General features: G+C 67.7%; 185 protein-coding genes, 1 tRNA gene and 1 riboswitch. Of the genes, 82 read left to right on the top strand and 104 right to left on the bottom strand.

Annotated features, from left to right (window positions below):
* The 3 genes from R2910_08300 to R2910_08290 form a co-directional block, all read right to left on the bottom strand.
* Window positions 1-397: hypothetical protein (locus R2910_08300; GenBank protein MEZ4412968.1), on the bottom strand; the 397-nt coding region annotated here is incomplete at its 3' end.
* Window positions 397-1,593: an argininosuccinate synthase gene (gene argG / locus R2910_08295; protein MEZ4412967.1), complete on the bottom strand. Its 1,197-nt coding sequence runs from the start codon at window positions 1,591-1,593 to the stop codon at window positions 397-399. The genes argG and R2910_08300, both read right to left, overlap by 1 nt.
* Before the next feature lie 48 nt (window positions 1,594-1,641).
* A complete protein-coding gene (locus R2910_08290) occupies window positions 1,642-3,432 on the bottom strand; it encodes a histone deacetylase (protein MEZ4412966.1) in 1,791 nt (596 codons plus the stop codon).
* 139 nt (window positions 3,433-3,571) lie between these two features.
* Here R2910_08290 and R2910_08285 point away from each other — a divergent pair, with 139 nt between their 5' ends.
* A complete protein-coding gene (locus R2910_08285) occupies window positions 3,572-4,303 on the top strand; it encodes a DUF2071 domain-containing protein (GenBank protein MEZ4412965.1) in 732 nt (243 codons plus the stop codon).
* A gap of 85 nt (window positions 4,304-4,388) precedes the next feature.
* Here R2910_08285 and R2910_08280 read toward each other — a convergent pair whose 3' ends face one another.
* The 4 genes from R2910_08280 to R2910_08265 form a co-directional block, all read right to left on the bottom strand.
* On the bottom strand, window positions 4,389-5,393 hold the full coding sequence (locus R2910_08280) for an aldo/keto reductase (GenBank protein ID MEZ4412964.1): 1,005 nt from the start codon (window positions 5,391-5,393) through the stop codon (window positions 4,389-4,391).
* The gene (locus R2910_08275; protein MEZ4412963.1) at window positions 5,393-5,956 is read right to left on the bottom strand and encodes a nucleoside deaminase; all 564 of its coding nucleotides are present in this window, start codon (window positions 5,954-5,956) and stop codon (window positions 5,393-5,395) included. Before R2910_08275 ends, R2910_08280 begins: the two co-directional genes overlap by 1 nt.
* A gap of 83 nt (window positions 5,957-6,039) precedes the next feature.
* Entirely contained in the window at window positions 6,040-6,957 is a 918-nt protein-coding gene (locus tag R2910_08270; protein MEZ4412962.1) for an EamA family transporter, read from the bottom strand.
* On the bottom strand, window positions 6,954-7,982 hold the full coding sequence (locus R2910_08265; GenBank protein MEZ4412961.1) for an AI-2E family transporter: 1,029 nt from the start codon (window positions 7,980-7,982) through the stop codon (window positions 6,954-6,956). The genes R2910_08270 and R2910_08265 overlap by 4 nt, the downstream gene beginning before the upstream one ends.
* A gap of 91 nt (window positions 7,983-8,073) precedes the next feature.
* Here R2910_08265 and R2910_08260 point away from each other — a divergent pair, with 91 nt between their 5' ends.
* The 3 genes from R2910_08260 (at window position 8,074) to R2910_08250 (ending at window position 11,118) form a co-directional block, all read left to right on the top strand.
* The gene (locus R2910_08260; GenBank protein MEZ4412960.1) at window positions 8,074-9,363 is read left to right on the top strand and encodes an OmpA family protein; all 1,290 of its coding nucleotides are present in this window, start codon (window positions 8,074-8,076) and stop codon (window positions 9,361-9,363) included.
* A gap of 136 nt (window positions 9,364-9,499) precedes the next feature.
* A complete protein-coding gene (locus R2910_08255; protein ID MEZ4412959.1) occupies window positions 9,500-10,708 on the top strand; it encodes a hypothetical protein in 1,209 nt (402 codons plus the stop codon).
* An 11-nt stretch (window positions 10,709-10,719) separates the two neighbouring features.
* Window positions 10,720-11,118 (top strand): c-type cytochrome, encoded by a 399-nt coding sequence (locus R2910_08250; protein ID MEZ4412958.1) that lies wholly within the window; start codon window positions 10,720-10,722, stop codon window positions 11,116-11,118.
* Window positions 11,119-11,121: 3 nt separating this feature from the next.
* Here R2910_08250 and R2910_08245 read toward each other — a convergent pair whose 3' ends face one another.
* From R2910_08245 to R2910_08230, 4 genes are read right to left on the bottom strand one after another with little or no spacing between them, the layout of a single operon-like run.
* The gene (locus R2910_08245; GenBank protein MEZ4412957.1) at window positions 11,122-12,318 is read right to left on the bottom strand and encodes a hypothetical protein; all 1,197 of its coding nucleotides are present in this window, start codon (window positions 12,316-12,318) and stop codon (window positions 11,122-11,124) included.
* Window positions 12,309-13,310 (bottom strand): hypothetical protein, encoded by a 1,002-nt coding sequence (locus R2910_08240; GenBank protein MEZ4412956.1) that lies wholly within the window; start codon window positions 13,308-13,310, stop codon window positions 12,309-12,311. The genes R2910_08245 and R2910_08240 overlap by 10 nt, the downstream gene beginning before the upstream one ends.
* A gap of 19 nt (window positions 13,311-13,329) precedes the next feature.
* Entirely contained in the window at window positions 13,330-13,983 is a 654-nt protein-coding gene (locus R2910_08235; protein MEZ4412955.1) for a hypothetical protein, read from the bottom strand.
* Window positions 13,983-14,879: an ABC transporter ATP-binding protein gene (locus R2910_08230; protein ID MEZ4412954.1), complete on the bottom strand. Its 897-nt coding sequence runs from the start codon at window positions 14,877-14,879 to the stop codon at window positions 13,983-13,985. The genes R2910_08235 and R2910_08230 overlap by 1 nt, the downstream gene beginning before the upstream one ends.
* 550 nt (window positions 14,880-15,429) lie before the next feature.
* Here R2910_08230 and R2910_08225 point away from each other — a divergent pair.
* Both R2910_08225 and R2910_08220 read left to right on the top strand, forming a co-directional pair.
* Complete coding sequence (locus R2910_08225) at window positions 15,430-18,456, top strand: PAS domain S-box protein (GenBank protein MEZ4412953.1); 3,027 nt, start codon at window positions 15,430-15,432, stop codon at window positions 18,454-18,456.
* Window positions 18,456-19,418 carry a metal-dependent hydrolase gene (locus tag R2910_08220; protein MEZ4412952.1) on the top strand — a complete coding sequence of 321 codons (963 nt, stop codon included), beginning with the start codon at window positions 18,456-18,458 and terminating at the stop codon, window positions 19,416-19,418. Before R2910_08225 ends, R2910_08220 begins: the two co-directional genes overlap by 1 nt.
* A gap of 15 nt (window positions 19,419-19,433) precedes the next feature.
* Here the strand turns inward: R2910_08220 and R2910_08215 are convergent, their stop codons facing one another.
* Window positions 19,434-20,117, bottom strand: a complete 684-nt coding sequence (locus R2910_08215; protein ID MEZ4412951.1) for an arylesterase — start codon at window positions 20,115-20,117, stop codon at window positions 19,434-19,436.
* Window positions 20,118-20,139: 22 nt separating this feature from the next.
* Here R2910_08215 and R2910_08210 point away from each other — a divergent pair, with 22 nt between their 5' ends.
* From R2910_08210 to R2910_08185, 6 genes are all read left to right on the top strand, one after another.
* Window positions 20,140-20,808 carry an ABC transporter ATP-binding protein gene (locus R2910_08210; protein MEZ4412950.1) on the top strand — a complete coding sequence of 223 codons (669 nt, stop codon included), beginning with the start codon at window positions 20,140-20,142 and terminating at the stop codon, window positions 20,806-20,808.
* A complete protein-coding gene (locus tag R2910_08205) occupies window positions 20,805-23,366 on the top strand; it encodes an FtsX-like permease family protein (protein ID MEZ4412949.1) in 2,562 nt (853 codons plus the stop codon). The genes R2910_08210 and R2910_08205 overlap by 4 nt, the downstream gene beginning before the upstream one ends.
* A gap of 66 nt (window positions 23,367-23,432) precedes the next feature.
* The gene (locus R2910_08200; GenBank protein ID MEZ4412948.1) at window positions 23,433-24,347 is read left to right on the top strand and encodes an enoyl-[acyl-carrier-protein] reductase; all 915 of its coding nucleotides are present in this window, start codon (window positions 23,433-23,435) and stop codon (window positions 24,345-24,347) included.
* 5 nt (window positions 24,348-24,352) lie between these two features.
* Window positions 24,353-25,027 (top strand): hypothetical protein, encoded by a 675-nt coding sequence (locus tag R2910_08195; GenBank protein ID MEZ4412947.1) that lies wholly within the window; start codon window positions 24,353-24,355, stop codon window positions 25,025-25,027.
* Between the two features lie 10 nt (window positions 25,028-25,037).
* Window positions 25,038-25,409 carry a DUF423 domain-containing protein gene (locus tag R2910_08190; protein MEZ4412946.1) on the top strand — a complete coding sequence of 124 codons (372 nt, stop codon included), beginning with the start codon at window positions 25,038-25,040 and terminating at the stop codon, window positions 25,407-25,409.
* Window positions 25,406-26,029 (top strand): YkgJ family cysteine cluster protein, encoded by a 624-nt coding sequence (locus tag R2910_08185; GenBank protein ID MEZ4412945.1) that lies wholly within the window; start codon window positions 25,406-25,408, stop codon window positions 26,027-26,029. Before R2910_08190 ends, R2910_08185 begins: the two co-directional genes overlap by 4 nt.
* Here the strand turns inward: R2910_08185 and R2910_08180 are convergent.
* From R2910_08180 to coxB, 6 genes are all read right to left on the bottom strand, one after another.
* A complete protein-coding gene (locus R2910_08180) occupies window positions 26,023-26,349 on the bottom strand; it encodes a hypothetical protein (protein MEZ4412944.1) in 327 nt (108 codons plus the stop codon). The two genes, R2910_08185 and R2910_08180, sit on opposite strands and share 7 nt — an antisense overlap.
* A gap of 38 nt (window positions 26,350-26,387) precedes the next feature.
* The gene (locus R2910_08175; GenBank protein MEZ4412943.1) at window positions 26,388-27,782 is read right to left on the bottom strand and encodes a M20/M25/M40 family metallo-hydrolase; all 1,395 of its coding nucleotides are present in this window, start codon (window positions 27,780-27,782) and stop codon (window positions 26,388-26,390) included.
* Between the two features lie 74 nt (window positions 27,783-27,856).
* A complete protein-coding gene (locus R2910_08170; protein ID MEZ4412942.1) occupies window positions 27,857-28,201 on the bottom strand; it encodes a cytochrome C oxidase subunit IV family protein in 345 nt (114 codons plus the stop codon).
* 5 nt (window positions 28,202-28,206) lie between these two features.
* Entirely contained in the window at window positions 28,207-28,821 is a 615-nt protein-coding gene (locus R2910_08165) for a cytochrome c oxidase subunit 3 (GenBank protein ID MEZ4412941.1), read from the bottom strand.
* Between the two features lie 52 nt (window positions 28,822-28,873).
* Window positions 28,874-30,706, bottom strand: coding sequence for a cytochrome c oxidase subunit I (gene ctaD / locus R2910_08160; GenBank protein MEZ4412940.1), 1,833 nt, complete (start codon window positions 30,704-30,706; stop codon window positions 28,874-28,876).
* A 14-nt stretch (window positions 30,707-30,720) separates the two neighbouring features.
* The gene (coxB, locus tag R2910_08155) at window positions 30,721-31,815 is read right to left on the bottom strand and encodes a cytochrome c oxidase subunit II (GenBank protein MEZ4412939.1); all 1,095 of its coding nucleotides are present in this window, start codon (window positions 31,813-31,815) and stop codon (window positions 30,721-30,723) included.
* A 199-nt stretch (window positions 31,816-32,014) separates the two neighbouring features.
* Between coxB and R2910_08150 the strand changes: the two genes are divergently transcribed.
* Window positions 32,015-32,506 (top strand): DinB family protein, encoded by a 492-nt coding sequence (locus R2910_08150; protein MEZ4412938.1) that lies wholly within the window; start codon window positions 32,015-32,017, stop codon window positions 32,504-32,506.
* Here the strand turns inward: R2910_08150 and R2910_08145 are convergent.
* Together R2910_08145 and R2910_08140 are read right to left on the bottom strand one after the other, a co-directional pair.
* Window positions 32,487-33,803 (bottom strand): aminopeptidase P N-terminal domain-containing protein, encoded by a 1,317-nt coding sequence (locus tag R2910_08145; GenBank protein MEZ4412937.1) that lies wholly within the window; start codon window positions 33,801-33,803, stop codon window positions 32,487-32,489. The two genes, R2910_08150 and R2910_08145, sit on opposite strands and share 20 nt — an antisense overlap.
* Before the next feature lie 11 nt (window positions 33,804-33,814).
* Window positions 33,815-34,498, bottom strand: coding sequence for a M15 family metallopeptidase (locus tag R2910_08140; protein MEZ4412936.1), 684 nt, complete (start codon window positions 34,496-34,498; stop codon window positions 33,815-33,817).
* Between the two features lie 99 nt (window positions 34,499-34,597).
* Here R2910_08140 and R2910_08135 point away from each other — a divergent pair, with 99 nt between their 5' ends.
* The 7 genes from R2910_08135 to R2910_08105 all read left to right on the top strand — a co-directional run bounded on the left by R2910_08135 (window position 34,598) and on the right by R2910_08105 (window position 39,422).
* Window positions 34,598-35,887 carry an aminotransferase class V-fold PLP-dependent enzyme gene (locus R2910_08135; protein ID MEZ4412935.1) on the top strand — a complete coding sequence of 430 codons (1,290 nt, stop codon included), beginning with the start codon at window positions 34,598-34,600 and terminating at the stop codon, window positions 35,885-35,887.
* A gap of 213 nt (window positions 35,888-36,100) precedes the next feature.
* The gene (locus R2910_08130) at window positions 36,101-36,568 is read left to right on the top strand and encodes a GreA/GreB family elongation factor (GenBank protein MEZ4412934.1); all 468 of its coding nucleotides are present in this window, start codon (window positions 36,101-36,103) and stop codon (window positions 36,566-36,568) included.
* A 19-nt stretch (window positions 36,569-36,587) separates the two neighbouring features.
* Window positions 36,588-36,959 carry a co-chaperone GroES family protein gene (locus R2910_08125; protein MEZ4412933.1) on the top strand — a complete coding sequence of 124 codons (372 nt, stop codon included), beginning with the start codon at window positions 36,588-36,590 and terminating at the stop codon, window positions 36,957-36,959.
* 8 nt (window positions 36,960-36,967) lie between these two features.
* On the top strand, window positions 36,968-37,339 hold the full coding sequence (locus R2910_08120) for a hypothetical protein (protein ID MEZ4412932.1): 372 nt from the start codon (window positions 36,968-36,970) through the stop codon (window positions 37,337-37,339).
* 42 nt (window positions 37,340-37,381) lie between these two features.
* Window positions 37,382-37,912, top strand: coding sequence for a hypothetical protein (locus R2910_08115; protein ID MEZ4412931.1), 531 nt, complete (start codon window positions 37,382-37,384; stop codon window positions 37,910-37,912).
* Window positions 37,909-38,313 carry a DUF983 domain-containing protein gene (locus R2910_08110; protein ID MEZ4412930.1) on the top strand — a complete coding sequence of 135 codons (405 nt, stop codon included), beginning with the start codon at window positions 37,909-37,911 and terminating at the stop codon, window positions 38,311-38,313. Before R2910_08115 ends, R2910_08110 begins: the two co-directional genes overlap by 4 nt.
* A 20-nt stretch (window positions 38,314-38,333) precedes the next feature.
* Entirely contained in the window at window positions 38,334-39,422 is a 1,089-nt protein-coding gene (locus tag R2910_08105) for a hypothetical protein (protein MEZ4412929.1), read from the top strand.
* On the opposite strand, the gene R2910_08100 is transcribed toward R2910_08105, so the two are convergent.
* From R2910_08100 to R2910_08075, 6 genes are all read right to left on the bottom strand, one after another.
* On the bottom strand, window positions 39,419-39,913 hold the full coding sequence (locus R2910_08100) for a Rieske 2Fe-2S domain-containing protein (GenBank protein MEZ4412928.1): 495 nt from the start codon (window positions 39,911-39,913) through the stop codon (window positions 39,419-39,421). The two genes, R2910_08105 and R2910_08100, sit on opposite strands and share 4 nt — an antisense overlap.
* A 15-nt stretch (window positions 39,914-39,928) precedes the next feature.
* On the bottom strand, window positions 39,929-40,432 hold the full coding sequence (locus tag R2910_08095; GenBank protein ID MEZ4412927.1) for a Rieske 2Fe-2S domain-containing protein: 504 nt from the start codon (window positions 40,430-40,432) through the stop codon (window positions 39,929-39,931).
* Window positions 40,429-40,923, bottom strand: coding sequence for a hypothetical protein (locus R2910_08090; GenBank protein MEZ4412926.1), 495 nt, complete (start codon window positions 40,921-40,923; stop codon window positions 40,429-40,431). Before R2910_08090 ends, R2910_08095 begins: the two co-directional genes overlap by 4 nt.
* Window positions 40,924-40,926: 3 nt before the next feature.
* Window positions 40,927-41,562, bottom strand: coding sequence for a hypothetical protein (locus tag R2910_08085; protein MEZ4412925.1), 636 nt, complete (start codon window positions 41,560-41,562; stop codon window positions 40,927-40,929).
* Between the two features lie 435 nt (window positions 41,563-41,997).
* Window positions 41,998-43,068 (bottom strand): DUF1080 domain-containing protein, encoded by a 1,071-nt coding sequence (locus R2910_08080; GenBank protein MEZ4412924.1) that lies wholly within the window; start codon window positions 43,066-43,068, stop codon window positions 41,998-42,000.
* Complete coding sequence (locus R2910_08075) at window positions 43,065-43,523, bottom strand: MaoC/PaaZ C-terminal domain-containing protein (GenBank protein ID MEZ4412923.1); 459 nt, start codon at window positions 43,521-43,523, stop codon at window positions 43,065-43,067. Before R2910_08075 ends, R2910_08080 begins: the two co-directional genes overlap by 4 nt.
* 175 nt (window positions 43,524-43,698) lie before the next feature.
* Here R2910_08075 and R2910_08070 point away from each other — a divergent pair, with 175 nt between their 5' ends.
* From R2910_08070 to R2910_08025, 10 genes are read left to right on the top strand one after another with little or no spacing between them, the layout of a single operon-like run.
* On the top strand, window positions 43,699-44,586 hold the full coding sequence (locus tag R2910_08070) for a PaaX family transcriptional regulator C-terminal domain-containing protein (protein MEZ4412922.1): 888 nt from the start codon (window positions 43,699-43,701) through the stop codon (window positions 44,584-44,586).
* 30 nt (window positions 44,587-44,616) lie between these two features.
* The gene (locus tag R2910_08065; GenBank protein ID MEZ4412921.1) at window positions 44,617-45,702 is read left to right on the top strand and encodes an enoyl-CoA hydratase-related protein; all 1,086 of its coding nucleotides are present in this window, start codon (window positions 44,617-44,619) and stop codon (window positions 45,700-45,702) included.
* The gene (locus R2910_08060; GenBank protein MEZ4412920.1) at window positions 45,702-46,478 is read left to right on the top strand and encodes an enoyl-CoA hydratase-related protein; all 777 of its coding nucleotides are present in this window, start codon (window positions 45,702-45,704) and stop codon (window positions 46,476-46,478) included. The genes R2910_08065 and R2910_08060 overlap by 1 nt, the downstream gene beginning before the upstream one ends.
* Window positions 46,475-47,653, top strand: a complete 1,179-nt coding sequence (locus R2910_08055; protein MEZ4412919.1) for a 2-hydroxyacyl-CoA dehydratase — start codon at window positions 46,475-46,477, stop codon at window positions 47,651-47,653. Before R2910_08060 ends, R2910_08055 begins: the two co-directional genes overlap by 4 nt.
* 9 nt (window positions 47,654-47,662) lie before the next feature.
* Complete coding sequence (locus tag R2910_08050; protein ID MEZ4412918.1) at window positions 47,663-48,955, top strand: 2-hydroxyacyl-CoA dehydratase family protein; 1,293 nt, start codon at window positions 47,663-47,665, stop codon at window positions 48,953-48,955.
* Between the two features lie 11 nt (window positions 48,956-48,966).
* A complete protein-coding gene (locus R2910_08045) occupies window positions 48,967-49,779 on the top strand; it encodes an acyl-CoA dehydratase activase (GenBank protein ID MEZ4412917.1) in 813 nt (270 codons plus the stop codon).
* Entirely contained in the window at window positions 49,776-50,591 is an 816-nt protein-coding gene (locus tag R2910_08040) for an acyl-CoA dehydratase activase (GenBank protein ID MEZ4412916.1), read from the top strand. Before R2910_08045 ends, R2910_08040 begins: the two co-directional genes overlap by 4 nt.
* Complete coding sequence (locus R2910_08035; protein MEZ4412915.1) at window positions 50,591-50,836, top strand: hypothetical protein; 246 nt, start codon at window positions 50,591-50,593, stop codon at window positions 50,834-50,836. Before R2910_08040 ends, R2910_08035 begins: the two co-directional genes overlap by 1 nt.
* The gene (locus R2910_08030) at window positions 50,833-51,855 is read left to right on the top strand and encodes a zinc-binding dehydrogenase (protein MEZ4412914.1); all 1,023 of its coding nucleotides are present in this window, start codon (window positions 50,833-50,835) and stop codon (window positions 51,853-51,855) included. Before R2910_08035 ends, R2910_08030 begins: the two co-directional genes overlap by 4 nt.
* On the top strand, window positions 51,852-52,301 hold the full coding sequence (locus R2910_08025) for a hemerythrin domain-containing protein (GenBank protein ID MEZ4412913.1): 450 nt from the start codon (window positions 51,852-51,854) through the stop codon (window positions 52,299-52,301). The genes R2910_08030 and R2910_08025 overlap by 4 nt, the downstream gene beginning before the upstream one ends.
* Here R2910_08025 and R2910_08020 read toward each other — a convergent pair.
* From R2910_08020 to R2910_07940, 17 genes are all read right to left on the bottom strand, one after another.
* On the bottom strand, window positions 52,298-53,410 hold the full coding sequence (locus R2910_08020; GenBank protein MEZ4412912.1) for an NAD(P)H-dependent oxidoreductase: 1,113 nt from the start codon (window positions 53,408-53,410) through the stop codon (window positions 52,298-52,300). The genes R2910_08025 and R2910_08020 overlap by 4 nt on opposite strands.
* Window positions 53,407-54,501: a serine hydrolase domain-containing protein gene (locus tag R2910_08015; protein MEZ4412911.1), complete on the bottom strand. Its 1,095-nt coding sequence runs from the start codon at window positions 54,499-54,501 to the stop codon at window positions 53,407-53,409. Before R2910_08015 ends, R2910_08020 begins: the two co-directional genes overlap by 4 nt.
* An 18-nt stretch (window positions 54,502-54,519) precedes the next feature.
* A complete protein-coding gene (locus R2910_08010) occupies window positions 54,520-55,842 on the bottom strand; it encodes a hypothetical protein (GenBank protein MEZ4412910.1) in 1,323 nt (440 codons plus the stop codon).
* A 45-nt stretch (window positions 55,843-55,887) separates the two neighbouring features.
* Window positions 55,888-57,003 (bottom strand): hypothetical protein, encoded by a 1,116-nt coding sequence (locus tag R2910_08005; protein ID MEZ4412909.1) that lies wholly within the window; start codon window positions 57,001-57,003, stop codon window positions 55,888-55,890.
* Window positions 57,004-57,031: 28 nt separating this feature from the next.
* Window positions 57,032-57,301 carry a MoaD/ThiS family protein gene (locus tag R2910_08000; protein MEZ4412908.1) on the bottom strand — a complete coding sequence of 90 codons (270 nt, stop codon included), beginning with the start codon at window positions 57,299-57,301 and terminating at the stop codon, window positions 57,032-57,034.
* Window positions 57,302-57,309: 8 nt separating this feature from the next.
* On the bottom strand, window positions 57,310-57,948 hold the full coding sequence (locus R2910_07995) for an NAD(P)-binding domain-containing protein (protein ID MEZ4412907.1): 639 nt from the start codon (window positions 57,946-57,948) through the stop codon (window positions 57,310-57,312).
* 35 nt (window positions 57,949-57,983) lie between these two features.
* Window positions 57,984-59,699, bottom strand: coding sequence for a DUF2207 domain-containing protein (locus tag R2910_07990; GenBank protein MEZ4412906.1), 1,716 nt, complete (start codon window positions 59,697-59,699; stop codon window positions 57,984-57,986).
* A complete protein-coding gene (locus R2910_07985) occupies window positions 59,696-60,253 on the bottom strand; it encodes a LemA family protein (protein MEZ4412905.1) in 558 nt (185 codons plus the stop codon). The genes R2910_07990 and R2910_07985 overlap by 4 nt, the downstream gene beginning before the upstream one ends.
* A 5-nt stretch (window positions 60,254-60,258) precedes the next feature.
* Window positions 60,259-60,672: a hypothetical protein gene (locus R2910_07980; GenBank protein ID MEZ4412904.1), complete on the bottom strand. Its 414-nt coding sequence runs from the start codon at window positions 60,670-60,672 to the stop codon at window positions 60,259-60,261.
* A gap of 19 nt (window positions 60,673-60,691) precedes the next feature.
* Window positions 60,692-61,978 (bottom strand): amino acid permease, encoded by a 1,287-nt coding sequence (locus tag R2910_07975; GenBank protein ID MEZ4412903.1) that lies wholly within the window; start codon window positions 61,976-61,978, stop codon window positions 60,692-60,694.
* Window positions 61,979-62,014: 36 nt separating this feature from the next.
* Window positions 62,015-62,464: a PAS domain-containing protein gene (locus tag R2910_07970; protein MEZ4412902.1), complete on the bottom strand. Its 450-nt coding sequence runs from the start codon at window positions 62,462-62,464 to the stop codon at window positions 62,015-62,017.
* Window positions 62,465-62,581: 117 nt separating this feature from the next.
* Complete coding sequence (locus R2910_07965) at window positions 62,582-62,899, bottom strand: YciI family protein (protein MEZ4412901.1); 318 nt, start codon at window positions 62,897-62,899, stop codon at window positions 62,582-62,584.
* 86 nt (window positions 62,900-62,985) lie between these two features.
* Window positions 62,986-63,222, bottom strand: coding sequence for a hypothetical protein (locus tag R2910_07960; GenBank protein ID MEZ4412900.1), 237 nt, complete (start codon window positions 63,220-63,222; stop codon window positions 62,986-62,988).
* Window positions 63,223-63,227: 5 nt separating this feature from the next.
* Window positions 63,228-63,356, bottom strand: coding sequence for a hypothetical protein (locus R2910_07955; GenBank protein ID MEZ4412899.1), 129 nt, complete (start codon window positions 63,354-63,356; stop codon window positions 63,228-63,230).
* Window positions 63,357-63,415: 59 nt separating this feature from the next.
* Window positions 63,416-63,880, bottom strand: a complete 465-nt coding sequence (locus tag R2910_07950) for a DUF1579 family protein (GenBank protein MEZ4412898.1) — start codon at window positions 63,878-63,880, stop codon at window positions 63,416-63,418.
* A gap of 37 nt (window positions 63,881-63,917) precedes the next feature.
* On the bottom strand, window positions 63,918-64,190 hold the full coding sequence (locus R2910_07945; GenBank protein ID MEZ4412897.1) for a DUF4242 domain-containing protein: 273 nt from the start codon (window positions 64,188-64,190) through the stop codon (window positions 63,918-63,920).
* A gap of 153 nt (window positions 64,191-64,343) precedes the next feature.
* Window positions 64,344-64,943 carry a hypothetical protein gene (locus tag R2910_07940; protein MEZ4412896.1) on the bottom strand — a complete coding sequence of 200 codons (600 nt, stop codon included), beginning with the start codon at window positions 64,941-64,943 and terminating at the stop codon, window positions 64,344-64,346.
* Between the two features lie 165 nt (window positions 64,944-65,108).
* Here R2910_07940 and R2910_07935 point away from each other — a divergent pair, with 165 nt between their 5' ends.
* Together R2910_07935 and R2910_07930 are read left to right on the top strand one after the other, a co-directional pair.
* Window positions 65,109-66,482 (top strand): pitrilysin family protein, encoded by a 1,374-nt coding sequence (locus tag R2910_07935; protein ID MEZ4412895.1) that lies wholly within the window; start codon window positions 65,109-65,111, stop codon window positions 66,480-66,482.
* Window positions 66,479-67,921 carry a pitrilysin family protein gene (locus R2910_07930; protein ID MEZ4412894.1) on the top strand — a complete coding sequence of 481 codons (1,443 nt, stop codon included), beginning with the start codon at window positions 66,479-66,481 and terminating at the stop codon, window positions 67,919-67,921. The genes R2910_07935 and R2910_07930 overlap by 4 nt, the downstream gene beginning before the upstream one ends.
* Window positions 67,922-67,982: 61 nt before the next feature.
* Here the strand turns inward: R2910_07930 and R2910_07925 are convergent, their stop codons facing one another.
* The 4 genes from R2910_07925 to R2910_07910 form a co-directional block, all read right to left on the bottom strand.
* Window positions 67,983-69,446 (bottom strand): SDR family oxidoreductase, encoded by a 1,464-nt coding sequence (locus R2910_07925; GenBank protein MEZ4412893.1) that lies wholly within the window; start codon window positions 69,444-69,446, stop codon window positions 67,983-67,985.
* 125 nt (window positions 69,447-69,571) lie between these two features.
* The gene (locus R2910_07920) at window positions 69,572-70,030 is read right to left on the bottom strand and encodes a hypothetical protein (protein ID MEZ4412892.1); all 459 of its coding nucleotides are present in this window, start codon (window positions 70,028-70,030) and stop codon (window positions 69,572-69,574) included.
* 99 nt (window positions 70,031-70,129) lie between these two features.
* Window positions 70,130-73,174: a DUF5107 domain-containing protein gene (locus tag R2910_07915; GenBank protein MEZ4412891.1), complete on the bottom strand. Its 3,045-nt coding sequence runs from the start codon at window positions 73,172-73,174 to the stop codon at window positions 70,130-70,132.
* Window positions 73,175-73,261: 87 nt separating this feature from the next.
* A complete protein-coding gene (locus R2910_07910; protein MEZ4412890.1) occupies window positions 73,262-73,942 on the bottom strand; it encodes a hypothetical protein in 681 nt (226 codons plus the stop codon).
* A gap of 294 nt (window positions 73,943-74,236) precedes the next feature.
* Here R2910_07910 and R2910_07905 point away from each other — a divergent pair, with 294 nt between their 5' ends.
* The 8 genes from R2910_07905 (at window position 74,237) to R2910_07870 (ending at window position 86,256) form a co-directional block, all read left to right on the top strand.
* On the top strand, window positions 74,237-75,043 hold the full coding sequence (locus R2910_07905; protein MEZ4412889.1) for a hypothetical protein: 807 nt from the start codon (window positions 74,237-74,239) through the stop codon (window positions 75,041-75,043).
* A gap of 245 nt (window positions 75,044-75,288) precedes the next feature.
* Complete coding sequence (locus R2910_07900) at window positions 75,289-76,299, top strand: radical SAM protein (GenBank protein MEZ4412888.1); 1,011 nt, start codon at window positions 75,289-75,291, stop codon at window positions 76,297-76,299.
* Window positions 76,296-77,552 (top strand): hypothetical protein, encoded by a 1,257-nt coding sequence (locus R2910_07895; protein ID MEZ4412887.1) that lies wholly within the window; start codon window positions 76,296-76,298, stop codon window positions 77,550-77,552. Before R2910_07900 ends, R2910_07895 begins: the two co-directional genes overlap by 4 nt.
* Before the next feature lie 52 nt (window positions 77,553-77,604).
* Window positions 77,605-78,147 (top strand): DNA-3-methyladenine glycosylase I, encoded by a 543-nt coding sequence (locus tag R2910_07890; protein MEZ4412886.1) that lies wholly within the window; start codon window positions 77,605-77,607, stop codon window positions 78,145-78,147.
* A 152-nt stretch (window positions 78,148-78,299) separates the two neighbouring features.
* Window positions 78,300-81,584 carry a DNA polymerase III subunit alpha gene (gene dnaE, locus R2910_07885; protein ID MEZ4412885.1) on the top strand — a complete coding sequence of 1,095 codons (3,285 nt, stop codon included), beginning with the start codon at window positions 78,300-78,302 and terminating at the stop codon, window positions 81,582-81,584.
* Between the two features lie 67 nt (window positions 81,585-81,651).
* Window positions 81,652-84,129, top strand: coding sequence for a mechanosensitive ion channel (locus R2910_07880; protein ID MEZ4412884.1), 2,478 nt, complete (start codon window positions 81,652-81,654; stop codon window positions 84,127-84,129).
* Window positions 84,129-85,298 carry a PQQ-dependent sugar dehydrogenase gene (locus R2910_07875; protein ID MEZ4412883.1) on the top strand — a complete coding sequence of 390 codons (1,170 nt, stop codon included), beginning with the start codon at window positions 84,129-84,131 and terminating at the stop codon, window positions 85,296-85,298. The genes R2910_07880 and R2910_07875 overlap by 1 nt, the downstream gene beginning before the upstream one ends.
* Window position 85,299: 1 nt before the next feature.
* Window positions 85,300-86,256: a DUF72 domain-containing protein gene (locus R2910_07870; GenBank protein ID MEZ4412882.1), complete on the top strand. Its 957-nt coding sequence runs from the start codon at window positions 85,300-85,302 to the stop codon at window positions 86,254-86,256.
* Window positions 86,257-86,272: 16 nt separating this feature from the next.
* On the opposite strand, the gene R2910_07865 is transcribed toward R2910_07870, so the two are convergent.
* From R2910_07865 to R2910_07820, 10 genes are all read right to left on the bottom strand, one after another.
* On the bottom strand, window positions 86,273-86,650 hold the full coding sequence (locus R2910_07865) for a TfoX/Sxy family protein (GenBank protein ID MEZ4412881.1): 378 nt from the start codon (window positions 86,648-86,650) through the stop codon (window positions 86,273-86,275).
* Between the two features lie 62 nt (window positions 86,651-86,712).
* Window positions 86,713-87,675 (bottom strand): hypothetical protein, encoded by a 963-nt coding sequence (locus R2910_07860; GenBank protein MEZ4412880.1) that lies wholly within the window; start codon window positions 87,673-87,675, stop codon window positions 86,713-86,715.
* A complete protein-coding gene (locus tag R2910_07855; GenBank protein MEZ4412879.1) occupies window positions 87,672-89,120 on the bottom strand; it encodes a hypothetical protein in 1,449 nt (482 codons plus the stop codon). The genes R2910_07860 and R2910_07855 overlap by 4 nt, the downstream gene beginning before the upstream one ends.
* Window positions 89,117-90,583, bottom strand: a complete 1,467-nt coding sequence (locus tag R2910_07850; protein MEZ4412878.1) for a hypothetical protein — start codon at window positions 90,581-90,583, stop codon at window positions 89,117-89,119. The genes R2910_07855 and R2910_07850 overlap by 4 nt, the downstream gene beginning before the upstream one ends.
* Window positions 90,584-90,591: 8 nt before the next feature.
* Window positions 90,592-91,812 (bottom strand): 4-hydroxy-3-methylbut-2-enyl diphosphate reductase, encoded by a 1,221-nt coding sequence (locus R2910_07845; protein MEZ4412877.1) that lies wholly within the window; start codon window positions 91,810-91,812, stop codon window positions 90,592-90,594.
* Between the two features lie 3 nt (window positions 91,813-91,815).
* Window positions 91,816-92,361 carry a hypothetical protein gene (locus tag R2910_07840; GenBank protein ID MEZ4412876.1) on the bottom strand — a complete coding sequence of 182 codons (546 nt, stop codon included), beginning with the start codon at window positions 92,359-92,361 and terminating at the stop codon, window positions 91,816-91,818.
* A gap of 17 nt (window positions 92,362-92,378) precedes the next feature.
* Entirely contained in the window at window positions 92,379-92,843 is a 465-nt protein-coding gene (locus tag R2910_07835) for a thioesterase family protein (GenBank protein ID MEZ4412875.1), read from the bottom strand.
* Window positions 92,844-92,915: 72 nt separating this feature from the next.
* Window positions 92,916-95,075, bottom strand: a complete 2,160-nt coding sequence (locus R2910_07830; GenBank protein MEZ4412874.1) for a hypothetical protein — start codon at window positions 95,073-95,075, stop codon at window positions 92,916-92,918.
* Window positions 95,057-95,524 carry a helix-turn-helix domain-containing protein gene (locus R2910_07825; GenBank protein ID MEZ4412873.1) on the bottom strand — a complete coding sequence of 156 codons (468 nt, stop codon included), beginning with the start codon at window positions 95,522-95,524 and terminating at the stop codon, window positions 95,057-95,059. The genes R2910_07830 and R2910_07825 overlap by 19 nt, the downstream gene beginning before the upstream one ends.
* Window positions 95,525-95,793: 269 nt before the next feature.
* Window positions 95,794-96,711, bottom strand: coding sequence for a DMT family transporter (locus R2910_07820; GenBank protein ID MEZ4412872.1), 918 nt, complete (start codon window positions 96,709-96,711; stop codon window positions 95,794-95,796).
* Between the two features lie 69 nt (window positions 96,712-96,780).
* Between R2910_07820 and R2910_07815 the strand changes: the two genes are divergently transcribed.
* Window positions 96,781-97,293 carry a TetR/AcrR family transcriptional regulator gene (locus R2910_07815; protein ID MEZ4412871.1) on the top strand — a complete coding sequence of 171 codons (513 nt, stop codon included), beginning with the start codon at window positions 96,781-96,783 and terminating at the stop codon, window positions 97,291-97,293.
* Here R2910_07815 and R2910_07810 read toward each other — a convergent pair whose 3' ends face one another.
* Window positions 97,294-99,927: a DEAD/DEAH box helicase gene (locus tag R2910_07810; protein ID MEZ4412870.1), complete on the bottom strand. Its 2,634-nt coding sequence runs from the start codon at window positions 99,925-99,927 to the stop codon at window positions 97,294-97,296.
* Window positions 99,928-100,018: 91 nt separating this feature from the next.
* Here R2910_07810 and R2910_07805 point away from each other — a divergent pair, with 91 nt between their 5' ends.
* A complete protein-coding gene (locus R2910_07805; GenBank protein MEZ4412869.1) occupies window positions 100,019-100,606 on the top strand; it encodes a transposase in 588 nt (195 codons plus the stop codon).
* Between the two features lie 36 nt (window positions 100,607-100,642).
* Here R2910_07805 and R2910_07800 read toward each other — a convergent pair whose 3' ends face one another.
* Both R2910_07800 and R2910_07795 read right to left on the bottom strand, forming a co-directional pair.
* Complete coding sequence (locus R2910_07800) at window positions 100,643-101,668, bottom strand: HAD family hydrolase (GenBank protein ID MEZ4412868.1); 1,026 nt, start codon at window positions 101,666-101,668, stop codon at window positions 100,643-100,645.
* Window positions 101,669-101,758: 90 nt separating this feature from the next.
* Window positions 101,759-103,480 (bottom strand): arylsulfatase, encoded by a 1,722-nt coding sequence (locus R2910_07795; GenBank protein ID MEZ4412867.1) that lies wholly within the window; start codon window positions 103,478-103,480, stop codon window positions 101,759-101,761.
* A gap of 164 nt (window positions 103,481-103,644) precedes the next feature.
* On the opposite strand from R2910_07795, the gene R2910_07790 reads away from it, so the two are divergent.
* Both R2910_07790 and R2910_07785 read left to right on the top strand, forming a co-directional pair.
* Entirely contained in the window at window positions 103,645-104,613 is a 969-nt protein-coding gene (locus R2910_07790) for a LysR family transcriptional regulator (GenBank protein MEZ4412866.1), read from the top strand.
* Window positions 104,603-104,992 (top strand): hypothetical protein, encoded by a 390-nt coding sequence (locus tag R2910_07785; GenBank protein ID MEZ4412865.1) that lies wholly within the window; start codon window positions 104,603-104,605, stop codon window positions 104,990-104,992. Before R2910_07790 ends, R2910_07785 begins: the two co-directional genes overlap by 11 nt.
* A 126-nt stretch (window positions 104,993-105,118) precedes the next feature.
* Here R2910_07785 and R2910_07780 read toward each other — a convergent pair whose 3' ends face one another.
* The gene (locus R2910_07780) at window positions 105,119-105,673 is read right to left on the bottom strand and encodes a hypothetical protein (GenBank protein MEZ4412864.1); all 555 of its coding nucleotides are present in this window, start codon (window positions 105,671-105,673) and stop codon (window positions 105,119-105,121) included.
* Between the two features lie 240 nt (window positions 105,674-105,913).
* Between R2910_07780 and R2910_07775 the strand changes: the two genes are divergently transcribed.
* Genes R2910_07775 through R2910_07760 form a run of 4 tightly spaced genes read left to right on the top strand, consistent with a single transcriptional unit; the run spans window position 105,914 to window position 108,700 of the window.
* On the top strand, window positions 105,914-106,417 hold the full coding sequence (locus R2910_07775) for a 6-pyruvoyl tetrahydropterin synthase family protein (protein ID MEZ4412863.1): 504 nt from the start codon (window positions 105,914-105,916) through the stop codon (window positions 106,415-106,417).
* A 3-nt stretch (window positions 106,418-106,420) separates the two neighbouring features.
* Entirely contained in the window at window positions 106,421-106,768 is a 348-nt protein-coding gene (locus R2910_07770; GenBank protein ID MEZ4412862.1) for a 4a-hydroxytetrahydrobiopterin dehydratase, read from the top strand.
* Between the two features lies 1 nt (window position 106,769).
* The gene (gene pabB / locus R2910_07765) at window positions 106,770-108,134 is read left to right on the top strand and encodes an aminodeoxychorismate synthase component I (protein ID MEZ4412861.1); all 1,365 of its coding nucleotides are present in this window, start codon (window positions 106,770-106,772) and stop codon (window positions 108,132-108,134) included.
* Window positions 108,131-108,700, top strand: coding sequence for an aminodeoxychorismate/anthranilate synthase component II (locus R2910_07760; GenBank protein MEZ4412860.1), 570 nt, complete (start codon window positions 108,131-108,133; stop codon window positions 108,698-108,700). The genes pabB and R2910_07760 overlap by 4 nt, the downstream gene beginning before the upstream one ends.
* Window positions 108,701-108,718: 18 nt before the next feature.
* Here the strand turns inward: R2910_07760 and R2910_07755 are convergent, their stop codons facing one another.
* Window positions 108,719-109,798 carry an ATP-dependent 6-phosphofructokinase gene (locus R2910_07755; GenBank protein ID MEZ4412859.1) on the bottom strand — a complete coding sequence of 360 codons (1,080 nt, stop codon included), beginning with the start codon at window positions 109,796-109,798 and terminating at the stop codon, window positions 108,719-108,721.
* A gap of 5 nt (window positions 109,799-109,803) precedes the next feature.
* Entirely contained in the window at window positions 109,804-110,034 is a 231-nt protein-coding gene (locus R2910_07750; GenBank protein ID MEZ4412858.1) for a SelT/SelW/SelH family (seleno)protein, read from the bottom strand.
* Window positions 110,035-110,158: 124 nt separating this feature from the next.
* On the opposite strand from R2910_07750, the gene R2910_07745 reads away from it, so the two are divergent.
* Both R2910_07745 and R2910_07740 read left to right on the top strand, forming a co-directional pair.
* Window positions 110,159-111,571: an OmpA family protein gene (locus R2910_07745; protein ID MEZ4412857.1), complete on the top strand. Its 1,413-nt coding sequence runs from the start codon at window positions 110,159-110,161 to the stop codon at window positions 111,569-111,571.
* Window positions 111,572-111,644: 73 nt separating this feature from the next.
* Complete coding sequence (locus R2910_07740) at window positions 111,645-112,841, top strand: putative glycoside hydrolase (protein ID MEZ4412856.1); 1,197 nt, start codon at window positions 111,645-111,647, stop codon at window positions 112,839-112,841.
* Here the strand turns inward: R2910_07740 and R2910_07735 are convergent.
* A complete protein-coding gene (locus R2910_07735; protein MEZ4412855.1) occupies window positions 112,781-114,832 on the bottom strand; it encodes an aconitase family protein in 2,052 nt (683 codons plus the stop codon). The genes R2910_07740 and R2910_07735 overlap by 61 nt on opposite strands.
* Before the next feature lie 96 nt (window positions 114,833-114,928).
* On the opposite strand from R2910_07735, the gene R2910_07730 reads away from it, so the two are divergent.
* From R2910_07730 to R2910_07710, 5 genes are all read left to right on the top strand, one after another.
* Window positions 114,929-115,837: a hypothetical protein gene (locus R2910_07730; GenBank protein ID MEZ4412854.1), complete on the top strand. Its 909-nt coding sequence runs from the start codon at window positions 114,929-114,931 to the stop codon at window positions 115,835-115,837.
* A 64-nt stretch (window positions 115,838-115,901) separates the two neighbouring features.
* Window positions 115,902-117,539, top strand: coding sequence for a M20/M25/M40 family metallo-hydrolase (locus R2910_07725; GenBank protein ID MEZ4412853.1), 1,638 nt, complete (start codon window positions 115,902-115,904; stop codon window positions 117,537-117,539).
* A gap of 374 nt (window positions 117,540-117,913) precedes the next feature.
* Window positions 117,914-118,879 carry a hypothetical protein gene (locus R2910_07720; GenBank protein ID MEZ4412852.1) on the top strand — a complete coding sequence of 322 codons (966 nt, stop codon included), beginning with the start codon at window positions 117,914-117,916 and terminating at the stop codon, window positions 118,877-118,879.
* A 125-nt stretch (window positions 118,880-119,004) separates the two neighbouring features.
* On the top strand, window positions 119,005-119,691 hold the full coding sequence (locus tag R2910_07715) for a helix-turn-helix domain-containing protein (GenBank protein MEZ4412851.1): 687 nt from the start codon (window positions 119,005-119,007) through the stop codon (window positions 119,689-119,691).
* Window positions 119,688-120,008 (top strand): Hpt domain-containing protein, encoded by a 321-nt coding sequence (locus tag R2910_07710; GenBank protein ID MEZ4412850.1) that lies wholly within the window; start codon window positions 119,688-119,690, stop codon window positions 120,006-120,008. The genes R2910_07715 and R2910_07710 overlap by 4 nt, the downstream gene beginning before the upstream one ends.
* Window positions 120,009-120,012: 4 nt before the next feature.
* Here R2910_07710 and lon read toward each other — a convergent pair whose 3' ends face one another.
* Entirely contained in the window at window positions 120,013-122,502 is a 2,490-nt protein-coding gene (lon, locus tag R2910_07705; GenBank protein ID MEZ4412849.1) for an endopeptidase La, read from the bottom strand.
* A 322-nt stretch (window positions 122,503-122,824) separates the two neighbouring features.
* On the opposite strand from lon, the gene R2910_07700 reads away from it, so the two are divergent.
* Window positions 122,825-124,729, top strand: coding sequence for a protein kinase (locus R2910_07700; protein ID MEZ4412848.1), 1,905 nt, complete (start codon window positions 122,825-122,827; stop codon window positions 124,727-124,729).
* On the opposite strand, the gene R2910_07695 is transcribed toward R2910_07700, so the two are convergent.
* The 4 genes from R2910_07695 to R2910_07680 all read right to left on the bottom strand — a co-directional run bounded on the left by R2910_07695 (window position 124,726) and on the right by R2910_07680 (window position 129,826).
* Window positions 124,726-125,595, bottom strand: a complete 870-nt coding sequence (locus R2910_07695) for a hypothetical protein (protein ID MEZ4412847.1) — start codon at window positions 125,593-125,595, stop codon at window positions 124,726-124,728. The genes R2910_07700 and R2910_07695 overlap by 4 nt on opposite strands.
* 47 nt (window positions 125,596-125,642) lie before the next feature.
* A complete protein-coding gene (locus tag R2910_07690; protein MEZ4412846.1) occupies window positions 125,643-127,775 on the bottom strand; it encodes a dehydrogenase E1 component subunit alpha/beta in 2,133 nt (710 codons plus the stop codon).
* A 106-nt stretch (window positions 127,776-127,881) separates the two neighbouring features.
* Entirely contained in the window at window positions 127,882-129,564 is a 1,683-nt protein-coding gene (locus R2910_07685; protein ID MEZ4412845.1) for an amidohydrolase, read from the bottom strand.
* Between the two features lie 13 nt (window positions 129,565-129,577).
* Entirely contained in the window at window positions 129,578-129,826 is a 249-nt protein-coding gene (locus R2910_07680) for a hypothetical protein (GenBank protein MEZ4412844.1), read from the bottom strand.
* A gap of 119 nt (window positions 129,827-129,945) precedes the next feature.
* Between R2910_07680 and R2910_07675 the strand changes: the two genes are divergently transcribed.
* Entirely contained in the window at window positions 129,946-130,275 is a 330-nt protein-coding gene (locus tag R2910_07675; GenBank protein ID MEZ4412843.1) for a nucleotide pyrophosphohydrolase, read from the top strand.
* 20 nt (window positions 130,276-130,295) lie between these two features.
* On the opposite strand, the gene rsgA is transcribed toward R2910_07675, so the two are convergent.
* From rsgA to R2910_07660, 3 genes are read right to left on the bottom strand one after another with little or no spacing between them, the layout of a single operon-like run.
* The gene (rsgA, locus tag R2910_07670) at window positions 130,296-131,198 is read right to left on the bottom strand and encodes a ribosome small subunit-dependent GTPase A (protein MEZ4412842.1); all 903 of its coding nucleotides are present in this window, start codon (window positions 131,196-131,198) and stop codon (window positions 130,296-130,298) included.
* Window positions 131,195-131,506: a hypothetical protein gene (locus tag R2910_07665; protein ID MEZ4412841.1), complete on the bottom strand. Its 312-nt coding sequence runs from the start codon at window positions 131,504-131,506 to the stop codon at window positions 131,195-131,197. The genes rsgA and R2910_07665 overlap by 4 nt, the downstream gene beginning before the upstream one ends.
* Window positions 131,506-132,441 (bottom strand): proline dehydrogenase family protein, encoded by a 936-nt coding sequence (locus R2910_07660; protein MEZ4412840.1) that lies wholly within the window; start codon window positions 132,439-132,441, stop codon window positions 131,506-131,508. The genes R2910_07665 and R2910_07660 overlap by 1 nt, the downstream gene beginning before the upstream one ends.
* Window positions 132,442-132,645: 204 nt before the next feature.
* A riboswitch (cyclic di-GMP riboswitch) is annotated at window positions 132,646-132,732 on the top strand.
* Window positions 132,733-132,819: 87 nt separating this feature from the next.
* On the opposite strand from R2910_07660, the gene R2910_07655 reads away from it, so the two are divergent.
* Together R2910_07655 and rho are read left to right on the top strand one after the other, a co-directional pair.
* On the top strand, window positions 132,820-133,251 hold the full coding sequence (locus R2910_07655; GenBank protein ID MEZ4412839.1) for a hypothetical protein: 432 nt from the start codon (window positions 132,820-132,822) through the stop codon (window positions 133,249-133,251).
* Entirely contained in the window at window positions 133,248-134,378 is a 1,131-nt protein-coding gene (rho, locus tag R2910_07650; GenBank protein MEZ4412838.1) for a transcription termination factor Rho, read from the top strand. Before R2910_07655 ends, rho begins: the two co-directional genes overlap by 4 nt.
* 78 nt (window positions 134,379-134,456) lie before the next feature.
* Here rho and R2910_07645 read toward each other — a convergent pair whose 3' ends face one another.
* The 4 genes from R2910_07645 to R2910_07630 are packed head-to-tail and all read right to left on the bottom strand — an operon-like array spanning window position 134,457 to window position 140,056.
* Window positions 134,457-136,031, bottom strand: a complete 1,575-nt coding sequence (locus R2910_07645) for a M20/M25/M40 family metallo-hydrolase (GenBank protein MEZ4412837.1) — start codon at window positions 136,029-136,031, stop codon at window positions 134,457-134,459.
* A 23-nt stretch (window positions 136,032-136,054) separates the two neighbouring features.
* Entirely contained in the window at window positions 136,055-138,196 is a 2,142-nt protein-coding gene (gene fadJ, locus R2910_07640; GenBank protein MEZ4412836.1) for a fatty acid oxidation complex subunit alpha FadJ, read from the bottom strand.
* Window positions 138,193-139,488 carry an acetyl-CoA C-acyltransferase gene (locus R2910_07635; GenBank protein MEZ4412835.1) on the bottom strand — a complete coding sequence of 432 codons (1,296 nt, stop codon included), beginning with the start codon at window positions 139,486-139,488 and terminating at the stop codon, window positions 138,193-138,195. The genes fadJ and R2910_07635 overlap by 4 nt, the downstream gene beginning before the upstream one ends.
* Before the next feature lie 16 nt (window positions 139,489-139,504).
* A complete protein-coding gene (locus R2910_07630) occupies window positions 139,505-140,056 on the bottom strand; it encodes a class I SAM-dependent methyltransferase (GenBank protein ID MEZ4412834.1) in 552 nt (183 codons plus the stop codon).
* Here R2910_07630 and glpD point away from each other — a divergent pair.
* Window positions 140,055-141,743: a glycerol-3-phosphate dehydrogenase gene (gene glpD / locus R2910_07625; protein ID MEZ4412833.1), complete on the top strand. Its 1,689-nt coding sequence runs from the start codon at window positions 140,055-140,057 to the stop codon at window positions 141,741-141,743. The two genes, R2910_07630 and glpD, sit on opposite strands and share 2 nt — an antisense overlap.
* On the opposite strand, the gene R2910_07620 is transcribed toward glpD, so the two are convergent.
* From R2910_07620 to R2910_07610, 3 genes are all read right to left on the bottom strand, one after another.
* Window positions 141,670-143,631 carry an ATP-binding protein gene (locus tag R2910_07620; GenBank protein ID MEZ4412832.1) on the bottom strand — a complete coding sequence of 654 codons (1,962 nt, stop codon included), beginning with the start codon at window positions 143,629-143,631 and terminating at the stop codon, window positions 141,670-141,672. The genes glpD and R2910_07620 overlap by 74 nt on opposite strands.
* Window positions 143,631-144,737 carry a branched-chain amino acid ABC transporter substrate-binding protein gene (locus tag R2910_07615; GenBank protein MEZ4412831.1) on the bottom strand — a complete coding sequence of 369 codons (1,107 nt, stop codon included), beginning with the start codon at window positions 144,735-144,737 and terminating at the stop codon, window positions 143,631-143,633. Before R2910_07615 ends, R2910_07620 begins: the two co-directional genes overlap by 1 nt.
* 140 nt (window positions 144,738-144,877) lie before the next feature.
* The gene (locus tag R2910_07610; GenBank protein MEZ4412830.1) at window positions 144,878-145,576 is read right to left on the bottom strand and encodes an Ig-like domain-containing protein; all 699 of its coding nucleotides are present in this window, start codon (window positions 145,574-145,576) and stop codon (window positions 144,878-144,880) included.
* Between the two features lie 170 nt (window positions 145,577-145,746).
* On the opposite strand from R2910_07610, the gene R2910_07605 reads away from it, so the two are divergent.
* On the top strand, window positions 145,747-149,388 hold the full coding sequence (locus tag R2910_07605; protein MEZ4412829.1) for a multifunctional oxoglutarate decarboxylase/oxoglutarate dehydrogenase thiamine pyrophosphate-binding subunit/dihydrolipoyllysine-residue succinyltransferase subunit: 3,642 nt from the start codon (window positions 145,747-145,749) through the stop codon (window positions 149,386-149,388).
* Between the two features lie 98 nt (window positions 149,389-149,486).
* Here R2910_07605 and R2910_07600 read toward each other — a convergent pair whose 3' ends face one another.
* The 6 genes from R2910_07600 to R2910_07575 form a co-directional block, all read right to left on the bottom strand.
* On the bottom strand, window positions 149,487-149,891 hold the full coding sequence (locus R2910_07600; GenBank protein MEZ4412828.1) for an HNH endonuclease signature motif containing protein: 405 nt from the start codon (window positions 149,889-149,891) through the stop codon (window positions 149,487-149,489).
* Between the two features lie 212 nt (window positions 149,892-150,103).
* Window positions 150,104-150,559 (bottom strand): DUF2269 family protein, encoded by a 456-nt coding sequence (locus tag R2910_07595; GenBank protein ID MEZ4412827.1) that lies wholly within the window; start codon window positions 150,557-150,559, stop codon window positions 150,104-150,106.
* Entirely contained in the window at window positions 150,552-151,313 is a 762-nt protein-coding gene (locus R2910_07590) for a lysophospholipid acyltransferase family protein (GenBank protein ID MEZ4412826.1), read from the bottom strand. Before R2910_07590 ends, R2910_07595 begins: the two co-directional genes overlap by 8 nt.
* A gap of 8 nt (window positions 151,314-151,321) precedes the next feature.
* Window positions 151,322-152,221, bottom strand: coding sequence for a phytoene/squalene synthase family protein (locus R2910_07585; GenBank protein ID MEZ4412825.1), 900 nt, complete (start codon window positions 152,219-152,221; stop codon window positions 151,322-151,324).
* Window positions 152,221-153,771 carry a phytoene desaturase family protein gene (crtI, locus tag R2910_07580; GenBank protein ID MEZ4412824.1) on the bottom strand — a complete coding sequence of 517 codons (1,551 nt, stop codon included), beginning with the start codon at window positions 153,769-153,771 and terminating at the stop codon, window positions 152,221-152,223. Before crtI ends, R2910_07585 begins: the two co-directional genes overlap by 1 nt.
* Window positions 153,772-153,832: 61 nt before the next feature.
* A complete protein-coding gene (locus R2910_07575; GenBank protein MEZ4412823.1) occupies window positions 153,833-154,699 on the bottom strand; it encodes a MerR family transcriptional regulator in 867 nt (288 codons plus the stop codon).
* 153 nt (window positions 154,700-154,852) lie between these two features.
* Here R2910_07575 and tkt point away from each other — a divergent pair, with 153 nt between their 5' ends.
* From tkt to R2910_07560, 3 genes are read left to right on the top strand one after another with little or no spacing between them, the layout of a single operon-like run.
* Window positions 154,853-156,985 (top strand): transketolase, encoded by a 2,133-nt coding sequence (gene tkt / locus R2910_07570; protein ID MEZ4412822.1) that lies wholly within the window; start codon window positions 154,853-154,855, stop codon window positions 156,983-156,985.
* The gene (tal, locus tag R2910_07565) at window positions 156,982-158,085 is read left to right on the top strand and encodes a transaldolase (protein ID MEZ4412821.1); all 1,104 of its coding nucleotides are present in this window, start codon (window positions 156,982-156,984) and stop codon (window positions 158,083-158,085) included. Before tkt ends, tal begins: the two co-directional genes overlap by 4 nt.
* A 30-nt stretch (window positions 158,086-158,115) precedes the next feature.
* Window positions 158,116-159,402 carry a dicarboxylate/amino acid:cation symporter gene (locus R2910_07560; GenBank protein ID MEZ4412820.1) on the top strand — a complete coding sequence of 429 codons (1,287 nt, stop codon included), beginning with the start codon at window positions 158,116-158,118 and terminating at the stop codon, window positions 159,400-159,402.
* Between the two features lie 141 nt (window positions 159,403-159,543).
* Here R2910_07560 and R2910_07555 read toward each other — a convergent pair whose 3' ends face one another.
* From R2910_07555 to R2910_07540, 4 genes are all read right to left on the bottom strand, one after another.
* Window positions 159,544-161,811, bottom strand: coding sequence for a hypothetical protein (locus tag R2910_07555; protein ID MEZ4412819.1), 2,268 nt, complete (start codon window positions 161,809-161,811; stop codon window positions 159,544-159,546).
* A gap of 152 nt (window positions 161,812-161,963) precedes the next feature.
* Window positions 161,964-162,893, bottom strand: a complete 930-nt coding sequence (locus R2910_07550) for a glutamate--tRNA ligase family protein (GenBank protein MEZ4412818.1) — start codon at window positions 162,891-162,893, stop codon at window positions 161,964-161,966.
* On the bottom strand, window positions 162,890-163,381 hold the full coding sequence (locus R2910_07545) for a hypothetical protein (protein ID MEZ4412817.1): 492 nt from the start codon (window positions 163,379-163,381) through the stop codon (window positions 162,890-162,892). The genes R2910_07550 and R2910_07545 overlap by 4 nt, the downstream gene beginning before the upstream one ends.
* Before the next feature lie 65 nt (window positions 163,382-163,446).
* Entirely contained in the window at window positions 163,447-163,740 is a 294-nt protein-coding gene (locus tag R2910_07540; protein MEZ4412816.1) for a DUF2834 domain-containing protein, read from the bottom strand.
* A 692-nt stretch (window positions 163,741-164,432) separates the two neighbouring features.
* On the opposite strand from R2910_07540, the gene R2910_07535 reads away from it, so the two are divergent.
* The 4 genes from R2910_07535 to R2910_07520 all read left to right on the top strand — a co-directional run bounded on the left by R2910_07535 (window position 164,433) and on the right by R2910_07520 (window position 167,269).
* A complete protein-coding gene (locus tag R2910_07535; protein ID MEZ4412815.1) occupies window positions 164,433-165,314 on the top strand; it encodes a MipA/OmpV family protein in 882 nt (293 codons plus the stop codon).
* Window positions 165,315-165,333: 19 nt separating this feature from the next.
* Window positions 165,334-165,939 (top strand): TetR/AcrR family transcriptional regulator, encoded by a 606-nt coding sequence (locus tag R2910_07530; protein MEZ4412814.1) that lies wholly within the window; start codon window positions 165,334-165,336, stop codon window positions 165,937-165,939.
* A gap of 68 nt (window positions 165,940-166,007) precedes the next feature.
* Window positions 166,008-166,850 carry a CPBP family intramembrane glutamic endopeptidase gene (locus R2910_07525; protein MEZ4412813.1) on the top strand — a complete coding sequence of 281 codons (843 nt, stop codon included), beginning with the start codon at window positions 166,008-166,010 and terminating at the stop codon, window positions 166,848-166,850.
* On the top strand, window positions 166,850-167,269 hold the full coding sequence (locus R2910_07520; protein ID MEZ4412812.1) for a hypothetical protein: 420 nt from the start codon (window positions 166,850-166,852) through the stop codon (window positions 167,267-167,269). The genes R2910_07525 and R2910_07520 overlap by 1 nt, the downstream gene beginning before the upstream one ends.
* Before the next feature lie 433 nt (window positions 167,270-167,702).
* Here R2910_07520 and R2910_07515 read toward each other — a convergent pair whose 3' ends face one another.
* The 3 genes from R2910_07515 to R2910_07505 all read right to left on the bottom strand — a co-directional run bounded on the left by R2910_07515 (window position 167,703) and on the right by R2910_07505 (window position 169,713).
* Complete coding sequence (locus R2910_07515; GenBank protein ID MEZ4412811.1) at window positions 167,703-168,266, bottom strand: hypothetical protein; 564 nt, start codon at window positions 168,264-168,266, stop codon at window positions 167,703-167,705.
* A 214-nt stretch (window positions 168,267-168,480) separates the two neighbouring features.
* Complete coding sequence (locus R2910_07510; GenBank protein ID MEZ4412810.1) at window positions 168,481-169,329, bottom strand: M48 family metallopeptidase; 849 nt, start codon at window positions 169,327-169,329, stop codon at window positions 168,481-168,483.
* A gap of 312 nt (window positions 169,330-169,641) precedes the next feature.
* Window positions 169,642-169,713, bottom strand: a tRNA-Cys gene (locus tag R2910_07505).
* A 113-nt stretch (window positions 169,714-169,826) separates the two neighbouring features.
* Between R2910_07505 and R2910_07500 the strand changes: the two genes are divergently transcribed.
* Both R2910_07500 and R2910_07495 read left to right on the top strand, forming a co-directional pair.
* The gene (locus tag R2910_07500; protein MEZ4412809.1) at window positions 169,827-171,167 is read left to right on the top strand and encodes a DUF6265 family protein; all 1,341 of its coding nucleotides are present in this window, start codon (window positions 169,827-169,829) and stop codon (window positions 171,165-171,167) included.
* Window positions 171,168-171,177: 10 nt separating this feature from the next.
* Entirely contained in the window at window positions 171,178-172,494 is a 1,317-nt protein-coding gene (locus R2910_07495) for a hypothetical protein (protein ID MEZ4412808.1), read from the top strand.
* Here the strand turns inward: R2910_07495 and R2910_07490 are convergent.
* From R2910_07490 to R2910_07480, 3 genes are all read right to left on the bottom strand, one after another.
* Entirely contained in the window at window positions 172,464-172,862 is a 399-nt protein-coding gene (locus R2910_07490; protein MEZ4412807.1) for a hypothetical protein, read from the bottom strand. The two genes, R2910_07495 and R2910_07490, sit on opposite strands and share 31 nt — an antisense overlap.
* Before the next feature lie 61 nt (window positions 172,863-172,923).
* Window positions 172,924-174,483, bottom strand: coding sequence for a hypothetical protein (locus tag R2910_07485; protein MEZ4412806.1), 1,560 nt, complete (start codon window positions 174,481-174,483; stop codon window positions 172,924-172,926).
* A 99-nt stretch (window positions 174,484-174,582) separates the two neighbouring features.
* On the bottom strand, window positions 174,583-174,858 hold the full coding sequence (locus R2910_07480) for a hypothetical protein (protein ID MEZ4412805.1): 276 nt from the start codon (window positions 174,856-174,858) through the stop codon (window positions 174,583-174,585).
* Window positions 174,859-174,958: 100 nt separating this feature from the next.
* Between R2910_07480 and R2910_07475 the strand changes: the two genes are divergently transcribed.
* From R2910_07475 to R2910_07450, 6 genes are all read left to right on the top strand, one after another.
* Window positions 174,959-175,636, top strand: coding sequence for a hypothetical protein (locus R2910_07475; GenBank protein ID MEZ4412804.1), 678 nt, complete (start codon window positions 174,959-174,961; stop codon window positions 175,634-175,636).
* Window positions 175,633-176,475, top strand: coding sequence for an MqnA/MqnD/SBP family protein (locus tag R2910_07470; GenBank protein ID MEZ4412803.1), 843 nt, complete (start codon window positions 175,633-175,635; stop codon window positions 176,473-176,475). Before R2910_07475 ends, R2910_07470 begins: the two co-directional genes overlap by 4 nt.
* Window positions 176,476-176,519: 44 nt before the next feature.
* On the top strand, window positions 176,520-177,581 hold the full coding sequence (locus tag R2910_07465) for a response regulator (protein ID MEZ4412802.1): 1,062 nt from the start codon (window positions 176,520-176,522) through the stop codon (window positions 177,579-177,581).
* Window positions 177,582-177,767: 186 nt separating this feature from the next.
* Window positions 177,768-180,059, top strand: coding sequence for a HEAT repeat domain-containing protein (locus R2910_07460; protein ID MEZ4412801.1), 2,292 nt, complete (start codon window positions 177,768-177,770; stop codon window positions 180,057-180,059).
* Window positions 180,059-181,621 carry a glycosyltransferase gene (locus R2910_07455; GenBank protein MEZ4412800.1) on the top strand — a complete coding sequence of 521 codons (1,563 nt, stop codon included), beginning with the start codon at window positions 180,059-180,061 and terminating at the stop codon, window positions 181,619-181,621. The genes R2910_07460 and R2910_07455 overlap by 1 nt, the downstream gene beginning before the upstream one ends.
* Window positions 181,614-182,645 (top strand): response regulator, encoded by a 1,032-nt coding sequence (locus R2910_07450; protein MEZ4412799.1) that lies wholly within the window; start codon window positions 181,614-181,616, stop codon window positions 182,643-182,645. Before R2910_07455 ends, R2910_07450 begins: the two co-directional genes overlap by 8 nt.
* Here R2910_07450 and R2910_07445 read toward each other — a convergent pair.
* Genes R2910_07445 through R2910_07430 form a run of 4 tightly spaced genes read right to left on the bottom strand, consistent with a single transcriptional unit; the run spans window position 182,642 to window position 185,328 of the window.
* On the bottom strand, window positions 182,642-183,673 hold the full coding sequence (locus R2910_07445) for a M48 family metallopeptidase (GenBank protein MEZ4412798.1): 1,032 nt from the start codon (window positions 183,671-183,673) through the stop codon (window positions 182,642-182,644). The two genes, R2910_07450 and R2910_07445, sit on opposite strands and share 4 nt — an antisense overlap.
* Window positions 183,670-184,242 carry a LemA family protein gene (locus R2910_07440; GenBank protein MEZ4412797.1) on the bottom strand — a complete coding sequence of 191 codons (573 nt, stop codon included), beginning with the start codon at window positions 184,240-184,242 and terminating at the stop codon, window positions 183,670-183,672. The genes R2910_07445 and R2910_07440 overlap by 4 nt, the downstream gene beginning before the upstream one ends.
* Window positions 184,243-184,270: 28 nt before the next feature.
* Window positions 184,271-184,927, bottom strand: a complete 657-nt coding sequence (locus R2910_07435) for a MerR family transcriptional regulator (GenBank protein MEZ4412796.1) — start codon at window positions 184,925-184,927, stop codon at window positions 184,271-184,273.
* Window positions 184,924-185,328 carry a response regulator gene (locus tag R2910_07430; protein MEZ4412795.1) on the bottom strand — a complete coding sequence of 135 codons (405 nt, stop codon included), beginning with the start codon at window positions 185,326-185,328 and terminating at the stop codon, window positions 184,924-184,926. Before R2910_07430 ends, R2910_07435 begins: the two co-directional genes overlap by 4 nt.
* A 141-nt stretch (window positions 185,329-185,469) precedes the next feature.
* Between R2910_07430 and R2910_07425 the strand changes: the two genes are divergently transcribed.
* Window positions 185,470-185,901: a GspH/FimT family pseudopilin gene (locus R2910_07425; GenBank protein ID MEZ4412794.1), complete on the top strand. Its 432-nt coding sequence runs from the start codon at window positions 185,470-185,472 to the stop codon at window positions 185,899-185,901.
* A 110-nt stretch (window positions 185,902-186,011) separates the two neighbouring features.
* Here R2910_07425 and R2910_07420 read toward each other — a convergent pair whose 3' ends face one another.
* The gene (locus tag R2910_07420) at window positions 186,012-186,413 is read right to left on the bottom strand and encodes a helix-turn-helix domain-containing protein (protein MEZ4412793.1); all 402 of its coding nucleotides are present in this window, start codon (window positions 186,411-186,413) and stop codon (window positions 186,012-186,014) included.
* 144 nt (window positions 186,414-186,557) lie between these two features.
* Between R2910_07420 and R2910_07415 the strand changes: the two genes are divergently transcribed.
* Entirely contained in the window at window positions 186,558-187,535 is a 978-nt protein-coding gene (locus R2910_07415; GenBank protein MEZ4412792.1) for an HD domain-containing protein, read from the top strand.
* Between the two features lie 565 nt (window positions 187,536-188,100).
* On the opposite strand, the gene R2910_07410 is transcribed toward R2910_07415, so the two are convergent.
* Genes R2910_07410 through R2910_07395 form a run of 4 tightly spaced genes read right to left on the bottom strand, consistent with a single transcriptional unit; the run spans window position 188,101 to window position 191,292 of the window.
* Window positions 188,101-188,667 (bottom strand): hypothetical protein, encoded by a 567-nt coding sequence (locus R2910_07410; GenBank protein MEZ4412791.1) that lies wholly within the window; start codon window positions 188,665-188,667, stop codon window positions 188,101-188,103.
* Window positions 188,664-189,275, bottom strand: a complete 612-nt coding sequence (locus R2910_07405) for a hypothetical protein (protein ID MEZ4412790.1) — start codon at window positions 189,273-189,275, stop codon at window positions 188,664-188,666. The genes R2910_07410 and R2910_07405 overlap by 4 nt, the downstream gene beginning before the upstream one ends.
* 50 nt (window positions 189,276-189,325) lie before the next feature.
* Complete coding sequence (locus tag R2910_07400; protein ID MEZ4412789.1) at window positions 189,326-190,831, bottom strand: hypothetical protein; 1,506 nt, start codon at window positions 190,829-190,831, stop codon at window positions 189,326-189,328.
* Complete coding sequence (locus R2910_07395; GenBank protein MEZ4412788.1) at window positions 190,804-191,292, bottom strand: Ig-like domain-containing protein; 489 nt, start codon at window positions 191,290-191,292, stop codon at window positions 190,804-190,806. Before R2910_07395 ends, R2910_07400 begins: the two co-directional genes overlap by 28 nt.
* Before the next feature lie 116 nt (window positions 191,293-191,408).
* On the opposite strand from R2910_07395, the gene R2910_07390 reads away from it, so the two are divergent.
* The 4 genes from R2910_07390 to R2910_07375 form a co-directional block, all read left to right on the top strand.
* Window positions 191,409-191,945, top strand: a complete 537-nt coding sequence (locus R2910_07390) for a methylated-DNA--[protein]-cysteine S-methyltransferase (protein MEZ4412787.1) — start codon at window positions 191,409-191,411, stop codon at window positions 191,943-191,945.
* 129 nt (window positions 191,946-192,074) lie between these two features.
* On the top strand, window positions 192,075-192,275 hold the full coding sequence (locus R2910_07385; protein ID MEZ4412786.1) for a cold shock domain-containing protein: 201 nt from the start codon (window positions 192,075-192,077) through the stop codon (window positions 192,273-192,275).
* Window positions 192,276-192,307: 32 nt separating this feature from the next.
* Entirely contained in the window at window positions 192,308-192,823 is a 516-nt protein-coding gene (locus tag R2910_07380; protein MEZ4412785.1) for a hypothetical protein, read from the top strand.
* Window positions 192,824-192,892: 69 nt separating this feature from the next.
* Window positions 192,893-193,090 (top strand): hypothetical protein (locus R2910_07375; GenBank protein ID MEZ4412784.1); only part of this gene is annotated, 198 nt, incomplete at its 3' end.

The following is a 193,090-nucleotide window of genomic DNA, read 5'->3' as shown; positions in this document are numbered from 1 at the left end:
GGGCCGGAAAGGCGAGCACGGCGCCGAGCACCTCCGCCGCAAACGGTGGGCCGATATCGGGATTGGCGGAGGTACAACGACCGAGGACGCCGCCGAGATTGAGGACGTCAATCGTGTCACCGACCGCGATGTGGCTCGGCACCTCCCCGGCATATCCGCGAAGTGCGCGCCGACTTCCCAGCGTGCCGGCAAGGATGTCCCCCTTCCGGAGCGACACCAGGCGTCCGGCCAGGTCCTCCACGGTGTTGTAGGAGGTCTTGTCGGTCAGGAGCCGGACCGCCAGCACGTACCCTTCGGCGGCCACGATCTCTTGGCCGACAATGACTTCCGCCGAAAGGTGGGCGTTCCGCGTCGAGGAGCTGATTCGGTCCAGTCGGATCCGCGTCGTGGTGACCATCAGTCGGCCCCGCCGGCACGGGCGGCGAGCAGCGCGGGAATCGCGGCCACCCGTGCGAAGGCACGCGCCTCGTCCCCCGTCCAGAGTCGATTTTCCTCGCCGTAGGTCGCCACGCGAGCATCCATCATCGAGTGGGGACTTCGCGCGCCCACCACCTGGAAGCGTCCCGGCGCGATGCGGACTCGCGTTTCGCCGACGACCCGGTGCTGTGAGTGCGCCAGAAGGGCCTCGATATCGCGGAGCGCGGGGTCGAAGTACTGCCCTTCGTGGAGCCGGTCGCCATAGAAGGTCGAGACCTGGTCCTTCCAGAACACCTGCCACTTGGTCAGGACGAGCTTTTCGAGTTCTCGGTGCGCCGCGACCAGCAGGAGCGCGGCGCCCGCCTCGAAACCGATCCGTCCTTTGATGCCGAGCGCAGTCTCGCCGACATGGATGCCCCGGCCAAACCCATATCCGGCCGCGAGTTCATTGAGCGCTTGGACGACATCCACGCCTGCCATCCGCTCCCCGTCGATCGCGACGGGCAGCCCGCCTTCCCAGCCGATGATGAGTTCCCGCGGCGCGGGTGCATCGGCCGGAGGATCGAGCAACTCCGCCGGGGGGCCAGCCCAGGTGTCATGGGTCCAGCCGCCACCCCAGGTGGTGCCCCAGAGCCCGGCATTGATCGAATAGGCCCCCGCCTTGGCGGGGATGGGCAGATGCCTTGCCTCGAGATAGCTGATGGCCTGGGCGCGGGAGAGGCCCTGGTCGCGGATGGGCGTGATGATGGCGAGGTCGGACGCGAGGACGCGGAGGGTCACATCGAAGCGAACCTGGTCGTTGCCCGCTCCGGTTGAGCCGTGGGCGACAGCCGTCGCCCCGATGGCACGGGCCACCTCGATGACCGAGATCGCCTGCTGGGTACGCTCGGCGGCCACGCTCAGCGGGTAGACGCCGCCCCGCAGCACATTCCCCTGGATCAGGTACCGGACAAACCGGTCGAATACGAGCGCCCGCGCGTCGACCTCATGATGCGCAACGCACCCGACGGCCTCCGCCTGGCGTCGAATCGCCTCGCGCTCTTCCGCGGATGCGCCGCCGGTGTTGACGTAGACGGTGTGGACCGCCCAACCCTGCTCGGCGAGCCGCGGAACGCAGTAGGAGGTGTCGAGTCCGCCCGAAAAAGCCAAGGCGACGACGCCGGGTGAAGTTTGCATAATGGGTAAATATGCAATACGGGGTCGGGCGGGCGCAAGGGGGCGCACTCACCCCGGGAGTCGAAGCCGGTACGACAGCTTCTCGAGCGCCTTTTCGACGGCTTCCTCGTAGGCCGGCCCCTCCACGAGGTCCCGGAGCCGGGATGAGACGGGGATGACCATCGGCGCCGGCTCCCACTGCACAACGGCGCCGGTCGCGGCATCGATGACCCGCCCGGCTTCGACGGCCTGGGTCGCCTCGACGAGGCGAAGGCTCGCAAGCGCCCTGCGCATCGCCTCGAGGCGGGCCTGGTGCGCGGGGTCAATGAAGCGGCTGCCGAAGGTGGCGACGAAATAGCCGGCCGGCATGTACATCAGCCCGTCGAGCCCCAATTCGCCGCAAAGCACGACCAGCCAGGCCATCACATCCCGCAGCAGCCCAAGCCCGGGGTGCTTCTGGCCGGGTATCGAGTGCTTCCCGGAGGCGAAGCGGCGGCGAGGGTTCTGCAGCAGCACCCACTCGAGGAAGAGGACCTCCATCGCCGGCAGGCTCGTCCGGTCGCGCCGAAACCTGATCTCCATCAGCAATTCGGTCTTGGCGGCATCGCCGAAGAGCCGGACGGTATCGGAGTCGTCGAGATGGAAATCCAGTTCCAGGGTCGGCTGGGCAAAACCGAGGGTGCGCACCTGGGCCAGGACGCCGAGCCGTTCCAGCAGGAGTTCGACACCTTGTGGGGTGTAGCGGCCGAGCAGGCGGCGCGGCGCCGAGCTTCCGCCGGGGGAGAACGCCGCCAGATCCTCCGGCGTCAGGACCCAATCCGCCGAGGGGGGCAGCCGTTTCGCGCCATCGCGGAGCAGTCGATGGAGTTCCTGCGCGCGCCGGATGAGCATCTCGGTATTCGTCGGCGGCTCCACTTCGCGGCCCGCCGCCAGCCAGCCCAGGAATCGCGCGGTGTACCGCCAGGCATTCCCGCCATACCCGCCACCCAGGGTGACCGCCAGCGGAATCTCGGCCCCCTCGGGGCGCACCTGCTGGATCACGAACTGGTCCCGGGCGAGCATCCCGGCGGCGGTGATGTTCCAGTCGCCCACCATGTCGTCGGACGCGGGATCGACGCCGGCCACATACAGCACCAGGCCCGGGCGCACCTGTGCAAGCACCGGGGGGAGGGCGTCCCTGAGTGTCTTGAGATACGTCGCGTCGTTCACCGCCGTGCCGAGGGCGATGACCGTCGCCGCGGCGGCCTCTCGGGGTGCCCAGTCCTGATTGTGGATGGTGAAGGTGTGGACCGAGGGGTCTTCTGCGAAGAGCAGGCGAGTCCCGTTGCCATCGTGCACATCGAGGTCGACAATCAGGATCGGCGCTGTGAACCCGCGGGCGCGCGCCCGGGCGACGGCGATCGCGAGGTCGTTGAGGGCGCAGAAGCCCATGCCCCGATTGGACGCGGCGTGGTGGAATCCCCCACCGAGATTCACGGCGACGAGCCCGGTGCGGAGCGCCGTGGCCACCGCGAGGACCGTCCCACCCGCCGCTAGCCGCTGGAAATCCACGAGCCCCTGCGCCTCGGCGTCGGTGAGCTGCGCCCCGACGATCTGCTCCACTACGTCCGTGCGCTCCAGCGACTCCAGGTATTTGTCGGTATGGACGCGCCGGAGGTTCTTCATGGACGCCGAGTGCGGGCGGAGGAGCTCCCGTCGCCGGATAATGCCCTCGTCCGTCAGGAAGGCCAGCACCATTTCTGCGCGGAGCGGGTCCATCGGGATCGAGCCGAGCTGCACCACGTAGCGAGGGTCGTAGATGAGCACGAGTCCCGACGGACGGAGGCTGCGCCGAATCGCGCCCCACACCCAGCGTCCCATCCGCCGACCTACCGACATCATCCCAGGGCCGCTCACACGATGTGCCCCCCGAAAGCGGTGAGTTCTCATCCATCCAACCAACGGTTTGGCGGCAGTTCCACCCGCCGACCTCCACCGGAGTATACTATTGGTACCTCCTATGACTACATCCCCACCGCCTGGACTTCCCGAGCGTCGGCGCCCCTCTCTCACCGCGCGCTGGAGTAATCTTGTGCTCCTGACCTATGCGGTAGACGCGTCGCTGGTCGAGCCCTGGTTGCCCGCGGGCGTGGAAGCGGACCTGATCGACGGGCGGGCGCTCGTCTCGCTGATCGCCTTCGATTTTCTGGACACCAGGATTCGCGGCCGTCGGATCCCCGGATTTGTGGATTTCCCGGAAATCAACTTTCGGACCTACGTGCGGGAAGGGGACCGCCAAGGCGTCGTCGCGATCCGCGAACTGGTGCCCAGCCCGCTCGCGGCAGCCGTTGGACGGCTCAGGTTCAACGAACCATTTCGCGCCGCACCGATCGAGAGCCGGACGGTCAGCATGGGCGACGAACTGCTCGTCGAGCACCGCTGGAAATGGAAGGAGCGGGAGTACTTCCTGCGCATGACATCGGATCAGACCTCGGTGCCGGCCGCGGCCGAGGCGCCGGCCCATCATCTGCTGGGCCGACGCTGGGCGTACGGTCGAAGCCGGCGGGGCGAGCCGAACGTGCTCCGGATCGAGCACCCTGAATGGGCGCTCCGACGAGTCCGCACCCTCGATTTCGACGTGGATTATGCCGCGTTGTACGGGCCCGAATGGGCGGTGCTGAATGGAAGGCAACCGGCCTCGACGCACCTGGCCGTCGGCTCGGCGATCTCCATCTTCCCGCCCGGGCGCTAGGGCTGATCACGAAGTCGCGCCTGAAGCCGCGGCTTGGCTGATGTCGCTGAAGTGACACGGCCACCTCGTGATGGCCGATGACCTGCTACGGACGCGTCGGTCCCTCCCCAGCACCAGCGACTCGAATCACTTCCGCAATCTCCGCCAGATCCTCCCCGGTCAGCCGCAGTGCCGCCGCGCCGATCCAGCTGTCCACCTGCTCGGCCGAACGCGCCCCGACGATGGCACCGGTCACTGCCGGCCAGGCGAGCACCCAGGCGATCGCAAGCTCTCCCACCGATACACCCAGGCGCGCCGCGATCGGGCGCAGGCCGTCTCGCAGCGCAAGGTTGGCCTCGAACCGCGGCGGTGTGAACTCCGACCCGCGACGCCGATAGTCTCCCGGCGGAAGCGCGGCGAGCCGCTCAGCCGAGAAGCGATCGGTCAGGAGCCCGGACTGCATCGGGCTGTAGGCAATCACGCCGACGCCATGCGCCTGGCACCAGGGGAGTTCACCTGCGGCGACCTTCCGTCGAATGAGCGACAACGGCGGCTGGAGCGAGGCCACCATCCCCCGCCCGGCGCAACGGGCCAGCAGTCCCACGTTGAAATTGCATACCCCACCCCACCGGACCTTGCCTTCCTCGATGAGCCGCAGCATCACGTCCCAGGAATCCTCCACGGCCGTCCCGGTCTCGTCCGGCCAGTGAAACTGGTAGAGGTCGATTCGCTCCATGCCCAATCGTACGAGCGACGCCTCACATTCCCGCCGAATCGAGTCCGGACGGAGAACCCGCGAGGGCTCTGCCGACCGGTCCGCGTCGTCCCACACCAGTCCGCACTTGGTGAAGACGAGGGGGCGGTCGGCGAGGGGAAGGGAGCCGAGCGCCCGGCCGACGACCCGCTCCGAGTGACCGAGCCCATACACGGCGGCGGTGTCGATCCAGTTGATGCCGAGCTCGGCCGCCCGGTGGATGGCCGCCACCGATGCGGTGTCGTCTTGGGGACCCCAGCCGAAGGCCCACGGGCCCCCGATCGCCCAGGTGCCGAGTCCCAGGCTCGTAATTTCGAGGTCCGTCTGCCCCAAACGGCGGCGCTGCAGTTCTCGCATCAGTAGATCTCTCCTCCGGCGGCCTGGTAGGCGGCAAAGAGCCCGCGTGCCTCCGCCCGCATCACCTCGCGAACCACGGTGACCCCCTTCCGCTCGAGGTAGGCGTAGCTCTCTGGAAACACGGGGCCCTCGTCATAGCCGATCGCTTCCGCGTCACCCTTGGTGGCCCCTGTCACGAGGGACGTCACGCCACTCCAGAGTACGGCACCGAGACACATTGCGCAGGGTTCGCACGAGGAGACCAGTTCGTGCGGGGGCATCCCGTCGGCGCCGAGCGAGTGGCTGTGCAGCCGGGCCCCCGCCATCATGAGCGTGACCACTTCGGCGTGCAGGGCGCAATTGTGCGACGGCACGGCCAGGTTCACCCCGACGGCCACCAGCCGTCCGAGGTCGCGCTCAAAGACCGCCGCAGCGAACGGGCCGCCGGTCGCCCGCCGAACCTGTTCGTGCCCCAGCTCGAGGACGAGCGACATGCGGTCCTCCGCCCGCGTGTATCGACGCTGCCAGTCGACGAGCCCGTCGACCCAGGGGGGAAGTTCGATGATCAGTCGGGGAGAGTGCATCGGGTTGTCCTCGCGAGAAGTGCGGCACGGTCATTACCCCGCCCCTCGAAGGTGCACCATCGCCCCCGTGGCGCAAGCCGCCCTCAGCTGCGGGGCTGCATCCGTGTCGAGGTGATGAGCCCGACGGCGCAGAGGATGATGGCGGCGGCGAGCAGGATGCGCAGGCTCAATGCTTCGCCGGCGAGCGCCCAGCCGAGGATGACCGCGACCAGCGGGTTCACATACGAAATCGTGGCGAGACGGTCGGGCGTGGTGTGCCGGATCAGCCAGAAGTAGGCCGAGTAGGAAATGAGCGAGCCGAACACCGCCAGATAGAGATATGCGCTGGCCGAGGTCGAGGAGATGGCCGAGGGGGCAAAGCCGTTGAACTCACCGGTGAGGGCCGCAATGACGAGGAGGACCACTCCGGCCACAATCATCTGCTGGGAGACGAAGAGCGTGGGATACCCGGGGCGAGGGAGCTTGATGGCGTAGATGGACCCGACAGACCAGCTCAAGGCGGCACCGGTCAGCACCAGAGCCCCCAGCAGGCTCACGTGCTCACTGCCTGCGAAGTTTCCGGGAACCACCAGCAGGGCCACACCACCAAATCCCGCGACCAGCCCGACGACCGTGCGGGCGCCCGGGCGAACGGCACCCAGCCAGAGCCAGTTGAGCAGGACGAGCCAGAGTGCCGACGTGCAGACAATCAACGCCGTCAGGCCGCTCGGGACGAGTTGCTCGGCCCAGGTGGTGGCCCCGTTGGCCGTCACCAGCATGAGGAGGCCAAGCCCGGCGGCGCGGACCCAGTCCTGGCGGCCCGGCCTCGGCGCCCGCTGCCGCAGCCGGCTCCAACCAAAGAGCAGCAGGCCAGCCAGGAGGTGGCGGGAGCCCGCCATGAGGAAGGGAGGGATCGATTCGATGGCGAATCGAATCCCGAGATAGGTGGACCCCCAGATCAGGTAGACCGCCGCCCACGCCAGGATGAGGCGGGCGGTCGAGGGCCGCTCCGATTCGGTCAAGCGGGGGTCGATGGCGGCGCGGACGAGTCGCCGCTGAGGCTCACGTACTCCTCGTTGTACATCCGGACGAGCTCAAAGAAGTACGAGAGCGCAAGCGGTCCGATCAACAGGCCGAGCAAGCCAAGGTACCGCACCCCGGCAAACGCACCGAGGATGGTAATGAGCGGATGAGTCTGGGCCCAGCGTCGAAAGACGATCGGACGGATGACATTGTCGATGTTTCCGACCACCAGCGCGCCGAACAAGACCATGCCGATAGCCGACAGATTTGACCCTTCGAGATAGAGCGCAAATGCCCCGGGGATCCAGACCATTCCACTGCCCACCACCGGAAGAATGGCGAAGACCACGGTCACGACACCCCAGAACGCCGCGTTGGGCAGCCCGGTGATCGCAAAGGCAAGACCAACGAGGACCCCCTGGATGCTGGCCGTCACCCCGGTGCCGATGACCGTGGAAATCGTGACGGCCCGGAAGCGCTCGCGTAGCAGCTCGGCGCTTGCTGCGGTGAACGGGATATAGGGGCGAATGGCCAGCCAGGCCTTCCCCTCGGTGACCAGCATGAAGTACAGCACAAAGAAGGCAATGGCGAGATTGAAACCCATCAGTGTCACGGTCCCGACCGCGGCGAACGCGCCTCGCCCGATCCCTCCGATCACCGTCTCACCCATCTTGGCCAGCTCCGGCCCGACCGCGTAGCCGGCAATCGTCAGCGACTGCAGCTTAGTCAAGGCGGGACTCTGTACCAGGTGTGCGACCACATCCTGGGCCTGCCCGACAATCATCGTGACGAGCCAGGATCCTGGCACGATGATGAGCAGGACCGCCACCGTCACGGTGAGGCCACCGGCCAGCGGAGCTTTCAGCCGCCTGGTGAACCAGCCGTACATCGGGTGGAACATGACGTAGAAGACGGGGGCGGCGAGCAGCCCGGACAGGAACGGAGCCAGCGCCACGAGGATGCCGATGCCGAGCAGGAGGATCAGAATGGCGGCGCGACCCTGGCGGGTGCTCACATCTATCATGGTACGACTCCCAGTGGCTCGACGGATCAGGCCCCTAATCTAGCCGCCCCCTCCGTGGCCCGCCCACCCTTTGGGGCGGTATCTTTCCGGCATGGGATCCACCCCCGGACGCGCCCTCCTGGCCGCCATTGCGCTGCTTGCCACCCCTGTGCCCACAGCCTCCGCACAACGCGGCGGCACGGTCGAGCTTGTACCGTTCGGCCGGTACGGCTCCTTCCCCGACTCACTCGCACTCACGAGCGGATTCAGTGTCGGGGGCGAGGCAGGGCTCTTCGTGACAAAGAAGCTGAGCCTCGAGCTGGCCGGCACGTACGCTGCCACGAGCACCCCCGACTCGGTGACGGTGCAGGTGCGGGGCCTGACCGGCCGGTTTCTCGTGCACCTTCCCCTGCGCGGACGGACGAGTGCGCTCTTCGGACTCGGCTACACCAAGAACCAGTATTCCCAGGGGATTGACCTGAAAGAGGAAGGCATCGCGGCCTTGATTGGATTCCGCTTCGGACTCGGGCCCCGGCTGGGACTCCGGTTGGAGGCCACGGGGGATTACCTCGCCCCTCCGGGCGGGGCCAGCGACCGGACATGGGAACTGGGTGTGCAGGTGGGGCTTTCGATGTACGCCGGCGCGCTCGGCGAGCGCGACAGCGACCGGGATGGCGTGCCCAACAAGGAGGACCGCTGTCCCGGCACCGCGCGGGGGGAGGCGGTCGATCCCACCGGGTGCCCGCTCGCGAAGGATTCCGATGGAGACGGGGTACTCGACGGGGGCGACAAGTGTCCCGGGACCCCGTCGGGGCAACGCGTGGACCTGACCGGCTGCAACGCCGATCTCGACGGCGATGGTGTGCCGAACGCGCTCGACCGCTGCCCCGCCACTCGCCCCGGTATGGGGGTCGATCAGTTCGGCTGCCCCGCGCCGGGGCCCCCGTCCGACACCGACGGCGACGGCGTACCCGACGAGCGGGATCGTTGCCCTGGCACCCTTCCCGGGACGCCAACCGACGCCCTCGGCTGCACGCGCCCGGCCACCGTCCCGACCGCCCCCCCACGGCGGGTCCTCCGCGAGGTGACCTTCGCGACCGGCAGCGCGACCCTGACCGCGAGCGCACAAGCCTCCCTGCGCACGACCGCATCCACATTGCTGGCGGAACCGGCGGTGCGGTTTGAGGTGGCCGGTTACACCGACGACACCGGACGCCGCACCTTCAACGAGCGCCTTTCCCTGGAGCGCGCGCAGTCGGTGCGCGCATTTCTCGTCTCGGCCGGGGTGCCGGCCGATCGATTGACCGCTCGGGGATACGGCCCCGCGGATCCCGTGGCCAGCAACGCGACTGCCGAGGGGCGAGAACTCAATCGGCGAGTGGAATTGCGCCGCATCGAGTGAGTCCACTCCCCGGACAACTCTTCAGTTCACATTAGGCATTCCTTCACGATTGACCTGCCATTCTTCCAGCTGAGTGACACTTCGAGTGCGAGGGCGGGCCGGCATACCACAGCCGGACAACCATCATGGAGGGGGTATGTCGCTATTTCGTCAGGCTGTACTTGGGAGCATCCTCGGCTTGGGGCTCACCACCCTGGCCCCGACAAGCGCCGCGGCCATTCCCGCCTTTGCACGGAAGTACCGCGTCAGCTGCCAACTCTGCCACAACCCCTTCCCCGCCCTGACAGACTTCGGAAACCAGTTCGCCGGCAACGGGTTCCGCATGGCCTTTGACGAAGAGCCGCGGGACACGATCGCCACCGGCGACGACCTCCTGACCCTCCCCGCGAGCCTGCCCCTGGCGATCCGTCTCGATGCCTACGCGCAGCTCTATTCGGACGGGAAAGCGGCCACCGATTTCCAGATGCCATACACGTTGAAGATTCTCTCCGGGGGAACCCTGGGGAAGAAGCTCTCCTACTACATCTACTTCCTGATGGCGGAGCGTGGCGAAGTGGCGGGTGTGGAGGATGCGTTCATCTACTGGAACGACATCGGCGGCAAGCCGGTGGACCTGGCGGTCGGCCAGTTCCAGGTCTCGGATCCGATCTTCAAGCGGGAACTTCGGCTGGAAGTGATGGACTACGCGATCTACAAGGTGCTCGTCGGCCTCCAGCCCGCCAACCTGACTTATGATCGCGGCTTCATGGCCTCCGCCGATCTGGCCGGGTTCACGATCACTGGCACGCTGGTCAACGGCGATGGCATCCCGGCGGCCAACGACCTGTTCCGGTACGACAACGATGCCAACAAGAACCTCTTCGGGCACATCAGTCGCGACCTCGGGAGCCACGCCCGTCTCGGCCTGATGGGGTATACGGGCCACCAGAACGGCGAGGCCTACGGGGTCCCGGACCAGAGCAACGCCATTTCCATGTGGGGCGCCGACGCCACCTTCGGGGCGGGGCTCCTCCAGTTGAACCTGCAGTACATCGCCCGGACGGACACGGAAGCGGACTTCATTCCCGGCGAAGCGACCGTCGACACCAAGGGTGGGTTTGCGGAGCTGCTTGCGCGCCCGGCGGGGAGCCGGTGGTACGGCTACGGGCTGTACAACTACATTGATGCGAGTGCTCCTGTCCTGAACGTGAAGACCGGAGTGCCGGTCGGCGTGGACGAATACGAGTCGATCGCTGTCGGCGGCGGATACCTCGTCTACCGGAACTTCCGGCTGTATGGCGAGTATGGCTATGACTTCAACAACGAGCTCAATCGCGTGACTGCCGGGTTCACTACGGCGTTCTAAGAAAGGTCGTCATGTTCATCTATCGTATCCTTGGTACCGCCAGTGCCCTCCTGATGTGTGCCGCAACCAGCGGGCACGCGCAGGCCGAGACGCCGACACCGCTCCCGGCCGGCGTCACCCCGGCCATGGTCGCCCAGGGCGCCTCAATCTTCAAGGGCCAGGGCATGTGTTCGGTCTGCCACGGGATCGACGGCAAGGGTGGCGTGGGTGCGAACCTGACGGACAACGTCTGGCTCCACTCCAAGGGCACGTACGAGGAAATTGTCCAGCAGATTACGACCGGCGTCCCGCAGAAAGAGTCCAGCAATGGCGTCCCCATGCCGCCGAAGGGTGGCAGCGGCATCAATCCGGACCAGGTGAAGGCGGTGGCGGCGTACGTGTGGACGCTGAGTCATCCGGGGGCGAAGTAGCGCCTAAAACAGCTGCCGCCGCCCCGCGCGCCAGAACACGGTCCCCAATGCCAGGGCCAGGATGCCGAGCGCCGAGGGCCAGAAGGTGGCCTCCCGGGGCTCGGACACGCCAGCCGCCGCCATCTGGCGCCGCAATTGGATGCGGTACCAGTCCCCCAGCGACATCCCCGCCACTGACTCGAAAGCCTCGGCCACCGGCGCCTGGCTGGTCCAGAACTCCGTGAACCGGGCCGGGCCGAGGTCGTCGAGCATCATTGCCAGCAGCGCCTCCGAGGCCGCTCGCGGCACACCCAGCATCGAACCGGTGACCGCATAGAACGCAAACGGCGACCCCTCGTTTCGAAAGAGCATGTAACCATTGAAGCGATTGTTGCCGACAACTCCCTCCGGGAGGAGGCCGGCCGGATAGGGCGACGCGAGGAACGACGCCTCGCACAGTTCCGGACGCCGCCCCGCACACCCCTCGAGGGTAACCGACTCACCGTAGAATTTCGCCGCCACGCTTCCGAACAATCGCTCGAACACCCCGGTGTCGCGGAGGTCCTCCTCACCGTAAACCAGCCGCCGATCATTCGGGGGAATGCTGCCGGCCACATCCCAGTAGCGAGAGTCCAGCCACTTCCTGACCTCTGGTCCCGGCGCCCCGAACCGCGTGAGGAACCAGCACGGCCCAGCCGCGCCCTCGAACGGGGCGTCCCGCCAGTACCTCGCCTCGAACCCGCTCAACGCGCTGTCCTTTGATGCGGCGATGCGCACCACCGTGCACCCATCGTCAGCGGGAGTCGAGGGAAGCAACGCGAAGGAGGTGATCGTCCCGGCCGGCCACCTGTCTGGCGATTTCCTTTCAACAATCGCCAATCGCATCGCATGTTCTGCCCCGGACGGTGCGGGGAGCGTGGCAAACAAGCTCTCCGCCAGTGCGGCGGCCGTGGGCGCCTCATTGCCGATGACAATCACAGGTGGCGCCTCATCTGGCGGATAGCTCTTAAGCGCCGAGTCCACCCGGTCGCGCACCAACGCAGTGCGAACCTGAAGCCCAAGCCGGTACGCCGAGTCCCGCAACGCCATCCGGTGGGTGTCCTCCTCGGCCGTCCACCGCCGGGCATTCATGACAGCGCTCGCCTCGTCGAAGAGCGACCAGCACGCCAGAACGACGGCCAGTCCGGCCAAGAAGCCAAGGAGCCGATTGCTCACCGCCATCGGGGACCTCCGAGCACCACCGCGAGGAGCAGGGCGGACCAGGCTGCAGCCAGAAACAGTTCCCACGCAGGTCGTGCGGGACCATGTGGAGCCCCCGCGCGGATTGCGGTACTCCAGCGCGAGAGCAGCGAGTCGAGCGGCAATCCCGCGGCGTTCGACAGGCGATCCGCCAGCGCAAGATCTCCTGCTGACGTCAACCGCTCGAACGCGCCATCGCCTCCGGCATCAAGCGCCTCCTGCAGGAGAAAGCGCCGCCCTCCGACGCTGACCGGCAACAGGACATGGGCCGGCGTAAGAATCGCGCGGCATGCCGCGGAATCTCCCGTTTGTTCGCACTGCTGCTTCGACACCGTCTCGAGCCCGGAGAGCTGCCCGCCGACCATCGTCGCGAGTCGGGGCCAGGCCTCCGGCAGGTACCACTCCGCGAGGGTGTCCGGCCCCGCCCGGAGGCCAAGCGACACCGCGCACGCCGCCGCGTCTCCCTGGTAGCAGGCACGATTCGGCCGAGCGGGAATGCGCAGCAGCTCCTGGGCGATGATCGCCCTGTCGCTCGCGGGCAGCTCAACTCCCGAAAGGTTGCCCCCCAGCCACTCCGTGAACGCCTCGCCCTGCTGGCGCCAGATCGCCTGCGAAGCCGACTGTTCCAGTGACCTCGCGATCTCTGACGTGTCCGCGTCCGGCGATGGAGCCGAGCTGGCGTCGCCAAATTGGATCACAGGAATCGTGGCCCGCGATGTCACTGAGGTCCCGAACCGGCGCACGAGCAGCGCCCATGCCTGGTCAGCCGCCGCCTGCGCAAGCGGTCGGAACTGCCGGGGCGTAGCGACACGAAGGCCGCCGGCCACGGCAGTGTCGGTGCGGCTGGCCGCCGCAAAGACGCTGTCGCGACGCTCGGCGACGCGCCCGATTGAGTCGAGCTGCGCCTCCACCCGAAGCAGGGCGGAGGCCTGGTCCTGTGCGGCCACGGGATTGGCCCAGAGCAAGGCAATCATCGCGGCCCACCCCCAACGCCTACACATCGATGAGCATCCAGCGCGCCCGGAAGATCGAGAGCGGGCTATAGGGACTGAGCAATGCGTCCATCGCCCTCTCCACCGGATTCCAGCCGAGGGCGAGGAGGTCCGCCACGAGCGACGCGATGATGAGAAGGAGGAGAAACGCGGCAAGCAACCGCGCCGCCCTCGGCGTCAATCCGGCCACCGAAAAGAGCAGGGTGTACGCGACGAGTCCGGCCATGCAGAACCGAAGCGCAAGCCCCACCGGATAGGCGTGCAGCAGCGGCGGCACCGTCACGCGGAGCGCGGCGATGGTCGCGCCAGCCAGGAGTGCGACGCCAATGCCGAGGAGGAGTGTCAGCCCCGCGCCATAGCGAAGCAGGAGGTAGCGGGAACGACGGATTGGCAGCGCGAGGGCATAGACATGCTTGGTACGATGATCCGGGCGCCAGGCGCCGGTCGCCAGCACGACGGCGGCCACGAGGGCAACAATCGGGTAGCTGGCACTCCATCGCATGGAAGCGGACAGCAAGTCCCAGGCATGCCACGGTTCGGTCGCCGGGCCGACCGTGTTGAGCGAGAGCACCGGAATCACGAGCGCAATGGCAGCCAACAGGAGCACGCCGATCCGGCTCTCGCGCCACTGCGTCCAGAGAAGGGCCCTGAACATCACGCCTCCCGGCCGCTGGGGTTGCGGGCGCTGCGGAGCAGTTCCACGAACGCCTCTTCCAGATCCAGATCCATGACCTCCCTGAGCGGGTGCGCATCGCCGAACCAGGAGGCCATCTCCGGCTGCCATCCGCGCACCGTCCACACCTCGCCGCCGATCCCTGCATCGCCCCGCGTAATCACGGAGAAGGGCGCTTCGGCCGGTGAGGTGCCGGCGGTAACCCGCAGGCGCTTGAGCCCCGATTTGAAATCATGCATCGGCAACTCGGCCACAATCGTTCCTTGGTCGAGCACGCCAATCCAGTCGCAGAAGCGCTCGAGCTCATGAACGAGGTGGCTGGAGATCAGCACCGTGGCGCCAGTCTCCGTCACGTAGTCCAGGATCGCGTGCAGCGCCTCGCGTCGAACGACGGGGTCGAGCCCGTCGGTTGGCTCATCGAGGACCAACAAGTCAGGGCGCTGGGCCAGCGCGAGGAGGATCATCGCCTTGCCCATTTCCCCTTTCGACAAACGGGAGAGGACGCGGTCCATCGGCAGGCCGAATCGGGCGGCAAGGTTCTTCGCTGCCGCATGGTCAAACCGCCGATGGAACGCGGCATGAAGCCGGACCGCCTGGGCGACCGTCAGGTTGGGGTAGAGGTGGGGTCGTTCCGGGACGTATCCGATGCGACCCAGAATGGAGACGATGTCCCGGGGCACATCTTCGCCGAATACCCTGATTTGTCCGGCTTCCGGACGCAGCAGGCCGAGGAGGAGCCGAATGGTCGTGGTCTTGCCGGCGCCATTCGGGCCAAGAAAACCGTACACCGCGCCCGCCGGCACCGTCAGGTTCAAGTCCCGGAGTGCGAACCCCTGCACCTGATACGAGAGCCCGCGAATCTGAATCGTGTCCGTCATCGATGGTCCTCCCCCAACGCGGTTCGGAGCGCCTTCAGCAAGTCTTCCCCTGACAACCCCAGCCCCACACCTCGCGCCAGCATTTCGTTGGCGAGCCGCGCCGCAACCGCTGACTGTTCGGCCGCCCGCCTGCTCGAGCTCAATGTGCGCACGTAGGTTCCCGAGCCCTGCCGGAGCTCTACCAGACCGCTTCGCTCCAGCTCCCGGTATGCCTGAACCACCGTTCCGGGATTCAATCGCAGCTTCACCGCGAGCTGGCGAACCGACGGAAGCGCTTCCCCAGCAACGAGTTCCCCTGATGCTATGGCGGCACGAAGCCGCTCAGCGAGCTGGGCATACAGGGGGGTCGGCAGGGCCGGATCGAGGTGTTCGAACATGATTCCAGTGTGTTGGTGTTGCGATACACTAAATCTTTCGTGTCAAGCTGTCAATAGGAGCCGTCTTCGGCTCCCCACTCCTGCGCTGCCCGCCATGCCCGCCCAGCATGACGCGCTGCCCCCGTCCGGTGTAGAATATGGGTCGCCTCTCGCGACCCTCACCCTGGATCTCAATGACCGTTCCCTTCCGGGCGCTCATCATTGACGACGACGAGCACGAACGGGACCTGCTGGCGGCCTCACTGACCGAGGCCGGCGGGTTCGACGTGACGGCGCCGGCGGGCGCGGGGGACGTCGCCACGCTCCCGGACACCGCGCGGTTCGACGGGATCCTGCTCGCCCTCAGGTTCGCGGATTGCACCTGGCAGGACCTGCTGCCCGCCCTGCGAGAGCGGTGGCCCGAGGCGGCCATCGTCGTGCTCGCAGACGGCGCCGACCCCACCACCATCGCGGAGACGATGCGGGCCGGGGCGGATGACTACCTGCTCCGGGTCGCCAACGACGCTCATCGCGTCGGCCTGGCCCTGCGCTCGGCCCTGGACTGGGCCCGCGAGCGCAACCAGTCCCAGCAGCTGCAGGGGCGGCTCCGGCGCCTCCTCGACGACACCCATTTCGGCGTCTTTCGCGCCGACATGCAAGGCCGGCCGATCGAAGCCAACGCGGCGACGCTCAGCATCCTGGGGTACCGGACGCTCGAGGAAATGCGCGACACCCCGATCGAGCGACGCTACCAGGACCCCACTGACCGGTTGCGGATGCTGAGCATCCTGAAGCGGGACGGCGGCGTGCGGGACTTCGAGGTGGATATGAACCGGGCCGACGGCACTCCGGTACGCGTCTCCCTCAGCATCCGTCTCGACGGACCAGACGTGATGGATGGCCTGGTGGAGGATGTCACCGAGCGCCATCGGGCCCAGGAGTCGCTGCGACGCTCCGAAGCCGAGATGCGCGCCCTCGTCACCGCCCTCCCCGATCTGGTGATGATGCTGGACCGGGAGGGGCGGTACTTGCAGATCGCCCCCAACCACCCCGAACTCCTCGTCCGCCCCGCGACCGAGATGCTCGGGAAGAGCGTCCACGACGTACTCCCGGCCGACCGCGCCCAGGTGGCCATCGACCTCATCCGCGATGCCCTCGCCGCCGGGACCACGCTCTCGCACGACTACGATCTCGAGCTGGATGGCGAAACACGCTGGTTCCACGCCACCTTCACGCCGATCGGGCCGGACAGCGTCATCGTCGTGGCCCGCGACATCACGACTGAGCGCGAGACACGTCGCCAGCGTGAGGCGGACCAGGAGCGGTTCCGGGCCCTGATCGAGAACAGCCGGGATGCCATCACGCTGATGGACGCCGATGGAATGGTCCTCTTTCAATCCCCGTCGGCGACCCGGATCACCGGATACACCCAGGATGACCTGACCGGAGTGTGCGTCTTCTCACTCGTTCACCCGGACGACCTGAGGGGGGCCCTGCACACGATGCAGGAGGCGCTGATCTCGCCGGGACAGGCCGTCCGCGTCACGCATCGCATCCGCCACAAGGACGGGAGCTGGCGGCACTATGAGGTGGATGGCGTCAACTGGCTCCATCATCCCGCCATCGGCGCCATCGTCCTGAACTACCGTGACATCACGGAGCGGCTGCAAAGCGAGCTGGCCGCGCGGGAGAGCGCCGAACGTCTCGACCTCGCCCTCGAAGCCGCTGGCGGTGCCGCCTGGGACTGGGACCTGAGCACCGGCGAGGTCGAGTTCAGTCCACGCTGGGCACTCCTGCTGGGATTTGAACCAGGGGAAATCGGGAACGACATCGGCGAATGGGAGCACCGGCTCCACCCGGATGACCGGGCCGCCGTCGACCGGGCGCGCGAGGCGCATGTCGATGGTCAGCGGGCGGTGTACGAGGTCGAGCATCGCCTCCGCGCAAAAGACGGGGGCTGGACCTGGGTCCTGGACCGCGGCCGGGTCGTAGAGTGGGACGCCGATGCCCGTCCTCGTCGGATGGTCGGCATCATGACCGACCTCTCCGAGCGGAAGCGTCTGGAGGCGCAGCTGGCGCAGGCCCAGAAAATGGAAGCGGTGGGTCAGCTCGCGGGTGGCATCGCGCATGACTTCAACAACGTGCTCACCGCCATCCTGAGCACCAGCGAACTGATCCTGCTCGAGCTTGGAGCCGACGATCCGCACCGGGAGGACCTCGAAGAGATCAAGCGTTCCGCCAACCGGGCGGCCGCACTCACCCGGCAACTGCTGGCCTACTCGCGCCGGCAGGTGCTGCAGCCGAAGGTGACCGACCTGAACGCCGTCGTGGCGAACGTCGACCGGATGCTGCGCCGGATCCTGGGAGAGCAGGTGACGCTGGTCCAGTCGCTCGATCCCGAGCTGGGCCGGGTTCGCGCCGACCGCGGCCAGATCGAGCAGATCCTGGTCAACCTGGCGATGAACGCCAGCGACGCCATGCCGGCGGGTGGACGCCTCACCGTCGCCACCGCCAACACGGAAGTCGTTCCGGATGACGCGGGTCCCGCCGTGGCGGGCCCCTACGTCATGCTCAGCGTGAGCGACACCGGGATCGGGATGGACGACGCGACGCGGAACCGGATCTTCGAGCCTTTCTTCACCACGAAGGGCCGGGGCCAGGGCACGGGGCTCGGCCTCGCCACGGTCTACGGCATCGTCCGGCAGAGTGGCGGCGTTGTTCGGGTGACGAGTGAACCGGGGGCGGGGGCGACCTTCAGGATCTTCCTCCCGCGGGTCGACGCCGAGGTCGACGCCGAGGAGCAGGAACCGATCCCCCGTCGAGAAGCACAGCCGCCCGGAACCTCGGGAACGATTCTCCTGGTCGAGGACGAAGAGGCCGTCCGACGGCTGGGGAAGCGGATCCTCGAGCAGGAGGGCTATACTGTGCTGGTGGCGGAGCATGCCGCTGAGGCGATGCTTGTCGCCACCCGGTGGGAAGGGCCGATCGACCTGCTCGTCACAGATGTCGTGATGCCCGGACGCTCCGGGGTGGAACTCGCGCGCGACCTCGAAATCCGGCGACCCGGGATCCCGGTCCTGTTTACCAGCGGGTATCCGGAGACGACGCGCGGACGATGGGAACCGAACGAGGGGTGGGGTGCCTTCCTGCAGAAGCCCTTCACGCCCGCCAAGCTGGTGGCCGCGGTCCGCGCGGCCGCCCCCCCCCGGAGCCCGGACTGATGGACAACCTCTGCCACACCCTGGTCGGCGCGGCGCTGGCGCAGTCCGGTTTGAAGAAGCGCTCCCCGCTCGGCACCGCGACCCTCCTCATCGCGGCCAACCTCCCGGATGTGGATGTCATCAGCCTCGCCTGGGGCAGCACCGCCGGGCTCGCCTTTCGGCGCGGGTGGACCCACGGGGTGCTGGCCCTCTCGCTCTGGCCGTTTCTGCTCGCGGCGGTGATGGTCGGATTCGACCGGGTGGGGAAGCAGCGAGGCGCCCGCTTCTGGCCGCTGGCCGGGCTCGCCGCGATCGGCGTGGCCAGTCACACCCTCCTCGACTTGCTCAATACCTACGGAGTACGGTGGCTCATGCCGTTCTCGGAGCGGTGGTACTACGGCGACACGCTCTTCATCGTGGACATCTGGGCCTGGCTGGTGCTGGCCACCGGCGTGCTCGTGAGCATGCGACGCGAGCGACAGCACCGGACCGACTGGCGACGACCGGCTCGAGGTGCGCTGGCCGTGGCAACCCTGTACACGACTGGAATGTTTGTGGCAGGCCGGTTGGCTGCCTCACAGGTTCGGTTTGAACTCGTCGCCGGAGGGGTGCCGGTACGACGCGTCCTTGCCTCACCGATCCCGGTGACGCCCATCCTGCGGGACGTGGTCGTGGATGAAGGCGATCAGTACCTGGTGGGGAGCATCCGTATCGGGGGCAATTTTGTTCCGGGCAACCACTGGCCGAAGCGCGACCCGTCTAGCGAGGAAAGCGACCCCGAGGTGGCACAGGCGGCCTCCACGCCGGCGGCGGCGACATTCCTCTGGTGGGCCCGCTACCCGACCTACATCGTCGACCGCAGAGGGAGCATGACGGTCGTGCACTTCATCGATCTTCGGTACGCGCGCTCGCCCGATGCCGCATTCGGCACGCTCAGCGTGCCCGTTTCCGACGCCCAGCTCGCCCTCGCTCCCCTTCCCTGATCCGGTCTTGCCCGGTTACGAGCGTGGCCCCTGCTTCAACAGGGGGAGCAGCGCTCTCCACACCAGATCGGCCACCCGTCGCTGTCCTGCCGCCGTCGGGTGAATGCCGTCGGCCTGATTCAGGGAATCGACCCCGCCGACACCCTGAAGCAGGAACGGGACGAGCGGCACGTCGAGATCGGCCGCAGCCTCCCGGTAGACCGCGCGGAAGCGAGTCGTGTAGTCGGCGCCGAGGTTGGGGGGCGCCTCCATCCCAAGCAGAAGGATCCCCGGTGGTGGGTGCTGCTGGCGGGCACGGCGCACAATCGCCTCGATGTTGACCCGCAACGAGTCGGGATCGAGGCCACGGAGGCCGTCGTTGGCGCCGGTTTCCAGAATCAGGATCGCCACCGGCTGCTGCATGAGCCAGTCCACCCGCTGCCGCGCCCCCGTCGACGTTTCCCCGCTCACGCCTCGATTGACTACGCGGTAGTTGAGGCCCGCGGAGTCGATTTTCTGTTGCAACACGGCGGGGTACGCCTCGGACGGGTCGAGGCCGAGCCCTGCCGTCAGGCTGGTGCCGACCACGAGGATCAGCGGGGCGGCCGGCGCCGCGGCGGGGGAACTGTCGGCCGGCTTCGGCGTATCACCCCCACCACACCCGGCCAGCGCCGCGAGAATCGCGGCGCCCGCGACGGAGTGCTGTATCATTCGGGACATGGGAAACGTCATTGGAGTCCAGATGCTGCGCTGTGAGAACCTGACCCAGTCGTATCGATCGGGCACGGGCACGCTGACCGTCCTGCAAGATATCAGCTTCGCGGTGGAAGCCGGCGAATTTGTCGCCATCATCGGCCCGTCTGGCAGCGGCAAAACGACGCTGCTCGGACTCCTGGCCGGACTGGATCGGCCCGCGTCGGGCGAGGTCTGGCTCGATGGAGTCGCGCTCAGCGGGCTGGATGAAGACCAGCGCGCCGCCCTCCGCGGCGCCAAGGTCGGCTTCGTCTTCCAGGCCTACCAGTTGATCCCGACGCTCACCGCCCTGGAGAATGTCCAGGTCCCCCTCGAACTCCGTGGAGAGTCCGACCCGTCACGGGCCCGCGCGCTCCTGGAGCGCGTCGGGCTGGGTGACCGCACCGGGCACTACCCCGCCCAGCTCTCCGGCGGCGAGCAGCAGCGTGTCGCGCTGGCGCGGGCGTTTTCTACCCACCCGAAGATCCTCTTTGCCGACGAACCGACCGGCAATCTGGATCAGCGGACCGGGGCCGACATCATCGACCTGATGACCGACCTCAACCGCGAGGCGGGGACCACACTCGTGCTGGTAACGCACGACCCCGACCTGGCTGGCCGGGCGCGCCGTATTCTCCGGCTGGCGGACGGCCACCTGGAGTCGGACACCACCACGTGACACTGCGCGCGCTGCTCCGACTCGCCTGGCGCGAGGGGCGGGCCTCGCGCCGACGCCTCCTCCTGCTGGTGGCCGCGATTGCCACCGGTACCGCGGCGCTGGTGGCGATCAACACCTTTACCGCCAACCTCCGCTCGGCGGTCAACGCCGAGGCGCGCGGCCTCCTTGGCGCGGACCTGGCGCTGGCGTCCCGGTCAGCACCGACCGAATCGCTGGACGCGCTGGCAGATTCCCTCGCGTGCGGAGGGCCGGTCTCCTGCGCCGACCGGGCGACCGTCACCACCTTCGGCGCCATGGGGTATGTCCCAACCCGCACCGGCGTGCGCTTGGTACGGGTGACCGCGGTTGATGGAGGCTGGCCCTTCTTCGGGGCGATCACCACGACGCCGGCGGGAGCCTGGCCCCGACTCCAGGTTGACCGGGTGGCGCTGGTTGACCCTGCGTTCCTGACAGCCCTCGGGGCGTCGATCGGCGACACGCTGGCGCTGGGCGCGCTTCGGTTGCCGATTGCGGGTACGGTCGACCATGTACCCGGCGATGTCGGGATTGCCACCGCGTTTGGTCCGCGGGTGTTCATTCCGGGGGCACTGGTCACCGAGACCGGCTTGCTCGGCTTTGGCGCGCGAGCGGAATACGACATCTACCTCCAGCTGCCGGCCGGCGCCGACGTGCAGGCTATCGCCGACACCCTGAAGCCGAGACTCCGCCCCGATCGGGTGCGGGTGCGCACCGTGCAGGATGAACAGCGCAATCTCGGCAACGCGCTTGAGCGGCTCGGACGCTACCTCGGCCTCGTCGCCCTTGTGGCGCTGCTCCTGGGCGGACTCGGCGTCGGCAGCGCGGTGCATGTCCTGATCCGGCAGAAGATGGACACGATCGCGGTGCTCCGGTGCCTGGGCGGCAGCAGCCGACAGGTCTTCGCGCTCTTCCTGGTGCAGGCCGCTGGCATCGGGCTCATCGGAAGCACCGTGGGTGCCGCCATCGGGCTCGCGGTGCAACAGGCGCTTCCCCGCGTCCTCGGCGATTTCCTCCCCGTGACGGTCACTCCCGCGGTCTCCTGGCCCGCCCTCGCCACCGGACTGGGGCTTGGCCTCTGGACGGCGGTGGCCTTTGCGCTGATTCCGCTGCTGGGCATCCGCAAGATTTCTCCCCTTGCCACGCTGCGCCGCCCCTACGAGGCGGAGGCCAGGCCGGCGCGCGACCGCTGGACGATTCTCGCAATCGCGGTTCTGATGGCGAGCGTTGTCCTCATGGCGATGGTGCAGGCCGGCAATGCGTTCCGCGGTGCCGCATTCGCCGCGGGCATCGGCGTGGCGCTGGCCGGGCTCTGGCTCTCCGCATTCACCCTTGTGCGGGGGCTCCGGAAGTCGTTCCCGCACCGCCTCGCGTACGTATGGCGGCAGGGACTCGCGAACCTCTATCGACCCGCCAACCAGACGGTGTCGGTCGTCTTGTCGCTGGGCTTTGGCACCTTCCTCCTCGCGACGCTGCTGCTGGTGCAGCACAACCTCCTGCGCTCGTTGCGGGTGGACGGAAGTTCGCGGCGACCCAATCTCATCCTCTTCGACATCCAGCCCGACCAGGCGGCGGGGGTGGACTCCCTGCTCCGCGCGCGCGGCCTCGATCCAACTCCCGCCGTGCCGATCGTCCCGATGCGCATTCAGTCCATCAACGGGAAGGCGGTGCAGGACTATTCGCGCGACACGACCGAGGTCGAGGGACGGCCGGCAGGATGGGCGCTCCGGCGCGAATACCGCTCGACCTACCGCGACTCCGTGGTCGGGAGCGAGCGTGTCGTCCTCGGGAAGTGGTGGGGACCCGGCACTGATTCCGCCGGGGCGCCGGTGTCCATTTCCGTGGAGGTCGGGCTCGCGGAGGAACTCGGCGTCAGCATCGGTGACCAGATCACCTGGGACGTGCAGGGCGTGCCGATCCCGAGCCGGGTCACCAGCCTCCGCGAGGTCGACTGGGCCCGGTTCGAGACGAATTTCTTCGTGGTGTTCCGGCCGGGGGCGCTCGAGGCGGCGCCGCAGACGCTCGTCACCCTGGTGCGAGTCGACAGCGCCTCCCAGCGGGGGCTGATCCAGCGCGCAGTAGTGGAGCAGTTCGCCAATATCTCGGCGCTTGACCTCTCCACCGTGCAGCGAGCGCTGGACGACATCCTCGGCAAGGTGGGGGCGGCCATCCGGTTCATGGCGTTCTTCACGCTGGCGGCGGGGCTCGTGGTCCTGCTTGGATCACTCGCCACCAGCCGAGCGCAGCGGTTGCGGGAAACGGTGCTGCTCAAGACGCTCGGTGCGAGCCGGGCGCAGGTGACGCGGGTGGCCGTGTCGGAGTACCTGGCGCTGGGCACCCTGGCGGCCCTGGCGGGGCTGGTCCTGGCGCTCGGGAGCGGCTGGGCGCTGGCCCACTGGCTCTTCGAGACGAAATTCGCGATCCCGGCCGGGCCGATGCTCCTCCTCGCGGCCGGTGTGGTGGCGCTGACGGTGGGCGTCGGGCTCTGGAGCTCGGTGGACCTCTTTCGACGCACGCCGCTGGACGCCCTGCGGAACGAGTAGACGCTTCTTACCTCGCCCTCCGGGCCGCTGTATCTTACGACCATCCTCAACAGGTGGACTGCCCGGATGCTCCCAATCGACCTGCGCGGCAAGCGTGCCTTCGTGGCCGGCGTCTCCGACGACGGCGGATTCGGCTTCGCCATTGCCAAGTCCCTCGCCGAGGCCGGCGCCTCGGTGTGCCTCGGCTCCTGGCCCCCCGCGCTTGGCATCTTCCAGAAGCTCCTCGAGCGGGGCAAGATGGAAGCATCGATGGCCCTGTCCGACGGCCGCAAACTCGAATTCGAGAAGATCTATCCCCTCGACGCCGCCTACGACACGCTGGCCGACGTCCCCGCGGACGTCCGCGAGAGCAAGCGTTACAAGGAGCACGGCGACTTCTCGATCCAGGGGGTCGTGGATCACTTCCGGAAGGACTTCGGGGAGAAGCCGCTCGACATCGTGGTGCACTCCCTGGCCAACGGTCCTGAGGTCAAGAACCAGCTGCTCGATACCTCCCGGGCAGGATACCTCTCCGCGGTGAGTGTGAGCGCCTACAGCAACGTCTCGTTCGTGCGGAATTTCGGGCCGCTGATGCGCGAGGGCGGGTCCTTCCTCTCCCTGACCTACATGGCGGGGGAGCGGGCGATCCCCGGCTACGGCGGCGGCATGAGCACCGCCAAGGCCGCGCTCGAAGCGGACACCCGCACCCTGTCCTACGAGGCGGGGCGACGGTTCGGTGTGCGTATCAACACCATCTCCGCCGGCCCCTACGCCTCTCGCGCCGCCTCGGCCATCGGCTTCATCGACATGATGATCGATTACTGCTCCAGCAACGCCCCGCTGACGCGGAAGATGGAGGCGAGCGACGTCGGGAACACCGCCGCCTTCCTTGCCAGCCCAATGGCAGCGGCGATCACGGGCAGCGTGGTCTACGTGGACAACGGCTACCACGCCATGGGCATGGCCGTCTCACCCGAGTCCCTCAACACTCCCACGGGCTGACGGCGATGTTCATCGGGCACTATGGCGTCGGGCTCGCCCTCAAGCGTGCAGAGCCCAAACTCTCGCTCGGGACGCTCTTCATCGCCGTCCAGCTGGTGGACATCGCGTGGGGTGCCACGATCCTGCTCGGCTGGGAGCGGGTGCGGATCCACCCGGGATGGACCGCCGCTTCACCCCTCCAGTTCCTGTCCTACCCAATCACCCACAGCCTGCTCGCGGCCGGCCTCTGGGCCATCGCCGCAGCGGTCGTCTGGTATACCTGGCCCACCAAGGACTCGAGCGGCCACGGGCGCGCCGCCATGATCGTCGCCCTGGCGGTTGCGTCCCACTGGTTCCTCGACCTGGTCGTGCACGTCCCCGACCTGCCGCTCGCCGGCAATGATACGGCCAAGTTCGGCTTCGGCCTCTGGAACAGCATTCCCCTCACCTTCACGGTCGAGCTTGGGCTGCTCGGGATCGGGCTCGCGCTCTACCTCACCGGGGGGAGCCGCAATCACCCGGTCCGGCGGTGGTGGGCGATTGGCTTCTCAGTCGTGCTGGCCGGGGCCTACGTTGCCACGACACTCGGTCCCCCGCCACCCAGCGTCCGAGCCATCGGCATCAGTGCGATCGTCATGCTTCTGGCGCTTGCCGCGATCGGCGGGTGGATCGATCGCGCTCCCAGCCGCGCCGCCAGGTAGGACACGCCCAATGGACCAGCGCTTCTTCCGGCTCGGCGCCTTCTCGGCCTTTCTCGCGGTCGCGGCGGGCGCGTTCGGCGCGCACGCCCTGCGCGCCCGACTCGGACCGGCCATGCTCCTGGTGTTCGAGACCGGAGCCCGGTACCAGATGTACCACGCGCTCGCGCTGATGGCGGTCGCCTGGGCAGTCACCCGGTGGCCGGGAAAACTGACCTCCGCCGCCGGCTGGTGCTTTGTGGCCGGCACGATCCTCTTTTCGGGCAGCCTGTACGCGATGGCGCTCACCGGACAGCGGGCACTCGGCGCGATCACGCCGCTGGGTGGCGTCGCATTTCTTTCCGGCTGGCTCTGCCTGGCGCTCGCGGCACGCCGCGGCACATGAACCCGGCCGCCGTCCGCTACCGCACGCTGCTCCAATCGCTCGACCACTGGACCACCACCGCCCATCAAATTCATCCTGGCGTAATTCCCTGCCGCCAGGGCTGCACTGCCTGCTGCCACGGCCCCTTCGACATTTCCGTAGCCGACGTGCTTCTCCTGCGGGAGACCGTGGCCGAACTGCCCCAGGAACGCCGCGCGGCGCTCCTCGCGCGTGCAAGGGCCGCCGCGGCCCGGCAGCAGAGACTGGCTCCCGATTGGCCGGCGCCATTCGATGTGCGGGAGTTGGGGGAGGCGCAGTTCGACGGGGTCTGCGATGCGCTGGCCACCGAGCCCTGCCCCTGCCTGGAGGATGGCGGTTGCGTCGTCTACGAAGGCCGACCGGCGGTCTGTCGGATGATGGGACTCGGGCTCGAGTCGCCGGATGATCGGCGCCTGGCCAACGGGTGCCCCATCCAGTCAGAGTTCCCCGCGTATGCCGCGCTCCCGGCACAGCCATTTGACCTGCCGACCTTCGAGGACAAAGAAGAGGCCTGCCTCGTGGAGGCAGGCCTGGCGCTGTTCGATACGGTCGACGCCGCAGGGTACGAGACGAGCATCGCGCTGGCGCTCTCGGGTCAATAGCCCCGATCGTGAAACCCAGCCAACCGCGCCGGGAGATTCGCCGGCGCGGTCTGCAGCAGCTTGCCGGACGGGGAAACCCAGATCTTCACATCGCGAGCGCCGGGGATGAGCGTGGGGCCGAAGGTGAATCTCCACGCCCGTGGATGACCCGGCAGATCCGGCGCCCCCTTCCAGAGCAGGTCGACAGTCTGCTTGCCCATCTTGGGCGGGGGCGCACCGAGCAGGGTGCCGACGGTGGAGTAGGCCGCCGCGTAGGACGCCCCGGTGATCAGCGCGCCGATGAACGCCGCGATCAGCATGTACCAGAGCAGGCGTATCATGAACCCTCCCGGACGGATGGCGTTCGGCCGCCAGCCTGTTACCGGGCCAGCTGCTCCACAATGCGGTAGTAGAACTCCACTCCGAACCTAATCTCCTGCACCGGTACCCGCTCATCATTGCCATGTATCGTGGCGGAGACCGCGGCGGTGGTGCGCCAGGCCTCGACGCCATAGGCGTCGATGCCGAGCAGCCGGTAGTCGTAGCTGTCAGTGTACCCGGTCAGCATCCTGGGCAGCACGAGCGCGCCGGGATCCATGGCCTCGACTGCCTCGCTGAACGCGGCCAGCACCGGGCCGTCCACCGGAGACGAGCGCGCCGCGCGCACCTTGGAGAGCGGCGTAACCTCCACCGTCGTGTCCTGCATGACAGCGCGCAGCTGCGCGAGGAAGTCGTCCGGCCGCTGGCCCGGGAGGAGGCGCACGTCGATTTCCGCGGATGCCTCGGCTGGGATCACGTTCGTGCTGGTCGAGCCGTGAAGCACGGTGATGGCCACGGTATTGCGGAGAATCGCGTTCTGGTAGCGGTCCGCGATCAGCCAGGCGGTCGCCACCGAGTCCTGCAGCGCCTTCGCGGGGTCGGCGAGCCAGGCGCGATGCACCGGATTCCGTTCCCGGGTGGCGAGGGCCTCGAGATAGGCGGCGGCGGGAGGCGTCAGGATGAGCGGCGTCTGCCAGTCCGCGATCCGGCCAAGCACGCGGGAGAGCCTGAGCGCCGCATTGCCCTCCGTCGGACGGCTCCCGTGGCCCGGTTCCCCGCGGACGGTCAGGCGGAGCCAGTACGGCACCTTTTCCGTGGCGTCGAGGCCGTAGGAAACCGTCTTGCCGTTCGGCCCCATTTCGTTGTCGCCCCCCTCGTTCAGGAGGAACTCCGCCTCCCGGACCAGGTCCGCCTTGTGCTGCGTGAACCAGAGTGATCCCGAGGAGCTGAGTTCCTCGTCCGCATTGGCCACGAGGATGAGATCGCGGCTGAGCGGCACGCCCCGACGCTTGAGCGCCACGAACGTGGCGAGCTGGATGATCCCGAGTCCCTTGGTGTCCTGCGCCCCGCGCCCCCAGACCGCGCCATCCTCGATGACCCCGCTGAACGGCGGATATTTCCACCGGGCAGAATCGGCGGGCACCACGTCGATGTGGTGCAGCAGCACCATCGGGCGCTGCGCGCCGGTGCCCGGCAGCCGCGCGTAGAGGTTGCCGCGCCCGGGCGCCGATTCGAAGATCTCGGCCTGAATCCCCTCGCCCGCCAGCACCGCCTGGAGAAACCGCGCGCCCTCGATCTCGTTGCCCGGCGGATTGACCGTCCGGATGCGCAGGTACTCCTGCAGCCAGGTCGTGGCTTCGGCGGCGAGGGAGTCAAAATTCGGCGGCCGGGTCCCCTGCGCCCGGGCGGGAGTCGCGCCGGCGAGGGCGAGCAGCAGAACGGCACTGTAGCGCATCGAGCCTCGTGGGTGAATGACGAAGCGGCCCCGCCGAAGCGGGGCCGCCAGTACAGCGAGCGAGCTTCGGCGCGTCACGCCGTCGGGTGCAGCATGCGCAAGTACGAGAAGAGGAGCAGCAGTGCGACGATGACCACGGTCGCGATGATCAGCGGAAAGACGAACAGGCCGCTGAAGATCTTGCTGTCCGACTTCAGGTGCATGTAGAACATCGCGACCAGGGCGAACTTGGCCGCCGACAGGACGATGAGGATCTCGTTGAGGAACGGCTGCACGAGCCCGTGCATGGGCCAGCCGGCCCGGTGCGACGCCTCGTAGGCGAGCACCTCGAGGGCGGTCATGACGAAGAGGACCACCGCGATCTTGGTGTAGGTCGCGGCCGCGGACTCGTGATGGTGCGTGGCGACTTGGGCGTCCATGCCGATCACCTCATCAGGTAGACGACGGGGAAGATCACGATCCAGACGACGTCCACGAAGTGCCAGTAGAGGGCGGCGATTTCGAGGTTCATCGCCTTCTCCACCGGCAGCTTGCCGCGGATGGCGAGCACGAGGACGGTGGCGAGCCAGATGACGCCGATCGTGACGTGCGTGCCGTGGAAGCCGGTGAGCGTGTAGAACGAAGACCCGAAGAGGTTCGTGGTGTAGCCGAGTCCCTTGTGGTAGAAATGGGTGAACTCGTACACCTGCATGCCGACGAAGAAGAGCCCGCAAATCACCGTGGCCGTCAGCCAGCCGATCAGCTGTTTCCGGTTGCCGGATCGCGCGCCGTCGAGCGCCCGCACCACGAAGAAGGAGCTGAAGAGGAGCACCGCCGTGCCCATCGTGACCAGCGGGATTTCGAAGATCGGCTCGCAGGTGGTCATCTGGCCGTGCAGCATGCACTGCGAGACCTCGTGCGGGAGCGGCCCGACCAGGCTGTGCCCCTTGTACACCAGGTAGTTCGAAATCAGCGTCGCGAAGAAGAGGCATTCCGACCCGATGAAGGTCCAGATGGCCAACTTCCGGGTGTCGAGCCCGGTGGCCGTCGGGGGATGCATCGCGTGTGCGGTATCGTGCGCCAAGGGACCGTCCGTCGCAGTCGTGAGGAGTCTAGTGGTCGGCGGGCTCAAAGGCCCACGAGAAGATGCCGGTCATGGTGATCGCGACGCCGGCCAGGATCACCGCGAGATTGACGTGCATCAGAAAGCCGACGAGGGTCAGCGCCGTGCCGAACGCCGTGACGATCGGCCAGTAGGACGGGCTGGGGAGGTGAATCCCCTTGCCGCTCACCCGGGCCGGCTCCGGCAGCGTGCCGCCGTTGGCGCGCCGCAGTTCCCAGAGGGGATCCCGGCTGTCTACCGTCGGTTCCACCGCGAAATTCCACTCCTGCGGCGGTGACGGGATTGACCACTCGAGGGTGGCGCCGTGCCAGGGGTCGGCCGGGGCCACCGCCCCGCTCTTGAGCGACTTCAGGATGTTCCAGATGAACACCAGGAAGGAGAAGCCGAGGATCAGGGAGCCGGCCGTTTCGATCGCGTTCCAGAACCCGAAGCCCATGCCGGCGGAGTAGGTGTACACCCGGCGCGGCATGCCGTTGAGGCCGAGGATGTGCATCGGCGCAAAGGTCAGGTTGAAGCCGAGGAACATCAGCCAGAAGTGCACCTTGCCGAGGCCCTCGCTGAGCATCCGGCCGGTCATCTTCGGGAACCAGTAGTACGCGCCGGCGGTGAGGGCAAAGATGCTGCCGCCGAAGAGCACATAGTGGAAGTGCGCCACGATGAAGTAGCTGTCGGTCTGCTGGAGGTCCGCCGGGGGCGAGGCGTGCATGACGCCCGAGAGGCCGCCGATGATGAACATCGCCACGAAGCCGAGGGCGAAATACATCGGGGTCTTGTACTGGATGGACCCGCCCCAGACCGTGCCGATCCAGTTGAAGATCTTCACGCCGGTCGGGATGGCGATCAGCATGGTGCCAAGCGAGAAGACCGTGTCCGCCATCGGCCCCATGCCGGTGGCAAACATGTGGTGGCTCCACACCCCGAAGCCCAGGAAGGCGATGAAACACCCCGAGAAGACCATGGCGGCGTAGCCGAAGAGGGGCTTCCGCGAGAAGACCGGAAGGATCTCGGAGACGACGCCGAAGGCCGGGAGGATGAGGATGTACACCTCGGGATGGCCGAAGAGCCAGAAGAGGTGCTGCCAGAGCACGGGATCGCCGCCGCCGGAGGGGACAAAGAAGTGCGTGCCGAAGTTCCGGTCGAGCATCAGGAGGATGAGCGCCACCGTGATGATCGGGAAAGCCAGGAGGATCAGGACCTGCGTGATGAGGCTCATCCAGACGAACATCGGCATCCGCATCATCTTCATGCCGGGCGCGCGCAGGTTGATGATGGTCACGAAGAAGTTCACCGCCGCCGCCAGCGAAGCCACGCCGAGGATCTGCAGGCCGATAATCCAGAAATCGACGTTGAGGCCGGGGCTGAATTGCTTCGAGGTCAGGTTGGCGTAGGCGAACCACCCCATGTCGGGCGCGGCGTTGAAGAGGAAGCTCGCGTTGAGCACCAGGCCGCCGAAGAGGAAAACCCAGTAGCTGTACGCGTTCAGCCGCGGGAACGCGACGTCGCGCGCGCCGATCTGCAGGGGGATGAAGTAGTTGAAGAACATCGCCGAGAGCGGCATCACGCCGAGGAAGATCATCGTCGTGCCGTGCATCGTGAACAGCTGGTTGTAGGCCTCGGGCGACAGGAACGTCTTGTCCGGCGCTCCGAGCTGCCAGCGGATCAGGAGTGCCTCGAGGCCGCCTCCCAGGAAGAAGAGGAAGGCGGTGACGCCGTAGAGGATGCCGATCCGTTTGTGGTCGACGGTCGTGATCCAGCTCCAGAGCCCCTTCTTCTCGGCCGGAGCGGCCTCGGTGCCGGCGTGCCCCATCGCTATCGTGGACATCGCGTACCCTCTCGTCAGTTCCCGGCGGCGGTCATGGCGACCGCCCCCGGTGCAGGCACCACGCTGAGCGAGCGCAGGTACGCGATCAGCGCGGTGACTTCTTCATCGGTGAGCCCGAGATTCGGCATCAACACCCCCGACTTGACCGCCTGGGGGTTCTTCAGCCAGCGGGCGAGATTCTCGTCGGTGTTGGGCAGCCAGCCGGAGGCGATATCCGTGCGGCTGCCGATGCCGGCCAGGTTCGGACCGACCATGGTCGGCGCGCCGACCGCGGTCACGGCGTGGCACCCGACGCAGGCCTTGGTGGCAAAGAGCTGCTTTCCCTGCACCACGAGCGGGTCGGGAGCCGGCGCCCCGGAGTCGGCGGGAGCGCTCACGGCGGCAATCCCCACGCGCCAGGCGTCGAAATCCGCCGGGGCCTGCGCAATGACCTGGAAGGCCATCCGGGCGTGCTGGGTGCCGCAGAACTCCGCGCACTGCCCGGGGTAGGTCCCGGGCGTCTCCGTCTTGAACCAGAGCCGGTTGTCGCGCTTGGGGAAGACGTCGCGCTTCCCCGCCAGTTGCGGCGTCCAGAAGCTGTGGACCACGTCGCCGGTGCTCATCCGGAGGTCGACCGTCCGCCCGGTCGGGACGTGCATGTCGCCCGCGGTCACGAGGTTGTACTCCGGGTACCGGAACTCCCACCACCACTGGTGACCGGTCACCTCGATCACGAGCGGATTGTCGGTCGGGACCTCGGCCGTCTTGAAGATCGTCTGGATGGTGGGCACGGCGATGAAGACGAGAATGACCGCGGGAATGGCGGTCCAGACCACCTCGAGCATCGTGTTGCCGTGATTCTGCTCCGGCTCGGCGTCGCCCGGCTTCCCGCGGAACCGGAAGAGGGCCCAGACCAGCGCCCCTTCCACCAGGAAGAAGACGATCGTGGCCAGCTGGAACGACCGGCGGAACACCTGGTCGAGCAGTTCCGCGAAGTCCGCCTTGGGAGCCAGCGTGGTCTGCGGGTACCCATCCGGCGAGCAGCCGGCCAGCACGAGCATGGCCAGCGTAACGCACAGTGCGGGCACCCACCGGGCGGCGCGCCGGAGGGAAGGAATCCTGAGGGCCATTCCGTTCGTCCTGTTCAGCGAAAAATGCGGGGGATGAGTGGCCAAGCAGTCAGCATTTTACCGACCGAAGGCCCCCGCGTCAATGAATTCGACCCCGCCGAATCCCGGCCCCGGAGGTCGCCCTTACGCTGGATCCCGCCATATCTTAGGTCGAATCGGGTTTTCTTCCAATGAATGCGTCCAGACCCCGGAGCCGACCGTGACCCCCGCCGAACGAGAAGACTGCATCCGCCGCTACGCCGAGGGCCCCGCCCGGATTGCCGCCGCCCTGGCGGAGACGCCGGCCGCGGCCCTGCAGTGGCGACCCGCCCCCGGTAAGTGGTCGGTCCACGAGGTGGTCGTCCACTGCGCTGACTCGGAGGTGAACAGCCACGGGCGAATCCGCTATGTGCTGGGGGAGGAGCGCCCCACGATCGTGGGGTATGACGAGGCCCAGTGGGCCAAAGGGATGGACTACCACGCCCATCCGATCGACTTGGCGATGGCCACGGTGGTGGCCGTCCGCGCCAACACCGTGCCCCTGCTCCGCCGGCTCACGGAGGCACAGTGGGGGCGGACCGCCAAGCACACCGAGGCGGGCGCCTATGGAGCCGAGATCTGGCTACAGGCCTATGCCGAACACCTGGAGATCCACGACCGGCAGATTCGCCGCAACATCGCGGCGTGGAAGCTCAGCGCCGCTGCTTCATGACTTTCTCGACATCCGCCGCTGTCCGGGGCGCGCCGCCGGAGAGCAGTTCGTAGCCGGTGGCCGTCACGACCACGTCATCCTCGATCCGGACGCCCAGCTTTTCCTCCGGGATGTAGATGCCCGGCTCCACGGTGAAGACCATGTTCGGGGCCAGCGGCGTCCCGTAGCTCCCGACGTCGTGGACATCCATCCCCACCCAGTGGCTGAGGCCGTGGATGAAGTAGCGGTCGCAGGTGCCGGGGGCGCAGAGATCGCCGGAGTGCTCCTTCATGTAGTCGCGCGCGATCGTTCCCAGCCGGCCGAGGGTCATCCCGGGCTTGACGGAGTCGAGCGCCGCCTGCTGCGTCGCGAGGACGAGGTTGTAGATCTCAAGCTGGCGCGGTGAGAACTTGCCGGTCACCGGAATGGTCCGCGTGATGTCCGCCGCGTAGAAGCCATACTCCGCCCCCATGTCCATCACCACCAGCTCCCCCGCCTGCAGCTGGCTGCGGCTCCGGTCGTAGTGGAGCGTCGTCGCATTGATTCCCGTTCCCACGATGCTCGGGTAGGCCAACCGTTCGGCGCCCAGGCTCCGGAATGTCCCCTCGGCCGCGCCCTCCAGCTGGTACTCCCAGGCCCCGGGATGCGCCACGCGCATCGCGGCCACGTGCCCCTTGGCGCTGATCTCGGCAGCCATGCGCATCCGGCGCATTTCGTCGGCATCCTTCACCAGCCGCATGGCGGCCAGGGAGGGCCGAAGGTCGGTCACCCCCGCACTGGTCCCCAGAGCCAGATGCTGGAAGAAGGTGTCGCTCTCCGCCTCCTTGCCGAGCAGCAGGTAGAACCTGCCGCCCTGGAGCGTCCGGGACCGGACGAAGCTCCGGATCTGGCGCTCGGCCAGGTCGGCCGGGCGGGTGTCCTCGATGCCGGTGAGGGCGGTCGCCTCCGCACCCGGCCCAAGGCGTGCCCCCGTCCACCGCTCCGCCATTGAGTCGCGGGCGGGCAGGTAGAGGTAGACCTGCGGAGCGAGGGTGTCGCGAGCGATCAGCACCAGCCAGCTGGACGGCGTCTCCAGTCCGGTCAGGTAGAAGAAGTCGTTGTTCTCCCGGTAATCGCTGTCCTGCGGATAATCCCCCTCGATGCTGCGCTGTTCCGACGACCGGATGACGGCCACGCCGTTCCCCATACGCTTGAGGAGTTCCGCGCGCCGCGCGGCCAGGTACTCCACCGGGACCGGACCGGCCGGGGAGCCGACCTGGGCCGGGGCAACGGTCGGGATGGACGCGAGCAGTGCAATTACCAGTGTGGCACGGGGCATGACGTGGTCCATTATTGAGGCGTGAGCGGTGCGGCGCGGATGACGAGGTCGAAGGGAACCGGGTCCTCGACGACAATCGAGAAGTGCCACCACTCCATCGGGTAGTTGGCGAATCCCTCCGAGGCCATCACCTCTACGAGATGATCCCGCGACTGTTTCACGGCGCCAGCGGCATTGGCGGTGTGGGCCGCATCCCCGAAGGTGTCGAAGGGTGTGCCCATCGGCACCTCGACCCCGGAGTGGAGATCCACCATCGTCAGGTCAACGGCCACCCCCTGATTGTGCCGGCTCCGCCGCGCGATGTACCCGGAGTCGAGCAGCCAGGTCTGGTTGGTCCGCTCCGTCCACGCCACCATGGCCTGGGTGGCCCGGACCGGCCGGTATCCGTCCCAGATCTTGAGCCCAAGCCCTTCGGCGGCGAGCCGATGCTGCACCCGCGCCAGTGCCTCGGCCGCTTCGCGGCGGAGCAATGCACGGTTGGCGTTGTACCCCGGCAGCGGCGCACCGGTAAAGTTGTCGGGGCCGGCATACCTCGCGTCCACCCGGATGGTGTTGTCGAGTGCGCGGACATCGACCAGGAGCCGTTCCGCGAGTATGTCGGGGGCCACCACCTGCGAGTCGGCGTTGGCCACCGCCGCCTGGGCGCTGAGGACCGTCGGGAGGCCAAGAAGGCAGAGCAGAAGTGTGTATCGCATCCCGGGAGAGTAAGCCCGACAACCACCGTCCGGGAGAGGGGGGCTTGCGGAGCCGCGATCCGGACCCGATTGTGAACCATCCCTCACCACTGGTGCCCCGTGACCACTCGACGCTCCTTCCTCGGATTCCTGTCGGTCCCGTTCGCCGCCTCGCTGACGCTGCCGAAGTTCGGCGCCACTCCGCCGCGCGCGAGTCGGCCGCTCATGCCCGCCGATCTCGGCCCGCTGGACGACGAGGCGTACTGGCGGGCGCTCCGCCAGCAGTTCACCATCCCGCCGGACCAGGCGTTCTTCAATACCGCCACCCTGGGGTCGAGTCCTCGGGCGGTCCAGGAGACGGTCATCCAGAGCATCCAGCACGTCAATCGCGACATTGCGGAGTGGGACTACAAGGCGGGCCACGAGAACTTCTTCACGGGCTACTACCCGGAACTGCCCAGCCGGGAAAAAGTGGCCACCACCCTCAACTGCACCGGGCATGACGTGGCGCTGACCATGAACGCCACGTTCGGCATGAACTTCGTGGCCAACGGGCTCGACCTGAAGCCGGGTGACGAAGTCATCGTAACCGACCAGGCCCACGCCGGCGGCCGGATGGGCTACGACCTGCGCGCCAAGCGCGACGGCATCGTGGTCAAGGTGGTCACCGTCCCCAATCCCCCCGAGTCGCCCGACCAGCTGATCCAGCTCTACCTCGACGCCACGACGCCGCGCACGCGGGTCTGGGCCATCCCGCATATCTCGAGTTCGCGCGCCATCCGCTATCCCGTCAATCAGCTCTGCGCCCTGGCCAGGGAGCGCGATATCTGGAGCGTCATCGACGGTGCCCAGTCGCTGGGGCATGTCGCCATCGATGTGCAGGCCATGGGCTGTGACGCCTTCTTCGCCTCGCCCCACAAGTGGATGCTCGGCCCCAAGGGCACCGGTCTGCTCTACGTCCGGCCCGAGCGCCAGAAGGAACTCTGGACCACCCTCGCATCGGGAGCCTGGGATGACCAGGCTGACCCGATGTTCCGGCTGATGCAGTACGGCACCGGCAACCTGAGCCTCCTCCTCGGCCTCGGGGTCGCCGTCGACTTCCACAACCAGATCGGCTCAACGAAGATCCAGGCGCGCGACTTCGCCCTGGCCAACCGGCTCCGGACCGGCCTGACCAGCATCCCCGGTACGACGTTCGTCTCGCCGACGCATCCCGACCTCACCTGCGGCACGACGGTGTACGGACTCAAGAACAAGACCGGGGCCCAAATTCAGGACTATCTCTGGGAACGCGGGAAGGTGCGGGTCCGCAGCATGGGCGACGTCGGCGTGCGCCATGCCTGCCACATCTACAACTCGCCGGACGAGGTCGACAAGGCGCTGGCGCTGCTGAAGGAGATGGCGGCGTAGGCGGGGGGGCAGCGGGGCAGCGGGGCAGCGGGGCAGAAGGTACCGAGGGAGGACAGGCCCGCCTACCAGTTTCCTAAGCGCTTGCTGGAGCGCTGGTTAGGTGCGCACCTGTCCAAAATCGTCCCGGCATCGCATCTTAATGATGAGAAACCTGCAAGTGCCCGATGAGAGATTCCGTCTCTCGGGCACGTCCTTTTTTTGTCGGAACCGCCCATGATTACCGAAATGCGCGAGAAGCTCGGCCAGGAGATTGAAGCCCTGACCCGCGAGCTCACCATCACGCTGCCCCAGGCCATTGCCCAGGCTGTGGAGATGGGGGACTTGCGGGAGAACTCCGAGTACAAGGCGGCGCTTGAGCGGCAGCAGTTGGTGCAGGCCCGGCTCGGGCAACTGCACCACCGCCTGAATCAGTTGACCCAGCTCGCCAACACCGAGACGCCGACCGACCGGGTCGGACTCGGCTCGCGGGTCACCGTACTGGACCTCGACAGCAAGGAAACCGACACCTACATGCTGGTCCTCGCCGAGATGATGGACCTCGAGGAAGGCCATGTGTCATTTGCCTCCCCGCTCGGACGCGCACTGGTGGACCGGAAGGTGGGCGATGAGGTGGAGCTCAGGCTTCCCCGCATGACCCGGCGGCTTCGCGTCACGGAGCTGGTGACCGCGCACCAGGCGTAGCGCACTCCCTGGAGTGACCATGGAATTCCCCAAGAAGCAATTGCTCGTCGTCGGCGACCGGGTGCTCATCACTCCCGAGGAGGGGGAAGAGCGCACCCGGGTCGGCCTCTACCTTCCCGCGTCGGCGATGGAGGGGCTGCAGGTGCAGGCGGGGCTGATCGTGGCGACGGGCCCGGGTGAGCCGATGCCGGACTTCAGCTCGCTGGACGAAGAACCGTGGAAGGCCTCCCGGCGGGAGCAGACCAGGCATCGGCCGATGCAGGCGAGGGTCGGCGACACCGCCATCTTCTTCCGGAAGGCCGCGGTGGAGATCACCTTCGAGGAGCGGAAGTACCTGGTCGTCCCCCTTGCAGCCATCCTGGTGCTGGTGCGCGAAGATCTTCCCATCTAGCCGCTCCCATGACATCCACGCCGAATCGCGCACTGGTCCGACTGGCGGGGGTCGCGGCAGCGCTGTCCCTCGTCCTGGCGGTGGCCGGATTCCGCCAGGTGGTGCCGCGGGAACTTGCGCTCCTCGGGCTGGCGCTCTTCGTGGCGTTCCTCGTGCTGATTGCGCTGCTGGCCTGGGAGACGCGGCGAAAGGTCCTGGCCCAGCGCGAGGCGGCCGAGCGCGGGCAGATGATCGTCATCCTGGCGGCCAAGCTCAAGGACGAGGCGACCCCCACGCTGGAGCGGATGGTTCGGCAGGGTGGGCAAGCGGGGGAGGCGGCCGGGCTTATCCTTCAGGGAAGGGCGGAGCGCCAGCGGCGCAATCCAGGATCGACACCCTGAACACCCGTCGCGCCGCGCACGATTCTCATCCACTGGACCATCATGTGCTTCTTCCTCTACATCGCGAGCCCGCTCACTCTCAGTGAGGTGCGCTCGATGCTCCCCCAGGGGCTGACGGCGGACCTGCTGCCCCCGACCGAGCAAGGAGAGTTGCGCGCCCTCCATCCCGACGCACAGACCATCGCCCGCGTGCTGCGCGGCGGTTGCTCCTGCGACCTGGTGAGGGAGCGCAAGGTTCCGGCGAGCGAGGACGAGGCGCGGCTCCGCGTGCGGTACCGCGAACTCGGCTACAGCCGGCCCCAGGTGGTGAAGGCACTCGAGGTGCATCGACGCGCCCTCGGGTTGCGGGCCCGGCCCGCCGGGCACTGGCCAAAGGCCTTCACGGAATTTGTGGCGGAACATGCGCGCAACGCCGGGCCCACCCTCTACTACCTGCAGTTCGGTCACGAGGGCCTGCAGCGGGTGGCCGCCGGCCCCCCCCGCGCCATCCTCACGGACGATGTCCGCGCCTTCCCCGGCGTCTGGCTCCCGGAAGATGCGCCCATCATGGTGGTGCGGGACGAGGCCTCGTGAACCGCTGGCGGATGTTCCGGCGTGCGCTCCGGCTCCGGTGCCCCGCCTGTGGCGGTGGGCCCGTGTTCCTGTCGTGGTTCCGGATGGCGCCGAGTTGCCCCACCTGCGGCCTGCGGTTCGAGCGGGGCGAGGAGGGTTACTGGGTCGGCTCGTACATGTTCAATATCGTTGCGTCGGAATTGTGCTTCGCCTCGGTGGCGGTGGCGGTGGTCGTCGCGACCTGGCCCTCACCGCCGTGGGCGCTGATCACCGTGGGTGGCGCCATCCTGATGCTCCTGATCCCGTTCCTGTTCCTGCCGTTCTCGAAGGTCTTGTTCCTCGCGTTCGACCTCTGCTTTCGTCCTCCGGTGGAGGAGGACTTTGCCGCCCCATCGGAGCCCGCCGCCGCCCGGCGGGCGTGACCCACCGCCCCGGAGTCGCGATGCGCTGCTTCCCGTTTGCCCTCGCCACCCTCGCTGGCCTCGCCACCGCCTGCTCATCTTCCTCTGTGCCCGAAACGGTGACTCCGGCCACCGCCCCCTTGCCGGTGCTGACGGATCAGACCGTGGGTACCCGGCAGCTCCTGCAGGCGGTGAGCGTGGTCAGCAACGACGTGGTCTGGGTGAGCGGACACGGCGGCACCTGGGCCCGGACCGTGGACGGGGGCGCCACCTGGACCGCCGGCGTGGTGCCCGGAGCGGACTCACTCCAGTTCCGGGACCTGCACGCACTCGACGCCAGGCGGGTCTGGCTGATGAGCGCCGGCACCGGTGCGGCGTCGCAGATCTGGTACTCGGACGACGCGGGCAAGAACTGGACGCAGCAGTTCCGGAACGGCAGCTCGAAGGCCTTCTACGATTGCATGGGATTCTGGGACGACAAACATGGCATCGCCCTGAGCGATGGCGTGGACGGCATCTTCCCTGTGCTCGCCACGCGCGACGGCAAGAGCTGGATGCTTCTCTCCGAGGCGGCGAGTCCCCATGCCCGACCGGGCGAGGGCTCCTTCGCGGCCAGCGGTACTTGCCTCGCCACCCGGGGCGACAAGCGCGCCTGGTTCGGCACGGGCGCCGCGGTGGACGGGTTTGCGCGCGTCATCCGGACCACCGATGAGGGACGGAGCTGGAAGAGCGCCGAGACGCCGATCGTGGCCAGCGCCTCGGCGGGGATCGCCACGGTAGCATTCCGCGATGATCAGCACGGCGTGGCGATGGGAGGCAACATCGCCAAGCCAGATACGTTCACGATGAATGTCGCGGTCACTTCCGACGGCGGGGCAACATGGGAGCCGGGCGGCCAGATGCCCTTCCCCGGCGCGGTGTACGGCTCGGCCTACTCCCAGGACAACGGCAAATCGGTGCTGGTGGCGGTCGGCCCCAAGGGCGCCGCCATCTCCATGGACGACGCCCGGACCTGGACCCTGATCGATGCCGGCAACTACTGGAGCGTCGGGATGGGCAAGAATGGCCGGGGATGGCTTGTCGGACCGGGAGGCACGATCCGGCGGCTGGATCCCCGCGGGTCGCCCTAGTCGTCGTCCTCGCCCCCTCCACCGCCGCCGCCCGGCGCATTGCCCGAAATCTGGAGCATGCCGGTCGCGGGATCGTAGGTCGTCGTCAGCGCGAAGAGGTTGCTGGTCTTCTGTCCGCCCGTCCACGCGCCCGTCTTCGCGAAGGTGGCCCCGTGGTTGGGACAGCGGAATCCATTCGACTGGATGCTGACGGTCGTGCCGGCGTGCGGACAGACCATCGAATAGGCGCTGTACGCATCCGCACCGCTGTGGTACACGGCCACCGGGGTTCCGGACCCGCCATCGACACGAGCCACCCCGCCGACAGACGCGAGCGGGGGAAAGCTGTTCACGTCAACGGAAAGATTCACCACTCCACCTGGCCCCAGCGCCCCCCCGAATACCCCGTTGCCGCATGCCGAGGCGAGGACCGCGGCGACCGCCGCCATCGACGTGTCCGCCAGGAAGGCCCGACGCGAGAGCCCGCGCCCGCCGCATGATCCGTCACACATGCCGTCTCCTCTCCCTCAGCCGAGGGACACTTTGGCCGCGGCCCATCCCGCGGGATCCTTGTCTTCTTCGAACATGACGTCCACGTCGACCACCAGCGTCTCGCCGTCCCGCCGAATCGCGAGTCGGTCCATGCCGCGTGTGGCCCGACCCGAGATGAAGGTGCCGTCCGGCTCGTACTTCGACTTGTGCTTGGGACACTGGAAGCGCTGGTCCGCCGGCAACCACTTCAGCGCCGTGTTCTGGTGTGGACAGGAAAGATTGAAGGCGTACGCCATCCCCTGGAACCGCACCAGGATGACCTGTTCCTGTTTGTCGATCGTGGCACCGTCGACGGGGGGGATCGGGTACGTCACGCGGGCCCCGCGCACCCGCAACGCGCGTCCACTGCGCACCGTCAGCGCCTCAGCCGTCTCGGCCGTGGCTCCGAGGGCAACGAAGGTGAGCATCAGCGAGGCCGCAGCGCGAAGGAAATCCCGGCGCCCTTCCAGCTCACAGCGGCCGCAATCGTGGCTGCTCACAGGTTCACCAGCATCACACCGGTCAGCACCGCGACCAGCCAGAGGAGAGAGCTCGCCGCGGCGGAACGCCGGAGCGCCTGCCAGGCGCGATCCGTCACATCGCCCGACGCCAGTCGATGGCCGAATTTTCTCAGCGCGGCGCCATTGACGAGCAAGGCCGCCAGGAACCCCATCTTGACCCAGAAGACCGGGGCGGTGGCGAACGTGGGCACGTCAGCCAGGAAGAGCAGGAAGCCGCTCGCGAAGGAGATGGCCAGACCGACCAGGACCGGGGTATGGATTGCGTTGAGCTCGGCCACATGGACCCGGCGGACGGCGGCGTCTGCGCTGGTGGCCCGGAACACCGAGCGGTCCGCGGCGAGTGCCAATCCGCCGGCCAGCAGGAACCCACCGATATGGCTGAACATCACGCCGTTCATCAAGAGCTTGGAGTTGTCGTACGCGGCGGCCCAGGGCTCCGCCAGGTGAGCAAGCGATTCGACGAGTGACATCGATCAGTCCTTCCAAAGAAGCATCATGAGCCAGCTGGCGGTCGCCACGCTCATGGAAGCAATGGCGACGTTCTGATGTTGCTGCCGTGCGTCATACGACGTCTCGGCCTGGCTGGACAGCACCCCGGTGTAGACGAATCCCGCATCGGCGATGAACATCAGGGCGGAGTGGATGTAGCGGCGGGTGCGTCCGGCAGGATCCTTCCGGCCGTCCCAGAGGTTCCAGGCGCCGGTCACCGTGTTTACCGCAAAGACGCCAGCAAGCGCGGTGGCCGTCGGGCCGTGGACGCTCTTCGCCCAACTGGGAGCGGCATCGCCGTACTCCATCACCTGGGTGCCGCTCGCATACTGCAGGGCAAAGAGCGGGAGCATCGTCCAGCTGAGGATCTTGTGGATCTTCAGCCGGGTGTAGTACCCGTCGCTGTATTCCACCGCCGTCGCCCGCTTCCGCTTGGTGGTGTCCTGCCAGGAGTCGGCGTCATTCACGAGCCGCATGCCGTCGGGCAGGAACGCCGCTGGGATCGGGACCGGGGCGACGATCGGGGCCGGTGCCGATTGCACCGTATCAGCGATCGGGGCTGCGGGGGTGGTCAGTGCGGTTGGAATCGTGAGGAACAACAACGCCACGGCGTCCTGCATAGGCATCCAGGAGTAAGGGTGACCAAAGGGAAGGCAATGGGAGTGCCATTCCGATCTGATCGCCTATCTTATTCTGCTGCAATTACTTGAAGAATTTGGAGATCAGGGAACTCTGGTACGCCGCGATCCACTTGCATCGAGACGATACACACACTCTCCCCTGACGATAGAAATGAGAGCCATGTCTAGACCATGGCCATGCTGGAAAAGTGAAATCATGGCATGTGAGTGTTTGCTCATTTATTGACGAAATTCGCGGATCAGGCAACTCTCGTCATGGGTGGGCCAGACATGCCGCGGAATACTACGAAACACCTAATACCATGTCAAATAATACTTTAGGCTATCATACCTAAAGCGGGTTGCTAGTTACCGGGCGAGTGAGCGTCCACTTACGTACCAGAAAGCCACGAAACCAGGTCGCTCCCCGCCAACCTATTGATGCGCCGATGGGTCATGCACCGGGGTCAGGTCGAAGACGGTATCGCCCATTCTGAAGGTGAGTTTGGCGGGGGTGCCATCGGGGGCGGGCGTCACCGTCAGCGTCGCGGCCGTGCTGCTGAACGCGTACTCGGTGGGAGAGAGTGGGATCAGGGTCTGCCACCGGCCCTCGGGCAGATTCACCCGGAGCGCATCGGCCGCTTTCGAGATGACCAGCACCATTCCGCCGTTGGCATAGGTGCCGGGGAGCCGGTCCAGCACTGCACTGGGGACGTCGGCGGCAACGGGGAGTGGAGCGGGCATCGGAGGTGTCACACTGGGCAGTGCCCGAACCCAGATATTCCGGTAGCGGACCGGGTTGCCGTGATCCTGCAGCGCAATCGGCCCGCGCGGGGGACTTACGACGTAGGGGTTGGCCTGCAGCCAGTTGGTCGGGCCCCAGAAGGCCACATCATCCTGGATGAGGAGGCCATTCTGGAAGGCCGTCATCCGGGCCGGCGCGACGAGCACGCCCACCGAATCGAAATGCGGCGGGTGGAAGATGATGTCGTATGATTGCCAGGTCCCGGGCGGCAGGGAGGCGTTTACCAGGGGTGGGTATTGGCCATAGGCTGCGCCGGCCTGCCCGTCAGGATAAGTGTCGTTCTGATAGGAGTCGAGCACCTGCAGCTCGTAGCTGCCCATCAGGAAGACGCCGCTGTTCCCCCGCCCCTGCCCCGAATCCTTCGGCGGTGTCGGCGCCGACCACTCGATGTGCAGCTGGAGGTCCCCGAACTCCTGTCGCGTGAACACGTATCCCGCCCCCGGCACCGCCTCCATTGCGCCATTGCGCACCACCCACCCGGCGGCCTCCCCATTGGCGTTGCGCCAGGCGCCGACTCCCGATCCGTCGAAGAGCACCACGGCATCCGAAGGCGGCAGAACAGCCTCCGCCGGCTGGCCTGGTGTCACCAGTGGCGGCCGAGGGCGGGAGAGATCGTGTGCACGCCAGCCCGATGGGGTCTGGGCGGGAAGCATCTGGACGGTGCCGAGGACGACGAATCCAACGGCCAGGGCGGTCTTCATGACAACTCCTCGGTTCCGGTGCGTCGCGCGATCAATTCGACAAACTCCCCTTCCTGCACCACCTCACCACGCTGGTTCTTCAACTCGGCCGCCAGCGTCACCAGTCCCCTCGTCGGATTGCCCGTCGCCCTCCGCGAGGCCACCCGGAGATGCAGGGTCACGATATCCCCATAGTAGATCGCCCCACGGAATCGCCAGGAGACGCCGACCAGCGCGACGAGGGTGTCCCGCGTGAGTTCCAACTGATTCGCCAGTCCCGTTGCCACGGAAAGTCCCAGTGCCCCATGGGCAATCGGCCCATCGAACCCCGCCCGCTTGGCGGCGTCCGGGTCGAGATGAATGGGATTCCGGTCTCCAGACACCTCGGCGAAGGCCCGCACATCGGCTTCCTCGATGCGGCGCGGCGCAGTCACGAACGCACCGGCTGCCTCAAAGTCCTCGTAGTACATGCCCATCAATGGCTCCTGAGTTGGCGGTCTTCGCGTGACAAAAAGCCGTCCGTGCACTGACGCGGGGCAGTCCCCCCCTTGGCTTGCGAATGGGGGCCTTCCTTGACAAGACCAGTATAACACAACACATTCGTTCGTAGCAGAAGTGTTATATGTCACTTTACTTACGAGCGTATAGCGTATGGCACGTAAGTCAATCCCCAGCCTCCGCTCCCAGGACCTCGTCTTCACCCTCTTCGGCGACTATCTGCTGGAGCGGGAACGTCCGGTCTGGACGGGAGGGCTGATCACCCTCCTCGGCGACCTCGGGCTCTCCCCGATGGCGGTGCGGACCGTCCTCTCCCGGATGACCCGAAAGGGGTGGCTCACCGCCGAGCGGATCGGCACACGCAGTTGGTACGGCCTGGCCCCGAAGGGCCGAAAACTGCTCGAGTCGGGACGGGAGCGCATCTATCACCCGGCCTCGGACGCGGAGTGGGACGGCGACTGGTCGGTCGTGGTCTTCTCGGTCCCCGAGACACGCCGTCGGCTTCGGGACGCGCTCCGCGTCCGGCTGGCCTGGCTGGGCTGTGGCCCCCTCACCAGCGGGGTGTGGATTTCACCGCACGATGTGCGGACCGAAGTCCTGGAGATCGCAGCGGACCTCAAGCTGGGTAAACACGTCGAGATTTTCCGGGGCGCCCACCTGGCGCACTCCACTCCTGAACGCCTGGTGTCTCAGTGCTGGGACCTCGCCGGCCTGGATCGGCGCTATGCGGCATTCATCGCCCGGTGGAGCCAGGAACTCGAGCACTGCCGCGAGTGCGGCCTGACAGGAGCACGGGCGGGCATTCACAAGCCGTGCACCGCACCGGCGGATTGCTTCAGGCGCCGGTTCCTTCTCGTGCACGAGTACCGGGCCTTCCCGCTCGAGGACCCGTACCTCCCCCGCCCTCTCCTCCCCGATGGCTGGCACGGGGACAAGGCCGCACGGCTCTTCGAAACCTATCACGATGTGCTGGCGGACCCCGCCGAGGCCTACGTCGCCAGTGTCTGTGCCGAAGGCGACGAGATCGTCGCTGCCGCCTGACGATGCGATCCAATCACCGAGGACAGACCGATGCGTGAATTTGAATCCCGGGACGCCGCTTCGTTCGACTTCGCCGAGGTAGGGTACCGCAAGGCGGACTGGGTGGCCACCGTCACCATCAACCGCCCCCACAATTACAACGCCTACAGCACCGCGGCGCTCCGGGAGCTTGCCACCGCCGTTCAGGATGCCTCGTTCGACGACACCGTCGGCGTCATCGTGATTACCGGCGCGGGGACGTCCGCGTTCTGCACCGGCGGCGACGTCAAGGAGTATGAGGAGGCGTACACCGATCGCCCCCGCGACTACTGGAAGTACATGGGGCTCTTCCGCGCCTGGATCGAGAGCCTCGTCAACGCGGGGAAGCCTGTCATCGCCCGGATCAACGGCATGGCGGCGGGTGGCGGCAACGAGTCACAGCTGGCCTGTGACCTCGCCGTCATGGCGGAGCATGCCTGGATCGGCCAGGTCGGCACCCGGGTCGGGAGCGTGGCCGCCGGCGGGGCCACGCAGTGGCTGCCGATCCACATCGGCGACCGGCGCGCCCGCGAGATGCTCCTGTTGAACAATCGGATTCCTTCCGACAAGTGTCTGGAGTGGGGGCTCGTCAACCGCGTGGTACCCTCGGTCACGAAGGACGGCACCTTCATCACCGGCGCGACGCCGGAGCAGGTGAAGTTGGCGCAGAAGGGCAAGGACGGGTACGCCATTGACCTCTCCAAGCTCGACGAATCGGTCCAGGACCTCGTGACACAGCTCCTCAAGCAGTTCCCGGAGTGCCAGCGGTACACCAAGCAGCAGGTCAATTTCTGGAAGGAACTGGCGTGGCACCAGACGATCGGCCACGCACGCGACTGGCTCTCCACGCACTACACCAGCGTCGAGCCGTGGGAGGGTATGCGGGCCTTCGTCGAGAAGCGGCCGGCCGACTACCTCGGCCTCCGCGAGAAGGCGGCGAATGGGGGATCGAGCGAGTTCCTCTGGGGCCCGTACGCCTCCGACTGTCCGGCGTGCGGCGCGAAAGGCATTCCGTCCGGCTTCGCCTTCTGCGGTGCATGCGGTGGCGCGATGAACAGCCACCGCGCTCCCGAACCCACGCTGGCGGCGAAGCGCTGATGCCGACCACGGCGAACACCGTGCGCTATACCCGCACGGGCGGCGTCGGACGGCTGGTGCTGGACCGACCCCCGGTCAACGTGCTGGATATCACCGCCATGGAAGCGCTGCAATCGGCGATCGCCGAGGCGGCGGCCGATGCCGGGCTGAAGGTGCTGGCCGTGTCGGGAGCCGGCCGGGCCTTCTCCGCCGGTGTGGATGTGGCCGACCATACTGCCGACCGGGTGGGGCGGATGCTCGCGTTGTTTCACGGCGCGGTCAGGCAACTGATGGCACTCGAGGTGCCGGTCGTGGCGCTCGTCCACGGCGCCGCCCTCGGCGGCGGCTGTGAGCTGGCGCTGGCGTGCGACATGGTCCTGGCACGCGACGACCTCAAGCTCGGCCAGCCCGAGATCCAGCTGGCGGTCTTCCCCCCTGTGGCCGCCGCACTCCTCCCCCAATTGATCGGTCGGCAACGCGCCCTCGACCTCATCCTGACCGGCCGGACCATCGGTGCCGCCGAGGCGCTTCGCATGGGACTCGTGAGCCGTGTCCTCTCCACCGTGGAATTCGAGGCGGGCGCCGCCGCCGCCCTGGCCGAGTTGGCCTCCCGCTCCGGCCCGGCGCTTCGCCTGGCCAAGCGCGCAGTCCTGGATGGCATGGACCTCCCGTTTGCACCTGCACTCCAGCGCGCGGAAGACCTCTACCTCAACGAACTGATGCAGCTCGCGGATGTGCATGAGGGGCTCGCCGCCTTCATGGAGAAGCGAGCGCCGGTCTGGGAGGATCCAGCATGAGCGCCACGGCCACCGCGTTCGATGTCGCCGCCGTCGCGGCGCTCCCCCTCGACGCCGCCCTCGCCGCCTGCCGGGACCTGCTGGAAGACCCCGAGTTCCCCACGGTGCACGCGTGGAAGGAGTCGGGGGGGAAGGTCCTCGGTCACTTCCAGGTGTACTTCCCGGAGGAACTGGTCCACGCCGCCGGAATGCTGCCGGTCAAGGTACGCGGCGCCCCGGTGGAGATGCGGCAGGCCGACTCCCACTTCGGCTCATATCTCTGTTCCATCATCCGGAGCTCGCTCGAGGTTTGCCTCGACGGCCGGCTGCCGCTCGACATGTTCGTGACCCACCCGATCTGCGACGCGGCGCGCAACCTGGCCGGCGTGTGGACGCGCAATCTCCCGTACCCGTCCCAGATCCTCTACCTGCCCCAGAACGTCAATTCCGCCGCGTCCGCCGCCTACCTCCGCGACGAGTACGCGCGGATGCTGGGTGACATCGAGGCGGTGGCGGGCCGAAAGGTCACCGACGCCGACCTCCGGCGCTCGATTGCCGTCTTCAACGACAATCGCCGCCTGCTCCGCGAGGTCTACGCCATCAAGCGGGAAACGCCCTGGCTCCTGCCAGTCGACCAGGCCTACGTGCTGGTGGCCTTGGGCGCCATTCTCCGCCGGGAGGAGCACAACGCCCTGCTGCGCGCGATGATCCCGCAGATCCGGCAACGGGAGGACAAGTCCCAGGACAAGATCCGCATCGTGCTGGAAGGGGGGTTCTGTGAGCAGCCCCCCCTCGATCTGCTGATGGTGATCGGCCAGTCCTGCTACGTGGTGGACGACGACCTCCTGATCGGGCTCCGCTTCCTGGTCCGGGATGTGGACGCACAGGGCGATCCCCTGGCGGCGCTGGCGGACGCCTACATCAACGGGTCCTCGTACAGCCCCGTCCAGCACGACACCCGGAAACCAAAAGAGCAGATGCTGCTCGACCGGCTGCACGGCGCCAAGGCGCAGGCGGCCATCCTGTCGGCCGCCAAGATGTGCGAGCCCGGCCTGGACGAGCAGGTCGCCTACACCAAGGCGCTGGACGAGGCGCACATCCCCTATTTCATCACCGAATTCGAAGAGAAGATGTCCGGCTTCGACCAGATGCAACTGCAGCTCGAGACCTTCATCGAAAGCATCCTGTTCGACTAGGGAGGGACCGTGATCACGGAACAGGACATCGTCGGCCGGGGCGCCACCGAAGGCGCCAAGTTGATGCGCGACTGGTTTGCACGACTGGACCAGGCCGCCGAGCGGAAGGAAACCGCCGCCTATGTCTTCGTCATGGGCAGCCTGGCGGAGGTGCTGCGCGCCTTCGGGATGCACCTCGTCTTCCCGGAAATCAACTCGCTCCAGACTGCGGTACGGCACGTGGCGCACGAGTATCTCGGCATGGCCGAGGAGTACGGCTACTCGCCGGATGTCTGTGGCTACGTGAAGGCCGACGTGGCCATGCAGCTCCAGGACGGCAAGCACTCCATGGGGCGGCTCCCCAAGCCGGCGCTCGCCGTGGCGACCAACGCCTGCAATACCTACGTCAAGTGGGCCGAGTTCTGGGAACGCTACTACAAGATCCCCATGGTCACGCTCGACATCCCCGGCTCGCGGACCGCCGCCGGCGGTGCCCCGCCGGGAACGGTCGCCTTCGAGAACGACCGCCGCTACCTCGAAGTGCAACTCCGCGAGCTGATCGCGGAATGCGAGCGGCTCACCGGTACGACGCTGGACATGGGACGGCTGCGCGAAGTGCTCGACTACACCAACCGGATGGCGGCCGCCTGGAAGCGGATCCTCGAACTCAATCAGCGCCGCCCCGCGTTGTTCAACGCCCTGGTGGACGGCACGATCTACCTCGGCGTCCTGAACGCCCTGCGCGGCACCCGGGAGGGGGCCGAGTACTTCGAGCGCCTGGTCGAAGAGATGGAGTACAAGGCCGCGCGCGGTCTCGGCACCATCCAGGACGAGCAGTACCGCCTGCTGTTTGTCGGCGTCCCCTGCTACCCGATCTTCCGCCGCTTCCACGAGATGTTCGCGGACCAGGGCGGCGTGTTCGTGGCGTCGAGTTACCTCTGGTTTGCGGCGGGGGGCCTCGACCTCGGGTTCCAGTACGACCTGGAGCGACCGATCGAGAGCCTCGCGGAGGGGATCCTCGTGGGTGTCCGCCACGCCGGCGACGCGATGCTCTTCCACGACCAGTCGCTGATCGAGCAGGTGGACCAGTTCGAGGCCGACGGCGTGGTCTACCACCCGGTCAAGAGCTGCCGCACCGTGTCCACCAGCCTGGCCGGCAGCCGGAAGGCGCTCATGAAGGCCCGCGACGTCCAGTGCCTCTTCATCGAGTCGGACATGATGGACCGCCGGGTGGTGTCGGAAGCCCAGCTCAAGAACCGGATTGACGCCTTTTTCGAGGGCCTCGGCTCGCAGCGGCTCCGCGCCACCGCGGCCACGGCCTGATCGGAGAGATCATGCGATACAGTGGCGGCGTGGACGTCGGCTCTACCCAGACCAAGGCGATCGTGATCGACGAGGCGCGCCGCATCGTGGGGCGGTCGCTGATCATGACCGGTTCCAACGTGGTCACGGCGGCCCAGGAGGCGTTCCAGGCGGCGCTCGACGACGGGGTCGTGCGCGAGGCGGACGTGGGGTATGTGATCGGCACGGGGTATGGGCGATACAAGGTGACTTTCGGCAACGACCAGGTGACCGAGATCAGCTGCCATGCCCGCGGCGCCGCGCATCTCTTCCCCGGCACCCGCACGGTGCTCGACATGGGCGGCCAGGACACCAAGGCCATCCGCGTGACGGAGTCCGGCGACGTCCTCGACTTCTGCATGAACGACAAGTGCGCGGCCGGCACCGGTCGCTTCCTCCAGGCGGCCTCCTTCGCGCTGGAGATTCCGCTCGGCGAGCTCGGGGGCGTGGCACTGCGGGCCACCCGGCCCGTGAAGATCTCCACGACCTGCACCGTCTTTGCGGAGTCGGAAGTGCTGGGATGGGCGGCCAAGGGCAAGAAGATCGAGGACATCCTGATGGGCGTACACCGGTCCATCGCCGCCCGGTCGGTCTCGCTGCTGCGGCGGGTCGGCGTCGAGGAGCGGATCACCTTCACCGGCGGCGTCGCGCGCAACGAGGCGATGGTTGCGGTACTGAACGAACTCCTGGGCACTCCCCTCCAGGTGGGAGACGACTCGCACTACATGGGCGCGCTCGGTGCGGCGCTCTTCGCCATGGACCGCATCATCGCCGGGCAGACCGCCCCGGCTGGAGCCGCCTCATGACCACCTTGACCGCCGGCATCGATGTTGGGTCCACGTACACCAAGGCGGCGCTGCTCACCGACGATGGCACGCTGGTCGCCACCGCCATGATCCCCACGGGTTTTCGCCTCGATGCCGCCGCGACCGAGGCCTACACCGCCCTGCTCCGGCACGCCGATGTGACGCGGGAAGACGTGGCCTATCTCGTCAGCACGGGGGCGGGGCGCTACCAGGTGCCGTTCCGCGACCTGCACGCCACCGACCTCACCGCCCAGGGTCGCGGCACGCGCCATTTCTTTCCTCACACCCGCACGGTGCTGGATGTCGGCGGCCAGACGATGAAGGCGAGCCGGCTCGACGACCGGGGCCGGGTGGCGGCCTTCCGGCTGAACGACAAGTGCGCCGCCGGGACCGGGGCGTTCCTCGAGAAGACCGCCCGGTACCTCGGGTTCGGGACGGAGCAGATCGGGGCGGTGGCCGCCGCGTCGGCCGATGCCGCCAACATCTCCGGGGTCTGCGCCGTCTTTGCCGAATCGGAGGTGATCAATCACGTCTCGAGCGGACGTGCCCCGGGCGACATCCTGCACGGCGCCGTCGTGTCGCTCGTGGCGCGCTCCGTCCAACTGATGAAGCGTGTGCGTCTGGAACAGGAGATCACCCTGGTGGGCGGCATCATGCGGTTCCCCACCATGGTGCGGGTGCTCCGCGAGGAACTGGGGCAGGACGTCAACGTTCCGCCGGAGCCGCTCGCCCAGTTCACGGCGGCCATCGGTGCCGCGGTGCTTGGCCAGCAGCGCCTCGCCAAGCGCGCCACTGAAGGCGCGGCCGCCTGATGGGCCGGTCGCTGCCGGTACTCGAACCGGACGGCGACGCGCCCGATCCGCTCGAAGCCGAAGGCTGGGAGCGCCGGTTCATCGCCGTCGGAGCCCGGCTGGATGAATCCGTCAAGCTCTATGAGCAGCTCGGATTCGCCGTGCGGCTCGAGCTCCCCACTGCGCAGGACCTGCGAGAGGAGTGCGGCGACTGCCATGCCGCGCTGCAACTCTACCGGGTCGTGTATACCAGGAGACCTGCATGAAGGCCGCCGTCTTCCACGCCGCGCACCAGCCGCTCGAACTGACCGAGGTCCCGACGCCAGAGCCAGAGGCCGGCGAGGTGCTGGTCAAGGTGGCGGGGTGCGGCGTCTGCCATACCGACCTCCATTACCTGGATCACGGCACCCCGACCTTCAAGCCGCCCCCGATCATTCTGGGGCATGAAGTGGCGGGAACCGTCTCGGAAGTCGGCCGGGGCGTCACCACGCTCGCGGCGGGCGCCCGGGTGCTGATCCCTGCGGTGCTCTCCTGCGGGCACTGCACGCTCTGCCGCTCGGGGCGCGAGAACATCTGCGAGAACAGCCAGATGCTGGGCAATCATATCAACGGCGGGTACGCGGAGTTCGTGGCGGTCCCCGCCAAGGACGTGGTGCCGATGCCCGACGACGTACCGCTGGTCGAGGGATCGATCATCGCCGATGCCGTGACGACGCCCTACCACGCGGTGGTCCGGCGCGGCAAGGTGATTCCGGGCGACTGGGTGGTGGTGTTCGGGTGTGGCGGGGTGGGACTCACGCTGGTCCAGGTGGCCGCGGCGGTCGGGGCGAGAGTCATTGCCGTGGACGTCAAGGATGCAAAGCTCGAAACCGCCCAGCGCTTCGGCGCCACGGCGGTGTTCAACGCGGCCACGACCAGGAAGCTGGACAAGGAGATCCGCACGCTCAGTGGCGGCGGCGTCAACGTGGCGTTCGAGGCGGTCGGCAAGGCCGTCACGCAGGAAGCCGCCCTGAACTGCCTCACCACCGGCGGACGGCTCGTGCTGGTCGGGTACAGCCCGGAAACGCTGCCGCTCAACGCCGGCCGCGTGATGTTCCGGGAAATCGAGGTCATCGGCTCGCTGGGCTGCCGTCCCGTGGACTACCCGCGCGCCATCGAGATGGTACGACAGGGGAGCGTGCGTCTCATGGATCTCGTGACCCACCGGTTCCCGCTCGAACAGATTGCCGAGGCGCTCGACACCCTCCGGGGTGGCGACGCCATTCGCGTGGTGGTGACCCCATGAAGATCACCGACGCACTCCTCGGCGAGCATGGCGCCTTCTACGCGCAGTTCGACCGCATCGAGGAAACGCTTCCCCATACGACATCGGTCGGCGAAGTCCGCGAGCAGGCGGCGCTCCTCGCCGCGGCGCTGATATCGCATGCGCAGCTCGAGGACACGCTGCTCTTTGAACGGATGCGGTCGGCGGGCGGGGACGAGGGGCTGCTGAGCACGATGGAAGCGGAGCACACGGCAATTGCCGGGCTGCTGACGCGCGCCCAGGGGTCCCAGGATGTGTCGGCCGCGCGAGACGACCTGTTGGAGGCGGTAACCCTGGCCCGGGATCATTTTGCCAAGGAGGAACAGGTCGCGTTCCCGATGGCCGAGAGCATCATCGGCGCTGCCGGCCTCACCGCTCTCGGCGCGCGTTGGTCGGCGCGGCGCGAGGTGTTCGTCAGCGACGGCTAGGGCAAGTCCGCGCGCGTCATCCGGTGAGCCTTTCGCCCCCCGCGCGGCGTCCGCTCCGCCCCCTGCCCAGCCGCCACCAGCGCCGTGGCCTTGGCCAGCGTCCGCGCCGCCAGCGCCCGGGCGCCCTCGTGCAACTCCGAGCTTTCCCGGACCACCTCGACGTTCCGTTCCATGTCCTCCGCCGACCACCCGCGGCTATGGGCGATGAACGGAAACTGGGGGAAGTCGAATCCCAGTTCCGAGAAGAACATCAACATCTGCCCGGCCACCGCCTGCACGTTGTCCTGCCCTCCCGTGATGATGAACGCCGCCGCCTTGTCGCGGATCAGCACCCGGTCCCGGATGGTGATCTGGTTCTGGATGCAGTTCATGCGCTCGATCAACTTGAAGTAGAGGGAACTGGCACTCCCCCAGCGAATCGGTGACGCCACGATGACGGCGTCCGCCCAGAAGATGAGCCCCTCGTAGACCTCGGCCATCTGGTCCTTGGAGTCCATCTGGGTGATGGAACAGGGCCAGGTACAGGCGTGCGCACTCTTCGAGTAATACCCCTCGCAGTTGCGGACCCTGAGCTCGTTGGCCTTGAGGAGCTTCGTCTCGGCGCCGAGCGTGCCGGCGTGCGCCAGCGCAATCTCGAGCAGCGCGTCGGACGTCGAATACCTGGGAAAGTTGGCGTCCATGGCTGTCGTGGAGAGGCCGAGGACGCGGATGGGACCGGGCTCCCGGACGACGGGGCGCTCGAGCGGATGTCGCTCATGAGGCGCGGCGTGCCGCTTGCTTGCCGGTACGGGGTTGAGGAGCAGTCGGCCGCCCTCCTCCCGTACTTCGTGGCGCGGCACACGGTCCTCCTCAAACCCCGGTTCCCCCTCGCCGGTGCTGCGGTGGAACTTCCAGTGGTGCCAGGGGCAGACGATGTATTCCCCGTCAAGCGTACCTTCGCCGAGGGGGCCGGCGGCGTGATTGCACACACCGGAGACCGCCCCGAACACCCCGTTCCGACAACTCAGGGCGATTTTGAGCTTGCCAAGCGTGATTTGCCGGAGCGGTGTCGCTTTCAGCTCATCGATCGGGCCAAGGTCGAGCCAGCCTGCATCAGCGTTTGCGCTCATTGCGGGACCTCTTCCGCCGCGTACCAGGTGGCCACCCGCCCGGCCAACGCGTTGAGTCCCTTGTCGGTATTGACGGCAATGGCAACGACCAGATGCTGGTCCGGGTACAGTGCCAGGACGGATATTCCGCCGATGGACCCACCCGTGTGCGCCACGTAGCGCCGGCCCTGCTGGTCGGTCCCAACATTCCACCCAACACCATAGGACGTGACAGTGCCGTCGCGGAGGCGCATCGGCGTCCACATCATGTCACGCGTACCCCTCGTCAGCAGCTTGCCATCCAGCATCGCCTGGCCGAAACGGGCGAGATCCTCGGTGCTGGAGAGAAAGCCACCACTCGGCCACTTGTAGCTGTTGTCGACATAGGGGGCGTTTTGAAGCGGCGCTGCACCGTCAGGTCCCGAGTAGAACCTGGTGCGGCCCACGATGATACTATCGGGAAAGTCGGGGACGGTGGCACTCATGCCAAGCGGGGCGAAGACCCTGTCGTGCATGAACTGGAGGTACGGAACGCCAGATGCCCCTTCGATGACGGCGCCGAGGAGATTGTAGCCGAACGAGGAGTAACTGTACCGGGTTCCCGGCTCGAACAACAAGGAATCATCCTCGAACATGCGGAGCCCGTCGAGCAGGGTCGGGTAGAAGCGCTGATTCTCGAACTCCCCATCCTTGTAGTGCCGAATTCCCGCCTGGTGCCCCGCCAACTGTCGGACGGTGACAGGCCAGGGCTTTCTGGGAAACGTCGGAACGTACTGCTGCACCTCGGCATCAAGGTCGAGCCGCCCCTCGTCCACGAGGATGCCAAGGGCAACGGCGGTAAAGGGCTTGGCGATGGATCCCACGCGGTAGCGGGTGGTGGATTGCGCCGGGGCGGCAAGCTCCACATCGGCCAGCCCGAACCCCCGATTCAACGCCACCTCGCCGTTCCGAATGATGGTCACCGAGGCCCCCGGAATTCCGAGCTCCCGCATCCGCGCCGGGAATACGGCGTCGACGGAGTCGCTGGGGATGATGCGGACCGCAGCCGCCACCGCCGCCTGCGCTTCGAGCAGCGCCGGCATGATCAGGAGAGCAAATACAGTCGGCCACATCCGGCGCATACGCGCTCCTCAGTTCAGTTGCACAAGGATTTCCTTGCCGCTGTCATCCACCGTCGCGTTCTTGAACTCGGCGACGAAACCGGGCCCCCGAATGGTCGCGGCCCCGGCGGTCCGCTCCACGATCGGCCGGGCGGGCAGGACGATTTCCACCCAGGAGATGCCGTTGAACATCGGGTGCGGACCGACCCCTGCCGTTCGGGACTCGATGTCTGCGTCTTCCTCATCGAGCGCCGTCATCTGGCCGGCATCATTGCCAAGCTTGAGGAAGCGCGTGTGGATCAGTCCACCATCCACCCGATCGATGTTGAGCGGATCGAACCCCTGGGGCCAGAGCGGGTGCCCGGGCGCCGACTGGATCACCACGCGCCATCCCTCCTTCGTCTCGAACGCACGCTGCCGCGTCCCCCATCCGGCGGTGACATCGGCCGCGTCGATCCGCGCGTTCCGCTTGGCGGCACCGACCTCCACGGGCGTGAAGGCACAGGGCGCGGACGCCGGTGCTCCCGGGCCGTTCAGCGCGGCGTCAAGCAGGCCATCCAGCGACTGTCGATCGTTCGATTCCAGCGATTCCCGCCATCCCGGTGCCAACCGATCGAGCAGAATCGCCCAGGCCGGCCCGATCGTGTACGCCCGCAGGCGCACCGCCTCCGGGAGGAATTCCCCTTCGGGGATCGCCACGGCCGATCCACCGGCGGCACGCAGCTGGATGTACGCCGCGAGCCCCTCGTTGAGCTCCGTCAGTCGTTCATAGGCCACGAACGCGGAATCCATCGCCGCGAACCGCTCCCGGCGATAGGACAGCGCCACCCGGGCCCAGCAGGCGGCCCCCGCGGCCTCGGCATTGGCCAGCGCGCGGGCCAGCGCCTCCGATTCAAGCCGGCGCGCGGCGAGCAGGTCGGCGTTCGTGACCGGATAGACCAGGAGATCGCCCTCGTTTCCGGTCCACCCCTGATGATGCTGGCGCTGATAGACGTGAAACGCCTCGTGCATCGCCACGGTGGCGAGCGTCGTTGCCGGCTGCTGCCCACGCGAGCCGTCGACCAGCAGGGTGGCGGTCAGAAGCCCGCCGATCTCCGCACTGGAGTTCGAGGTGACGGCGGCATAACGGCCCGGGTAGGTACGTGCCGAGGGGAGGGAGCCCGCCACCGGAACGAACCCCGCCGGTGGGGATGGATGGCGGAAGAGCCAGGTCTGCCGGCCGTCGTAGACGGCGAGGGGAATAGCCAGCGGATCGAAGCCCGGCCAGAGCATCTGGCTGCCCGCGATGCGCTCGACCTCGAGTTCGATGGCCGGCGCGCTGGTTGTGTCCTGCGCCGCGACGGGTCGCGACATGATCAGGATGGCAGCTCCAGCGGCCGCGAGCATCCTCCTCATCCGTTACGCCGGGCCCGCAAACCGGACGCAGTACACCGGCGGAAGGTGTTCGGAGATCGTCTGCCAGGAGTCGCCCTGGTCTTCCGTCACCCAGAGCGACCCGGTCGTGGTGCCGAACGCGAGTCGGTCGCCGGTGGCATCGATGTCGAGCCCGTGCCGGTAGGTGATGTCGTACGCATGTCGCTGCGGCAGCCCCTTGGTGAGGGCTTCGAACGTCTTCCCCCCGTCGCGTGTGCGGTTCACGATGACGTGCCCGTCCACGGGGATCCGGCGCTGATCGCTGGTGCCTGGGACGAACCAGGCCGTACCGCCGTCACGTGGATGGACCACCACCGCAAATCCGAACGACGATGGTGCCACCTGGAGCTCGCGCCACGACGCGGCGTCGTCGGTGGACCGGAAGATCCCGTTGTGGTGCTGTACCCACCATTCCGCCGGCTGTGCGGGGCACTGCACGAGCCGGTGCACATCCTGCACGTGCGGATCGTGGGTCTGTTCCGGGGGGAAATAGTCCGCGCGCATCCCGTGGCTGCTGATGGTCCAGGAGGCGCCCCCGTCGGTGGTGGCCCAGACCCCGCCGGTCGAGACGCCCACCAACACCCGCCGAGGGTCGCGCGGATCCACGCTGACCGAGTGGATGCCGGGGTAGTCCGCCCCGCCGCCCACCCACTCGAGCCGCTTCGGGTGGTCCCAGAGCGCGCGATTGAGCTCCCAGGTCATACCCCCGTCGTCGGAGCGGAAGAGACCGCCGGGGATCGTCCCGCACCAGAGCGACCCGGGCCGCGCGGGGTCGGCCGGCTCGAGCGCCCAGATCAGCTGCACACTGTCGGGAATCGTGCGTCCCATCGGGTCCACGCGCGGCGCCGTGCCCTCGGGCCGCGGGGGCAGGGCCGGGGTCGTGATTTCCTCCCACTTCCGCGCCCCTTGGCGCAGCCGGTGGAGCTTGACGCCGAAATGCCCATGCCCCAGTGCCACGTAGACTGTCCCATCCCGCGTGTCGGGCAGCATCATGGTGGCGTTGTCGCCGAGGAAGTGCGTCTTCTTGACGGTCCATCTCGACTTGCCGCGCTCGACCTGGAACAGGCCCTTGCGGGTAGCGGCATAGAGACGCGTGCTCATGGCGTGGAAACCTCCGTTCGGAGAATGGTCAGCCCCCGGAGAGCGCCTGCATGACGTACAGCTTTGAATCGGGCCGCACCGGGTCGGTCAGCCCTCCCCGGTCCCGGACCATTCGGCCGTCGAGGAAGATGGCCATGTGCTTCCGCAGCTCACCCTGCTCATCGAGGACGTATCCGCGAGCCAGCGGGTTTCCGGCAAACACGGCGTCGAGCACCTCGCGCACCGTGCCGCCCGCGACCTCCGTCGGGGGACAGGCCACGTGGCGCTGAATATTCTCGGTGAACGCGACCGTCGGCATGGTGGCCCCTAACGCAACAGCTTGAAGGCGTGGGTCCACTCGCCGCGGAGGAACCCCGGAAGGCACCAGAGGATGCAGAGTGGCTCGATGGCGCGCGCGGACTCCACGCCCCCCATGTCCTCGCTCTCCCAGCCGAACTGCTCCAGGACCGACGTGACGACCTGCTTCGCCTTGGCGTCGCTGCCGCAGATGAACATGGTCGGCGGTCCCTGCGGGAAGTCGGGGTTGACCATGCGGGCGTTCCCGACGCTGTTAAACGCCTTCACGAACCTGGTGTAGGGAAATTCCCGCTGGAGCCGCTCCATGAGGGAGTCTTCCGGCGTGGTGAAGAACCGGAGCAGACCGTGTTCCGGGAGGCCGTCCACGATCGGGTTCGTCGCGTCGATGACCACTTTTCCGGCCAGGTCCTCGGCCGCGACCGACTGGAGCGCCAGCAGCGCGGCGGTGCCCTTGACCGCCAGGACCAGCAGCTCGCCGAACTGGACGGCCTCGGTGCTGCTCCCGACCCGCCCGCCGGGGGTGTTCGCTGCCCACTCCGACAGCTTGGCGGGGGTGCGGGTGCCCAGCATGACGGAGTGGCCGTGAGCGAGGAACCCGCGCCCGAGTGTCTGTCCCACGATGCCGGAGCCGATGATGCCGACCTGCATGTTGTCCTCCTTGCCCGGGCAGACGCCGGGCGCGTTCAGAATCCGCCGCCCCCGCCCCCGCCTCCGCCCCCACCGGACGATCCGCCGCCCCCGAACCCCGACCCGCTGGAGCTCCGAGGCGAGGAACTCATGGTGCTCCCGGCCCGGGTGGAGAGGGTGGAGATGCGCGACGAGAAGCTCCGCGCGTTGAACCCTGACATGTTGGTCCCCACGTACCAGGTCGGTGGCTCCTTGTAGATGTCGTCAAAGGCCTTGGCCCACTTGGCTTCCACCCCGAACGCCATGGCGTAGGGCAAGAACTTCTCGAACATCTCCGGCGTCTTGACGACCCGTGCATAGCGATCGCTGTCCACCCGACGGAGGAACTCCTCGAAGCCGCGAGTGTCTTCGTAGGCGCGCGCACCCGCCACCGTCCGCGCCGGCATGAAGTAGCCGAAGGCGAGGACGATCACGCCGCTGATGACCGCCGCCAGGATGAAGGCCACCGGGGACATCCCGAACTTGTCCCCAATGAAGGCGCCGATCATGGCGACGGGAAAAGTGAGCACCACGGCCCCCACCATCCAGGCCGCCCGCACCCGGTCGGGCCGCGACCGGTACAACCCGCGATCCACCAGCCGGTCGAACGTGGAGTTCTTGATCCGGGACAGATAGGTGTAGAACTCATCTTCGAGGTCCGACAGCTCCACCGTTCGTTTCCCGTGCCGGAACATCCCTTCCAGGACAAAATCCTCGTGCCGTTCCAGCGGCCGCGCGCCCGGCTTCGGGTCCAGCCGATGGAAGACATACTCCTGATGCTTGAAGAGCCCGAAAAGGACGTTCTCCTGCTTTTCCTCGATCTTCAGATAGCCCTGCACCGCCAGGTCGACGATGGTGGCGGTGATGTCACGCATGTCCACCTTCTCGTCGATCATCGTCCCCGCCTCGGCGGGGGTCAGCCCCTTCGGCGGGTCGTACCGCACCCCGATGGGGCGCTCTTCCGGGTCGCGCCCCGTCCGGCGCCAGAGGGTGAGCATTCCGAAGAACACCAGGACCGGAATGCCCAGCGGCCAGTTGCTGGCCAGGAACCCGGTGGCCCGCTCGACCGACGTGGGCTCGGCAATCACGCCCTTGTTCCAGCCGACCACCGCCGTCACGCCCTCGTGGAAGCCGAGCGGTTGCGCCATGGTGACGGTGACCTCGGACCCGTCGATCGCTACCTCGGCGTTCTGCGACGTGGATCCGTAGGCTCCATCAAACGCAATGGCCCGCACCCCCGAGACGGTGGGGGGCAGGTCGATCCGCGCCGAAACCGATTCAATCGGCACGTCCCATTCGTCGCCGGTGATGTTCCAGTAGAGCTCGTCGTGATCCTCAAAGAACCGGAGCCCGTTCGTCGCCTTGTAGTGGAGGACGACCACCTTGGTGGCGTTGTTCGCGCCGGGCACCCAGATCTTCAACTTCAGGTAGTGGCGCTCGCGTGAACGCTCCACCTTGAGCGCCGTGCCGTTCTCGTCGGTGGCGCTGATGTCCTCCAGCCGCAAGGTCCACGAGAATCCCTGCGGGGTCCGGTACTCCACGGGCACCGTTCGGTAGACCCCGTTCCACTGGCCGCTGAACGCCACCGTGATCTTCTCGGACACGTCGACAGTGCCGTCCAGGCCGACGACGATGTGCGCATCGAACTGCTTGATGGCCAGCGACCGCTGCGCCGAGCCCGGCGTCGCGATGAGGGAGAGGCCGAGGGCGAGGACGAACCCGAGCCGCCTCACTTCGGTCCCTCCAGGTCGATGGTGGGCACGGCACCCTCCCCCCGGTCGCTCAGGCCGAAGAACTCCGCCTCCCGGAACCGGAACGCCCCCGCGATCAGATTCGAGGGAAACTGCTGCACCTTCGTGTTCCGGTCGCGCACCACCGCGTTGTAGTAGCGGCGCGCGTTCTGGATGTGGTCCTCGATGTCGGTCAGGCTCTTCTGCAGCGCCAGGTAGCTCTCGCCGGCCTGGAGCTCGGGATACGCCTCCGCCAGGACGAAGATCTGCCGCACGGCGCTGGACAGCACCCGTTCGGCCTCTCCGGCCGCGGCTGGGCCGCCGGCGCTCACGGCACGGTTTCGCGCCTCGACCACCGCGTCGAGGGTCCCCCGCTCATAGCCGGCGTGTCCCTTGACCGTGGCCACCAGCGACGGGATGAGATCGTGGCGGCGCTTCAGCTGCACATCAATGTCGGCCCAGGCGTTGTCCGTGAGCTGGCGGAGGCGGGTCAGGGCGTTGAAGGTGACGGTGGCGTAGATCGCCACGGCCACCGCGAGGAGGATCAGGATTGTCATCGGGCTCACTCCCCTGGGCTGGTGACCGTGCCGCGCGGCCGGGCAGCCACGAGCGTGATGAGGATGATGCCGACCACGCCGACCACCGCCACCCACAACGGATGAGGGATGACCCAGAGATTGTACAGGGTGGCCACCAGGATGACACCCCCGACGACGAGGCCCGGCCATCGCGCGTCGCTTCTGGCGAACCGCATCGCCGTGCTGGCGCCGACCCCGGTGCCCAGGAACCACGCGGCGAGGACAAAGAGGAATGATCCGACGGGGAGATTCCGCATCGCGGCGGCGATCGATGCGGGATCCGTCGGGTCCATCCCGGGCGGCGGAGGAATCAACCGCATGCCGAGCGTCTCAACCAGCGCGACCAGCACCATTCCGACGACCAGTCCGGCGAGGACACCAAGAATCGAACGACCCATGTGCGCCTCCTGAGCAGAGTCAGTTGCCGCGGCGGGACGCCGCCAGCCACGCCAGCCAGCCGAGTGCCAGCACGACGGCCAGTTGTATGATATCCCCCCTCGGTCGCGACGCCAGCAAACCGAGGCACACGAGCACACAGGCGATTGCCAGGGCGGTCCCGGCCGGGGCGCGGAAAGCGGCCGGCGACCGCGTGCCGTCGCGGCGCAATACAGGCAGTGCCGCGCAGGTCACGATGTAGACGATGACCCGCAGGCCCACCGTGATCGAGACGGCGGACGCGAAGGTGGTCACGACCGTGAAGAGGAGCATGCCCACTCCCGACACCACGAGGCCCAGGTACGGGGTCTGGTAGCGCGGGTGCACCGCGGCGATCCGCGCCGGCAGCTGGCGGCGCTCGGCCATGGCGAACGGCATCCGGCCGGCCCCGAGGAGGATCGCGTGCGCAACTCCGAGTGTGGAGAGCAGTGCGCCGACGACCATCACGAGGGCACCGACGGGCCCGAAGACGCGCTCGGCGGCGTCCGCCAGCGGGCGGGCCGAGTGTCCGAGATCAGGGAGCGTCCCCACCGCCACCACCTGTACCCCCACATAGACGAGCGCCACGATGCCGAGACCGGCCAGGAAGGAGAACGGAATCGTCCGTTCCGGATCACGTACCTCGCCGCTGGGCACCCCGAGCACCTCGAAGCCGCTGAAGGCGTAGATGGCGAGCAGCACGGCGCCAGAGAGCGCGGCGGGTGCCGGCACGGCCGAGGGAATCAGCCGGGCCCCCTCGACGAAGAACAACCCGGCGAGCACGAACAGGGCGAGCGGGATGAGCTTGGCAAGCGTGACAATGTTGTTGACGGTTCCGGCGCGCCGCACGCCGAGGACGTTGATCGTGGTGAGCAGGACGACGAGACCGGTGATGATGGCGATCCGCCAGGGACCGGTCGAGAGAGTCGGCGCGAACCAGCCGAGATAGTCGACAAAGAGGTTGGTGACCGCGGCGAAACCACCGAGCTGCGTCACCCACATCAGCCAACCGATCTCGAACCCGACGACGGGGCCGAATGTTTCGTACGCGTAGAGATACGGCCCTCCCGTGTCCCGGAAGGCGCTGCCCACTTCGGCGAAGCAGAGTGTCACGCCGAGGACCACCAGACCGGCGAGGACGATGGCCCACACACTGAAGGGGCCGACGGCGAGGTAAAGGATGGCAGGAATGCCGAAGATGCCGCCACCGATAACACGGTTGACGGCAAAGGCAGTGAGGTCGCGCCGGCCGAGGGCACGAACGAGGGTAGGCTGCGCGGGTGTGGCCACCCTCCAATCTAGCGCTCGACGACGCCGCCGCGAGGCTCAGACCAGTTGCTGGTTGGTCAACACCGTGATGGCGAGAAGATCGGTGCGGGGCACGACGGTCGAAAGCACGGGGGTGGTCAGCGCGCCGCCGTCGCTGCGGCGGAAGGTGATCTCGCTGGCCATCCCACCTGGTTGCCCACTTGCACGTGAGGGGTCACCGAACACGAGCCCAAGTGCGCTGCCCAGACGGATCAGCTCTCCTGGTGAGCGGTACCCCAACAGCTCGGCAAACGCGCGGTTGACCAGGAGCGGCACGGCGTTGCTGTCGAGGAGACAGAGGGGATGCGGGGCCTGGTCGAGGAGGGCGCGAAGGAGTTCGCGATCGTGCCGCAAGGTGTCTTCCACCCGGCGGCGCTCACTGGCGGCCTGCTTCAGGTCGGCCACCTGCTTGCGGAGATCGGTGTTCTCGTTGATCAGTTCCTGCTTGCTGCGGTGCTGATCCCGCATTGGCGGCTCCCGCTCACATGGATGGTCTATCCATCGTGACGAGCGGGCGGGGCGGATTCGCACAGTCGCGAAGTGGAACGCGTCAGTCCGGTCCGCAGAGCCACCGCGTGCCGAACTCTAGGGCAGTTGCTCCGTCGGCACCCACCAAGTCCGTACCCGGGCAAGCAACCGGCCGGCCCGCACGGCGGGATCGGCGTCAGCGAGCGCCTGTGCCGCCTCCTGCGTCGCCGCACGGAGGACCGTCAGTCCGATCACCGGATCACCCGCCAACGGCGCAAACCCGCCGGCGACGATGGCATGGCCTTCCGCGTGCAACTGCAACTGGTACTGGATATGGGCGTTGGTCAGCGCGGCCTCCGCCTCCTCGCCCTGGCTCACGTACGCTGGATTCGCCACCAGGAACCAGGCGTAGTGAGTGCTCCATTCGGTCGGCATCGGGATCGACTGGGCCGCCGCACCACGGGGAGCGACAAGACAAAGGACGGCGGCTACCATCGTGACCGTCGCAGCTCGGAAGCACATCATGGGGGCGACACCTCCCTTCGGAATTGTTGGTGATTCCCCGGCAACCACGTCTGCCCACCGTCGACCGTGTACTCCATCTTCGACTCGAAGGCGTCGGCCGACACGTTGTAGCGCGTGAAGCGGAGCTGGCTGGTGCCGCCATCGGCCGTCTGGAATGGAGGCGTGGTGCGGACCTCCCCGCCGAGCGGGCCAGTCATCTCCCAGAGGCGGCCGTCGGCCCCGACCGAGACCATCTCGATCAGCCCCTGCTGTTCGTTGATGAAGATTGGTCCACGGAACGCTCCATCACGGTCGGGTCGGCGGGTGTCTGGGCCGACGCGGCAACGACAGGGGCAACCAGTGCGGCGGCGAACAGCAGAGTTCGCATGCTGGATTCCATTGTGAGGAGAGTCGTGCCTCGATTCACGCGGCCCGCATATGCCCGCCCTACCCCACCCGGTGGTAGTCGGCGTCGAACAGCTTCTTCCAGCTGCGACCGTCCTCCGACATTTCCATCGAGGATGCGATGCGGTCGGGTTGTGAGTAGTCTGCGCGCATCCGGACATGCATCGGGGGCCCAGCGTGGCCCAATACCAGAACGTCGTCCGTGAATGTACCGATAAAGTATTCCGGCGGGGAGCCGATCGAGTCGACCCAGGTCATGGCGTAGCGCTCTGACTTCGGGTCAAAGGTGTAGACACCGTGGCCGGAAAACGTCTCAACCCCGTCTCGCGTCTGCTGATAATCGATGACGAGCGCGAAGCCACCGACCGCGACTCGGCCGACCGTCTGGCCGATCGCGGTGCCACCCTGCGGATCCCAGGGAGAGGGGTACATCGTCTCTTCGCCTTCCCAGGTACCAGCCATCTGGTCGAATCGTCGGTGGCCGGCGGCAGGAGTGCGTAGTTCCAAGGTGCGCTCCGTGTCCAGTGGGAGTCGAGGCCGCCGCCTAGTCCGCGGTCTTCGGGCTGATGATCACCTTCACTTCGGACACTTTGTTGGCAGGGAACCCTCCCATCTTCGCATGCTCGCGGACCATCGCCTCGTTGGGCGCGTCGTACACACAGTAGATCATGTCGCCGACCACGTAGCTATGCTGCCACTGGATAGTGGGTCCCAGCTCGGACAGGACGCTGCAGGACTTCTGGCTGATGCCCTTGAGATCGGCCATCGAAAGACTTCCGGCACCGGGGACCACGCGTTCGATGATATACGTCGGCATAGGAGGCTCTCCATCAAGGTGGACGTGACAGGCACGACATCGCAGGTGAATTCCGTCACGGGCAGACCAGGCTTGAATAATAGTAAAAATTCTGTCCCGTATCAGGAGATTCCGCTAGGGGCCGGATCCCTGTACCGAACAGGCGCCGTCAGATCACGGGTCCCCGCTCGCGTCTGCGATGGAGGAACCAGGCGTGTGACGCACCAGGTCGATCTGGAGTGCGTACGCCATGATCGTGACCACGATACAGTAGGCGCCGACCTGCCAGTCGGGGAAGGATGCCCCGAGCGCCAGCATGGCATTCGCGATGTACACCACCTGGAGTGCCATGATGGGGGTGTACCCGCCGAGCCGACCGGGGCCCCTGGTTCGCACGAGGAGGGTCGCGCCGAACCCGAGAATGAGCACCGGCCCCACGACGGCCACCCACTGGGCGGGGCCGTCGGGCCAGGCTTCCAGCTGCAGGTAAGAGAGGAGGATGAGCACGGCCGCCCCGGCGGCGAGGGCATACCCGATGCTTCGTGCCCGTCCGGACAAGGTACCGGCCGTCATCCAGCGGAGGGAGGCAGGCAGGATGAACGCCACGAGGAACGCCGGGAGCACCAGGCGCCAGAGTCCCCACTCCGTCAGGGCCCCGTAGGGCGAGGTGTCCAGCGTGAATGGCAGGAGGAGGGCCACGATGCCGAGACCACCGGCGGCGGTCAGGGCGGCGTGCGCCGAGCGGCGATTCGGTGCCACTGTTGAGGCAGTCATCGATCAGGCTCCTCTGCCTTCGGGCGCGATGCTCATCTGAACCCTCACAAGCATACACCGATGCCGTGCGAGTGCCATCCGGTCCCCGGAGCAGGCAGGCCCTAGCCAAATCTGGTGCGGCCGGCTCAAATTCCCCGAATCGATGCAACCGCCAGGAGCGCTTCCGTGATCCGTTCAACCATTTCAGGCTGTGGACTGCTGATCGGCATGCTACTCGGCCCCCAGGTGGCCGCGCAGACGACGGTCCTTCGCGTGCCGGTCACCGTGGACACCCTCGACAACGGGCTCACGATCATCGTCCATGAGGACCGCTCGGTGCCGGTCGTCTCGGTGAATGTGTGGTACCACGTGGGGTCGGGCGATGAGAAGGTCGGGCGGACCGGGTTCGCGCATCTATTCGAGCACCTGATGTTCATGGGCTCCGAGAATGCCGAGTACCCCGCGTTCGACCGGCTGCTCGAGGCGGCCGGAGCCGACAACAACGGATCCACGACCGAAGACCGCACCAACTATTTCGAGTGGGGTCCCGCCACCGCGATGCCGCTCATGCTCTGGCTGGAGGCGGACCGGATGGGTTGGCTGCTCCCCACCATGACCCCGGACAAAGTCGACCTCCAGCGTGATGTGGTGAAGAACGAGCGCAGGCAGAGCTATGAGAACCAACCGTACGGGCTGGCCACCGAGACGATCCTCCGGATGCTCTATCCGTCAAGCCACCCTTATTCCTGGCCCGTGATCGGCTCGATGGCCGATCTCTCCGCCGCCTCCACGGAGGACGTGAAGGAGTTCTTCCGTCGCTACTACGCCCCGAACAATGCCTCGTTGGTGGTTGCGGGTGACGTGAACCCCACCGAGGTGATGCAGCTGGCCCGCAAATATTTCGGAGAGATCCCGCGCGGGCCGGCCATCGAACGGGGCATCGCACCGAACACCTCCTTGCCCCGGGATACGGTGGGGGTGCTGGAGGACCGGGTGCAACTCCCCCGCGTGTATGACGTCTGGCCGACCCCCCCGGCGTTTGCGCCCGACGACGCGGCGCTGGAGTTGCTCGCCTATCTGCTGACCGGGGACAAGACCAGCCGCCTCACCCAGGCGCTGGTCTACGACAAGCAGATCGCCTCCTCGGTCTCCAGCTATCAGGACGGGATGCGACTCGCAGGCCAGTTCTGGATCGTGGCGACCGCCCGACCAAACCATACTCTCGCCGAGGTGCAGCCCGTCATCGAGGATGAGCTCCGCCGGCTGGCCACGGAGGGGCCTTCCGCGCGGGAAATGGAGCAGGCCATGAACGCCACCGAGACAGACATGCTGCGACAACTGGAGGCGGTCAACCGGAAGGCAGACATGCTCAACAGCTACTACGTGAGGACGGGCACGGCCGACGGATTCGCCGCGGACCTTGCACGATATCGGGCCGTGACGGCGGCGGACATTCAACGGGTGACGGAACGATACCTCCTGGCGCCACGGGTGATGCTGAGTGTCGTACCCCAGGGCAAGCCGGAACTCGCGGCCGCGGCGAACGGGGGAACACCGTGAAGCCCCTCACCGGTGCCCTCGTACTTGCCGCGTTCTGCCCGGCGATTCTGGCGGCGCAGGACTTCGACCGGAGCCAGGCTCCGGCCGTCCCGCCCCCGAGCGGCCTGGCCCTGCCGGCGGTGCAGCAGGCACGCCTGCCGAACGGGATCACTCTTCGGGTCGTTCCCATGCGAGAGGTGCCGTTGGTCCAGGTGAACCTCCTGCTGAAGGGCGGCGGCCGCCTGGACGGCACCATGCCAGGGCTCGCCACCTTCACCGCAGGCATGCTCGACGAAGGCGCGGGATCGCGCACTGCCTTTGAGATCTCGGCCGAGGCCGCGTTTCTCGGTGCCGATCTGTCCACCGGTGCCGACTGGAACTACCTCTACGTGACCCTCAACGCCCCGCGCCGCACGATCGGGCCGGCACTGGACCTCGTTGCCGACCTGGTCCTCCACCCGTCGTTCAAGGCCGCGGATATCGCCCGGGAACGGGATCTGCGCCTGGCCAGGATTCTCCAGCAGCGGGACCAGCCGAGCAGCCTTGCCAGCCTCGCGTTCATGTCGATCGTGTTCCCCGATCCGCATCCCTACCACCGGCCGCTCGGAGGGGACTCCTCCGCAACCGCCCAGCTCGATTCGGCCGTGGTCCGTGACTTCTGGCAGCGGGTGGCCAGGCCTGATCAGGCAGAATTCATCATCACGGGGGATATCTCCCTGGCGGAGGCACAAGCGGAGATTGCCCGTCGATTCGGCGACTGGAAGCCCGCTCAGAAGGCGACACCCGAGCCGCCGGCGGCACCGGCGGTGAGCCGGCCCGCCGGCCGCGCGATCTTTTTGGTCGACAAGCCCGGCGCGGCGCAATCCGTCATCATCATCGGCGGCCCCGGTGTCTCCCGCACCGACCCCGATTATGCAGCGATCGAGGTGATGAACACCATTCTGGGGGGCTCCTTTTCCTCCCGACTGAACCAGAATCTCCGCGAGACGCGCGGCTACACCTATGGGGCCAGGTCCGGATTCAGCTACGACCCGGTTCCGGGCCCCTTCCGGGCCACCGCCGCGGTCCGGACAAACGTGACCGACAGTTCACTGGTCGAGTTCTTCGTGGAACTCAACGCCATTCGCGACCAGCCGGTGAGCGAGGTGGAACTCACCCGGGCGAAGAACTACATCGCCTTTGGCCTGCCGGGGGCATTTGAGACGACGAGGGAAATGGCGGGCCAGATTGCTGAGGTGACTACGTACGGCCTTCCTCTGACCTGGTACGACAGCTACGTAAAGCAGGTCCTGGCGGTCACCGCTGCGGACGTGCAGCGGGTGGCGTGGACCACCATCGACCCGAACCACGTGTACATCGTGGTCGTCGGGGACGCCGAAAAGATCCGACCGGGCCTCGAGGCACTGGGCCTCGGACCGGTCATCCTGCGAACGCCGGACGGCCTCCCGGTGGCGCCCTAGGAGATGACAAAGGGCCGGCAATGTCTCGTCGGCCCTTCGTCGTATCCTGGCTGCGGCAGTCTCAGGGTGTGCGGGCCGCCGTCCGTGCGATCGCCCGCAACATCCCACCGAATACCAGCTGGTGCATCGGATACAGGGCGTACCAGTAGGCGCGGCCGAGCGGCCCCACCGGGTCGAAGCTCGCGGTCTGCCGGATCGTCGAGCCAGACGCGTCGCCTGTCACCTCGAACTCCAGCCAGGCCCGGCCCGGCAGCTTCATCTCGGCGGCGAGTCGCAGGAGATGGTTCGGCTCCACCGCCTCCACGCGCCAGAAGTCAACCGCATCACCGACCCGCAGCGCCGTCGGCGAGGGTCGGCCGCGGCGCATCCCGACGCCGCCGGCCAGCAAGTCGAGAAAGCCGCGAACATGCCAGAGCCAGTCCCACGCGTACCACCCCGTCTCTCCGCCAATCTGTTGAATCGGCCGGAACGCCTGGTCGGGTGGCACCGCGACTCGAATCGTCCGGGAGTCGACCAGTCGCGGACCAAACTGGACACCGCCCCAGGAGGGCTGCTCGCCACCGGAAGAGAGCGCGTCGGACCAGCGCGTGGCCGCGATCTCCCGGTCCTCCCGCACGAGGGCGCGCCGGACAGCGTCCGCCACCCCCATTGGGCGGACTGTGAACACCCTGAGCGCGGTGTCATCCCGGACGACTGTTGAATGCACCACGCTCTCGAGGAGCTTGCGACCGATCCGCGCGTAGAGCGGAGTGACCAGCCCGAGCCAGAGGCTCGACAGATAGGGCGTGAGCACCGGCACGGGAATCATCCAGACCTTCCGGCCGCGAAGCTTCGCATAGACCTGCATGACCTCGGCGTACGACATGCGGTCGGCGCCCCCGATCTCGTAGATGCGACACGCCGAGACCGGAAGGGTGAGCGCTTCCACCAGGTAGGCGAGCAGGTCGTCGATGGCGATCGGCTGGGCCGGCACCTTTACCCATTTGGGCGTCACCATGACCGGCAGGCGTTCCACCAGGGAGCGGATCATTTCGTAGGAGAGGCTCCCTGACCCGATCACGATGGACGCCCGGAATTCCAGCACCGGTACCCCGGACTCCCGCAGGATCTCCCCCACTTCCTGGCGACTGCGCAGGTGCGAGGAAAGCTTTTCCTCCGTGTTCCCGAGGCCGCCGAGGTAGATGATCCGGGTCACACCCGCCGCTTTCGCCGCCTGGCCGAAGTTCCGTGCCGCCTCGCGATCGGCCTCCTCGAACGATCCGGTAGCACCCATGGAGTGCACCAGGTAATAGGCGACGTCGATGCCACGCAGGGCAGGCTCGAGCGTCGCGCGATCGAGTACGTCGCCCGCCACCACCTCAGTGAACGCGGACACCCTCGACGTCAGCGCCTCCGGCCGTCTGGCCAGGCACCGTATGCGCCCTCCCCGCTCTTCCAGGAGCGGCAGGAGTCGCCCCCCGACGTAGCCGGTGGCACCGGTGAGGAGGATCCGCTGGGGCTGCGGGACGGCGGGGGAATCGGTCATGGGACGGAACGCAACTCCTTGAACGGGAAGTCCCTTCCTCTACCCGGCGCCGCGGAGAAGGTTCGGGACGACAAAGGGCCGGCAATGATCTGCCGGCCCTCGTCTTACCCGGTGCCTGGAATCCCTCAGGGCGTGCGGGTCGCCGTCCAGGTGCCACTCTGCACCACGCTGTCGGCGCCGGCCATCATCCACACCACCGTGCCAGTCCAGGCATTGCCGTTGGCGCGCCCCACGGCCTTCCACATCATCTGCGGGGCATCCGCTGCCGCGCCGATCGGCGTGAAGGGGCCGCCCACCCAGACGACGCTGTCCCCTGAGAGCGTGCCCACCATCGGAATCGCCATATCCGGTGCGAGTGCCTGCACCAGCTCACCGGCCAGCTCGCCGTTGGCATTGGTCATCGCCATGGACGTCCAGTTCGAGACGCTATCAGTACCGTCGATCGTGGTGACGCCGGCATAGTTGCCAACAACATCCGCGGCGGTCAGCGCGGCCGGGGCTGCCATGGCGGCCTCATCCATCTTGGGCGCCTTGTCTCCACCACAGGCCCAGAGGAGAAGGGGAAGAAGCAGAAGTTTGCGCATGATTCCTCGCAGATCGAGATGAGGTGAGAGCGGGTCGAGATGGAGAGACAATACACCTTCTGCCCGGGAGCACAAGTTTCTTGTCTCAGGCCACGCCCGTCACGCCCCCCTGCCGCGTCTCCGGAAACGGCGGCTAAGGAGCGCCACCACCAGCACCCCAAACACGACGTAGAGCCAGTTGGTCCACCCGCCGGGGGGCCGCCGCGGTGCCGTCGCCCTCCAGGCATCCAGCACGACCGCATCGCCGTCCGTGGGGGTGTACCCCGCCAGGAGGCCCCGCGCCGATGTCGTCGAGGCTCCGCTCCGGTAGCGCACATCGGCCAGGAGCAGGTCCTCGAGTCGCTCATCGAGATCGGCGTCGTAGGGCTTCCCCGCCCCCAGACGTTCTGGCCAGAGCCGGGCCGCCGCGATCAGGGCGGCCGCTGAATCCCACTGCTCCGCGTGGATCGCCTGCACCGCCAGCATCAGCTTGGCCCGCCGGTAGAGCACGTGACCGTCGTGGCGACCCTCGTACGGCAGGACCTCGAGCTGGGCCAGCACGGAATCCGCCGCGCCGTACTCACCATCCGCCTCCAGCGCCGTGGCCAGCGTGAGCCCCAGGATATAGTTGTCGGGGAATCGGGCAGCATACGCCCTCGCCATCGCGGCCGCGCCGGCGGAGTCGCCCGTCGCCAGGAGGTGCTCCGTGAGCAGGCGCCCGTAGCGCCATTCCGCAGAGTCGAGCGCCGCCGCATGCTCCAGATCGCTCCTGGCGAGTGCGGGAGGGCGCCCCGGGAACGTGGCCCGGGCGGCATAGAAGGGGGCGAAGTCGGGTACGTCGCCCAGCGCAGTGAGGAGCGAATCGGCCGAACCCAGCCGTCCGGCCCCCCACCAGGCCAGGGCCAGGTAGTAGCGTGGTTTCCAGTCCTGGCTCTGTGCTGCCGCCCACTGGAGTGAGGGCACCATTTCCGGCCTGAACGGGAAGACATACCGGGGTGACAGGGCGTTCGCGCGACGCAGGAGCTCGGCGCGAGTCGCCGAGGAGTCGTCGAGCAGGTACGCCCGCCAGTAGAGTGCCTCGGGGGCGTCGCCCGCCGCCTCCAGGACGCGACCGGCAACGGCCGTGTCGCCTGCGTCGACATACCATGCCGCCAGCTCGAGGAGCACCTGTTCCGGGAGTTCGCTCCGGATGCCGGCGGTGAGCTTGCGAGGCAGCGCCGGATCACCCTGTGCGAGCAATCGCTCCAGCCGCGCCTGGTGACTGAGCGGATCGGCCTGCGCCAGACGCGCGACCCACCGCGCATGCGCTGTCGGGTCGCCGCGCCGCCGCGCGGCAACGGCGCCGGCACCGAGGGCGTCGAGATTGTCCGGCTCGACCGTCAGCGCCTTGTCGGCGAAGGCCACCGCCGCGTCCGTGTTGCCGGCGGCCAATGACATCCGGGCCAGTTCCGTCCACGCGGCACCGCGGTACCCGGGTGAGAGCGTCGCGATCTCGAAGCCATCCTTCGCGTCGGCCAGCCGGCCGAGCCGGCGGTTGGCGAGGCCATAGTAGTAGTTGGCAGCCCCGTCGTAGGTGTCGACCTGGAGAGCAGTGGTGGTGAACCCGCGGGCGGCTTCATAATCCGTGCTCCTGATCGCAAGCATGGCGCGGTCGGCGAGCGCCGGCACGAAGTACGGGTCGCGCGCGAGCGCGCTGTCCAGGTACGCGGTGGCCGGCCCGTACTCCCGCTGCCGCAGCCACTCCTTCCCCCGCAGATAGCGCCCGTATGCCGACTCCCAGTCGAAACCTTCCGGCGCATCGAGCGGCCGGGCGAGGTCGCCGGAATTCGGGTCGAGACGGTACTCGAGCCGATGGCCGCCCACGGTGACGCGGAGACTGTCTGGTATTGCGCCGCCCACAGATACGGTGTCCACGAACAGGTCGAGCGGCTGGCGCTGGACAAACCGACTGTAGAGGCGGCGCGCCCCGGCATACACGCTGACGGTGTCGGCGAGCGGTTCCACGGGCGAAAGCGCGATGACGAGCCGATCATCCAGCATCGTCACGTTCATGGCGCCAAGGCGGCTCGCCGCGACGATGCCGGCAATGCCGCCAACGGGATACCAATACTCGGTCCACCGATCGGCGACGTGGGGCGTGAAGCCGAAGTGCTTGAAGGGAGTGAAGGTGCTCTGCTCCGCCGTCTGGTTGAACAGCCGCCCCGACTGCACCTCGGCGTACTGCCCGTCGCTGTCGGTGAGCAGCTGCTCCCAGATCATCCCCTGCCGGGAGAGGCCCCAAATCCAGATCTTCTTGCCGGCTTTCTCGTCGCGCGGCGCGTAGCGGACCATCCCGACGTCGTCGTCGTGCCAGTAGGCCCCGAAGAAATCAGTCTCCCGCCCGAAGACGTGGTACGACTTGTACCCGCCGAAGTCGTTGTTCTCGTACCAGCTGAGGTCGCGCCCCGTGGTGTCGACGGGCCAAGGGGCGTGCTCGCCGGCGTGGCCCAGGCGGCTGGTGCCCGGGTAGGCGAACTGGAGGTTGCCGCGCACCGGAATGCCGACGTTCATCCAGGAGTAGTAAGGCTGCTCCAGCGCCGAGGCGTTGTACCAGAAGGAGGTCGTGCTGAACGACGCGTCGGCGGGGCCGAGCCGGATCTCGAGCCGCCAGGGGGTGCGGGTGAGGAGGTCGAGCGCACCGATGATGCAGCTCACACTGCCGTCGGGGTTGGTGCGCGTCACGTAGTCCACCGGCGTCGCCACGTTCGGCGTGTGGCCGATGATCCCGTAGTTGGCCTCGATGCCGCCGCTGGTCCAGGGGCCGCGCATGGCGATGTCGCGGAACTTCACCACTTGGTTGAAATAGATGAACGATCGGCCGGTCCGCTTGTCCACGGCGTTCCAGATCTTGCCGCCGATTTCCGGCAGGATCATCACCTTGAGGTAGGCGTTCTCGAGCTCGACGACCTTCCAGGCGCGCGGCTCGGCAACGTCGGTGAAGCCATCGAAGCGGAAATACGGATAGATCCGACCGACGACCGGGATCGGGTTCGGGTCGCTGAACGGATAGGTTGGAAACACCCGCTCGTATTCGCGGACGGTGGCGCGCGGCGCCTGGGCGGCCAGGGGCAACGCGCCGCCACCGATGGCAAGAGCGAAGCAGGCAAATGCGTGCTGAAATCGCATCGATTGGGCAAGCCTCGATCGGGAAGCCTCAGGTGCTGACGGCGGTACGACTGCATTCTGAGAATGCTACACACCAAGGCCGTTACATCAATCTACCGCCGCTTGCCCGCTGTGCCCCGCGACTGCTCCAGCAGGTGGTCGATCCAATCGGGCGGCGACAAAGGCGAAGACTCCGTAGGCAGCCAGCGCGGTCCATGCGGCCGCCTTGTCGGATGCCGGCGGGGGGCCGAAGAAGATGTAGACCTGGATCACCAGCATCACGGCGCCAAAGATCACGACTGGCAGCCGACGCACCGTCGCCCTGGCCAGGTAGAGCCAAATCCCGCCGAACAACAACGCGGATTCCAGCGCGAGGGCGACGACAGGGTAGTCCCAGAGCCCGAGGCCAACCTTCATTGTGTCGCTATAGAGTGGCAGGTCCGGCCGATGTACGAGGAAATCGAGGATCCAATGCGAGAAAACTGCGACCGCAACCACGAGCGCCGCGCGCCCGCCCCCGCGGTGCCTGTTGAGTGCCCGGTAGCCGACGAACACGATGATCGACCAGAGCAGAGCGGCCACGAGACTGTGCGTGTACGGCATGTAGTAGAGATCCAGGGGATTCGAGGCCGTGATTCCGGGCACGATCCGGAGCTTCTCGATGCCGAGGAGAATGAATGGGGCCCAGATGACATCGAGGAGTTGGACGGCGAGGAAGAGCACCCAGAGCGGAATCGAGGAGTCAAAGCGTTTGGCAGCGAAGGACACGCCGTAGTGTCCGACAAACATGGTGAACGCCTCCTGGCTGGAGGAACGAAAATGTGATCGGCTGAGCAGCCTCCTTGGTGCGACGTGGGCGGCAGGAACCCAACGCGGAGCGCGGTGAGTTCAACCCCCGGCCCGTAATGCAATTTGCTGTTTGATTATCTCTAAATCAAGTCGTATCCAATTACCCTGCAACCACTTACCGTTGTATCGGCCGAAGAGGCCCGCGCAGAGACTATCCGGTGGTGGCGCATCCCGGTCTGAGGGTTATGATGAAAAATCATCCCCTCCTCGCCCGCTCCCACCAGGAGATTGCCGATGTACGGCCGGCCGAAGTCCCTGATCGAACGCATCCGCGAGGGCTACGAAAAGGCGAAGAAGCCGATTGCCTACCTGACGATGCTGGTGGTCGTCCTGGTGCAGTCGCTCCCTGCCGCGTTGTTACCGGCCGACGTGCGCGATGCCGCGGGCGCCGGCGCACTGATCGCGCTCGGGCTCATCCTGCTCGAGATGCTGTTCGAGATCTACGAGAAGACCGTCAAGGCCCCGCGCGGCGTGAACCTGATCAACTCCAACGACCTCTACCGGGAGATCCGTGAGATCGTGGCCGACGAGCGCGAGGTCACGATTCACTACATCGGGCTCGCGGGCCGCCACGGCTGGCAGAACGTGCTGGAGAAGATGCTCAATGATCACGACCCCGACTCGCTGGCGGAGAAGGTTCGCTTCGAAATCGAGGTTGCCCTCCTCGAACCGAAGCTCTGCACCCCCGAGGATGCGGTCTTCGGGCGCTTCGAGATGGCGGGCGCCATCGCCCGGCAGGTCCGGCGCCGGGCCGCCGCCATCGCGGCGCTTCCGAACCCGTCGAGACTGACCCTGTACCATTACGACTACATGCCGAACATGATCGGGCTGCTCATCAACCGGAATTATCTCTTTGTCACCTACTGCTGGTGGGAGCAGCAGCACGACGGGCTCGCCCTGCGCGCTGGCGGCTCGGACTATTTCGTCTACAACAAGGGCGACGACTTCGGCGGGCAGGAAGTCATCGCCCGATTTGAGGGGTGGTTCGACTACATCCGACAGGATGGGCGACGGGTGGACTTCAGCGAGGCAGCAGCCTGATCTTGACGCCCATCTTTATTCGGTATATGTTCGGTTTAAGCAACCGAACAAAAGCCGAAAGAGGGCGCCATGCCACCCACTCCCCCACCGCCTCCGCGGCCCCAATACCCGTCTCCCCAAGCCAATGGCTCATCCCAACGAGCGAACCCCCTGGCCTATCGGTGCATACGCGTCTGCCCCGAATGCGCCGGCCCCGTGGCCCATAACTCCGGCTGCGTGACCTGCCGGGCCTGTGGATGGGGGAGGTGCGGCTAGTGGCGGGGCCGGTGGGCAGCGGGGCAGGTGGGCAGTCGCTCCAGCGCGGATCCCAACTCTCGTTCCTGCCCCGCGGCCCCGCAGCCCCGCTGCCCCGCCTCGGCGTCGCCGAGAGCCGCGCCGTCACCTTCGAGGCAGTGCCGACCCGCTCCGTGCTCAACAGTCCGGCGGCCACCCACATGCCGTTCTGGTCGGTGAACCCCTATATCGGCTGCGAATTCGGCTGCACCTACTGCTATGCCCGCGATACCCATCGGTGGACCATGGAGCGTCTTTCCTTCCCCGCTTCCCCGCTTCCTCGCCCTGATCCGTTTGAAACACGCATTCTCGTCAAAACCAACGCGCCGACCATCTTCCGCCGGACGCTCATTCCCGCCCGCATCGACGGGAAGCCCATCGTCATCGGCACCGCCACCGATCCCTATCAGCCCGCCGAGCGGCGCTTCCGGATCACCCGCGGGCTGCTCGAGTCGCTCCTCCCGCACCGCGGGCTCCACCTCGGCATCATCACCAAGTCGCCGCTCATCACCCGGGACATCGATCTCCTGGTGCAGCTCGCCGAACGTCACACGGTGCGCATTCATATCTCGCTGGCCGCCCTCGAGGGGCGGCTGGTCCGGCGGATCGAGGCCCGCTCCCCCGCCCCGCATGCCCGGCTCCGTGCCCTCGGCCGCCTGGCGGCCGCCGGCCTCGACGTCGGCCTCCTCGTGGCCCCCATCATTCCCGGCGTGACCGATGGCCGGACACAACTGACCGCGCTCTTCCGCGCGGCGAAGGAGGCTGGTGCCCGTCGCGTGGCCGGGGAGGCGCTCCGACTCGGCCCCGCGGCGCGGCGCCACTTCCTTCCGCACCTGGCCCGGGAGTTTCCCGACCTCGCCGCGCGCTACGCCCGCCGCTACGGACAGCGGCAAACCGCCGGCAAGGATTACACGACGGCCCTCGCCCGGCGCCTCGACGCCATCCGGCAGGAACTCGGGCTCGAAGGGGGCCACGGACTGTGACCCGTTCCGTCCTCTTCATTGACCCTCCCGCCTTCTGCACCACCGTCGAGGCGCTCGTGGCCCCCGCCCTCCGCGGACGGCCCGCCGCCGTGGCGGCACCCGGCGCCGACCGCGCCACCGTGCTCGCCCTTTCTCCCGAGGCGCACGCCGCCGGCATCACACGCGGCATGCCGGTGCGCCAGGCCAGGAAACGCTGCCCCGACCTCGCCCTCCTGCCGCCCAACCCCAGGCTCTACGCCCGCGCCTCCGCCGCGCTGCACGACATCTTCCGCCGCTACGCGCCGGTCATCGAACCCCGCGGCTACGGGCACGCCTACCTCGACGTGACCGGCACCGGCGCCCTCTTCGGCCCGCCGGTGGACGTGGCGCTCCGCATCCACCGCGAGGCACGCACCGGCATCCGCCTGCCCGTCACCGTCGGCGTCGGCGCCAACAAGCTGGTGACGACCGTCGCCGCGGGACAGCGCGACACCGACCGGAGCAGCAACCGTGACGCCGTCGTCCCCGTGCCCGAAGGGGGCGAGGCCGCGTTCCTCTCTCCGCATCGCGTGACGCTCCTCCCCGACGTCGCCGAGCGGATCCGCGAACGGCTCGACGACTACCAGCTCGAACTCATCGGTGCGGTCGCCGCGGTCGGCGCCCCCGCCCTCGGCCAGGTCTTCGGCCGCGCCGGCGCCGAACTCCACGCCAAGGCGCGTGGGATCGACCCCCGCCCCGTCCTCCCCCCCGCCATCCGGCGGGAGTTCCGCGCCGCCCATACCCTGGCCACCGACACCAACGACCTCGGCGTGCTCTTCGCCCTCCTGCGCCGGCTCACCGAGCGCCTCGGCGCCAGGCTCCGGACCCGGCACCTCGTCACCCGGCGGCTTCGCCTCGACCTGGCCTACGCCGACTACAGCACCAGCGGCCGCATCGTCACACTCCCCGGCGCCGCACTCGACGTGGCGCTGCTCGACGCCGCCCGCCGCGCCTTTACATTGGCCAACACCAAACGCATCGCCGTCCGTACCGTGGCCCTCGCGGCGGAACAGTTAGTAGAGATGGAAGTACAGATGGAGCTCTTTGAGGCGGGGCAGCGGGGCAGCGGGGCAGCGGGGCCGGACGACGGTGCCGGAGAACAGGAAGTCGTGATTCAGGCAGCCATCGACCAGATTCGGAGTCGGTGGGGCACCTCAGGCATTTTGCGGAGCGCTGAGGGAGGAAGGGGATCGTCAGCGACGGCAGCACGCAGGAGTGGGGGGTGGGGTGGTTAGAGCGTCCGCCGGAGCGGACGTCCCCGACGACCACGGACGCAAGGAACACGACATGGCCACGACATACTGCGAGATCGCGCCGGGCCACGAGTGGCACGGCCCCTACCACGACACCGAGTACGGCGTCCCCATCGCCGACGAGTCGGCGCTCTTCGAGCGGCTGATCCTGGAAATCAACCAGGCCGGTCTCAGCTGGCTCACCATCCTCAAGAAGCGCGAGGCGTTCAGGCAAGCCTACAGCGGCTTCGACGTCGAGACGGTGGCGCGCTACGGCGCGCGCGACACCAACCGTCTGCTGGCCGACGCCGGCATCATCCGCAACCGCCTCAAGGTTGAAGCCGCCGTCCACAACGCTCGGCAAGTGCTCGCGCTCCGCACGTCGCATGGCGGCTTCGCCGCCTGGCTCGATGCGCACCACCCGCTCCCCAAGGAGGAATGGGTTCGGCTCTTCAGGCAAACCTTTCGCTTCACCGGCGGCGAAATCACCGGCGAGTTTCTCCTCAGCACCGGGTACTTGCCGGGCGCGCACACGCCGGGGTGTCCGGCGTACAAGCGGATCCTGAAGCTGAACCCGCCATGGAAGCGAGCAACGTAGCATCGCCGCCGCGAGCCTGCGCCGCGCCGTGATGAGGGAGGCAGGGTTCGTCGGCGCAGGCACCACCACAGGGGAGCGGGGCGGCCGGGTTCGGTGCTGCCGAAGCCGACGACCACGCCGACCCCCACAGATCAAGTCTGCCGAGACACACCGTGTTTACTCATCTTCACACGCACTCGCATTTCTCCTTCGGTTTCGGCGCATCGAGCCCTGAAGCGCTCGTCCAGGCTGCGATCGCGCGCGGCTTTCGTACCCTCGCCTGCACCGACACGAACGGCGTGTACGGGGCGGTGGAGTTCCAGCAGGCCGCCGAGTCGGCTGGCATCCGCCCCATCCTCGGTGCGCATCTCCGGCTCGAGGACCAGGAGGCGGTGGCGCTGGCGCAAGATGAACGGGGATGGGGAGCGCTGTGCCGAGCGATTACGCAAATCCATTGGATGGAAAGGAAAGTCCCCCCTCTCCATATCATGGAGAGGGGGCTAGGGGGTGAGGCAGAACAGCGGGGTTGGGAGGCCGGGAGGCAGGGAGGCGGCAACAGCGGGGCAGCATCGTTGGCGGAGATCGTTGCCGCTGACCGAGGCGGCCTCGTGCTCCTCTCCCGTTCCGTTCCGTTCCTCGAGCGAGTCCGCGCGATGAGCGGACCCAGCGACCTCTACGCCGAGCTGGTGCCGGGCCGGGAGCGGCACGGCGTGCTCGCCGCCGCGCGGCGGATGGGCCTCCCCGCCGTGGCCAGCAACGCCGTCGCCTTCGCCAACCCGGAGGACTGGGCGCGGCATCGGTTACTCGTCGCCATCGGCCAGAACACCACGCTCGCGGCGCTCGAGCAACCTGCCGCCCTGCCCCGCGGCCCCGCGGCCTCGCCGTCGTCCGCGTGGCTACGCCACGCGGACGACCTCGCCCACGCCTTTCCCGACTGTCCCGAGGCGCTCACCGCCGCGGAGGAGATTGCCGACCGCTGCCGCTGGCGCATTCCCCTCGGCCGGGTCGTCCCGCCGCGGATGACCGACCGCACCGACGCCTTCGAACAGCTCCGCGCGCTGGCCTACGCCGGCGCCGAGCGGCGCTACGGCACCGTGGCGCCCGTCACCCGCGACCGGCTGGAGCACGAACTCGCCATCATCGGGATGAAGGGGTTTGCGGACTACTTCCTGGTGGTGCACGACATCGTCGCCCACGGCCCCACGCACTGCGGCCGCGGCTCCGTCGCCAATTCGGTGGTGAGCTACTGCCTCGGCATCACGCACGTGGAGCCGCTCGGCGCCGGGCTCCTCTTCGAGCGGTTTCTCAACCCCGCGCGCACCGATCCCCCCGACATCGATCTCGACTTTCCCTGGGACGAGCGGGACCGGGTGCTGGCGTATGTCTTCCGCCGTTACCCCTTTCCGCGCGCGGCGATGGTGGCCAACCACAACTGCTTCCGGCTCCGCGGCGCGCTCCGCGAGGTGGCCAAAGTGCACGGCCGTCCCGCCGGCGAAATCCGCGAGGTGACCCGGCGCATTCCCTGGTATCACGAAGGGGAGCCGCTCGACAGTCTCCTCGCCACCCACCCCAACTTCCAGGGACTCGACCTCCCGAAGGCATGGCGGACCTTTGCCCGCGAGGCAGAGCCGCTGGTCGGCGTGCCGCGGCACCTCTCGCTGCACCCAGGTGGCGTGGTCATCGTGCCAACGGCGCTCACCGACCATGTGCCGCTGGAACGGGCGGCCAAGGTGCTCGACGGCGCACCGGAGTTGACCGTGCCCGTCATCCAGTTCGAGAAGGACGGTGCGGAGGACGCCGGCCTCGTCAAGATCGACCTCCTCGGCAACCGCTCGCTCGCCGTCATCCGCGACGCGATCAGCGCCGTCCGCGAGAACACTGGCCGCCAGATCGACTACACGTCGCAGGAGGTGGGGGACGATCCCGCCACGAAGGCGCTCTTCCGCACCGGGCAGACGATGGGGGTCTTCTACACCGAGAGCCCCGCCTCGCGGCAGCTCTGCGCCAAGTCCCGTGCCGACAGCTTTGAGTTGCTGGTGCTCAACACCAGCATCATTCGCCCCGCGTCGAACCGTTTCATCCGGCAATATCTCTCGCGGCTGCACGGCGAGCCGTACGCGCCGCTCCACCCGGTGCTGCGCGACACCCTGGCCGAGACCTTCGGCATCATGGTGTACCAGGAGGACGTGGTGCATGTCTGTCAGGCGTACGCCGGGATGTCGCTGGCCGACGCCGACGGGCTCCGGAAGTCGCTGCAGAAGAAGCGGCCCGCCAAGCTCCTGGCGTCGTATGCCCAGGAGTTTCTTCGCGGCGCCCGCTCCCTCGGCCGGGACGACGCCGTCACCGAGCAGGTCTGGCAGATGGTGATGTCCTTTTCCGGCTACAGCTTCTGCAAGGGCCACTCGGCGTCCTATATCCAGGTGGCGCAGCAGGCCTGTTACCTCCGCGCCAACTATCCGGCGGAGTTCATGGCGGCGGTGCTCGCCAACGGCGGCGGCTTCTACCATCCCTTCGCGTACGTGGCGGAGGCGCGGCGGATGGGAATCACCATCCTGCCGCCGGACGTGAATGCCAGTGAGTTCCGCACCACGGGCAAGGGGGGTGAGCTGCGGATCGGGCTCCAGTTCATCATGGGGCTTTCTGCAGACGGCACAGAAAAGATCTCATCGGCACGCTGCGTAGACGTTCCCCCTCTCCAAATCATGGAGAGGGGGACAGGGGATGAGGTGGGATCGGCGGGGCAGAACAACATGGACCCCGGCGACCCTGCCCCGGCGAAAGCCGGGGGCCGGGGTGACGGTACGGCGCGGGGCACGCCGTACCGCGACCTCTCCGATCTCCGCGCCCGCGCGCGCCTGTCGCACGACGACCTCCGCACCCTCATCAAGGCCGGCGCCTGCGACAGCATCGCCAATGGGATGACCCGGCCGATGATGCTGTGGATGGTGGACAGTGGGGCAGCGGGGCTGCAGGGCAGCGGGGCAGGAACTGCAGGTCGGGGCGCCCCCTTGTTTTCCGGCCCAGCGGCCCCGCCGCCCCGCCTTCCCAACTACACAGCGGAGCGTTGTCGCCAAGACCAGTATTCCGCCCTCGGCTTCCTCACCGAGAGCCATCCGATGGCGCTCTACGCCGAGCGGCTGCGACGCTTCCGGCTGGTCAGGAGCCCCGACCTGCCGAAGCATGTGGGCCAGAGCGTGATCCTGGCGGGGATGCTGACCACCGCCAAACCGGTGCACACCGCGGCCAACGAGCCGATGCAGTTCGCCACCTTTGACGACGGCGACGGCCTGGTCGAGGCGGTGCTCTTTCCGGAGGTGTACCGGACACGCGGGCACGTCCTCTTCGACCAGGGGCCGTTCCTGCTCAAGGGAAAGGTGGAGGAAGAGTTTGGCGCCATCACCCTGACCGTCACCCACCTCGAGCGGGTGGACCGGATGCTGGCCCGGCTGGGCGCCTGACCGGGGTGCCAGACCGCGGGGCCCGGCGTATCTTGGAGGCTGGCCCCTTCCCACTGCCGAGAGCCGGATGCGCCACTCCCCGCTGACCTGTGCCCTGCTGCTCGTGACGCTGGTAGCCCCGGCGGCCGCGCAAATACCGTCCGTGCCCGGGGACACCCCGACGCCGGCCGCCGACACACTCCCGCCAGCCGCCATCCCGGTACCGGACATCCCGACCCGGGCCGCAGCGACCGAGGCCCGGCTCGACGAGATCTGGCAGGCCCTGCCCCCCGATCGTGTCATTGCACGCACGACCGCCGCCTACGAAGCGGCGCGGGACACGATCAATGCGGTGCTGGAACTGCAAAAGCGCTCCGGACAGGAGCAACTCACCAAGCGCTCCCTCACCGACCTGCACAACGAGTGGGTCCGCCGGACCGGCCAGATGCGCGGATGGCAACAATCGATCAGTGATCGGACGGGAGCCATCGCGGGCATCCAGACCGAACTGATTCGCAGGGACACCACCTGGCGACTCACCCTGGCCGAGGCGAGGAAGGCAAACGCCTCCCCGGACGTGACGGCGTTGGTGCAGAGTGTCCTGCAACGCAACGCGGTGCTGAAGGACACCGTCGAGGCGCGCATCGTCGCCGTGGTCAGGCTCCAGTCACAAATCACCCGCACGTTGGCGGTGCTGCAGCAGCAGGATGACCAAACGGCAGAACAGTTGGCGTCGCTCCGGCGCGATCTCCTCCGGATCGACGCGCCCCCGCTCTGGCAGCACCTGGGCCGGACTGACAGCGCGCCGGGGCTGGCCTCCGCGGTCCGGCTGGGCGCCACCCGCACCCGGCAGGAACTCACGTACTTCCACGACGCGTACCGGCTGCCGATCTACTTCCACCTCGCGTCCACACTCGGCATCCTGTTCGCCGCGTTCTGGTTTCGCAACAAGCTCGATCGGCATACGGCCGAGCAGCCGGCAGCGACCGCGCGCCGCATTCTCGACCATCCAATCGCCGGCGCCTGGCTGGTCGTCACGGTGGCCGGGCTCTTCCTGTATCCGCGCGCCCCCATCTCCGTCTACGACCTGGCGCTCCTGGCCGGAGTCCCGGCATTGCTCATCCTGTTGCCCGGCTTGCTCCCCCCCAAGCTGATCCGGCCGGCCATCGGCTGGTCGCTCCTCTTCGCCGTCCAGCGCGTGGGGACGCTCCTGGTGACAGGCTCGGCCTATCAGCGGCTCGGCAGCCTGGCAATCGCGCTCGTTGGTGCGACGATACTCCTCCGGCTGCTCCGCAAGGGCGCCCAGCTCGAGGTGCTCGCTGCGGAGGGGTACGCCACCGCTGTGCGCGCGGCGGCGCAGCTGTCGGCGCTGGCGATGCTCGTCGCGGCCGGATCAAACACGATCGGCAACACCTCCCTCGCCTACTTCCTGACCGGTGGCACGGTGACGAGCATCTACCTGCTCCTGGTCGTGCTCGCCGCGGTGCAGATCTTTGACGGCATCCTGATCGTGACCACCCGCTCCGAAGCCGCCGGGGTTTCGCGGTTCGTGACTCAACGGAAGGACGACCTCGTGCGCGACGGACTCCGTCTCGTGCGGTTCGTCTCGGCACTGCTCTGGGTGATCATCACGCTCACGGTCTTCGACCTGATGGACCCGCTCTGGACCTTCTCACGCCGCGCCCTGGACGCCTCCCTGACCCTGGGCGAGTTGCACCTCTCCCTCGGCAGCATCCTCCTGTTCATCACCACAATCTGGGTGAGTGTCCTGCTGAGTCGCGGCATATCCGGCGTCCTCGAGGTGGACGTGCTGTCGCGCCTCGAGATGCCGAAGGGGCTGCCCAGTGTCGTTGCGCGACTCACCCGCTACGTCCTCATCGGGGTCGGGTTCTTCTTTGCCCTGGCCGCGACTGGCCTGAAGCTCACCCAGCTGACCATCCTGGGAGGCGCGCTCGGCGTCGGCGTCGGTTTCGGGCTCCAGACCATCGTCAGCAATTTCGTGGCGGGGCTCATTCTCGCCTTCGAACGCCCGATACGGGAGGGAGACATCGTCCAGGTCCAGACCTCTTCCGGCGACAACCTCAACGGCGAGGTTCGCCGCATCGGCTTCCGCGCGAGCATCATCCGCACCTATGATGGCGCGGAGGTGATCGTGCCGAACGCCTCCCTCATCTCCAATGACGTGGTCAACTGGACCCTGTCCGACCAGTTGCGCCGGCTCACCATCGAGGTGGGCGTCGCCTACGGGACCGAGCCGTCCCGGGTGCTCGAGCTGTTGCGCCAGGTACCAACCCAGTACCCCAGCATCCTGCGGGAACCGGCGCCCGTCGCCCTCTTCATCGGATTCGGCGACAGCGCCCTGAATTTCGAGCTGCGGTTCTGGATCTCGGACATCAGCCAGGTTCTCGCGTTGCGAAGCGATGTCACCACCGCCGTCAACAACGCCCTGGTCGCCGCCGACATCGAGATTCCGTTCCCCCAGCGCGATCTGCATCTCCGCAGCGTGGACGCACCGGCCGCGGCACAGCTGCGCGCCGCCCCGAACAACGCCAAGGAGGCCACCTGATGCCGCGACTGTTCCGCTCGCTCACCGCCAGCACCGCGTGTCTCGGCCTGTTCCTGATGTGCGCGGGCGACACCCCAACAAGCACGCTGCCGCCGGGCACGGCCCAGGTCCGGCTCGAACAAGTCGCGAGCGGACTGAACATGCCGGTGCTCGTCACCGCCGCACCGGGCGATACCAGCCGGCTCTTCGTCGTGGAGAAGCGGGGCACCGTGCGGATCATCGAGCACGGCGTCCTCCTGCCCACGCCGTTCATCGACCTGAGCGGCCGCGTGACGACCGGGAGCGAGCAGGGACTTCTCGGCCTGGCCTTCCATCCCACCGACGGGCGGGTGGTGCTGAGCTTCACCGTGGCGGGCAGCACCGGCGGCGGGACAAGCCGCATCGCCACGTTCACCACCGGCGCCGACCCCGACGTGCTCGACCCCGCCACCGAGCAGGTGATCCTCGAGGTGGCCCAGCCCTACGGCAACCACAACGGCGGCAACGTCCTCTTCGGGCCGGACGGCTACCTCTACGCCGGGTTTGGCGACGGCGGCAGCGGCGGTGACCCCCAGGGCCACGGCCAGAACCGCGACGACCTCCTGGGGTCGCTGCTGCGCCTCGACATCGACCATGGCGCGCCCTACACCATTCCGGCCACCAACCCCTTCGTGGGACAGCCGAACGTGCGCGGCGAGCTCTGGAACTGGGGCCTCCGCAATCCATGGCGCTACAGCTTCGACCGCGCCACCGGCGATCTCTACATCGCTGACGTCGGACAGAACGCGTGGGAGGAAGTGGATGTGCAGCCCGCCGCCAGCACCGGCGGCGAGAACTACGGCTGGGCCATCATGGAGGGCGACCACTGCTACAAGAGCAGCACCTGCAACCGGACCGGGCTTGTCATGCCGGTCGTCGAGTATGGCCATGGCGACGGCTGCTCGATTACCGGCGGCTTTGTGTACCGGGGAGAAGCCATCCCGGAACTGGTCGGCACCTACTTCTACGGGGACTACTGCAACGGGTGGATCCGGAGCTTCGTCTACCGCAACGGCAGCGCCGCGGACGCCAGGTCCTGGCCTACGCTCGACACGAAACAACAGATCACCAGTTTCGGCGAAGACGCCCGCGGAGAGCTGTACGTCGTCCTCGCGAGCGGCACCATCTACCGGATCGCCCCGGGCAGCTGACGTGACGACCGACGACACTGTTGTACCGGAGGAGCTCGATCGCCTCCGGACCGCGCTCCCGGCCGGCGTGCACTTCGGGACGTCGTCGTGGAATTACCCGGGGTGGCAGGGACTCATCTACCACAAGAAGTATCCCAAGAGCGGCGCCAGCGGAAAGATGCTTGCCGAGTACGCCCGGTGGCCGCTCTTCTCCACGGTCGGCATCGACTCCAGCTTCTACAACCCGATGTCGGAGAAGACGCTCACCGAGTACGCCTCCGCCCTGCCGGCCGGATTCCGCTGTGCCAGCAAGGTCTGGGACCGGATTACCGTGCACACCCACTCCAAGATGCGCGACAAGGCCCACGCCGGGCAGCCGAACCCGGACTTTCTCAATCCTGAGCTCTTCATCGAGGCGGTGCTCGATCCCTGCCTGCGGCACTTCAGCGATCACATCGGCCCGTTCATTTTCGAGTTCCAGGCACTGACCGGCAAGTCGAAGCCGGCGCCGCAGGCGTTCGCCGACCGGCTCGATGCGTTCTTCTCCGCCCTCCCCCGTTCCGCCCCCTACGCGGTGGAACTCCGGAACGAGGAGTACCTGACGCCGGCGTACTTTGCCGTGCTGCGGGAGCACAGCGTGGCGCACTGCTTCAATTCGTGGACCCGCATGCCGTCCATCGGGGAGCAGCTCGACCTGCCGGGCGCCATCGGGGCGCCGTTCGTGGTGGCACGCGCGCTGCTCCGGCCGGGGCGGTACTACGCCGCGGCGGTGGACGCCTTCCAGCCCTACGACCGGATCCAGGACCGGAATCCCGAGCTGCGCGCCGATCTCGTCCGGCTCATCGAGACGGCGGTGAAGGCACGGATCCCGGCCTATGTGCTGGTGAACAATCGGGCGGAGGGGAGTGCGCCGCTCACCATCGCGGCGGTGGCGCGGATGCTGGCGCAACGGCAGGAAAAGGAAACGGCCCACTCGTAGGAGTGGGCCGGTGTCGTCAGGCTTCCGTCTTCGTGGCCCGCCGTCTGCGCCGGCGGCGAGGTCCGTCGCGGTCGGGACGCTTGGCGGCGGCGTAGGCCGACTGCACCAGCAGGACCGCCCGTTCCGCCGCCTCACCCGTCCCCGGTATTTCCACCCACCGCCCGAATCCGGCGTTTTCGTTCACCAGGAACGGCCGCGCCGCCTTCGCTTCCAGCAACTCCTCGCGCTGGCTCTCCGGGAGCTTCAGCACCACCAGGTCCTCGCGCAGGAAGGCGAACATCCGCCGCCCGTGAAAGTACGCCTCCGCCCCGAACATCTTCCGGGTGGTGACGTTGGGCAGGTCGGCGATCGCGGCCTGCACCAGGCGGTATGCGTCGGACATCGGTCGGGCCATTGCGCCTGCATCCGGGTCGGGGAACAAGGGGCAGCTAAGGTGCAGCGCAAACGGCCGGTCCGCTAGTCCTCCTCGTTCCAGAGGCCCACGGTCAGCCGCCACGCGCGCTCTTCACCGGGGTGCAAGGTCGGGGCCACCCCCCAGTCCCCTGCAGCATCCTGCAGTCGTCCGGGCGCGCCGATGCCGGGTTCGATGGCGCAGTTGTAGTAGGGCTCGATGCCCCCTGGGGCCCACCCGCCACAGTTGAGCCAGAGTCCCACCTGCGGGGTGTCCAGCGGATCGACCAGGAAATCGAGCCACTCCCCCGCCTCCGGGTCCTGCAGCAGCACCCGACCCGAGCTGCCGACGTCGGCATGGACCATCGCGGCCCACCCCGGCTGCTCGGGGAACACGAACGCGTCGGCTCCCGCATCGAGCGGCCAAGGGACGACCTCCCCTGCCGACCAGTCGTTCCGCCCCACCACGTCGGAGCATCGCACCTGCTCCACCGTGGGAAGGACGATCCGCATCCCCGGGCGCACACCGAAGAGCGGATGCGCGGCCCAGATCCAGGGGAACGGGGCGCCGCCGGTGTGCCGGACCCGGTAGCGGAACACCGCGATGGGCTCGTCCGCCGAGAGCGAGACCTCTCGTGTGAACTCATATGGCAGCGCCGCGCCCCGTGCGGTGCCGGAGATCACCGTCCCTTCGGCGTGCTCGTAGATGCGGGATTCCCAGCGGGCGGACCAGAGCTCGCCGTGATCGGGGAGGGGCGGCGTCTCGGGCGGCGCGCCGGGAATGCGCGATGGCTGAATGGTGGGAAAGCACTCGTCCCAGCCGCCGCTGTCGGCAGTCTCCACGTAGGAGCTGCCGGGGACGCCCGGCGCGTAGGGGATGGCCGGGTTGCGCCAGAGCCACTCCCGGCCCCGGCGGCGGCGCAGGTTGGTGATCTTCATGCCGAGGGTGGGAGCGATCACCAGCTCGAGCAGATCGTTGGAAAGGGAGACGGCAGGGATGCCGCCGAGGGAGAGCTGGCGGATGGTCACGGATTCACGAGGGACGGGACCCCAAAGAGGCTGATGCGACTCTCGGGGTTCTGGTACCGCGGAATATTCCCGCAGTAGAGTCCACCTGACTCGGCGATCCCGCAAAATTGGTAGTAGCCGCCAGCGATCTTCACGAACCGCGGGCGCTGGATGACGCGAGACGTGGGATCCGGATTTTCCCAGTACTCCCCCCAAAAATAGGTTTCACCATACCGTGACAGCCCGAACATGAGCCGGGCCCCATCGGTTCCGATCTCCGCAAGATTGGGTTGGAGATCGGGATGCACCGGTTCGGTGGTCACACCACTCCTCGTGGGTGGGGGATACGGCCTCCCCGTGGCCGACCAGTCTCCAAAGCACGACGTGGAACCATCCGGCTGGATGCCACATACCCCGTACCAACTGATGGCGAGGGAGACGAACCGGTATCCCGGGACGGGGCGGACCGGCGAAGTATAGATCCCATAGGGAAGTGGGGACAGCTGGTTGTAGACATTCCCCCAGCACCAGACCTCTCCATCGGAGTCGAGGGCGCAGGTGAGATCATCCGACGCAAAGACGCGGCTGAAGCTGTTGTTCCCGATGACCGTTCGTGGTGACGCTGAGGATACGAGATCACCGGTGCCGAGCATCCCCGTCCCATTGTATCCCCAGCACTTGGCGCCACCCCCAGGGAACACCGCGCAGGTGTGGCCACCGTATTGCGGGCCGAGGGCAAGCGACACGGCGCCCTCCGCCCCGGCCACCCGGGAGGGCAGGAGCTGCGGAGCCTCGCTGGCGGCCGGACCCCCTGCCCCGTAGGGATCGTACCCCCAACACCAGACGTCACCTGCAAGGTCGCGGGCACAGGTGACGGCACCATATCCATTCGACACCTGGATCTCTTGTACCGCGGGCAGGCCGACGACCGGGGTAGGAGTGGCACGAGCGAGCGTGTCGCCGGTGCCGAGTTGGCCATACTGATTCTGGCCCCAGCAGACCGGTCGGTTGTCGGACAGAACGGCGCACGTGTATCCTGAGGCGACCGAGACTGAGACAGCGTGCAGCACCGTCGCCGAAGCCGCAAACGTCACCGGTTCCCCGAACCCCGCCGCCACCTTGGCCACCTGCGTCCCCTCGTCCAACCCCAGCGTCCAGACCGCGTAGTTGTGCCCGTCGCTGTCCGTGGTGCCCGTCATCCGGTCTTCGGCATCCGCCAGCTGGACGGCGAGCCGACCGCCACTCGGCAGCGACCAGGTCACCTTGGCGCCCGGCACGAGATGCCCCTCGGCGTCGCGCACCTCGACCACGAGCGTGTCGTTGAGCGGCCAGCCGGGCGTCCCGGCCAGCGCCGTCGTCGTCACCGGGGTGACGATGTAGGGGGAATCGACGCTCGAGGGGTCGTTGCAGGCGGTGAGGGTGGCAACCGCGCCCAGTAGCACGTGGGGGAGAATGCGGGTGCTCACGGAGTCATTATCGCTGGTACCCCTATCAACCGCTCCTCCCCATGAAATGCGTACTCGCGATCTCGCTTCCCGCAATACACTCCGCCCGCCTCCGAGATAACGCAGTACTGGCCCCGGCTGGCAGAGATGTCGATGACCCTGAAGCTCGGCGTAATGGGGAGTGGGCGCATGGTGAATCCCGAATGGTACTCTCCCCCCCACCAGAAGACCTCCCCGTAGCGTGAGGTCCCGAAGAACGAGCTAGAGCCGTCGGCTGTCACGGCAGCGAAACTCTCGCCGACATCTGGGCGCACCGGAGCAGTGGTGTGGAATGGATAATCGATCCTGGTACCCAATCCGCCGTCTCCCATCGACCCAAAACAGGTGGCCACTCCACTGAGCTGGATGCCACAAACCGAGGTCTCCCCGACGGCCAGGGAGTAGTAGTGCTGTCCCGGGATCGGGCGGGTCGGCACGGTATAGGTGCCCGACGGGAGCGGGGAGAAGGAGTCTCCGCTTCCGTCGCCCCAGCACCAGGTCTCGCCATCGACATCGAGCGCACAGGTTCGGCCATAGCCAGCGACAATGCCCACGAATTCTCCGCTCCCCACAACCGGCTGTGGCGCCGAGGAGGACGTGGTGCTCCCCGTGCCCAGTTGGCCGTAGTTGTTCGATCCCCAGCATCGTGCCTCGCTGCTCACCAAGGCACAGGTGTGCCCCGTGTAGTCCGACCGGAGAGCAATCCGGCTTGCGCCTTCGGCACCGGGCACCCGCACAGGGGTCAACTGAAACGGCATCGAGGCTACCGGCCCCGCCTGGCCAAAATAGTTGCTGCCCCAGCACCAAACATCACCCGCGAGGTCCCGCGCGCAGGTGAGATCGTCGGTGGCCGCGCGAACCTCAAGCGCTGCGGGCAACCCCGGGAGCGGCACCGGCCACCTCGTGACGTAGGATGGCGCGTCGCCAGTACCGAGGCCGCCATTGGAGTTGGAACCCCAGCAGACCAAGCGCTGGTCGTTCAGGATCGCGCAGGCATGCGCGCCGCCGGCCGCCACCTGCTTGGCATGGAGCACCGTTGCTTCCGCCTCGAACTCCACCGGCACCCCTGTGAGCCCCGCCGCCACCTTGGCCACCTGCGTCCCCTCGTCCAATCCCAGTGTCCAGACGGCGTAATTGCGCCCGCGGTCGTCGGTCGTTCCATGCTTCGGGTCGTCTGCGTCCGCCAGCTGGACCGCCAGCCGCCCGCCGTTCGGCAACGACCAGGTCACCTTGGCGCCCGGCACCAGGTTGCCGTCGACATCGCGCACCTCGACCACGAGCGTATCGGTGAGCGCCCAGCCGGGCGTCCCAGACAACGCACCGGTGGTCACCGGGGTCACGATGTAGGGGGAGTCGACGCTCGAGGGGTCGTTGCAGGCCATCAGCGTGGCAGCGGTCAGGGTGGCCGCGATATATCGGGAGGCGTTGGACATGCGGAGGGCCATCGGGAACCTCAGCTGGTCGGAGTCAGCGTCTCCCGAAGTTCGGTGATCACGCCGGCGCTCTCACAGATCCGCACGACGGTTTCACCGATCTTGTTGTTGGGGGTCGAGGCGCCTGCCGTCAAACCTATCCGCCGGGCGCCGGAGAGCCACCCCTCGATCCGTTCCTCGGCCTTGGTGCGGATCGGCTGGTGCCGCACCGCCCCCGCCTCCACGTCGATGCAGTCGGCATCCTCGATATGGACGGTCCGGACCCCGTTGGCCGCACAGATGGCCGCCAGGTTGCAGGTATTGCTCGAGTTGTAACCACCCACCACCACCATCAGGTCGAGCGGCTCCTCGAGCAGCGCGAGCACGGCGTCCTGCCGCTCCTGCGTGGCGGAACAGATGGTGTCGAAGCTCCGGAAGTGCTCGTCGCGGTGCGCCTCCCCGTAGCGCCGCGCCATGCTCGCCCCGAACTCCGCCGCGATGGCCAGCGACTCCCCCGCCAGCATCGTGGTCTGGTTGGCGATCCCCACCCGCTGCAGGTCCGTCGCAAAGTCGAACCCCGGCGAGGTCTTCCCCGCGAACCGCTCGGCCAGCGCCGCGGCGTCGCCCCGGCCCTCGATGAACTCGCACACCAGCCGTGCCTCGTCCATGTCGTACACCACGAGGTACCGGCCACCGGGATGCTTGGTGACCTGGCTCGCCGTGGCCTTCGTCTCCTCGTGGTAGCTCTTGCCGTGGATGATCGCGGTGAACCCGTCCCGGGCGTAGGAATCAACACGCTTCCAGACGTTGAGCACCGAGCCGCAGGTGGTGTCCACCAGCACGCAGCCGATGGCCCGGAGCCGCTCGAAGTCGCGGATCGTCACGCCGAAGGCCGGCATGATCACCACGTCCTCCGCCGTCACCCCGGCAAAGTCGAATTCCCCATCGGCGCCATGCTCGAGAAACCGGACCCCCATCTGCCGCAGCCGGGCGTTGACGTGCGGGTTGTGGATGATCTCGCCGACCAGCGCGATCGGCCGCCCCGGGAACTTCGCCCTGGTCTCATAGGCGTACTCGACCGCCCGGTCCACGCCGTAGCAGAAGCCGAACTCCTTCGCGAGCCGGAAGGTCAACGGCCCCGCGACGAGGGTGTGGCCGCCCTTGAGGAAGGCGTCCACCACGCCGCTCGCATAGTCGGAGGTGAGCGTTCCCTGGATATCCTTCTTGAGCCCGAAGCCCTTCCGGAAATAGGTCTGGTCCATGCCTTAATGTACCCCTGGAGCCGGAGGAGTTTCCGTCGAGTCGCTTGGAACGGCCGCCGGGAGTTTCGGGGCATCGCACAGCGTGTCGTTGCGGACCCGCACGCCGCTGAACTCGAATTCGAGCGTGGTCACCGAGTCGGGGCCGAGCCCCGAAACGAGCCGCGCCGCGCCCGACCCCGACAGCCCTCGCACCGGCCCTCCGGCCAGCGTCACCGATCCGGAATCTCCCCACCATCCCTGCACCATCACCTTTCCCACCCACCGCAGCGCCACCGCGGCGCTCGGACGAACCTGCATCCGGCGTTCCGGACTGAGCACGGTATAGTCGCCCTGCATGGCCGAGCTGTCGGAGGGGTAGATCACTATACCAAGGCCGGTGTCACCGACGATGGCACGGATGTCGAGCCGGCCCGGACCCACGCACCACCGGCCGCTCACCGGCGCGGTGAGCGTGGCAGTACTGGTATCACCCGAGGCAGTCCAGTGGGCCGTCAGGCGTCCGTCCCCGCCAAGCGGGTTGCACCCCGCGGCCACACAAAGGACCAGCACGGACCACCCGACTTGCTTCACGTTGCGCGCTCTGGGATGCCAAGTTGCTGCCGAGCCTCGGCACGCGTCATGGTGTACGGCGCGAGCTGGGTGATGAACCCTTCCGGAATCGGGCAGGGCTTGAGTTCCTTGCGATCCACGCAGACCAGCACCATGTGCCCATCGGCGCAGTGGGTGCCGTCGGGCCGCCGGATGACCTCGAATTCGATGGTCATCGAGGTACGGCCGACTCGCCCGATGAAGACCGCCACCGCAAGCTGGTCGTCGAGGCGGGGAGGGGAGTGGAACTCGGTGTGCACCTGCACCCGGGGGAGGAAGACGTCGTACTTGTCGAAGACGGTGCCGAACGGAAGGCCGGCGGCGCGGAACAGCTCCGTCTCGGCCAGCTCGAAGAACCGGACATAGGAGCCGTAAAAGATGATGCCGGCGAAGTCGACGTCGGACCAGCGGACGTACTCTTCGATAATGAAGGGTGTAGGCATGGAGAAAAGATAGCGGGAAGGCGGGGATGCGGGGCGGACCGCCTAGCTGCCCCCGGCCCCGCTGCCCCGCCTCTACCGCGGCCCCCCGAACTGAATGTCGAACCTCAGGCCGCTCGCCGGTCCCTGCAGCGGGACGCTGAAGTCAAACCGGGCTATCCCGTTGAAGAATGAGAGGCCGGCGCCGACACCGACCAGCGGCTTCTGGGAAAAGAGGCTCCCGAGCGCGCCCGCCTGGCCCACGTCGGCAAAGACCACCGGCCTGACCTGGCCCTTGAAGGGGGTCCAGTCCCCCTGCATCGACCAGAAGGCCTGCCCCTGGTAGGTAGCGTAATTGAAGCCGCGGACCGTCTCCAGCCCGCCGAGTCGGAAGGCCATCTGGGGCAGTGGATCGGTGGTGGCCACGCCGCCACGTCCCGTGATGGTCACACCACGCATCCCGAACGCCCTCTGCCGGATCTCGGCCATGAACCGCCCCGTCGTCCCGTTCTCGCCCCCGAGTCCCTCGGCGCCGATCCGCCAGGTGCCGGTGCCCGCCACACCGCTCAGGGTGGCAGTCACCCCCATGAAGAACCCTTCCGTCACCGGAGTGTTCGCCGGGAAGTCGCCGCTGCCACCCAGGAAGTCGTTGATGGCGCTGGTGGCGTCGGTCTCCACACTCTGCTGGTCCTCGAACCGGGCCTGCACGTCGAGTTCGAGCGCGCGACCCACCGACGTCTCGTAGCCGATGCGTCCGCCTTGCGCCAGGTAGTAGTCGGCGTCGTCATGCGCGGCGAAGACGCCGTTCATGGAGTTCCCGAAGGTGTTCACCTTGAAGAACGGCTCGACTTCGTCGATGGCCCGGTAGCCCTCGAGACGCCACCGGCCGGAGGGTGCCTCGCGAATCAGGCCCAGCTGCCCGGTCAGCCGCGCGTCGGAAAAGCCGAACCGCAGCGTGCCCTGCGCCCTCGTGAACGACCATCCCGGCACGTCCACAGCGTACCCATAACCGAGGGAAGGCCCCTGCACGCGGTTGTAGCGGAAGATGTCGGCAAAGGCCTCGTAGTTGACGCCGCCCGGCTTGATGCCGGTGATGTCGTTCGGCAACTCTTCCGTCAGCAGGGCGAGCTGCGCCTGCACGTCGCGCACCTGCTGATCCTCTTGCGGGTCGAGATTCAGCTTCAGCGAGTCGCCCCAGGCAGCGTAGCTCTTGAGCGTGTCCACCGGGGGGCGGTGCACCTCGTAGCGCCCGTCGGCCCACTTCCCAGAGCGGACGACCGCCTCCAGGGAATCGGACTCCCGGTCCATCGTCCGCCTGGCGCCCGAGTCGGGCGGCGGCGTCTCGAACACCACCGGCTGGCCGCGGTTGATGTCGTAGTCCCAGAAGGTGGTGATCGCCTCGAAAGGGATGACGATATCGCTGATGATCGGAATCTGGAGAGTGCCCGACAGGACCTGTCGCGACGGCATCCAGTACTTCTCGTCCTGGAGGCCGTACTCCAGGTCGGAGTCGACGGTGAGAATCCGGTTGATGAAGGCGTTGGCCTTCTTGGCACCGCCGATGGCGTCCAGGTCGGGATCGGGGTCGTCCCGGTCGACCCAGAGTTCGTTGCCCACATACCGGAAAGTGAACCGTGCGACCTGTGCGGAGGCGGAGTCGATCCAGATCGTCCCGGCCACGAGTGAGGGCCCGGGGCGCGACGGCACGACCTCGACGGCATAGAGGCGCACCGACGTGCCCCTCGCGGTGGTGAGCGCGATGCTGTCGGTCAGTTCGTACCGATACCAGTCGGGCCCGTCCGCGGCGAGCGGATGCAGCGCGGCCCGCGTCGGGAAGTCGTTGCCGAAGATGCGGACCGAGTCGCCCAGCCCCCGCGGCACGAACCAGGGCCGGCTGAAGTCGCTGGAGAGGGTGATGTCCTTCGAACGGCTCGCGGTTCTGCGCCCGAGGATATCGAGCCGGAGGTCGTTCGGCGCCTGCCAGTGCACCGTACCCTCCTGCTCCTCCACAGCGTAGGTCGGCATTCGCGCCCACTTGCGCTTGCCAAGGGAGAACGAGACCCGGTAGCGCAGCTTGGCGGTGTAGTCTGATACGGTGGTATCGTCGGCGGCGTGACGCTCTTGCGCGCGGCTGACAAGCGCGCGCGTCGCCTCGGAGGAGTAGGTCGGAAGCGTGTCTGCGGGTGCTGCGATTGAGGTGGCGGGGCCAGCGGAGGCGGAGAGAGCGACCGCCGCGATCAGGAGGCCGAGGCCCACCGGCTCCGCCCGTCACGATGAAGACCGTAGGCCTTCAGCCGGCGCCAGAGGGTGGTGCGACTGATCCCCAGACTCTTGGCCGTCTCCGCCAGCTTCCAGCCGTGCGCATCGAGCGAAGCGACGATTGCGTCCTTCTCGCGGGCGGCCAGCGTGGTCGGGCCTTCGACCGGCGGCAGGAAGAGCGCTTCGCCAAGTTCCAGGGTGCCCACCCGGAGCGGGCGGATGCGACCGCCGATCGCCGCGAGTCTCGGCTGCAGGTCTTCGGCGGTTTCAGTGCCGAGGTCGGTGTCGCCTTCGAGCTGGGCCCGGGCCTGGCTGTTGGCATAGAGGACCCGCCCGGCCGCGTCGAAGACGACAACACCCTCGCTAAAGCCGTCCAGCAACGCCTTGGCGAGGGGAGAAAAGACGGACGGCAGGGGCGTCGGATGAGATGTCTGAGGGGCGTTCATAAGGGTGGATACGCCGAGGACCCGGAAAAGGTTTCAATCAGGGACACCGCATATATTCACCACAAACCGGTCTAACGGTTTATACCACAGCAACTTAGCTCTATTATACGAGCCGCCTACGTTTCACCTCACCCCCCGTCCCCCTCTCCATGACATGGAGAGGGGGGGCTGCAGAGTGGAGTCCTTCGCGTCTCTTGGCGGCTTTGCGGTGAAAAACTCCTACCGCAAAGACGCGAAGTGGCGCCACGCCCGCAACAAACTTGAGGTGGTCACTCTCCCGGCAGGACGGGGGCTGGGACCGACCGGTTCTGGGTTCGCTCGCCCAGGATGACGAGTGCCAGGCCGAGGAAGATCGCCGCCCCTGCGATGGCCGCGCGGGCGGTGACCCGCTCGCCGGTCAGCACGGCTGGCGCCACCGCCGCGGTGAAGAGCGGCTGCAGGTAGATGTAGACCGCCACCAGGTTGGGGGAGACTTTCTTCAGCGCCCAGATGTTGAGGAAGTAGGCGATGATGGTGGGGAAGACAACGACATAGCCGACCCACATCCAGGTGATGGGCCGAATGGCGCCAAGGTCCACGGTCGCCAGCCCCGAGAGGCCGAGCGGAAGCGTCCCGATGGCGCTGAACATCATCACGTAGGCGCTGACGGTGACCGGACCGTACTTGAGGACCATCGCCTTCGAGTGCACCAGGTAGAGCGAATAGCAGAACATTGCCACAACGATGAGCAGGTTCCCGAGCGCCAGGCCAGGGGCGAGCGACAGGCGGTCGGGACCGATCAGGTACACGGCGCCGGCCCCCGCCACGGCGATGCCGACGAATTTGAGCGCCGAGGGGGGCTCCCGCTTGCTAAGAACCGAGTAGAGAACGGTGAACACCGGGATGGTGGTCACCAGGATGGTGGCATTGATGGCGGTGGTGTGGCTGAGCCCGAGAAGGAAGAGGGTCTGATTCAGCACCACGCCGAGGAGCCCGAGCACCGCCAGCCCAAGCAAGTCTCGCCGATCCTTCACCCAGCGTCGGGTCCAGATCAGGTTGACGAGGAGGAGGACCCCCGCGGCGCCTACGACCCGAAAGAGCACGATCGAGCTGGCAGGAAAGTCCCGAAGGACAATCTTCCCGACAATTGCCAGGCTGGCGAACAGAATCTGTACCAGGAAGAGCAGCAGGTGGACGCCGACTTGCAAAGCGTGGCCCTCGATCCGATATTGTGACTGAACGTTCAGTCAATCTGTAAGCATATCTGGAGCAATAACTTGAAAGAGTCTATCGCCACGGCTGCCGCTGTCGTCCTGCTCCGGGACGGTCTCCAGAAGTGGAGCGTGGACCGCGTTGCGGCCGAAGCCGGCTGCGCCAAGGGGCTGGTCCCATACCACCACGGCAGCAAGCAACAGCTGCTCTCCGTCGTGGCCGCCAATCTCCATCGGGACAAGACCGCTCGCCGCCTGGCTGCACTCGACGCCTCGGGCGCGGAGGCGCTGGACCGCCTCTGGGACGCCATCAATCTCGAGGTGCGCTCAGGCGAGTGGGCCGCCTGGGCCGCACTGATGGCCGAGCCAAACATCTCGCTGCCACCTCAGGTCCCCAGTCACCTTCCCACGCTTGCGGCTGCCATCGGCCGAGCACTCGGCATTCCGGCGCTCAGGCCGGACGAGGCGCGCCTCGCCGAGGCCTCCCTTGATGGGTTCCAGGCGGCGCTCCACCTCGGTGCGCCCGCGGAGTCGGTCCACGAGGCCTACCATCGTCTCTGGCTCGCGCTCCTCCCCTGACTAGCGGCGCCGCTTCCCCCCTCGCCCCGGTTTCCCGCCACGACCACCGCCACGATCGCCCCCCCGTCCGCCCCCACGCCCGCCGCGCTTCGGACCACGGAACTCCGTGTGCCTGCTCCGGCGCTCCCGCGGCTCGTTCTGGATGGCATCCCGCAGTGCATCAAGTGTGCGTCCCCGCAATGCAGGCTTCTGCCCTCGCACGACGGCAAACCGCAGCGGCCGATCGACCTTGGGGAGGTCCTCCTCCTTGAGCCGCCGCAGTTGCCCCTCCCGAAGCCTCAGGACCACCACCCCTTCGCCGTCTTCCACCTCGTAGTCGAGCGGCACCGCGTCGCCCAGCAGGTGCACCATCGAGGGAAGCTCCAGCAGACGGGCCCGGGTGGCCCCGTCCACGAGGGCATCGGCGTCCAGCGCCACACGAGTGCCGAGGAACTCCTGCCAGCTGGTCACCTCGGCCAGCGCGCTCCGGATGCGTGGGCGCAGCGCCGCCGCGGATGCCTGCGCCAGCGTGCCGCCGGAGCGCCGCCAGAGCTCACCGAGCTCGCCGAGCGCGCGCCGGACCCGCCCCTGATCGGGATGCGGCGTCTCGCCCGCGATCAACGCATCCGTCAGCGCGTCGCGCGCCTGCTCCTGCAGGCCCGTCGGCACCTCGCCCCGGAGTTCCTCCATGACCGTCTCGAGCTCGAAACCGAAGTAAGTCAGGCGACGCGACACCGCCAGGTGCCGGTGCTTCCGCGCGCCCGCCACGCTCACCACCGGCTCGCTCTTCCGGGCGTTCTTCCGGATCAGGTCGTACGGAATCGTCGTCCCCTCGATTCCGGCGCGGGCAATGCCGTTCCGGTCGCCGAAGAAGCGGAGATTCCCCGCCACTGCTCCCCAGCTCCCCGCCATCGACGTCTTCGAGATCCTGGCCTCGGTGCCATCCACCGTGTGCTCGTCAATGACCAGGTCGAACGGCATGACCCGGGCGACCAGTTCCGTGAACCGGGTCCGCAGCTCCTTCGAGGCGTACGGCATCGTCTTGGGCAGCGGGAGTTCCAGCGCCCGGTACACCGCCGCCACGCCGAGGGCGGTGTCCTCCACCGACTTGACCAGGACGCCGCGCTTCTCGGCCCACTCCGTCAGTCCCTCCTCGAAGAGGTGCCGCGGCAGCCCGTACACCTCGCCGAGGTAGCCGTGCTGGTTCACCGCCTCGGCGTAGACATTCGCCGCGGTCAGGTGATCGCTCCCGTTGGCGATCAGGCCGTGCAGGTCGCGCTCGTCCCGCGTCATCCGGTGCAGCGAGTCGATGTTGGCCGCGGTGGCCACGAGCGGCACCAGTTCCGGGTCGGCCCGCACCAGGAGCTCGCCCCAGGGACGTTCGACCGGCATCGCCTCGACCTCGCGCCCGTACGGCGTGAGCCGGCCGTCCTTGATCAATCCCCGGTCGATCAGCGTCGCCATGGCGCGGCGATACGCTGTCTTGTCCAGCGGGACGGGGAGCTCGAGGTCGGCGGCATCCACCCCGATGGAGGCGCAGGTAATCGCGACGCGCTCGGCGTCACCGGCCAGCTGGAATTCGGGCGGGCCCGGCACCAGCTCCTCGAAGTTCATCCGGCGGTCGGAAAGGATGTACACCTCGCCCTTGGCCACCCGTCCGTGGACCCGCCCTGCCATCTGGAGGATTTCGTTGGCGCCGAGATAGAGCCGATGGAGGACGTTTCGGCCCCGCTCCACCACGTTGCCGTATCGGGCGTCATAGATGACCACCGTGTCGAGCCCGCGCACGTTGATGGCCGACTGGCCGGCGGCGGTCATCGCCAGGAGGAACGGCTTGGGGGGATCCCCCTCGAGAAACTGGCGGATGACCCGGATCGGTTCGCCGCCGTGGTAGAACGCCGCGTTGAGCTTCGGGTACCGGGCGCCGAGGTCGGCCGCGAGCTGCTCCACCTCGCGCCGGGTCGGCACGAACACCGCCACCCCGCGCTTCTGCTGGATCAGGTGCCGCATGAACCGTTCGTCGAAGAACTCCTCGGCGGACTTGGCCTCGACGCGCACCCGGGCGCGGAGAGCGGGATCGAACGCCGCGGTCTCCAGCACGTTGGCGCTGTTCAGGTACGCCGCATAGAACGAGGGGTCCACGGTGGCGCTGAGCCAGATGAACCGGACCCCGGCCCGCTTGCCGAGGGCCAGGCAGAGCTCCAGCTCCGCCGAGGTCTGGTGGATCTCATCCACCACGACCGTGTCGTGCCGCGTAATGAGATCATCCTGGAACCAGCGCCGGGCAATGCCGGTGGTGACAATGACGACGTTCCAGGTGGGCGTCTCGGGGGTGGCCTCGCGCTCGCGGTTGACCACGCCGACCCGGAGCGACTCGCCGAGAATCGACTCCGCCACTGGTCGGATGCCAAGGGTCTTCCCGGTCCCGGTGCCCGCCACGATGCCGAATCCCTTGCCCCCCAGCGCCCATTCGCGGAGTTCGACGCCGTGCTCGCGCTCGAGCACCGTGTCCACGCCGGTCAGCCCGAGGGCCAGCTCGATGGTCTCGCAGGCGGCGCGGGTGGGAGCAATGACGATGATCCGCCCCTTGGAGGGGCGTTCCCGCTTGAAGGCATCGGGATCGGGGGGGAGGAAGTGGTTTCGTGTGGGATGCACGGGCTAAAGATACGTGGGGAAGCGGGGATGCGGGGATGCGGCAGTGACAAATTGGTGATGGCCGGCAACGGGCAGGGCCCATTGTGGACGGGTGAGCAATCTGCCGGGCCGTCAATCAATCCGTCTGCGGGGTTACGACTACACCCGGCCTGGGGCGTATTTTGTCACGATATGTACCTACCGGCGAGCGCGGTTATTTGGGCAGGTGGTGGATGGCGTCATGCGGCTGAATCGGTTGGGGGTGATCGTACGAACGGTTTGGCGGGAATCTGGTGAACATTTTCCCGCAATCACGTTCGGTGTTTCTGTCGTTATGCCGGACCATTTTCATGGGATCGTCATCATCGACAATGATTGCGTGGGGTCCGGGGATCGTAGGGGCACGGCCTGCCGTGCCCCTACGGTGCCGGCCACCCCGCGCCCTGCCCCTGCGGCGTCCGCCACCACGCGCCATGTCGACCCCGCGCCCCGCACCCCCGCATTCGGACAACCAATCGCGGGGTCCATCCCGACCATCGTGGGTGCGTTCAAATCCGCCGTCACGAAACGCGTCAATGTCATCCGGGGCACACCCGGCGCCCGCGTGTGGCAACGCAATTACTACGAATGCATCCTCGCTGACGAACGGGCCGTGCGCCGAGTCGAGGCCTACATCCGGAACAACCCGGCGCGGGAATAGCCGCCCGCGCGACAAACTGCTCGCAGCGGCCCAGGTCTATTCAAATGCGAAGACTCGCTTCCAATCCTTCTTCATGCTGACGACGGTCCATCCCCGCGCTTTCGCGATGCTGTCCAGCGCAACAGAGAAGGTGCCGACCTTCGTGTCCGGCAGACCGCGGGCCGGACCATAAGCATATTCCCGGGCGGCATCGTCATGCAGGAGGAGCATCGACAGTCGGGCACCGTCGCCGGTGCCGGTGTACTCGAGCATCTGCTGGTCGCCGCTGGTATTGCCGAACGCGAAGTGGGGCCGGCGACCGATCATGAGCTGAATCCCCTCCGCCTTGCCCTCGTTGTTGTCATTGAGCATGACCTTCGGGTTTTTCGTGAGCACCGCCTTGCCGGTGCTGTCATGCCCGTAGGTGGTGGTACCCGCGGTGCCGATCACCTGCTCTGGCGGGATCCCGTACGCCTGCTCGGAGATGGTCCGGACGAAGTCCTGCCCGCCGCCGGTCACGATGTACGTCTTATAGCCGTTGGCCCGGAGGTACCGCAGCAACTCCACCATCGGTTGGTAGGCCAGGTCGGGGTACGGCTTCTTCCACCGCGGGTCCCTCGCGCTCGCGAACCAGGCCTTGGCTTCCGACTGGAACTGTTCCACCGTCATGCCCGTCGACGTGGCAGCGAGCAGCTTCATCAGGTCTTCCATCCCGAGCTTTGAGATCGCTGCCCGGTCTCCGGACATCACCGTCTTGAACGGCTCCTCCGCGGCGAGCGCCGGCTTCTCCTTCACCACGGCAGGCACCCGGCCCAGCACGAACTCGACCTGCGTGTACACGGGGTGCTCGACCCAGAGTGTGCCATCGTTGTCGAATGTGGCAATCCGTTCTGCCACCGGCACGAACTCTGGAGATCCCTTGGTGGTGGTGGCCTCCACGAATTCGATGATGGACGCCTTGGCCGCACCGTTGTTCCAGGAAGGGAGGGGATTAGACTGCGCCGAGAGCGGAAGGGCGGTACCCAGCAGCATGGCGCCAGCCGCGATTCCACGCCACCGTGCCCACTGTCTTGAGTGATTCATGTCCGGACTCCATTTGGAATTCTGAGCAATACCAAAAAGGGCGCCCGATGTCCGGGCGCTCCCCTTGTCGAAATTCTCATCATCCGCCAGCTACTCGCCTGCGTGGCTGCCGGTCTTCGACTCCTGCATTGCCTGAATGATCTGATCGAGGTTGTAGCTCGACGGAGTCTGGAGCGCCGGGAACTGCTTGTAGCTCATCAGCTCCTTCATCCACAGCATCTGGCCGATGGGCAGCAGGTTCCAGTCGTAGATATACGCCGTGCTCGGCGCGGCCAAGGCACCGCCCATGCCCAGGAGGGTCAACTGGCTGGCGCCGACGGCCGTCTCAAACGGGTCCCGCTTGATGTTGTCAACTTGCGTCCAGTGATAGGACTGGACTCCCAACAGGCCGCCGGTGGCATCCGAGGGTGCCATGGCGTAGTAGAACTTCCAGTTCTTGTATCGCACCGCCGAGGGATGCGTACCGCTGTAGTAGAAGAGGTGGTCGCGCGCGGACTCGCCCTTGCCCTCCAGGTAGGCGCGCTGGTCGACGCCGTCGAGGGTGGTCTTGATGATGCCGGGATACTTGCCGGCCTCAATCTGCTTCTTCAGTCCGTCGCCTGTCGGGCCACCGGCGATGTTGACCAGGGTGGGCAACCAGTCCAGCATCGAGAAGATCCCGTCGTTGGTGGTGCCCGGCTGGATGTGTCCAGGCCAACGGGCCATCATCGGGACTCGCATGCCGCCTTCCCAGGTGGTCAGCTTGCCGCCCCGGAATGGCGTGACCCCGCCGTCGGGGTAGGTGATGACCTCGGCCCCGTTGTCGGTGGTGAACACGACGATCGTGTTGTCGAGCTCGCCCATGGCCTCGAGCTTGGCCAGCACGACACCGATGTTGTCGTCCATCTGCTTCATGCCGACTTCGTTGATGCCCCAGTCCTTGCCGCCCTTGGTCCCCAGCATGGCCGCATACTTCGGCGAGAACATGGTGGTGATATGCATGCGGGCCGGGTTGTACCAGACGAAGAACGGCTTGTTGGTCTTCTTCGGGTCATTGCGATCAAGGTAGTCAACGACCTTGGCCGAAATTTCCTCATCAACCGTCGTCGAACGCTCCAGGGTGAGCGGCCCCTCGTCCTTGCAGCTCTGGTTCTTCTCGGTGCCGTCCGACGAGGTGCACCAGATGACAGGCCGGGGCGGCGTCATGCACAACGTGGTCGTCGGATCCACGGCACCGACGGGATCGGAGAGACCGGGGACCGGCGTGTTCTTGCAGGGTGGCACGACAGCCTGCACCGTGGGGCTGCTGTTGATGTCCGGGAAGCTCACGCCCTGCATCGCGTCGAGATGGTAGAGGTAGCCCCAGAACTCCTGGAAGCCGTGGGCGGTTGGCAGAGAGTTCGTCTTGTCGCCCAGGTGGTTCTTGCCGAACTCGCCCGTGTTGTAGCCGAGATCCCGCAGAAACACGGCGAGATCCGGGGTGCCGGGCAACAGGGACGTGCTGGAACCCGGCAGCTGCGGCATGATCATGCCAGCCCGCAACGGATTCATCCCGGTAATAAACGAGGTGCGCCCGGCGGTACAGCTCTGCTCCGCGTAGGCCGTCATGAACAACGTGCCTTCCCGCGCGATGCGGTCGATGTTCGGCGTCTCGCCGACCATGAGCCCACGGTGGTACGCGCCGACGTTCATGATGCCGATGTCGTCGCCCATGATGAAGAGGATGTTGGGCTTCTTGGCCTGCTGCTGGGCCGAGAGCGTCGTCGGACCGGCGACGGCCGTCACGGCCAGCGCGAGGCCCGCCATTCGGACCGCAAGGGATGGAATGCGCATAGCTTCTCCAGAGGGTGAGAATGTGCCGGTACGACTGCGGCCAGCAGTGAAGGGGGGGGTAAATCGAAAGTCGCCCTGTGGCGACCATTCCCAAGATATATACCACGCGATTCACGTTTCGTCAATTGCAATTAAAAAAGCTTTATGATACGTTTTGCGTACCGATGATTGATCTCACCCTACTGTCCCACGCGCTCGCGGTCGCCCGCCACGGGAACTATGCCCGTGCCGCCGACGAACTCGGGATCACCCCACCGACGCTGTCCCGGCAAATCAGCGCCCTCGAAAAGGAGCTGGGCGTTCGACTCTTCGACCGCGGACGCTCCGGCGCCGTCCCTACCGCGCTTGGTCGGCAGGTGTTGGATCGGGCAGCATTGTTACTGGCGGAGTCCGGGCACCTCGAGCATGAAATCGCCATGCTGCGCGGGCTGGAAGTTGGAAAGCTGTCGGTCGGGGCCGGTGTCTACCCGGCGTTTCTCTCGGTGGGCAAGGCACTCGGTAGATTGTCGGCGAAACACCCGGGGCTTCAGGTCGAAGTGGTCACGGGAGACTGGAGCGACATGGTCGGACAGGTGCTCTCCGCGTCGCTCGACCTCGCCGTCGCCGAACTGAGCGGACCCGCCGAAGATGAGCGGCTGGCCCTGGAGCCGTTGCCTCGGCATCCGGGGGCGTTCTTCTGTCGGGCCGGACACCCCTTGCTCCAGGAGCGCGACCTGACCCTCGAGATGATCTTCCAGTATCCATTTGCCGGAACGAAGCTGGCACCCCGCGCCATTGCGCATTTGAAAGGTCCGCCCGGGGCGGGGTTGATCGATTCGGTCACCGGGGAGTTCATTCCGTCCATGCGGGTGAACACCCTGCACATGGCGATGGAGGCGGTGGCCGTCAGCGATGCGTTTGGAATTGAGCCGCTCTCGGTGATTCGTTCGCACGCCCCGAGCGGACAACTCGTTGCCATCGACTACCGGCCAGCGTGGATGCACACGAACTATGGCATCGTGTACCTGAAGGACCGGACGCTGTCGCCGGCTGCCAAGGCCTTCATGACTGAATTGCGCGCCGTCGAGGCGGAACTCGAGGCGGACGAGCAGGCCCACTCGCCACCAAAGAAGCGGAGCCCACGTGCACACTGACCGCACCGTCGACCCCACACCGGAACAGATTGCGCTCATCGCCGCCTACCCCGACAACGCTCCGTTCGTGATGGTAAACCTCCTGAAGTTCACCCGACCCGACGGGGCCGGTCGATACTGGCAGGATTATGCCCCTGCGGTGACCCCGCTCATGGAGGCGGCGGGAGGAGTCACTGTCTACAAGGGATCGGTTCGGCACCTGATCATCGGCGCCGCGCCAAACGATTGGGACGCGGTCTGGCTGGTCCGCTGGCAGGCCAAGTCGCAGTTCCTGTCGATGATGAATCATCCGGATTTTCCCGCGACCCAGGCCATCCGTGTCAGCGCCCTCGAGCGCATGACGCTGATGCTGTCCGCCGAAGAGCCGACCAACCTGTAGATTGGCGCGGTCCCCGCCCCACGCCAAGAGGGCGGACCCCGGCAACCTCACCGGAATCCGCCCCCCTGGTCCTTCATCTATGTCAACGCCTCTCTGGAGGCGGAAAGTGGGGCCGTTGGGCCCCGGTTAATCGTCCCAATCGCGGCCGTCGCCGTTCGGGCGGACATCCTGGTACACATACCCGTGGGACGAATGCTGGTCATAGCTGCTGGTGTACCCGTACCGATCCTGTTGCCCGCCCGACGCGAGGTAGAACCGACCACCTCGCTCCCACGCTGTCACCGCCACCCACTGCGGGCCATATCGGTAGCCGCGCGCCGCATACACCTGCGTGAAGTAGCGGCCCTGCGAGTAGAAGAGGGTGACCGGCCGGTACCCATGCTTCTGGTACCATCGGACGGACTTACCGTTCCGGCCCTTGCTGCGCTCGACGTACACCACCTGCGGCGCGTACCGTGCCACCTCGACCCGGCGGCCGCGCACCGGCTGGTAGATGATGACGGGGCGTGGCACGAACACGGGCTCACCCACGGCGATCCGGCCCCGCACGGGGCCGCTGTTGATGACGACGGCACCCGACACCTGCGCGGCGACGGGGACCGGAGAAATGGACAAGGCGACGAATGCGATTGCTGAACCGAAGAATGACGCGGCCAGGGGCCGACGAATATTGGCAGACATGGAACCTCCGAGCTTCTCTGTTGGAGACGCCATGCTCAAAAGCGAGGTGCGTGCCATTTCCGGAAAGGCTTGGCATTGCACGACTTAGCCAAAAATCGTGGTGCCGAGAGTGTCCGCAGCGGAGGACGCCCGCGCTTCGAAAGCGGGATTCCCGGTGATGCAGCGCACGTTCCCCTCGACTCGAGCACGTCGGCGGCCTACCTTTGGGCCCACCGTTTCCCTCCACCAGGACTTCTGCGCGTGCGTTCCTACCGGGTTTCCGTTGCCAAGGACTATCTCTCCTTTTCCTCGGCCCACTTCATCACCTTCCGCGGCCACAAATGCGAGTCGCTCCACGGCCATAACTACCGCGTCGCCGTGGTGGTGGAAGGGGACGTGGACGCCGAGTGCCTCTTCGTGCTGGACTTCGCCGTGCTGAAGCAGGTGATCAAGCCGATGGTGGAAGCGGTGGACCACAAGGTCCTCCTCCCCACCCAGAACGAGAAGATCGGCCTGCGGGAGGAGTCCGACTCCATCGTCGTGGATTACTTCGGGAAGGGCCGGTTCGTCTTCCCGAAGTCGGATGTCGCCCTGGTGCCGGTCAAGAACACCACGGTGGAGATGCTCGCGGAGTATTTCGCGGTGGGGGTGCGGGACGCCCTGTTGGCCGCCGGGCACCACCACCTGACGCGGCTCGACATCGAAGTGGAGGAAAGCCCGGGGCAGTCGGCCGGGTTCAGCGTGCGATTCGACGGAAAGGACTGACCGATGAGCGACAAAGAGCGGACCTGGGACATGACCACGGTCGGCGATCGCCTCCCGGTGGGCTGGGAGTTTCAGGAAGACACCATCATCCGGTTCTATGAAACCGACGGATGGCCGACCACACTCATGGCGGTCAACGCGATCGGCTTCCTCTGCGAGGCAGCGGACCACCACCCCGACCTGACCATCAGCTGGGGCAAACTGTCGGTGCAGCTGAATACCCACACCGCCAACGGCGTGACCGACAAGGACCTTGAACTGGCGCGAAAAATCGACGAAGTGGTGCTTTGGCGGCCCGCCACGGGTTCGGCACTCCGTGGCACGACGCGCAAGTTCGTGAAGGAGCGCTGACATTCCACAGCCGGTTCTCGTCGAGGAGCTGATCGATGCCCCCTCCCCGTCAGAGGCCTGCGCACGGCTGCTCGACCTCCCCTACCCGCTCCTCCTCGAGAGTTCCGCCCGCGGCTCGGCGCTGAGCCGCTGCTCCTATCTGACCGCCGACCCTTCGCACGTCTGGACCAGTCACCCCGCTGACGAGCGCGACGTGCTGCGGGAGGTCGCGGAATTCATCGCCTCCAACCGGCAGGAGCCGATCGCGGGGCTTCCGCCCTTCCAGGGCGGCGTGGCCGGCTTCCTCGGCTACGAATTCGGGCGACGGCTTGAGCGACTGCCCGTCCCGCGTGCCGATGACCTGGCACTGCCCGATGCCTGGTTCGGCGCGTATGACTGGGTGATCTCCTGGGACCATGAACAGGGGAGAGCGTGGGTCATGGCTGGGCAGCGGGGCCGCGGGGCTGCGGGGCCGTCCGCGACATCGCGGATCGAAGACATCGTCCAGAGGCTGAGGGCTCCCGCGACCACCGTGAAGGCGAGCCACAACGTCTCGGCACCAGATGTTGCTTCTGGGTTCACCCGCGAGGAATACCTGCGAGCCGTCGAGCGGGTGCGTCAGTACATCCTCGCGGGCGACATCTTTCAGGCCAACATGTCGCAGCGCTTCTCGGCCCCGTGGACCGACGAGCCGTTCAACTTTTACCGGCGCCTCGTGGCGGCGAACCCCGCCCCCTTCTCCGCCTATTTCCAGGGAGACGGGTTCGCCGTCGCCAGCGCATCGCCGGAACGGTTTCTCTCGGTGGACACGGCGGGCCATGTCGAGACACGCCCGATCAAGGGAACACGGCCCCGGGGCGCAACGCCCGCGGAGGATCGACGACTCGCCGACGAACTGCTGACGAGCGCCAAGGACCGCGCCGAAAACGTGATGATCGTGGACCTGCTACGGAACGACCTGTCAAAGGTCTGCCGGCCGGGATCGGTGGAGGTTCCCGCACTCTGTGCCCTGGAAAGCCATCCCACCGTGCACCATCTCGAGTCGATCGTGACGGGGCGCCTCGAACCGGAGCGGACCGCGGCCGACCTGCTCCGCGCCGCGTTTCCAGGGGGGTCGATCACCGGGGCGCCGAAGGTGCGCGCCATGGAGATCCTGACCGAGCTCGAGCCGGTGGCGCGCGGCGTGTACTGCGGCACGATCGGCTGGCTCGGCCTGACCGGCGCCATGGACAGCAGTATCGCGATCCGGACGGTCACGTTGCAGGATGGCTGCGCGTACTTCCACGCCGGGGGCGGCATTGTCGCCGATTCGGACCCCGCGATGGAATTCCAGGAAACGCTGGACAAGGCCGCCGGCATCCGGCGCGCGTTCGGGACGGCCGCGTGATCCTCCTCCTCGACAACTACGACTCCTTCGTCTGGAACCTGGCCCGGTATGTCCGTGAACTCGGCCGGGAGCCACTGGTCCGCCGGAACGACGCACTGACGGTCGAAGACATCGCCGCACTGGCGCCGACGCACATCATCGTCTCCCCGGGACCGTGCACCCCCGCGGAAGCGGGCATCTCGATCGCAGCCATCCGGCGGTTTGGACCCACCGTCCCGATCCTCGGCGTCTGCCTCGGCCACCAGGCGATTGGTGCCGCCTACGGGGCGTGGGTCGTCCGCGCCGCCCGTCCGATGCACGGCAAGACCTCAGACGTGTCCCACGATGGGACCGGACTCTTCGCCCGGCTTCCGAATCCCTTCACGGCGACGCGCTATCACTCGCTGGCACTGGAGCGCACCTCCCTCCCCGAGGACCTGCAGGTGATCGGGACGGCGGAGGATGGCGAAATCATGGGGGTTCGACATCGCACGCATCCGGTGGTGGGCACGCAATTCCACCCCGAGTCGGTCCTCACCGAGGTCGGGCACCGGATCGTGGAGCGTTTTCTGGCGGGAGGGTGGTAGCGCTGGAGCGGGCCCGGTTCAGTCGCCGAGGCTGATGCCGATGTCGCGCGCCGTCTGGATTGTGTCCGAATCGAGCGGGACGCACTTGGTGCGGCCGATGACATCGGCCAGGGGAACGGTGGAAATGGTCGGCGGCGTGTAGGCGACCATGCAGCCGAACTGCTCGGCGGCAATAGCACGCACGGCCGCCGTGCCGAAGCGCAGGGCGAGCAGGCGGTCGAACGTCGTGGGACTGCCGCCCCGCTGCAGGTGCCCGAGCACCAGGGTGCGGGTCTCCTTTCCGGTCCGCTCGGCGATGGCCGCCGCCACGCGGCTCCCGATGCCGCCGAGCCGGTCCACCGTCCCCGCCGCCCGCCGCTCGACGAGGAGGGCGTCCCCACCCTTGGGCCGCGCGCCCTCCGCCACCACCACGATGCTGTAGTGCCGTCCGGTGGCCTCCCGAAGCCGGATTGCGTCGCACACCCGCTCAATCTCGAAGGGAATCTCCGGCACCAGGACGACGTCGGCGCTCGCCGAGACGGCACTGTTCAACGCGATCCACCCGGTGTCCCGACCCATCAACTCGACGACCATCACCCGGTCGTGGCTCTCGGCGGTGGTGTGGAGCTTGTCGATCGCCTCGGTGGCGGTCGTCACCGCGCTGTCAAATCCGAAGGTGACCAGGGTCCCCTCGACGTCGTTGTCGATCGTCTTCGGTACGCCCACCACCGGCAGCCCCTGTTTCCAGAGGTCATGCGCGATCTTCAGGCTGCCGTCACCGCCGATGGACACGAGCGCGTCGAACCCGCTGGCGCGGAAGGCGGCGACCAGGTCGTCGGATCGGTCCACCTCGGTGAGCGACCCGTCCGCCTGCGGGGTTGCCCAGCGGAACGGGTTGCCACGATTGGTGGTACCGAGGATTGTCCCGCCCAGGTGGGTGATGCCGCGCACGGCGGTGCTGTTGAGCGTCATGATGCCGTCGTTGCCAAGCAGTCCACCGAAGCCGCGCCGGATGCCATAGCACTGCCACCCGCGCTGGTGCGCCGCCAGGACCACGGCGCGAATGACCGCGTTCAGGCCTGGCGCGTCCCCGCCGCCGGTGGAGATGGCGATGCGCATGCGGCTCAGCCCTGCGCCTCGCGCGCCAGGCGAAGCACCTCACCAGGTTCGGCGTGGCGCTTCAGCGCCTTCTTTGAGTAGATGAGGCGACCGTCCATGGTCACTTCAAACACGCCCCCGGAGGAGTCGATGAGACCGACCTCGACTCCGGGAAACGCCTGCTCCAGCTCGGCCGCCAAACTGGCGGCCCGGGGCCGGTAGTTTCAAACGACGCAAAACTGGATGGTGAATTTCACTGGAAGCTCCCCTGGCCGGAGTGACGGAACAACCAACGTATCCGTCAATCGTAGCGCGGCGCCGGGTGCTTTCCAAGCCGGGCGCGCTTGCCCCGCCCCCGTTCCGCCCGTATCTATGATGCAAATGACGATTCCCCGCTTTCGCGCCCTGGCGCTCACGGCCCTGCTCTTCCTCCTCGCCACGCCGCTCCGTGCCCAGCGGCGGCAGTACCTCCTGGAACTGGGCGCGGCGGGCGCCGTCACGTCGTTCGCCTCGGTCACCGACCTCGATCCCGGCTTTGGCGGCGCCCTGCGCATCGGGTTCTGGCTGCCGATGAACCTGGGGATCGAGCTCGAAGGCCTGGCCTCCAACCCGAAGGCCGCCAACGGGGCATCCACCAACGTCCTCACCGGCACGGCCTCGCTGCTCTACAATATCCGGGCAGGCGAGTCGAGCTCGCTCTTCCTCAAGGCGGGGATCGGGACGACCAAGTTCAACGACTGTCCCACGGTCTCGGTGCCGGGGTCAGGCCCCTGTGGCACGGCGTCTGACTTGGTCGTCGGCGGCGGATTCCGGGCGGCACTGTCGCCGACGATCATGCTCCGCGGTGGACTCGACTACCAGAGCGTCAGCTACACCCCGTCCTTCGCCAATATTGTCGGGAGCCTGGGCCTGGCCTTCATGGTCGGCAGCCGTCCGCTGATCGACACCGACCGAGATGGCGTGTTCGACCGGAAGGACAAGTGCCCCGATACGCCCATGGGGGCGATCGTCAACAAGCAGGGGTGTCCCTCCGACACCGACGGCGACGGCGTGCCCGACGGACTCGACCGCTGCCCGAACACCCCCGCCGGGGCGACCGTGGATGCCGCCGGCTGCCCCAGCGATTCCGACAAGGACGGCGTGGTGGACGGCGTGGATCAGTGCCCGGACACGCCGGCGGGCTCGCAGGTCGACGCGACTGGCTGCCCCACCGATGCGGATGCCGACGGCGTGTCCGATGGACTCGATCGCTGCCCCGCCACGCCGGCCGGCGCGACGGTGGACGCATTGGGATGTCCCGGCGACTCGGACAACGACAAGGTGCCTGACGGGATCGACCAGTGCCCGACCACCCCGGCGGGCGAGACGGTCAACAGTTTTGGATGCCCCCCCTCAGCCACACCCCCGCCCGCAGGTGCCGCCGCCGCCGCGGGCGCTGCCGCCGCGCCGTCGGCGCCCACGCCGGGGCCCTGGACGGTCCCCGGCACGGCGTTTGCCCCCCAGAGCAGCACCATCGGCGGTGCTGCACTGCCCGTGCTGGACTCGGTGATCGGCGTTCTCAGAGCCGACCAGCGGCTCGTGGTGGAGATCGTCGGCCATGCCGACGACGCCTCCTCCGAGCCGGCCAACATCCAGCTCTCCGCGGCACGCGCCGATGCCGTCAGGAACTTCCTGCTCAGCAAGGGCGTCAGCCCTCGGCAGATGCAGGCGCGCGGCGCAGGTTCTACGGAGTCCAATCCCGACGCGGCTCCCGCCCAGAACCGCCGGACCGAGATCAGGATCATCGGCACCTAGCTCCCGCCCCCGCCCTGACCCCCTGCACGACCACTGGCGTCCTGCAATGGCCCCCCGGGGCCGGAGCGTCCTTGTGCGCGGTTCAGGCATCGGCATCATCATCGCACTGAGTGCAATACTCGGCACCCCTGCCGCCGCCCAGGATGGGCGGTGGCATCGGGAATTGCCGGCCTCCTACGGCGTCGACTTTCTGGCCCCGCTCCCGCCGCTGCCCTCGCATCTCCATTCCCCCTGGCCGAGTCCGCCGCTGGTCCGACAGCCGGACCATGTGCGCGCGTTGTACGTCAACGCCTGGGCCTTCGGGGGCAACCGGTTCCACGAATTGGTCCGACTCGCCGACGAGACCGAGGTCAACGCCCTGGTCATCGACCTGAAGGATGACACCGGCTACCTCACCTACCCCTCCAGCGTGCCGACCGCCATCGCGATCGGTGCCAACAAGGAATTGCGCGCCCGGGACACCGAGGCGCGAGTGCGTGAGTTGCTGGCGCACGGCATCTATCCCATCGCGCGCATCGTGGTCGCGAAGGATCCGCTGCTGGCCGTGGGCAAACCGGCATGGGCCATCCAGAACGTCGAGGGCGGACTCTGGCGCGACCGGCGCGGCACCGCGTGGGTGGACGCCTTCAATGACTCGGTCTGGATCTACGCCGCCCAGCTCGCCGCGGAGGCGGTGAAGATGGGATTTGCGGAGGTGCAGTTCGACTACGTCCGGTTTCCGGACGAGCCCCGGAGCCGGATGGCGAGCGCCGTCTTTCCCGCGCGCCGGGCGGGTGAAACCACGCGCGCGGGGGTGCGGCGCAACCTGACCCTCCTGCGGGAGCGGATGCAGCCCTTCGACGTGCCGGTGACCCTCGATGTCTTCGGGATGACGACGGTCATGACGGGCGACATGGGCATCGGGCAGGTCTGGGAAGATCTGGTGGGATTGTCGGACGTGGTGCTGCCGATGGTGTACCCAAGTCACTATGCGCCGGGAATGTACGGGACCCAGACGCCGAACGCCGAACCGTATCTCGTGGTCCGACGCGCGCTGGAGGACGGGCTGAAGCGGAGTGCCCTGCTCGAGAAGCCGGCCAGCATCCGGCCCTACCTGCAGGCGTTCACCCTCGGCGCGCCCCGATACACCGGCGAGCACGTCCGCGCGCAAATCCAGGCCGCCGCGGACGTGGGGATCGACAGCTGGGTGCTGTGGAACCCCCGCAGCGACTACCGGGAATCGGGGCTGGTGCCCGCCAAACTGGCCCTGGGCTCCCAGCCGGTGATGTAACCGGCGAGCGCGCTCGCCGCCGTGGTGTAGGGGCTGGCCAGGTAGAGCTGGCCGGGACCGGACCGCCCCGGGAAGTTGCGGTTGATGGCGCTGACCGTGACGGTCTTGCGGTCGTAACTCACCCCGGGCCCCGCGTTGATGCAGGCCCCGCAGGATGGTTCGATGATTTCCGCGCCCACCGCCTCGAAGATCTGCACGTACCCCTGCTCCTCCGCGTACCGCTTGACGTCCTGGCTGCCGAACTGGATGTAGAACCGGACGTCGGGATGGACGCGTTCGCCGGCCTCGGCGGCCTCGCGCAACACCGCGGCGTACATGTCCATGTCTTCCTTCTTGCCCGCCGTGCAGCTCCCCGCATACGCGATATCCAGCCTGACCTGCTCGCCGAGCTCCCGGATGAACTGGCCATTCCCCGGATCGCCGGGCAGCGCAATCATCGGCTCGAGCGCGGACGCGTCGATGTCGATCACTTCCTCATATTCCGCGTCGGGATCGGAGAAGAGGCCGTCAAGCATCGCCTCGACCTCGGCGCGCGGCAGCCCGCGCTCGCGCACGAGATAGTCCACCGTCACCGCGTCCGGCGCGATGATGCCGGTAAACGCCCCCACCTCGGCCGCCATGTTGGTCATCGTCGCGCGCTCATCGATTGACAGCGCCTGGACGGCCTCGCCGGCGTACTCGACGATCTTCCCGATGGCCCGCCCACTCTTCACGTAGGGCTGCCGCAGGATCTGCAGCATGAAGTCCTTGGCCGTCACGTTGGCCGGCTTGGTCCCGTTGACGCGGATCAGGACCGACGCCGGCACCTTCAGGCGGACGTCCTTGGTCAGCCAGGAGTTGAAGATGGCGGTGGTGCCGACGCCGAACGCCACGCACCCCACCGCGCCGCTGTGCGGCGTGTGACTGTCGCTCCCGATGACCACCTGGCCCGGCAGCACGTGCCGCTCCAGCATCTTGGAGTGGCAGATCGCTTCCGACCCCTGGACGATGCTGTTCAGCGCCGTCCGGGGCAGTTCGCCGTAGAGCTTGATGCCCTGTTCCTCGGAGAACTCCTCCTGCTTCTTCTTCAACTCGAGCGCCACGTCGAGCAACCCCTCCGCCTTGCGGGCGTCGGTCATTGCCAGTTCGAGGAAGGTCAGGTGGTCACGGAAGAAGAAGATCGACTCCGGGTCCACCACCTTCTCGTCGGCACCGACAAAGTCGCGCCAGAAGATGGCGGCCATCGGGGTCACGTACTCGTGGCTGAAGCGGATGTCGGTGCGGACGAAGCCCTCGTCGCCCGGCTTGACGTACGGCACGCCGACGCGATTGCCGGAGAGGTCGGTCACCCAGCGGCGAGCGAGCACCTTTTCGGCGAGCGTCATCGGCCGCTGCTTCGTGGTGACATCCGGCACGCGCACCTTTCCCTGGAGGCGCGCCACGTTGTACTGGAAGAGGCCCCCGTGCTCGATGATGCCCCGGGTGATGCCTCCTTCCCCGTCGGTGAACACCGTCAGCGGAATCGGCTCGCCGCGGCGCACCCGGTCGAGCACCGAGAAGTCGGTGCTCGTGAACACGCCGAGGTTCTGGCAGTTTTCCCGGTAGATCCGCTCGATGTTCTCGGCCACCACCAGCTTGATTCCGGCCATCAGTTCCGCATAGGGGGATTGCTCCCGGCTCGAGCCCTTCCCCCGGCGCTTGCCGCTGACCGAGGCGACAAAGCCCCCCTGCCGCACCGAGCCGCGAGTGATCGGAAACTCCTCCCCGCACTTGAGGCCAAGGTAGGGAAAGTCCCCCAGGGTCTGGTCGTAGTAGTAACAGATGTAGGCCGGGGTGATCTCGTCGGTCGAGATGTCGTCCCGCAGCGCGATGGCCGGCGTCCACTCGAGGTCGGTGCCGTCGAGCTGGCTCCGGACGAGCGCCGGGTCCACGGTGAGGTACAGGATGCGGCCATCGAAGGTGATGGCGTCGGGCAGCTTCGTGATCGGGCGCGACTTGAGACTTTCGAGCATGGGCGGGCATTCTCCTGGTTGCATTCAAAATGCCCGAGCGGGTGGGCCGGAGCAAGGATTGTTTGCGAAGGGAGGATGGCGGAGTAGAATACAGCCATGCGTCCCCTCCCCCCCCTGACCCAACTGATCCTCGCCGCCCTCGTGGCGACGCCGGCCGCTGCACAGTCGCCCTGGACACCGGCCCCGCCCACCCGCCTCGTGCAGCTGGGCACCTTTGCGGACACGACCCTGTCCGAGGCATCCGCCGCCGCCGCAAGCCGGACCCAGCCCGGGGTCATCTGGACCCTGAACGATTCCGGCAATGCGCCCTGGCTCTTTGCCTTCGATACCGCGGGAGGCGCACTCGGCACCTTTCGGGTCGCCGGAGCGAAGAACTTCGATTGGGAGACACTGACCATCTCCCCCTGCCCGGCCGGCACCTGCCTGGTCGTGGGGGACATCGGCGACAACCCGGAGACCCGGCCGAGCGTCATGCTGTACCGGGTGCCCGAACCGCAGGTCGCGAGCCTGCATCCGGGGGAATTGGGCGTGACCGCGCCGGCCGATACACTCAGCCTCACGTACCCCGACGGGCCGCACGACATCGAGGCCATCTATGCCGACGCCTCGGGGGACATCTATTTCGTGTCGAAGGGGCGGTCCAAGGGCATTCTCCTCTTCCGGCTTCCCGCAAGCGCCTGGGCCGCCGGCGGCGCCGCCGTGCCCGAGTTTGTGGACTCGCTCCCCATCACGCCCGACATCAGCATCGGGCACTGGGTCAGCGATGCGGCGCTCTCCCCGGACGGCCAGCGCGTGGCGGTACGCACCTACTCCGCCGTCTTCTTCTTCCGGGTCGGGCCGGGAGGACACCTCACCCCCGACGAGGGGCGGGAGTGCTTCTTCGGCCTCGTCGAGCCACAGGGCGAGGGGATCACCTGGCTGGATCAACACCGGCTGCTGCTGACCAGCGAGTCGAGTTCAACCAGCCGCGGAACCCTCTACCTGCTGGAATGCGACCAGCCGTAACCGCGCTCAGCGAGTCCTCCTGATCACGGACCGGCCTTTCCCATCTCCAACCCACGTGGACTCCATGCGACGACTGACCGTGCTCCTTGCGTCCCTCTTTCTCCTCCCCGCGGGTGCCGCGCAAGCGCAAACGGCGGTGGACAAGGCCGCGCGAGCGGTGTCGGCCGACGTCATCCGCGCCCACATCGACTTCCTCGCCAGCGACGCCCTCGAAGGACGCGGCGCCGGCACGCGTGGCGGCGACCTGGCCGCGCGCTATATCGCCGCGCAGTACATCCGGCTCGGCCTTGAGCCGGCCGGCGACGACAGCACCTATTTCTTCAAGGTGCCGGTCGTCTCCTTCACGCCGGAGCCGACACTCGCCCTCGGCAACACCGCGCTGACGTACGCGACCGACTTTGTCCTCGAGCCGATGCGGTGGGATTCCCTGGTGACCATCGACGCCCCGCTGGTGTTCGTCGGGCACGGCATCGTGGCGCCGGAGTACGGGTGGGACGACTACGCCGGGGTCGACGTGAAGGGGAAGGTCGTGGCGGTCATGGTCAACGACCCCGGCCTCCACGACTCAACGACATTCAAGGGGAAGGTGCTGACCTACTACGCGCGCTGGACCTACAAGTACGAGGAAGCGGCGCGCCAGGGCGCCGCCGGTGTGCTCCTGATCCACACCACCGAAAGTGCGACCTATCCATGGGCAGTCGTGGAGGGGAGCTTCAGCGGACCCCAGGTCCGTCTGGAGACCGCGCCGACGTCGCTCCTGGTGGCCGGATGGGTCCAGCAGGAACCGATGGCCGACGCCTTCAAGGCGGCGGGGAAGGTGCTGTCCGACGAGATGACCCGGGCGGGAAAGAAGGGGTTCGTCGGCTATGAGCTGCCGACCCGTGTGGTGGCCTCCGTGCGGGCGCCGATGACCCGCACCGCCACCTACAACGTGCTCGGCCGCCTGCCAGGGACCGGCGGACCGCTGGCCGCCGAGGTCGTGGTGCTCGGCGCGCACTATGACCACCTTGGCATCGGCAAGCCGGTCGACGGCGACTCGATCTACAACGGCGCGCGAGACAACGCGGCTGGCGTCGGCGAGATGCTCGCCATCGCGGAGGCGATGAACCGAACGGACTTCGCGGGCAAGCGTTCGATCGTGTTCGCGGCGTTCGGCGGCGAGGAGTCGGGGCTCCTCGGCTCCCAGGCGATGATCGACCGTCCCTTCATGCCCCTCCGCAACGTGGCGGCGATGCTCAATTTCGACGGCGCCAACCTCTACGGCCGCGCGCGGGACATTGCCGCCACCGGCTCCGATCAATCGTCGCTTCTTGGCGCGATGCAAGCCGCCGCGCGCCTGGAGGGCTTGCGGGTCACCGAGGATTCTGCCGGGATGTTCCGGGGCTCCTTCTTCCGATCCGACAACTTCCCCTTTGCGAGGGCGGGCATCCCAGCCCTCTCCTTCGAGCCGGGGAGCGATTTCGTGGGCAAGCCGAAGGACTACGCGCAGCGGGTCAAGGAGGAGTACAACACGCAGCGCTATCATCGACCCCAGGATGAATGGGGCCCCTGGTATTCCCTGGATGGCGCCGTGGTGGAAACCCGGGTCGGCCTCCGCACGGCGGTCTATGCCGCCGACGCCTCGGCACAACCGGTGTGGGATGTGGATTCCGAATTTCGCGCGGCCGGCGAAGCACGCGTCCAACCTACGAATACGAAGTAGTGATAGTACAGCATCGCATCACTATCACGACATTACGACAGTAATATCAAGAATCCGGCGGCCTCACATGGACGCCGGATTCTTTGTTGTAAGTCTTTCTTATTACTTGCGTTGCGCTAACTCGTAGCGCCGGAATCAGGCGAGCACTCACCTCCCACCCACTAGACCTCGTAGGGCATTCGGTGTAGTTTCGCGGGCGTTCCTCCCAGGAATTTCTCCGACCAGGAGCCCCTCTGGAACTCCCAACGCAGCACCGCGTCCCGCTCACATGGCTGCTGGAGCATGGCGGCGAAATCATCCGGCTTCGTGCACTCGAGGAGCTGGCGCCCGCCGGCACCGTCGACCCCGCCGCCCTCGAAGCGGCCCGGGAAGCAGTGCTCGTCTCCAAGCCGGTCGTGGCCGTCGTCAAGAAGCAGAAGGACAACGGTGTCTGGGCCGGCAACCTGCTCGGGCTGGCCCCCTCGAAGACGACCGGCATCAAGGATGTCGGCACCATCCCGCAGTATCGCCGGCTGCTCCAGATGGGATTTCCGCTCACGGGGCGCCCGTTCAAGCTGGCAGACCGGCTTCTCTTCCGGCTGCTCTCGCGGGACGACGACCCTGCCCTGCTCTTCGAGTTCAAGAAGATGGCCGCCGGCGACGCCCACGCCGAGTCGTGGGCCCGGTGGGTCATCCGCGAGGCATCCTGTGCCGCGCTGGCCGAGGCGGGGCACATCGAAGATCCGCGGCTCCGCGGATCCGCCCACAAGGTGGCGAGCGCGGTTTCGCAGTTCCTCCGCAGCCCGCTCTCCGAGAAGCCCTTCGTCAAGGCAGGGAGCAAGACGATCCTGCACCCGGAGGCGTACCCGCCGAGCTGGTACTCTGTGGCGATGGTGGCGGCGATGCCGTCGCTGCAGCGGGAGCGGGCCGGGTTCACCGAACGCCTGGGGACTTACCTGGCCCAGCCAGCACCCAAGAAGTCCTACTGGCTCCATGTCGGGAAGAAGACCTTCAAGCCCCAACATCTCCTCCTGGGCGACCCGATCGAGGCCGACGGCAAGGGCGTTGCGAAGGACGTCCCGCTTGCGCTGCACTACATCGAACTCCTCGCGCGGATTGGTGCCCTTCACACCGCGCCGGTCGCCACCAAGGTCCTCGGCCGGCTCCTGAAAGACTGCGATGACACCGGCGTCTGGCATCCCAAGGGACTCCGGAGCCTCCCGAAGGGCACCAACCGGATCGCGTACCACATGTTCCCGCTCGCCACGGAGACCAAGACGGCGGAGTCTCGACAGGTGGACCTCACCTTCCGGCTGGCGCTGATCGCCAAGCAGCTCGGATGGGAATTGGAGATGGTGTAACTACAGGGAGGCGGGGAGGCGGGGAGGCCGAAGGTAGCGCGAGAATTGAGCTCAAGGGGTAGGGGCGCGGCACACCGCGCCCCTACCCCTTGTCGCTGGCGTAGTTTCATCCCATACTACCCCCTATGCGCACCCTCAATCTGACGCCGTTCGGCTTCACGCCAACGGAGAGCCTCGTCTACCAGGTCCTCCTAACAACAGGCCCGGGAACAGGATACGGAATTGCCCGGGCGGCGAGCCTGGCGCGGGCCAACGCCTACAGCGCGCTCGAGGGCCTGGTGAGCAAGGGGGCGGCCCGGGTGGATGGCACGCGGCCGAAACGGTACCGCCCTGAGGCCCCCACGGCGCTCGTCGCCCGAATCGCAAGTGAGCATGGACAGGCACTCGACGCCCTCCGGGAGCACCTCGAGGAGATCACCGTCCCGGACTCACCCACCCTTGTCGAGATCGAGTCGGCGCGCGGGTCGTTGCAGCTGATTGCCCACGACGTCGGTCGCGCCACTGATTCAGTGCGGCTGCTCGCCCCGGCGGACGCCTACCCGATCCTGACGCCGGCGCTCCGGAAGGCGGCAGCCTCGGGGGTGGCGCTCGACCTCCGCTCCCTCGAGCCGGTGGAGCTGCCCTTCGCAACGGTCACCGCCGCCCATCCGGGGCACAAGTGGCCTGGGCAGCCGCTCGTGGCGGTGGTGGACGACAAGAGCGCGGTGATGGCGGCGCGGGTCGGTGCCGAGGTGCTTGGCCACTGGAGCACGGCGCCTGCATTTGTCGCGGCCGCGGTGCTTGCGTTCGAGCGATTCGGGACGGCACCGTGAGCGATCCGGTGGCGGAAGCACTCAGGCAATTGCGGCGGGAGTACCACGCGGAAAGCCCGGCGCGCATCGCCGAGCTGCAGCGGGGACTGGCCGCACTCGCGGCGGGGGAGGATGGGGCGGAAACCGACCTGACGGTGCTCTTCCACCGCCTGGCCGGATCGGGCGGGGCCTACGGATTTCCCCAGGTGAGCACCACGGCGCGGGAACTCGAGCGTCTGCTCCGGAGCGAACCCCACTGGACCCCCGCCCGGCTGGCGGAAGTCCAGGCAGGGATCCAGGAGATTGCGGACGCCTTCAACGGCGGGAGCGCGCCGTAGCGGGCTAGTGCGCGAACCGCTCCACCAGCGGGGCGACATCGCGCGGGTTCTCGTCGCCGAAGAGCAGGCGTCCTTCGCGCAGCGACGCCCCACGCAGCGTCAGCGCCAGGACCTCCCCGAGGCTGTCGACCGGATACACCTCGAGCAACTTCCGCACTTCCTCCGGCAGATCCTCAAGATCCGGTTCGTTCTTGCGGGGCAGGACGATTTTCGTGATGCCCGCCCGAACCGCCCCCAGGACCTTCTCCTTCACACCGCCAATCGGCAGCACGTGGCCGCGCAGGGTGATCTCGCCCGTCATCGCGATGTCGTTGCGCACCGGCCGGCCGGACATCGCCGACACAAGCGCGGTGGCCATGGTGACGCCGGCGGACGGCCCGTCCTTGGGAATGGCGCCGGCGGGGACGTGGATATGGAGGTCCCGGTCGAACATGTCCTCCTTGATGTGCAGGCCGGCGGCGTGTGAGCGGGCGTAGGTCCACGCGGCACGCGCCGACTCCTTCATGACATCGCCGAGTTGCCCGGTCAGGGTCAGTTCCCCCTTGCCGCGCATGGTGGAGGCCTCGACGAACATGATGTCGCCGCCGGTGGACGAGTAGTACATCCCTGTGGCGACGCCGACCTGGTCCTCCCGGGCGGCGTGCTCGGGGAACACCCGGGGACGGCCGAGCAGGTCGTCGACCACCTTCTGATCCACCGTGATCCGCTCGACTTCCTTCGCGGCAATCCGGCGCGCCACCTTCCGGGAGAGTTTCCCGAGTTCACGCTCCAGCTGCCGGACGCCCGCCTCGCGGGTGTAGCTCGAGATGACTTCCTGCAGGGCGCCGTCGGTGAGCTCGATCTGCTCGCTCGAGAGCCCGTTCTCCTTCAGCTGGCGCGGGATCAGGAAGTTGCGCGCGATGACGACCTTTTCCCGCTCGGTGTACCCGCTGAACTCCACCGTCTCCATCCGGTCGAGCAGCGGCGCCGGGATGTTCTGCGGGAAGTTGGCCGTGGCGATGAAGAGCACCTCGCTCAGGTCGAACGGCACGCCGAGATAGTGATCGACGAACGAGTCGTTCTGCGCGGGATCGAGGACCTCGAGGAGCGCGGCCGCCGGATCGCCCTGGAACGAGACGCTCAGCTTGTCGACTTCGTCGAGGAGGAAGACCGGGTTCCGGGTGCCGGCTTGCCGCATGCCGTTGAGAATGCGCCCCGTCATGGCCCCGACGTAGGTGCGCCGGTGGCCGCGGATGTCGGCCTCGTCCCGCGCGCCGCCGAGGGAGATGCGGATGTACTCGCGACCCATGGCACGGGCGATCGACTTGGCCACGGAGGTCTTGCCGACGCCCGGCGGCCCGACGAAGAGGAGGATGGGGCCTTTCGCGGCGTCGCCGCGAGGCGGGGCCGTTGTCAGCGGGGCGGCGGGGCCGTCCGCGCCCGCCCCGCTGCCCCCCTGCCCCGCCTCCTCGCGTACGCGGGTCTCACTGCCGCGCAACTGCCGGACAGCGAGGAATTCCAGTACCCGGTCCTTCACATCGCCGAGGGCGTAGTGGTCTTCGTCGAGGATGCGCTGGGCCTCGGCGAGGTCGAGGTGCTCGTCGCTGCGAGCCGACCAGGGCAGCTCCAGAATCGTCTCGAGGTAGGTCCGGATGACCTGGGACTCCATCGACTCCCGGGCAATGCGGCCGAGCCGGCCGAGCTCGCGGTCGACCTCGCGCCGGGCGGCGTCGGGCAGCTCCAGGGCGGCAAGCTTGGTGCGCAGCTCCTCGAGGTCGTCGGACTCGTCGTCCTCGCCAAGTTCGCGGCGGATGGTCTTCAGCTGCTCGCGAAGGAACATCTCCCGCTGGCGCTCGCCGAGCTCTTCCTGCACCTGCGACTTGATGTCCTCCTGCGCGTCGACCAGGCCGATCTGGCGCTGGATGTGGACGAGCAGGCGGCGGAGACGATCCTCGACCGAGAGCGTCTCCAGCAGGGTCTGGCGCTGAACGGGGGTGATATCGACGTAGCCGGACACGAGGTCGGAGAACCGCGCCGCGTCGTGGACGCCGGCGAGCACCTGCTGAATGACCTCCTCCGGCAGGCCGGACTTCTGGCCCAATTCGGCGGCACGGCTGCGCGCCTCGCGATGCAGCGCCAGGAACGCCGGATCTTCCGGATCGAGCGGGGCAAGTTCCTCGGCGTCCCGCACAACCGCCTGGAGGTAGCCGTCCTTCTCGACCACGTGCATGGCGATGCCGCGTCGTTCGCCGTGCAGGAGCAGCTGCATCCCGGCCAGGCCGCGCTGCAGCTGGCCGATCTTCGCGATCGTGCCGATGGTGTAGAGATTTTCCGGGCTCACCTGCTCGACGTTCTCGCGCTGGGACACGGCAAAGACCAGCTTCTCGGGTGTCGCCAGGGCGGCTTCGATGGCGCGCAGCGTCCCCGGGCGACCGGCCCCGATGGGCGCGGTGACACCCGGAAAGAGAACCACGTCTCGCAGGGGCAGGACTGGAATGGTCAGGCGTTCGGTCATCGGTATTCCTCACATCCCTCCAGCTCGGAGGGCGAAAATGGCAGTCAGAACTCTCAGATAGTACCGAGAATGCACCCCCTGTGCCATCCGAAAGCGGCGGAATCTCTTTCGAACCTTCCTCCGTATGGGCCTCGCGGGTGCAATACGGAACAAAGGAGGGCTGGCCGCCCTCGTGCCCTGCCAAAGCGACAGGCCTCCGGCGCCGCTGACCGGGTGGAGGCTGAACCGTCGCAATTGTTGCCCTATCGATGGAAGGGCGACAGATTGTTGTGTTCCCGATGAACTGAGGGACCCCTCTCCCTTCGCGAGGACTTGAGCTGCGATGAAAGCACCTGAGGAAACACCTCTCGCCTCCCGCCTGGGTCAGGCACTGGGAGACGCCTATACGATCGAGGGCGAGATCGGACGGGGTGGCATGGGTGTCGTTTATCGCGCTCGCGACGAGCGGCTGCAGCGCCGCGTCGCCATCAAGGTCCTGCCACCCGAGCTCGCATTTCAGGATGAAATCCGGCAGCGATTCATGCGCGAGGCGCAGACCGCCGCCCGACTCTCCCATCCGCACATCGTCCCGATTCACGGCGTCGACGAAGGCGGCGGCCTGGTCTATTTCGTCATGGGCCTGGTCGACGGCGAGTCGCTCGGCGCCCGGATCAAGCGGCGCGGTCAGCTCCCCGCGGAGGAGGTTCGGCGCATCATGAAGGAAACGGCGGATGCCCTCAGCGCCGCCCATGCCTTCTCGGTGGTGCATCGCGACATCAAGCCCGACAACATCCTGCTCGAGGGAACGCGCGGCCGGGTCATGGTGACCGACTTCGGCATCGCCAAGGCCCTGTCCGCCGCGGGCTCCGGGGCGACGCTCACCGGCGCCGGGGTGGCCATCGGCACGCCCGCCTACATGAGCCCCGAGCAGGCGGCCGGGGAACGGGAAATCGACGGGCGCTCCGACGTGTACAGCCTCGGGATCGTGGCCTACCAGATGGTGACCGGCGAACTGCCGTTCCAGGCACCGACCGTGGCGGGCATCCTGATGAAGCAGATCACGGAGCCGGCACCGATGGTGACCCTGAAGCGGCCCGACATTCCAGAAGATCTTGCCCTGGCCATCAGCCGGTGCCTCGAGAAGGACCCGGAAAACCGGTGGCCCACGGCGGACGCTCTGCGGCGGGCCCTGGAGACGCGAACGGTCACAGGGTATCGGCCGACCGGGACCAGCTGGAAGGCGGGACAGTCGACACGTCGAACCGCTCCGAGCCGAGGTGCCACGGCGGAACGCCCCCTGCGGCCGCTTGCCGGTTCGCTTCCGGCGCGGCGGAGCGAGCGGGGACTGGCGCGCCGGGACGGTCGATCGCTGCGCCCCGACCGGAAGTCCCGGTGGGACGCGGAGAAGGACGACAAGATCCGCCCGCCGGTCGACACCGGCGAGCCAGAGATTGTGCAGAAGACGCGTGCAATCTTTGCCCGCTGGGCCGCCGTGGGCGGCGGGTGTTTCCTGATCAATCTGGCCACCGGCATCGGCAATCCCTGGTGCCTGTTCGTCATCGGCGGCATGGGCATTCCGCTGCTCCGCAGCTATGCCACCCTCTGGCAGTCTGGATACAGCTGGCGGGATGTGTTGAGTCGCCCGGCGGCGCATGATTCGGCCGAAACCAAGCTGACCTCCAGCGGCGGGAAGCTGCCGCGCCTCCTCCCCTCCCCCACCGCGGGAGACTACGGGCTGGCGCTCCCGCAGATCCAGCAGCTGTATCGCGACCGGGTCGCGATCCTGGGCCTCATGGAGCGGCTGCCGGCGTCAGACAAGAAGATGCTGCCGGAAGTGATCCAGACGGCCGACGCCCTCTTCGCCCGGGCCACGGATCTCGGGAAGACGCTCCACGCCATGGACACCAACCTCGAGACCGGCGGATTCAGCCGGGTCGAGGACCGGATCGCGGCCATCATGCGGGAGCCCGACGACGAGGAGCGGGCCCGTCGCATCGCGCTGCTGGAGCGGCAGAAGAATCAGCTGACGGAACTGCGGAGCCGGCGGGACCAGGTGTCGGCCAACCTGGAGTCGTGCATCCTGGCGATGCAGAACGTCCGATTCGACCTGCTGCGGCTGAAGTCGGCGGGCGTGGGGGCAGTGCTGGGCGACCTGACCAACGCCACCCAGCAGGCCCGGGCGCTCAGCCGCGACGTGGACGGTGCCATCGCCGCGGCGAGCGAAGTGAAGGAAGCGATCGAGCCCTAGAAGGCGGCGATGACGCCGAGGCGCAGGCTGGTGTACGCGTACGCCAGCTTGCCGACCAGGTCTTTCGCGGCCGCATTGTCCGACTTGGCGCCCACGTTGACGGTCACGTTGGTGTAGTACCAGCCGAGCCCCATCCCCCAGCGGTTGGAGAGGTAGTACCGGACGTTCGCATCCGCCTCGAAGATGGACACATCGAAGCGGTCGACCCGGGCGCCCAGCCCGCGGGCGTCTCCCCCCACGTACCAGCGGTCGCCCAGCCTCCAGTTGCCGAACGCGCCGATCGAGGCGGTCGGGCCGGTGAGCTTCTCATCGATGTTCACATCATACTCCCCCGCGGCCGTGCTGTCGCAGGCGACGCCGACGCAGCTGCCGGCGACGGAGCCGGTGAATTTCGCGCTGAAGAAGATGGCCCCCAGCCCGATGGCGAGGCCGATGTTGTGGCGCTCCTTGGCCAAGAGGGAATACTTGAACTGCAGCGTCGCGTTGTCCGCGCCGAGCTCCGTGTTCAGGTCGATGTCCCCGAAGAGCTGGTTGTCGCCGATGACCAGCGAATCGGAAAACGCCCGGCTGCCGCTCTGGTTCAGAAACTGGTAGCCAAGATCCAGCTCCGTCTTGCGGCCGGGTTTCCAGCCGACGACGATGGCGGGCTGCACGGTGCTTCCCGAGAGGCCGAGGAGATCCCTGAAGTTGATGTTGGTCCCGATGTTTCCGGACGTGCCGTCCACCCGGACGTCCGAGTTGTTCAGGACCGTGGTGAAGGACACGCCCACCTGCAGCTTGTCATAGAGGTGGTTCTTGTATTCGGAAGTGTCCTGGGCCGAGGCGAGCCGCGGCACGGCCAGCGCCAGCACGGCAAAGACTGTCAAGCGACCCCACTGTCCACATGTCATAGTCATACTGTTCCCTTAGCTCTCTAGAAGGCGGCGATGGACGCCATCGCCTGGCGCAGCGATTCCACCTGGGGAAGAATCACGTCCTCGAGTTCGGGCGCGTACGCGACGAAGGTGTCGGTGGCCGCCACCCGGCGTACCGGCGCATCGAGCCAGGCGAACGCCTCGTCGGCGATGCGCGCGGCGATTTCGGAGCCATAGCCCCACGACAGCGAGTCCTCGTAGGCCACGATGACACGGTTGGTCTTGCGGACCGAGGCGTAGATCGTCTCCCAGTCCACGGGGTTCAGCGTGCGCAGGTCGATCACCTCCACACTCACCCCCTCCGACTCCTCCAGCGCCTTGGCCGCCACTACCGCCCGCTGCACCACCGCACCGTACGTGACCACGGTGACATCCGACCCCTCGCGGACCACCTTCGCCTTGCCGAAGGGGATCATGAAGTTGGGGCCGGGATTGGGCGCCTTGTTGTAGGTCTGGCGATAGAGGTGTTTGTGCTCGAGGAAGAGCACCGGATCCTCGCTCCGGATGGCGGTGCGCAGGAGGCCGTTGGCGTCGAGCGCCGTCGACGGGCACACCACCCGGAGGCCCGGCACGCCGGTGAAGATGGCCGCGCCGGTCTGGGAGTGATAGATCGACCCGCCCTTGAGGTAGCCGCCGTAGGTGACGCGAACAACCACCGGGGCGCTGAAGTGATTGTTCGACCGCCACCGCATCAGCGCCAGCTCGTCGCGGAGCTGCATGTAGGCGGTCCAGATGTAGTCGAAGAACTGGATCTCGACCACCGGCTTCATGCCGCGGGTGGCCATCCCGATGGCGCGGCCCACGATGTTCGCTTCCGCCAGCGGCGAATTGTAGACCCGGTCGCTGCCAAACATCTTCTGCAGCCCCCACGTCACCTTGAACACCCCGCCCTTGCCCTTGACGTCGCCGAGGTAGACCTCGCGGCTCACGTCGGCCACGTCCTGGCCGAAGACGACGATGCGGGGGTCCCGCGTCATCTCGTCCTTGAGGCAGCCGTTAATCAAATCGACCATCGTGGTCGGCTCACCGGTGAACTGGGGATCATCCTCGGTGTCGAACTGTTCCGAGGTCGGGTCCACATCCGGTGAGTACACGAAGTCGTAGATGGTGTCGGTGCCCGGCTGCGGCGAGGCAAGCGCCGTGTCGGTGGCGACGTCGACCTCCTCGGCCACCCCGGTGCGGATCTTCTCGATTTCCGCCTCGGAAGCGATCCCCTGCGCCACCAGCCACCGCGGGAAGGTCGTGACCGGATCCCGCTCGGCATCCTTTTCCCGCTCGGCCGCGGTCCGGTAGTTGACCTCGTCATCCGAGAGCGAGTGGCTGTAGGGCCGGATGACGTGCGCATGCACCAGCGCCGGGCCCTTCCGCTGCCGGCTGTACTCGACCGCCCGGGTGAGTGCGTCGTAGGAGGCCAGGATGTCGCAACCGTCCACTTCCTGGATGTAGAGCCCCGGGAAACCGGCCAGCAGCTTGGAGACGGAGCCGCCGGCGGTGTTGACTTCCACCGGGGTGGAGATGGCGTACCCGTTGTCCTCGACGAGATAGACCACCGGCAGCTTGAGGTTGCAGGCGGTGTTCATCGACTCCCAGAACTCGCCCTGGCTGGTGGTGCCGTCGCCGGTCGAGCAGAAGACGACTTCGTCGCCGTGGTAGGGCGTTTCCGGCGTGTCGATGCCCGGCGTCTGGGTGGACCGCAGCCACGCCTCCGCACAGCCGACGGCCTGCAGGAACTGGGTGCCAGTCGGGCTGGAGGCGGAGACGATGTTCAACTCCTTGTGCCCCCAGTGGGAGGGCATCTGTCGGCCGCCGGAGTTCGGGTCGTCGGCGGCACCGACGGCGGAGAGGAGCTGCTCGGTGGCGGTCATGCCGAGGCCGAGGCAGAGGGCCCGGTCCCGGTAGTAGGTGTAGAACCAGTCGTAGGCGGGCCGGAACACCTGGGAGGCGGCCACCAGGACCGCCTCGTGTCCGGCGCCCGAAATCTGGAAGAAGATCTTGTTCTGGCGCTTGAGCTGGATTTCGCGATCGTCGATCCGCCGGGACAGCAGAATCAGGCGGCACATCTCGAGGAGTTCCGCCTTGTCGAGGCGGGACGACGGTGCGCTCTTGGCAGGCGCCGAGGTGCGTGTGGCCATCAGGGTATCACCCTCGGTGGAGACGGAAAGTGACCGGGAACGACCGGCTGACGGAAGATACCTCCCCCATGGAAGGGGAGAAAGCTGGGCGGGGCAGGGTGTCCCCTCAGGGCGCCCGGTACACCACCTGCCCGCCAGCGACCGTCACCAGCACCTGTGTATTCGGAATATCCACCGGATCGATGGCCGTAATGTCCCGGTCGAGCAGGACCAGATCGGCGCGCGCCCCCGGCTTCAGGACGCCCCGCCGTCCCTCGGCGAAGACGCCGTAGGCGTTCTCACTCGTGTACGCCCTGAGGGCCTCCTCCACCGTGATCTTCTGGGCCGGGAACCAGCCGCCGGGGTTCTTGTCGTCGAGGGTACGGCGTGTCACGGCGGCGTAGACGCCGAGCAGGGGGTCGAGGGGCGCCACCGTCCAGTCGGACCCGAACTCGAGGTGGGCCCCGTCGTCGATGAGGGTGCGGAAGGCGTAGGTCGTCTGGAGCAGCAGCGTGTCGATCCGCTTGGCGGCCCACCGTCCGTCGTCGATGATGTGGTAGGGTTGCATCGACGGGATGACGTTCATCTTCGCGATGCGGACGATATCCTCCGGACGCAGGTGCTGTGCGTGCTCGATCCGGAAGCGGCGGTCCCGCGGCCCGTTGGCGACCATCACCGAGTCGAAGGTGTCGAGCAGGAGCGCGTTGGCCCGGTCGCCGATGGCGTGCACCGCCACCTGGAGGTGCACCGAGTCGGCCGATTGCACCCACCGACGGATGGAATCGAGGGGGGTCGTCTCCAGGCCCCGGGTGTTGGGCGCGTCGAGATAGGGCCGGAAGAGCAGCGCCGTGGTCGAGCCGAGCGAGCCGTCCATGTACCCCTTCACGCCATCGATCCGGAGCCAGTCGTCGCCGGGGCCGATCCGGGCCACCGTATCGGCCACCCACCGCCAGGCCTGGATGGGAAAGAACATCTTGGTGCGGACCGTCAGCGTCCCGGCCGCGCGGGCGCGCTGGAAGGCGCCCAGCCAGGCCGGGGGCGCGCTCATGTAGTTCGTGGCGGTGACGCCCTTGCTGGCGGCGAACGACAGGGCCCGGGCCAGCGCGGCGTCGAGCTGCGCCTCACTCGGCGGCGGCATGACGCGATAAACCGGCCCCATCGCGTTGTCCTTCAGGATGCCGGTCGGCTCCCCGGTGCGCGGGTCTCGCACAATTTCGCCGCCTGGGATGTCCTTCGTGGCCTTGGTGATGCCGGCCGCGCGCAGCGCCGCGCTGTTGGCCACCCCCATGTGCCCGTCGAGCCGATTCACGAACACCGGGTTGTTCGGCGTCACCGAGTCGATCCACTCCCGCGTCGGCAGCGGTGTGTCCGGCCACCGCTCGTGGTCCCAGTCCCCGCCGATGATCCACTCTCCAGGTTTCCGCTCCGCGGCGAAGGCCGCGATCCGGGCGGTGAACTCCTCCGGCGAATCGGCGGTCCGCAGGTCGACGCTCACCAGCTGGATGCCGCCGTCGAGGAAGTGGGTGTGGCCATCCATGAAGCCGGGCACGACCATGCCTCCGGGCGCACCGGTCACCACCGTCTGCTCCCCCACGAACTTCGCCACGTCGGCGCTGTCGCCGACGCCCACGATCGTATCGCCCCGCATCGCGACGCCGCCCGCCCACGGCTGATCGGGATTCCCGGTCCAGACCCGGCCGAAGGTCACCACCGTGGCCGGCGGAGGCGGAGCGGAGCAGGACACCGTGACGGCGGTCAGGAGCGACGCGAGCGCGGCCGATCGGCCCCGGAGCAGTGGCATAGAAAGCATCGTGGAATCAATCCTAGCGGAGCGAGGTGAGCCGGCGGAGCGCCTCGAGCTTCTCGAGCGCGGACCCGCCCTGCGAGGGTGCGGCGGGGGCCACCGAAAAGAGATCGCGAATGTCTAGCAGGATCTCGAGCATCAATTGGTCCCGGACGTACGCCGCATCCAGCTCGTCGACCCGGTGCTGGTCGCCGGCCGCGCGGGCGCGTTCGTAGGTTTCGCGGTAGAGTGTGTCGAGGTTGCCGAGAATTCGTTCACGTGAGCGCATCTGCTTGCCGGAATCGGGGGAGTGGCGCCTGCGGGGCAATGGAAGAAGATGCTATACTCCGGAGCGCTTGGCGAGGGGGCACGCCCCTGCCCCGTTTCCACCCCAACCGGACTCCCCCGATGAGCCTTTCCGACGCCCAGCAGCGCGTGGATACCTGGATCAGCCAGTTCGAGGAGGGCTACTTCGATCCCCTCACCAACATGACGCGCCTGGCGGAAGAGGTGGGGGAACTGGCCCGGGAGATCAATCACCGTTTCGGGCAGAAGACCAAGAAGGCGGATGAGCCCGACGGGGATGTGGGGATGGAAATGGCCGACATACTCTTCGTGCTCATCTGCATGGCCAACCGCGAGGGCATCGACCTGCAGGCGTCCTTCGACCGCATGATGGCCAAGGTGGAAGGCCGGGATGCCGATCGCTGGACGCGGAAGCAGGTTCCACGGGAGTAGGGGCGCACCATGGCGCCCCCTTACTCCCACTCCTCCGGCTCCGACTCCGTTTCCTCCAGCAGCATTTGGTAGCTCTCCAGGCGGTCGGGCGCGATTGCGCCGTCCGCCACCGCCGCCCGGATCCGGCACCCCGGCTCGCTCACGTGCCGGCAGTCCTGGAAGCGGCACTCGCCGATGAGGGGACGGAACTCCGGAAAGCAGCTGGCAAGCTCCCGCGGATCGATGCCCCACAACCCGACTTCGTTGAAGCCCGGCGTGTCCACCAGGTAGCCCCCCTCGAACGGCACCATGAGCGCCGACACGGTCGTATTGCGCCCGCGCCGCTGCTTCTCGCTCAGTGCACCGGTCCGCAGCGTGAGGCCGGGGTGGAGCGCGTTCAGCAGGCTCGACTTCCCGGCGCCTGAAGGGCCGGTCACCACCGATTCCCGCCCCCCCATCGCGGCCCGCAGCGCCTCCAGCCCTTCCCCGGTCTTGGCGCTGGTCCGGAAGACCGGATACCCCGCCCTGCGGCAACGCTCCTCGAGCCAGGTGCCGGCGTCGAGATCCACCTTGTTGATCACCACGGCAGCGGGGATCTCGTTGGCTTCCGCCACCACCAGCAGCCGGTCGATCAGTTGGGGGAGAGGGGCAGGGTCGCAGTTGGAGGTGACGACGAAGACGGTGTCGATATTGGCCGCGATGGGCCGGGTGCCGCGACCGAGCGGGACCCGCCGTTCGAGCAGGGTCTTCCGCTCGGCGACGTCGTTGATCGAATAGAGACCGCCGACGGGATCGGGGGTCAGGGTCACCCGGTCGCCGACCACGACCCGCGGGGTGTCACGCTTGGTCTTGCCGCTCAGCACGGCGCGGACTTCCCCGTCCGCCGTCATCACCCGGTACGCCGCCCCATCCCGCTCCAGCACGGTGCCGGCCAGCCCCGTCACCACTCCCCCGGCTGGTTGGCGATGGCCTCGTCCAGCGCGGCCTTCACATCGTAGAGCGAGAGCGCCTTGAGGCGCTCCTCGGCCTCGGCGGCGTTCCGCCCCCAGGCGAGGAAGTCTGTTTCCACGTGGCCCACCGGCGCGGCGCCGGCGGCGTCCCACCGCACGAAGAGCAGCGCCGCGCCAAACCGCCCCCGTTCGTCGGGATCGTCATCGACGTACAGCCCCACCGAATAGGCGTGGCCGTCGCTCCCGCCGAAGGCCGCCGCCCGTCCGTGCTGGGCCATGTATCCGCCGAGGGTGGCCTCCATCAGCTCTTCAAGGCAAGCGTCTCGCGCACCACGTTGCCGAAGATGAACACGATATTGGCCGGACGTTCGGCCAGCCGCCGCATGAGGTAGGGATACCACTTGGTGCCGAAGGGGATGTACACCCGCATGTTGAAGCCATCTTTCCGGAGCCGCTCCTGCAAGTCCCGCCGGACACCGTAGAGCATCTGGAACTCGAACCGTTCGGCGGGAATGCCCTCGCGGGTCACGAACGCCTTGGCATGCTCGAGCATCTGGCTGTCGTGCGTGGCGATGCCGGGGTAATTGCCGTGCTTGAGCAAGTCCTCCATCAACGCGATGAACTGCCGGTCCACGTCCTTCTTGTCGGGAAAGGCGACGTCGGGCGACTCGAGGTAGGCGCCCTTGCAGAGCCGCACACGCGCGCCGATTTCGATGAGCCGTTTCACGTCCGCCGCGGAACGGCGGAGACAGGACTGGATGACGACGCCGGTGTGCTTCCCGAAATCGGCCAGCAGGTGGTGCTCGAAGAAGTCGAGAGTCCGCTGGGTGTACTCCGAGCTTTCCATGTCGAGGCGGACGAAACCGCCGAGGTCGCGCGCCTTGGCCAGGATGCGCCGCATGTTGTCGAGACAGACCGCCTCGTCGATGTCGAACCCCATCTGGGTGAGTTTGACCGAGACGTTGATGTCGGCGCCGGCGGCGGCCAGCCCGTCGAGCATGCGCAGGTACTCGTCTCGGGCTGCGACCGCATCAGCCGCCTGGTTGACGCTCTCGCCGAGGAGGTCCAGCGTGGTGCTGATGCCGAGGTGCTTCAACTCCAGTGCGGCCGCCGTGGCGGTCTCCCTCGTTTCCCCCGCCACGAAGCGGCTGGCGAACTTCCGGGCGAGGCTGTTCCGCCGCAGGAAGTTGAACACACCCTGTTGCTCCGACAGCCACAGTAGGAAGGTGCGCATCATCAGCAGGGGTTCCTTGACGGGGGTCCACAACGGCCCGGAACGGAGGTCCAGGCACCGCCACGAAGTTAGCTAAACTATGTCAGGACAACAAGTTCCGGACCATCGACCGAGGCTAAGCGGGGCCGCTGATTCAACTTACGTGCGGTTTGGCACAATCGGCCCCGGACTTGCGTTCTACCCCTCCCAGCAGTCCATCAACGACCCGCCCGATAAGAGCACACCCGGAGCGATCCGGGGCCGCAAAACTAGAGGTCTCAGGCCGAAGTCAGCCGGAGATAGCTCGGTGCCGAAGGCAGGCAGAGAAGCGGGGCCAGGACCGCCACCCCTCCGGGAGGCACCATCCATGGCCTTGAGCTTATCGGGCGTTGTGGAGACACCATGCGCCCAGCATCCGTTTCACATCGCTTTGTCCCCGTCCTGGCCACCTGGCTCGTTGCGGCGTCGTGCACGGGCCTCGAACCGAGCGCGCCGCCTGATGGCGCGGTCCTGCTGACCCCTCCCGCCGAATACGCCACCTGGTACGCGCGCACCGAGGCGTGTGCCGAGCTCCGCGGGCATCTCGACGGCATCGAGTGGTATGTCGTGCCCGATGTCGCTAGTTTCGAGACCAGCATCGGCGAGAAGGTGGGCCTCTGGGAACGGGTGGGCAACGTCTCACGCATCACCATCGCCGGCGACTACGTGGGGAACGAAATGGTCGTTCGCCATGAAATGCTCCACGACCTGCTGGAGCGCACAGGCCATCCGCCGGAGTACTTCGTGGCACGCTGTCATTTGACGTGGGACTCTTGGGACGCCGGGGCGCAGTGAGCGAACCCCTTCTTGGCATCCTGCAGCTGACGGACCGCGGGACCGCTTTCGTACGTCGTCGTGAATCGGGCTACGCCCCCTCGGACGGCGACCTGTTCGTCCCTCCCCACCTAGTCAAGCAATACGGCCTCCGCACCGGCGATGAAATCGCCGGCGAAGGGGGCCGCGGCGGCAAGGGACGGGGGCCGAGCCTCCAGAAGGTCACCGCCATCAACGGCCTCGCCCCGGCGGAGATCGCCCGGCGCGCCGACTTCTCGAAGCTCCCGGCCACGCACCCGAAGGAAATGCTGACGCTCGAGGTGCCACCCGGCACCAGGCGGACCTCCCACGAAATCACCCGGCTCATCGACCTCCTCTGCCCGTTCGGCAAGGGACAGCGCGCCCTGATCGTCGCCCCCGCCAAGGCGGGCAAGACCACGGTGCTGCAGGCGGTGGCGGAGGGTGTCGCCCGCAACCATCCCGACGCGCAACTGTTCATCCTGCTGGTGGACGAACGGCCGGAAGAAGTCACGGAGATGGAGATGGCCGGGGCGGGCGAAGTGGTGGCGTCGAGTTTCGACCAGCCGCCCGAACGCCATGCCGAGGTGGCCGAGCTTACGCTGGAACGAGCCCGTCGCCAGGTGGAGCTCGGCCGGGACTCGGTCATCATCCTCGATTCGATCACACGACTCGCCCGGGCCTACAACACGCTGGAGCGGGGCACCGGCCGGACGCTGTCGGGCGGCCTCGACGCCAATGCGATGGAGAAGCCGAAGCGCTTCCTCGGCAGCGCCCGGTATGTCGACCCCTCGCGGGGAGGCGGGTCGCTCACCATCATCGCCACCGCGCTGGTGGACACCGGCTCGAAGATGGACCAGGTGATTTTCGAGGAGTTCAAGGGGACAGGCAACAGTGAACTCGTCCTGAGCCGCGAGCTGGCCGAGCGCCGGATCTATCCGGCCATCGACATTCCGGCCAGCTCCACCCGCCGGGAGGAATTGCTCTTCTCGCCGGAGGCACTCGCGGCCTCGCACGCCCTGCGGCAGCGCACCGCCGGGATGACCGGCATCAACGCGATGCAGGACGTCCTCTCGCTCTTCCGCGGGGCCAAGACCAACGCCGAGCTGATCCCGACGCTGACGCGGTAACGGCGCCTCGGCCCGCAAGACAACGGCGCGACACCTCACCGAGGTGCCGCGCCTTGTTGTTGCGTGCCTTCCCTGCGGCTATCGCGTGTACTCCGAGAAGGAGCGCGCCGCGGGCTGGCACTCCGGCCAGGTCATCTGCTCGCCGGTCCGCGAATTCATCGGCATGACCCGGCGATCACGGGGGATCTGGTTCGGATCCTGGGCCGCCTGGTAGGCCAGCATGGCGGTGAGCGTTGCGTTGTTGCGCACTTCGCTCAGGACCAGCTTGTCGTAGGTGTCGCGGTTGGTGTGCCAGGTGTACGCGAAGTACTCCCACGGCAGGGATCCGAGCCCGAACCCCGGGGCGCCGTAGCAGGCGACGGAGGCGTTGTCGGACCCGCCGCCGGCGGGGGTGCCGGGCACGCTGAACGACTTGAAGTTGCCGGTAATTTCCGACGGCACGTTGGAGAACCAGTTGGCCAGGAAGCCGCCGGCGTCCATCAGGCCGGCGCCGCTGACGTAGGCCACCCGCCCAGTGCCGTTGTCCTGGTTGAACAGCGCCTGCAGCCCCTCGACGACCTTCGGGTGGTCGGCCATGTAGGCGCGCGACCCGTTGAGGCCCTGCTCCTCGCCGCTCCAGTGCCCGACGATGATGGTCCGGCTGGGACGCGGGAGGACCGCCTTCAGGATCCGCATCGCCTCCATCATCACGACCGTCCCGGTGCCGTTGTCCGTGGCGCCGGACGAGCCGTCCCAGCTGTCGAAGTGGGCCGAGAGGACCACGTATTCATCGGCGCGATCGGTGCCCGGGATCGTGGCGATCGTATTGAAGACCGGCACCTCGCCGAGGTCCTTCGATTCCGCCGTGACCCGCAGGATCGGCCCCTGCTTGTTCTCCGCGAGGCGGTAGACCAGCCCGTAATCCTCGCAGCTCAACACGGCGGCGGGCACGGTGGTCGTCTTGCCGTCGAAAATCCGGAAGCTGCCCCACCCGCGCGACCAGTTGCTGGTCAGTACGCCCTTGGCCCCGGCGCCCTGCAGGGCGAGCTGGAGGCTCTTGTTGTTGAGCCCGGTGCGCTTCAGCCGTGCCGACCAGGCCGCCCGGTACTCGTCGCGCTCCTTCACCAGCCGGTCCCACTCCTCTGGCAGTGCTGATTCGCGGTAGCTCGAATCCGGGCGGCAGGTGAGCTCCGGCGCGCTGATCAGGACATAGGCGCCCTTGACCGACGTGATGGCAGCGGCGAAGGCGGCCGAATCGGCGGCATCCGGCAGGATCACGACGGGGCCGTCGACCGGCTTGCCCTTGGTGCCCGGGCTCCAGGCCAGGATCATCCCTTCGAGCGAGCGGACGCGGGGGGCAATGAGATCCAGGTGACTGACCCCACGCTGCCACCCCTTCCAGGTGCCGTACTGGACATTCTCGGCGCTGATGCCCCAGCCGGCGTACGTCTTGACCAGCCAGTCGTTGCCCGCCTTCATGCCGGGCGACCCGGTGAGGCGCGGCCCGATGGAGTCATCGAGCACCTGGGCGAGCGTGCCGACATGCGAACTGTCCATGCCCATGGCCCAGATCCGCTTGATGATCGGGTCGTTCGAGGGAAAGCTCTGGCCCCACACAGGCGTCGCCGCGCCCGCGAACGCCGCCAACAAGACCAACAGGGACAATCTGCGCATTGTACTGCTCCTATACGAGAGAATTACCGTGACCCACCGTCGTCATAGAACCGGCCACCCTGCTCCGCCATCGCCACCAGCGAGCCGGCCGGGGTGAAGCGCGGCCCGAACTCCGCCGCCAGCGCGCGCAGGGTCGAGACGACCTGCGCCGCACCCAGGTCGTCGATCATCCGGAGCGGGCCACCGCGGAAGGGCGGGAACCCGATGCCGAAGATGGCGCCGATATCGCCGTCGCGCGGCGAGCGCACAACGCCCTCGCTGGCCGCCATCGCGGCCTCGTTGAGCATTGCATACACGAGTCGCTGTTCAATGGTCTGGGGGCTGACCCGGTCCGACGGCGTAATGGAGAGCAGCCGGTACACCGGATGGTCCACCCCGGCCTTCTTGCCGCCCTCATAACGGTAGAACCCCCGGCCGTTCTTCCGGCCGAGCCGGTTGTCGGCCAGCATTTTCCCGATGGCATCAGCCGGCGTCAGCCGCTCGCCGAACGCCTGGTGCATGACGCCGCCGCCCTTGGCCGCGACATCAAGACCGACCTCGTCGAGCAGCGCGATCGGCCCGACGGGGAACCCGAACTTGGTCATCGTCCGGTCGAGGGCTTCGATCGGTGTGCCCTCCATGAGGAGGTGCCCCGCCTCGTTCAGGTAGGGGGAGAGGATCCGGTTGACCCAGAAGCCGGGGCGGTCGGCCACGACGATGACCGTCTTTCCCATGCGCCGCCCGAACTGCACGGCGGTGGCAATGGCATCGGGTGCCGTCGCCGCGCCGGGAATCACCTCCAGCAGGGGCATGCGATCCACCGGGCTGAAGAAGTGCATGCCGAGCACCCGTTCCGGGTGGTGGGCGCCGGTGGCGATTTCGGTGATGGGAATGGTGGAGGTGTTGGTGGCGATGATCGCCTGGTCGCCGACGGTGCCCTCGATCTCGGCCACCACCGTGCGCTTTACCGTGAGTTCCTCGAAGACCGCCTCGATGACCAGGTCAATGCGCGGGAAGCCGGAGAAATCCGCCGTGCCGGAGAGGAGCGCCACCGACCGGGCGTACTCCTGGCGCGTGATCCGGCGGCGCTTGAGCCGTCCGTCGAGAATGCCGGTCGCCGCCTTGAGCCCCTTCCCCACCCGCGGAAGGTCGGCGTCCTTCATCCGGACCTCGACCCCTGCCTGCGCGACGGCCGTGCCGGCAATGCCCGAGCCCATGAAGCCCGCGCCGACCACGCCGAGGCGGCGGACGGGGCGAGGGGTCGCCGTGCCGGGGGCCACGCCGTCGTCCTTCTTGAGGGCGGTGGTGGCAAAGAAGATCTGCACCAGCTTCCGGGAAACGGGACTGACGGCGAGTTCCCCGAACCGGCGGTGCTCATCTTCGAGCCCCGCGCGCATCCCGCGCTCCAGGCCGGTCCGCACCGCTGCGAGCGCCGAGAGGGGCGCCGGATAGTGACCACCCGTCTTGGCGAGCACTGATTTCTTCGCCATCCGGTACACCAGCGCCCGGCCCAGCGGGTTTGCGTCGAGCAGGAGGCCAGCCATGCCGCCGCGCCGCGGGCGACGGGACAGGCCGGATTCACTGAGCCGCCGCGCAGCGGCGAGCGCCACGCTGCGAAGGAGGGGCGGTGGCACCAGCTCGTCCACCATGCCGAGCTTGAATGCCTTGGCGGCCCGCTCCGACTTGCCCGCCAGTATGATATCGAGGGCGGCCCGGACGCCGATCAGGCGCGGCAGCCGCTGGCACCCGCCGGCACCCGGCAGGATGCCGAGCTGCACCTCGGGCAATCCGAGCTGGGTTTTCGGGTGGTTGGTGGCGATCCGGTACTGGCAGGCGAGCGCCAGCTCGAGTCCTCCGCCGAGACAACTCCCGTGCACGGCGGCCACGATCGGCTTCGGAAAGGCGGCCACACGGTCCATGATGGCCTGTCCGTCCCGGGAGAGCGCCTCCGCGGCCGCCTGGTCGGGGAGCGCCACGAACTCCTCGATGTCGGCGCCGGCAATGAAGTTGTCGCGCTTGCCCGAGATGATCACGACCGCGCGCACCGCCGGGTCGTTGCGCAGCTGCTCGAGCAGGGCCTCGAACTCCGCCTTGGCGGCGGCATTCAGGATATTGACCGGCGAACCGGGCTGGTCGATCGTGAGGACGGCGACGCCCTGCTCCTCGACCACGGTGAAGATGCTCATGCGCGCTCCAGGACCATCGCGAAGCCCATTCCGCCCTGCGCGCAGATCGAGACCAGCCCGAACTGCACGTCTCGCCGGTGCATCTCGTTCGCCAGGGTGGTGACGATGCGCGCGCCAGTGGCGCCGAAGGGATGCCCGATGGCAATAGAGCCGCCGAGCACGTTGGTGACATCCCAGTTGACCTCGCCCACCGGCCCGGGAAGCCCGAGACGGTCGGCCCATGCCTTGGAGCCCCACGCCTGGATGTTCGAGAGCACCTGCGCGGCGAAGGCCTCGTGAATCTCGACCAGGCCGATATCGTTCCAGGTCAGTCCGGCGCGCTCCAGGGCGCGCGGCACCGCGATGGCCGGCCCCATGAGGAGTTGCCACCCCGGGTCCACCGCCGCCACCGCGTAACTGCGCACCGTGGCGAGGGGACGATACCCGAGCGCGGTGGCCTTTTCCTCGGCCATCATGACCACCGCCGCCCCACCGTCGGTCAGCGGGGAGGCGTTGCCGGCCGTCACCGAGCCGTAGCGGCGATCGAACACCGGCTTGAGCTTGGCCAGCGCTTCGAGGGAGGTGTCGGCGCGAATGCCGTTGTCGCTGGCCAGGACCTCGTCCATGCCGCGACCGCCAAACCAGGGGGCGATTTCCGCGGTAAGTCGGCCATCGGCAGTCCCCGCGGCTGCCCGCTGGTGGCTGAGCAGCGCCACCCGGTCCTGATCCTCGCGACGGATGCCGTTTTCCTGCGCCATCTTCTCGGCGGACTGCCCCATGGATTCGCCGGTAGAGGGTTCCGCGATGCCGGGGGTGACGGGCACCAGATCCCGCGGCCGGACCTTCGACAGCACGCCGAGTCGCTGGGTCAGGCTCCGCGCCTTGCTGGCCTGGAGCAGCAGCGCGCTGAACCGCCGGGAGTGCAGGATCGGGATGTCCGACAGCGATTCCGCGCCGCCGGCGACGACGACGTCGGCCCGTCCGAGCATGATCTGGTCGGCCGCGTTGACGATGGCCTGGGCCCCGGACGCGCAGGCGCGGTTGAGCGTGTAGGCGGGGATGGTCTTGGGAAACTGGGGGAGGAGGCTCACTTCGCGCGCGAGATTCGGCGCGAGGACCGAGGGGATGACCTGTCCGAAGATGACTTCGTCCACTTCGGCCCCGGACAGGTCCGTCCGGTAGAGCAATTCTCGCGTGGCATGGCGGGCCAGAGTGACCGCGTCGACGTCCTTGAGCGCTGTGCCACTCTTCGCAAAGGGAGTCCGCATGCCGGCGACGACGGCTGCCCGTCGTCCGGCTGGGATCGTCAGCATGTTATCGTTCGTCTGTTTAAGGTTCGTCAGGGCGCCGGCGGGCCACGACACTCGCGACCGCGCGCCAGCGCTCCACGTCCACCGGTTCGAGCACCTCGCGGCCGTGGAGGACCTCCAGCGGCGTGATCAACTGGGCCAGTTCTCCCCGGCCCAGCAGGTGCTTTTCATTGGTCGGCCCCCAGCCAAGATCCCGCTGGGTGGTCAGGAACGTCTCCATGATGAGCGTGCCACCGGGGGCCAGCGCGTCCAGGACGCGCGCCATGCGCTCCCGGTCAAGATAGTTGAACTGGAGAACGGCATCAAAAGGCGGAACCGCCGGCCAGTCGCCCTCGAGGTCGACCTCCTGCCAGTCGACCTGGACGCCGCGCGCCGCCGCCGCTGCGCGCCCTTCCTCGAGCTTGGCGGCGCTCCGGTCCCAGGCGGTCACCTCGGCCCCCCGCGCCGCGGCGGCCAGGCTGTGCCGGCCCGTGCCACACGCAAGATCGAGTACGCGCATCCCCGGACGAATGAGGTAATCGTGCCACGTAAACCAGGTACTGGGCAGGGGAAGCCGCCCCTCGGAAGCCATGGACACTCGTAACGTTTCCTTCCGCTGTGCGACATTGGACCGGCTGACGGCACGGCCGTACGACCTGCTCGTCATCGGGGGCGGCATTACCGGCGCGGGAATCGCCCGGGACGCCGCCATGCGGGGATTCCGCACGGCACTCATTGAAGCCCGGGATCTCGCCTCGGGAACCAGCTCGCTGTCCAGCCGTCTCATCCACGGCGGCCTGCGCTACCTCGAACAGGGGCAATTTCACCTGGTCCGGGAAGCTACGCGAGAGCGCCGGACCCTCCTCACCATCGCCCCGCACCTGGTGCGACCGCTGCCCTTTGTCTTCCCGGTCCATAAGGGCGACCGGGTGCCGCTCTGGAAGCTGGCCGCCGGGATGTTCCTCTACGACCTGCTGGCCCCGCTTCGGAATGTGCGCCGACACCGCATCCTCGGCAAGCGCGCCCTCCTCGCCCAGGAGCCGATGCTGCGCGAGCGGGGACTGGTCGGCGGGGCGCGGTACTACGACGCGCAGTGCGATGATGCCCGCCTCGTCATCGCGACGGCCCGCTCGGCGATGCTGCACGGCGCCGACCTGGCGACCTACACCCGGGTGATCGGCCTCGAACGGAGCGGGGGCGAAGTCCGCGGGGCGGTCGTCGAGGACGAGTACATGCGCCAGGGGCAGATCCGCGCCGCGGTGGTGGTGAACGCGACCGGGCCATGGACCGACGGCATCCGCCGGCTCGAGGACCCCGGCGCCAAGCCGATGCTCCGCCGCACCCGAGGGGCCCACGTGATGGTGCGCCGCGAGCGGATCGGACACACCGCGGCCGTCACCCTGACCAGCCCCATCGACGGCCGCGTGATGTTCGTCCTCCCCTGGGGCGAGTTCTCCTACATCGGCACCACCGACACCGACGAGCCCGGCCCTCCCGAAGCGGCCGCGCCGAGCGAGGACGATGTACACTACCTCCTCCGCTCGGCCAACGCCTGCTTTCCCCAGGCCCACCTGACGGAGGAGGACGTAGTCTCGAGCTGGGCCGGTGTCCGCGCGCTCATCGACTCCGGCGAGCCCGGCACCGCGTCTTCGGTGAGCCGGGAACACGTCATTCGACGGGGACCGGGGGGCATGCTGACCATCGCCGGCGGGAAGCTGACCACCTATCGCTCCATGGCGGCGGAACTTGTCGACGAGGTGGCCGCGGAACTGACGCGACGGGAAGGCCGCCCGCGCCCCTCCCGGGCCCCCACCGACACCGAGCCGCTCCCCGGCGGCGAGGCCGCCGATCTTGACCCGATGCGGCAGACGATGCTCGACCTCGGCCTCGGCGCCGAGACGGCCGACCACCTCCTGCGCCACTATGGAACCGAGGCCGCGGCGATCTGCAATCTCGGCCGCCTCGAGCGGGGCCTGCTGGAGCGCCTGCACCCCGACCACCCCGCCATCGAAGCGGAGGTCGTCCACCACGCCCGCCGCGAACTGGCCACCCACATCGACGATGTGCTGGTCCGGCGCATCCACCTGCACTACGAGACCACCGATCACGGCGCGCAGGCGGCGCCGAAGGTCGCCGCGCTGCTCGGTCGGGAACTGAACTGGGATGAGGGTCGGGTGAGGAGTGAGTTGGCCGGCTGGCAACCGCTCAGCCAGCCGGTGGCGCCTGCTGCACCACCTGGAGCAGCCGCGTCTCCACCTCCTCCAGCGACACCGGCTTGAGGAGGATGCGGTCGGCGGGAATGGTGCTCTCTCCCGCCCGCCTCGTGTGGGACCCGCTCGTCAGGTGGGAGAGGTCGCCGGACAGGAAGACGACCCGGTCGGCCAGCGCCGGATAGCGGTTCCGCAGCTCGGCGTGGAGGGCCACGCCGTCCATCCGCGGCATGCGCAGGTCGGCCAGCAGCACGTCGAACTTCCCCTGCGACGCCGCAATCCGGTCCAGGGCGTCGATGCCGTCACCCGCCTCCTCCACGGCGGCGCCGCGCCGCGCCAGGAATCGCGCGATCGGCCGACGGAGCGCCGCTTCATCGTCGACGAGCAGGATCCGCACTCCCTCCAGCGTGGCTGGCAGGCCGGGCCGCACCTGGTCGCGCGGAGTAATGAGCCAGTCGCCCTCTCCGGCGGTGCGGAACCTAAGCTTGAACCGCGCCCCCCCTTCCGGTGCCTCATCGGCTTCGATCTCTCCCCCCGCATCCCGCAGAATCTGGCGTGAGATGTAGAGCCCGAGCCCGGTCCCCTGCCGACCCTTGGTGGTCACGAACGGCCGGAAGAGCCGCCGGTGGAGCCCGGCCGGGATGCCGGGGCCGTTGTCGGAGAGCGTCAGCCAGACAGCGTCGGCATCGGCTCCGCTCGCAATGGTGATTCGTCTCGGCGGGGCCACCTGGCGGACGGCGTGCACCGCGTTGCTGAGGAGGTTCACGAACACCTGTTCGAGGCGTGCGGGATCCCCATAGACCCGCGGGAGGTCGGGATCGATGCCGGCGTCGAGGGTGATTTCGGCGACGCCGAACTGGTACGACACGAGATCGATCGCCTCGCGCAGCACCTTCCCGAGATTCGCGGTCTCGGCCCGGGGCTCGCTCCCGCTCCGCGCGAAGCGGAGGAGGCCCGACAGCAGCTTGCCTGCGCGTCGCGACTGGCGAAGGATCTGCGTGAGGTCCTGTCGGTCGTCGGGGCGGAGGTCGTCGTCCTCGAGGCGCTGCTGGGCGATCGCGGAGATGGCCATCAGCGGATTGTTCACCTCGTGGGCGACACCGGCGATGAGTTCTCCCGCCGCCGCGAACCGCCCCTGTTCCTCCGCCCGCTCCCGAAGCACCGAGGTCATGTGATTGAAGTGGTCGGCAAGACGCCCAATCTCATCGGCGTGGCGGACGGGGACCTGCGCATGCAGGTCCCCTTCGGCGACCTGGGTCAGCCCCTCTTCGAGGTCCCGCAGCGGCGTGCCCAGCCGGCGATACGCCAGGAGCAGCACGGTGGGCAGGAAGAAGAGACCGATCACCAGCCAGATGATCACGGCGCGCAGCGCCTGCCCCGTGGCGTGGGAAAGTTCATCCTCGCGACGCACCAGGTCGGAGAGACCGCGCCGTTCCGCCTCCGCCAGGTGCCGGTTCATCTCGCCCACCAGCACGTTGACCGACATCATGCGCGCGGCCGCGGCCTCGTAGCGGCCGAGCTCCAGCAGGCTCACCACTTCGAGCGCCCCGCTCTCCAGCTGCGCAATCGCCTCATCGGCGGTGGCCATGGCGGTGCGCATTGCCTCCGGGACTGCCGTAAACGCGCGCGTGCTGCGTTCGTCCGGGGCCTCCGCCAGCTGCTCCCGAAGGCGATTCAGCGAGGCGGGATATCCTGGCGGGCCCAGCGCCACGAGCCCCTGCAGGTCGCGCACCTCGGCCTCAAGCCGCTGGGATCGGGCATTGAGCACCCCGAAGAGCTCGACCACCGGTTCGGTGTCCCTCCGCAGCAGCACCGCCCCGGGATGCATGCGTGCCGCGAGGAAGATGGACACGCCGAGCACGTACAGCCCCACCATCCCCACCAGGAACAGGAAGAGCGTCCGGATGCTGAGCGCTCGCCGCCATCGGGGGGCTACAGGGTAGTTGCCGGTGGCCATTACCAGACTCCCGCTTCGGGCACCGTGACAGGCACGCCATCCCGGAGGCGGACCAGGACGAGATTGTGGCGGGCGCCCCGGCGGAAACTGATGTCGCCGGTCACTCCCTGGTACGGTGGCCGATCGCCGCCCAGCGAGCGCAGCCAGTCCCGCACCGCGGCACGATCGGGGCCCACCTCACGGATTGCCTGGGCGAGCACCATGACGGCGTCATACCGCATCGCCTCGAAGGCCGCTGGTTCACGGCCGGTTTCGAGGCGGTAGCGCCGGATGAAGTCACGCTGCACGGGGACCGTCGTATCCGCCACCCAGAAGGTGGTGAGGTACAGGGAGTCGGCAGCGGCGCCCGCGGCCAGCATCAGATCCGGAAGCTGGTCGTAGGCACCGTCGGCTGCCAGGAGGCGGATCGACGGGTCATGCTCGAAGACGATGGCGGCCATCTGGGCCACCTCGATCCGGCGGCCGACCAGGACAACGAGATCGGGCCGGCTCCGCTGCAATGACGCCTCGACCAGTGTCTGGAGGTCGGAACCGATCACGTACGGCACTTCATCCACCGGCTGCAGGTTTCTGGTGGCGAGCCAACGGCGCAGTTCGGCCCGAATCCCGGCACCATAGGCGGTGTTCACGAAGTAGATCGCAATCCGGGACGCCTTCAGCCCGTCGACCGCGGCCTCCCCCAGGAACGCCGCCTCGATGGAGTCGGTCGGCGCCAGGGGGAAGATCCACTCCCCGAGCTCCCAGAGCCGGCCACTGGTGGCGGTCGGCACCACGAGCGGAACGCCCGCGTCGCTGTAGATGGGCGCCGTGATCAGGGTGCCCCTGCTGCCGGCGTGACCGACGACACCCATGACCCCGGGCAATGCCACCAACCGGCGCGCCCGCGCGATTTCCACGGTAGACTCGGTGCCCCCAGAGTCCCAGTCGCCCACAACCCGGATGGCGCCCAGGGTCGTATCCGACGGGAGGGCTGCCGCCGCCACGAGCGCAGCGCGCTGGCCGTCCCGTGGAAAGGCGTAGCCGATGACGGCCGCACCGGTCGGCGGCTCGCAGGCGGCCAGCGCTGCGGCAACGACCACGGCGACCAAGGGCGCAAAGATTCGCATGGCGAAGGGATTGTGAGGAAAGGTGCGCGGGGTTCCCGGGAGGTTACCGAGGAGAGTGGAGGGAATCAAGAGCGCCCAGGGCCCCGGGGGGAACCCGGAACCTGGGCGCATGTCGCCGCCGGGGCGGGGGGGGGACGATGTTACGGGGTGACCGTCAGGTCGAAATCCACGCCTGGCAGCGCGACCCCGGGAATTGCGCGAATCACGACCGCGCCGGGCACGGCACCGGCGGTGACTTCCACCGATGCCGTCCCGCCAGGTCCGGTGTTGACGGACGAGGCGGAGAGCGTCGCGGTGCCGGAAAAAACGGTCCAGGTGACCGTCGTCCCTTCGACGGGATTGCCGTAGGTGTCCTGCAGCTTGACCGTGAGCGGTTCCGAGGCCGTCGCGCCTGCCGCCACCACCTGATTGTTGCCCGCCAGCAGATCGAAACTGGTGGCCGGCCCCGCCAGCGCCGTTGCGGTCAAGAGGACTGGCGAGCCCTCCGCACCATCCACCGAGGCAGTTCCCGACAGGGTGCCACTCGCCGTGGGCAATGTCCAGGTGGCGAGGGCGATGCCATCGTCACCTGTCGTCCCGACCCCAGGGGCGATCACTCCATTCCCGATCGCCGCCGCCCAGTGCACGGAGGCCCCGGCCAGTGGCAGGCTGTTTCGGGTGACAAGGACACGGAGGTTGTTCACCAACTGGGTCCCCACCGTCCCGGCCTGTCCGTTCCCGTTCCCCACCGGGGTGAGGGCAACTTCGAGAACCGCGGGCGGGCTGGTCGTGTCGCTTCCACAGGCCGCCAGCGCGATCGCGGCTGCCGAGCAGATGGTGACGATGGAGAGGTGTCGCATGGCGCACTCCTGAATATTGGGACCCACCGGCAGAAGACTCAGGAAAGGTCATCGGGCCGAGGGGCTGTGTCTAGGAGGGACGTCGGGAAGGAGATCTCATGCACGCGCTGTGCATGCGGCCGGGCGATTATCTTTCCGTACAACGTCCAGGGCTTCGGGCCCTGCGACCCATGCTTCCCACTGCAGTGGAGCGGTTCGTGGACTTGAACGTGTTCGAGACGGCCAACGCCGGATTTGCGCAGGCTGTGTACGAGGAATACCTGCGCGACCCCACAGCGGTCTCCGAGGAATGGCGCCGCCTCTTCGAGAGCGGCGTGATCGGCGAAACGCCGACCGTCGACACCGCCGCGGGGAACGGCAAGCCGGCCGCCACGAGCCCCGCTTCCGAGGCCCCGGCCACCCCCGCCGCGCCTCCCGGCCAGCCTGTGCCGCCCAATGCCGTGCTCCTCAAGGGGCCCGCCGGACGTCTCGTGGCCAACATGAACGAGAGCCTGACGGTCCCGACGGCCACGACCTTTCGGGAACTGCCGGTTGCCTCCCTGGAGGCGCACCGTGCCCGGCTGAACGCCGCGCTGGCGGCCGCGGGCCGGACCGAAAAGATCTCGTTCACCCACCTCATCGGGTTCGCGATCATCCAGGCGGTCAAGGCCCACCCCTCGATGGTCGACACGCTGAGCATGATCAACGGCGCGCCGCATCGGGTGAGCCCGCCGTCGGTTGGGCTGGGGATCGCGGTGGACATGGAGCGGAAGGATGGCACGCGCGGCCTCGTGGTGCCGGTCATCAAGTCCGCCGAGACGATGGACTTTGCGGAGTTTCACGCGACCTATGAAACGCTGATCGAGAAGGCGCGCACCAGCAAGCTGATGCCGGACGATTTCTCCGGCGGCACAATCCAGCTCACCAATCCCGGGGGGCTCGGCACGGTGGCCTCCGTCCCCCGCCTGATGGCGGGCCAGGGGACCATCATCGCGGTGGGCGCCATCAGCTATCCCCCGGAGTTCTCCACCGTGCCGCCGGAGCGGGTGCGAGAGCTGGGCATCAGCAAGGTCATGACCATCACCAGCACCTACGATCACCGCGTGATCCAGGGCGCTGAATCGGGCACCTTCCTCCGGACCATCGAGCGGTTTCTCTCGGGAACCGAGCCGTTCTACGAGGCGATCGCGGAGAGCCTCCACCTTCCAGCCGCCACGGGCATGCCCACCACCGCCGTGGCTCCGGCCGCGCGCGCGGTCGCCTCGGCTTCGGCGGCCTCTCCCGATGAGCTGTCACAGGTGGCCGCCGCGATGGGGCTGGTCAAGGCGTTCCGGACCCATGGCCACCTGGCCGCCCGGCTCGACCCGCTGGGCAGCGAGCCGATCGGCGATCCGGCACTCGACCCTGAGCAGCTCGGCCTGAGCCCGGCCATTCTCGCCCGCATCCCGTCGCGGGTGCTGCGCATCGCGGTCCCCGGCGACACCCTCGCCGAGGCGTTGCCGCGCCTGAAGGAGACCTACTGCGGCACGATCGCGTACGAGGTGGAGCATATCTCCGATCACGCGGAGCGGGTCTGGCTCCGCAACGCGATCGAATCCGGCACCTACCGGAAGCCGCTGGCCGCGGACGAGCGGAAGCGCCTGCTCGCGCGGCTGACCGCCGTCGAGACCTTCGAGCGGTTCCTCCACAAGGCGTACCTGGGCCAGAAGCGATTCTCCATCGAGGGGGTGGACGCCCTCGTGCCGATGCTGGACCTGGCGAACGACCTCGCTGCCGATCAGGGGGCGCGGGAGGTGGCCATCGGGATGGCGCACCGCGGCCGACTGAACGTCCTGGTCCACAACGTCGGCCGGCCCTACGAGTCGATCATGGCGGAATTCGAGGGGCACAAGGCGCACCCGGGCGAGCCGGACGCCGGCACCGGCGACGTCAAATACCATCTTGGCGCGGAAGGCGCGATCCGCAGCACCAGCGGGAAGTCGGTGCGGGTGAGCGTCCTCCCGAATCCCAGCCACCTCGAGTTCGTCGGGCCGGTGGTGAACGGCCGCACCCGCGCCCGCCAGACATCGCGGAAGGGCCGGGTCATCGAGCACGACCCGACCGAGGCGCTGCCCATCATCATCCACGGCGACGCCGCGTTCGCCGGGCAGGGCGTTGTGTCCGAGACGCTGAACCTCGCCAACCTCGCGGGATACGACCCGGGTGGCACGCTGCACATCATCACGAACAACCAGATCGGGTTCACCACGGACGTGCGGGATTCCCGCTCGACGCGGCACGCCTCCGACCTGGCGAAGGGGTTCGACGTGGCCATTATCCACGTCAACGCCGACGACCCGGAAGCGTGTCTGAGCGCGGTGCGGCTGGCCATGGCGTACCGGGCCAAGTTCCGGAGCGACGTCCTGATCGACCTGGTCGGGTACCGGCGCTGGGGCCACAACGAGGGCGACGAGCCGGCGTACACGCAGCCCATCATGTACGAAGCCATCCGGGGCCACCTGCCGGTGCGGGCCCGGTACGCGGCGCAGCTGGTAAGCGACGGCGTGCTGAGCGCGGCCGAGGCGGACGCCGAGGCGGAGGGGGCGTACCAGCGACTGGTGGATGTGCAGCAGGCGATGAAGACGGCGGCGCCGCCCCGAGTCGATGGGCAGCCCACCGTCCACGAGGAGGTGCCGTTCGTGGAAACCGCGCTTCCCGCGGAGTTCCTGACGGCGCTCAACGACGAGTTGCTCACCTGGCCGGAGGGATTCACCGCCCATCCGAAGCTGGCCCGGCAGCTGGAACGCCGCCGCAAGGACCTGACGACACCGGCCGGGATTGACTGGGGCCAGGCCGAGGCGCTGGCCATGGGGTCCTTGCTGCTGGAGGGAGTGCCGATCCGTCTGACGGGGCAGGACACGGAGCGGGGCACGTTCAGCCACCGGCACTTCGTGCTGCACGACGTGAAGACCGGCGAGACCTGGTCACCGATCCAGCGGCTCTCCGGAGCGCAGGCACCGATCGAGATCCACAACAGCCCGCTCTCCGAACTGGCGACGATGGGCTTCGAGTATGGCTACAGCGTGGCCGCGCCGGAGGCGCTGGTGCTGTGGGAGGGGCAGTTCGGCGACTTCGTCAACGGTGCCCAGGTCTTCCTGGACCAGTTCCTCGCGGCGGGGCAGTCCAAGTGGGGGCAGCGGACGCGCCTGACCCTGCTCCTGCCGCATGGGTACGAGGGACAGGGGCCGGAGCATTCGAGCGCGCGGCTCGAGCGGTTCCTGCAGCTCTGTGCCGAGCGCAACATGCGGGTGGCCAATTGCACGACGCCGGCGCAGTACTTCCACCTGCTTCGGCAGCAGGCACACAACGGGCTGATTCGCCCGTTGATCATCATGACCCCGAAGAGCCTGCTCCGGTTGCCGGCCGCCGCCTCGTCATTGACGGACCTGATCGACGACGCCTTCCGTCCGGTGCTCGACGACCCGACGCGCCCCACCGATGCCACCCGCCTGGTGCTCTGTTCCGGGAAGCTGTACTACGAGTTGCTGGCGGGGCTCCCGGCGGAAGGGGAGCGTCCGGCCATCGTCCGACAGGAATTGCTCTACCCCTACCCCGCCGACGAGCTCCGCGCGGTGTTTGCCCGCTATCCGGCGCTTCGGGAAGTGGTGTGGGCACAGGAGGAACCGAGGAACATGGGTGCATGGGGCTTCGTGCAGGAGCGCCTCACCGCCGTGCTGCCGGAGGGGGTGACGCTTCGCTATGCCGGCCGGCCCGACCGCGCGAGCCCGGCCGAGGGATATCCCTCAGTCCATATCGCCGAGCAGGCACGGATTGTCAGGGAGGCAGTCGAGTAGGCGGGGCAGCGGGGCAGCGGGGCAGCGGGGCAGAAAGCAAGAAACGGAGGGCTCCTCAGGGAACCCTCCGTTCTGCCTACCTGCCCCGCCTCCCGCCGCTAGGCGGGAAGGATCGGCCTCTCTGACGCCTTGCGCGCCAGTTCCTTCAACGGTTCTGAGAGGTGCTCGCCGTAGTGAAGGAGAAAGACCCCGCGCGAGCGCTTCTGCATCAGGAACGCGACGAGGGGGGTGTCAGCCTTGGCCGCGTTGCAATCGCGGCAACAGAGCACGAGGTTGTCGGGGCGGTCGTAGGCGTCCTGCCCGCGCCGCGGCCGGACGTGATCGAGCGTGATGGCCTCTGGTGCCGTCTCAACGCCGCAATAGGCGCAGATCGAGCCATGTTCGGCGAGGAGCCACTCGCGATGACCGGAGTAGGAGCGACCGGCGGACCGGCGGAAGGAGGGGGCCGCGATCGCCGCGGCGTTCGAGCTGGGACTTCTGCGTCGTCTGGATGTTCGTGCCACAAACCCTGCCTGAAGTGTCGTACACGGTCCGGACCATCCGGGCCGCCTAATGCGTTGTCAATTCAACCCTTAAAACTACCACGCGGGACCACTTCACGACAGCCCCCCGCCCCGCCGGCACCCGATCGCCGCTAGGAATCCGACCCATAGCTGCAATGTAAGCCGTTGTATCTCTTATACTTACATCGATACGACCCGAAGAAGCCACCGGGCTAGCCGCCCCGCTTGCTGACCATCGACCAGAGGCCGTAGAACAGGATGGCCGTCGATATCCATCCCACAACGCTCCAGCGCAGGAACACCCTCCGGATCCCTGCAGTGTCATCCGCCGACATCCGCTCGAGCCGAAACTGGTCGGGGACCAGGACGATCAGCCAGAGCACCGTGGCCAGCGCCAGGGCTGCGACACCCCTGACCAGCCAGGGGGTGCCCCAGAACGGGATCTCGGTGATGAGGATCAGCTGGATTCCCGAAAAGGTGAGGAGGCTGGCCCCGCCGACCGTGAAGAGCAGGTCGGTCCAGAGGATGGCCCGCGCCACCGGACGGAACGGCAGTGCGGTGCGCTGGGCATAGAGGAACGCCGCCCAGAACCCCGTCACGGTCACGTTGCCGACCAGGAGCACGGCCCCGAGCACGTGCAGCACCCGCCAGGTGGGATAATCAACCATTGCGTTCCTCATACGGACCATCGAGCCATCCGAGCCGGTGCCGGATGCGGTCGAGTCGCTTGTTGAGCGAGGGAGCGCCCGGCACCAGGACCCGGAACGCCTCCAACATTTCACGGTCGCGCGCGGCATCGAGGTCGCGGAGCACCTCGGAGAGTCGGTCGCCGATGGCCCGCGTCAGCGCCCGACGCTCGCCGGCGCCGGGCTGGACAATCCAACTCTCCCCCACCCAGGCGAACGCCTCCGGGAGGTGTTCCCCGACATAGCCGTACCGAAATCCCACAGGGCAGATCCGGACCGGCGCGCCGGCCCCGAGTGCGAGATGTGCCGCCCCCGCCTCGAGCGCCCCAAGCGGTTCGGCGGCGGGCCGACGCGCCCCCTGCGGAAACACCCAGAGGCCCGCCCCGGGCGCCAGGACCCCGCGGGCGCGCTCCAGGTCGGCATAGGCGCGCGGCGCAGAGGCCCGGTCGAGCGGCAACGCGCCGACGCGGAGGAAGAACCGATACCGGGCGAGGTGCCGTGCCTCCATCAGCACGTAGAAGGTGGTGCCGAGCGCCCGGCCTGTGAGATAGGCCAGGAACCCGTCCCACCAGTTCGTGTGGTTGGCCACGAAGATCGTGGGCACCTCGGTCAGCTCCGCCACCGGTCCGGTCGGGGAGTGGAGGTGCACCGCGGCGAAGTGGCGGCTGGCAAGCCGCCGGAGGTATCGCTCGAATCCAGCCGCTACCCAGCGTCGCGGCGGGATGGTCGGCTGCATCGTGCTGTTCAGACGGACTGCTCCCTCGGGAGGGCCACCGTGGGAGCGTACTCCTGCCAGAACGCCCGCCCGAGGATGGCGAGCTTGCGCCGCGAGGAGACGTGCGCCCTGACCCGGAACACGTCGTAGTCGTGGCGCTCGATCGCGTCGAGGATGCCCGCGTAGGTCCGCTGCATCAGGCGCACCGTCAGCCGCGACCCGTCCGGCGGGAAGAGATCCACCACGGCGTCGCCGGCGGCGAAGTGCTGCCGCGCGCGCCGGACCTGAAACGCCATGAACCGCCGGAATTCCGGGGTCACCGTCCGGCGTTCGAGGGCCGCCCGGTCCAGCCCGAACGCTGCGAGCTCATCAGCCGGAAGATAGACCCGCCCCTCGGCGAGGTCCTCGCCGACATCACGCAGCACGTTGGTGAGCTGCATGGCGATGCCGAGCCGCACGCCGTTCGACTCGAACCCGGTGCGCTCCGCGCCGAGCACGGGGCCCAGCATCAGGCCGACGACGCCCGCCACCTGGTAGGAGTAGCGCTCGAGCTCGGCGAAATTCCGCATCGTCACCGGATCGAGGTCGGTCGCGACGCCGTCGAGCAGCTCGAGCAGTGGCCGGAGCGGAATGGGATGCCGTCGCAGGGTGTCCGCGAAGGCGAGCCAGCGGGGGGACTCGGGTGCCGCCCCTCCATGGAGTGCGCGCACCGTGGCACCGAGAACGGCGAGCTGTTCGCGCACCTCCTCCACAGGGCGATTGCCGCGGAGGTCGACGAGATTGTCGGCGTAGCGGCAGTAATCATAGAGCGCAAAAATGGAGCGGCGCTTTGCGAGCGGCACGAACCGGCTCGCAAAGTAGAAGCTCTTGGCCCAGTGAGCGGTCACCCGCTCCGCGGCGGCATAGCTCTGCTCCAGCGCCCCCGTCATCACGCCGCCACCCCCTGCTCGGCCATGATCCGTTCCACCACCAGCCGGGAGGAGATCAACACCATCGGCACACCGCACCCCGGATGGGTGCTCTGCCCCACGAAGAAGAGGTTAGTGCACTCGGCGTGGCGGTTGTGCGGCCGGAAGTAGCCGACCTGGTCAATGCCGTGCGCCAGCCCGAAGGCCTCGCCGCGGGTGGCGCTCAGCTGCACCTGGAAGTCGGCCGGGGTGAAGATCCGCTTGGTGATCAGCCGCCGGCGGAGGTCCGTGAGGCCGAACTTCTCGAGGCGCTCAAGCATGCCGGCCTCAAGCCGGGGACCCTCGACCGCCCAGTCGATGGGTCGGGCCGGGTCCTGGCTGGGGACCGGTACCAGGATGTAGATGTTCTCGGCGTTCTTGGGCGCGAGCGCCGGGTCGGTCTTGCTCGGATTGCAGATGTAGAACGCGGGGTCGGCCGGGACCTGGTGCCGCTCGAAGATGTCGTCGCAGGCGCGGCGGAGATCGCTCGGCACGATCAGGTTGTGGTGCGGGAGGTCGGGGTACTCCCCCTCCACCCCGAGATACATCAGGAACGCCGAGCAGCTGAAGTCGAATCGGTCGATGCCCTGATAGGGCTCGCCCAGCAGCGACTCGTAGGCATAGGGCAGGTCGGCGTTGACCAGCACAATGTCGGCCTCCCGGCGCCGACCGTCCGCCAGGACGACCCCGCTCACCCGGTTGCCGTCCCGCTCAAGCGCAGACACCTCGGTGTTGAACTCGAACTCCACGCCCAGTTCCTCGGCGAGGCGCGTGAGGGCCCGCGGAATCGCGTGCATCCCGCCCATCGGGAAGTAGAGACCGCCGGCCACTTCGGTATACGGCAGCAGGCTGTAGATGGCGGGCGACTCGTAGGGCGAGAGCCCGAGGTAGAGCGACTGGAAGCTGAACGCCTGCTGCAGGCGTTCATCCTTGAAGTAGCGACCGACCATCTTCTGCAACCGCTCCATGGCGCGCGCGCGGAGGAGCAGCAGCCCGTTCTTCAGGTTGAAGAAGTCGCGACGGCGGTGGACGTTGCGGTCGACGAACGCCGCGAGCCCGATCGTGTACAGCTTGGCCGTCTCGGCGAGAAAGCGGAGGAACCGCGGCCCGACCCCCGGCTCGATCCGCTCCACGCCTTCGAGCATCCGGTTGATGCGGCTCGTCACGTCCAGCGAGGTGCCATCGGCGTAGTAGACCCGGTAGTTCGGGTCGAGCTGCCGCAGGTCGAGGTAATCCTCGAGCTTCCGCCCCGCGTCCGTGAACACCTTGCGCAGGTAGTCGGTCATCAGGAGCAGGGTGGGACCGGTGTCGAACTGGAAACCCTCCGACTCCCAGAGGCCGCAGCGGCCCCCCGGGGTGGCGTGCCGTTCAAGCACGCGGACCCGGTAGCCCTGGGCGGCGAGCCGCACGGCGGCGGCGAGCCCGCCGAGGCCAGCGCCGACCACCAGCACGTCGCGGGAGGACGATGATTCAGGGGAAGCGACCTGGGACCCGGCGTCGGCGCGCCTGGGCTCTGCAAGGACAGTGGCCACGGTGGACTCCTGGAACTGCCGCGTCAACCGGAATCGGCCGGGTGATCGGCGATCGGCCGCGCTAGCGGCGAACGGTGGGCGCTGCGCGCCCCAGTTCCATCTCGAACCCGTGACGGCGGAGATTGTTCCCTGCGGACACGGTGCCCCGGCCACCGATGACGGCCCGGACACCGGGGGGAAGACGGGACACAAAGTGGTTCAGCGCGGGGAGGTTCTGCTCGAGCAGCTGGACATTGCTGGCGCTGAGCGCCACGGCGGCCGGTCGGAGGGTCCAGACGGCCTGGATGACCTCGTCCAGCGGAAGGTCGGGACCGAGATACTGGACCTGCCAGCCCAGGCCCTGCGCCTGCGCCAGGGTGGCGAGCAGCCCCCATTCGTGTCGTTCGCCTGGAAGGCCCGCGGCCAGGAGGACCGGCCCTTCGCATGCCGAGTCGCGGAGCGCCCCCTTGAGCGCGTGTACGATGACTTCGCTCGCCAGATGCTCGGAGGCAATCGGCAGTTTCCCCAGGGTCCAGAGGTCGCCGACCTGGGTGGCCAGGGGGAGGACAATCTCACTGGCAAACCGCTGCAGGCCGAGGTGGCGGAGGCGGTCGGTCACCAGCGTCTCGAGGCGGGCGCGGTCGTAGCCGCGGACCGCCTCGATGAAGGGGGACACCGGTGACTCGTCGCCGACCGCGATCTCCGCCCTGGCCAGGACCTCGTCCCGGGGCTGCGCGGCCAAGTCGCCGATTCGCTCCCCCGCCCGGACGAGCCGCGCAAACGCCCGCAACAGCGCCACCTGCGCGGCGCTGTACGCCCGATAGCCATTCTCCTGGCGCTCGGGACGCACCACATCGTACCGGCGCTCCCAGGCCCGAAGCCGTGCCGTCCCCAACCCGGTCAGTTCGGCCACTTCGTGGATTTCGTAGGTACGGGGGGATTGGGTCACGGGCGACAAGATGCCTGCCGGATTGGGAGATGTCAAAGGTTCAATGCGAAAAGCGTGTACGGCCTTCATACCCCTGATCGTCCAAAAGGTCCCGCCAGGCTCCCCCGCGACCCGTCCGGGTTGGTGACGGCGGGTAACGGCGCACGGCGCCCCATGTTATTTTCCGACCGTTCAACGCCACCGCCTCGCCACCGCATCACACCACACCGGAGTCGGGTCCTGACGCCTCACATCGCCGCGCCTCGTGCCAACGCCCCGACCGCCGTCCCCGTCCAGCCCGATGTCGCGTGGACCAGCATCAACACCATCCGCGTCCTCGCCATGGAGGCGGTCGAGCAGGCCAACTCCGGGCACCCCGGCACGCCGATGGCGCTGGCCCCGGCGGCGTATCTGCTCTGGACGCGGCACCTGAAGCACAGCCCCCGTCATCCCGACTGGGCCGACCGCGACCGCTTCGTCCTTTCATGCGGCCACGCGTCGATGCTGCTCTACGGGCTGCTGCACCTGACCGGCTATGACCTCTCCCTCGACGACATCCGTCAATTCCGTCAGTGGGGATCCCGCACGCCTGGCCACCCCGAGCGCGGCCACACCGCGGGCGTGGAGACCACCACCGGCCCCCTCGGCCAGGGGATCGGCAATGCCGTCGGCATGGCGATGGCGGAACGGTTTCTGGCCGACCGTTTCAATCGTCCGGACGGCGTCCTCGTTGACCACCGCACCTGGGTGCTCGCGAGCGACGGTGACCTGATGGAGGGAGTGGCGTCGGAGGCGGCTTCACTGGCCGGCCACCTGCGCCTCGGCAAGCTCACGGTCATCTACGACGACAACAGCATCACCATCGACGGCCGGACCGACCTCTCCCTTTCCGAGGATGTCGGCGCCCGCTTCGAGGCGTACGGCTGGCGCGTGCTCCGGGTGGACGACGGCAACGACCTCGCCGCCATCGACGCCGCCCTGCGCGATGCGGGAGCCCAGGAAGAGCGGCCCACGCTGATCGTGCTGCGAACCGTCATCGGCGATCCGGCCCCCACCAAGCGGGACACTTCCGGCGCCCACGGCGCGCCGCTCGGCGCCGAGGAGATTCGCAAGACGAAGGCGATTCTCGGCTGGCCCGACGAAGCGTTCTTCGTCCCCGACGCTGCCCGCGCAGACATGGGCGAGGTGGCGCGTCGGGGCGCGGGGGTGGAGGCGGCCTGGACGGCGCGCCGCGCGGCCTACGCGGCCACCTACCCCACCGAGGCGGCGCAATTCGCGCAGTGGCTCGCCGGAAAACTCCCTGAAGGCTGGGATGCCAAGCTGCCCGTCTTCGGCGTGGAGGCAAAGGCGGTCGAGACCCGCAAGGCATCCGCCGCCGCGCTCAAGGTGCTGGCCGCGGCGCTGCCGAACCTGGTGGGTGGCTCGGCCGACCTAGCAGGAAGCACGGGGACGGCACATGGGCTGGGCGGCGACTTCGGCCCCGGCACCGTGGGACAGACCGTGCACTGGGGCATCCGCGAGCACGCGATGGCCGCATGCATGAACGGGATGGCGGCACACGGCGGGATCCGTCCCTTCGGGAGCACCTTCCTGGTGTTCAGCGACTACATGAAGCCGTCGATCCGGCTGGCGGCGTTGATGGGCCTCCCCACGATCTACCTCGGCACCCACGACTCGATCGGCGTCGGCGAGGACGGCCCGACCCACCAGCCGATCGAACAGCTGGCGATGCTGCGGGCCATTCCCAACCTGGTCGTGCTCCGGCCGGGCGACGCCAACGAAACGGTGGAGGCGTGGCGCGCGGCGATCCAGCGACAGGATGGGCCGACGCTGCTGGCCCTGACGCGGCAGAAGCTGCCGGTGCTCGACCGGGGCAGCCTGGGTTCGGCGGACGGGGTACGCCGAGGGGGCTATGTGCTGTTCGACCCGCCGGGCGGTGCCCAGGCGATCGTCATGGCCACCGGATCAGAGCTCTCGGTGGCGCTTGAAGCCGCGCAGCGCCTGCTCACGGAAGGCACCCGTGTGCGGGTGGTGAGCCTCCCATCGTGGGAGCTCTTCGCCGCGCAGCCCGCTGCCTATCGGGACCAGGTCCTCCCACCCGCCATCCGGGCGCGGGTCAGCGTCGAGGCCGCCACCTCCTTCGGGTGGCACCGCTGGCTGGGCGACGTCGGCGAGGCGGTGAGCCTCGACCACTTCGGCGCCTCGGCGCCGGGCGAGCGACTCTTCGAGGAATTCGGCTTTACCGCGGCCCATGTGGCGGACACCATCCGCCGTGTGCTGCTCACATCGCAGGGAGCGACATCATGACCACCGACAATCCCCTGGCCCGCCTCGTTGAGCTGGGCCAGAGCATCTGGTACGACTTCATCACCCGGGACCTCCTCTCGAGCGGCAAGCTGCAGGCCCTCATTGCCGGCGACGGCCTCCGCGGCATGACGTCGAACCCGACGATCTTCGAGAAGGCAATTACGGGCAGCGCGGACTACGACGACGACATCCGTCGGCTCGCCGCCGATGGCCGCGACGCCGAGGCGATTTTCGAGGCGCTGGCCGTCGCGGACGTGCAGGCGGCGTGCGATGCATTCCGGGGCGTCTACGACGCGGCCGACGGGGCAGACGGACTCGTCTCCCTGGAGGTGTCGCCCACGCTGGCCCGCGACGGCGCCGCATCCGAGGCGGCCGCGCGCCACCTCTGGGCCGCGGTGAATCGCCCCAACCTCATGATCAAGATTCCCGGCACGGCGGAAGGGCTCGGCGCCATCGAGCGCTGCCTCGCCGACGGGATCAACATCAACATCACCCTGCTCTTTTCCGTGGATCGCCACCGTGAGGTGATGGAGGCGTACCTGCACGGCCTCGAGCGGCGCGCCGCCTCCGGGCAGCCGATCGACCGGGTGGCCTCGGTGGCGAGCTTCTTCGTGAGCCGGGTCGACACCAAGGTGGACCCGATGCTCGACAAGGCGGGGCACAGCGAATTGCGCGGCACGATTGCCATCGCCAACGCCTGCCTGGCGTACGCCGCGTTCGAGGAGGTCTTCCGGGGTCCGCGGTGGGAGGCACTCGCGGCGAAGGGCGCCAAAGTCCAGCGACCGCTCTGGGCCTCGACCAGCACCAAGGACCCCGCCTTCTCCGACGTGTACTACGTGGAGGCGCTCATCGCGCCGCAGACGGTGAACACCCTCCCCCCCGAGACCTTCGCGGCGTACCGCGACCACGGCGCCCCGGCCGTTCGCATCGCGGAGGGGATGGCAACCGCCGGCGCGCGGCTGGCCGCGCTCGCCACGGCCGGCATCGACATCCGCCGGGTGACGGATGAACTGGAAACGGAAGGCGTGGAGAAGTTTGCCGCCTCGTTCCGTTCGCTACTGAGCGGCATCGAGTCCAAGGCCGGCGCGCTGACCGGCTGATCCGACCCACCAACGGAGAGAGAGCCCCGCATGAAGCTGCACACGAAGATTGCGATCGGCCTGGTGGCGGGGGCTCTCGTCGGCGGGCTCTGCAACCGCCTGTTCAGCGGGGCGCCGTGGCTGGCGTTCGTGTCCGACAACGTGGCCTATCCCGTGGGGCAGGTGTTCCTCCGCCTGCTCTTCATGACGGTGGTGCCGATCGTCTTCACATCGATTGCGGTGGGGGTCGCCGGCATCGGCGACATGAAGACGCTGGGGCGGCTCGGCGGCCGCACGATCGGATACTTCGCGCTGTCCACGCTGATCGCCGCCATCATCGGTTTGACGCTGGTCAACACGATCAAGCCGGGGTCGGGGCTCCCGCCCGGCACCCGTGACGAGCTGATGGCGCGCTTCGCCGGCGGCGCGCAGGGGCTGGCCCAGGCGGGTGCGCAGGACTTCGGGATCAACACCTTCGTGAACATCGTGCCCCGGAATCCCGTGGCCGCCGCCGCCAACATGGACATGCTGGCGCTGATCTTCTTTTCCCTGATCTTCGGCGCGGCCCTCACCATGATCCCGCGGGAAAAGGCCAAGCCGGTCATCACCCTCCTCGAAGGCATCGGCGAGGCGGTCATCGCCATCATCAACCTGGCGATGAAGCTCGCGCCCTACGGCGTGTTCGCCCTCGTCTTCGTCATCACCTCCCAGTTTGGCTGGGGGATCCTGCAGCAGTTGAGCATGTACGTGCTCGTGGTCCTGATCGGCCTGCTGCTGCATGCAACGGTCGGGATCTCGTTCCTGGTCAAGGTCTTCGGTCGAATGAGTCCCCTCAAGTTCTGGAAGGGGATCGAGGCGCCGATCATCACCGCCTTCTCGACCAGCTCGAGCATGGCCACCCTGCCGACCTCCATTGCCACCGCCGAGAGCGAGCTGGGAGTGCAGTCGAAGATCGCGGGGTTCGTCCTGCCGCTGGGCGCCACCATGAACATGAACGGCACCGCCCTCTTCGAGGGGGTGACGGTGCTCTTCCTCGCCCAGGTGTTCGGCGTCCATCTCTCGCTCGGTTCCCAGGTCATCGTGGTGGTGCTGTCCGTCATGACCGCCATCGGCGCCGCGGGCGTCCCCGGCGGCTCGCTGCCCCTGATGATGCTCGTCATGGCGACGGTCGGCGTGCCCCCCGAGGGGATCGCCATCATCCTCGGCGTCGACCGCATCCTGGACATGACCCGGACCACGCTCAATGTGAGCGGTGACATCTCGGCGGCAGTGTACATCGACCGGATCGACCGGGAGATCGAAGGGATGACGCCGGCGGTGGTGGCGGGCGACAGCTGACAGCGGGGCAGCGGGGCAGCGGGGCAGCGGGGCAGCGGGGCAGCGGGGCAGCGGGGCAGCGGGGCAGCGGGGCAGGAAGATAGCGGAATCACAAAGGGGCGCATCTCGATGCGCCCCTTCGCTATTTCACTGCAAACCGCGCTACCGCCGCCGAGTGCCTCCACTGGACCGCGCCGGGGCGCTCCGCTGCGGCATCGGACGGCTGTTCTGCGCACCGCGCTGCCGAGCCTGCGCGTCGCGATTGAGTTGCTGCGACGTGCTGGGCCGCGTGCTCGGCGTGGCGGTACTCGGACGCTGCGACGGCATCGTAGACGCCGTGGGTGGCCGCTGGCTGGGGGGTTGCGCGCCGGTCGTTGGCCGCTGGCTTGGCGTCGCGCCGCCGGTGCTGGCGGACGGCTTCCAGTCGTTCCCCTGCCGCTGGTCGAACGTGCCGTTGCTGTTCTGGCGGTACACATTCCCCGACTTGTCCGCGTAGACGTTGTTCTGCCGGGTGCTCGCGGTCGGCGCGGCGTTGGGCCGGTTCGTCGGGAGGGTGGACGGCTGCGTGGATACCCTGCCACGGTTGCCCGCGTCATTGTAGAGGTTGGCCGGCCGGGTCCCCGCGTACGGCGTGGGCCGGGCGCCCGGCGGCGGCGGGCGATAGGCGGGCGGCCGGTACGCCGGCGGAGGTGGCCGGTACCCGGGCGGACGATAGGGCGGGTAGCCATACCCCGGGGGACGGTAGTAGGGAGGCGGCGGCCGGTAGCCACCGTACCCGTACCACCCGCCACCGTAGCAGCAGGGCCCGCGATAGTACGACGAGCCGAAGTGCACCCCCACCGTCATGAACCCGTTGCTGGCCGTCACCCCGAATCCCCAACCCGTGTAGGGGTTGTAGGTGACATGCATGCCGTAGGTGACCGGCCGGGGGTAGTAGACCACGGGGCTGACGTAGGGTGGATAGTAGTAGCCGGTGCCGTACACCACCGTGCCGTAGTACGGGTAGAAGCCGATGTACCCCGGCGTGTACCCGACATAGACGACCTGCGGCGTGCTCTGGTAGATCTGCACGTACTGGACGTTGTAGACCGGGCTGCTGGGCGGGATCGTCTTCACGGCGGCGGGAACGGAGTCCGCCACCACCCACGGGCCCTTGGCGCTCGCCGAGGTGAACCAGACCGCGTTGTCCACGGCGTAGTACCGCTTGTCGATGAGCAGCACCTGGGTGGCGGTGTTCTCGGCATACTTCACCGAGGTCCCGGGGATGTCCACGAACTTCGGCTCACCATCGTACTGCACCGTGAGCTTGGCGTCGCTTCGGTTGATGACCGCGGTCTGCGGCATCTGGGCGTCACGCAGCGCGTCCTCCGCCTCCGGCGTCCCCGGCACGCTCGCGAGCACGTCGCTGACCGGCGATGTCTTCGGGATCTGGGCGAAGTCGGCCGGCAGCTTCTCCGGATCGACCCACTCCCAGGGTCCCTTGAAGGACCGGGCCCGGAACCAGCGACCCGAAATCAGGGTGTAGATGTCCTGCGAGCTCAGGAGGCGGAGCACCGGCGTCTCGGTGTTCTTTGCGTAGAGGATATCGGTGCCGGAGATTGGCGTCCACGCGGGCGTGCCGCCGAAGGTGAGCAGCTCGGTCGGCTTGGTCGCCACGAGAATCTTGATGCTCTTCGGATCCTCCGGCTCGTCGGTGCTCGAGTCCGGCGGCACCATCTTCCTGATGTCGGCGGGAACGTTCGTGGTGTAGGTCCAGGGACCCTTCACGATCGACGGGGCGGCGTACCAGTCCCATCCGTTGCTCAGGTAGAACGTCTTCTTCGCCGGGTCGGAGATGACGGCGAACGGCGTGTTGACCGCCCGCTCATAACTCGTCCCGTCGATCTTCCGGAGGATGGGCTCGCCCTCGAAGACGACCAGCACGGCCGGTACCTCGGAGACGAGGATCTCCGGTGGTGTCGAGCGGAGGTCGGTGGCCAGCTTGATCTGCTGCTCCGACGCGGCGAGCGAGGCATTGAGCTGTTCCATGGAGATCGGCATGTCCCACTTGGGGACCTCCTGCTCGACCAGGTCGCTGAACTTCTTCTGCTGGTCGGCCGTGGCGTCGGGCCAGCGCACCTCCGTCACCTTCAGCCCGGTGATCTCCGCCACCCGCGTGTCACGGTCCGTGGAGATCGTCGCGACCGACCAGAACATCCCGAAGATCGGCTCCTTGCCCTTCTGCTCCAGGGCCATGGCCGCGCGGCTGTAGAGCTGGTTGCCCCGCAGCGAGTCCACCTGCGGTTGATAGATCACGACGGTCACATTCTTGGCGGGAATCTCCCTGGGCCAGAACTCGCCCTGGGCGTGTCCCGTGGCCCCCACCGCTGCCGCCAGCAGCAGGCCGAGCGCCGCGCCGCGCCGGTGGGTACCGTCCATCACGTTGATCATGCTGCTATCCTCGTCACTGGGCGCCCTGCGTGCGATCGCGAGCGCCGGGTTGGCACGCTGTGCATGGTGCCCCCATCCCGCGGGGACTTCAGGAATCTTAACACCTCCCTCAGGCACAGCTTGGCATCGGCGCAGGAGGGCAGGCGCAGCCCTCAGGAAGTCAGGAAGAGGCCGCCGAGATCGGAGGCAACGAGCGTCGAGCTGGCGGAGAGGAGTCCTGTGGCGTGGGCCGCGGCACCGAGCACCTCGGCGGCCGACATTCCGGCGGCCCGCAGGTCGCGGACGCCGGTGTCGCGGTTGGCCTTGCTGAGCTTGGCGCCGGTTGGCGCCAGGATGAGGGGATGATGCAGGAAGGCCGGCGGCGACTCCCGCCTCAGGAGCCGGGCGAGTCGAATCTGCCGTCCGGTGGACGCCAGGAGATCGGCACCGCGGACGACGAGGTCGACCTCCTGCCGCCAGTCGTCCACCGTCACGGCAAACTGGTAGGTCCACTGGCCGAGGCGGTCGCGGACCAGCAGGTCGCCGCACTGCTCGGCCGGCTCCTGCTCCTGCTCACCCAGGCGGAGATCGGTGAAGCGCTCGGTGCCGTGCTCCATCAGGACGCGCACCCCGTGACCGGGCTGGATAGCCAGCCCCCGATGGCGGCAGCGGCGGTCGTAGGGGGTCTCGACGTTCGGGAGGTCGAGGCCCGACTCGCGCAGCCTCCGGCGAGAACAGTCGCAGGCGAAGAGGAGGCCGGCGGTGGAGAGGCGCTGAAGCTCGCGGTCGTAGAGGGCTCCGCGCTCGCTCTGGCGGTATTCGCACTGGCCGGCGCGGTAGGCGGCAGGGAGTCCGAGGTCGGGCTCGAGGCCGAGCCATTCCAGATCGTCGAGGAGTGCCTCCTCATACTCGGGGCGGGAGCGGCTCCGGTCGTGGTCTTCGACGCGCAGGAGGACGCGTCCGCCGAGGGCGCGGGCGACGCCCCAGACCCAGACGGCGCTCGCGACGTGGCCGAGATGCAGATATCCGGTCGGCGCCGGAGCGAAGCGGGTCAGGGGTGCGCGGGGCGCGGTGGAGGGAAGCCGGAACGGCATGGCGGTCATGGTGCCGCTGATGCGGCAGGCGATTGAGCCGCCTCGGCATCCGGCGTCTTCAGCGCCTGCCAGCCGATCCAGATGGCGGCGATCGCGAGCACCGTGCCGAGAAACCGGATGTCGCGGGCAATCAGGGTATCGCGCCCGAGCACGCCCCATTCGCTGAGCAGGTAGTTCCAGTCGTGTTCCCCACCGCCCACCAGTGGCAGCTCCATGGCCCGGGCATCGGCCACATAGCGCGCGATGTTCCAGCAGTTCTGTCCCGTCCACCAGAGCGGGACGCTGGCGGCGTGCCGGTCGCCGCGGCGCCAGAAGTAGACGACGAAGGCCAGCGGCATGATCAGCTGCAGCAGGGTGCCGCCGAGCGCGGTGAGGATGTCGCCGCCCCAGGCGAACACCAGGTGGCCGGTCTCGTGGATCGGCAGGTCGAGTGCGTCGAGGAAGTGGTACTGGTCGGGCGAGCGGAGGTACCAGACGGTATACAACGCGAGCGCCACCGTCAGGGCCCGGCGCCACGCCCGCTCGGCGCCGGACGGCAGACCGAGCGGGCGGGACGACTCCCTCAGGTGGCCCTCTTCGGAGCCCGCTGGTTCAACCAGACATACATCGGCAAGCTAAAGCCAAATCCCCCGAGGAGCGACAGCGCAACGAACCAGGGCCACTTCACCCGGCCAATCGGATGGCGAGCGAAGTGCGCGGTCAGGAGGACCAGTGCGAGGGTGACATCAAGCATGAAGCTCAGTGCCAATTTGTTCTCCAGGATCGGCCGGAATCCGTCGAACTCGTAGATGAGCCAGTAGACGAACAGACCATTGGGAACGAGCAGCCCGAACAGCGCGATGAACAGCAGCAGCATGAGGTACCGACCTCCCTCGAGGGCACCGAACGGTATGTGATCAGCGCGGGATGTGAAATCCCAGCCTGTTGAATCGCACCTGCCAAACGACCAGGCCGATCAGTCACGAGGGCAGTTGTCAACGCCGCGGATCAGCTTTGCGGGAAAAACCAGTAGGTGTACCCGAAGCGTTCGGAAACAAAGCACTTGGCCGCTGGGCCGGCCCGTTCAAGGTCAACAAAGATCGCGACGCCGGTGTGGCGCCGCGCCTCCCACCTCGGAGCGAAGTGGTCCTGCCCAAGGTATGGGTTGCTGCCGACGAGGGAAAGACAGCGAGCCCGCACTTGGGGAGGGCAGTACCTTGGGCAGCCCCAAATCCGGCGAGCAAACGGCCACAACCGATACCATCTGCCGATCGAAAAGGCCCTCCACCTGGAGGGCCTAAGTCGTTGCGGGGTATCCAGTAACTGCAACACCACAGGGCTAGCCACAGCCACCTTCCCCTAGGTCCCATATTCGGCCGATCCCAAGGAACCCTCTGGTGGGGCAGCGGTTCTCAAAATGGAGTGGGATCAGCTATTGACCGACGGTCGGTCAATTGTTATGTTGAAATCGCCAACGCCGGACTACATGCCTCATTGGGCTGCAGAACCAGGGGAACCGGCCCCCTCATTCGGTTCGCATGCCCGCCAGATGGAGACAGGGAGTACACCATGACGATGACTGAAAGGGCCCACGGACGGCGGTATCTCCTGGAGACTGGCCAGAAGGTCCTGCTCATGCTGGCGTGTACCGCCTCAGCGGCCAGCGCGCAGAATGCAGCGCCACCTCCGAATTGGACCGTGGCAGTGGGGGTAGGCGTCGCGTCCACAAGCATCTATCCCGGCGCCAGGGAACGCTACGTCATGCCGTTCCCCGTCTTCGAAGCATCGTACACGAGGGGCACGCTTTCCTTCTCGGCCTCGATGCTCAACGGACTCGGGATGTCATACTTTCAGCCCTCGACTGGCTTGCTCTGGAGCCTGGCCGTCGCACCTGGCCGACGCCGCGCGCGTGACGGCTATTCCGTACTCGGAATTCGCCAGGAGCACAGCGCGCAGGCGCAGAGTTTCCTGCAATACTCTTCGAACGCGTCCACGCCGGCGTCGGCGGTTGCCATGCTGGCGCTGCCGACCCGAGTGGGGATCTTGGGGGCGACGGTCGGCTACTACCCGACGACCGTCACACCTGCCGAGGCCGGCAGTCCCAAGCAAGTCCACCATGGGATGCAGTACTCCCTGGTCTACATGACGGGCCTCCCCGTCACCGATCGGCTCAGCTTCTCGGGGAAGTTCCAGCTAGCATACATGAGCGGGGGTTTCGCGAGCGCGTGGTATACCGTGGAGCGTGACACCCCGTCGTTGCCGGCGTTCGCGGCCGGGAGCGGCTTCCACGACACCCAGGTCGGCGTCCAGCTAAACTACCGTCTCACCCAGAGAATGGATTTCTCGTTCCTGGCGGCGGAAACCTGGCTGCTCGGCGACGCACGCAAGAGCCCGTTCACTCAGGCTGCGCGCTCGCACGACATTGTTCTCCAGCTCCTCTATCGACTCTAGCCGCAAGAGCCCGACACCCATGCGAACCGTCAAGAAGCCGGACGTCCGACGTCACGAGATCATCGAGGCGGCGACCGAGCTATTCCTCAGCCAGACCTACGACAAGACCACGACCGGTCAGGTCATGGAAGCGCTGGGAATCGCGAAGGGGACGATCTACCACTATTTCTCCTCGAAGGAGCACCTCATGGAGGCGGTGGTTGACGAGCTCGCGGAGGGGTATGTGCGGCGCCGGGAAGCCGAGCTGGCCAATGCCGGGGGCGATGCTCTCGCTCGACTGGCCCTGCTCTTCTCGCCCGAACAGCGCTCCGGAAGCGAGACGAGCGCCATGGAGAGCCTTCACAAGCCCGGTAATGTCAAACTGCATACGCGGCTCCTCGCCGTCCTGGTGCTCCGGCTTGCCCCTGTGGTCGCCGATCTCGTGGCCCAGGGATGTAAGGAGGGAGTCTTCCACACGGAGCATCCGCTCGAGGCAGCCGAGTTGCTCCTGGCCGGGATCCAGTTCCTCACAGATCAGGGCGTCTACCCGTGGGAGAACGAGGCCCTGCTGCGGCGAGCTGGAGCCATCCCGTCCATGGTGGAGCGGGTTCTTGGGGCCGAGCCGGGCTCAATCACCTTCCTCTGAGGAAGAATCAGACATCCAGGCGACGGCCTCCCACGGAGGCCTGCGCATAAACCGACGAGACGAACGCAATGACGACCACCTTTTCCTACCGACCGGGCCGCTACTTCGCGGTGACCTTTCTCGCCACCTACATCCTCTGGATTCTTGGGGCCTGGGCCAGCTTCAACGCGCCGGCACTATACATGCCGCTCATGCTCTTCGGCCTCCTGGCACCGTTCATCGTGTCCTCGGCCATGCTGTTCACGTCCGGGGACCGGACGCTGAAGCGGGAATACCTGGACCGCCTGTACAACCCGAGACGCTTCGATCGCAAGTCCCTCCCGGTCTTTCTCTTCGTGATGCCTGTTGCCGTGCTCCTCTCGATCGCGTTGTCGGTGGCCGGCGGCGGTTCAACGGACCAGTTTGCGCTCGCTGAGGGCTTCTCGTTCTCCACGGGAGCCGTGCCGGTGCTGGTCACGCTCCTGCTTGCCGCCGGGCTCGAGGAGCTCGGGTGGCGTGGGTATGCCTTCGACAGCCTGGAAAGCCGGTTCGGGTTCGTGCGTGCCTCGCTCATCTTCGGCGTGCTCTGGTCACTGTGGCACCTTCCCCTGGTGTTCGTGAAGGACTCGTACCAGTACGGCCTCCTGCAGGAGAACATCTGGTACGCCATCAACTTTTTCGTCAGCATCATCCCGATGGGGATCATCATCAGCTGGATTTGCATGAAGAACGGGCGGAGCGTAATCGCCACGATCGTCTTTCACTTTATCGTGAACATCTCGCAGGAAGCGCTGGCGATGACGCAGACGACGAAGTGCATCGAGACCGGTGTGCTGACCCTCGTCGCATTCGGAATCCTTCTGGCGGACCGGCGGGCCATCCGTACGGGAGACGAGATGCTCGTGTCGCGACCGTTGGCGGAGGCCGTCTGATGCGTAGCGAGACCGCCCGATCCACTCTCGTGGCAAGCATGGCGCTCGTGGGTGCCGTGATCAACGGCGCCTACGGCGCCCACCTCCTGGCCCGATTCGCCGATGCAAGCATCGATGCCGTGGTGCGTGAGGTGCTTGTGTCGGGCATCACGCTGGAACTATCCTGGGCCGCCCTGCTGCTTTGGGCTGTCCGGCATCCGCTCCGGGGGCGTTTCCTCCTCCCGATCACCGGCGGGGCCCTCCTTCTCGGGAACGCGCTGCACAGCTACGCGCTGGTGCGCTTCTACGGCGCAGGCTTGGGAGACGCCACGATGAACCTGACGGTCGGCGTGGGAATCGCATCGCTCTTCGGGCTTGCCTATCATTTCGGCGGGCCATCACCGGTGGCGCTCGTCGGGGGCGACTCGGCTTCGAGGTAACAGGACAGCAGCCGACTCCGGGGACCACAGACCACCGCTGCCAGAATCGCTCACGCCAAAGGCCCTCCACCTGGAGGGCCTCAGTCGTTGCGGGGCAAGTGGCGCCGGCGAGAATCGAACTCGCGAATAGAGGTGTTGCAGTTCCCCCGCCCCGCTTTGCTTTGCATCACGCGGATTCTGCGAAGACCTCTGACTATAGCGGTTGACCGAATGGGTGGTTCTCGCTGATCGCTTTGGCAATTCCCCCGTCATGGCGACTGCTTGCACTCACTCCCGCCAGAACTACGGCAGGTTTACGGCAGGAAGTTGAAGAGGTGGAGTGGCGGCGCCGCAGCTGTCGCCGCAACAGCGCCCTCGTCAGCTGCATGCGCTGGTTCGGCCACATCCCAGGCATCGGTACCGGGCCGGGCCGGGCGGCTGCCTTAAACCCGACCTATGGCGTACTTGCTGCGCCCACCGTTCGGCTTACGATCGTGATCGGCGACGGATACGAAATCGGTCCCAAGGGTGTGTCGATGGACGGGACCGCGCGAAGCACGATCCTGGCCGGATCGGCGTTGAGCCCCGCGAGTCCTGCAGCGAGGTTCACCAGCGTCTCGGCGGGGCCATCAAAGAATTGGAGGAGATTCAGCCGCATTTGCAGTGGAATTACGATGGGTTGGCCTGGGGGGAGCACGTAGCTCGTGTCCAGGACACCCCTGATTGTCTCCTTGTCGTCGAGGTAGAGCGACCAAGCGAGGCGAACCATGGTAGCGGCGGTTCTGTTGTCCGCGGGATTGTCTGCCTGGACGTCGACTCGGAACGTAAGGGGCAGGTCGTTCCGGGCCATCGCCAGTGTGAGCCGGCCGATATCGACAACGGTGAGGTCCTTGTATGACGCGATGCGGTCGAGTGCGACCCCGGCCAATCGGCCTTCCTGGACCCCTGCCAGCGCAAAAGTTACCTGGCGAAGCGCCGCCGCCTGCTGGAGGGTGGCGCATGCGCCGAGACTGCTCATTAGCAGAATCGCGAATATCCAGCGCACTTGTACTTTCACTTTGTCGGGCTCCCGGCGTTGGAGAAGCCAGCTGCCAGCAAATGCGAGGATGCAGCCTGAGGAATCGGGCCTCAGCTGCGAGGGCGCTCGCGGCAGCCGCCGTGCGTCCTCCCAGCAATATCAGGCGCCACACACTCTATTGCCGAACCATGACGAATCGACGGACGAGTCGAGGTCAAGCCTTCTTGGGCGCGGGTGATGGCGGGAGCGACAGCAGCCGCCGACGGAACGCCTGAAATGCGGGAGTGTCCGTGACCAATCCCCGCAATTGGCTCGGCGGATAGGTGTCGATCAGGGCCTGCGTAGCTGTGATCCGATCCTCGGCGATCGGGTGGGTCGCGAAGAACGCGTCCACCGCGGTCGGATTGGATTGGCGTTCGTTGAGCAGGATGCGGAACATCTCCGGGATCCCGTTCGGTGAAATGCCGGCCTTGACGGTCGTCCTAACGGCATCCGAGTCGGCCTCCGCCTCATCGCTGCGGCTGAACTTCGCGAAGAGTGCGCTCCCCCCCACGTTGATGGCCGCCTGCCCGGCCCCGCTGTCACAAACGCTAGTGAGGGTGCAGAGGAGTATCAGGCTGGCGTCCGCGCCCTGGGCCTGTTGCATCTGCTGGACGCTGTGCCTCTGGGTAACGTGCCCGATCTCGTGGGCAAGCACACCGGCCAACTCGCTCATGTTCTGTGCCTTCTCGATCAGGCCGCGGTTCACATACACCCACCCTCCCGGGACGGCGAAGGCATTGATCTCTCGGCTGTCCACCACGGTAAAATGCCACGCCAGGCCCTGGGTGTCCGTGACCTTGGCCAGAGAATTCCCCAGCTCCGTGATGTAGCGAACCACCTGCGGATCTGTAAGAAGCGGCAACTGCTCGGCGATCTGGGTGGAGTAGTCCGCGCCCATCTGCAGTTCCTGCTGGCGCGATATGGCGCACGAGGCGCTCAACGCGAGCACGACCGCGGCGAGTGGCCAGCGCAACAACGAACGCCTGTTTCCGACAAACATGGCACCCTCTATCCTGATCATGGCGAGCACGACTCCACGCCGCGGAGGGCGGCGTGGCTGCGGATCGGAGGCGCCTTCTCCCCTCGACCCGGAATGCCTGAACCCTAGTCCGATTGTGGGCATCCACCATCGGTCGTGAGGCCTAGATCTCACGCCCACCCAAGGATGGATGGTGCATGTCCCGAAACGGTTCCCCATTCATGGGTGGCCCGGGCGGGCCACAGGAAGTCAACCGACCGAGCAACCGCTCAAGGACGCCCGGATGTGCGGCCGCCCTCGTGGCACAAAAGCAAAGGCCCTCCACCTGGAGGGCCTAAGTCGTTGCGGGGCAAGAGGCGCCGGCGAGAATCGAACTCGCGAATAGAGGTTTTGCAGACCTCTGCCTTACCACTTGGCTACGGCGCCGGGAGCGTTAACATCGCTAGCCGGAGGCCATTTCTCAAGGTTGATGCACCACCGGCGGAACCTCCTGCGGGCATTGTCCGTACGGCCTGCAATCCCAACCATCGAGCCCACAGATGACACGTGGCACCCCCATCGGCGCCTTCTACTTGCTCGTCTTACTGACCAGTCCCGCCTCAGCCCAGCAGGACGTGATGGTCATGCGCGCCGAACGGCTCGGCCCCGATCTCGCGGTCATCTCCGGTTTCGCCAACGGCAATATCCTGGTCCTGACCGGTCCCGACGGCACCCTGCTGGTGGACGCCCAGAGCGCCCGCCGGGTGGGGCTCGCCGACTCGGTGCTCACCAGCCTCGGCGCCCCGCCGGTCCGCTGGGTCATCAACACCCACTACCACGGCGATCACACCGAAGGCAACGCGCTCTTCCGCAGCCGCGGCGCCGAGATCATCGGGCAGGAACAGCTCCCGGTGCAGATGGCCAAGGACACCACCATCGCCGCCTGGGGCGACTGGCACCGCACCCCCGCCGAGCCCGCCGCGATGCCGACCCGCACCTTTCGCGATACCCTCTCGCTCCGGGTCAACGGCCAGCGCGTCCTCGTCACCCACATACCCGCCGCCCACACCGACGGCGATGCCATCGTGTGGCTTCCCGACGCCAACGTCATCCACATCGGGGACCTCTTCGAGCACCTGGCGCCCCCCTTCATGGACTGGTGGGCGGGGGGCCGGCTGGAAGGGATGCTCGCCGGCGTGGACTGGGCGCTCGAGCACAGTGACAGCGCCACCCGCATCGTTCCCGGCCACGGCCCGGTTGGCACCCGCGCCGAGCTGCTGGCCTACCGCGAGATGCTCCTGGGCGTGAGCAGCGGTGTCGCCACGGAGGTGAGAGCCGGTGCTACCGCGGAGCAGGCACAGGCGCGCCAACCCGCCAACGCCTGGCAGCCGCAACTCGGCAGCCAGCGCCGGATGGACCAGTTCGTGGCGTTGATCTACCTCGGCCTCGTCGACTTCGAACCCGCCGAATTCACGGCGCGGCTCACGCCGGGGACCCCTGAGGCCGCGCTCCCCTGGCTGATCGGCTGCTGGACCACCACGCGCAGTGGCGTGACCATCGAGGAACGGTGGACTGTCGCGCCTGACGGCTCACTCTCGGGACGGGGCCGCACACTGCGGAACGGACAGGTCGTCAATTCGGAAGTCGTACAGATTACCGGTCAGGGAGACTCGCTGCGCTATACCGCCGATCCGTCTGGACAGTCCGTCGCGACCTTCACCATGTCCCAGCACACGGACAGCAGCATCACCTTCTCCAATCCCACCCACGACTTCCCGACCCGCATTGCCTACCGGCGCGCCGGACCATTCGGGCTGCATGCGGAGATCGCGGGCCCCGGAAGCGGCGGAGAGCGGGTGATCAGCTTCCCTTACACGGCGGCGGTCTGCGAGGGGAATTAGTATTGGCGACATGACACCCGCACCCGCCGGCCGCCGCCTCCCGATCGCCGGACCGGCGCATCCGCCGCCGTTCTGGCTCACCGCCGAGCACTTCGCCACCGCCCTCCTCTGGCTGCTTGTTGGCGCGGCGGGCCTGGTGGCCGGCGCGGGCGATCTCGCGGCCGGCAACTTCCTGGCCCCACACCTCCTCGCCGTCACCCACGTCTTCACCCTTGGCGTCCTGACCACCACCATCTACGGCGCACTCAACCAATTCTTTCCCGGCGCGCTGGGCATCGAGATTCGCAGCGTGCGCGTGGCGCACTGGACCTGGATCCTGCACACCGCCGGCACGCTCGCGCTGGTGACCGGCTTCTGGTTCTGGCGCCCCGCCCTCCTGGGCGTCGGCTGGGTACTCCTGTTCGGGGGCGTCTTCGGCTCCAGCTGGAACCTCCTCCCCCAGCGCCGCAAGGCACCCCGCGGCCTCCTCGTCGGGCGCTACGTCAGCGCGGGACACATTGCCCTCGGCACCGCGATGCTGGTGGCCCTGGCCCGGATCGGCAACAGCCTCGGCTGGTGGTCGGCCAACCGGATGGCCGTCATCACCAGCCACTTTCACCTGGCCGTCTTCGGTTTCGTGGTCTTCACCGCGGTGGGCGTCGGCAGCTGGATGCTCCCGATGTTCCTCCTGGCCGCGCGCGCGCCCACCTGGCCGCTGCGGTGGATCGGCCCCGTGGGGCTGGCAGGGCTCGCCATCCTGACCATCGGCGCCCTCGGCGGTTGGCCAACGGCGACCACGAGTGGCGGCGTGCTGGTGCTGGGCAGCGCCCTCCTCTACCTGCTGCAGCTGGGACTGTACTTCCGCTACGCCGAGCGGCGGCCGATGGACCCGGCGATGGCGCACGTGGCCCTCGGCGTGGTGCACTTTGCGATGGCGGTGGTGCTGGGCGCCACGATCCTGGCGGGAAACGCCAGCATGCGGAGTTGGACGACCTACGGCCTGCTCGCGATCGTGGGATGGCTGGTGCTGCTGGTGGTGGGTGTGCTCTACAAGATCCTGCCGTTCCTCGCGTGGATGAACCTCTTCGGCCCGCGCGCGGCGCAGGCCGGCGCCCCGACACAGGAGGACCTCACCTCCACCGCCATGGTGCGGCTCTCGCTCGCCCTGCTGGCGCTCGGCGTCTGGGGGCTCGCCGGCGGGACGATGGCGGGCCATCGACCGCTTGTCCTGGCCGGCGGGTCACTGTTCCTGGCGGGGGTGCTCGCGGTGCTGGGCCAGTACGGGCGGATCCTGGTGCTCGCCCGACCCCTCCCCCCTCACCGCACCGTGACGCTGTCCACGAAGTAGTTCGTCTCGGCGAAGCAGGTGCCGGGCACGCCGCGGTGCTCGGTGTAGTGCAACGCCACGTGCTTGCCGATCGCATCGCGCATCTGCTTCGCCACGGCGTCGTCCCGCACGCTGAAGTCCCAGATGATCGGCATGACGCCGGGCACCGAGGTCATGGCGAGCTCCCCCTCGTACGTCTTGCAGATCCATCCCTTCTGCGAAAACTTCTGCAGGATCCCGGCCCGCTCCCCCTCGGAATAGCTCCAGGTCAGCGTGCTCCAGGTGTAGAGCGCGAACAGCGCGATCGGGGCAAGCAGGATCCCGACGAGGACCAGCTTGGTCTTGCGCTTCAGACCGCGGTGGGAAGGCGCCGGCGCGGGTTCCGTCATGGGTACTCCAGGAAGGTCGGGGATGCCGAAAGGTAGGCGGCCGGACGGCGGCGCGACAGCGTCAGTAGGTGGGGCGCTGGGCGTTGAGGCTGAAGGCAAATCCGCGCCCGAGCGAGACGACCCACCCCGCCCCCACCGCATCGTTCGCGAAGCGCCAGGAGAGGTCCACCCGGGAAATGATGCCCCGTGACGACCGCGACTGACCGATGCGCAGCCCGACGCCCACGTCGGTACCGGTGCGCATCGGGCTGGTGCTCCACCAGGCGCCGCCATAGTCCACGTACGCCGCCACACCGAGACTCATGACTCCGAACAGGCTCGGCCACAGCAGCCGTCGCGCCTCCGCCGTCGTGAAGAACGCCTGGTTCCCGGTGAAGCTGTGCACCCCGAACGCGCGGGGACCGCTCGTCAATCCCAGGTCGAACTCGTAACCGGGGGCGGGGCGGGTCAGCACGCCTCCGCTCCAGTGCAGGACGAGAAGCGAGTTCGAATCGGGATTCCAGGCCACCGTGGTATTCAGGATCGTACCGCCCGAATCGACGCGCGCCGCCGTGATCAGCCCGTCGGAAATCCCGTCGACCAGGAAGAAGCCGTTCTTGAAGGTGCCGCCGGTGCGGAAGGCGGCAAAGAGCCCGACGCCGGCGCTGTCGTAGCCCAGAAACGTCGGCGCCGCATACGCGCCCACCGTCAGCGTCGTGCTGAGATCGATGTCCTCGGTCAGCGAGAAGGTCTGGAATCCGGTCCGTGCCACATACCGCGCCCGGGACCACCCGAGGTAGCCCCCGACTGCTGCATTGACGGTCCTGGGAATCGGCAGGGTGTCGTAGGTGGGGGCGTAGTCGTTGCGCATCACCTGGGCCAGCAAACCGCCGCGGACATATCCACGATCCTTCCGGCGGAGCGACCACCCGATGCTCCCACGAAATGCACCCAGGAGATGCCGTACCGAGTCGACGGGCACGTCGCTGCCATCGAGGTACTGGTCGACCGTCTCGTTCCGGTACTCGCCGTTGAGCTGAAACCCGCGTGGATCGTGGATGGAATAGAAGGGCCGGTCGACAAGCGCATAGAGGACATCGCCGTCCGAGCGGTTCTCCCAGCGACCGCCCACGCCGACGCTGCTGCCAAGGAACCGTGGCTGCCACGCCTCGAGCGCGAAGGTGGTGCGCACCGGATCCGAGGACAGCGAGACCCCCACCTGGGAGGCGGTCCCGAGAAAATTGCCCTCGGAGAAGGCGACCCCGATCGACACCTGGCTCCCGGTCGTCCGCAACTTCCCCCCGAACCGCGTGGTCCAGGCGTCGCGGGTTGCCACCCGCATCACCACGCCGCTGTCGGTCGGGACCGAATCGATCTGCACGTCGCGGAAGACGCCGAGTGCGCGGAGATTGCGGGCCGACTCCGCCACGGCCACGGAGTCATACCGGTCGCCCACCTCGAAGAGCAACTCCCGCCGGATGACCTGTGGCAGCGTCCGGACGTGCAGGCTGTTGACCAGGCGCTGGCTCCAGTGCGTGGCCTCTGCGGAATCAAAGATTTCCTGGCGGTTCAGTTCGATGCCACGGATGACCGGCGCACGTGTCGAATCGCCCGTCGCCTGGGCGACCGCGATCGAGGGCACGAGGAGCAGAGCGAAAACGAGGGTGAGGCGGCGGGCCAGAAGTGACTCCGGGAACTCGATCGGGTGTGAGGGGGCCCCGCCCCGGAAGCGGAACGAACGCTACCCGAGGCTCTCCAGCAGGCGCCAGAGCTCCACGGCGCTGAACTCGTTGAAGCGATGGAGGACGTCCTGCTCACTCCATTCGAGGAGAATCCAGGCCGAGCTGCGGGTCTGGCCATCCTGGAGGAAATGCACCCGCCCCGCCACCGTCTGACCCTGCGGCCGGGTCTCCAGAAAGACCTGCCACCGTTCATCGGCGCGGCCGAGATCGCCGAGGTGGCGGGCCAGCGGCGCGTCGGGCACCGACGCCTGCACAGGTTGCTGCGACTGTCCCATGGTCCCCTCCAAGATGCCCTCACGGTAACGACTTCCGCCAGCAGACGCCAGCGCCCGCGCGGTGCCCCTCCCCGGCTGTCCCGGTTAGATTGGGGCCACCATGGCACCGACCCGATCCTGCCCGCGGTGCGGCACCCGTGCCGAGGGGGCCTTCTGCCCTCAGTGCGGGGCGGTCATGCCGGGGGGCGGACACCGCCCGCAGGACCGGAAGACGTGGGTCATCGCGTGGCTGGTGGCCGCCGCCGCGGTCGGGGGAGTCGTGCTCGGCGTGGTGCGCAGCAAACCCGCGATCATCACGCCCGACATGGCCAACGCCGGCAACGTGGCGCCCGGCACGGTCCCGCTCCCGGACCTTCGCGGCATGGGGCCCTCGGAGCGGTTTGCCGTGCTCTTCGACCGGCTCATGCGGGCGGGCACGGCCTGGGACAGCAGCACAGTGGCGGCGCTCTCGCCGCTGGCCGTGGCGGCCTACGCGGAGCTCGACTCGGTGGACGCCGACACCCGGTTTCACGCGGGGTTGATTGCCATCCAGATCGGAAACTTTGCAGGCGCCCACGCGCTGGCCGACACGCTGGAGGCGCGCGACCCCAGCCACCTCTTCGGCCCCGTCCTCGACGGCGCCCTCGCGCGGCTGGAGGGCGACACCACGGCGTACCGGCAGGCGCTCGACCGGTTTCGGGAGCTGGCCCCAAGCGAACTGGCCCGCACCGACCGACCGGAATATGTCGAACATCAACAACTGCTCGCCGAAGTCCAGCAGGCAGCGGAGACTCAGTGACCCGGACCATTCACGTCGCCCATAGCCCCGATTCCGACGACGCCTTCATGTTCTACGCCCTCGCCGAAGGGAAGCTCGACACCGGCGACCTGCGGTACGAACACGAACTCTCGGATATCGAGTCGCTCAACCGCCGCGCCCTGAAGGCCGAACTCGAAGTCTCGGCCGTCTCGATCCACGCGTACGCCTACCTCCACCAGACCTACGCCCTGCTGGCCAGCGGGTCCTCGATGGGCGACGGCTACGGTCCACGGCTGGTGAGCAAGTCCCCGGCGCCGGCCGATCCCCGGGAGGCGCTGCGCGGACTCCGCGTTGGGATTCCCGGCACCATGACCACCGCGGCCCTGGCCCTCCGGCTCTATCAGCCCGACGTGACGGAGGTCATCATCCCCTTCGACCAGATCGAGGACGCCGTCCACCGGGGTGACGTGGACGTCGGTTTGCTGATCCACGAGGGGCAGCTCACGTACGTCGACGACGGCCTCCAGCTCTGGGAGGATCTCGGTGCCTGGTGGGGCCGGGAGACCGGGCTCCCCCTCCCGCTCGGGGGCAACGTGGTGCGGCGCGATCTCGGCGCCGAGGTCACGGCCCAGGTGGCGCGCGACCTCCGGATGAGCATCGAATACGCCCTTGCCCACCGGCGGCCCGCGCTCGAGCATGCCAAGCAGTACAATCGCGGCATCGGCGACGAGCGCACCGACACCTTCGTCGGCATGTACGTCAACGACTGGACGGTGGACTACGGCCCCCGCGGGCGCGAGGCGGTGCAGCTCCTCCTCGACCGGGCCTTCGAGGCGGGCCTGATCCCGGAGCGGGTCGTGGCGGAGTTCGTCGGATAAGCTAACTTTCGTGCGATTCCCCGCACCGGAGCGTGCCCGTGTCGATGCCTGAGGGGCTGGCGTCACTGCTGATCGTCGACGACGAAGAACCGATCCGCGCCGCCCTGGCGCGCTACCTGACCCAGCAGGGGTACGAGGTCAGCACCGCCGCGTCCGGGGAAGAGGCGCTCGCCGTGCTCGGGCGCCAGAAGATTGCGGGCATGCTCCTCGACGTCCGCATGCCGGGCGTCAGCGGCATCGACCTGGTGCCCCAGGCGCTCGAGCTCGAACCCCATCTCGCCATCCTGATGCTCACCGCCGTCACCGACGCCACCACCGCCGCGCTCTGCATGCAGCGCGGCGCCTTTGAATACCTGATCAAGCCGATCGACCTGGTGGACCTCGGGCGGGCGCTGGAGCGTGCCATGCGCCGGCGTGCCACCCAGATGGAGACCGCGCAGGTCAACCAGTGGCTGAAGGAAGAGGTGGCCATTCGCGCAGCAGAGGTGCGGCGCGAGCGCGCCACGCTCGAGCGGGTCACGATTGCCACCCTCGAAGTGCTGGTCAACGCGCTGGAGGCGAAGGACCCCTTTTCACGGGGCCACTCGGCGCGAGTCGCCGATCTCTCGGCGATGATCGCCGCCGAGTTGCAGCTGTCCGACGAGGATATCGAGGTCATCCGCACCGCGGGCCGCCTGCACGACATCGGCAAGATCGGTATCCGCGAGGAAGTCCTCGCCAAGCAGGGTCCCCTCACGCCCGCCGAGTACGAGCACGTGAAGGACCACGTCATCATCGGCACCCAGATCCTCGCGCCGCTCGCGCATCTGCACAACGCGATCACCTGCATCCGCAGCCACCACGAGCGGTGGGACGGCGAGGGCTACCCCGACGGGCTCAAGGGGGAGGACATTCCCCTCGGCGCCCGGATCCTCGGCATCGCCGAGATCTTCGATGCGCTCACCACCTCCCGACCCTACCAGGAGAAGATGCCGGCCAACTTTGCCGTCGACCGCATCCGCGACCTGACAGGCATTGCCGTCGACCCGGCGGTGTTTGCCGGGCTCGAGGCGGTCATGGCCCGCCGCCAGACCCTGGTCTTCCTCGAAGACAACGACCCCGCCTGACCCACCTTCGCGCCGCCAAGTGGCGCGATTCGTGCACCCTTGCGACCGGCTGTGCCCCGACCATCAATCCGTCGGGTGCGCCACCGGTCGCTTGACGTAAACAACTGTATTTTAACAACTTGGAGCTAGTCGCCGCCCCATGACGACGCCGACCCTGACCGTCCATGACCGCCACGGGTACCGCCGGTGATCACCCTTCCGATCATTCTGGGGGTCGCCTTGGCCATGGCGGGCATCGGCCTCATTGCCGTGCTCTCCTGGCTGCTCTACACCTCCTACCTGAACCGCCTTGAGCGGCGTCTCGCCTACCGCAAGGGCGTCTATCGCGACCTGGTGACCGGTCTCGCCCTCCGGGACCGGGCGCTGCTGGAGCCCCAGCTGCGGGAATTGTCGACGCTCAAGGACTTCGATGCGCTGGAGGCCGTGCTCGAGGAGCAGGCGCGCGGGGCCACCGAGCGGCCGGCCTGGCTCCTCGACGCCTACGATCGGCTCGGGCTCGTGGACAAGTACGTCACGCGGCTCCGCACCGCGACCAAGTGGCGCGAGCGCGCCTTCGCTGCGGAACTGCTGGGGCGTGTCGGGAACGCGAACGCGGTGCCCGCGCTCCTCGAAACCGTGGCTGCCACCCGCACCGAGGACGCCGACGTCCGGGAAATTGCACTCCGCGCCCTCGCGCGCATCGGCGATCCCCGCGCGGTCCCTCCCCTCGTTGAGGCGCTCAAGCGCTCCGAGGTGTGGCTCGTGCCGCGCATTGCCGACATCCTGACCAGACATGGCGCGCTCGCCGTCGATCCGATGATCACGTTTCTCGAGGATTCCAGCCGCCATCCCGCTCGGGCGTGGGCGGCGAGTATCCTCGGCGAAGTCCGCGCCGCGCGCGCCTTTCCCTCCCTTGTGCACGCCCTGAACGACCTCGATGACGAGGTCCGTGCCAAGTGCGCCAGCGCGCTCGGACGGATCGGCGACGGCCGCGCGGTCGGCTATCTCCTCGACCACCTGCTCAGCGACCCCGCTCCCTTTGTACGGGCGCGTATCGCGCAGGCGCTCGGGCAGTTCGATGAGCCCGAAGTGATCGAACGACTGGTACGCGCGCTCGGCGACCCGGCCTGGTGGGTACGCATGCGCAGCGTCGAGGCGCTCGAGCAGGTCGGGGCGGAGGCCGAAGGTCCCCTCCTCCTGGCGCTGGACGACACCGACCCGGAGATCCGCATCCGCGCGGCCGTCGCACTGGAGCGGCTGGGTGTGCCAGGCCGGATGATCGAGGCCATCGAGCGTGGCGAGGACGTGGCGGAGGCGACGGAGACGCTCGCCCGGTTCGGGCATGCCGGCGCCCGTGAACTGCTGGCCGAGGGGTTGGCCCATCCGGCGGCACCAGTGCGCACTGCCATGATCGAGGCGATCCGGCGCGCCGGCCGCCGCGACCTCGCCGCGGAGCTGCTCGAGATCGCGCGCCACGACACCGATCCCGCGCTGCGGGCCGACGCCTTCGATGTACTCCGCTCGCTCGGGGCCACCATGGCGATCGATGCCGCCCTGGAGCAACTCAGCGACGATGATCAGCGCGTGCGAACGGCGGCCATGCTGCTCGTGGGGCAGGTTGGCGGGCCGGCGTTGGCCCACCGGATCTTCCCCCGCACCAGCGATGCAGACCCGGCCGTCCGCACTGCGGCGGCCACCGCGCTGGGCCTGACGGGGGCGCGCGCAGTCGGGGAAGGACTGCTCGACCTGCTGACCGACCGTGATGTTGCCGTACGTCGTGAGGCGGTCCTGGCCCTGGGCCGCGTAGGCGATCCCTCCACCGCCGTCACCCTCCTGCGCCAGCTGGATGGGGCCGCGCCCGAGGTGCGCGCCGCCATCGCCAGCGCGGTGACCCGACTCGACGTCACCCGGATTCCAACGCTGCTTGAGCGCCTGACCGGGCCGGGCGACCTCGCCGGCAAGCTGGCCGTGATTCAAACCGTGGCCGAGGCGCATGGGCCGGCCGCCTCATCCGTCCTCGACGTGCTCTGGCGCGACCCCGACGCCGAGGTGCGTGCGGCGCTCGTTCGCCACTGGTGGCACCACCCCGACCTGATCGACGCGACCACGCTTGAGCGCCTGGCCGGCGACCCGGTGGCAGCGGTCCGCGTCGCCGTGGCGGCTGCCTGCGCGGCTGGCGGCGCCACCGCGAACCTGGCGGCGCTGGCGGCAGATCCCGCCGAGGAGGTGCGCGCCATGGCGGCCGTGGCGAGCCTCCTGACCGGGGCCGCCGTGTCGCTTCCGGCGGGCATCCCCCGCCGCCTGCTTGCCGATGCGGCGGCCTCGGCGCTTCCGCTGGCGGAGTTGCGGCGGCGGGCCGGTGATACCGACATGGACCGGCGGCTGCGGGCCGGCGTCGTTCTCGCGCTCCTCGACGATCCGATGGCCCGCCGGATGGCCATGGAAGACCCGGCGCCGGCGTTGCGAAGCGCCGTCCGCGCGGCCCTGCCAGGCGCCTGATGCAACAGTCCTTCCTCGCCGCGCTCACGGTCATCGCGCTCGCCGCCCAGCCGTTCTTCCTGGCGTATTTCATCGTATACAACAGCTACACGCTCCTCCTGATCGCGCTCTCCGCGCGGCAGGTGCGACGCAAGGTGACGGGGCATTTCGTCGAGGACCTCGACCTGATTGACGACAGCGGGTCGACCAAGCCGCTGACGATGATCGTGCCGGCGTTCAACGAAGAAGTGACGATCGTCGACTCGGTGACCAATCTCATTCATTGCGACTACCCCCGGTTCGAGGTGGTGGTTGTCAACGACGGCTCAACCGACGCGACGCTGGAGCGGCTCAAGCACGCCTTCAAGCTCCGGCGGACCGACCTGCCGTACAGGGAGGCCATCGGGACCGCGCGGGTCCGAGCGCTCTACGAGGCGAGGGGACCGCTGCCGCAGGGGGTCCTGCGGCTGGTCGTCATCGACAAGGAGAGCGCCGGCAAGGCCGACGCGCTGAACGTGGGCGTCAACGCCTCGACGGCGCCGTACTTCGTCTGCCTCGACGCCGACTCGATTCTCGACCAGCGCGCGCTGAAGGAGATGATGCGGGTGGTCCAGGAGGACCCGCGCGTCGTGGCGGTGGGCGGCCAGGTGGCGATCGCCAACGGGTGCACCATCCGCAACGGGCGCGTGGTGAGCGTGGGCCTGCCCCGCCACCCGCTGGCGCGGTTCCAGATGGTCGAGTATCTGCGTTCGTTCACCACCGGACGCACCGGCCTCGACCGGCTCGACTCGATCCTGATCCTCTCCGGGGTGTTCGCCGTCTTCGAGAAAGAGGCCGTCATCCGGGCGGGCGGCTACCTGACGCCCTTCGTCCGCCACCGGATCGTCGAGGAATACGTCGCGGCGGGTGCCGGCACCGTCTGCGAAGACATGGAGATCGTGGTCCGCCTCCACCGCTACATCCGCGACAAGCAGCTCGACCGCCGCATCGCCTTCCTCCCCCATCCGGTGGCGTGGACCGAGGTGCCGGAATCACTCGAGTCGCTGCGCAAGCAGCGGGGGCGGTGGTATCGCGGCCTCCGGGAATCGCTCTTCTACCACCGGGCCATGCTCTTCCGGCGCCGGTTTGGCCGGATCGGCACCTTCGCGCTGCCGGCCTTCTGGTTTTTCGAGTACTACGGGCCGATGATCGAGCTGGCGGGATATTTCTTCTTCTCGTTCCTCCTGCTGTTGCAGTGGGCCTTTGACATCCACCTGATCAACTGGCCCTACGCCATCGCCTTCTTCCTGGCGGCGTTCGGCTACGGCATGCTGGTCAACCTGTTCGCGGTGCTGGTGGGGGCCTGGCGGTTCCGGTTTGGCATGGCGGACCGGCTTCAGCGGGGGCTCCTCCCCTTCGGCCGGCGGCGGGACGTGCTGGTGCTGCTGGGGTATGCGATCCTTGAAAACGTGCCCTTCAGCTTCCGCCACATTACACTGTACTGGCGGCTGCGCGGGCTGTTCGACGCCTGGCGGGGCAAGACGACGTGGGAAAAATTCGCGCGGGTGGGATTCCGGACCGAGACGGAGGCGGCACGTGGCTGAACGGAGCGCTTTGCGCATCCTCGTGGTAGACGACGATCCAGCCATGGTCCGGCTCGCGGCCGCCGCGCTCACGGCGCACGGCTTCACCGATCTGGAGCATGTGGCCACCGGACAGGAAGCACTCCTGGCCGCCGCCCGTGCCGACGTCCTGCTCCTCGACCAGAACCTCCCGGACCTGGCGGGACGCGAGGTGCTGCTGGCCCTGCGCGCCTGGCCGGATCCGCCGAGTGTCGTGATGGTGACCGCGCACGGGAGCGAGACCTTTGCGGCCGACGCGCTGCGGGCCGGCGCCGAGGACTACCTGGTGAAGGATGCCTCGCTCGCCGCGATGCTGCCGGAGGTCGTCGAGCGGGTGCGCCGCATGCGCTCTCTTCGCGAGGCGCTCGCCACCGCGGAGCGGGAACTGGTGCATGTCGAGCGACGGGCAGCGGTCGGGGAGATGACCGTGACCCTGCACCACGAGATCAACAATCCCCTCATGGCGGCCACCGCCGAGATGGACTTGCTCCTCAGCGGACAGGACGCGCTGAACGACGCGCAGCGACACTCGCTCGAAACCGTCCGGAGCATGCTGGAGCGCATTCGGGGCATCGTGAAACGGGCGGGGGAACTGCGGCGGGCGGCCACCGCGGAGTATGCGCCGGGTCTGCAGATGATCGACCTCGGCGAGGGCGCCCGACAGGAGGCCCTGCCCCGCGGACGTGCGCTGGTGCTCGTGCCGGACGAAGGAACGGCGCGGGTGGTCGAGTCGCTGCTCCGCCGCGCGGGGTATGCGATCCAGCGGGTCGTCGACTCGGGCGCGCTCGGGCGCGCATCACAAGGCTTTGACGTCTCGCTGGTAGTCGTGGCCGAACGCTCGCTGCCCGCCGACCTGCCGCGGCCAGTGGACCGCTCGTACCAGCTCTTCGTCCTGCAGGACGGTGACGGCACGGCCGCCGAGGCCGTCCATCCGACCGAGATTCTCGGGCTGCCGCTCGACCCCGAGGGGTTCGCGGCCGCCATCGCGCTGCCGGGCGCCGTCTAGGCCGGCAGCACTCCCCCCTCGCGCTTGGCGTTCTGGAAGGCCATGGCCTTCAGGCGCGCCACCCGCAGCCGGATGGGCGGGTGGGAGGCGAAGATGTCTCCCACAATCCCTTCACGGTCGCTGAGCTTCCGTTCCGCCGGATCCACGATGCACAAATGCGCGGCCCCCTGCGTGATGCTCCGCGTCGGCGCCGAGGCGGCGTCGAGCTTTTCCAGCGCCCGGGCGAGCGCCTCCGGGTGGCGGGTGAGCTGGGCCGCCGTGGCGTCCGCCAAGTATTCCCGCTTCCGGCTGACCGCCATGGCCAGCAGCCGGGTGACCACCGGCGCGATCAGCAGCGTGAACACCCACAGGACCAGCAGGATCCCGCCGAGCGGGTTGTTGCCCTTCCCGCCGCTCCGACCACCGCCTCGCGACGACCCGCCCACCCGTCCCCCCAGCCGCAGGTAGCGGCCAATCCCGTCGGAGAGCAGCGCCACCGCGCCCAGCATCCCCGCCAGCAGCGTCATCAGCTTCACGTCGTCGTTCTGGATGTGGGACATCTCGTGCGCTACCACGCCCTGCAACTCATCACGGTCGAGGGCGGCCAGCAAACCCTCCGTCACGGCGATGCTGGCGTGGTGCGAGTCGTGCCCGGTGGCAAAGGCGTTGAGGTCCTGGTCGGGAACGACCCAGACCGTGGGCTTCGGCAGCCCCGCCGCGATCGCCATCTCCTCGGCCACGTTCATCAGCTGCAGCTGCGCGGGGGACGCGGGGGTCACGACCTCCCACGCCCCGGCGGCGAGCAGCACGCGGCGGGGACCGGTTTTCCAGGAGAAGTAGCAGAGCGCGGAGGCGGCGGCGGTGGTCAGCAGCCCGATGAAGGGGACGGTGTGGTGATACTGGCCGGCGGGGGCGCCGGCGGTCAGCAGGTAGAAGGCATAGTCGCCCCCGAACCCCACCCACGCGAAGAAGAGCACGAACAGGGCGACCAACCAGGCCGACCGCCGCCGGTTGGCCGCCTGCTGGGCGAAGAGATTCGCGTCGCTCACGCGCCCGGGGGACGGGAAGACAGGTCGACCACCGGCACCGCGCGTTCCTGGTCGTCCACGATGACCCAGAGGTCCGCCGGCGTCGCCTTGGCGATACCCGCCACGAGATTGGTGGGGAACTGTTGCTGCTTGGTGTTGTACTCGGTGGCAACGTCGTTGTAGTGCTGCCGCGAGAATCCGATCCGGTTCTCCGTGCTGGTCAGTTCCTCCTGGAGCTGCAGCACGTTCTTGGTGGCCTTGAGGTCCGGATAGTTTTCCATCAGGGCGAACAACTTCCCGAGCGCCTGCGTCAGCTGCCCTTCGGCCTCGGCGGTGGCCTTCACCCCCTGCGCCCCCATGGCCTTGGCGCGCGCGTTGATGACAGCCTCCATCGTGCCGCGCTCGTAGTCCATGGCCCCCTTCACGGTGTTGACCAGGTTGGGGATCAGGTCGTGCCGCCGCTTGAGCTGCACATCGATTTGCGTCCACGCGTTTCGGACCTGGTTCTTGAGACTGACGAGGCCGTTGTAGGCGCCGACCCCCCAGAGCAGGATGGCGGCGAGGACCGCAAAGAACAGGATTGTCGTCATGCCGGACTCCGAAGAGAGAGTGACGGACTCAGGGCGTGGGCGCCGAACCGGACCCCGCCTGATCGAGCAGCCGCGCAATGTCCCGGGCCAGGGCGGCCTCGGCACCTGGCACCCGCAAGGCGGGATGCCGCTCGTCGAGCAGCAATTCGACACCGGGACCGCACGGTACCCGCCTGCAGGTCGTGGGCCGCGGCGGCTGGCCCGGCGCGGGCAACGCGGATTGCATGGCGCGGGCCACGCGACCCCGGGGCTCGTGTGTGCCCGGTGCGGCCAGGACGCGCTCCGGCATCGGCAACGCCGGTCCCAGCGCGCTCGCCACCCGACGCTCCATCATGTCGCCGGCCAGCTCCGCCAGTTCCTTGCCGAGGGAATCGAGGGTGGCGCCTTCCATTTGCCGCAGCTTGATGACCAGCACCTGCAGGAGGTGACGATAGCCGTACGTGGCCGCCGTCCCCCGCCCCTCGGGCGGGCTCACCAGGCCGCGCGCCACGTAGAACCGGATGGTCCGTTCCCCCGGCAACGCCCGCGCGGCCGCATTGACCGGCACGATGTTGGAAGCCTCGAGCAGCGCTCCCGCCAGGGAGGCCAGATCGCGGAGGCTCCACGGGGCAAGCGCGCGGTAGGCGCGGAGGGCGACGAGCGGGTCGGCACCTGACAGCGAGGCCAGCCCGGTGGGCAGGGTCATGCGAGGGTCCCGGCGGATTGTGAACGGTCCGGCGGAGTGTCAAGCACACCCCGCATCACTGCCGTCAGCTCAAGGAGGTCGAAGGGCTTCGGCATGAGGCGCGCCCCTTGGCAGGCCGCCGGAAACGCCTCGACCGTGAGCTGCGGGTCGCCACTCACGAACACGAGCCGGCCGGCGAGCAGGGGCCAGCGCTGCACGATTTCCGCGCCGAGGTCGGCGCCCGACATCCCGGGGAGATGATAATCCAACAGGACCCCGTGCACCGGCGCCGTTTCGAGCGCGGCGATGGCCTCCCCCGCCGTGGCAGCCGTTACCACGTTCCACCCTTCACGGCGGAACAACCGGCTCACCGCGTGGCGAATGGCCGGCTCGTCGTCGACGACCAGCACGCGCGCTGTCATACGCCACCAATCCCCAGGGGTCAGAAAGGACCCGCAGTATGCCTCCGCCAGAGGGCGGGAGCAAGGGCCGCCCGCACGCGGAGGATGACGCCCGCCGCGGCAGGGTGACGCGCGCGCGCCGCCGAACGATATCGTCCCACCATGACACGCGGCGCCACCCTTCTCGAACTCCTCGTCGCCCTCAGCATCGTCGGGCTCGTGCTCGGCATTGCGGCGCCCCGGCTCTCGGAGCCGCTCGATACCCTGGCGGTCGAGCATGCGGCCGGGGAAATCGCCGGTGCCCACGCCAGAGCACGCGTCGCGGCGGTGGTGGAATCCCGCGTCACGGTACTCCACGTCTCACCTGACTCGCTCATCATGGAGTCGATGGAGCCGGGAGGCCCGGTCCGGCGATGGAGCGTCCCTGGCCCCAGCCAGTTTGCCGTCGCCATGACCGGGGCGGCACGAACCCTGACCTTTTCGCCGACCGGCATCACGATGGGATTCTCGAACGCCTCCTGGACCCTCACCAAGGGCGACGCAACGCGGCGGGTGGTCATCTCCCGCCTCGGGCGGGTGCGGATTGAGCGATGAGCGAAGCGAAACGAGGGAATGGCAGCGACGCCGCGCGGTCCACGCCGGAAGACGGCACCGGCGGAGGGCCGGGTCCGGGGGTCACGTCGACTCCGGGCCACGCGGTGTTCCTAGCCCGCCGAGCGCCCCCGCACCGCCACCGCCTCCAGTCCGTACTTGCGGATCTTGTGCAGCAACGTGGACCGGGAAATCCCGAGCAGGATCGCCGCCTGCCGCTTGTTGCCCCGCGTGTGGTTCAGGGCAAGGACAATGTGCCGGCGCTCCGCATCCGCCAGCGAATCGGGCGGCACGGGGCTCGCCGGCGTGAGTGAACGACGCAGGGCGGCGAGATCCAGCCCGGGGAGCGCCAGATCCACCACGACGCCACCGAGCCCCGGCACCCCCAGCGCCGCCGCCGCCGCCTCGCCACTGCCCGCGGGAACCACCTGGTGACCGGCGCCTCCAAGCGCCGCCGCGAGCCGCTGGGTCGCGTCGGGGTCCGTCGTCACGAGGAGGAGGGGGTGGGCGTCCATGAGAGGAGAAGGTATCCGTCATCCGATCCGGGGCAAGGATCTCCGCCGCCGGTGGTGTCACACCACCCCGCCATGCTTCGCGTACCGATTTGGCGGAGGCTGTTACCTTTGCTCCGTTCCCTCTTTCCGGACCGAGCCGCCCCGATGAGCCACCCCACCGAATTGCCCGGCCTTTCCCCCGGCCAGCGCATCCAGGACCCGCTGCTGATCCTCGGAGTGGACCGCCGCGGAGGGGACACCCCCCACACGATCCTGACGCTCGCCAACGCGACGGGGAAGCTCGCCAGCGCGCCCTTCTGGTTGGAGGACCAGCCGAAGATCGCCGGGCTCGCCGCGGGCGACGTGGTGCAGGTCATCGGTGAGGTCGCGCTCTACCGCGGCGTCCGTCAGCTGAAGGTCACCTCCCTCCGGCCCCTGCCGAAGGGGGCGGTCGACCTCAGCCAGCTGGTCCCGTCCATCGGCGATCCGGCACCGTACTGGAAGACGCTCGACGGATGGCGGGCCGAAATTGTCCGGCCACGGCTCGCCGCCACCCTCGACTTGTTCTACGCCAACGACGACTTCCGGCTGCGCTACGAGGCCTGCCCCGCCAGCCTTGCCGGGCATCACGCGGAACTCGGCGGTCTCCTCAAGCACACCGTGGAAGTGGCGAGCATCGCCCGCGCCATCGCGCGAGTGTGCCGGGCGGAGCCCGACCTGGTGCTCGCCGGGGTCTTGCTCCACGATATCGGCAAGCTGGAGTCGTACCGCTGGGATGGCGGCCTCTTTGCGATGACCGAGGCGGGCAGTCTGCAGGGCCACGTGGCGCTCGGGGCCTTGATGCTCGACCGCGCCGTGCGCGCCGCCCAGCCGATGCCGTGCACCGAGCAGGAGCTCGGCATCCTCCAGCACCTGGTGCTGTCGCATCACGGGCGGCTTGAATTCGGCGCCGCCGTGGCGCCGATGACGCTCGAAGCCGAAGTCCTGCACTACGCCGACAACGCCAGCGCCAAGACGGCGAGCATGGCGGACGCACTGGCAAATCCTGACAACTTCGAGGGCGACGACCTGGTGAGCGCGCGGAGCCTCTGGCAGCTCGACCGGCGCCGCGCCTACCGCGGACGGAGCGACTGGGGCGGCTGACGGCATCGTCCGGGGTACAGACGCAGAAACGGCCGCCCGGTTCTTCACCGGGCGGCCGTTTCACACAAAGACCCGTTGGGGACCAGCCCCTTCGGTCGTGGCCCCGGCCAGATCGGAATCCGGCCGAGGTCGTCGTTGCGAGCGCTGCGAGTCGGGTCGGGTCGCGGACCGTCCCTTCGCACGGCACCCCGAGGCGCCAGATCGGGGTGGGCAGAGCACGCGACTGGCTCCACCCGTTCGGCCGGCCTTGGTCCAGGCTCATCGGCAGCCGCGCCTTTACGGCATCGACCCCCTCCCCTGCGCCTCCGGTCCGAACTCACCCAAACCGCCGGGAAGGCGCCTTAAGGACGCGCTTTCAGACAGCCCAGATGCTCTCCTAAGCTAGGGACAGTCCAAAATGGCGCAAGTGCCTGTATTTATTCGGGTTACGTCACTTCGTGTGGGTACTTTGTGGAGCCATAAAGCGTGGCTGGACAGCCCTGTAACGGGATTGTCCACCCGATGTGGAAATGTGTATCCACAAATCCCCAGCCCCTCCGCCACGCGGCGAGGGGCCCAGGGGGGGTCATGGCGTGGGAGTGCCCTTTGGCGGGAGCTTGATGCCGATGTACCGGAGGTAGGTCTGCGCGCTGCGATTGAACTTGTCGAGCTTGTCCTGAAGCTTCTTCATCTCGTGGGGCGCGGCTTCCCGAAACGAAACGCTGCTGGTCTCGGCGGCGAGGGCGGTCCACCGCTTCTCGCAGTCGGTGAGGTCGTCGGCGAAGGAACTCATCTCCTTCAGGAGGTCGGCCTGGGCCTTCTTCTGGTTCTGCAGGGGCCAGTCGCCCTGTGTCGTGACCACCCGGGCGTTCGCAAGCGGGCCCACGGCGTTGCGACACGCCGCCACCATCCCGTGGGCGCGGGCCTGCATCCACGCCAGGGAACTGGATGGGCTCATGTCGCTCATGAGCTTGGCACCGGCAGCGCTGATGGTGGAAGTGGAGTCGCGGAGCACCAGGAACGCCTGCTGCTGGGGGGCGTGCACTGCGTCGAGGGCGGTATCCGGGGTCGTGAAGTGCTCCCGGCCGATCTGCGCCTCCGCGGCGCCCGCCAAGCCGAGAACCAGGGCGGCGACCAGGCCCAGACGCCTCACGAGTCAATCCCCACTTCGATGTACCGGCAGACGATGTCGCCCTCGGGATAGGCAAAGAGGCAACCGCCCGCCGAGGCGGCGAACCAGCCGGCCATCAGCGGACGGGGCGAGTCAAGTTCCTGCAGGATGGGGCCGAGCCAGCGCCGCAGGTGCCGGAGTTCGGGCGCCCGCCGTCCGAGCAGCGCCATCAGGGCGCCGACACCGGAAGTGGCCCGGAGGAAATGCGCGAGGGCGTGAGCACGGTGATTGAACTCGACGGCCTTGACGCCGGGCTCGTCGTAGAGCACAGCCCCTTCGAAGACGTCCATCGGGGGAGCATCCAAACGCGGGCCGAGGTAGACGTACTGCGGACCCCGGTCGGACTTGCGCTCCACGACGGCGGCGGCCGTTTCACTGGTGAGGCGGCCGGCGTGCAGCAGATCGTCATCCCGCAGGATGCCGACGACCCGGGTCCACTCGAGGGCGGCGAGGGCGGTTTCCATCGGGCAGCCGGCCTGGTCGTCGATGGCAATGAAGCGCGGCGCCTCGCCGGCCCGGAGCATGAAGTGCGCAAGACCTTCGGCGCGGTCGGTGAAGTTCTTCACGACAAGATTCTGGGTAGTGGTCATAGAAGGGGAAAGATAGAGGCATGCCCCCGTTGCGGCCACCGTAGCCCTGCCTAGGGGGTCAGTTCGTTCTTCGGCTCCACCTTCACGACCCACAGCCCCGAAAAGACGTCCGGCACATAGATGTTGCCGTCGCGGTAGATCGCGCCCCAGGCCATGGCCGCGTTGGGAAGGTTCCCCTTTGCGTCGCCGGTATACACGTGGGCAATCTCACGGTCCTGCGCCAGCAGGTCGCCGCGCAACTCCCCGCTGACGTCGAGCACCCGCAGCCCCCCCTGGTAGTCCCCCAGGTAGAGGGTGTCGCCCGCCACCCAGACGTTGTGCGTGCCGCCGTCCCTCGGCTCGTACCAGGCCACCTCGCGCGGCCGGGTGATGTCGGAGACATCGAGGACGTGGAGCCGGCCATAGGCCCGCCCCAGGCCGAAGGCGCTGGGACCAGCCGTGATCTGTGGCTTGGCGGCGAAGACCTCGTCGCCGACGAAGACGTACCGGCCGCTGCGCCAGGCGGTGTGGGTGCCGCGAATGAACCCGGGGCCGCCGACCGCCGCCACGTCGCGATAGAGCGACTCGAGGTCGTACTTGTACTGGGACACGAACTGGGGATTCTCGGGGCTGCCTCCGCGCATCCCGTTGCCGACGTCGAGCACCACGAGCCCGTCGTTCCAGTAGCTGAGGTAGGCGAGGCCGTCCTGCACGTCGATGTCGTGCAGCATCCGGCCGGCGGCGGGCCCCGGCGTCTCCCACCGCGCCACCTGCTTCGGGGCCATGGGGTCACGAATGTCGATGACGCGCATCGAGCCGGTGGCGTCGTCGGTCAGGTAGACGTAGCCCCGGTAGATGAAGGCGCTGTGCACCCCGCCGGTCACGGTTTCGGTGAACTCCGAAATCGCCTTCGGATGGGCCGGGTCTTCGAAAGAGAGGATCACGATGCCGTTCTTCCGCGTCGACGCCGCCTCGCGGGTCATCACGCCGAACCGACCGTCCTCGGTCGTCATGATGTCATTGACGATGCGGGCGTCCACCATGACGGAGTCGGTGATCACTGGTGTGGCGGGATCGGAGAGATCCAGGGCATACACGCGATCTCCCACGGTGGAGAGGTAGCCGTGGCGCCCGTCGGGATGGAGCCAGAACTCCGCCGAGGCGAATCCCTGCACCGGTACGCGTCCGACCAGCCTCGTCGGGCGCACGACGTCGCGGGGCACCACGGTGACGATGGCGGTGGCGGCACGCCCCGCGAACGAACCCACGACCCGGTAGACGCCCGGATCGCTCGCCACGAATCCGCCGTCGGGCTCGATCAGGGCCGAACCGGGAGTGACGTACCACTCGGGGAGGACATCGGCCACGGTGCTCCCCGATCGGTCCCGGGCCTCGAAGCTGAAGCGGACGACGTCGCCGGTGCGCACGGTCGCGAGGGCCGGTTTCACCTCGACGCTGGACACCGGGTTCGCCGCCACGGCGAGCTGGAGGGTGGTGCTCGCTTGGCCCGCCCGGGCCGTGACGGTGGCGCGCCCGGGCCGCACCGCCGTCAGGATCCCGGTGCTCGAGACCGCCACCACCCCGGCTGATCGGAGCTCCAGGCTGACCGGATCGTGCCGCGTGTCGCCCGGCGGAGGTGACGGTGGACGTGACCGCGACCGCCTGGCCCACATACAACCGGTCCGGCGCCGGCCGCACCGCGATGTTGGCCGCCGGCCCCGGCAGATGGTGATGACCGCAAACGCCGTCTTGGGCCGGCCCCTCCCTGCGGGGAGGCGAGCACCGTCACGCGCAGGGCACCGACGGCGCCGGCGGTCACCAGCCCGGTGCTGTCAACCGTGCCCTCGAATTGGAGGCCGGAGAGGAACCAGCGGGTGCGGACGTCCGCGAGGGGCCGGCCGGCCGAATCGAACGCCTGGGCCGTCAGGCGCAGCGTGTCACCGACGGTCACCGCGGCGTCCGCAGGCCGAATCGTCACGGAGGCCACGGGGGTCGGGACGGGCACCTGCTGGAACATCAACGCGAGCGCGAGCAGCATCGGCATTCTCCGCAAGAAGGATCGATCAAGTTACACCGGGCCGCCCGCGCGTCCACCTCCGGCGACGCGTGGCCAAGGACCGTGTCCGCGGATAGATTGGGCGATGGAGACTCCCCATGCGGATTGAGTGGACATCCTACCAGTCGCCCGTCGGCGTGCTGACGATTCTCGAGGCGCGCGAAGGCCCGCTGATCGTCGAGTTCGCCGAACGAACCGGGCGCCTGCGTCTGGCCGAACGACTGCAGCAGCACGCGCCAGGAGCGGTGATCGACACCGGGCCCTGTCGGCAGGCCACTTCGTGGCTGACCGCCTATTTCGCCGGGCATCCCCGCCCCTTTCCCTATCCGGAATATCTCACGCGCTACCTGAGCGTCAGCGACTCGCAGGCGGCGGTATGGCGCGCCCTGACCGCCATTCCCTTCGGCGAGACCCGCTCCTACGAGGAGATCGCCACCAGCACCGGCATCCATCCACGGGCCGTCGGGCAGCTGAACGGCTCGAACCACCTGGCCATCCTCCTGCCCTGTCATCGTGTGGTCGGGAAGGACGGCGGCCTGGTCGGGTACGGGGGTGGCCTCGAGACAAAGGCCTGGCTGCTCGACCACGAACTGCGCTCGGTCGGGCTGACGCTGTCGGCGCCGCCGGCGTATTGACAGATATCCCCGCTCTTCGCAGCTTGGATCATGCACGGCAGTCGAGGGATGGAGTCGAGTCAGGTCTTGCCGTTCGGACGCACCCGCTCCGACCGGCCATTTTTTTCCCGTTGAACTGAGGTTGCGGCAATGGCGAAGGGCACCGTGAAGTGGTTCAATGATGCGAAGGGCTTCGGGTTCATCGCGCAGGAGGGGGGGAAGGACGTGTTCGTGCATCATACCGCGATCACCATGGAGGGGTTCCGTTCCCTGGCCGAGGGCGACGCGGTCGAGTTCGATATCGTGGAGGGTCCCAAGGGGCTGCAGGCGGCCAACGTTCGGAAGGCCTGATTTCCGCGCTGCAGGGAACCATCCTGGCGCTGGTGAGCCTGTGCGCCGCGTCGCCCTCCGGCGCGCAGAACGCGGACCTCTCGTTCTACGGCTTCCGGGCCGGTGTGTCGCTGGCGTCCACCGACGCACAGGTCCGGCTGCTCCTCGGCGCGGGACTCTCCTGCCAGCGCAGCACGGCCGACCCCCGGCTGCAGGAGTGCCGCGCGCAGGTGGCCGACCCGGTGGCGGACACCCCGGTGTCCATCTGGCTGGCCGCGATCGACAGCGTCACCGGCGTGGTGACGGTGTCGGCCACCCTCCCCACCGCCGACTTCGTGCGCTGGCGGGACGAGATCGAGGCGGCGTTCGGCCCCCGTCCGGCCACGGTCCAGGGGTCGCAGGGGATGGCCCAATGGATTCTCGGCACGCAGATGCTCCGCCTGACCTGGCGTGCGGGCGCCACCCGCGTCGAAACCTCCGTCAGTCTCGTGGACGGCCCCGTCCTCGACGGGTGGACCCTTGGTGAAGACGCGTTACCGCGGATTGCCAAGCCTCGGTCTCCCGGCTAACCTACAGCATCTCCCCTGAGTACTCGTCCGCCGATGCGGATTTCCATCGCATTACGCCCGGAGCCTGACGTGGTCCTGCATTGTCGTCGGCCGGGTGGGACGCGCGCGGTCGCGCTCCTGCTTGGTCTCCTCATGATCAGCGCCTGCGGACGCGGCAGCGGCCCCATCCAGATCGGGGTCACGGCCAACTTCACCGATCCGCTCAGCCTCCCGATTCGCTACGGGGCGCAGCTCGCGACGGAGGAAATCAACGCGGCGGGCGGCGTG

This window comes from Gemmatimonadales bacterium, from assembly GCA_041390145.1.
Taxonomy (GTDB): Bacteria; Gemmatimonadota; Gemmatimonadetes; order Gemmatimonadales; family GWC2-71-9; genus SPDF01.
The sequence above is the reverse complement of the archived record's forward strand: the minus strand, read 5'-3'. Positions and strand labels throughout refer to the sequence as shown.

Bases quoted from the DNA above. Each gene is read 5' to 3' on its own strand.
- argG (MEZ4412967.1), bottom strand. From the start codon at position 1,593: ATGCAAACTTCACCCGGCGTCGTCGCCTTGGCTTTTTCGGGCGGACTC.
- R2910_08290 (MEZ4412966.1), bottom strand. From the start codon at position 3,432: ATGGGACGCTGGGTGTGGGGCGCGATTCGGCGCAGCCTCCGTCCGTCG.
- R2910_08285 (MEZ4412965.1), top strand. From the start codon at position 3,572: ATGACTACATCCCCACCGCCTGGACTTCCCGAGCGTCGGCGCCCCTCT.
- R2910_08280 (MEZ4412964.1), bottom strand. From the start codon at position 5,393: ATGCGAGAACTGCAGCGCCGCCGTTTGGGGCAGACGGACCTCGAAATT.
- R2910_08275 (MEZ4412963.1), bottom strand. From the start codon at position 5,956: ATGCACTCTCCCCGACTGATCATCGAACTTCCCCCCTGGGTCGACGGG.
- R2910_08265 (MEZ4412961.1), bottom strand. From the start codon at position 7,982: ATGATAGATGTGAGCACCCGCCAGGGTCGCGCCGCCATTCTGATCCTC.
- R2910_08260 (MEZ4412960.1), top strand. From the start codon at position 8,074: ATGGGATCCACCCCCGGACGCGCCCTCCTGGCCGCCATTGCGCTGCTT.
- R2910_08255 (MEZ4412959.1), top strand. From the start codon at position 9,500: ATGTCGCTATTTCGTCAGGCTGTACTTGGGAGCATCCTCGGCTTGGGG.
- R2910_08250 (MEZ4412958.1), top strand. From the start codon at position 10,720: ATGTTCATCTATCGTATCCTTGGTACCGCCAGTGCCCTCCTGATGTGT.
- R2910_08245 (MEZ4412957.1), bottom strand. From the start codon at position 12,318: ATGGCGGTGAGCAATCGGCTCCTTGGCTTCTTGGCCGGACTGGCCGTC.
- R2910_08240 (MEZ4412956.1), bottom strand. From the start codon at position 13,310: ATGATTGCCTTGCTCTGGGCCAATCCCGTGGCCGCACAGGACCAGGCC.
- R2910_08235 (MEZ4412955.1), bottom strand. From the start codon at position 13,983: ATGTTCAGGGCCCTTCTCTGGACGCAGTGGCGCGAGAGCCGGATCGGC.
- R2910_08230 (MEZ4412954.1), bottom strand. From the start codon at position 14,879: ATGACGGACACGATTCAGATTCGCGGGCTCTCGTATCAGGTGCAGGGG.
- R2910_08225 (MEZ4412953.1), top strand. From the start codon at position 15,430: ATGACCGTTCCCTTCCGGGCGCTCATCATTGACGACGACGAGCACGAA.
- R2910_08220 (MEZ4412952.1), top strand. From the start codon at position 18,456: ATGGACAACCTCTGCCACACCCTGGTCGGCGCGGCGCTGGCGCAGTCC.
- R2910_08215 (MEZ4412951.1), bottom strand. From the start codon at position 20,117: ATGTCCCGAATGATACAGCACTCCGTCGCGGGCGCCGCGATTCTCGCG.
- R2910_08210 (MEZ4412950.1), top strand. From the start codon at position 20,140: ATGCTGCGCTGTGAGAACCTGACCCAGTCGTATCGATCGGGCACGGGC.
- R2910_08200 (MEZ4412948.1), top strand. From the start codon at position 23,433: ATGCTCCCAATCGACCTGCGCGGCAAGCGTGCCTTCGTGGCCGGCGTC.
- R2910_08195 (MEZ4412947.1), top strand. From the start codon at position 24,353: ATGTTCATCGGGCACTATGGCGTCGGGCTCGCCCTCAAGCGTGCAGAG.
- R2910_08190 (MEZ4412946.1), top strand. From the start codon at position 25,038: ATGGACCAGCGCTTCTTCCGGCTCGGCGCCTTCTCGGCCTTTCTCGCG.
- R2910_08185 (MEZ4412945.1), top strand. From the start codon at position 25,406: ATGAACCCGGCCGCCGTCCGCTACCGCACGCTGCTCCAATCGCTCGAC.
- R2910_08180 (MEZ4412944.1), bottom strand. From the start codon at position 26,349: ATGATACGCCTGCTCTGGTACATGCTGATCGCGGCGTTCATCGGCGCG.
- R2910_08175 (MEZ4412943.1), bottom strand. From the start codon at position 27,782: ATGCGCTACAGTGCCGTTCTGCTGCTCGCCCTCGCCGGCGCGACTCCC.
- R2910_08170 (MEZ4412942.1), bottom strand. From the start codon at position 28,201: ATGGACGCCCAAGTCGCCACGCACCATCACGAGTCCGCGGCCGCGACC.
- R2910_08165 (MEZ4412941.1), bottom strand. From the start codon at position 28,821: ATGCATCCCCCGACGGCCACCGGGCTCGACACCCGGAAGTTGGCCATC.
- ctaD (MEZ4412940.1), bottom strand. From the start codon at position 30,706: ATGTCCACGATAGCGATGGGGCACGCCGGCACCGAGGCCGCTCCGGCC.
- coxB (MEZ4412939.1), bottom strand. From the start codon at position 31,815: ATGGCCCTCAGGATTCCTTCCCTCCGGCGCGCCGCCCGGTGGGTGCCC.
- R2910_08145 (MEZ4412937.1), bottom strand. From the start codon at position 33,803: ATGCCCCGTGCCACACTGGTAATTGCACTGCTCGCGTCCATCCCGACC.
- R2910_08140 (MEZ4412936.1), bottom strand. From the start codon at position 34,498: ATGCGATACACACTTCTGCTCTGCCTTCTTGGCCTCCCGACGGTCCTC.
- R2910_08130 (MEZ4412934.1), top strand. From the start codon at position 36,101: ATGATTACCGAAATGCGCGAGAAGCTCGGCCAGGAGATTGAAGCCCTG.
- R2910_08125 (MEZ4412933.1), top strand. From the start codon at position 36,588: ATGGAATTCCCCAAGAAGCAATTGCTCGTCGTCGGCGACCGGGTGCTC.
- R2910_08120 (MEZ4412932.1), top strand. From the start codon at position 36,968: ATGACATCCACGCCGAATCGCGCACTGGTCCGACTGGCGGGGGTCGCG.
- R2910_08115 (MEZ4412931.1), top strand. From the start codon at position 37,382: ATGTGCTTCTTCCTCTACATCGCGAGCCCGCTCACTCTCAGTGAGGTG.
- R2910_08105 (MEZ4412929.1), top strand. From the start codon at position 38,334: ATGCGCTGCTTCCCGTTTGCCCTCGCCACCCTCGCTGGCCTCGCCACC.
- R2910_08100 (MEZ4412928.1), bottom strand. From the start codon at position 39,913: ATGTGTGACGGATCATGCGGCGGGCGCGGGCTCTCGCGTCGGGCCTTC.
- R2910_08090 (MEZ4412926.1), bottom strand. From the start codon at position 40,923: ATGTCACTCGTCGAATCGCTTGCTCACCTGGCGGAGCCCTGGGCCGCC.
- R2910_08085 (MEZ4412925.1), bottom strand. From the start codon at position 41,562: ATGCAGGACGCCGTGGCGTTGTTGTTCCTCACGATTCCAACCGCACTG.
- R2910_08080 (MEZ4412924.1), bottom strand. From the start codon at position 43,068: ATGAAGACCGCCCTGGCCGTTGGATTCGTCGTCCTCGGCACCGTCCAG.
- R2910_08075 (MEZ4412923.1), bottom strand. From the start codon at position 43,523: ATGGGCATGTACTACGAGGACTTTGAGGCAGCCGGTGCGTTCGTGACT.
- R2910_08070 (MEZ4412922.1), top strand. From the start codon at position 43,699: ATGGCACGTAAGTCAATCCCCAGCCTCCGCTCCCAGGACCTCGTCTTC.
- R2910_08065 (MEZ4412921.1), top strand. From the start codon at position 44,617: ATGCGTGAATTTGAATCCCGGGACGCCGCTTCGTTCGACTTCGCCGAG.
- R2910_08060 (MEZ4412920.1), top strand. From the start codon at position 45,702: ATGCCGACCACGGCGAACACCGTGCGCTATACCCGCACGGGCGGCGTC.
- R2910_08055 (MEZ4412919.1), top strand. From the start codon at position 46,475: ATGAGCGCCACGGCCACCGCGTTCGATGTCGCCGCCGTCGCGGCGCTC.
- R2910_08045 (MEZ4412917.1), top strand. From the start codon at position 48,967: ATGCGATACAGTGGCGGCGTGGACGTCGGCTCTACCCAGACCAAGGCG.
- R2910_08040 (MEZ4412916.1), top strand. From the start codon at position 49,776: ATGACCACCTTGACCGCCGGCATCGATGTTGGGTCCACGTACACCAAG.
- R2910_08035 (MEZ4412915.1), top strand. From the start codon at position 50,591: ATGGGCCGGTCGCTGCCGGTACTCGAACCGGACGGCGACGCGCCCGAT.
- R2910_08030 (MEZ4412914.1), top strand. From the start codon at position 50,833: ATGAAGGCCGCCGTCTTCCACGCCGCGCACCAGCCGCTCGAACTGACC.
- R2910_08025 (MEZ4412913.1), top strand. From the start codon at position 51,852: ATGAAGATCACCGACGCACTCCTCGGCGAGCATGGCGCCTTCTACGCG.
- R2910_08020 (MEZ4412912.1), bottom strand. From the start codon at position 53,410: ATGAGCGCAAACGCTGATGCAGGCTGGCTCGACCTTGGCCCGATCGAT.
- R2910_08015 (MEZ4412911.1), bottom strand. From the start codon at position 54,501: ATGTGGCCGACTGTATTTGCTCTCCTGATCATGCCGGCGCTGCTCGAA.
- R2910_08010 (MEZ4412910.1), bottom strand. From the start codon at position 55,842: ATGTCGCGACCCGTCGCGGCGCAGGACACAACCAGCGCGCCGGCCATC.
- R2910_08005 (MEZ4412909.1), bottom strand. From the start codon at position 57,003: ATGAGCACGCGTCTCTATGCCGCTACCCGCAAGGGCCTGTTCCAGGTC.
- R2910_08000 (MEZ4412908.1), bottom strand. From the start codon at position 57,301: ATGCCGACGGTCGCGTTCACCGAGAATATTCAGCGCCACGTGGCCTGT.
- R2910_07995 (MEZ4412907.1), bottom strand. From the start codon at position 57,948: ATGCAGGTCGGCATCATCGGCTCCGGCATCGTGGGACAGACACTCGGG.
- R2910_07985 (MEZ4412905.1), bottom strand. From the start codon at position 60,253: ATGACAATCCTGATCCTCCTCGCGGTGGCCGTGGCGATCTACGCCACC.
- R2910_07980 (MEZ4412904.1), bottom strand. From the start codon at position 60,672: ATGGGTCGTTCGATTCTTGGTGTCCTCGCCGGACTGGTCGTCGGAATG.
- R2910_07970 (MEZ4412902.1), bottom strand. From the start codon at position 62,464: ATGCGGGATCAGCACCGCAGCAAGCAGGAACTGATCAACGAGAACACC.
- R2910_07965 (MEZ4412901.1), bottom strand. From the start codon at position 62,899: ATGCCGACCGAATGGAGCACTCACTACGCCTGGTTCCTGGTGGCGAAT.
- R2910_07960 (MEZ4412900.1), bottom strand. From the start codon at position 63,222: ATGGTCTCGGTCGGGGCCGACGGCCGCCTCTGGGAGATGACTGGCCCG.
- R2910_07955 (MEZ4412899.1), bottom strand. From the start codon at position 63,356: ATGCGAACTCTGCTGTTCGCCGCCGCACTGGTTGCCCCTGTCGTTGCC.
- R2910_07945 (MEZ4412897.1), bottom strand. From the start codon at position 64,190: ATGCCGACGTATATCATCGAACGCGTGGTCCCCGGTGCCGGAAGTCTT.
- R2910_07940 (MEZ4412896.1), bottom strand. From the start codon at position 64,943: ATGACTGCCTCAACAGTGGCACCGAATCGCCGCTCGGCGCACGCCGCC.
- R2910_07925 (MEZ4412893.1), bottom strand. From the start codon at position 69,446: ATGACCGATTCCCCCGCCGTCCCGCAGCCCCAGCGGATCCTCCTCACC.
- R2910_07920 (MEZ4412892.1), bottom strand. From the start codon at position 70,030: ATGCGCAAACTTCTGCTTCTTCCCCTTCTCCTCTGGGCCTGTGGTGGA.
- R2910_07915 (MEZ4412891.1), bottom strand. From the start codon at position 73,174: ATGCGATTTCAGCACGCATTTGCCTGCTTCGCTCTTGCCATCGGTGGC.
- R2910_07910 (MEZ4412890.1), bottom strand. From the start codon at position 73,942: ATGTTTGTCGGACACTACGGCGTGTCCTTCGCTGCCAAACGCTTTGAC.
- R2910_07905 (MEZ4412889.1), top strand. From the start codon at position 74,237: ATGTACGGCCGGCCGAAGTCCCTGATCGAACGCATCCGCGAGGGCTAC.
- R2910_07890 (MEZ4412886.1), top strand. From the start codon at position 77,605: ATGGCCACGACATACTGCGAGATCGCGCCGGGCCACGAGTGGCACGGC.
- R2910_07880 (MEZ4412884.1), top strand. From the start codon at position 81,652: ATGCGCCACTCCCCGCTGACCTGTGCCCTGCTGCTCGTGACGCTGGTA.
- R2910_07875 (MEZ4412883.1), top strand. From the start codon at position 84,129: ATGCCGCGACTGTTCCGCTCGCTCACCGCCAGCACCGCGTGTCTCGGC.
- R2910_07865 (MEZ4412881.1), bottom strand. From the start codon at position 86,650: ATGGCCCGACCGATGTCCGACGCATACCGCCTGGTGCAGGCCGCGATC.
- R2910_07850 (MEZ4412878.1), bottom strand. From the start codon at position 90,583: ATGGCCCTCCGCATGTCCAACGCCTCCCGATATATCGCGGCCACCCTG.
- R2910_07845 (MEZ4412877.1), bottom strand. From the start codon at position 91,812: ATGGACCAGACCTATTTCCGGAAGGGCTTCGGGCTCAAGAAGGATATC.
- R2910_07835 (MEZ4412875.1), bottom strand. From the start codon at position 92,843: ATGCCTACACCCTTCATTATCGAAGAGTACGTCCGCTGGTCCGACGTC.
- R2910_07825 (MEZ4412873.1), bottom strand. From the start codon at position 95,524: ATGAACGCCCCTCAGACATCTCATCCGACGCCCCTGCCGTCCGTCTTT.
- R2910_07800 (MEZ4412868.1), bottom strand. From the start codon at position 101,668: ATGAATCACTCAAGACAGTGGGCACGGTGGCGTGGAATCGCGGCTGGC.
- R2910_07795 (MEZ4412867.1), bottom strand. From the start codon at position 103,480: ATGCGCATTCCATCCCTTGCGGTCCGAATGGCGGGCCTCGCGCTGGCC.
- R2910_07790 (MEZ4412866.1), top strand. From the start codon at position 103,645: ATGATTGATCTCACCCTACTGTCCCACGCGCTCGCGGTCGCCCGCCAC.
- R2910_07780 (MEZ4412864.1), bottom strand. From the start codon at position 105,673: ATGTCTGCCAATATTCGTCGGCCCCTGGCCGCGTCATTCTTCGGTTCA.
- R2910_07770 (MEZ4412862.1), top strand. From the start codon at position 106,421: ATGAGCGACAAAGAGCGGACCTGGGACATGACCACGGTCGGCGATCGC.
- R2910_07755 (MEZ4412859.1), bottom strand. From the start codon at position 109,798: ATGCGCATCGCCATCTCCACCGGCGGCGGGGACGCGCCAGGCCTGAAC.
- R2910_07745 (MEZ4412857.1), top strand. From the start codon at position 110,159: ATGACGATTCCCCGCTTTCGCGCCCTGGCGCTCACGGCCCTGCTCTTC.
- R2910_07735 (MEZ4412855.1), bottom strand. From the start codon at position 114,832: ATGCTCGAAAGTCTCAAGTCGCGCCCGATCACGAAGCTGCCCGACGCC.
- R2910_07730 (MEZ4412854.1), top strand. From the start codon at position 114,929: ATGCGTCCCCTCCCCCCCCTGACCCAACTGATCCTCGCCGCCCTCGTG.
- R2910_07725 (MEZ4412853.1), top strand. From the start codon at position 115,902: ATGCGACGACTGACCGTGCTCCTTGCGTCCCTCTTTCTCCTCCCCGCG.
- R2910_07715 (MEZ4412851.1), top strand. From the start codon at position 119,005: ATGCGCACCCTCAATCTGACGCCGTTCGGCTTCACGCCAACGGAGAGC.
- lon (MEZ4412849.1), bottom strand. From the start codon at position 122,502: ATGACCGAACGCCTGACCATTCCAGTCCTGCCCCTGCGAGACGTGGTT.
- R2910_07700 (MEZ4412848.1), top strand. From the start codon at position 122,825: ATGAAAGCACCTGAGGAAACACCTCTCGCCTCCCGCCTGGGTCAGGCA.
- R2910_07690 (MEZ4412846.1), bottom strand. From the start codon at position 127,775: ATGGCCACACGCACCTCGGCGCCTGCCAAGAGCGCACCGTCGTCCCGC.
- R2910_07685 (MEZ4412845.1), bottom strand. From the start codon at position 129,564: ATGCTTTCTATGCCACTGCTCCGGGGCCGATCGGCCGCGCTCGCGTCG.
- R2910_07680 (MEZ4412844.1), bottom strand. From the start codon at position 129,826: ATGCGCTCACGTGAACGAATTCTCGGCAACCTCGACACACTCTACCGC.
- R2910_07675 (MEZ4412843.1), top strand. From the start codon at position 129,946: ATGAGCCTTTCCGACGCCCAGCAGCGCGTGGATACCTGGATCAGCCAG.
- R2910_07665 (MEZ4412841.1), bottom strand. From the start codon at position 131,506: ATGGAGGCCACCCTCGGCGGATACATGGCCCAGCACGGACGGGCGGCG.
- R2910_07660 (MEZ4412840.1), bottom strand. From the start codon at position 132,441: ATGATGCGCACCTTCCTACTGTGGCTGTCGGAGCAACAGGGTGTGTTC.
- R2910_07655 (MEZ4412839.1), top strand. From the start codon at position 132,820: ATGCGCCCAGCATCCGTTTCACATCGCTTTGTCCCCGTCCTGGCCACC.
- R2910_07645 (MEZ4412837.1), bottom strand. From the start codon at position 136,031: ATGCGCAGATTGTCCCTGTTGGTCTTGTTGGCGGCGTTCGCGGGCGCG.
- fadJ (MEZ4412836.1), bottom strand. From the start codon at position 138,196: ATGAGCATCTTCACCGTGGTCGAGGAGCAGGGCGTCGCCGTCCTCACG.
- R2910_07635 (MEZ4412835.1), bottom strand. From the start codon at position 139,488: ATGCTGACGATCCCAGCCGGACGACGGGCAGCCGTCGTCGCCGGCATG.
- glpD (MEZ4412833.1), top strand. From the start codon at position 140,055: ATGGACACTCGTAACGTTTCCTTCCGCTGTGCGACATTGGACCGGCTG.
- R2910_07630 (MEZ4412834.1), bottom strand. From the start codon at position 140,056: ATGGCTTCCGAGGGGCGGCTTCCCCTGCCCAGTACCTGGTTTACGTGG.
- R2910_07620 (MEZ4412832.1), bottom strand. From the start codon at position 143,631: ATGGCCACCGGCAACTACCCTGTAGCCCCCCGATGGCGGCGAGCGCTC.
- R2910_07615 (MEZ4412831.1), bottom strand. From the start codon at position 144,737: ATGCGAATCTTTGCGCCCTTGGTCGCCGTGGTCGTTGCCGCAGCGCTG.
- R2910_07610 (MEZ4412830.1), bottom strand. From the start codon at position 145,576: ATGCGACACCTCTCCATCGTCACCATCTGCTCGGCAGCCGCGATCGCG.
- R2910_07605 (MEZ4412829.1), top strand. From the start codon at position 145,747: ATGCTTCCCACTGCAGTGGAGCGGTTCGTGGACTTGAACGTGTTCGAG.
- R2910_07595 (MEZ4412827.1), bottom strand. From the start codon at position 150,559: ATGGTTGATTATCCCACCTGGCGGGTGCTGCACGTGCTCGGGGCCGTG.
- R2910_07590 (MEZ4412826.1), bottom strand. From the start codon at position 151,313: ATGCAGCCGACCATCCCGCCGCGACGCTGGGTAGCGGCTGGATTCGAG.
- R2910_07585 (MEZ4412825.1), bottom strand. From the start codon at position 152,221: ATGACGGGGGCGCTGGAGCAGAGCTATGCCGCCGCGGAGCGGGTGACC.
- tkt (MEZ4412822.1), top strand. From the start codon at position 154,853: ATGTTATTTTCCGACCGTTCAACGCCACCGCCTCGCCACCGCATCACA.
- tal (MEZ4412821.1), top strand. From the start codon at position 156,982: ATGACCACCGACAATCCCCTGGCCCGCCTCGTTGAGCTGGGCCAGAGC.
- R2910_07560 (MEZ4412820.1), top strand. From the start codon at position 158,116: ATGAAGCTGCACACGAAGATTGCGATCGGCCTGGTGGCGGGGGCTCTC.
- R2910_07555 (MEZ4412819.1), bottom strand. From the start codon at position 161,811: ATGATCAACGTGATGGACGGTACCCACCGGCGCGGCGCGGCGCTCGGC.
- R2910_07550 (MEZ4412818.1), bottom strand. From the start codon at position 162,893: ATGACCGCCATGCCGTTCCGGCTTCCCTCCACCGCGCCCCGCGCACCC.
- R2910_07540 (MEZ4412816.1), bottom strand. From the start codon at position 163,740: ATGCTGCTGCTGTTCATCGCGCTGTTCGGGCTGCTCGTTCCCAATGGT.
- R2910_07535 (MEZ4412815.1), top strand. From the start codon at position 164,433: ATGACGATGACTGAAAGGGCCCACGGACGGCGGTATCTCCTGGAGACT.
- R2910_07530 (MEZ4412814.1), top strand. From the start codon at position 165,334: ATGCGAACCGTCAAGAAGCCGGACGTCCGACGTCACGAGATCATCGAG.
- R2910_07525 (MEZ4412813.1), top strand. From the start codon at position 166,008: ATGACGACCACCTTTTCCTACCGACCGGGCCGCTACTTCGCGGTGACC.
- R2910_07520 (MEZ4412812.1), top strand. From the start codon at position 166,850: ATGCGTAGCGAGACCGCCCGATCCACTCTCGTGGCAAGCATGGCGCTC.
- R2910_07515 (MEZ4412811.1), bottom strand. From the start codon at position 168,266: ATGAGCAGTCTCGGCGCATGCGCCACCCTCCAGCAGGCGGCGGCGCTT.
- R2910_07510 (MEZ4412810.1), bottom strand. From the start codon at position 169,329: ATGATCAGGATAGAGGGTGCCATGTTTGTCGGAAACAGGCGTTCGTTG.
- R2910_07500 (MEZ4412809.1), top strand. From the start codon at position 169,827: ATGACACGTGGCACCCCCATCGGCGCCTTCTACTTGCTCGTCTTACTG.
- R2910_07495 (MEZ4412808.1), top strand. From the start codon at position 171,178: ATGACACCCGCACCCGCCGGCCGCCGCCTCCCGATCGCCGGACCGGCG.
- R2910_07490 (MEZ4412807.1), bottom strand. From the start codon at position 172,862: ATGACGGAACCCGCGCCGGCGCCTTCCCACCGCGGTCTGAAGCGCAAG.
- R2910_07480 (MEZ4412805.1), bottom strand. From the start codon at position 174,858: ATGGGACAGTCGCAGCAACCTGTGCAGGCGTCGGTGCCCGACGCGCCG.
- R2910_07475 (MEZ4412804.1), top strand. From the start codon at position 174,959: ATGGCACCGACCCGATCCTGCCCGCGGTGCGGCACCCGTGCCGAGGGG.
- R2910_07465 (MEZ4412802.1), top strand. From the start codon at position 176,520: ATGCCTGAGGGGCTGGCGTCACTGCTGATCGTCGACGACGAAGAACCG.
- R2910_07455 (MEZ4412800.1), top strand. From the start codon at position 180,059: ATGCAACAGTCCTTCCTCGCCGCGCTCACGGTCATCGCGCTCGCCGCC.
- R2910_07440 (MEZ4412797.1), bottom strand. From the start codon at position 184,242: ATGACGACAATCCTGTTCTTTGCGGTCCTCGCCGCCATCCTGCTCTGG.
- R2910_07435 (MEZ4412796.1), bottom strand. From the start codon at position 184,927: ATGACCCTGCCCACCGGGCTGGCCTCGCTGTCAGGTGCCGACCCGCTC.
- R2910_07430 (MEZ4412795.1), bottom strand. From the start codon at position 185,328: ATGACAGCGCGCGTGCTGGTCGTCGACGACGAGCCGGCCATTCGCCAC.
- R2910_07425 (MEZ4412794.1), top strand. From the start codon at position 185,470: ATGACACGCGGCGCCACCCTTCTCGAACTCCTCGTCGCCCTCAGCATC.
- R2910_07420 (MEZ4412793.1), bottom strand. From the start codon at position 186,413: ATGGACGCCCACCCCCTCCTCCTCGTGACGACGGACCCCGACGCGACC.
- R2910_07415 (MEZ4412792.1), top strand. From the start codon at position 186,558: ATGAGCCACCCCACCGAATTGCCCGGCCTTTCCCCCGGCCAGCGCATC.
- R2910_07405 (MEZ4412790.1), bottom strand. From the start codon at position 189,275: ATGACCACTACCCAGAATCTTGTCGTGAAGAACTTCACCGACCGCGCC.
- R2910_07395 (MEZ4412788.1), bottom strand. From the start codon at position 191,292: ATGCTGCTCGCGCTCGCGTTGATGTTCCAGCAGGTGCCCGTCCCGACC.
- R2910_07390 (MEZ4412787.1), top strand. From the start codon at position 191,409: ATGCGGATTGAGTGGACATCCTACCAGTCGCCCGTCGGCGTGCTGACG.
- R2910_07385 (MEZ4412786.1), top strand. From the start codon at position 192,075: ATGGCGAAGGGCACCGTGAAGTGGTTCAATGATGCGAAGGGCTTCGGG.